The organism is Streptomyces sp. NPDC037054, from assembly GCF_055606745.1.
In genome coordinates this window covers 512,887-741,479 of the sequence record NZ_JBVJSJ010000002.1, presented here as the reverse complement: position 1 = coordinate 741,479, position 228,593 = coordinate 512,887, and the positions used below count along the sequence as shown (strand labels likewise).

Below are 228,593 nucleotides of genomic sequence, written 5' to 3'. Positions count from 1 at the left end.
GGGAAATCGGCGCGACGGCGAGGGATCAGGCCGGTTCCCGTACGCCCCTCCCCCTTGCCGGGGCCCCGACCGGGAGCGCATAGGCTCGGCGGCATGTCGATGAGCAGCCTCGCGTTGATCGAGAACTGGGACGTGCCCACCGCAGCGGCCGGTGTCGTGCGGGCCGACGGCACGGTCCTCGGGACCCACGGACCGACCGGGCGCCGCTTCCCGCTGGCGTCGGTCACCAAGCCGCTCGCGGCGTACGCGGCGCTCGTCGCCTACGAGGAGGGTGCCGTCGAGCTGGACGAGCCGGCCGGGCCCGCCGGGTCGACGGTGCGGCATCTGCTCGCGCACACCTCGGGGCTGGCCTTCGACGAGCACAAGGTGACGGCGCCGCCCGGTGACCGGCGGCTGTACTCCAACGCCGGGTTCGAGCAGCTCGGCGACCACATCGCCAAGGCGACGGACATCCCGTTCGCGGAGTACCTGCGGCAGGCGGTGCTGGAGCCGCTGGGCATGACGTCGACGTCCCTCGACGGGTCACCCGCCAAGGACGGTGTCTCCACGGTGGAGGACCTGCTGCGCTTCGCCGCCGAGGTCCAGGCACCGCGGCTGCTCGACCCGCGCACGGTCGCCGAGGCGATGACGGTGCAGTACCCGGGCACGAAGGGCGTCCTGCCGGGCTACGGCCACCAGAACCCGAACGACTGGGGCCTCGGCTTCGAGATCCGCGACGGCAAGTCCCCCCACTGGACGGGCGGTTCGTCCTCCCCCCGCACCTTCGGCCACTTCGGCCAGTCGGGCACGTTCCTGTGGATCGACCCGGCCGCCGGGATCGCGTGCGTCGCGCTCACCGACCGCGCCTTCGGCCCGTGGGCGGTCGAGGCGTGGCCGGCGTTCACGGACGCGGTGCTGGCCGAGCCGCGTTAGGTCATCTCCCACAGCAGCAGTCCGGCCGCCGTCTTTGCCGTGGCCGTCAGGTCCTTCGCGTCCGTGACCCGGGCCGCGTCGCCGGGGCGGAGGGTCGTGCCGGCCAGGCCTACCTCGCCGTGCACCACGTGGACGTAGACGTGCGGCGCGTCCGGTACCGCCGTGCGTTCGCCCGGGGCCAGGCGGCGGACGTGGAGCATGGCGCCCGCCTCCGGGACCGCGTACGGGGTGGCGTCCGCGATGCCGTGGACGATCTCGTAGGCGGGGTCGCCGCCCGGCTCCAGCGGGGACAGCCACATCTGGACGAAGGTCAGCGGGGTGTCGCCGTCGTTGCGTTCGACGTGGCGGACGCCGCCCGCCGCGCTCAGGCGCTGTACGTCCCCGGGGCGGACCCGCGTCTCGTGGCCCGCCGAGTCGCGGTGGGTCAGCTCGCCCTCGACGACCCACGTGACGATCTCGGTGTGGCTGTGCGGATGCTCGTCGAATCCGGCACCGGGTGCCAGGCGCTCCTCGTTGCAGGCGATCAGCGCGCCGAAGCGGAGGTTGTCCGGGTCGTAGTGGGGCCCGAAGGAAAAGGCGTGCCACGACTCGATGCCGGCCGCCGGATCGCCGCCTGGGTAGCGCTCGTCGGCGCGCCGTACGTCCATCACGACGTCCACGGTAGGGGCTGTCCCCGGCCCCGGCGACGCACGGGCCCGTCCGGATAAGGCACCCTTGTCCCCGTGCCCGAACCCGAAACCGGCAAGTCCGCAGCCTCAGCCCGTGCCAGCCACCCGCACACCGCGACCCTGAAGCGGCTGGAGCAGTCGTCCGGCTCGCTCGCCGCGCAGGCCATCGCGCGGATGGACGAGACACTGCCGTGGTACCGGGCCATGCCACCGGAGAACCGCTCCTGGATCGGGCTGGTCGCGCAGGCGGGCATCGCCGCGTTCACCGAGTGGTTCCGGCGCCCGGACGCCCCGCAGGCCATCTCCACCGACGTCTTCGGCACCGCACCGCGCGAGCTGACGAGGGCGATCACGCTGCGGCAGACCGTCGAGATGGTGCGCACCACCATCGAGGTCATGGAGAGCGCCATCGACGAGGTGGCCGCGCCGGGCGACGAGTCGGTGCTGCGCGAGGCGCTGCTCGTGTACGCCCGGGAGATCGCGTTCGCGACCGCCCAGGTCTACGCCCAGGCCGCGGAGGCACGCGGTGCCTGGGACGCGCGTCTCGAGTCGCTCGTCGTGAACGCGGTGCTGAGCGGGGAGGCCGACGAGGGCGCGGTCAGCCGGGCCGCGGCGCTGGGCTGGAACTCGCCGGACCACGTGTGCGTGGTGCTCGGCACGGCGCCCGACGGCGACTCCGAGCTGACCGTGGAGGCGATCCGGCGGGCCGCCCGGCACGCCAAGCTCCAGGTGCTGACCGGTGTGCTCGGGGCGCGGCTCGTGGTGATCGCGGGGGGCAGCGACAATCCGCTGGCCGTCGCGAAGTCGCTGATCGGGCCGTTCGCCGCGGGCCCGGTGGTGGCCGGCCCGATCGTGCCGGACCTGCTGGCCGCGACCCGGTCCGCGCAGGCCGCCGCGGCAGGCCTGAAGGCGTGCTCCGCGTGGCAGGACGCCCCGCGGCCCGTGCTGGCGGACGATCTGCTCCCGGAGCGCGCGATGGCCGGAGACCCGTCGGCGCGGGAGCAGTTGGTGGAGGAGATCTACAGACCGCTGGAAGAGGCGGGGGCCGCGCTGCTGGAGACGCTGAGCGTCTATCTCGAGCAGGCGAGCAGTCTCGAGGGCGCCGCGCGGATGCTGTTCGTCCACCCCAACACCGTTCGTTACCGGCTCCGACGTGTGACTGACGTCACCGGATGGTCACCTTCCGATGTACGCTCGGCCTTCACGCTCCGGATCGCGCTGATCCTGGGGCGGCTGGCCGACGGAGATCCGCAGTTCTAGGGTTTTGTCGGGGATCCACAAAACCCCTTCCTGTTCTTCGTCCCTGTCGTCACGGGCGGCCGTGCCCGTACCCAAGAGAGAGTGTGAGAGTGCTCGTACTCGTCGCTCCCGGCCAGGGCGCCCAGACGCCCGGCTTCCTGACTCCCTGGCTCGAACTCCCCGGTGCCGCAGACCGCGTCGCCGCATGGTCGGACGCCATCGGCCTCGACCTCGCCCACTACGGCACGAAGGCCGACGCGGACGAGATCCGTGACACCGCCGTGGCGCAGCCGCTGCTCGTCGCGGCCGGCATTCTGTCCGCCGCGGCACTCGGTGACATCTCGCCGGGCGCGGTCGCCGGGCACAGCGTCGGCGAGATCACGGCCGCCGCGTTCGCCGGTGTCCTGGACGACACCGCGGCCCTCGGCCTCGTGCGCAAGCGCGGCCTGGCGATGGCCGAGGCCGCCGCGGTCACCGAGACCGGCATGGCGGCGCTGCTCGGCGGCGACCCCGAGGTCACGGTGCCGCACCTGGAGAAGCTGGGCCTGACCCCGGCCAACATGAACGGCGCGGGCCAGATCGTCGCGGCTGGCACGCTGGAGCAGCTCGCCGCGCTGAACGAGGACAAGCCCGAGGGCGTCCGCAAGGTGATCGCGCTGAAGGTGGCCGGGGCGTTCCACACCCGCCACATGGCGCCCGCCGTGGACCGGCTGGCGGAGGCCGCGAAGGCGCTCGTGCCCGCCGACCCGACGACCGTGTACGTCTCCAACCGCGACGGCGAAGCCGTCGGCACCGGCGCCGAGGTGCTGGAGCGCCTGGTCGGCCAGGTCGCCAACCCGGTCCGCTGGGACCTGTGCATGGAGACGTTCAAGGAGCTCGGCGTCACCGCCCTGATCGAGGTGTGCCCGGGCGGCACCCTGACCGGCCTCGCCAAGCGCGCCCTGCCCGGTGTGAAGACGCTGGCCCTGAAGACCCCCGACGACCTCGACGCGGCACGCGAGCTCGTCTCCGCCGCGTCCGGACCCGCTGCCGACGCAGCGGACGCCTGACGCCCCCGAAGGAGCCCCGAGCATGGCGAAGATCAAGCCCAGCAAGGGCGCCCCGTACGCGCGCATCCTCGGCGTCGGCGGCTACCGCCCGACCCGGATCGTGCCGAACGAGGTCATCCTGGAGCGCATCGACTCGTCCGACGAGTGGATCCGCTCGCGCTCCGGCATCGAGACGCGGCACTGGGCGGACGCCGAGGAGACCGTCGCGGCGATGTCGGTCGAGGCGTCCGGCAAGGCGATCGCCGACGCCGGGATCTCGGCCGACCAGATCGGCGCGGTGGTCGTCTCCACGGTCTCGCACTTCAAGCAGACCCCGGCCGTCGCGACGGAGATCGCCGACAAGCTCGGCACGAACAAGGCCGCGGCGTTCGACATCTCGGCGGGCTGCGCGGGCTTCGGCTACGGCCTCACCCTCGCCAAGGGCATGATCGTCGAGGGTTCCGCCGAGTACGTCCTCGTCATCGGCGTGGAGCGGCTGAGCGACCTGACCGACCTGGAGGACCGCGCGACGGCCTTCCTGTTCGGTGACGGCGCCGGCGCGGTCGTGGTCGGCCCCTCGCGGGAGCCGGCGATCGGCCCGACGGTGTGGGGCTCCGAGGGCGACAAGTCGGAGACCATCAAGCAGACGGTGCCGTGGACGGACTACCGCGACGGCGCGGTCGACCGGTTCCCCGCGATCACGCAGGAGGGCCAGGCGGTGTTCCGCTGGGCCGTCTTCGAGATGGCGAAGGTCGCCCAGGAGGCGCTGGAGGCGGCCGGGATCACCTCCGCCGATCTGGACGTCTTCATTCCGCACCAGGCCAACGAGCGGATCATCGACTCGATGGTGAAGACCCTCAAGCTGCCGGAGCACGTCACGGTCGCCCGCGACGTGCGCACCACCGGCAACACGTCGGCCGCGTCGATCCCGCTCGCGATGGAGCGGCTTCTGGCGACCGGCGAGGCGAAGAGCGGTGACACCGCCCTCGTCATCGGATTCGGGGCGGGTCTCGTGTACGCCGCGACGGTCGTTACCCTCCCTTAGGCACTCAGTGCCGGATTTCGGTCCGGTACGGGCACCGCAGACACCTGCCGCCGACGCGGCGGGCGCCACACCCTCTGGAAAACAACGAAGGAGCGCCTGACATGGCCGCCACTCAGGAAGAGATCGTCGCCGGTCTCGCCGAGATCGTGAACGAGATCGCCGGCATCCCCGCCGAGGACGTCCAGCTGGACAAGTCCTTCACCGACGACCTGGACGTCGACTCGCTGTCCATGGTCGAGGTCGTCGTCGCCGCCGAAGAGCGCTTCGACGTCAAGATCCCGGACGACGACGTCAAGAACCTCAAGACCGTCGGCGACGCGACCGACTACATCCTCAAGCACCAGGCCTGAGTTCCCGCTCGGGCCGGTGCCCGGCCCCGCCACCCGGCGGTGGCGCCGCTGAATCCTCGTATTCGTTGGAGAAAGAATCCCCGTGAGCTCGACCAATCGCACCGTGGTCGTCACCGGTATCGGCGCAACCACACCGCTGGGTGGCGACGCGGCCTCTACCTGGGAAGGCCTGATCGCCGGACGTTCCGGAGTGAGGCCCCTGGAGCAGGAGTGGGCCGCCGACCAGGCGGTCCGCATCGCGGCGCAGATCGCCGTGGAACCGACCGAGGTCATTCCCCGGCCGCAGGCCCGCCGCCTGGACCGCTCGGCGCAGTTCGCGCTGATCGCCGCCCAGGAGGCGTGGGCCGACGCGGGCTTCACCGGCAAGGCCGGTGAGGACGGCTCCGTCGACCCCGACCGGCTCGGCGCGGTCATCGCGTCCGGCATCGGCGGCGTGACGACCCTGCTCGACCAGTACGACGTGCTGAAGGAGAAGGGCGTACGCCGCGTCTCCCCGCACACCGTCCCCATGCTGATGCCGAACGGCCCCTCGGCGAACGTGGGTCTGGCCGTGGGCGCCCGCGCGGGCGTGCACACCCCGGTCTCCGCCTGCGCGTCGGGCGCCGAGGCCATCGGCTACGCCATCGAGATGATCCGCACCGGCCGCGCCGACATCGTCGTCGCGGGTGGCACGGAGGCGGCGATCCACCCGCTGCCCATCGCCGCGTTCGGCAACATGATGGCGATGTCCAAGAACAACGACGACCCGCAGGGCGCCTCGCGTCCCTACGACGTCGCCCGCGACGGCTTCGTCCTCGGTGAGGGCGCCGGCGTGATCGTCCTGGAGTCCGCCGAGCACGCCGAGCGGCGCGGTGCGCGGGTGTACGTGGAGGCGGTCGGCCAGGGCATCTCCGCCGACAGCCACGACATCGTGCAGCCGGAGCCGGAGGGCCGCGGCATCGCACACGCGCTGCAGAACCTGCTGGACCGCACCGACCTGGACCCGGCGGAGATCGTGCACGTCAACGCGCACGCGACGTCGACGCCGGCCGGTGACATCGCCGAGCTGAAGGCGCTGCGCAAGGTGTTCGGCGACGACGCGGACCACATGGCCGTGTCCGCGACGAAGTCGATGACCGGGCATCTGCTCGGTGGCGCCGGCGGTGTCGAGACGGTCGCGTCGGTGCTGGCGCTGTACCACCGGGTGGCCCCGCCGACCATCAACGTGGAGAACCTCGACCCGGAGGCCGAGGCCAACGCGGACGTGGTCCGCGGTGAGGCCCGCAAGCTGCCCGTGGACGGGCGGATCGCCGCGCTGAACGACTCGTTCGGCTTCGGCGGACACAACGTGGTCCTCGCGTTCCGGACGGTCTGACCGGCGGCACGCGGCGCACGCGGCAACGACTGAGGGGCTCCCACCGGGCGGTGGGAGCCCCTCGGTCGTGTCCCGTCGTCCAGATGTTTCCCGGCCCCTCAGACCACCTGGTGCAGCCAGCGGACCGGGGCGCCCTCGCCCGCGTAGCGGAACGGCTCCAACTCGTCGTCCCAGGGCTTGCCGAGGAGCTTGGACAGCTCGGCCTCCAGGTCCGTCTCGCCGCGCTGGGAGCGCTGGAGGGCGGCGCGCAGCCGGTCCTCGGGGATGAGGATGTCGCCGTGGATGCCGGTGACGGCGTGGAAGATGCCGAGGTCGGGGGTGCAGCTGTAGCGCTCGCCCTCGGCGGTGGCGCAGGGCTCGGCGGTGACCTCGAAGCGCAGCATCTGCCAGCCTCTCAGCGCGGAGGCCAGCTTGGACGCCGTACCGGCCTGGCCCTGCCAGGAGAACTCCGAGCGCCAGGTGCCGGGTGAGGCGGGCTGCCGGATCCAGTCGAGGTTGACGCGCGTGCCGAGCACCCCGGCGACGGCCCACTCGACGTGCGGGCACAGCGCGCGCGGCGCGGAGTGCACGTACAGAACTCCACGTGTCGTCACCTGGACCTCCGGGCTGTGCGGGACGTGTCGGGTCGGGGCGGGCAGTGGCACGGCGGCCACGGGCCGAGGCTACCGCGCGGGGGCGTGGGGAGTGTGACGTACTGTCTGTCCCGGTGCCCCGAAACCCCCGCATTCACCCAGGGGGACGCCTGTGCGGGTGTGTGACGTCGATCCCGGCGTCCGCGGGAACCCGCGCGCGTTGTCATGGTGGAGGAGTTCTGTACGCCGACCGAGGGGATCACCGGGGCATGGGGATGCGAACCCGAGCGCGGGCCGTGGCCGCCGTCGTGGCACTGGCCGTCGTGGGCGTCGCCGGGTGCGACGCCGTCGGTGGTGACTCCCCCGGGCCGTCCGCCTCCCCCACACGCGCGAAGCCGTCGCCCTCGCCGACGCCGGTGTGGGACAGCAGCCCGGCCTCGGTCGCCGCCGTGGGCGACTCCATCACCACCGGCTTCGACGCCTGCGCGGTCCTCGCGGACTGCCCGGAGGTGTCGTGGGCCACGGGCGGCAGTCCGCGGGTGGACAGCCTGGCCGTACGGCTGTTGGGCAGGGCCGGTGCGGCGCGGCGGAGCTGGAACCACGCGGTGTCCGGCGCGCGGATGGCGGACCTGCCGGCCCAGATGGCGCGGGCGGTGCGGCACCGGCCGGAGCTGGTGACGGTGCTCGTCGGGGCGAACGACGCCTGCCGTCCGACGACGTCGGCGATGACGCCGGTCGACGCGTTCCGCGCCGACTTCGAGGAGGCCATGCGCACCCTGCGCGAGGCGCTGCCGAAGACGCAGGTGTACGTGGCGAGCGTGCCGAACCTGAAGCGGCTGTGGGCGCAGGGCCGCACCAGCACGCTCGGCAAGCAGGTGTGGAAGCTGGGCATCTGCCCGTCGATGCTGGGCGACGCGGACGCGGTGGACGCTGCGGCGACCGAGCGGCGGAACACGGTGCACGAGCGGGTGCGGGACTACAACGAGGTGCTGGCGGAGGTCTGCGCGAAGGACGAGCGGTGCCGCACCGACGGCGGCGCCGTCCACGACTACCGCTTCGGCACGAACCAGTTGAGCCAGTGGGACTGGTTCCACCCGAGTGTGAACGGCCAGGCCCGGTTGGCGGAGATCGCCCACCGCTCCGTCACCGCGAAGCGGCCCTGACTTAGGGTGCGGCCCATGAGTGAACTCTTCGGCACGCTTCCCGACGGCTCCCCGGTCCACCGCTGGACGCTGGAGCGCGCGGGAGTACGGGTGCGGGTGCTGTCGTACGGCGGGATCGTGCAGTCCGTGGAGGTCCCGGACCGGGACGGGCGCACGGCGGACGTGGCGCTCGGCTTCGACGACCTGGACGGCTACGTCGCGCGGCCGGAGCCGTACTTCGGCGCGCTGATCGGCCGGTACGCCAACCGCATCGCCGGCGGCCGTTTCCCGCTGGACGGGCGGGTCTACGCCCTCGCGCGCAACGACGGGCCGAACTCGCTGCACGGCGGCGAGCGGGGCTTCGACAAGCGGCTGTGGGACGTCACCGAGGTCGGGCACGGGCTGCGCCTGACGCGGGTCAGCCCGCAGGGCGAGGAGGGCTTCCCGGGCCGCCTGGAGGTCACGGCGACGTACACGCTGGAGGAGTCGGGTGCGCTGCGCTTCGCCTATGAGGCGGTGACGGACGCTCCCACGGTGGTGAATCTGACGCATCACGGCTACTTCAATCTGGCGGGTGCCCGCGCCGGGGACGCGGGTGGTCATGAACTGCGGGTGGACGCCGCCCGGTTCACGCCGGTCGACGCGGATCTGATTCCGGCGGGCCCGCCGCAGGACGTGGCGGGCACCCGCTTCGACTTCCGGCAGCCGCGCAAGACGGGCGCCGGGTACGACCACAACTTCGTGCTGGACAAGGGCGTCACGGCCGCCCCCGTGGAGGTGGCCGAGCTGCACGACCCGGCGTCCGGCCGGGTGCTGACCGTGTCGACCACCGAGCCGGGTCTCCAGCTCTACACCGGGGACTACCTGAGCGAGCCCTTCGCCCCCGGCGACGGCATCGCGCTGGAGACCCAGCACTTCCCCGACTCCCCGAACCGGCCGGACTTCCCGAGCACGGTGCTGCGGCCGGGCGAGGTGTACCGGTCGGAGACGGTGTACGCGTTCTCGACGCGCTAGTGCTGTGCCCTGGGCGGACGGGCGCGGCGGGCGCCGGTCAGACGGTCTCGCCGCGCATCCGCTTGGCCGCCCGGCCCAGCAGGGTCATCGCGCCCAGCGCGATCGCGGTGACGACGCCGCCGACGGCGAGGCCGAGTGGTTCGGCGTTCTTGATGCCGCCCACCAGCATCAGCGCGCCGATCGCCATGATGATCGAGTACAGGCTGCGGCCGACCCGCGCGCCGGCCGGGATCACCCGGAGCAGCTGCGGGACGGTGCTCGCGGCGGCCAGGCCCATCGCGGCCGGGACGGCGGCGCCGGTGAGCAGCGCGCCGAAGCCGAAGGAGTTGCCGTACGCGCCCCAGCCGGCGCCCATGACGAGGAGCCAGATCGCGGCGCCGAACGACAGCGCGGCCAGCAGGCCGTTGAGGTAGGCGGCGAGGGTGGCGGCCTTGCGGGCGCCGGGCAGGTGGGCGGCCGGGGAGCGCCAGGCGTCCGGCATCATCTGCCGCAGCTGCCTGCGCAGGTTGGCCGTCTTCAGGAAGCCGGCGGTGCCGACGGCGAGCAGGGCGAGGCCGACGAGCGCGGCCAGGAAGCCGCCGGGCGCCTCGGTGATGCCGTAGTGGACGCCGCCGAAGGTGAGCGGGGTGCCGAGGACCAGGCCGACGCCGACGAGCTTGCTGCTCTGCTGGATCCTGAGCACCAGTTCGCGCTGGCCCATGGTCAGGTTCGGGTCCGGCGTCATCCGCGCGTCGCCGAGGTTGAGCTGCGAGCCGAAGGGGACCGGCTGCTGGGGCTGTCGCGGCTGCGGCTGGTAGGGCTGCTGGTACTGCGGCTGCTGGTACGGCTGTTGCGGCTGCCAGCCCTGCTGGTGCCCTTGCTGGGGCGGGTAATTCGCGGGCTGCTGGGGCGGGTAGGGCCCCTGCGGTGGGTACGGTCCTTGCTGCTGGCCTGGATACATGCGTGTTCTCCCCCGACGGCTGTGTCGGCCCGCGAGTCTGCCACACCGACCTTGGCGGGCCGCCCCTCGCGGACGCCGGACGCATGAGCCCCGGCCCGGGGTCAGGTTCCGGACCGGGGCTGTTCCTGGGGGTCTTGTCCCGGATCCGACGTTAATCGTCGCGGCGCTCCCGCGGTCCGTGATCGAACGTCCGGCCCGAAGTCCGTACGAACCTTTCACAAGGGTCCACGAGTCGCTCGCCTCGCGCCCCATGGCGTGCGTCCCCTCCGTCACGCATACTGCGGCCGTCCGGTGCCACACACGGCACGGCGACGACGGAAGGACCTGGACTGCCTTGGCTTCCCTACGTGTTCGGATCGGCGTACTCGGACTGACCCTGGTGGCGGGGCTCGCCACCACCCCCGCGGCGGCGGGCCCGGCCGGGGCGGGCGCCGCGGCGGCGCCGACGGTCGAGGAGCTGCGGCTGGACAAGGACGTGCCGCGGGAGATCCTGCGGCGGTCCGGATTCGACGCCGTGGCCGCCGGGTTCGCCCGGTCGCTCGACGCGGCGCGCTCCCCCGCCGAGGCCCGCGGGGCCGTCGTACGGGAGGGTTCGGCGCTGTGGCGGCGGGCGGTGGACCGGGTGCAGGGGCGGGGCCCCGCGGGCGGTGACCTGAGCCGGGACGACGACCGGCCGCTGTACTGGGCGCGCCTCGCGATGACCCGCGAACTGCGCACCTGGCAGCCGGACTTCGCCCTCACCGACACGCAACGCGCCGAACTGCTGGAGGCGTTGGAGCGGACCTCGCGCGGCCAGACGTCGGTCCGCTTTCCGCACGGCGACGGGGTCAAGCGGGTCCTGCTCACCGGGTTCGACCCGTTCACCCTGGACCGGGACATCCGGATCTCCAACCCGTCCGGGGCGAGCGCGCTGGCCCTCGACGGCACGGTGATCGAGACGGCGGACGGTCCGGTGCGCGTCGAGACGGCCGTGTTCCCCGTGCGCTGGCGGGACTTCGCGGACGGCACGGTGGAGCGGGCGCTGCGGCCCCATCTGCCGAAGGTCGACCTGTTCGCGACGGTGAGCCAGGGGCGGGTCGGCCGCTTCGACGTGGAGCGCACCAACGGCGCCTGGCGGGGCGGCTTCGCGGACAACGAGAACGCCTCGTCCACCGGGACGGTCCCGGTGGCCGACCCGGCCTCGCAGCCGCAGTGGACGACGACCACGCTGCCGTACGGGGCGATCGTGGCCGCGCCGACCGGCCACTTCCCCGTGTACGACAACACGAGCGTGACGGAGATCCCGGCGGGCGGCACGCAGCCCGTGGTGCGGCCGGACGGGCCGACGCCCGGGTCGGCGGCGCGGGCCGGGGGCGGCGGGGACTACCTGTCCAACGAGATCGCGTACCGGGCGACGCTGCTGCGGGACCGGCTCGGTCTCGGCGGGACGCTGCCGGGCGGCCATGTGCACACGCCGGTGCTGCAGTTCGGCGCGGGGAACACCGATCCGGCGACGGGCACGGTCACGGACCCGGCGTTCGTGCGGAACCGGCTGGACATCGTGGCGCAGGTGAGGGAGATCCTCACGGTGGCGGCGGAGGCCGGCGGGACGACGCGGGACCAGTAGCGCCCTCAGGCGACGGTGTCCTCCTCGGCGGGGGTGCCGTCGCCGTCCTCGGTCTCCTCGCCCATCAGGTCGCGGGCGAGGAGGGTGGCGCCGGCGACCGCGCCCGGCATCAGGAACACGGCGACGAACGGCACCAGGAAGGCCGCCGCGAGGGGCGTGCCGAAGCCCCAGACGAGGGTCCTGCGGGTGCGCAACAGGGCGAGCCGGTCGCGCAGTTCGACGTCGCGGCGCTGGAGGGCGACGGCGGCGACTTCCTCGGTGAGGAAGAAGCCGGTGACGATGAGGGCGAGCACCGGGACGACCGTCTGGCCGACGACGGGGACGAAGCCCAGCGCGAACAGCAGGACGCCCCACAGGGCGGCGCGGAGCACGACGCGCAGGCTGTCCCGGCCGGAGATCCACAGCTCGCGCCAGAGCGGCAGGTGGGACTCGGGGGCGGTGCCGTCCGGGGAGACGTCGCGGTCGACGCGTTCGGAGAGGCTCTCGTAGAAGGGCTGGCCGATCAGCAGCGTGACCGCGGTGAAGGTGACGACGGACAGCAGCAGGGCGAGGACGAAGAGGACGGCGGTGAGGAAGCCGCGGAACAGTCCCTGCCACGGGCTCGACCAGTCGTCGGCGAAGGGCGTCGCCCAGCCGACGAGGTCCTCGCCCCACAGGGCGAGGCTGACGAGCGCCGCCGCGTAGAGGACGAGCGTGACGAGGCCGGGCAGCAGCCCGAAGCCGTACTGCCTGCCGTGCCGGGCCACCCAGCGCTGGCCCTTCAGCAGATACCGGAAACCCACCCCAAGATCGCGCATGGGGGAACCATACCGAGGCCGCGCGGCACGTGACTCACGCGTCCTCCCCCAGCATGCGGAGCAGCGCGTCCCGCAGGGCCACGCGCTCCTCGGCCGAGAGGGCGGCCAGCGGCTCGCGGGCGAAGCGCAGGGTGTCCCGCAGGCTGCGGGCGACGCGGCGGCCCTCGTCCGTGGCCGCCGCGACCTTCACCCGCCGGTCGGCGGGGGCGGGCCGGCGCTCGACCAGGCCGCGGGCCTCCAGGCGGTCGACGATGCCGGTCACGTTGGACGGTTCGCACTTCAGCCGCTGGGCCAGCTTGCGCATCGGCAGCGGCTCCAGGGACAGCAGGCTCAGCAGCTTGGCCTGGGCGCCGGTGAGCGCGTGGCCGGCCGCGGCCTCCTCGTAGTCCGCGTGGTAGCGGGCCACGACCTCGCCGATGAGCTCGACGACCTCCATCGTCAGGGCGTCGGGGCGGCGGGAGGGGGACGGTGTGACCATGCCGCCCATCGTAACCACTTACTTGACAACATGAAATATTCAGGAGCATGGTTGTTTCAGGTAATGAAGTAAATGCAGTGAACGGAGAGGCCCGGTCATGATCAACCGCGAATGGCACCTGCTCAGCCGCCCGGTGGGCTGGCCGAAGCCCGAGGACTTCGCCCTGGTCGAGGCGGAGGTGCGCACCCCGCGCGAGGGCCAGGTCCTGGTGCAGAACACGCACCTCTCCGTGGATCCGTACATGCGCGGCAGGATGAGCGCCGCGAAGTCGTACGTGGCCCCCTTCGAGCTCGGCAAGGCGATGCAGGGCGGCGCCGTCGGCGAAGTGATCGAGTCGAACGCCGAGGGCATCGCGGTCGGCGACCACGTGCTGCACTTCCTCGGCTGGCGCGAGTACGCGGCGGTGGACGCGAGGACCGCCGTGAAGGTGGACCCGGAGGCGGCGCCGCTGTCGGCGTACCTCGGCGTGCTCGGCATGACCGGTCTGACGGCGTACGCGGGCCTGCTGCGCACCGCGGCCTTCAAGGAGGGCGACGCGGTCTTCGTCTCGGGCGCGGCCGGCGCGGTCGGCAGCCAGGTCGGCCAGATCGCCCGGCTGAAGGGCGCCTCCCGGGTGATCGGCTCGGCCGGCTCGGACGAGAAGGTGAAGCTGCTGCTGGACGAGTACGGCTTCGACGCGGCCTTCAACTACAAGGCGGGCCCGGTGCACGAGCAGCTGAAGGAGGCGGCGCCGGACGGCATCGACGTCTACTTCGACAACGTCGGCGGCGACCATCTGGAGGCCGCGATCGGGCGCCTCAACGAGGGCGGGCGCATCGCCGTCTGCGGGATGATCTCGGTCTACAACAACACCGAGCCGGCGCCCGGCCCGCGCAACCTCGCGCGGCTGATCCAGACCCGGGGCCGGATCGAGGGCTTCCTGGTGGGCGACCACTACGACCTTCAGCCGCAGTTCGTGCGGGAGGTCGGGCCGTGGGTCGCGTCGGGCGAGCTGAAGTACCGCGAGACGGTGGTCGAGGGCATCGAGAACACCCTGGAGGCGTTCCTCGGGGTCCTGCGCGGCGACAACACGGGGAAGATGATCGTCAAGCTCTGACCCTCCGCGGACCCTTCCCCGGTTTTCCGCCATACGGTAACTTCTTTCCGAACCCGTCGCGATCCTGGGCGCGAGTCGCGGCGGAGCGAGGAGGAACGCACCGTATGTCCATCCAGCAGTCCGAGGTGCTCTACACCGCCGTGGCGACCGCCGAGAACGGTCGCGACGGGCGGGTGTCCACCGATGACGGCACGCTCGACCTGGTCGTCAATCCGCCCAAGGAGTTGGGCGGGAGCGGGGCCGGGACCAATCCGGAGCAGTTGTTCGCCGCGGGGTACAGCGCGTGCTTCCAGAGTGCGCTCGGGGTCGTCGCCCGCAAGGAAGGGGTCGACGTCTCCGGGGCCACGGTCACCGCGAAGGTGGGACTCGGGAAGAACGACGACGGGTTCGGGCTGACCGTGGCGATCTCGGCGGAGATTCCGAACGTCGGCGCGGAGGCCGCGCGGGAGCTCGTGGAGAAGGCCCACCAGGTCTGCCCCTACTCGAAGGCGACGCGCGGGAACATCACCGTGACGCTGGGCTGACCGGGGCCGGCGTGAACGCCGGGCGGCGCCGCGGTGGGCGTCACGGCGTTCGCGCCGCCCGCGGCCGAGCGGAGTGCGCTACGCGCACCACCACAGGAAGCGTTCGCAGGTCTCCGTCGGCGTGGGGGCCGGGGGCGGGGTCGGCCTGGTGGGATCGGGGGCCGGGTCCTGGGTCTGCCGCGTCGGGGTCGGGGCCGGGTTCGACGTCGGTTGCGAGGACTGGGGGGACCGGTCCTCCGGGGGTGCCGACGTCTTCTTCCGCGCCGGCTTCGACTTCGACGGTGACGGCGACGCGGAAGGCGACGCCGACGTCGATTCCGACGGGGACGGGCGTCGTGACGTCGGTGCCCCGCCCGCTCCGTCCGGGGACGCCTCCGTCGACGCCCCGCCGTCCGGCGTCCGCGCGCCCGCCGCCGCCGGCCTCGGCTCGTCGGCCGGCCCGTCCGCGCCCAGCTCCGCCAGGCTCAGCCCGCCCGCCGCCAGCACGAACCCCGCGCCGACCAGCAGCGCCCGGCGCCGCCGACGACGATGCGCCGCCGCCTTGCGGTCCCGCCGGCTGCCGTCCGGCGGCGTGACACCGCGACGCCGCGCGGCCCGCCCACCCGGCGGCACTTCGTCGGCGTGCGGCCCGACGTCCGCCCCGGCGCCCGTCCCGGCACCCGGCTCGGCGCCCGCCTCCGCGTCCGTGTCGCCCTCGGGGCCGAAAGCCCCCGCCTCCGCTTGCGGAGCCGCAGGGGAAGGCGGAGCGAACTGCCCGGTGTGCTCGTGCCGGGCGCGGACGAACTCGGCCGGAGTCCCGCACCCCGGGCAGGTGAGGGCGCCGTTCAGGTGCCGTCGGCACGGCTGGCAGTAGTCCATGACGCGGGAAGGTTAAGTTCCCGTCGGACACGCTTCCTAGTGCCCACTGTGAAAGTTGTGTAGGGGTCCGGCGCCCCCGGCGCGTCATTCGCCCGAAACCGACGATCGAACGTTTTCGAAACTGTCGAAAGCGTTATGTGTCCGACCCATTGACACTCCGACCGCCACCTCCTTACTGTCACGCCAGCATTTCGAACGCGTGACGAAATTTCGAACAACGCGAAGCCGCACCGCACCGAAGAGAACGACTACGACGCAGCAAGGGGCAACTGCCGTGCGCATCACCGGAATCAGCACACACGTGGTCGGGACGCCGTGGCGCAACCTGACGTACGTCCAGGTGCACACCGACGAGGGCATCACGGGAGTCGGCGAGACCCGCATGCTCGGACACACCGACGCCCTTCTCGGTTACCTGAAGGAGGCTGAGGCCAACCACATTCTCGGTTCCGACCCGTTCGCTGTCGAGGACCTCGCCCGCCGCATGAAGTACGGCGACTACGGCCGCGCCGGCGAGATCGTCATGTCCGGCATCGCCGTCGTCGAGATGGCCTGCTGGGACATCAAGGGCAAGGCCCTCGGCGTCCCCGTCTGGCAGTTGCTCGGCGGCAAGGTCACCGACAAGGTGAAGGCGTACGCCAACGGCTGGTACACCACCGAGCGCACCCCGGAGGCGTACCACAAGGCCGCGCAGCAGGTCATGGAGCGCGGGTACAAGGCGCTGAAGATCGACCCCTTCGGCACCGGGCACTTCGAACTCGACCACCAGCAGACCCTGTACGCCGTCTCCCTCATCGAGGCCGTCCGCGACGCCATCGGCCCCGAGGCCGAGCTGATGCTGGAGATGCACGGCCGGTTCTCGCCGTCGACCGCCGTGCGCCTGGCCAAGGAACTCGCGCCGTTCAAGCCGGCCTGGCTGGAGGAGCCGGTGCCGCCGGAGAACCTGAAGGCGCTGAAGAAGGTCGCCGACAAGGTGGACATGCCGGTCGCCACGGGTGAACGCATCCACGACCGGATCGAGTTCCGCGAGCTGTTCGAGGACCAGTCCGTGGACATCATCCAGCCGGACGTCGGCCACATCGGCGGCATCTGGGAGACGCGGAAGCTCGCCGCGACGGCGGAGACGCACTACATGATGGTCGCGCCGCACAACGTGGGCGGTTCCGTCCTCACCGCCGCCTCCCTCCAGGTCGGCTTCACCTCCCCGAACTTCAAGATCCTGGAGCACTTCAACGACTTCGCCGACGCGGAGATCAAGAAGGTCGTCAAGGGCGCCCCGCAGGTGAACCCGGAGGACGGCTGCTTCCACCTCTCCCACGCGCCGGGTCTCGGCGTGGAGCTGGACACGGACGCCGCCGCCGAATTCCCGCAGCAGCAGGCCCGTTTCGACCTGTGGGCCGAGGGCTGGGAGCAGCGCAAGCCGAAGGCCTCGAAGTGAGCACCGGCTCCGGCGGCCCGACTTCCGCCGCCGGTACGGCCGTTGTCGTCGAGGCGCCGGGTGAGCAGCGGCTCGTGCCGCACGAGCCGCGCGAACCCGGCCCCGGCGAGGCGCTGGTGGCGGTGCACGCCGTGGGCATCTGCGGCAGCGACCGCGAGGTGTACCAGGGCAACCGGCCCGAGGGGTACGTGCGTTACCCGCTCACGCCCGGTCACGAGTGGTCGGGGACGGTCGCGGCGGTCGGTGCCGGGGTGCCCGGGGGTCTCGTCGGCCGCAAGGTCGTCGGTGAGGGCTTCCGCAACTGCCAGGTGTGCGACCGCTGTCACGCGGGAGAAACGACGCTGTGCACGGCCGGGTACGAGGAGACCGGGTTCACGCAGCCCGGCGCGATGGCCGGCACGCTCACCCTCCCGGCCCGGCTGCTGCACCCGCTGCCGGACGACGCGGACCTGACCGCCGCCGCGCTGCTGGAGCCGGCCGCCTGCATCGCGGCCGCCGCGCTGAAGGCGAACGCGCGGCCCGGCGAGCGGGTCGCCGTCGTCGGCACGGGCACGCTCGGGATGTTCGCCGTGCAGTTCCTCGCGGCGGGCTCCCCGGCCGAGTTGCTGGTGGTCGGCACGCGCGACGACCGCGAGGCCCTGTCGAGGCGCTTCGGCGCCACCGACTTCCGCACCAAGGACCGGGAACTGCCGGACGACTTCGACGTCGTCATCGAGACGGCCGGGTCCGCGGACGCGGCCCGCACGGCCGCCGCGCTGCTGCGGCGCGGCGGGCGCCTGGTGCTGACGGGCATCCCGGCGCCGGGCGCCCAGGGCCTGGACCCGACCGACCTGGTGGTGCGGCAGCTGGAGGTGCACACCGTCTTCGGGGCGCCGCCGGACGCGTGGGCGCACACGGTGCGGATGTTCGGGGCCGGTCTGCTCGACCCGTCGCCGCTCGTGACGCACGAGCTGCCGCTCGCCGAGTTCCCGCAGGCCATCGAGCTGGTCGGGTCCGGCGACCCGAAGGTCGGAAAGGTGCTCCTGCGCCCCTAGCCGTACGCCGGTACGGGGGCACCTGACGGCCTCCGTACCGGCGTGCACCCAGCCCTTCGGCAGGGCCCTTCCCCACCCCGAGCCGCGAACTTCGTCCGACATATCGAACACAAAGGACAGCTTGTGACCGACGCTTCCGCCACGGCACCCCGCCGACCCGGTGAGCCGGCGCTCACCACCCTGGGTCTGGGGGCGCCCGCCCTCGACCCCGCCGACGCCTCGCCGCACTCCTTCCCGGGCGGCGGCCGCTGGCGCACCGAGATCCCCTCGTGCGAGGGCCCCGAGGCGCTCGCGGTGGTACTGAAGGAGGCCTCGCGGCTCGACGTGCCGATCCACCGGATCAGCCAGGGCAGCGGCGTGTGGATGCTGACCGACGCCGAGATCACCGAGATGGTCGAGGCGACCGCCGAACGGGACATCGAGCTCTGCCTGTTCACCGGCCCGCGCGGCACGTGGGACATCGGCGGCTCCACCCGTACCGACTCGCGCGGCGGCGGGCTGCGCGCCCGCGGTCACGACGCGGTCGCCGGCTGCGTCGAAGACGCCGTGCGGGCCACCGAGTTGGGCGTCAAGTGCCTGCTGGTGGCCGACGAGGGCGTGCTGTGGACGCTGCACCGGGCGCGCGCGGCCGGCGTCGTCCCGGCCGACACGACGCTGAAGGTCTCGGCGCTGATCGGCCCGGTGAACCCGGCGGCGTACGCGGTGTACGAGCGGCTCGGCGCCGACTCCGTCAACGTGCCCAGCGACCTGACGCTGGATCACCTCACCGAGATACGCCGGGTGTCGGCGGCCCCGATGGACATGTACATCGAGGCCCCCGACGACCTGGGCGGGTATGTGCGGATGTACGAGGTCGCCGAGCTGATCCGGCGGGGCGCTCCGCTCTACCTGAAGTTCGGCCTCTCCAAGTCGCCCGGCATCTACCCGTACGGCCACCACCTGCGGGATCTGACGCTGGCCACCGCCAAGGAGCGGGTGCGGCGCGGCCGGCTGGCCCTGGACCTGCTGGCCCGGCACGGAGCGGACGGCGACATGGCGCCGCTCGGTTCGCGGCTGCCCGGAGCACTCAACAGGTTCGAGATTTCGTCATAACGTTCCGGAAACTCTCTTCTCAAAAGACGACACAGCCGCGCACAATCCCACACACCCGAGCCCTGCAACACACATCAAGGATGATGACCATGCGCAATCGCAGAGCCGTACTCACCGCGATGGCCGGAGCCGCCTCGCTCGCCCTCACTCTCAGCGCCTGCGGGCAGAGCGGCGAGGGCGGCAGCAAGGAGGGCGAGGGCGACGCCAAGGGCGCCACCATCGGCATCGCGATGCCGACGAAGTCCTCCGAGCGGTGGATCGCCGACGGGAACAACGTCAAGAAGAACCTGGAGTCCAAGGGCTACAAGACCAAGCTGGTCTACGGCGAGGACGACCCGGACCAGCAGGTCTCCCAGATCGAGAACCTCATCACGCAGGGCGTGAAGGCCCTGATCGTGGCGGCGATCGACAACAAGTCGCTCAACAACGTCCTCCAGCAGGCCAAGGAGGCGGACATCCCGGTCATCGCCTACGACCGGCTGATCCTCGGCACGGACAACGTCGACTACTACGCGTCGTTCGACAACGAGAAGGTGGGCGAGCTCCAGGGCAACTACATCCTGGACAAGCTCGGTCTGAAGGACGGCAGCAAGAAGGGGCCGTTCAACATCGAGCTGTTCGCCGGCTCCAACGACGACAACAACACCAAGTACTTCTTCCAGGGCGCGATGAACGTCCTGAAGCCGTACATGGACAAGGGCGACCTCGTCGTCCGCTCCAAGCAGACCGCGCTCAACCAGGTCACCACGCTGCGCTGGGACGGCGGCACCGCGCAGAAGCGCATGGACGACATCCTGACCTCCGCCTACAAGCGCGAGCGGGTCGACGCGGTGCTCTCGCCGTACGACGGCATCTCCATCGGCATCCTGTCGGCGCTGAAGTCGGACGACTACGGCTCCAAGAGCAAGCCGCTGCCCGTCGTCACCGGCCAGGACGCCGAGGTCGCGTCCGTGAAGTCGATCATCGCCGACCAGCAGACGCAGACCGTCTACAAGGACACCCGCAAGCTCGCGGAGGTCTCCGCGAACATGGTCGACGCGGTCCTGAACGACAAGAAGCCCGAGGTCAACGACACGAAGACGTATGACAACGGTGCCAAGGTCGTCCCGTCCTACCTGCTCGACCCGGTGAGCGTCGACAAGTCCAACTACAAGGAGATCCTCGTCGACAGCGGCTACTACGCCGAGTCCGACCTCAAGTAGCAGACGGAGCCCCCCACGAGAGATTGGAAGGCACGACCATGGCGGGACCCGTCCTGGAAATGCGCTCGATCGTCAAGACCTTTCCCGGTGTCAAGGCGCTGTCGGACGTCACGCTGACCGTCGGCCAGGGCGAGGTCCACGCCATCTGCGGGGAGAACGGCGCCGGCAAGTCGACCTTGATGAAGGTCCTCTCCGGCGTCCACCCGTACGGCACCTACGAGGGCGAGATCCTCTTCGAGTCGGAGGTCTGCCGGTTCAAGGACATCCGGGCCAGCGAGGAACGCGGCATCGTGATCATCCATCAGGAACTGGCGCTGGTGCCGTACCTCTCCATCGCGGAGAACATCTTCCTCGGCAACGAGCACGCCACGCGCGGTGTCATCAACTGGACCGAGACGCTGCGGCACGCCACCGAACTGCTGCGCCGGGTCGGTCTCAGCGACCATCCCGACACCCGCGTCGCCGACATCGGCGTGGGCAAGCAGCAGCTGGTGGAGATCGCGAAGGCCCTGTCGAAGAAGGTGAAACTGCTCATCCTGGATGAGCCGACCGCCGCGCTGAACGACGAGGACAGCGGCAAACTCCTCGATCTCATCCTGGAGTTGAAGAAGCAGGGCATCACCTCGATCATCATCTCCCACAAGCTGAACGAGATCCGCAAGGTCGCCGACTCGGTGACGATCCTGCGCGACGGGCGGACCATCGAGACGCTCGACGTGAAGGCCCCGGAGACCACCGAGGACCGGATCATCAGCGGCATGGTGGGCCGCGACCTGGAGCACCGCTTCCCGGAGCGCACCCCGCACCAGCCGGAGGAGGGCACCGCGCCCGCCCTGGAGATCCGCGGCTGGACCGTGCACCACCCCATCGACCAGCAGCGCAAGGTCGTGGACGACGTGTCGCTGACGGTGCGCCGCGGCGAGATCGTCGGCATCGCGGGCCTGATGGGCGCCGGCCGCACCGAGCTCGCGATGAGCGTGTTCGGCCGCACCTACGGCCGGTACGCGGGCGGCACGGTCCTCAAGGACGGCAAGGAGATCCGTACGAAGTCCGTCGCGGACGCGGTCAAGCACGGCATCGCGTACGTCACCGAGGACCGCAAGCACTACGGGCTGAACCTCATCGACACCATCAACCGCAACATCTCGCTCAGCGCGCTGGGCAAGGTCGCCAAGCGGGGCGTGGTGGACGAGCACGAGGAGCGGCAGGTCGCCGAGCGGTTCCGCAAGTCCATGAACATCAAGGCGCCGACGGTGTTCGAGCCGGTCGGCAAGCTGTCCGGCGGCAACCAGCAGAAGGTCGTCCTCAGCAAGTGGATCTTCGCGGGTCCGGACGTGCTGATCCTGGACGAGCCCACGCGCGGTATCGACGTCGGCGCCAAGTACGAGATCTACACGGTCATCGACCAGTTGGCGGCCCAGGGCAAGGCGGTCGTCTTCATCTCCTCCGAGCTGCCGGAGCTGCTCGGCATGTGCGACCGCATCTACACGATGGCCGCGGGGCGGCTGACGGGTGAGTTCTCGCGGGACGAGGCCTCGCAGGAATCGCTGATGCGTCAGATGACGAAGGACAAAGAGGTATCCCGATGAGCACGGATGTGACCGCCAAGAGCCCGGCGCCCGCGCCGGCCGGCAAGGGAGGGGCGGCCGGCGGCGACGGACTGCTCCGGCTGGTGCTGGACGGCATGCGCCGCAACATGCGGCAGTACGGCATGCTGTTCGCGCTCGGTCTGATCGTGGCGCTGTTCGCCGTGTGGACCGACGGCGACCTGCTGCTGCCGCGCAACGTCTCCAACCTGGTCCTGCAGAACAGCTACATCCTGATCCTGGCGATCGGCATGATGCTCGTCATCATCGCGGGCCACATCGACCTGTCGGTCGGCTCGCTGACGGCGTTCATCGGGTCGATGGCCGCGGTCTTCATGGTGAAGAACGACCTGCCGTGGCCGGTCGCCGTGATCCTGTGCCTGGCCATGGGCGCGGTCGCGGGCGCCGTGCAGGGGTTCTTCATCGCGTACGGCGGGATACCGTCCTTCATCGTCACCCTCGCGGGCATGCTGATCTTCCGCGGTCTGACGGAGATCTTCCTGGAGGGCCAGACGCTCGGCCCGTTCCCGGAGAGCATGCAGAAGGTCGCCAACGGCTTCCTGCCCGAGGTCGGCCCGGAGACCAACTACCACAACCTCACGTTGTTGCTGGGCTTCGGGCTCATCGCGTTCGTGATCTTCCAGGAGGTCCGGGACCGCAAGCGGCAGCAGGAGTTCGCCCTCGACGTGCTGCCCGCCAAGCTGTTCGCGCTGAAGCTGGTCGCGCTGTCCGCCGCGATCCTCGTCGTCACGCTGCTGCTGGCCAGCTACAAGGGCACGCCGATCGTGCTGCTGATCCTGGGCGCGCTGCTCGTCGGCTTCGGCTACGTCATGCGCAACGCGATCATCGGCCGGCACATCTACGCGATCGGCGGCAACCTGCCCGCGGCGAAGCTGTCGGGCGTGAAGGACAAGAAGGTCACCTTCCTGGTCTTCCTGAACATGGGCATGCTCGCGGCCCTGGCGGGTCTGGTGTTCGCCGCCCGCTTCAACGCGGCCTCGCCCAAGGCGGGCCTGAACTTCGAGCTGGAGGCGATCGCGGCCTCGTTCATCGGCGGGGCGTCGATGAGCGGCGGTGTCGGCACCGTCCTCGGCGCGATCATCGGCGGTCTGGTCCTGGGCGTGCTGAACAACGGCATGAACCTCGTCGGCATCGGCACCGACTGGCAGCAGGTCATCAAGGGCATGGTGCTGCTGGCCGCGGTCGGCTTCGACGTGTGGAACAAGCGCAAGGTCGGTTCGTAGCAAGGCATCGGGCCCCGCCGGAAGGCGGGGCCCTTCTCTCTCTCGCGGAGGAGCCGCACATGGAACTGAACAGACGCACCCTCATCGCCGGGGCCGCGGCCGCCGGTGTGACCGCCGCCGCGTTCGGCGGCACCGCACACGCCACGGGAGGCAGGGGTCCGGTGAAGGAACTCTTCGGCAGGCTCGCCGACGGGACGAAGGTGTACCGCTGGTCGCTGGAGAACGGCGGCACGCGGATGAAGGTCCTCTCCTACGGCGGCATCGTGCAGGCCCTGGAGATCCCCGACGGCCGGGGCCGCTACAAGAACGTCTCCCTCGGCTTCGGCGACCTGGACGACTACGTCGCCTCCAGCCCGTACTTCGGCGCCCTCATCGGCCGGTACGGCAACCGCATCGCCCAGGGGAAGTTCAGCCTCGACGGCAAGGACTACCAGCTGTCCGTCAACGACGGCGACAACAGCCTGCACGGCGGCGCGCAGGGCTTCGACAAGCGTGTGTGGGACGTCGAGCCGTTCACGCAGGGCTCCGACGTGGGCCTGCGCCTGTACTGGACGAGCGTCGACGGGGAGATGGGCTACCCGGGCACGCTCAAGTCGAAGGTGACGTACACGCTCACCCGGGACGGCGACTGGCGCATCGACTACGAGGCCACCACCGACAAGGCCACGGTCGTCAACCTCACCAACCACGTGTACTGGAACCTCGCCGGTGAGGGCAGCGGCTCGATCCACGAGCACGAGCTGTCCATCGCCGCGTCCCGCTACACGCCGGTCGACTCGGGGCTGATCCCCACGGGCGAGCTGGCGCGGGTCGCGGGCACGCCGTTCGACTTCCGCCGGCCCAAGCCCGTCGGCCGGGACATCCGCGTCGCCCACCAGCAGGTGCTCTACGGGCAGGGCCTCGACCACAACTGGGCGCTGGACAAGGGCATCACGTCGGCGCCGCAGCACGTGGCGACGCTGCGCGACCCGTCCTCGGGCCGCACTCTGAAGATCGCGACGACGGAGCCGGGCCTGCAGTTCTACTCGGGCAACTTCCTCGACGGCACGCTCGTCGGCACCGGCGGCTCCGTCTACCGGCAGGGCGACGGGCTGTGCCTGGAGACGCAGCACTTCCCGGACTCGCCGAACCAGCCGTCGTTCCCGTCGACCGTGCTGCGGCCCGGCGAGACCTACCGGTCGACGACGGTCCACTCGTTCGGCGCGTGAACCCACCGGTTCCTCGCGCCGGTTGAACACCGGCCGGACCGACTCCGTATCCATGGGCGGCCCGTGCTCCCCCGCACGGGCCGCCCATTCTCACGGAGGTTCCGTTGGCCGAGAACGTCACGTCGCTCTTCCGCGGCACCGCGGCGCACAGTCCGTCGATGGCGGCACTGACACGGGAGAGCGACGGGGCCGGTCCGGTGGACTTCTGCATTCCCTGCAACCCCTACTTCCCCACCCCGGCCATGTTCGACGAGATGGCGGCCAGGCTGCGGGAGATCGTCACGTACTACCCGTCGAGCGCCGACACGATCGCGGCCGAGCTGTGCGGGCTGCTCCAACTGCCGCCGCAGTGCGTGGCGATGGGCAACGGCTCCACGGAGCTGATCACCTGGATCGACCATCTGCTGGTCCGCGAGTCGCTCGCCGTCCCGGTGCCCACGTTCGGCCGCTGGACCGACCAGCCCATGGAGACCGGCAAGCGGGTCGACATGTTCCCGCTCCAGGAGTCGAGCGGATTCGCCCTCGACCTCGCCCAGTACGCCGAGTTCATCCGGGCGCGGGGCACGCGGGTCGCGGTGCTGTGCAACCCGAACAATCCCGACGGCGGCTATCTGCACAAGCACGCGGTCGTGCAGTTCATGGACGCGATGGCCGACCTGGACCTGGTGATCGTCGACGAGTCGTTCCTGGAGTTCGCGGACGCCGAGGCGGAGCCGTCCGTCGTCCAGGAGGCGATGCTGCGGCCCAACGTGATCGTGCTGCGCAGCCTGGGCAAGAACTTCGGCCTGCACGGCGTGCGCTTCGGCTACCTCGTCGCCAATCCGGCCCTGGCGGGGCGCGTGCGCGCGATGCTGCCCAAGTGGAACCTCAACTCCCTCGCGGAATACGTGGTGTTCATGCTGCGGGAGCACGGCGTGGAGTACGCGCGGAGTCTGCTGCAGGTGCGGCGGGACCGGCTGGAGATGGCGAGCCGGCTGTCGGCCCTGCCCGGCCTGACCGTCTACCCCTCGCAGGGGAACTTCCTGTTCGTGCGGTTGCCGGTGGGGGCCGAGGGCACCGTGGTGCGGGACCGGCTGCTGACCGAGCAGCGGATCCTGGTCCGCGAGTGCGGCAACAAGATCGGATCGTCCAGTCGCTTCCTGCGGCTCGTGGTGCGCCCCCAGGTCGATGTGCGTCGCCTGGTGTCCGGCCTGGAACAGGTGCTCTACGGGGGCGGGAGGGGCGCCGCCGTGCCCGGGCCGGGGCCCGGTTCCGGGTACAGCTCGGGTACGGCGGCGGTGGACCGGTTGGTGAGCCGGACCAATGGGGCGGGGGTGACGGTGCGGGAGCCTGCGGCGGCGACGGTACCGGGGGCGCCGGTGGCTGTGCCGGAGGTGGCGGCGCCGGTGGCTGTATCGGGGGTGGCGGCGCCTGTGCCGGGGGTGGCGGCGCCGGTGGCTGTACCGGTGGCGCCCACGCCGGTGGCGCGGCCGGTGGTCCCGGCTCCCGGGCCCATGCCGCAGCCGACGCCGGTGTCTGTGCCCACGCCCACGCCGGCAGCGGCTGCGGCTACGGCGGCGGCTGCGGCTGTGCCTCAGGCCGTACCCACCCCTCCCGGTGTGCCGGCGCAGGGCGGGCTCACCGCTGCGCAGGTCCGGGGAACCAACGGGCTGACCCCGGCGCCCGCGACAGGCTGGCCCGGAAACCCGGGGTGGCCTGCCGCGGTGGGGTGACGTGCTGCCGGGCGGTCAGTCCGCCTCGCGCTCCGGCAACGGCGAGTAGCGCGTGGGGCCCGGTGTGCGGCCCTCCGGCGGGTACTCGCAGTCGAGGCTGGAGACCTGGTAGTCGTCGCCCTCGTTCTGCTCCTGGTCGACCACGACCGCCGCGGTGCAGACACGGCCGTGCTCGTCGGTGAACGTGACGATCTCGCTGTAGTCCGTCGGGGTGCCGCATCCCGCGAGCAGCAGCACCGCCGCCACCGCACCCAACCCGCCCAGACGTTTCAACTCTGTCCCCTCCCGTTTTCCGGCAACGCCGTCCGACGCGGCCGCCCTGTGTGTACGGGGCGGCCGCGTCGTCAATGTGCCAGAACAGCACACCTAAACGGGATTGAGTTTCCACTGTTGGCACGTGTTGTTCAGCCAGGTCCATTGGCGGACGTCTGCCGAGTCCGTCGTGGCGCAGTCCGCCACGTCGGCGACCTTGCCCGACGCCTGGTTGGTGATGCGGACGTGGCCCGTGTCCGTGGCGATGAAGCGGAAGCGCTGGCACGTGTTGTCGAGCCAGGACCACTGGCGGAGGTCGGCGCCGTCGGCGGTGGAGCAGTCCGCGGTGTCGAGGACCTTGCCGGTGCCCACGTTCAGCAGGCGGCTGGTGTCGTCGCCCTGGTCCTCCAGGCGCCAGCGCTGGTGGGCGCCGCCGTTGCAGGCGTACTGCTGGACGTTGGCCCCGTCGGCCGACGAACCACCGGCGACCTCAAGGCACTTGCCGCTGTTGCGGTTGGTGAGGGTGTACGTGCGCTGCACCCCGGACGGCTCGCCCGAGGGGCCGGTGAGGGACGCGCCCAGGGCGACCGGCGTACCCAGATGGGGTGTGCCGTCCGCGTTCCACGTGAACTTCTGCGCCCGCGCCGTACGCCCGTTGTCGCAGCCGTCGGACGCCGAGTCGTTGGCGTGGTAGACGATCCAGCTCTCGGTGCCGTCCGGTGAGGTGAAGAAGCCGTGGTGGCCCGGCCCGTACACCCCGGCCGCGTCGTTGCGCTGGAAGTCCGGCGTGGACTTCTTCGTCCAGGAGGACGCGGAGAGGGGGTCGGTGCCGGTCAGGGTCAGCCGGCCCAGTTTGTAGTCGGGCGTCCAGCAGCCGCTGGCCGAGTAGGAGAGGAAGGTCTTCCCGCCCCGCTGGAGGATCTCCGGGCCCTCGTTGACCGGGTGGCCCGACTTCTCCCACGCGTACGTCGGCGTCGACACCGTCGAGAAGGAACCGCTCACGGTGTACGGGTTGGACATCCGCGCGGCGACGATGTTCTGCGCGCCGCCGCTGCTGGTGCTGCCGAACACGTACAGCCGGCCGTTGATGGTGGCGACCGTCGGGTCCAGCATCCAGGCGGAGTTGAGCTGTCCCTTGTAGGTGTACGGCCCCAGGGGGTCGGAGCCGGCGCTCTCCAGGACGTGGCTGCGCTGCGTCGGGTTGTAGTCGGCGATGTTCTGCCCGGCGACGTAGTACAGGTACCAGCGGCCGTTGAGGTAGTGCATCTCGGGCGCCCAGATGTTGCAGCACCGCGAGGCCGCGTCGCCCTTCCAGACCTGGACGCTCGGCGCGGTGGCGAGACCGGCGAGGGTGGCCGACTTGCGGACGGTGATGACGTCGCTCCAACTCGTCGACACCAGGTAGTAGTTGCCGTCGTGGTACGAGATCCACGGGTCGGCGCCCTTCTGCGCCTTGACCGGGTTCGTGAACGAGGCCGCGCTCGCGGTGGGCTGCCCGACGGCCAGGGCCAGCAGCAGCGCGGCCAGCAGGGTCAGTAGGCGACGGGCCATCCGCTGCTCCAGTTCAGGAGGTTGACGCCGAGCTTGGGCGTGCCGTTGTCGTTGCCGTCGTAGTAGTGGTAGACGAGCAGATCGCCGTCGCTGTCACTCATGACGGACTGGCCGCCGGGGCCGATGACGCGGCCGTGCGACTCCAGGACCGGCGTCCCGCCGTTGTTCATCATGTTGACGCCGTTCTTGTCGTAGTACGGCCCGGTGACCTTGGTCGCCCGGCCGACCTTGATCTTGTACGTCGAGCTGGTGCCGGCGCAGCAGGTGTCGTACGACGCGAAGAGGTAGTAGTAGCTGCCCTTCTTGACGATGTACGGCGCCTCGACGGCCTTGGTCCCGCTGGGGCGGGAGGCGAGCGAGTACCGGGTCGTGTTGCTGGAGAGCTGCTTCCCGGTGGACGGGTCGATCTGGATCATTTTCAGCCCGGTCCACCAACTGCCGAACGACAGCCACCACTTGCCGTCGCTGTCGACGAAGAGGTTCGGGTCGATGGCGTTGAAGTCGCTGGAGGAGCTGGAGCTGTAGACCCGGCCGTAGTCGGTCCAGGTGCCGGGCAGGCCGGAGGTGGAGCCGGCCAGTCCGATGGCGGACGTGTTGGAGCCGAACTTCGAGACCGAGTAGTACATCAGGTACTTGCCGCCGTGGTACGAGATGTCCGGCGCCCACGCCTCCGGGACGGACGAGTAGCTCGACCACCAGCTCGGCCGGCTGGAGAAGGCGTCGGCGCCGTTCCGGAACGCGGTGCGGTCGCCGGACGTCTTGCTGGAGATGCCGCCGCCCGTGGCGTACAGCAGGTACTGCCCGGACGAGGTGCGGATCATCGTCGGGTCGTGCGTGACGACGTCGCCCGTGACGACGCCGGGGTTCGGGTACGCCGAGGCGGTCGAGGGGATCAGCGCCAGCAGGGCGGCGGTGGGGAGGGCGAGGAGCGCGGCTCTGCGCCGGAAGGTGCGGGGTGTGCGGGGCGTGCGGGCGGTGCGGGGGGTGCGGCTCACGTGGGGCCTCCAGTGGGGATTCTCCAGTGGGGACTGGAGTTCGCGAGTGATCGCGAGTGATCGCGCGTTCGCAATTTCGAACGCCGGTCGCATGTTCGGACACGGCATTGGGACGGGACCGTAGAATCGAACGCGTTGCGCGTCAATGGTTCGCGCAGAACCGAACTCCGGCCGCGCCCCCGTCACTTGGGCGACTCCACCGATTCGGCCAGGTCGATCTCGGCCCGCACGGTCTTGCCGGGCGGCTCCCGGTCCACCACGTCCCACCGGTCGGCCACGGCATCGACGATCAGCAGCCCACGCCCGGATTCGGCCAGCGGATGGGCCTCGGCCACGTCACCCGGCCCCGGCGGCCGGGGCGGCCCACTGTGGGTGTCCCGCACCTCGATCCGGACACTCCCGGTGACCAGCGAGAGCCGCAACTCGAAGTCCCGCCCGGGCACGCGCCCGTGGGTCACGGCGTTGGCGGCCAGCTCGGCGACGACGAGCGCCACGGCGTCGAAGACGTCGGCGCCGCGCGGGATGCCCCACGCCGCCAACTGCTCAAGCGCGAGCCGCCGCGCGAGCCGGGCACCGCGCGGTGTGGCGCTGAGTCGCTGGACGAACGTACGTACGGTGACCGGCAAGCGGGGGCCGGGTGGTGCAGTCATGCGGCCAATCTGCCGCCCGTACAGCCGACTTCACCAGGCAGAATGCGCGTACGACGGGGCCCGTACGCGACGAATGGTTTCCCCGCCGGGAACCCTCAGGCGACGTCGTCGTGCGGGGTGAGATTGATGGTCAGGTCGGTCGTACTCAGGGCTGTCCTCAACGGCGTCGCCAAGGAGCTTGCGCCGACGGCGGGTCTTCCACTCGGCGTGGTTCATCGCGGTTCCTCCCTGACATCGCGGCTGTAGATCTCATGGTCCGCGGCCGGCTTGTGCTCGGCCTCACACAGCTGCTGGGCGGCATGGGCTCGGTCGACCTCGTCCGCCTCGCGCATCTTGGTCTTGCGGAAGACGGTGAGCAACACGACGCGGCGTCCGGGAGCAAGCCAGTAGGAGACGCGCTGCGCATTGAGTTCAGGTATCCAGAAGGGGTGCTTGTCGGTCGCGGTCAAAGTCCCCGATTCGCCCCGGTTGTCGCGCACCCCAATCTTCGCGGGGCCTGTCAGTGGGGGTAGGTAGGTTGGCCGGCAGGGAGCAGGCGGGTGGGGGCGGCTGTGAAGGATTTCGTGGGGCAGGTGGCCCGGCCCGGGGGCGGCGAGCGGTGGAGTGGCGCGCACCGGGCTGTGCTTGATCATCTGGTCGGGCTGGTCGCCGAGTCCCCGTTGGGTGATGTCCTCGTGCTGCGAGGGAGCATGGTGATGCCCGCCTGGGTGGGGGCCGAGGCGCGGGAGCCGGCCGATCTCGACTGGATCGTTCCCCCGCCCCTGCTCGTTCCCGTCGATCCCGGAGACCCGTATCCGTACGCGGAAGACGTGGATCTCGTACGGCAGTGGCCCGAGGCGGCCGACGGCGGCGACCCGTACGAGATCTGGAAGTTCGAGGACTTCGACACCCGGGGACTGCGGGCCGTGGCGCCGCCCGAAGGGCTGCACTGGGTCGCCGAGGCGGTACCGGAAGACCTGCCGCCGCACGAAGCCCTGCTCGGCCTGGTGCGTGAGTGCCCGACGGCCGCGCCGGGGGTGGTCCTGGACGCGAGTGCCGCCCGGGAGGACGGCACCTGGACCTATGCGGAGTACGACACCCCGGGTATCCGCCTGATCATCCCCTGGCAGGCCGAAGGCCTCCCGCCCGGCGCAGTGCGGCTCGACTTCGCCCGTGACGAGTGGCTCCCCGAGCCCCCCGTGTGGACGGCGATACCCCGCGCTGACGGCGCCGCGCCGACCGTCCTGCGCACCGCGAGCCGTGAACTGTCGCTCGCGTGGAAGCTGCTGTGGCTGCACACCGACTGCGTGACCGAGGGCCGGGCGCGGGCCAAGGACCTCTACGACGCCGTACTCCTCGCGGAGGCCGACGCCACGCGGATGTCCCCGCGGCTGCTGCACAAGGTGTTCCGTCGTGCGCCGGGAGACACGGCGGCCTCGGACGCCCTGCGTCCGGACACGGTCGCGCGGTGGTCTGTGGACTGGGACGACTTCCGCGCGGAGCACGCCCGGGTACGGGGTACTGCCCACGAGTGGCTTGCGCGGCTGAACCGGGCGCTGGGAGACATCTCGCCGACTGCCGTTCGTCCCTGACCCGCGTACTCCGCGAACTGTACGCGGTCACTCGCTGGACGGTACGTGTCACCGTGAGTGACCATGATCCCGGGAGGTGACCGCTTGTGGTCGAACTGGGTGGGCCCGACACGTCGGACAGCATGCGTACCTTCGGGGCCGTCGTCCAAGGGCTGCGTGAGCACGCCGGGTTGAGCCGGGAGGCGTTCGGCGAACTGGTGAATTTCTCCAAACACACCGTGGCGTCCGTCGAGTTGGGCCGCCGCATGCCGGACCCGTCCTTCGTGGAACGCGCCGAGGAGGTTTTCGGCAACACCGGTGCGTTACGCCGTGCGGCGGGCTGTCTCGTACGGAAGCCCGGCCTCGCGGCCTGGTTCCGGCGGTGGGCGCGGCTGGAGGAGGTCGCGGTCAGTCTCTACACGTACGAATGCCGGTTGATTCCCGGGTTGTTGCAGACCGAGGCCTACGCCCGTCAGTTGTTCGTGGATGAACTGCCGCCGCTGAGCGACGAGCAGATCGACGCCCAGTGGACAGCTCGCGCCGAGCGTCAGCGCCTGTTGCGGGAGCGGCCGAACACCGCGTTCAGCTTTCTGCTGGAGGAGCAGCTCTTTCTGCGGCGGACGGGCGGGGCCGAGGTGATGCGTGGGCTCATCGATCACCTGCTGGGGATCGCTCGGCTTCGGAACGTCGAGATTCAGATCATGCCGCTGGTACGGGAGTCCCACGCCGGCCTGCACGGGTCGATACAGCTGCTGGAGACACCGGAGAACGAGTGGTGCGCTTACGTCGAAGCGCCGGAAACGGGCCAGTTGATCACAGACTCAAAGGTGGTGAGCGTCCTTCAGCAACGCTATGCCAGGATGCGTTCGCAGGCTCTCACCCTCGATGATTCAGTGGGCCTGTTGGAGCGGATCCGAGGAGCGCTATGAGCAACGAACTGACCTGGTTCAAGTCGAGCTACAGCAGCAGCGGCTCCGGCGACTGCGTAGAGATAGCCACCGAACCCCACACCATCCACATCCGCGACTCGAAGGACACCCGCGGTCCGCAGCTGGCCGTGACTCCGGTCACATGGGCCCACTTCGTGTGTCACATTTCCGAGGGGCCCCGCGTCGTACGGGTGTAATCGCCCTGACGACGGAGGAGCCACCGTGGAAGCTCGTCTCAACCCCTTCACCAGTCAGCTCGCCGGCAAGGTCCTGAAGCACGTCAACGCGGCCGGGGCCGTGGTCTCGCAGTCGACGCTGCCTCACGCCACGCAGGAGTTGGTGAAGCTGCGGGCCAGCCAGATCAACGGCTGCGGGTTCTGCACCGACATGCACAGCAAGGACGCGGCGGCGGCCGGGGAGACGCCCGTGCGGCTCGCCCTGGTCGCGGCGTGGCGCGAGGCCACCGTGTTCACGGAGGCCGAGCGGGCCGCCCTGGAGCTGACCGAGCAGGGCACCCGTATCGCGGACGCGGCCGGTGGGGTCAGCGACGAGGCCTGGGAGAACGCCGCCAAGCACTACGACGAGGAACAGCTCGCCGCGCTGGTCTCCCTCATCGCGATCATCAACATGTACAACCGTTTCAACGTGATCGTCCAGCAGCCGGCGGGCAGTTACCAGCCCGGGCAGTTCGGCTGACGTCGGTCTCGCGTCCCCCGGCGGGGCCCGGCCTCGTCCTGTCGGGGGACGCCCCGTCCCGCCCCGCTTACGGGACGCCCAGTTCGAACAGCACGTATCCCGCGTACGAGCCCGACGCCACCGCCGCGATGCCCAGCATCGTCAGCAGCGTCGGCATGCCGACCGTGCGGAGCCGGACCGCGAGCGGGAGGAACAGCGGGAACGCCGGGAGCAGGTAGCGGGAGACGTTGGCGAAGATCTGCTGGTTGCCCAGGACCAGGACGACCGTGAGGACCGTGTAGACGGTCAGGACGGCCGGTGGGCGCAGCCGGAACAGCAGCGGGAGCAGCAGCGCCGTCAGCAGGACCACCGCCACCGACACCAACTCCGCGTGCGGGTAGGCGAAGAGGTGGTCGAAGCGGCCGACGGCCACTCCCGTGAGCACGTCGACGGTGTGCGCCCCGTAGTCGAAGGTGCGTGCCCAGGCGCCGCTCTGGAGCTTGAAGTAGCCGCCGAGGTCGCCCATTTCGTTGCCGACCCAGAGCAGGTAGCCGCCCAGTCCGAGGGGTGCGATCAGGATCGCGGTCCACGGGCGGGCGATGTCGTCGTGGCTGCGGTGGAGTCGGAGGAGCGCCGCCACGGTGAGCGCCGCGATCAACGCGACCGCCGTGGGGCGGTTGAGGCCCGCGGTGAAGGTGAGGACGCCTGCCCACAGCCAGCGGTCGGTCATCACCGCGTGGCAGGTCCATACGACGAGGGCGATGTAGAGGGACTCCGAGTAGACGGCCCACTCCATGCCCGAGCCGGGCCAGACGGCGAACAGTCCGGCCGCGGCCAGCCCGGCCCGCCTGCCGCCGAAGCGGACCGCGACGACGTAAATGCCGAGCGCGGCGGCGAACGACGCGACGACCGACACCAGCATGCCGGAGCCGTACAGGCCGAGGCCCGTCGTCTCGGAGACCAGGCGCATCGTCGCCGGGTAGAGCGGGAAGAACGCCGCCGAGTTGCCTTCGAGCGTGATCAGCCCCGTGGCGCCGGGGACCGGCACGAGCTTGGGGTCGTAGCCGTGGGCGGCGATCTGCTGGTACCACCAGCCGTCCCAGGTCGCCAGCACGTCCCAGGGGTGTTCGCCGCCTCCGTAGCGCACGTGCTTGTCGCGGAAGTCCCCGGCGGAGTCCAGCAGGTACATGAACACGGCGAAGCCGATGAGCTTCAGTGCGCCGTAGAGGGCCAGGACCGGGCCGTAGTGGGCGAGGACGGGGCCGTAGGCGCGCGCGGCCCTGCGCAGGAGGGTGTCGTCGTTCATGCGGCGGTGAGGGCGGCCAGCGAGGCGCTCGTGAGGGCCAGGCAGATCGCGAAGAGCAGGACTCCGCCGGCGCGGGGGCGGCCACGGGTGGTGAAGGGGAGCCTGCCGTGCGCGAGCGGGTGGGCGAGCGCGCACAGCAGCAGGGCGAGGGCGTTGGCGGCCTGCGGGCCCGCCCAGGGGCGCAGGGTCGCGTACAGGAGGGCGTAGCCCGCGAGCAGGGCGGCCGCCGCGGCGGTGCGGCGCAGCAGGCGGGTGCGGCCGATCCTGGCGATGCCGCGCAGGTCGGCCAGGGCGGTGGGCAGGATGTCGACGCGGCTGTCGGGGTCGTCGGTCCAGTCCACCGGCACCTCGTGGATGCGCAGTCCGGCGCGCTCGGCGAGCACGAGCAGTTCGGTGTCGAAGAACCAGCCCGAGTCCTGTACCTGGGGCAGCAGGCGTTCGGCGACGTCACGCCGCACCGCCTTGAAGCCGCACTGCGCGTCGGTGAACCCGACGGCGAGGGTGGAGCGCAACAGGACGTTGTAGCAGCGGGAGATGACCTCGCGCTTGGTGCCGCGCACCACCCGGGCGCCCGGGGCGAGGCGGGTGCCTATGGCGATGTCGGAGTGCCCGGAGACCAGCGGGGCGACCAGGGGCAGCAGGGCCGTCAGGTCGGTCGACAGGTCGACGTCCAGGTAGGCGAGGACCGGTGCGCGCGAGCGGGACCACGCCGTGTGCAGGGCCCTGCCGCGGCCCTTCTCGGCCAGCCGCAGCCATTGCGTGTACGGGAGTTCGGCGGCGAGCCGGGCCGCGATGCGCGGGGTCGCGTCGGTGCTGGCGTTGTCCGCGACGGTGATGCGGAAGGGGTACGGGAAGGTCTCGCGGAGGTGGGCGTGGAGTCGCCGCACGCCGCGCTCCAGGTCCGCCTCCTCGTTGAAGACGGGGACGACCACGTCGAGGACGGGCTCGGGGTGGTGCGCCGGCACCGGTGTGCGCAGCGGCGGTCGGTCCATAGATGTGGTCACGTTCTGTCCATGGGCAGGGAGGACGGTTCCGTCGAGGCCGGGGCCGTCGTGGCGGGCGGGGCCGGGGTCGTCGGGTCGCCGGGCCCGTCGTCCGCCGTGGTGGTCGGTGCGGGGGCTCCGCGGGTCGGCGGCGGGGTGGAGACCGACGCGGGCGGGGTGTCCGTCTCCTCCGACGTGGCGGGCGGGGGCGAGGACGTCCCTGCGGTGTCCGAGGGGGCGGCGGTGGGCGTGGGGCTCGGGGGCGGCGGCTCCGGGGTCGTCGTGGGTGTCGTGGTGGGCGGGGGCGTGGGTGTCCTGGTCGGGGACACCGGGCTGACCGCGGGCCGGGGCAGGGGGCCCTGCGGCCGGTCGTCGAGGCCGTCGCGGGGCAGCAGGGCGAAGACGACGCCGAACCCGGCGACGGTCAGGACGGAGCCGACGGCCTTCTGCAGCGCGCGGACCCGGCGCCGGGCGCGCACCCGTGCCGTGAGCCGGTTTCGGTGGTGCGGCTCGAAGGGCACGGGTTCCTGGGCGTCGCGCATCATCCGCGCCAACTCCCGCTCGAACTGATCCATCAACTCCCCTTCACCCCACCGGCTCGATGACGTCGGCCAGCAGCCGGCGCAGCCGCGCCACGCCGCGCGACGCGTGGGAGCGGGCCGTGCCCACCGGGCACCCCAGCACCTCGGCGACCTGCTTCTCGGACAGGTCCTGGTAGTAGCGCAGCACCACCGCGGCCCGCTGCCGGGGCGGCAGTTGGGCCAGCGCCGCCTCCAGCCGCGAGCGCTCCGCGACGGAGGCGGACACGTCGTCCGCCTCCGGCCGGTCGGGCAGTTCCTCCACCGGGCGCTCGCCCCACCACAGCCGCCGCGCGGAACGCGCCGCCGCCCGCACCAGGACCTTGCGCACGTACGCCTCCGGGGCCTCCTCCGCGATCTTCGGCCAGGCGAACCAGAGTTTGACCAGGGCCTCCTGAAGCAGGTCCTCGGCGCGGTGCCGGTCGCCTCCGACGAGCAGCCGGGCGAGGTGGAACAACGCCGACCAGCGGGCCGCCACGAACCCGTCGAACCCCTCGGCCCGCCCCTGCTCCATCCGCACCGCCCCGTTCCGGCCAACCTCCTGCACCCGGAGATAAGACAGTGGACCCCGCGCTTCTATGCACTTCTCCGCTGTGATCCCCGTCACCGCCTCGCTCGCCCCTGGGATGAGCCCCGCTCCCCCCCCTCAGATGAGCATCGGGCGGGCCGTCCGTAGAGAATGGCCCGCACGCACGGGTGCGCGCGGGCGGCCCGGCGGCAGACGCACGACCCAGCACCACAGGAGGGCGCTCCCTTGGAGCTCAGCAGACGGACGTTCAGTGCGCTGGCCGGCACGGCGGTGCTCGGCCTGGCACTGACCGGCAGCGCCATGGAGGTACCCGGCTCGCGCAGGTCGGACCGAGTGGCCACGGGCCCCGCGCCGCAGCCCCCGTCGGCGGACGGCAGGCCGCACGACATAGACGTCGACCGGTACTCGCTCGTGGTCGACGGCAGACGTCTCGTGCTGTGGGCCGGCGAGCTGAGTCCGTTCCGGCTGCCCAGCCCGTCGCTGTGGCGGGACCTCCTGCAGAAGATGCGCGCCCACGGCTACAACGCGGTGAGCGTGCGCGTCCCCTGGAACTTCCACGCGTTCGGGCCCGGCCGCCACGACTTCACCGGGCCCCGCGACCTGGACCTGTTCCTGCGCCTGGCGACCGAGGCCCGGCTGTACGTGCTGCTGCGGCGCGGCCCCTCGATCGGCGCGGACGTGGACGCGGGCGGGCTGCCCGGCTGGCTGACCGGGCGGGCGCACGGCGACGACCCGGCCTACCGGCGGCACGTCGACGACTGGCTCGCCGCCGTGGACCGCGTCGCCGTCCGGCACCTGTACGCCAAGGGGCGCGGGACGCTGCTGCCGTACTGGGTCACGGACGTGGTGCGCGAGACGCGCAGCGGCCTGCCCGACCCGTGGGGCGGGCCGGGGTACGCGGCGCTGCGGCGCTCGCACGACGCCGCCCACGAACGGCGCACTCTGCTCGCCGCGTTGGGCGGCGGGCCCGCCCTGTACGGTGCCCGGCCCGCGTTCGGCGGCACGTCGTGGGGCTGGCTGCCGGCGTCGGACCTGTACACGTCGTACGACTGCGCGGCGCCCTTCGACGAGGCCCGCAACGCCACGCCGAAGCTCGCCGCGTCGCACCAACTCGGCCAGCTGCTGCGGACGGTGCCCGACCTGGCGCGCCTGGACCGGGCGGCCCGCGTCCGCGCCTCCGACGAGCGGCTGGCCGTGTCGCACTACGCGAACCCCGACACCGGCGCCCACTTCTACGTCCTGCGCAACGACTCCGCCGAGCCGGTCACCGCGAAGCTGCGCCGCACGCCCGTCGACGTCCCGGTCACCGTCCCGGCCCGCGACGCGAAACTGATCGCGGCCGGACTGCGGCTGGCCGGGCGGACGTTCACGTACTGCACGTCGCAGCCCATGCTGGCGGGCACCTACGGCGGCATGGACGTCGTCGTGTTCACCGGCCGGCACCGCGAGATGACGCAGGTCGTCGTGGAGTACCCGGAGGAGCCGGTGCCGACCCGGCTGGACGCGGAAGCCGCCTGGGCGTTCAGCCGGGGCCGGCTGCACGTGACGGTGCCGCTCGGCGTGGGCGGCCTGAGCCGGGTGCGGATCGACGGCGGCGGCCACGACCGGCCGCTGCTGCTGGTGTTCGCCGACGACGCGGCGTCGCTGCGCCTGTGGCCGTACGAGACGGCGAACGGTCCGGTCCTGGTGTACGGGCCGGCGCTGCTGCGGAAGGCGTCCGTACGGGACGGGGTGGTGCGGCTGACCGGCGACACCACCGCCGAGACCGGCCTGGAGGTGTGGGGGCCGCGCGGGACCGGCGAGGTCCGCTGGAACGGCCGCCCGGTGCCGACCATGGTCAACGGCGCCGACTGCCTGGTCGCCAAGAGCCCCCTGCCGGGCCCGGCCCGGCCCGCGCTGCCCGCGCTCGACGGCTGGCGGCGCCGCGCGGAGAACCCCGAGTCCGACCCCGGCTTCGACGACAAGGCCTGGCGGGTCGCCGACCGGAAGACGTCCGGCAGTACGACGCCCGTGCCCGACGGGCAGCCGGTGCTGTTCGCCGACGACTACGGCTTCCCGTACGGCGACGTCTGGTACCGGGGCCGCTACACGGGCGGCGCGGGTGTGACGGCCGTGTCCCTGGCCTACCGCACCGGCACGCAGGGCCTGTTGATGGCGTGGCTCGACGGCCGGCCGCTGGGCACGCACCGCATGCCGGTGCCGGACCGCGACTCGCCCGGCACCTGGGCGGCCACGGCCCGCTTCGAGGTGCCGGCCGAGTCCCGCACCGCCGGCCCGCACGTGCTGTCCGTGCTCGTGCGGCCCATGCAGCACGACCGGGACGGCACCGCGGCGCGCGGCCTGACCGGCGTCGCCTTCGAGGGCGGCCCCGTGGACGTGACCTGGCGGCTGCAGGGCGCGACGGAACCCGACCCGGTGCGCGGGCCGCTGAACAACGGCGGCCTGTACGGCGAACGGCACGGCTGGCACCTGCCCGGCCACGACGACGCCGGCTGGGAGAAGGCCGAACTGCCCCGCGCCGACCGGCGGCAGGGCGTGACCTGGTACCGGACCCGCTTCCGGCTGGACGTCCCCGAGGGCGTCGACGCGTCGGTCGGGCTCACCCTCGACGACGACAGGTCCCGCGCCTGGCGCGCCCAGATCTTCCTCAACGGCTGGAACCTCGGCCAGTACGTCAACGACGTGGGCCCGCAGCACTCCTTCGTACTTCCGAACGGAATCCTGCGCCCCCGCGGCGGCAACACCCTCGCCCTCGCGGTGCTGTCCGACGGCACGACCCCGGCCGGTCCGCGGGACGTGCGGCTGACCCTGCTGGGCTGCGCGGCCGGAGGAGTACCGGTGGTCCCGGTGGACTCCCCCGGCCGCTGAGCGGCGCATAGCCTGCCCGGCATGACCATCAAACTGGAGAACGTCGGCATCGCCGTCCGCGACCTCGAAGCGACGATCGCCTTCTTCACCGACCTCGGTCTCACGGTCGTCGGCCGTGACACGGTCAGCGGTGAGTGGACCGACACGGCCGTCGGCCTCGACGGCAACCACGCCAGGATCGCGATGCTCCAGACGCCGGACGGCCACGGCCGCCTCGAACTCTTCGAGTACATCCACCCCGAGGCGATCGAGACGGAGCCCACCCGGCCCCACGAGATCGGCATGCACCGCGTCGCCTTCTCCGTCGACGACCTCGACGAAGCCCTGGAGACAGCCGCCCGGCACGGCTGCCACCCCCTGCGCGGAGTGGCGACGTACCAGGACCTCTACAAACTCACGTACCTGCGCGGGCCGAGCGGCATCCTGGTGATGCTGGCAGAGGAGTTGAAAAGGGACTGACACACCATCACGGGGGTAGCACATGGCATTCCGCATTCACTTCACGCCCGACGACCTGTTACGGGTGTCGCTCGGTGACGGGCCGGATCTCCTGCACGAGACGGTGATCAGCCTGCGGATCCTGCAACAGCGCAGCCCAGGGCCCGGTTTGCGACCTTGGCAGAACTGGGCCCGACAGCAAGTGCCGCCCTCGGTGGGCCTCCTGCGGTCGCTGATGCCCCCCAAGGGTTTCTGTCCGGACTTCCTCACCCCGCTGGTCGCCAGCGACTTCGACACCGGCCTGGACGCCCTGCTGCACACGCCGAAGGCCTTCCTGCGCGGCGACTTGGAGGCGTTCGTCCGCATCAACGGCCGACGTCTCCCGGCCTGGGCGGAGGATCTCGCCGACGGCTCCCCCCGGGCGCTGGAGGCCGTGGGCCAGGCGGTGCGCGACTGGCACCAGGCGGTGATCGCCCCCGTGCGCCCGCACCTTCAGGCCGAGACCGAGGCCGCCCGCGCGTCGGCGGCCCGCACGTTGCTGGCCGGGGGACTGGACGCGATGCTCTCACGGCTGCACCCCACCATCCGCTGGTCGTCTCCCGTACTCGAGATGGAGTCCTCCAGCTTCGACGTGGACATCCCTCTCAAGGGCCGGGGCCTGCGCCTGCTCCCTTCCTACTTCTGCGGCAGCAGGCCCCTTCTCCTCATGACCTCCGAGCCGCCCGTCGTGGTGTACCCCGTCCCCCACGACACCGTCTGGCTCCCCGAACCCGACGGCGGCACGGTGTCCCGGCCCGACGCCCTGGAGTCCCTCCTCGGCCGCAGCCGCGCCGACGTGCTGCGCCTGATCACCGAGGGGCACGGCGTCACCACCGGCGAACTCGCGCGGCGCACCGGGATATCCGCCGCCACCGTCTCCCACCACACCACCGTGCTGCGCGACGCCGGGCTGATCACGACCCACCGCTCCGGCCCGCACGCCCACCACCTGCCCACCCCGCTGGGGCTGGAGATGACCCGGCCGGGCCGCCCCTCCCGCCCCTGACCGGCACTCTTCGAGCAGGGTCGAAGCGCCTGGCTCCCGGCCCCCGTACCCCACAGCATGGAACGCGAGCGGGAGGACGCAACGCCCGCACTGACCAGGGGGAACGGGGGGAGACGGCGTGCGTCGTCATCGGGGTCGCCGGCGGATCGTGCCGGCAGTGATCAGCGTGGTGACCGTACTGTCGGTGGCCTCCTGCGACGCACGCCCGTCCGAGGCGCGAGCGGACCCGGCCTCCGCACCGGCGCCGCTCACCGAGCGGGAGAAGGACCTCCTGCACGACGCCGAACAGCGGCTCACCCGTGCCTGCATGACGGCCCGTGGTTTCCGCATGTGGCCGGTGCCGCGCCGGCCGCTGCCCGAGGACCGGGACTTCCCCTACGTGATCGACGACGCCCGGTGGGCCGCCCGCCACGGGTACGGCAGCGGCCTCCGGGCACGACGAGAGGAGATACGCGCGAACGACCCCAACCGGCGCTACTTCGACCGGTTGGGTCCGGCCGACTGGCAGCGGGCCCTCGCCGCCTACCACGGTGACGCGTCCGCCGACCGGCTGGAGGTGCGGGACCCGAACGGCGTGACCGTCGGCCGCATCGCCGACGGCTGCACCGCCGAGGCCGAGGAACGCCTCTACGGCGACCTGTCCGCCTGGTTCCGCGCCGACGTGATCACCGGGGCGCTCCCGGCGCTGCGGCAACGACAGGTCACGGCGGACGACGCGTTCAAGGCGGCGGTGAAGAAGTGGTCCGCCTGCATGCGGCAACGGGGACTGACGTACCGCGATCCGTACGAGGCGCGGGCGTCGTTCCTCGGCACCGCGGCGAAGCAGTCCACGAGCCGTCGCCGGCAGGAGGTGCGCACGGCGGTCGCCGAGGCCGAGTGCGCCCGCGACTCCGGCCTCACCGCCACCGCCCGACGCCTCGACCGGCGCGAAGACGCACGACTGCGGGACCAGTACGGGGATGCGGTGCGCACGCGGCTCCGCATGGAACGCGCCGCCCTGTCCCGGGCCCGCGACGTCCTGACCGACCAATCAACAAAGGAGTGATCGATGACCAGGTCCAGGATCATCACCGCACTGACCGCCGTGGGGCTCGCCGCCCTGACGCTGTCGGCGGTACCGGGCGCCGCGCAGGCGTCCGGCCTCGACCGGGAGTACGTCTCCCGGCCGGCCGCCGCCGACACCCCCGTGGGGGCGACCGCGAACGGCTACTTCTACGCCTACGAGCACGAGAAGCGGGGCGGCAAGTGGTGCCGGTGGGACGGGAACGCCGACGACTGGTCCATTTGCACGGGCTCCTCATTCCTGGTCAACCTGCGCAACAAGGCGAGTTCCCTCCAGAACAGCGGCTACCCCGGCTCGTACGAGGACGTCAACGTCTACTGGGACGTCAAGCAGGGCGGCGCCTGGTACTGCGTCGCGAACGGCCGCTACATCGAGAACATCGTGCACTACTACTTCCCGCGCAACGGCTCCGGGGGCGGCCAGTCCCTGAACGACAACATCTCCTCGCACCGGTGGTCCAACTCCTGCTGACCGCGTCCTGACGCCGACGCCCCCTCCACCGAGGGGGCGTCACGCGTGCCCCGTGTCAGGCCAGCCGGATCACGTTCCAGGACAGCGGCTCCAGCGTCGCCGTGAGCGTGCCGTCCGTCAGGGTCGTGCCGGCGACCTCGTGCGGGGTGACCCGCTCGGGGTCCGTGAGGGTGTTGCGGGCCTCCGGGTCGGCGTCCGCGAGGGCGCTGTGCTCGACGACCCGCGTCAGGTCGAGGCCGCTCAGGGCGACTTCGAGGGGCAGCGCCTCGGTGCGGCCCCGGTTCACGGCGAAGACGGTGACCGTGCCGTCCTCGGCGCGTACGGCGGTGGCGTGCAGCAGATCGGCCTCGCCGTACTTCTTCGTCTCGTACGTCGGCGAGTCCACGCGCACGTCGAGGACCTCGCCGCGCCCGTACTTCGACGCCTGCGCGAACGGGAAGAACGTCGTCTGCCGCCAGGCCGGGCCGCCGGGCTCGGTCATGATCGGGGCGATCACGTTGACGAGCTGGGCGAGGCACGCGACGGTGACGCGGTCGGCGTGCCGCAGCAGGGCGATGAGGAGCGAGCCGAAGACGACGGCGTCGGTGACGCTGTAGTTGTCCTCCAGCAGCCTCGGCGCCTCCGGCCAGTCGAGCTTGCTGACCTCGGCGTCCGTCCGGGACAGGTACCAGACGTTCCACTCGTCGAAGGAGAGGTTGATCTTCTTCTTCGACTTCAGGCGGGCGCCGACGTGGTCGCAGGTCGCGACGACGTTCTCGATGAAGGACTCCATGTCGACCGCGGAGGCCAGGAAGGAGTCGACGTCGCCGTCCAGCGGCTCGTAGTAGGCGTGCAGGGAGATGTAGTCGACCAGGTCGTACGTCTCCTGGAGGACCGTCGCCTCCCACTCGGCGAACGTCGGCATGGCCTGGCCCGAGCTGCCGCAGGCGACGAGTTCGACGGACGGGTCGATCTGCCGCATGGCGCGGGCCGTCTCGGCGGCGATGCGGCCGTACTCCTCCGCCGTCTTGTGGCCGGTCTGCCAGGGGCCGTCCATCTCGTTGCCCAGGCACCACAGCTTGATGCCGAAGGGGTCCTTGTCGCCGTGCCGGACGCGGAGGTCCGACAGGGCCGTGCCGGCCGGGTGGTTGGCGTACTCCTGGAGTTCGATGGCCTCGGCGACGCCGCGGGTGCCGAGGTTGACCGCCATCATCGGCTCGGCCTGCGGGCCGACCTTCTTCAGGAACGCGATGAACTCGGAGAGGCCGAAGCGGTTGGACTCCGTCGTGCGCCAGGCGAGGTCGAGCCGGGCGGGGCGGTCCTCGACCGGGCCGACGGAGTCCTCCCACTTGTAGCCGGAGACGAAGTTGCCGCCGGGGTAGCGGATGGCGGTAACGCCGAGTTCGCGGACCAGGTCCAGGACGTCCTGGCGGAGGCCGGCCTCGTCCGCGGTGGGGTGGTCCGGCTCGAAGACGCCGGTGTAGACGCAGCGGCCGAGGTGTTCCACGAAGGAGCCGAAGAGGCGGGGGTTGATTTCGCCCACGGTGAAGGCGGGGTCGAGGGTGAAACGGGCGGTGTGCAATGGTCGCCTTTCCAGAGGGGTGGTTCTTGTTTCGTCGGCGGGTGCGGGTTCGTTGTGGTCGCTCGCGCTCCTAACGGACCCTGGGCCAGCCGTCCTTCGTCCAGCTGAGCCTGTTGAGCCCGAGCTTGGGCGTGCCCTCGTCCTCGGCGTCGTAATAGTGGTACGCCAGCCAGTCCTCGTCCTTGTTCTCGAAGACCGACTGGCCGCCCGTGCCGATGAAGCGGCCGTGGCCCTCCAGGAGGAGGTCGCCGCCGCCCTCCAGGAGGGGCTTGCCCTTGCTGTCGACGTACGGGCCCGTGATCGACGTCGAGCGGCCGACCTTGATCTTGTACGTGGAGTTGACGCCGGAGCAGCACGCGTCGTGGGAGGCGAAGAGGTAGTAGTGGCGGCCGTGCTTGACGATGTACGGGCCCTCGACCGCGTACGGCGCGTCGGGGCGGGTCGCCAGGTGGTGGACGGTGGCGCCGGGGACGGCCTTGCCGGTGGCCCGGTCGAGTTCGACCATGCGGATGCCGGTCCAGTAGGAGCCGAACGACATCCACAGCTTGCCGTCGGCCTCGATCAGGGCCGGGTCGATGGCGTTCCAGGGGTCGGTGGTCTCGGAGGAGAAGACCTTGCCGTGGTCGGTCCAGCTGCCGGGCAGGCCGGTCCTCGAGGTGGCGACGCCGATCGCGGAGTGGTTGGTGCCCCACGACGAGACGGCGTAGTACAGCCAGTACGTGCCGTCCCGGTAGGAGATGTCGGGGGCCCACGGGTCACCGGTGTCGTTGTACTCGTACCACCACTTCGGCGGCTCGGCGAAGGCGTTGCCCGAGTCGTCCCAGTGCCGCATGTCGTCCGAGAGGCGGGCGCCGATGACGCCGCCGGTCGAATAGGCCACGTAGTCACCGGACTTGAGGCGGATGACGGTCGGGTCGTGGATGATCTCCTGGCCCGTGAGGGGGCGCGGGTCGGGGTAGGTGACCTCGGCGTGGGCCGTGGCCGGGAGCAGGGCGACGAGGGCGGCGGAGAGGACCGCCGCCATTCTGAGCGACTTCACTTGCGGTCTCCTGTACGGGGTGTCACTGGCCTGTACGGCGGGTCACTGGCCGGCGAGGCCGGTGTGCGCGACACCCGCCACGATCTGGCGCTGGAAGAAGACGAAGACGACGATCAGCGGCAGGCCCGCCATGAGGCCGCCGGCCATGAGCTGGGCCCACTGGATGCCGTAGGAGTTCATGACGGTCGCGATGCCGTTCGGCATGGTCATCAGGTCGGGGTTGTTCGTCACCATGTACGGCCACAGGAAGTTGTTCCACGAGGCGATGAAGGTGAAGATGCCGACCGCGGCGAGGGAGGGGCGGGACAGGGGCAGGACGATGGTGAAGAAGACCCGCCAGCGGCCCGCGCCGTCGATGAACGCGGCCTCCTCCAGTTCGCGGGGGATGCCCTGGAAGAACTTGTAGAGGATGTAGACCATCGCGGCGGGCGCGCACTGCGGCAGGATCATGCCCCAGTACGTGTCGACCATCCCCATCTGCTGCACCGAGGTGAACAGCGGCACGCCGAGCACCGCCGGGGAGATCATCAGGCCGGCCATGACGACGCCGAGCAGGACGCTCTTGCCGCGGAACTCGGTGCGGGCGAAGCCGTATCCGGCGAGGGCGCTCACGGTCAGCACGACGGCCGTGACGCACACGGAGACGACCAGGGAGTTCACGAACCAGTTGGTGATGTTGCCGGTCTCGAAGAGGGCCTTCCATGCCTGGCCCGTCCACACGTCGGGCAGCCAGTGCGGCGGGATCGCTGCCGCCTCGGCCTCCGACTTGAACGAGGTCAGCAGGGCCGCGGCGATCGGCGCCATGAAGAGCGCGGAGACGACGACGCCGAGCAGGGTCAGGACGATCTGGCCGGGCGTCCAGGTACTGCGGGGCTTGAGCCGGATCTGCGTGCTGCTCATCGGGTGCCCTCCTCACGGGTGCGCAGCAGCCACATGCGCGCCAGGGCGACGACTGCGATGATCACGAAGAAGATGACGGACATCGCGGAGGCGTAGCCCACGCGGTAGCTGGTGAAGCCCTGTTCGAGGGTGTACTGGACGAAGGAGCGGGTGCTGAGCTCCGGTCCGGGGCTGAAGTCCATCATCACGACGGCCTGGTCGAACAGCTGGAGCGAGGCGAGGATCTGGAGCGCGATCACCAGGCCGGTGATGTTGCGCAGCATCGGCAGGGTGATGTGGACCATGCGGTGCCAGGCGTTCGCCCCGTCGAGCTTGGCGGCCTCGTAGAGGTGGCCGGGGATGCCCTGGAGGGCGGCGAGGTAGAGCAGGAAGCTGAAGCCGACCGTCCACCACAGGGTCATGATGACGATGGCGAGCATGGCGTACGCCTTGTCGGTCAGCCAGGGCGTCTCGATGCCGAGCGTGTGGTTGAACAGGCCGAGGCCCTGGGTGAACAGCCACTGCCACATGTTGGCCGCGACGGTCGAGGGCAGCAGGAACGGTGCGAAGAAGCACAGCCGCCACAGCCATTTGCCGCGCTCGATGTTGTGCGCGAGCATCGCGAGGAGGAAGGCGAGGAGCGTGATGCAGGGGACGACGAGGAGCGTGAAGTACGCGCTGTGGCCGAGCGCGTCCCACATCGCGGTGTCGTTCAGGGCCTCGCGGTAGTTGTCGAGGCCGACGAAGCCGGTGCCCTCGCCGGAGATGTTGGCGTCCGTGAAACTGAGGTAGACGCCGCGCAGCAGCGGCCAGATCACGAACAGCGCGAACAGCGCCAGGAACGGGGCGACGAACCAGCCCCCGTGCTGGAAGCCCTGTTTGCGGCGGACGGTCGCGGTGGCCGTGGCGGTCCGTGTCCGGGCCGGGGCGACGACGGTCTGAGCGCTGGTCGTCATGCGGCACCTCCCTGCGCGGCGGTCGTGCCGTCCATCGGGTTCTTCGAGGCGAGGAGCGTGGTGAGCCGGGCCTTCATGCGCTGCGCGACGGCGGCCGGCCGGGCGGAGCCCGTGGTCGAGGAGACGACGACGGGTCCGAGGTCCTGGGCGAGGACGCCGGTGGAGCCCGCGAACCACACCTTGGGCTCGGTGGCCTGGTGGTCCATGGCGCTCACGTACTCGTTCTGCGGTGCGAGCTTCTGGTACTCGGGCGTGCTCAACGTCGGCGTGTAGGCGGGGATGTGGCCGCCGGCGGCCCAGGCCTGGGCGTTGCGCACGACGTAGGCCGCGAGCTTGTGGGCGCCCTCGTTGGCGGCGCCGCCGCGGTCGGACTGGTGGGGCAGGACGAAGGCGTGCGACTCGGCGTGGGTGGCCTGCTTGCCGAAGACGGCCGGCAGCGGGGCGGCGCCGTAGTCCAGCTTCGCGCCGGAGAAGACCGGCACCGACCAGTTGCCCTCCCAGGTGAAGGGGGCGCCGTTGACGAACTGTTCGCCGGTGGGCGCGCCGGGGATGGTGTACCCGTCGGTGACGTGCTGCCGCAGGAACTCCAGGACCTGGGTGGCCTTGTCGGTGTCGAAGGTGACCTCGGTGTTGGCGGCGTTGAACCAGGTGCCGCCGAGCTGCGAGTAGAAGGTGACGAAGAACCACCACTGGAAGTTCTGGTCGTTGGTCCACAGACCGACGGTCTGCAGGCCCTTCTTGGTGACCTTCTTGGCCTCCTTGAGGACGTCGAACCACTCGCCGGTCGACGTCACGGGCACCAGCTTGCCGTCGTCGCCGACCAGTCCGGCCCTCTTCAGCACGTCCCTGCGGTAGAAGCAGAGCTGTACGTGGATGTCGAGGGGCAGGGCGTAGAGCTTGCCGTCGATGACGGCGCGCTTCCACAGCTCGGGGTTGAAGTCGGCTTCCTTCACGCCGTACTTGGCGAGCAGGCCGACGTCCCAGGGGTCCAGGAGCCGGCCGGGTGAGAAGCCGGTGACCCGGCCGAGGTGCATGACGCCGAGGTCCGGTGCGCGGTTGCCCGCGGCGGCCATGGCGACCTTGGTGTAGAAGGGGTTGCCCCACTGGAGGGTGGAGTCCTTCACGTCGATGCCGGGGTTCTCCTTACGGAAGGCGTCCAGCATCGCGATCATGTTGTAGCCGTCGCCGCCGCTGAAGAGGTTCCAGTAGCGCACTCGGGTGTCCGCACCGGAGGCGAGCGCGTCGGCCCCGGTGCCGAGCGCCGCGAAGCCGAAGCTTCCGGCGACGGTCAGCCCGCCCATTCCGGCGAGAAGTTGCCTGCGACTCAGGCCAGGTCGTCCCATGCCCTGCCCTTACTGTTCGATATTTCGGATAGCGCTCGTAACTTCGAACGGGACCGTAGGTTCGTTGGGCGTGCGCGTCAATGGCTCCGGCAAAACTTTCAGAAAGCCCGCCGGGCAGGGGCGATGGCGCGTCCCGTGGCACGCAGTGCACCGACTGCCGGATGACATGACGCGGACAGTTCCGTCCGCGTAGTCTCCGAACAGGCCGCCGCGGGGCGGCGAGAAGGGGGTGCGATGGTGTTCGCGGGCGCGCTGCGGAGGGCGTCCGGGGTCCTCTCGGCGCTGCGGCGCCCGAAGAGCGGCACCGCCATGCGCGACCTGGCGTCCGACCTGGCCGGCGCGATCCGCTCCGGATCCCGGCCCCCGTCCGACGTACGGGCGCTGTGCCGGGCGCTGTGCGAGGAGATGAGCGCGCGACGCGGCGGACGACGCGTGGAGCTGCGGTTCGAACGCTTCCCGGACGAGATCGAAGTGACCGGGCTCTGGGTGGAGTTCCAGGACTTCGACCTCGTCATCGTGGAGGAACGCGCCGAAGCCTGCCAGCAGTTGGTCATCCTCGGGCACGAGCTGTGGCACCTGCACGCCGGCCACGGCCACCACCACGCCGTCGGCACGGCCGCCGCCCGCGCCCTCGCCGGCGCCCCCGACTGGCACGACGGCGCCCTGACCGTCGCGGCCCGCAACGGCTCCCGCGAGGCGGACGAGGCGGAGGCCGACGACTTCGGGCACCGGCTGGCGGCGGCGCTGCGGCCGTACCTGCCCGGCGAGGGCGGTCACCCGGCCCTCGGCCCGGTCCAGAGATCCCTCGGCTACCGCGGACCCGGAGGTACGGCGCGGTGACGCACGTGTCCGCCGCCGACCCCGCCACGTGGCTGAGCGGGCTGTCGATCTCCTTCTGGCTGCCGACGCTGGTCCTCGGCATCGCCCTGGCGCTCAAGCTGCCCAGCATCGTCAAGATGTGGCGGGACCCGCTGCTGCGGGCGGTCGGCGGCCTGCTGCTGTTCGGCTGCGCGGTGTTCGTGTTCGCCGCGCCCGGCACCATCGCCTGGACCAACCGCGTCACCGGCGTGCCGAACATCTCGGCGCCGTGGGTGTACTCGCTGCTCACCGTGCTCAGCGCGTCCTGGCTGCTGCTTATCATCGCCTGGCGCAACGGCCTCGACGAACGCTCCGACCAGACGCGGCGCGCGACCCGCTGGGTGGTGTCCGTCTACGCCGGAGTCGTCGCCACCCTGTGGATCCTGTTCTGGCTCGCGGACGCGCCCGTCGAACGGCTCCGGGACCTGGACACGTACTACGCCACCACGCCGTTCATGCGCGAGCAGATCCTGCTCTACCTCACCGCGCACACCGTGGCCTGTGCCATCACCGCCCGCCTCATCTGGAACTGGATCCGCACCGACGGGCTCGACGCCTGGCTGCGGGCGGGCCTGCGCTTCCTGGGCGTGGGCTACGCGTCGAACCTGTTCTTCGACGCGTCCAAGCTCACCGCCGTCGTCGCCCGCTGGACCGGCAACGACCTGGACTGGCTCAGCACGTACGTGGCACCGTCGGCCGCCTGCGTCTCCGCGACGCTCGTCGCGATCGGCTTCATCATCCCGCACGCCGGCCAGTACCTCCAGGAGCACTGGCGGGTCCGGCGCGGGTACCGGCGGCTGCGCCCCCTGTACCGGCTGCTGCGGACCGTCACCGGCCGGCGCGAGCCGTACGCGCTGCGCGCCACGGCCCAACTGCGGCTGATCCGGCGCGAGACGTTCATCCGCGACGGGCTGCTCCAGCTGTCCCGGCACCTCGACGAGGACCTGCGCGGCCGGTGCCAGGACGCCGCCCTCGCCCTCGGCCACCCGCCGTCCCGGGCCCGCGCCCTCGCCGCCGCGGTCACGATCCTGGACGCCGTCGCCGCCCGGGACCGCGCCCCGGAGACCGACGGCGCCGACTCGCCGTCCGGCCCGGACACGACGTACCTGCTGCGGGAGATCCAGGCCGTGTCACGGGCCCTTCGCCACCCCCAGGACATCGAGGCGGTACGCACCCGCGCGACCGCACCGGCAGAGAGCGTGCCCGCGCATGAGTGAACGTCGCGACAGCGAACGCCCCGACCCCGTCAGAACCGCGATCGTGCTGGGCGGCTCGCACGCCGGCATGCTCGCCGCGACCGCCCTGGCCGCCGTCGCCGACCGCGTCGTGGTCGTCGAGCGCGACGTGCTGCCCGCCGGGCCCGAGCCGCGCAGGGGTCTGCCCCAGGCGCGGCACGCCCACATGCTGTGGTCGGGCGGCGCCCTCGCCGTCGAGGAACTGCTGCCCGGCGTCACCGCCGCCCTGCGGGACGCCGGGGCGCGGCGGCTGCCGGTCACCACGGACGTGGTCGCCCTGTCGGCGCGGGGCTGGTTCCGGCGCTGGCCGGAGTCGCACCACGTCGTCCTGGCCGGGCGCGACCTGCTGGACGCCACCATCCGGGCGCGGGTGCTCGCCGACGACCGGGTGGAGCTGCTGTCCGGCACGGAGGTGCTGGGGCTGACGGGAACGGCCGCCGCCGTCACGGGCGTACGCGTGCGGGACGGCGACGGCACCGAGCGCACGCTGGCGGCCGGGCTCGTCGTCGACGCCACCGGGCGCGGCTCGGCGGCGGCGCGCTGGCTGACCTGCCTGGGGCTGCCCGAGCCGAAGCGCCGCGAGGTCGACTCGGGGCTCGCCTACGCCAGCCGCCTCTACCTCGCGCCGGAGGACGCGCGCGAGGGGTTCCCGGTCGTGAACGTGCAGCCCGATCCGCGGGAGGGCGGCCCCGGCCGGGCGGGCTTCCTGCTGCCCGTCGAGGACGGCCGCTGGATCGTCACCCTGTCCGGCACGCGGGGCGGCGAACCCTCCGCCGACGAGGCCGACTTCGTCCCCTTCGCCCGCCGGCTGCGGCACCCGCTGATAGGCGAACTGCTGGAGCGCGCCGAGCCCCTCTCCGGCGTCTCCTTCACCCGCAGCACCGTGAACCGGCGCACGTTCTACGAGCGGATGCCGGCCTGGCCCGAGAACTTCACCGTGCTCGGCGACGCGCTCGCCGCGTTCAACCCGGTCTACGGGCACGGCCTGTCGGTCGCCGCCCAGTGCGCGCTGGCCCTGCGTGACGTGACGCGGCGGCACGGCTGGGGCGCCCCGGGGCTGGCCCGCCGCGTGCAGCGGGCGGCGGCCCGTCCGGTCGCGGCGGCCTGGGACCTCGCGATCGGGCAGGACGTGTTCTACCCGGGCGCGACGGAACAGGGCCCCACGCTGCGGGACCGCCTCGTCGCCGCGTACGTCGACCGGCTCATGCTCACGGCCACGGGCAACGGCCGCATCGCCCGCCGCGTCACGGACGTGACGTCGCTGGAACGCCGGGCGGAGACGCTCCTCACGCCGAGCATGCTGCTGGCGGCGGCGGTGGGGCCGCTGAAGCCGCGCCTGACGGGACCACCGCTGACGGCGGAGGAGCGGAAGGCGGCGGGGCTGGACTGAGAGGACCTGGGCGGAGAAGACCTGGGCGGCGAGGGCCCGGCCGGACGGCCGGTGGCGGGAGGGCGTGCCGTCGGCGCCGCTCACCGGCGGCACCCCCTCCCGCCCTCCCGCTCTCCTCGGCCCACGAAGGGCCGGCGCCTCAGCCGACGAACGGCGGCTGCGGCAGGCCCTTGCCCGCGCCCGGCACCACGAGCAGCGACCCCGCGAGCGGGGGCGCCGGGTCGAGGCCGACGCGGGCCGTCGTGATGTACAGGTCGGTCAGGTCGGCGCCGCCGAAGGCGCAGGCGGTCACGCGCGGCACCGGCAGCTCGATCACGCGGTCCAGCTCGCCGTCCGGCGTGTAGCGGCGCACCGCCCAGCCGTCCCACAGGGCGACCCACACGCACCCGTCGGCGTCGACGGTGAGTCCGTCGGGGAAGCCGTCGCCCTCCGCGATCTCGACGAGGGGGCGCCGACCGGACACGCGTCCGGAGCCGGCGTCGTAGTCGAAGACGTCGACGCGCCGGGTCGGGGTGTCGGCGTAGTACATCAGCCGGCCGTCGGGGCTCCAGCCGGTGCCGTTGCTGACGGTCACGTCGGACAGCACGACCTCGGCCGTGCCGTCGCCCGTGATCCGGGACAGCGTGCCGCCGCCCCGTGCCTCGTCGTAGCGCATCGTGCCCGCCCACAGCGCGCCGTCGGGCGCGACGGCCGCGTCGTTGCCACGGCGGCCGGGGACGGCCTCGCGGTGCAGCCAGCGGAACGTGCCGTCGGGGTCGAGCAGCCCGACGCCGTCGCGGAGGTTGAGGACGAGCCCGCCGCCCGCGCGGGGTTTCACCGCGCCGACGTGCTGCTCCGTCGTACGGACCGTGCGCCGCCCGGAGACCGGGTCGTACGTGTGCACCCGGGACCCGAGGATGTCGATCCACAGCAGCCGGCCGGCCGCCGCGTCCCACGTGGGCCCCTCACCGAGCGCGGCCCCGGCCCGCACGGCCACCTCGTACGCGCGGCCCCCGCCGTTCCCGCTGTTCCCGCTGTTCCCGCCGTTCCCGCTCACGCGACGCTCCTGTGACCGAGCCGCTCCGACAGGTCGGCGGCGCCCTTGACGGCGAGTTCCTCCAGCTCGGCGAGGCGGTCCTCGCTCCAGCGGATCATCGGGACCGAGATGGACAGCGCGGCGACGACCTGCCCGGTGCGGTCGCGCACGGGCGCGGCGACGCAGGAGACGTCCGGGTTGGACTCCCGGCTCTCGACCGCGATGCCGCGCTGCCGGATCTCCGCGAGGGTCTCGCGCAGCACGGCCGGATCGGTGATGCTGTTGGGCGTCATCCCGGCGAGCTCGGCGTCGTCGGGAATGCGCGCGGCGAGCTCGTGCTCGGGCAGGGAGGCCAGCAGCATCTTGCCGACGGAGGTGCAGTGAGCGGGCAGCCGGCGCCCGGCCGCGGACACCATGCGCACGGCGTGCGTCGAGTCGACCTTGGCGATGTAGATGACGTCGGTGTCCTCGAGGATCGCCACGTGCACGGTCTCGTCGCAGGTCTCGGCGACGGTCCGGGCGACCTGCTGCCCCTCGGCGGCGAGGTCGAGCTGCTCGGAGTACCGGGCACCGAGCTGGTACGGGCGCACCCCGAGCCGGTACCGTCCGGGCTGTCCCTGCACGGGGACGATGTACTTCCGGGCGGCGAGCGTGGTGACCAGCTCGTGCACGGTGGTGCGGGGCAACTGGAGCTTCCGCACGATGTCGGGTGCGGAGAGCGTCCCGTCCCCGTCGAGGAAGAGCTCGAGTATGTCGAGAGCCCGGGTCACGGCTGGTACGAGTCGTCCCACGACCGGCCCCCTCCCTATGTTGTCTCAGGCGCCTGCGTTCGAAATTTCAACAGGCGATCGGCATGACGAACACAGGCTAGTCATATGGTGTCGCGCGGGGCAATGGCCCGAGGGGTCCCCGCTGCCGCCGCCGCTCTACCGCTGCTGCGGTGTCTCGCCCAGTTCGCCGCGGAGGCGTTGGGCTCGCAGGACCAGTTCCAGTTCGAAGCGGCGGTCCGGGTCGTCCATTTCGTCGCCCCACAGTTCGCGGATCTGGCGGAGGCGGTAGCGGACCGTCTGGGGGTGGACGCCGAGGCGGGCGGCGACCTCGGGGGCGCCGCCGCGGGTCTCCAGCCAGGCGAGCAGGGTCTCGGCGAGGCGGCGGGCGTGGCTGGGGCCGCAGTGGGCGAGGGGGGCGAGGGCGCGCAGGGCCAGGTCGTCCATCAGCTCCTCGGGTTCGAGGAGGACCAGGGCCTCCGTGTGCTCGGTGCAGTGCAGGACCTCGCCGGACGGCAGCAGGCCGCGCTCCATGAGGCGGACCGCGGACTCCGCCCAGCGCAGCGACTTCACGGCCTCGGTGAGGGGTACGGGCGGGCCGATCGCGCCCGCCCAGCCGGTCAGGGCCCGGTCGAGGAGTTCGGGGCGGCCCGCCGCGTCCGGGTCCGGCACGACCATGCGCGGCTGCTCGTACTCCAGGTCCAGCAGGACGCCCTGCCCGACGGCCGGTGCCACCGCCTCCCGCGCCGGGCGCAGCAGGACGCCCACCGCGACCTTGTCGGGCAGCGGCCAGCCGATGCGGGCGGCGCGTTCGGCGAGGGCGTCGGCCGCGTCGGGGCGGTGGTGTTCGGCGAGGAGCAGCTCCATCAGGCGGCGCTGGAGCCGCAGCCTCTCCCCCGCCTGGCGTGCGGCGGCCTCGGCGTAGCCGCGCACGGACTGGTCGACGAGGCCGTCGAGGTACTCGTAGCCCGCGTCGACCAGTTCGTACATCGCCGGTGGCGGGATGTCGACGCGCTGGCCGATGTCGGCGAAGCGGCGCCAGGCCAGGCGTACACCCATGCGGTAGGTGGCCTGGAGGGCGTCGAGGGAACGGCCGTGCAGGCCCTCGCCGCGGCCGAACTCCTGGAAGACGCCCGGCGGGACGGTGGGGCGGCCCTCGGAGTGCTCCAGGTGCTGGACGAACACCTCGATGGCCCGCCGTATGCCGATCAGCGCCATCGGCTCGCCCGAGTCGTCGAGGACGACGGGCAGGTGCGGGTACTCGCGCTGGATCTCCCGCATGATCTCCTCGGCCAGCTCCGGTGCCTCGGCCATGGCGATCGCCGCGAACCGGCGCACCTGGAGGCGCGGCACGTCGTGCCAGGCGGAGCGGCTCGCGCGGTCCGCCTCCGCGGATCGGGCGCGCACGTCAACTCCCCTGGCCCGCGTGCTCGTACGTGATCAGTGGGGTGTCGGGCTGGTCCGGGGTCGCCTCCAGGAGCGCGACGACGCCGAGCGCGGCGGCGAGCGCCAGGGCGGCGCCGGCCGCGACGGTCAACGCGGCGGCGAGCAGTCTGGACATCGCAGGGTCAGCCTCTCTCGTCGGGAGTCTGTCCGCAGGTCGCCCCACCCGGGCACCCGGCCCCTGCCTGTCCGGGCCAGTGTCGACGGGCATTGACACTGCGTCAAGAGGCGCCTACGGTTCCCGGCCCGTACCGCACGCGCACTTTCCCCCACGGCGCGAAAGCGTCCGCACCTCGTGACGCACGGCGCCTCCCCCCAGCCTCTGGAGTGCCCGCATGCGCCGTTCCGCCTCCCCGTTCTCCCTGGTCCTGCTGGGTGTCGGCACCTTCCTCCTGGTGCTCGCTCCCCTGCTGGACCGGTACGTGCACCCGCGTGCCGCCGTGAACCCGATCGACATCGACACCACGGCCGTCTACACCGGCACCGGAAGCGTCTTCGACACCGACCGGATCGAGACGGTGCCGGACCGCCGGATCACCGTCACGCAGCGGGTGCGCGGCGACGTCGCGGCCAGTGAGCGCAGCGGCAACGCCGTCTGGGACGTGACGACCACCGTCGACACCGACACGTCCCTCCCCGCCGCCGACCCGCACGACGCCCTGGACTTCACCCCGCACCGCTGGGTGATGGACCGCCGGACCACCGAGCCCCGGCACTGCTGCGGGGAACGCCCGTACATCGAGGGCGAGGCCTATCTGAAGTTCCCGTTCGACGTGCGCAAACGCCCCTACCAGTGGTGGGACAACACCCTGGGTTCGACGGTCACCCTGGAGTACCGGGGCACGCGGAAGGTCCTCGGCCACACCGGCTACCGGTTCACCGCCACCGTGCCGCCGACGAGGACCGGCACCCGGCTCGTGCCCGGCAGCATCGTCGACCAGCCGCGCCGCCCCCAGGTGCTCGCCGAGGAGTGGTACGCCAACCACGGCGTCGAGCTGGTCGTCGACCCGGCCACCGGCCGCGTGATGGACGCGCGGACCGGCCCGCGCCGCACCCTGCGGGCGCCGGGCGGCGAACACGACGCAGCGGTGCTGCTGGACAGCGAGAAGCTCGCGTTCACGGCCGAGACGCGGCGGGCGGCCGTGCGGCAGGCGCGCGACGACAGCGGCCGGCTGCGGCTGCTGGGCGAGACGCTGCCGCTCGGCGCCGGGGCGGCCGGGCTCGTCCTCGCGGTCGCCGGTGGGGTTTTGGTGGCACGTGGGCGCAAGGTGATGGACGGTACCGATACGCCGGACTCGCCCCCCGCGGTCCTCACGAAATGATGTGACGTCAGTTCCAACAAAGCCGGAAATTGTCACCCCGGTGAGTAGCCGTGGCGAACGGCTGGGCGAAAACTGTCCAACCCACCCGGGCACAACCCGCCCACGCAGCTTCCCCCCACCGCCGGTCTCCCCTTCCGACCCGGCCCCTGCCACCACCCCCCACACCGAGTACCCCTCCCTGAGACGAGTTGGAGCACCCATGCCCCAGCACGTGCCGTCCCCCCTGCGCACCGCCTCCCCCAGAGGTCTCGACCCGGCTCCGCAGCATCCCCAGGCGCCGTCCCCCACCCCGCGCCGCATCGTCTTCCTCGCCCATCGGGACCTGGGCAACCCGGCCGCCGGCGGCTCCGAGCTGCTGGTCGACCGGCTCGCCGACGGACTGACCCGCCTCGGCCACCAGGTCACCCTCCTGTGCGGCGGCCCCGCCGCGTTCCGCGACTACCGCGTCGTGTCGGCCGGCGGCGCCTACGACCACTATCTGCGCGCCCGTTCCGCCTTCGCCCGCCAGGTCGGTGAGACCGACCTGCTCGTCGAGGTGTGCAACGGCATGCCGTACCTCGCGCCCCTGTGGCACCGCGGACCCACGGTGTGCCTGGTCAACCACGTGCACACCGACCTGTGGCCGATGCGCTTCGGCGGCCCGCTCGCCCCGGCCGCCCGGCTCGGCCGACGACTCGAGCACTGGGCGCTGACCGGGGCGCGGCAACGCGGCCTGCTGGTCGCCGTGTCCCCGTCGACCGCGCAGGCGCTGCGCGCGATCGGCGTGGCCCGCAACCGCATCCGTGTCGTGCACAACGGCGTCGAGGAGCCCGGCCCGCTCACCGACCGCTCCCCCGAGCCGCTGTTCGTGGCGGTCGGCCGGCTCGTCGAGTACAAGCGGATCGACCTGCTGCTCAGACTCTGGGAGCGGGTGCGGCCGGTCACCGGCGGCCGGCTGGTCGTCGTCGGCGACGGTCCCGAACGCGAGCGTCTGGAGCGCATGGCCGGGCCCGGCGTGCGGTTCGCGGGCCATGTGCCGGAGGCCGAGAAGCACCGGTTGCTGTGCGCGGCGTGGCTGTTGCTGCATCCCTCCGCCGTGGAGGGGTGGGGGCTGGTGGTCACCGAGGCCGCGGTGCGGCAGACGCCGGCGATCGCGTTCGACGTGCCGGGGCTGCGGGATTCCGTCGCGGACGGCGAGACGGGTCTGCTGGTGCGGGGGGAGTCCTCGTTCGCGGCGGCGTGGATGTCGCTCGCGCTGTCCGCCGAGCGGCGGGCGGCGATGGGGAAGGCGGCGCAGGACCGGGCGGCCGGGTTGAGGTGGCATCGGACTGTGCGGCAGTTCCGGGCCGTGGCCTGTGAGGCCGTGCGTGAGTGGACCTCGCCGTGACGCCCCAGGGGTGGGCTGGTTCTGTTGTCGCGCGGGCGGGGGCTCGTTGTGGCTTGTCGCGCCCACGCGGCGGAGCCGCGAATGTCACAGCCCCGCGCCCCCAGAAAACTCGCCGACGTTTCAGGGATCCCTCCGTTCAGCGGTCCCTCGCGCTCTTCCGGGCCTTTCTGCGTGAGCGGTCCGACCCCGATGCCTGCTACTCCCTCCTCGCCCACGATGCCGCCAACCAGCTCGAGGACTACGGCGGTTCCCTCGACGGGCTCACCGTCCTCGACGTCGGCGGCGGCAGCGGGTACTTCACCGGGGAGTTCCGGCGACGCGGCGCCCACGCCTATCTCTTCGAGCCCGATCCCCGGGAGTTGGGCGACGAGGCGCCCGACTGGGCCGTCGTCGCCGACGGGTATCTGCTGCCGGTCGGTGACGGCGTCGCGGACGTGACGTTCTCCTCCAACGTGCTGGAGCACGTCGCCGATCCGCAGACGTTCCTGAGTGAGCTGGCGCGGGTGACGCGGCCCGGTGGGCTGATCTACGTGTCGTTCACCAACTGGCTGTCCCCGTGGGGCGGTCACGAGTGGGCTCCCTGGCACTACTTCGGCGCCGAGCGGGCCCGCGCCCGTTACCGGCGCCGTACCGGGCGGCCCGCCAAGCACACCCTCGGCGAGAACCTCTTCCCCGTGCACATCGGCACCACGCTGCGGCAGGTGCGCGCCCGTGACGACGTGCGGATCGTCTCGGCGCGCTCCCGCTACTGGCCGTTCCTCGCGGAGACCGTCGTCAAGGCACCCGGCATCCGTGAGGTGGCCACCTGGAACCTCCTCCTCATCCTCCGGCGGTGTCCTCAATGACGAGCACGGTCCAGGCCCCTCCCCCGGCAACCGTCCCCACCCCCGTGCCGGGCTCCGGTCCGCCGGAGGGGCCCCGGTCGCGGCGTGTGCTGCTGGGGTTCTGGGCGGTGGTGTTCGTGCTGTTCCTGGCGGTGCGGCCGGGGCGGCAGACGTTCGACACCAAGCTGGGCGTCACCGTCGACCCCGGGCAGTTCCTGGCGGACCTGGGGCAGTTGTGGCACGACCGGGGCGGCTTCGGCGGCATCCAGGACCAGTACGTCGGCTATCTGTGGCCGATGCTGCCGTACTACTGGGTGGCCGACCTGGTGCGGCTGCCGGTGTGGCTGGCGGAGCGGTTGTGGCTGTCGCTGGTCGTGTCGGTCGCCTTCTGGGGCGCGCTGCGGCTGGCGGAACGGCTGAGGGTGGGCAGCGGCCCGTCCCGGCTGCTCGCGGCGTCCGCGTACGCGCTGTGGCCGGTGTTCACGACGGTCGTCGGCTCCACGTCGGCCGCGGCGCTGCCCGGCGCGTTCCTGCCGTGGGTGCTGCTGCCGCTGACCGACGAGCGGTACGCCGCCCGTGTCGCGGCCCTCCGCTCGGCGCTGCTCGTGCCGTTCATGGGCGGCGTGAACGCGGCGGCGACGCTGGCGTCCCTGCTGCCGGTGGGACTGTACCTGCTGTCCCGCCCGGCGGGGCCCCGGCGGCGCAAGCTGCTCGCCTGGTGGCTGCCGGCGGTGCCGGTGGTGACGGCGTGGTGGTGGATCCCGCTGCTGCTGCTCGGCGCGTACGGCGAGAACTTCCTGCCCTACATAGAGACGTCTGAGACGACCACGTCCACGATGTCGGCGCCGGAGGCCCTGCGCGGTGCCGGGAACTGGGTGGCGTACCTGCACTTCGGTGAGGCGTGGCTGCCGGCGGGCTGGACGGTGGCGTCGTCGGCGCTCGTGATCGTCTGCTCGGCGCTGGCGGCCGGTCTGGGGCTCGCGGGTCTTGCCCGGCGTGACGTGCCCGAGCGGCGCTGGCTGGTGCTGACGGTGCTGGTGGCGGCGCTGGTGCTGCTCGCCGGGTACGGCGGCGCGTTCGGCGGGCCCTTTCACGGGATGGTGCGGGACTGGCTGGACGGGGGGCTGGCACCGTTCCGGAACGTCTACAAGTTCCAGCCGGGCCTCGCGCTGGCGCTCGTGCTGGGCCTCGCCCATCTGGTCGCGGTGGCGGAGGTGCCGCGCGGGTCGCGGGCGGCACGGCGGCGGAGGTTCGTGCCCCTGGTCGCGGCGGTGCTCGTGCTGCCGGGGCTGCTGCTGCCGTACGTCAACGGGTCGATACTCAGCCCGGGTTCGTTCCGCGGGCTGCCCGCGTACTGGCAGGCGACGGCGGACTGGCTGGAGAAGCACGCGCCGCACTCGCGCGCCCTGGTCGTCCCGGCCACCGCGCACGGCGTCTACACCTGGGGCTCGCCCGTCGACCAGCCGCTGGACGTGCTGGCCGGGTCCCGCTGGGCGCAGCGCGACTACGTCCCGTTCGGCACGCCCGGCAACCGGCGGGCGATGGACGCCGTCGAGCAGGCCCTCATGACGGGCGCCGAAGTGCCGGGCCTCGCCGACTACTTGAGCCGGGCGGGCCTCCATCACGTCGTCGTCCGCAACGATCTCGACCCGGACCGGATCGGGCACGTGCCGACGACGACGGTCAAGCGCACGCTGGAGCAGTCCGGGTACGAGCGGGTGACGGGCCTCGGCCCGGTGACGACCGGCGGGCGGATCGCGCCCGGCACCCCGCTCCAGGTGGAGGGCCTGTATCCGCGGCAGCGGGCGGTGGAGATCTACGCGCCGCGCGACAGCGCCGTGCCGCGTCCCGGGCGGGCCGCTCTCCTGCCGGTCGCGGACACCGCCGTCGTGTCCGGCGGCCCCGAGGCGCTGCTGCCCGTCGCCGCCCGCCTGCGCGACCGGGCGACGGTGCTGGCGGGCGACGCGCGGCCCGGGCTCGACGCCCCGGCGGTGCGGGTGACCGGCGACGGGCTGCGGCGCGCGGACACCCGGTTCGGGCTCGTCAACGCCAACACGTCGTACACGTACACGCGGGACGAGCGGAACGCGCCGGACGCCGAACAGGACGCCGGGGAACGGCCGCGCCAGATCCTGCCCGTGGACGGCGCGGACCGGCAGACCGTCGCCGAACTGCGCGGCGCCCGCTCGGTGACCGCGTCCTCGTACGGCAGTTGGCTGTTCCACCTGCCGCAGTACGACCCGGTGAACGCCTTCGACGGCAACCCGGACACCGCCTGGACGGAGGGCACGCCCGGCTCCCCGGACGGGCAGTGGCTGCGCGTCGGCTTCGACGGCACCTACGACATGCCGGCCTCGTTCCGGGTGACGCCGCTGCCGCAGGACGGCGTGCGGCCGGCGGCCACCCGGGTGCGGGTGGACACGGAACGCGGCTCGGCGACCAGTTTCCTGCGGCCCGACGGCATGACGCAGCGGATCAAGGCGCCCCGGGGCGCGACGCGTTGGATGAAGCTGACGATCACCGACTCGGTGTCCCGGCGCTCCGGCCTGACCGGCGCGGGCTTCTCCGAGGTCGCCCTGCCCGGCGTCCGGGTGACCCGCGTGCTGCGGCTGCCCGCCGACGGCGGCGACACGCGGGCCGCCGCCGACCTCGTGTCCCTGCACCGGGCGGCCGACCCGACCGGGCTGTCCGCGACGGGCACCGAGGCCGGCCTGCACCGCCGCTTCACGACGGCCGCCGACGCGACGTACGAGGTGCGGGCGAAGGCGGTGCCCGTGCCCGGCGAGGCGCTGGACCGGCTGCTGTACGAGGTGGCCCCCGACCAGCGCCGGCGCGTCGTCGCCACCGCGGACTCGACCGCGCGGCTCGGCGCGGGCCTGTCCGCGCGCAACCTCACCGACGGCGACCTGACGACGGCGTGGATCGCGGGCGACCGGCCGACGATCCACCTGCGCTGGGACGGCAGGCGGACCGTGGACGAGGTGGTGCTGGCGGCGGCCGGCGGCCTGTCGACCCGGCCCACCGAAGTCCACATCACCTCCCCGGACGGCGACGCGACCGCGGGCGTGGACGAGAACGGGCGGGCCGTCTTCGGCCCGATCACCACCGACCGCCTCGACATCACCGTCACCGGAACCGCCCCGCTCACCCTGCACAACCCGGTCGCCGACGAGGATCTGCGACTGCCCGTGGGCCTCACGGAGGCCTACCTCCCGGCACTCAAGGACCAGCGCACGCCCCGGCCCGCCGACGATCGCGCCTTCTCCCTGCCCTGCGGCAAGGGGCCCGTGGTCGCGGTGGACGGGACGCTGCACGAGACGCGGGCGCGGGGCACGGTGCGGGACCTGGTGGAGCGCCGCGCGATCGACGTCACGCCGTGCGGCGACGCGGCCCGCCTGTCCCTGCCGGCGGGCGACCACCTCGTGGAGTCCGGGGACGCCGGGCCGCTCGTGCTGACGGACGTCACCCTGACCCGGGGCACGGTCACGCAGCCCGCGACCGCCCGTGAGCTGCGTGTACGGGACTGGCTCGGTGACCGCCGCGAGGTGACGGTCGGCTCCGGGGCGGACTCGTACCTGACGACGTACGAGAACCACAACGAGGGCTGGAGGGCCACCCTGAACGGCGAGGAGCTCACGCCGGTGCGGCTCGACGGCTGGCAGCAGGGCTGGCACGTGCCCGCCGGCGCGAGCGGCACGGTACGGCTGACGTACGAGCCGGCGACGACGTACGACGCGGCGCTGATCGGCGGCGGCGCGGGCGTCGCCCTGCTGGCGGGCCTGGTGCTGTGGCGGCGCCGCGCGCCCAACCCGGACGCCCCGCAGCCGCCACCGCCGCCGCCCGGCATGTGGCTCGGGGCGGTGGCGCTCACCCTGGTCGGTGCGGTGATCGCCGGGTGGCTCGCGCTGCTCGTGCCCGCGCTGGCGGTCCTGGCGGCCCGGCGGGCGGCCTGGCTCGCACCGGTCGCGCTCACGGCCCTGGCGGGCGCGGGAGTCCTCGCGGCCTTCGAGGACGGTCCCGGTGGATACGGGCGGCTGCCTCAACTGCTGGCCGTGGCCGGGCTGTTCGCGGCGCTGGTGAGCGTGAGGGAGGCCGCCCCCGCGGCCGACGCGGCGGAGGGAGGTGGACCGGCGTGACCACGCGCATCCCGTTCCCCGTCGTGGACGAGGTGTCCCGGCACTGCCTGCGGGCGGACGAGCCGGACACCGTGCACATCGAGGTGCACCTGCCCGGCCGGCTCGACGGGGCCCGGCTGCGCAAGGCGTTCACGGAGGCGCTGCGCCGCCACCCCCGCGTCCTGGTGCGGGAGGCGCCGGGGCCGTGGTGGCGCCGCCGCTACGCGTGGGAGCGGACCGAGGAGCCCGACGTGGAGACGGTCCGCTTCCGGCCGCCGGGCCCGGACGCCCTCCGCGATGCCCGCACCCGCGCGCTGGCCGAGGCCCCGCCGCTCACGGCGTCCCCGCCGGTCCGCCTGGACGTCGTGGAGACCCACGGCGACACGGGCAGCGGCAGCGTCCTCGTCCTCACCCTCAACCACACCGCCCTCGACGGCCCCGCCTGCCTCCGCATCCTCGCGACGGCCGCCGAGCTGTACGGCGGCCGGGACAACGCGCCCGCCGCGCCGCCCGTCCGCGCGCCCGAGCCACCGCGGCAGACGGCGGACGCCCCCGCCCCCTGGGCCCGCCCGGCCCGCGTCGCGCCCGGCACGCCCGACGGCGCCCCCGGCAACGGCCTCCTGGTCGCCGAACTGCCGCTGCCGCACCGGCCGAAGGGGGCGCCGTACACCGTGAACGACCAGCTCATGGTGGCGACGGCGCTGACGGTCGCCCACTGGAACGGGGAACGCGGCACCCCTCCCCGGCCGTTGCGGATCACCATGCCGGTGGACGACCGGCCCCGCGACGCCGGCATGCCCATCGGCAACGGCACCCGGCTCGTCGAAGTCGGTTTCGCGCCGCAGGAGTTGACCGACCCGCCCGACGGGATGCCCGGACTGCTGCACCGCACCGCGCTGCGCACCCGCGCCCTGAAGTCCCTGCCCCGTCCCCCACTCGGGCGCGGCGCCGCCCTGCTGACGGCGCCCGTGACCCCGGTGGCGTGGCGCGCCGCGCTCACGCGGGGGCTGCGCAGGGCCGCCGCGCCGTGGACGTCCACGACCCTGCTGAGCAACATCGGCCGCGTCCCCTACCCACTGGACTTCGGCGCGGAGGCGGGCCGCGCGCACGCCGTGTGGTTCTCGGCGCCGGCCCGGATGCCGCGCGGCCTGACGGTCACCACCGCGTCCACGGCCGGCCGCCTCCACCTCGCCCTGCGCTGGTCCCGCGCGCTGCTCGGCCCCGGCGACGGCGCCCGGCTGCGGGACCTCTTCGCGCACCATCTCCTCACCACGGAGGTGCCCTCGTGACCACCGCCCCCGCCGGCGCCCGGCCGCCCGGCCTGCGCGACTTCTACGAGGACCCGGCCGTCCCCGTCGCCTCCGGCACCGCGCGCAGCGTCCGCCAGGCCCGCATGCTCGCCGCCGCGCTCGGCCCGGCGGCCGCGGCGGGCCCGCGCACCGTCCTCGACATCGGCTGCGGCGACGGCACTGCGGCGGCCGACGCGGCCCCGTACCTCGCGGGCCACCGCGTCGTCGGCGTCGACTGGTCCCAGGACGCGCTGCGCCGCGCCCGCACCCGCGTCCCGTACGCCGTGCGCGGTGAACTCACGGACGGCGGGCTGCCGTTCGGGACCGGGGCGGCCGACGCCGTGCTGTTCAGCGAGGTCATCGAGCACCTCGTCGACCCGGACGCCGCGCTGGACGAGATCCGCCGCGTGCTGCGGCCCGGCGGGCATCTGATGCTGTCCACGCCGAACCTGGCCGCCTGGTACAACCGGTTGCTGCTGCTGGCCGGGGTGCAGCCGGTGTTCTCCGAGGTCAGCCTGCGCGCGATCCACGGGCGGCCCGGCCGGGAGGTCGTCGGTCACCTGCGGCTGTGCACGGCCCGCGCGCTGCGGGAGTTCGTGACGGCGGCCGGTTTCGAGGTCGTACGGCTGGCCGGTGCGCCCTTCCACGGGGTGCCGCGTCCGCTGCGCCCGCTGGACCGGCTGGCGTGCGCCCGGCCGTCCCTCGCGTCGATCCTGCTGCTGCACGCGCGCAGGACGTGACGGGCGTGGGGATGTGGTGGGGCGTGGCCGCGGCCCTGGTGGCGAACGTCCTCTACAGCGGCGGGTTCGTCCTGGAGAAGCGGGCGCTCGCCACCTTGCCCGAGGTGTCGGTGCGGCAGCCGGGGCGGCTGCTGCGGCTGGTGCTGGGCAGCCCGCTGTGGATCGGCGGTTCGCTGGCGCTCGCCGCCGGGTTCGCCGCGCAGCTCGCCGTGTACCGGACGCTGCCGATCGCCGCCGCGCAGGGCCTGTTCGTGTCCGGCCTGGTGCTGCTCGTGCTGCTGTCGGCGCGGCTGCTGGGCGAGGAGACCACCGGCCGGGAGCGGTACGCGCTGGCCGCGATCCTCGCCGCGCTGCTGATGGTCGTGCTGTCGCTGCGGGAGGGCGCCGAGACGGTGAGCCGGTCGGCGCCGTACCCGCTGGTGCTGCTGGTGTGCGTGCCGTCGCTGGTCGCCGGGGTGTGGCTGTACGGCTCGGCGGAGGGCCGCGCCCGGCGCCGGCACCGGCTGCCGACGACCGGCGTCGAGTACGGCGTGGCCGTCGGCCTGCTCTACGGCGTCAGCTCGCTCGCCATCAAGGGCGTCTCCGGGCGGCTGGCCGCCGACCCCGGCTTCCTGGTGGACCTGCTGCGGTCGCCGTACCCGTATCTGCTGCTGTTCACCTTCGTGTTCGGGCTGGTGATGTCGCAGGCGGCGCTCCAGCGCTGCCGGGCCTCGCTGATCGTGCCGGTGTGCACCACGGTGACCTGCCTCTACACGGCGGTGCTCGGGACGCTCGCGTTCGGCGAGGAACTGCCGGACGAGCCCCTGCGGTTGGCGCTGCGCGTCGCCGGCACCGCGCTCGCCGTGTCGGTGCTGCTGTCGATGCCGAAGCACGACACCGCCGCCCGGAAACCCGTCCCCGCCAAGGAGTTGACACCCCCATGACCCTCGACGGTCCGCTGTTGCGCATTCTGGCCTGCCCGCTGGACAAGGGTCCGCTGTACCCGCTGGGTGACAGTGCCCTCTACAACCCGCGGATGCGCCGCCGCTATCCGGTCGTGGACGGCATCCCGCAGCTGCTGCCGTCGTCGGGCGAGCAGGTCCCGGAGGACGAGCACGAGGAGCTGGTACGGCGGCTGGACGGCCTCCCCGCGGAAGCCCCGACGGCCCCGGAAGCCCCGGAAGCCGCCGAAGCCGCCGAGGCCTCGGGACCCTCCGCCCCCGAGGGGACCGGCCCGTGACGCTCGCGGCGCGGCTGGCCGCCGTCCTGCCCGCCCGGCCGGTGGCCGCCGCCGCCCGGGCCGTCTATCCGCGCTTCGAACCGGAGCTGGCCCGCCTCGCCGACCTGTGCCCGCCCGGCTGTGGCACGGCCGTCGACGTCGGCGGCTGGTACGGGCCGTGGACGCACCGCCTCGCCGCCCGCGCCCGGCGCGTCGTCACCGTGGAGCCGGTGCCGCACCTGGCGCGGCTGCTGGCGGCCGGCTCCCCGGCGAACGTCCGGGTGATCCACGCCGCCGCCTCCGACCGCCCCGGCATCGCCCGGCTGTGGCTGCCGCCGGACGGCACCGGCACCCGCGGCGTGTCGTCCCTGGTCCGCCGCGACATCCACGCGCACGCCCTGGACGTCCCCTGCGTCACGCTGGACGAACTCGGCCTGAAGGACGTCGGCTTCATCAAGATCGACGTGGACGGCAACGAACCGGCGGTGCTGCGCGGGGCGACGGCCGTCCTGGCCCGGGACCGGCCGGCGCTGTTCGTGGAACTGGAGTCCCGCATCCAGCCGGTCGCACCGGTCGTGACGTACCTCGGCGTGCTCGGCTACGACGGCTGGGTGCTGCCCGGCGACACGTGGCTGCCGCTGGCGTCGTTCCCGCTGGAGGAGCACCAGGCCGCCGCCTGCCACGTCGTGTCGCGGGGGCTGCTGCGCCGGGTGCTGCCGCTGCGCGGTCCCCGGTACGTCAACTCGGTGCTGTTCCTGCCGGACGGGCGCCGCCCCGGCGGCCGGGTGGGCGACGATGGGGCGCATGCCCTCCGGAAAGCCCCCCGCTAGGCCGTTCACCCCGCTCGACTTCCAGCTGGTACTGCTGCGCCGCATGGCCGACCACAATCCCGAGCTGGTGGAGGACGCCCGCCGCGACCTGGGCGTCTCCCTCGCCGACATGCGGGAGGCCAACAAGCGGTGGCAGGCGATGGTCCGCTCCCCGCGCTCCCGCTCCGCCGCGAGCCGCTACCGCTCGGTGCTGGGCGAGCCCGAGTCGGCCGGGCGGCGCCGGATCGGCGACCTCGACTGCGAGGCCCGCCTGTGGCGGCTGCCGCTCTGGCCCGACCTGCGCTTCGAGGTGCTGCTCGCGCCGAACGGCGTGGTCTGGAACGAGTGGCTGGTCCGCGCGCCGCACGCCGACCCGCCCGCGCTGCACACCCTGGAGGACCTCACCCCCTGGTCCTGCACGATCGACGAGGCCGCCCGCGCCTTCTCCCCGGCCCGCCCCCTCCAGGGCTCGGCCCCCACCCGCTGGGGCCTGGCCTTCACGGCCCCGGACCGGCGGGGCGTACGGCACGAGGTGGCGGCCGAGTTCACGTGGGGGTTGCTGCAACGGACGGTGGTCGGCGGCGGCCGGCCGTAGGCCTCCGGCCGGTCAGCCGCGGGCGGCGTCGAGCACCGCCCCCACCACCCTCGGCACCGACCCCTCGTGCAGCCACAGGAACAGGTTCGGTTCCACCAGCTCCAGCTCCATCACGACCGGCTCGCCGTCCTCGCCGGTCACCAGGTCGACACGGGCGTACAGCAGGTCGGGCCGGCCGGGTACGGCGGCCAGCGCGCGTTCGGCGACGGCGAGTTCGGCCGGGGTCGGGGTCCAGGCCGTCAGCCCCGGGTGGGCGGTCTTCTTCTGGTCGTAGGGCGTGCCGGGGGCGAGGACCGCGCCCTTGCGGGCGGCGTGCAGGAAGCGCCCGCCGACGAACAGCAGGGCCCGCTCACCGGCGGTGTCGATGCTCGTCACGTACGGCTGGACCATCGCCGTGAACCCCTCGGCGTGCATCCGCGCGACCTGCGCGGCGGCGGTGTCGTGCTCGCCGGGCAGGTAGCGGGCGGCGAAGCGGGCGCCGGCGCCGGAGGTCGGCTTGACGACGTACTCGTGGCCGCCGGGCAGGTCGAGAGGCTCGCCGGGCGCGACGTACGCGGTGGGTACGACGGGCACCCCGGCGGCGGCCAGCTCGCCGAGGTAGCGCTTGTCGGTGTTCCAGTGGACGACGTCGGCCGGGTTCCGCAGCCGCGTGACCTTCCCGCAGGCGTCGGCCCACGCCGTGAACTCGGCGGCACGCCAGCTGTAGTCCCAGGTGGACCGGATGAGGACGAGGTCGAAGGCGCCCCAGTCCATGCCGGGGTCGTCCCACACCTCGGCCGAGGCCTCGGCCCCCGCCTCCCGCAGGGCGGCCACCAGCACGGGAAGGTCCCGGTCGGCGCTGATGTCGGGGCCGGGCCGGCAGGTGGCGAGGGCGATGCGGGGCACGTCGGGTTCCTCCCTGGAATCAGGCGGGCGGGCGAAGGGCCGAGGACCCGTCCGCAGGCTGACAAGCGTCGCTCATGTCACATCCGCCGTCCTCACGGCTGTTCTATGGTCGGCCACGACAGCCGGTCCTCGGCAGCCATACGAAGGCTTTAAGGAGTCCGACGCGTGTCCACTCTCTTCCCCGCCCTGACCGACGGCCCACCCGACCGGACCGCCCTGCGGTTCGGGGAGCGGTCCCTGACCTACGGCGGGCTCGGCGCCGCCGCCGGTGCGCTCGCCGGGCGGATCGGCGGGGCGGGACGGGTCGCGGTGTGGGCGACGCCCGTGATGGAGACCGGCGTCGCCGTGGTCGCGGCGCTGCTCGCCGGGGTGCCCGCCGTGCCGCTGAACCCGAAGTCCGGCGAGAAGGAACTGGCGCACATCCTGTCCGACAGCGCCCCGTCGCTGGTGCTGGCCGCCCCCGGCGACGAACTGCCCGCCACGCTGGGCTGTCTGGAGCGGATCGACGTCGACGTGCGGGGCGCGGGCGCGGTGCCCGAGGACCGCGCGGGCGACGGCGATCCGGCGCTCGTCGTCTACACGTCCGGCACGACCGGCCCGCCGAAGGGCGCCGTCATCCCGCGCGGCGCGGTCGCGACGACGCTGGACGCGCTGGCCGACGCCTGGCAGTGGACCGGGGACGACGTGCTGGTGCACGGGCTGCCGCTGTTCCACGTGCACGGGCTGGTGCTGGGCGTCCTCGGCCCGCTGCGGCGCGGCGGCTCGGTGCGGCACCTCGGCCGGTTCAGCACGGCCGGGGTCGCCGAGGAGCTGGGGTCCGGGGCGACCATGCTGTTCGGGGTGCCGACGATGTACCACCGCATCGCGGAGGCCCTGCCGGACGACCCTGAGCTGGCGAAGGCGCTGGGCCGGGCGCGGCTGCTGGTGTCCGGTTCGGCCGCGCTGCCGGTGCACGACCACGAGCGGATCGCGGCGGCGACGGGCCGCCGGGTCATCGAGCGGTACGGCATGACGGAGACGCTGATGAACACCAGTGTCCGCGCCGACGGCGAGCCGCGCGCCGGGACGGTCGGCGTGCCGCTGCCGGGCGTGGAGCTGCGGCTCGTGGAGGAGGACGGGGCGGAGATCACGGCGTACGACGGGGAGAGCGTCGGCGAGATCCAGGTGCGCGGCCCGAACCTGTTCACGGAGTACCTGAACCGGCCGGACGCGACGGCGGCGGCGTTCACGGCGGACGGCTGGTTCCGCACCGGGGACATGGCGGTGCGCGACCCCGACGGCTACGTCCGCATCGTCGGCCGGAAGGCCACCGACCTGATCAAGAGCGGCGGTTACAAGATCGGCGCGGGGGAGATCGAGAACGCGCTGCTGGAGCATCCGGGGGTGCGGGAGGCGGCCGTCACGGGCGAGCCGGACCCGGACCTGGGCGAGCGGATCGTCGCCTGGGTGGTCCCGACGGACGCCCAGTCCCCGCCGGAACTGGAGGAGTTGGCCGACCACGTGGCCCGGCGCCTCGCGCCGCACAAGCGGCCCCGGGTGCTGCACCACCTCGACGCGCTGCCCCGCAACGACATGGGGAAGATCATGAAGCGGGCGCTGAGCCGTGCCTGAGCGCGGATCGGCCCGCGCCGCGCTCGCCCTGGTCACCGACGACTTCACCGAACTCCCCTCCCCCGCCCGCGCGTCGGCTCCGGACGGCCCGCTCGGCTGGGAGGGCTACGACGCGGCCCGCGCCCGCGCCGCCGAACGCACCGGCGAGGAGGAGTCCGTCGTGTGCGGCACGGGGCACGTCGGCGGCACACGGGCCGTGCTGATCGCGTTCGAGTTCGGCTTCCTCGGCGGCTCGCTCGGCGGGCGGACCGGCGACCGGCTGGAGTCGGCGTACACGTACGCGCGCGAGCACCGGCTGCCGGTCGTGCCGCTGGTCGCCACCGGCGGCAGCCGCATGCAGGAGGGCATGCTCGCGCTGACCCAACTCCAGCGCACGGCCCGCCAGTCGGCGCTGACCAGGGATGCGGGACTGCCTCAGGTCGCGGTGGTGCGGGACCCGACGACCGGGGGCGGCTGGGCGACGCTGGGCGCGGGCGCGGACGTGACGCTCGCGCTGCCCGGCGCCCAGGTCGGCTTCGCGGGCTCGCGGGTCCGCCCGCCGGACGCGGACCCGGCGGCGTACACGGCCGAGGCGCAGCTCGCGGCGGGCTCCGTGGACGCGGTGGTGCCCGCCGAGGAACTGCGGGAGACGCTGGCGCTGTGGCTGCGGCTGCTGTCGTCGCCGTCGGCCGAGCCCGCGCCGCCGCCGCGCCCGCTGGGCGCGACCGACCTCCCGGTGACCGGCTGGGACGCGGTGCGGCGGGCCCGTTCGCCGCACCGGCCGCGCGCCGGGGCCTACCTGGACGCCTACTTCACGCGCCGCGTCGCGATCGGCGGCGACCGCTGCGGCGGCACGGATCCCGACGGGATGCTGTGCGGGTTCGGCGAGCACGAGGGCCGGACGGTCGCGTACGCCGCGCAGACCGGGACGGCGACCAGGCCGGCCGGTTTCCGCACGGCGGCCCGGCTGATCCGGCTCGCGGACCGGCTCGGCATCCCGGTGCTGACGCTGGTGGACACACCGGGCGCCGCGAACGACGCGGAGGCGGAGCGGCAGGGCGCGGGCCCCGCCATCGCGGACCTGTTCGGCGCGGTGGCCGCCGCCCGCACACCGGTCACCACGCTGCTGATCGGCGAGGGCGGCTCCGGCGGCGCGCTGGCGCTGGCCGCGCCCGGCAACACCTGGGCCACGCCGGACAGTTACTTCTCGGTGATCGCCCCCGAGCTGGCGGCGGCGATCCTGAAACGCCCCCCGCACGAGGCACCCGCCACCGCCGGCCATCTCCGCGTCCGCCCGCAGGACTTGACGGAGCTGGGCGTGGTCCGGCCCTGGACATGAGCCCGGGACGCGACGTTCGCCCTGCCTCGAAGACGTCACCCACGGCGCCGCCTCCCGTCCGGGGCGGCGCCTTCGTCCCAACGCCGGGACAGGGCCCGGACCCGTCCCGCACAATGGGCGGGACGTGGGCCGGGGACGACGGGGAGCGAGCGGCACGTGGACGGGTTGATCGAGTTCAAGACGGAGGACGGCGCCCAGGTGGTCGTGGAGGCCGCCGGCGGCGACCCCGGGGCCCGTCTGGTCGCGCGCGGCGACGAACCGGCCCAGGCGGCCCGTACCTTCGAGGGCGCCCTGGAGGGCGTCCGCGCGGCGGCCGAGTCGGCGCTGCGCGTGTTCCGCGACGGCGCGCTGCGACCCGACGGCGTGGAGATCGAGTTCGGCGTGAAGATGGCCGCCGAGGCGGGCGCCATCATCGCCAAGGGGACCGCCGAGGGGCACCTCGTGGTCCGGCTGTCGTGGGCGCCGGGACAGGCCGGGAACGCGCCGACGACCGAGACCGCTCCGGGGACCGCCGGCCGCTCATGAGCAGTGCTGCCTGGCACGCCCGGATCGACTGCGGGGGCAGGGTGGCCGGGGCGGGCTTCCTCGTCACCCCCAGCAAGGTACTGACCTGCGCGCACGTCGTGCGGGACGGCGAGCGCGCGCCGCTGACCGTGACGTTCACCGAGCGGCCGGGACTGCCCGCCGTCCCCGCGCGCGTCGCCGTGCACGGCGGCTGGTCCGGCGGCACCACCGACCTCGGCGACCTGGCCGTCCTGGAGCTGGAGCGGGAGGTCGCCATCACCCCGGCCGCCCTGGCGCCCGCCGACACCGCGCACGGCGAACCGCCGCGCAAACTCGTCGTCTACGGCTTCCCGACCGGGTTCGACGAGGGCACGCTCGCCGAATACCGCACCACCGGACCCCAGTTGATCAAAGGTGAGTGGATCCAGCTGGAGGCGTGGCGGGCCGGGGGCCAGCCACTCGCGTACGGCTTCAGCGGGGCCGCCGTCACCCTCACCGACACCGGCGAGGTCGTCGGCATGGTCACGGCGGCGGCCGGCGCCAAGGACGTGCGCACCGGGCGCATGATGCCCACCGAGGTCATGGCCCGCTACTGGCCCGGCGTGCAGAGCCTGATCCCCGCGTCCGGCCACGCCCTCGCCCACCGGACCCGGCTGCGGGACCTCGTGGAGAAGGCGGTCCGTGCCGGACTGGACGGTGACACCGACCTCCCGACCCGCCTCTACAGCGCGGCCGCCGACCCGTTCGACCCGCTGCCGCCCGACGGCGGCTTCGACTCCCTCTGGTCGGCCGCGCTGTTCGTGCTCAGCGAGCTGGACGGCCCGCGCGGCGCCGCCACCGTCGCCCGGTTCGCCGACCGACTCGAGGCGCTGCTGTGCGCACCCGCCCCGTTGGCCGCCGCGCCGCCCGACTGGTCGCCGATCCTCGTGGAGCTCGGGCCGAGCGGCGCCGGTCAGGACCTGGTCCGCGTCGAGGTGTCGGCGTACAGCGCGGGCCGCCGGCACCGGGTCGACGCGGCCACCGTGCCGCAGGCCCGGCTGCGCGCCCACGTCCAGGACCGCATAGACGCCGCGTTCCGGTATCTCACGCCGGGCACCGACGAGTTGGTGACGTTCGCGCTGCCCCGCGACTGGCTGGACTGGCCCGTCGACCGCTGGGAGAGCGCCCCCGACGACCCCACGCCGCTCGGCTGCGCCTACCCGGTCGTCGTCACCGACCACGCCCGGCGCAAGGGCGGCGCCCGGCACGTGCTGACCCGGGCCTGGCAGCGGCTCGACACCCGCACCGACGCCCGTGTGCACCGCGTCGAGTGCGGCTGCCCCGACGACCCCAAGAAGCTGCGGCTCAGGCTGCGCCGCTCGGACGGCCTCGCCGGCTTCGCGGCCGCCCCGCACACGGCGCGGACCCGGCCGCACTTCGACGCGCTGGTCACCGCGCCGACGCCGGTCATCCTGTGGTCCCGGGCCGGCTGCGGCGCCGCCGGGGACACCCCGGACGGCGGCGCCTGCGCCGGGCCGCACGCCTGCGCCGGCAGCGCTTTCCTCGATGCCCTCGACGCGCACGTCGGCGGGGTGCCGCCCGCCGAACTCCCGCGTGCCGTCCTCGCCCTGCGCGAGGAGGCCGACGCCGAGGACGGCCACTGGGCTCGGGACATCCAGCTGCTGTGGGACGACCCGCGCTGCTTCACCGACCCGCACGAGCAAGCCGTCCACGCCCAGTCCCCCGTGGCCTGATCCGCCCCCGCCCCGCGACCGCAGACCGGAGAACCCGTACATGCCGAACTGGTCCGTCTACACCGGCACGAGCGAGCCGCACGACGGCATCACCGAGCTGCCCGCGCCGCCGCCGTGGCGGGCGTTCGACGGCGGCCCCGCACTGCCCCACCCCGACGACACCGACGACGAGTCGGCCGTGTCCCCCGACCGCGTGCACCGCGCGCAGAGCTACGTCGCCGGCCCGGAGAGCGTGCGACTGGTCAACGCGGCGCTGTGCCTGCGCCGCCCGCTGCTGGTGACCGGACCGCCCGGCACGGGCAAGTCGTCCCTCGCCTACGCCGTCGCCCGCGAACTGCGGCTGGGCCCGGTCCTGCGCTGGAACATCACCAGCCGCAGCACCCTGGCCGACGGCCTCTACCAGTACGACCCGCTGTCCCGCCTCTACGCGGCCCGCAAGGCCGGCCCCGCCGGCACGGACGAGGGGCGGCGCCCGCCCGGCGGAGTCGAGGACCATCTGCGGCTCGGCCCGCTCGGCACGGCACTCCTGCCGTACGAGCGGCCCCGCGCGCTGCTCGTCGACGAGATCGACAAGAGCGACCTGGACCTGCCGAACGACCTGCTGAACATCCTGGAGGAGGGCCAGTACGAGATCCCCGAACTGGTCCGCGCCGCACGCCACTCGGCCGAGGGCGCGGCGGAGGTGCTGGCCGACGGCACGGACAGTCCGGTCACCGTGCGCCGGGGCCGGGTGCGCTGCCGGGCCTTCCCGTTCGTCGTCCTCACCAGCAACGGTGAACGCGAGTTCCCGCCCGCCTTCCTGCGCCGCTGCGTGCGCCTGAAGCTGCGCCGGCCGGACCGGGACCGGCTCACCGACATCGTCCGCGCCCACTTCGGCGGCGCCGACGCGCGGGCCGAGTCCCTGATCGACGGTTTCCTCACCCGCGCGACCAGCGGCGAACTCGCCACGGACCAGCTGCTGAACGCGATCTATCTCACCGGCGTCGCGGGCCTGGACGCCGCTTCCCAGGACGAGTTGGCCGAGCAGCTGATGCCGTACCTCAGCGCGGAAGCGGACGACGATGGCTTCTGACCCGGAGGGTCGGCGAGCCCGGCCGGACGCCCCAACGGGCGCCGAGGGAACGGGCGTCGAGCCGGGCGGCGTCGGCCGGCTGCGCGCCGTGCTGGCCGCCGCGCGCCGGGAAGCGGCCGGGGACGCCGGTCCCACGCCGCGCGAACTGGCCGAAGTGCTGTGGCTCGCCGGGCAGTTGGGTCCGGGCCCCGGCGACGACGCCGTCCCGGCGGCAGCCGGCACGGCACCCGCCCCGACCGGCCCGATGCCGCAGCCCGGCGAGGAGGCGACCCCGGCCACCCCCGTCGACACACCCCGGGAACCCGGACCGCACCGCCCGGAGTCACCGCCCGACGGCCGGGTCCCGCTGCACCTGCCTCCGCACCGGCGGCCCGGCGACGCCGCCGTCGGCGACGGCACGCCGCTGCTCGCGCCCGCGCCGCCGATGCTGCACCACCCGCTCGCCCTGCAACGAGCCCTGCGCCCGCTCAAACGCAAGGTGCCCTCGCCGCACGCCCGCGTCCTGGACGAGCACGCCACCGCCGACCGGATCGCCCGCCTCGGCGCCCACCCGGATGCCTGGCTGCCCGTGCTGCGCCCGGCCCCGGACCGCTGGCTGCGCCTGAACCTGGTCCACGACACGGGCCCCACCATGCCCGTCTGGCGCCCCCTCGTCCGCGAACTGCACACCGTCCTCGCCCAGTCGGGCATCTTCCGCACCGTCACCCTGCACCCCGCAGGCCCCGACGGCCGGGCCCGGCAGGTGCCCGACCCGGCCGACGGCCGCACCGTCACCCTCGTCGTCAGCGACTGCATGGGCCCGCAATGGCGACCGGGCCCCGACGGCGACCGCTGGCACCGCACCCTGCGGCGCTGGTCCGCCCGCATGCCGGTGGCCGTCGTACAGCCCCTGCCGGAACACCTGTGGCACACCACGGCCCTGCCCGCCGAACCCGGCCTGCTCACGCCCCCGTCCGCCGCGGCCCCCTCGGCCGCGCTCGGCTTCGCCCCGTACGACCCGGACGCGGCGCCCCGGCCCCCGTCCGCCGTGCCGCTGCCGGTGCTGGAGCCGGCCCCGTCCTGGCTGGCCAACTGGGCGGCGCTGATCGGCGACCCCGGCGGCGGCCGCGCCCCGGGCGCGGTGGCCTGGCTGCCGCCCGCCCCCGCACCGCCGGCGGAGGCCGCCCGCGACATCGCCGAGCTCGACCCCGAGGAACTGGTGCTGCGGTTCCGCGGTACGGCGTCCCCGGAGGCGTTCCGTCTCGCCGGGCATCTGTCGCTGGCCGTTCCGGCGCTGCCCGTGATGCGCCTGGTGCAGCACGCCCTGCTGCGCGACCCGCGCCCGCAGCACCTCGCCGAGATCATCCTCAGCGGCATGCTCACCACCGTCCCCGGCCCGCCCGGCAGTTACGCCTTCCGCCCCGGCGTACGCGACCTGCTCCACCACTCCCTCCCCCGCACGGCACGGGGCCGCACCCGCGCGTTCCTGGCGCGCGTCGGCGGCCTCATCGACGAACGGGCGGGCCTGGCGGCGGGCGACTTCCGCGCGGAGGCCCGCAGGCGGCCTGCGAGCGGCGAGGACGAGGCCATCGCGACGGTCAGCGAGGAGACCGTACGGCGACTGGGCGGGGACGCTCGCGGTGGCGAGGGCGAGCCGGGCCGGCTGGTCGGCGGACGGTACCGGCTGGTCGGGCGGCGAGGGCAGGGGCAGCGGGTCTGGGAGGCCGAGGACACCCGGACCGGACGGAAGGTCGTCGTCCACCGCTTTCCCCGACAGGCGGCGCCGCGCGAGCGGTTCCTGCGGGACGCGGAGACGCTGGCCTCGCTCCGCGACCCGCACATCGTGCCCGTGCTGGACTTCGGCGTGGACGGCGAAACGCCGTACCTGGTCGCGGCGTTCGTGGACGGCGTCACGCTGACGGAACTGGACCGCGGCACCGGGAAACTGCCGTTCCCGGTCTTCGCCCGCCTCGCCTGCCATGTCGTGGACGGTCTGAGGACGCTCCACGACCACGGGCTGGTCCGGGGCCAACAGGGCCGCGACGGGCTGCTGCTGTGCCCGGACGGCACGGTGATGCTCAGCCGGTTCGCCCTGGGGGACCGGCCCGAGGTCTCCGACCACGAGGAGCTCGGCCTGCTGCTGCTCGAACTGGCGCTCCAGGTCGACGCGCCAAGACGGTACAGGCAGCTGCTCACCTTCCTCGTCGAAGGAGTGCTCCCCGAGCCCGCCCTGGACACCGCCGCCCAGCTCTCCGCCGCGGGCGACCCGAACCCGCCCACCGCCCGCGACCTCGACCGCCTCCGCTTCACCCTCCTCGGCCCCGTCCGCATCAGCGCCCACGGAAGGGAGCTGACCCCGCCGTCCCCGGAGGCCCAGGCGCTCCTCGCCATGCTCCTGCTCCGGCACGGCCGCCCCGTGCGCAACAGTGAGCTGGCCCTGGGCCTGTGGCAGGACCCGCCTCCGGCCGACGAGGCCGCCGCCCGCCTCACCGGCCTCTCCTGGGAACTGCGCCGCGTACTGGGCCCCGGTGTCGTCGCGACGTGCCTCGACGGCCTCGCCCTGCACGTCCCCGACGCCTTCATCGACGTACTCCACTGCGAGGACCTCCTCCCCGCGCGCGGCCAGGAACCGGAGCCGCTCACCCGTCGCGCCCGCCGTGCCCGGATCCAGCAGGCCCTGGACCTCTACCAGGGCGACCCGCTCGACGGCGTCCCCGGCCCCGCCGCCGACACCACCCGCGCCCGCCTGCGCGCCCTGCGCCTCACGCTGTACGCGAGCCGGGCCGAACTCGACCTGGAACTCGGTGACGTCGACCGCGCCGAGGCCGAACTCGCGCTCCTGGTCCGCGCACACCCGGACCACGAGGAACTCCGCCGCCTGTACTCGCTGGCGGTGCGCAGACTCGGGGAGCCGCGGGCGTCACAGGCGGCCCGGCCCACGATCGTGTTCGAGGCGGACTTCCTCACCGCCCGCTCCCGCGCCGAACTCCGCGACGCCGTAAGGCGCCTGCTGGAACGGGGCCGTCTCGCCCCGCACCAGTACGAGCTGCTCACCCGCACCAACGGCCACGTCGTCCTCACCGAGCCGGGGACCGACGTGCACGGCGTCATCGCGCAGGCCCTGTCCGCGCTCCCCCTCGCGCTCGCCGGGCTGGAGCCCCGGCCCCGCGTCCGGGCGACGTTCTGGGACACGGCCTGGTTCGCCGACGGAGGACAGCCGGTCGAACCCCCCGAGATGCGGGCGGTACTGAACCGGATCGAGGACGACGCCCTGGTGGTGTCACCGGCGCTGTACGACGAGTACGCCGCCCGGGAGGCCGAGGACGCCGCCTCGTTCGTACCGCTGAGAACCGGGCCGGGCACCCCGCCCTTCGCCTGGTACCACCCGCTCGACGTACCGCTCCAGGAGGAGGAGCCCGGCCGGGACCTCGTGCGCGGCCCGTTCCCGATCCGGCCCACGACCTCCATCCACCTCTCGGACCAGGGCCGCACGGCCGTCGTGGTCGTCACCTCGGACGGCCGGCTCGCCCTGCTCGACGAAGCGCCCACCCGGCCCCTGACCCAGTACTACAAGGTCGACCTCACCACCCACCGCTCCGCCCACACGGTGTCGCTGCCCAGCTCCCGGGGCGGCGCGTTCGTGGCCACCGTGGAGTTGTCCTGGCACGTCCGCGACCCCGTGGCCTTCGTCGCGGCCGAGGCCTCCCCGGTCCTCGACCACCTGCTCGACCACGTCGTGCGGGAGGCCTCGCGCCTCACCCGCCGGTATCCCGTCCGGCGGGCGGGAGCCGCACAGCACGCGGTCCGCGACGGGCTGCGGGACTGGCCGGTGCCGGGCCTGTCGGTGGCGTGCTCGGTGCAGCTGGCGCCGGAGGACGCGGTCCGGTCCGCCCCGCGCGGCGAGATCACCCCGGCCGATGCACTGAGGGGCCGGGACGGCGTGCTGCTCGGCTTCGACGGGCTGCTGACCCGGCTGTACTCGCCGACGGCGGCCCGCAGCGCGGCCCTCGAACTGCTGCGCCTGGTCGTTGAGCACCGCCCGCCCGAGGACGCGCTGAGCGGCCGGGCTCTCAGCCGTACGTCCGCCGAGTCGATGGTGCACCCCCTGGACGTCCTGCGTGCCTTCGCCGCTGACCACCGACTCGGGCCACTCCTGTGGGACCGGCTCGACGCCCTCGAACTGCGCGCCGCGGCGCGCGCCCCGCAGCCACCTGAAGCGGCGTCACTCCTGGCTGCCCTGGCCTCCTCCCCGCTGGCCCACCGCTTCAAGGTGGTCACCGACGTGTCCGAGGCAGCGGTGCGCCGCCACCTCGGATCGCGCGCGGTGAGCGATTTTGTGCGTGACGTGCACGGCCGGAACCGGGACCCTGCCCTGCTGATGCCCCACCCGGACTGTCTGCGGCGAGCGCTGAAGTCGTTCCGCGGCCCGTCCCTGAGCCCTGTGATGATCGGCTCCTCCGTCGCTGAACTGGACGCGGCCCGAAGCCTGAACATGCAGTTCATCGGCGTCGCCCGCTCCGACCCCGAAGAGGACCGCCTTCGCTCCGAAGGATGGGGTCCGGTCGTACGGTCCCTCATGCCCCTGACCGAGGCCCTGCTCTCGGCGAACTGAGCCACCCGCGAACCCCCCATTCAGCGGCCCCCCGCCCGGCCCCCCACAAAAGGCGGCCCCGCCCGCGCCCCCCGACGATGCGAGGGAGGCCCGCCACTCGGTGGTCCACGGTCTGTGCTCTCGGGAGGAACCGCCATGACCGCCAGTCTGGAGCAGCTGCGCCGCTGCCACTTCGCCGTCGACCTGGGTGCGGCGCGGACGCGGGTGTACGTCAAGGGCGCCGGGCTCGTCGTCGACCAGCCGTCCGCCGCCGCCGTGAACACCAGGACCGGCGCGCTCATCGCGGTCGGCGAGTTCGCGGAGAAGATGACGGGCCGCACGCCCGGCTACATCCGCGTCGTCCGTCCCGTCTCCGGCGGCACGGTCGTCGACATCGAGATGGCGCAGCGCATGCTGCGGCACCTGCTCGGCGACAAGATGCGCCGCGCCCTGCGCCGCAAGCCCCGGCTGCGGGCCGCCGCCTGCACCCCGCACGACGCGGACCCGCTCGCCCAGCGGGCGGCGATCGAGACGCTCGTCGGTCTGGGGGCGCGCCGCGTCGAGCTGGTCGACACCCTCATCGCCGCCGCCGTCGGCTGCGGGCTGCCCGTGGAGCGGCCCGAGGCCACCATGATCATGGTGTGCGGGGCCGCCGCCACGCAGGTCGCGGTGCTGTCGCTGGGTTCCATCGTGACCGCCGAGCGCATCCCCGTCGGCGGGGAGGCCGTGGACCACGCGATCGTCCAGCACCTGCGCCAGCGGCACGAACTCGTCCTGCCCAGCCAGTCCGTACGCCCGCTCCAGCTCGCGCTGTCCGGCAACGGGCTCACCCCGCACGGCCCGGCCTCCACGGAGATCCACGGACGGGACGTCGCCACGGGGCTCGCGCGTTCCGTGCAGGTCGACACCGCCGCCGTCCGGGACGCCATCCAGACCCCGCTGACCGCCGTTCTGGACGGCATCGGCAAGGTGCTGCGGGACTGCCCGCCCGACCTGGTGGCCGACCTCGCGGACCGCGGGATCATGATGGTGGGCGGCAGCGCGCTGCTGCCCGGCCTGGACACGATGCTGCGGCAGGCGACCGGCATGCCCGTACACATCGCGGAGCGGCCCGACGTGTGCGCCGTACAGGGCCTGGGCGCCATGCTGGAGGGCAAGATCGAGCCGATGGTGCTCGACCCGCTGGCCGGCTGAGAGGTCTCCCGGGACGGCGCGGGGGAACCGCCCATGGGCGACGCACTGCCTCCCCTCCTCGAAGCCGTCCTCGGCGTCGGCACCGACCTCGAACTGCGCACCACCCTGCGGCACATCGTGACGGGCGCCGCCGAACTGACCGGCGCCCGGCAGGCCGTGCTCGTCGCCCGGGACCCCCACCGCGACGGCCTCACCGACATCCGTACGGCGGGCCCGCCCGCCCTGCCGTCCGCGCCGTGGTCGCTGCGCGTGCCGGTCCGGGTGCGCGACGAGGAGTTCGGCGAACTGCGCCTCGCCGACAAGCGGGACGGCGGCCCGTTCACCGACGAGGACGAGCAACTGGTGCGGCTGCTCGCGTCCCAGGCCGGCGTCGCCATCGGCAACGCCCGCCTGTACGAGGCGGCCCGGCGCCGGGAACGCTGGGTCGAGGGCGCCGCCGCCGTCACCACCGCGCTGCTGTCGGGCGGGGCCGGCGACGACGCGCTGACCACCGTCGCGGAACGCGCCCGCGTCCTCGCCGACGCCGCCGCGGGCGTCATCCTGAAGCCCACCTCCGAGGGCGGCATGGAGATCGTGACCGCGGCCGTGCCGGACGCCCCTGACGCCCTCGACGGCTCCGACGGCTCCGACGGCATCGTCGGGACGACGATCGCGCCGGGCTCGGCCGTGCTGGAGCAACTCCTCGGCGGAGAGCCGGTGTTCACCGACGACGCGGCGAACGATCCCCGGATGACGACACCGGTCCGGCACCGGTTCGGGCCGAGCATGCTGCTGCCGCTGCGGGCCGGCGGGCGGCTGATCGGCACGCTGGCCCTGTCCCGCGCGCGGGGCGCCCGGCCGTACACCGCCGTGGAACGGCACCTGGCGACGCAGTTCGCCTCGCAGGCGGCCCTCGCCCTGGTCCTCGCCGACGCCCGGCGCGGCAGGCAGCGCCTCGCGGTCTACGAGGACCGCGACCGCATCGCCCGCGACCTGCACGACCTCGTGGTGCAACGGCTGTTCGCCACCGGCATGATGCTGGAGTCCACGCAGCGCCGCAGCCCGCCGGGCGACGTCCACGACACCCTCGGACGGGCGGTGGACGAATTGCGGTCGACGGTCCAGGAGGTCCGTACGGCGATCTTCGCGTTGCAGCAGCCGCCCGCCGACGCGCCCGCCTCGCTGCGCGGCCGGGTCCTGCGGGAGACGGCGAGCGCGGCGGCCCTGCTGGGCTTCCCGCCGTCCACGCAGTTCACGGGGCCCGTCGACCACCGCGTACCGGACGAGGTCGCGGCGCCGCTGCTGACCGCGCTGCGACGCGCCCTGGCCGACGCGTCCCGCCGCCGCGACGTCACCCGCGTCGAGGTCGCCGTCGACGCGACGGCGACACTGCCCGACGGCCGCGACGCGGTACGACTGACGGTGCGCGACGACGGGACGGCGGCGGGAGATTCCGGAGCGGGAACAACGGTGATGCGCCAGTGGCCGCTGTGAACCGGCGCCCGGGCGAGCCGCGCGCAGCGACGGCAGGGCGGCAGCGGCACCCGCGAGCGGGCCGCCCGGGGCGGGCGCCGCGGCTCAGCGGCGGAACCAGCAGCGGATCGTCGTGCCCGTCTCGCCGGTGTGGACTCGGACCAGGTCGGCCACCAGGTTGACCAGCAGCAGGCCCCGGCCGCCGCGCTGGTCGCGGGGCGCGGGCAGCCGGCCGGCCAGGGGGTCGGTGATCCGGCCCCGGTCGCTGACCTCGCACACCACGGCGTCGCCCTCCTCCCACATCCGCAGCACTCCGGAACCGCCGCCGTGCACGACGCTGTTGGTGGTCAGCTCGGCCGCGACGATCGCCACGTCCTCCAGCCGCAGGCCCACGAGCCCCAGCCGCTCCCCCTCGCCGACGGCGAGGTGCCGGGCCCGGGTGAGGGTGTCCGCGTCGAAGGCGTACGTCAGCGACCCGGGCACGCCGGGCAGCGGCCGGTTCCAGCGGGAGACGACGCCCTCGGGGTCGTAGGCGGGGCTGGGGCGCTCGCGGTCGGCGCCGGGGGCGATGACCGTGGGGTGCGTGGCGTGGGCGTCGGCGAGGACCCGGTCGTCGAGGCGGCGGACGTCGTAGGGGCACAGGATGGTCGCCGCGCGGCCCCGGAACGCGGCGTTGATCAGCGCCTCGTGCTGGGCGCAGGCGGGGTATTCGGTGTCCGAGCGGCCGGCCCAGATCGGCTCGCCGATGATCCACGCGCGGCGGCCGGGCGGCGTCGCGTCGGCGAAGGGGCGCAGCACGCCGGGGATGATCCGGCCGGGGTTGCGGCCGGCCTCGCGCATGTCCAGGAAGCGCACCGCCCGGCCGCGGTCGCCGAGGGCGTCCCGGACGAGCCGCAGGTTCTCGGCGGGCACGGCCACCGCCACGGGGTCGCCGGCGTCGAGTCCGTCGCGCACGAAGCCGACCGTGCCCGCGAGGTACTCCCGTTCGTCCCGGTAGAACAGGGCGGGATGGGAGAACTCCCCCGGCGACGCCCCCAGTGACGCCCCGGGCGACGTCCCCGGTGACACCCCGGATGACGCCGCCGGTCCCCCGGGGCCGCGTGGGCCCAGGGTTCCCCTGGGTTCACTGGGGTCGGCCACAGCACTCATGACACAGAACACCTCGATCGGCACAGACACCTCGGTCGCCGACGCACAGGGCGCCGGAACGCCGGCTTCCTCACCTTCGCAGTCGCTCCTTCCGGGCTGGGCCGCGCGTACCCGACGGGACGCGGGTCATTCCCCGTGCCGGGGTGTACTACGCCATCCGGCGGGCAGGCGAACGACCACACCCCCTCATACGCGGATCCCCGGCCGTTACCGCGCCCGCGCCCCTGAGGGGAGTGACGGGGGAGGTGCGGGGCCCCGGCCCCGGACCAGTGCATCCGACAGGACAGTACGACAAGGCGGTGACATGACCTCTGCGGCACCTTCACCACTCGCGGGGCGGCTGAACACGCCGGCGATCGACTGCCGTGTGGAACCGGACGGACGGGCGACCCTCGGTCCGCGGGGCGAGCTCGTCCACGGGTGCGCGGACGCCCTCGCCGGGGTACTGGCGGCGCTGCCGGACACGGTCCGACGGATCGACCTGGACATGAGCGGCGTGGTCTTCATGGACACGGCCGGGCTGCAGTTCCTGGACGTGCTCAACGACCACCGCCACCGTCACGGCACCACCGTGACCACGGCCCACTGGCAGGGCCAGCCCCTGCGCATCCTGGAACTCGCCGGCCTCGACACGACCGACCCGCTGAACGGCGACGCCCGCCCCGCGCCGGACCCCACGCCCCCCGACTCCACGCCCCCGGACAACTCGTCCCCGTGCGCCTCCCCTCCGTCCCCGGCCACCTCGTCTTCGGTCGCCTCGTCCGCCGTCGCCTCGTCGGCCGTCGCCAGGGAACGCGCCGAGCGGCTGCACGTGCTCCAGGAAGAGGTGGACCAGCTCCGTCAGGCGATCGCCTCACGCCCCGTGATCGACCAGGCGCGCGGCATCCTCATGGCGACCCACGCCTGCACGTCGGACGAGGCCTGGGACATCCTGCGGGAGACGTCCCAGCTGTCCAACACCAAGCTGCGCACGGTCGCGGCGGCCCTCACGGCCGGCGCCAAGCCGGGCGGCCCGCCCGTGCCCCCGGACCTGCGCCGCGCCCTGCGCACGGCCCTCGCCCGCCACTGACACCCCCGCGGACGCCGCGGCCCCGAGGAACGCCGACGGATCATGCCACCGCACTCGCGGGGTCGCCACGCCCGCCGCCCCACGGACGCCGCAACGCAGCGGCCCCAAGAACCGCCCGCGGATCACGTCGCCCCACGCGCGGGCCACCACGCCCGCCGCCCTACGGACGCCACAGAACGCCGCAGCCCCAAGAACCGCCCACGGATCACGCCGCCGCACGCCCGGCCGGCACGCCCGCCGCCCCACGGCGACCCACGGTCGCCGCGCAACGCCGCGGCGGCACCGGGAACCGACCGGCGGATCATGCCGCCGGACGCCCGCTCGGCACACCCGCCTCACGTCGACTCGCGCACCACAAGCTCCGTCGGCAGCGTCGTCTGCTGCCGGGACGCGCCGGACTCGGCGATCTCGGTGAGGAGGATGCGGGCCATCGTCCGGCCCAGTTCCTCCACCGGCTGGCGGACGGTCGTCAGCGGCGGGTTGGTGTGGCGGGCGAGGACGGAGTCCTCGAAGCCGACGACGGCGACGTCCCCGGGCACCTGCCGTCCCTGGCGGCGCAGCTCGGCGAGAGCGCCGACCGCCATGAGGTCGGAGGCGGCGAACACGGCGTCCAGGTCCCCGGCGCGTTCAAGAAGCGAACGCACCGCGCGGCCACCGCCCTCCTCGGTGAAGTCGCCGTTCTCCACCAGGTGTTCGGGCGCGGGCACCCCGGCCTCCTCGTGCGCCGCGCGCCAGCCGGCGAGCCGGCTGCGGCCGACGTCCATGTCGAGCGGGCCCGTGATGGTGGCGACGCGCTTCCTGCCGCTGCGCAGCAGATGCCGGACGGCCTCGGTCGCTCCCCCGGCGTTGTCGGAGTCGACGTAGCTCAGCCGCTCCCGCTCGTCGCGGCGGCCGGCCAGCACCGTGGGCAGGCCCATGTCCTCCAGGATGCCCGGCAGCCGGTCGTCGGCGTGCACGGAGACCAGCAGCACGCCGTCCACCCGGCGGGTCGCCACCGACTCGGTCAGCTGGTCCCGCTCGGCCTGGTCCCGTACGAGCATCAGCTGGAGCTGGGTCCGGGTCTCGGCGAGGGCGCCGCTGACGCCCCTGATCAGGGCGGCGAAGAACGGTTCGGAGCCGAGCCGGCTCTCCGACTCCGGGATCACCAGGGCAACCGCGTTGGTGCGGTTGGTGACCAGGCCGCGGGCGACCGAGTTCGGGACGTAGTTCAGTTCCTTGATCGCGGCGAGGACCCGGGCCCGCGCGTCGGCGCTGACCAGGTCCGAGCCGTTGACGACACGGGACACCGTCGTCCGGCCGACCCCGGCACGGGCGGCGACCGTCTTGATCGTGGGACGGCGGTTCCCGGTCATGCGCTCCTCCGCTGGGACGGGCCGCGACGCGTCGGCCGCGGACGTGACCAGCGGCAATTCTGACAGACGCCACGGTCCCCGAAGCACCCGTCGAGAACAACCCCTCCGGGTCGCCATGCGGAGTCGCGGAGAGTCATTTGCGTTCAAGTCATTGACAGACGCGCGCCCGCCCACGAGTCTTCCAACCGCGGTGGGAACGTGCCCACCCAGAGTTGGGCACGTTCCCACCCCCGTCAGCGCCTTCATCCCGAGGAGACCCATGGGCACCTATCGATCACTGCGCACGAAGGCGTTGGCGACCGTCGCCACCGCCGGCGCTCTCACGCTGGTCGTCGGCTGCGGCGGCAGCGACGAGTCCGCGACCGGCGGCGGCAAGAAGGACGGCAAGGTCACCATCACCATGGGCATGTACGGGGTGATGGGCTTCAAGGAGACGGGTCTCCTGGAGCAGTACGAGAAGGAGAACCCGAACGTCGACATCAAGGCCGAGGTCGCCGGTGACGAGCAGACGTACTACACCGCGCTGCAGACCCGGCTCGCCGCGGGCAAGGGCCTGAAGGACATCCAGGGCATCGAGATCGGCCGGGCCAAGGAGATCGTCGACACCCAGGCCGCGAAGTTCGCGGACTTCGCCGACGTACCGGGCACCGACCACTTCCTGCCGTGGAAGCAGTCGCAGATCACCACCAAGGACGGCAAGGTTCTCGGCCTCGGCACCGACATCGGCCCGATGGCCGTCTGCTACCGCAAGGACTACTTCGAGAAGGCCGGCCTGCCCACCGACCGCGACGAGGTCGCCAAGCTGTGGGAGGGCGACTGGAAGAAGTACGTCGAGGTCGGCCGCACCTTCAAGAAGGACTTCAAGGGCGGCGAAGTGGCCTACATGGACGCGGCCAGCGGCCTGTTCAACGCGATGGTCTACGGCTACCCCGAGCAGTACTACAACGAGAACGGCGACCTGATCTACGACAAGAACCCGGCCGTCAAGGAGGCCTGGAACCTCGCGGCCCACGCCGCCGAGGACGGCCTGAGCGCCAAGCTCCGCCAGTTCCAGCCGGGTTGGGACCCGGGACTGGCCAACGGCACCTTCGCCACCGCCGTCTGCCCGGCCTGGATGCTCGGCCACATCGGTGAGAAGGCCGGCGAGGCCAACAAGGGCAAGTGGGACGTCGCCAAGGCCCCCAAGGGCGCCAACTGGGGCGGCTCCTTCCTCGGCGTGGTGGAGAACAGCCCGGTGAAGGAGGAGGCCAAGAAGCTCGTCGCGTGGCTGACCGCGCCGGAGCAGCAGGCCCACATCTTCCAGAAGCAGGGCAGCGTCCCGTCCTCGCAGCAGGCGCTGGAGAGCCCCGACGTCACGGACGTCACCTCCGAGTACTTCAACAACGCCCCGATCGGCAAGATCTTCGGCGCCGCCGCGCAGGACATACCGGACAAGCAGGTCCTCGGCCGCAAGGACGGCACGATCAAGGACACCTTCTCCCAGGGCCTGACGCTGATCGAGCAGCAGGGCGCCTCGCGTGACGAGGCCTGGAAGACGACCGCCGAGCGCATCGAGAAGGCCGTCGGCTGACCTTCGACGCTACGGCTCTCCGGGCCCGCCGCACGTGCCGGCGGGCCCGGGGCCCGGCTCACGATCCGCTCTCAGGAAGGAAGTCCGGTGGCCACCTCCACCACCAAGGCCCAGGCCGGCGACAGGCGCGCGGCCAGGTCCCCGCGGCCGGGCGGCGACGGCGCCGGCCGGCGGCGCGGCGCGCTGCTGCACCGGCTGGACGTCAAGGGCGCGCCCTACGCGTTCGTCGCGCCGTTCTTCGTCGTGTTCGCCGCGTTCAGCTTCTACCCCCTCGTCTACACGTCCTGGATCTCCCTGCACCGCGTGGAACTGGCCACCCTCGACCTCATGGAGTGGGTGGCGCTCGACAACTACGTCGAGCTGTGGAACGACTCACGGTTCTGGAACGCGCTGCTCAACACCATCACCATCGGCGTGCTGTCCACGGTCCCCCAGCTGCTGATGGCGCTGGGTCTGGCGCACCTGCTCAACTACCGGATGCGCGGCTCGCTGTTCTTCCGCGTCGCCTCGCTCGTGCCGTACGCCACCTCGGTCGGCGCCGCCGCGCTCGTGTTCACGATGCTCTTCGAGCGCGACTTCGGCATGATCAACTGGATGCTCGGCACGGTCGGGATCGACCCGGTGAACTGGGAGGCCGACAAGTGGCCCGCCCAGGCGGCGATCTCCACCATCGTCATCTGGCGCTGGACCGGCTACAACGCGCTGCTCTACCTGGCCGCCATGCAGGCCATCCCCGCCGACCGGTACGAGGCCGCCGCCATCGACGGCGCGTCCCGCTGGAAGCAGTTCACGCACGTCACCGTGCCGGGGATCCGCTCGACCATCGTGTTCACCATCGTGCTGTCCACGATCGGCGCGACGCAGCTGTTCGGCGAGCCGCTGATCTTCGGCCAGGGGCCGAACGGCATCTCGGGCGGCGCCGACAACCAGTACCAGACGCTCGGGCTGCTGCTGTACGAGGAGGGCTGGAAGAACTACCAGATGGGCCGCTCGGCGACGGTCGCCTGGGCGATGTTCCTGCTGCTCGTCCTCGTCTTCGTGGCCCAGCGCCTGATCAAGCGCCTGCGCTCCCGTACGTCCTGACCAGGAGTCCGCCATGACCACCGAAAGCCTCCCGGTCCGGACGGACGTGCCGGCCCGGACCCCCTCGAAGCGGCACGCCGCACCCCGCCGCCTCCGTCTCTTCGCCCCGCGCGCCGGACGCCAGCACCACGCCGGCCCGCTCGCCTACGTGCTGCTCGCGATCACGGCGATCCTGTCGATCTTCCCGCTGTACTGGACGATGGTCGCCGCCTCGACGGACAACACGCGGGTCAGCCAGACTCCGCCGCCGTTCCTGCCCGGCCCGAACCTGTTCAGCAATCTCGCCCGCGCCTGGGACGAGGCGGCGATGGGCAAGGCGATGATCAACAGCACGATCGTGGCCGGGGTCATCGCCCTGTCCACGGTGATGTTCGCGACGCTGGCCGGCTTCGCCTTCGCCAAACTCCGCTTCAAGGGCCGCAACGTCCTGATGATGCTGGTCATCGGCACGATGATGGTGCCGCCGCAGCTCGGGGTCGTACCGCTGTTCATGATGATGTCCGAGCTCGGCTGGTCCCAGCAGTTGCCGGCCGTCATCTTCCCGACCCTGGTGAGCGCGGTCGGCGTGTTCTTCATGCGGCAGTACCTCACGGAGGCCCTGCCCGACGAGCTGGTCGAGGCCGGCCGCGTGGACGGCGCGCACTCGCTGCGCATCTTCTGGAGCATCGTGCTGCCGGTCGCGCGGCCCGCGATGGCCGTGCTGTTCATGATCACGTTCGTGCACGCCTGGAACGACTTCTTCTGGCCCTTCGTGGTGCTCGACATGACCAACCCGACGGTCCCCGTCGCCCTCACCCAGCTCAGCGCCGGCTACGTCCGCGACCAGTCCCTGATCATGGCGGGCGCGCTGCTCGGCACGCTGCCGCTGCTGGCGATGTTCATCGTCTTCGGCCGCCAGATCGTCAGCGGCATCATGGCGGGTGCCGTCAAGGGCTGACCGCGCCCGCCTCCCTCCCTCCCTCCCGCCGCGCTCTCCTCTCCCTCCCGCTTCTCCCTTCTCCTCCCTCCCGAAAGGATCCACGTGGTCCCCGCAGCACAGCAGACCGCAACCGCCCCGGACGCCGCCCTCACCTTCCCCGAGGGTTTCCTCTGGGGCTCGGCGACGGCCTCGTACCAGATCGAGGGTGCGGCCGCCGAGGACGGCCGGACGCCCTCCATCTGGGACACCTACGCCCGCACCCCGGGACGCGTCCGCAACGGCGACACCGGTGACGTCGCCACCGACCACTACCACCGCTGGCGCGAGGACGTCGCCCTCATGGCCGAACTGGGCCTGGGCGCCTACCGGTTCTCCCTCGCCTGGCCGCGCATCCAGCCCACCGGCCGGGGCCCCGCCCTCCAGAAGGGTCTGGACTTCTACCGCCGGCTCGCCGACGAGCTCCTCGCCAAGGGCATCCAGCCCGTCGCCACGCTCTACCACTGGGACCTGCCGCAGGAACTCGAGAACGCCGGCGGCTGGCCCGAGCGCGCCACCGCCGAGCGGTTCGCCGAGTACGCCGCCATCGCCGCGGACGCCCTCGGCGACCGCGTGAAGACCTGGACCACCCTCAACGAGCCCTGGTGCAGCGCGTTCCTCGGCTACGGCTCCGGCGTGCACGCCCCCGGCCGCACCGACCCGGTCGCCGCCCTGCGCGCCGCGCACCACCTCAACCTGGGCCACGGCCTGGCCGTCCAGGCGCTGCGCGACCGCCTCCCCGCCGACGCGCAGTGCTCGGTCACGCTCAACATCCACCACGTACGGCCGCTCACCGACAGCGAGGCCGACGCCGACGCGGTCCGCCGGATCGACGCGCTCGCCAACCGGGTCTTCACCGGACCGATGCTCCAGGGCGCCTACCCGGAGGACCTCGTCAAGGACACCGCCGGGCTGACCGACTGGTCCTTCGTCCGCGACGGCGACCTCCGACGCGCCCACCAGAAGCTGGACTTCCTCGGCGTCAACTACTACTCCCCCACCCTCGTCTCCGAGGCCGACGGCAGCGGCACGCACAACTCCGACGGACACGGCAGGAGCGCCCACAGCCCCTGGCCGGGCGCCGACCGGGTCGCGTTCCACCAACCGCCCGGCGAGACCACCGCCATGGGCTGGGCCGTCGACCCGTCGGGCCTGTACGAGCTGCTGCGCCGCCTGTCCTCCGACTTCCCCGCGCTCCCGCTGGTCATCACCGAGAACGGCGCCGCCTTCCACGACTACGCGGACCCGGAGGGCAACGTCAACGACCCCGAGCGGATCGCCTACGTACGCGACCACCTGGCCGCCGTGCACCGGGCCATCAAGGACGGCTCGGACGTGCGCGGCTACTTCCTTTGGTCCCTGCTGGACAACTTCGAGTGGGCGCACGGCTACAGCAAGCGCTTCGGCGCCGTCTACGTCGACTACCCCACCGGCACGCGGATCCCGAAGGCCAGCGCCCGCTGGTACGCCGAGGTGGCCCGCACGGGCGTCCTGCCCACCGCCTGACCCGACTCGGTGCGGCACACCGACGCCGCCCCGCACGGTGCCGCACCGCGGGCCCGCCCCCGACTCCCGGTACACCCGGGGCCCGGGGGCGGGCCTTTCCCTGCCGGGAATGGCAGGGCTGGACCTATGGCTGAGGCCGGGGCCGGGCACGGTCGTCCGCCCGGGTGAAGGCCCGTCGGCCGTGCACGAGCAGCTCGCGCACCGACGGGTTGGGCGCGCTCCTCCACACCAGGGCGAGCAGGGCCGGGGTTTCGACGTCGTCGATGGTGCGGGCGGTGAGCCGGTCGCGGTAGCCCGCGGCCATCGAGGCGCTGAGGACGGCGACACCGAGCCCGCGGGCGGCGAGGTCGGCGATGGCGTCCGCGGCGCCGGCCTGGAGCGCGATCACGGGCTGGAGGCCCTGTGCGGCGCACGCCCGGTCGAACACGGTACGCAGCCCGGTGCCGGGCGGCATGCACACGAGGGGGTGGGCGATCAGGTCGCGCAGGGTGACCCGCCGCCGTTTCGCCAAGGGGTGTCCGGCCGGGACCGCCATCACGAGCCGCTCGCTGACGATGGTCAGCGCGTCCAGCCCGTCCGGCGTGGCGGCCGCGGTCCCGACGAGCGCCAGGTCGACGGCGCCGGAACGCACCCCCTCTACGAGCCGGTCGGAGTTGTCCTCCAGCAGCGAGATCTCCACGCCGGGGTGGGCCTCGTGGAACGCGGCGAGGGCGTCGAACAGCGGGGTGACGGTGCAGCCGACGACCATCCCGACGGTCAGCCGCCCCCTGATCAGGCCGGTCACTTCGCCCACCGACTGACGGACGGCCGCGGCTGCGGCGAGCGCGGCGCGGGCGTGGTCGAGCGCGGCCTTTCCCGCGACGGTGAGGGTGACGGTCCGGGCCGACCGGTCGAACAGCTCGGCGCCGAGCTCGCGTTCCAGCTGCCGGATCTGAGCGCTGACGCCGGACTGGCTGATGTGCACCCGCTCGGCGGCACGGGTGAAGTTCCGTTCTTCGGCGACGGCGACGAAGTACTCCAGCTGCCTCAACTCCATAACCAGAGCTTCTCATTCCCAGCAGAACGATCTGTTGGACTTCTGCCGGGCGGGGCGGCCACGCTGAGGAGGAAGCACCGGAGCACACGACAAGGCCAGGAGGAACCCATGCCGGAGCACGAGCGCAGTGCCGGGTACGCATACGAGAAGGCCATGCGCCCGGAGGACATCACCCGCTTGTTCGTCGAGCGCTCGAACGCCGGTGACGCGGCCGGGGTCGCCGCGCTCTACGAGGAGGACGCGGTGCTGGCCTACCCGCCGGGCGAGGTGACGGTGGGCCGGGAGGCGATCCGCGCGCTGTGGGAGAAGGTGCTCGCAAACCGCCCCCGCTTCGAGCCGGAACAGCCTCTGCCGACGCTGATCAGCGGCGACATCGCCCTCACCTCGACTCCTCCGAAGGACGGGGCCGGCGCGCGGGCGCAGGTCGTCCGGCGTCAGCCCGACGGCAGTTGGCTGCGCCTGCTCGACCAGCCGGAGTTCGCCCCGCCCGGCCGCTGACGCCCGGCCCGCGCGGACACCGTCTCGCGTGGGCACCGTCTCGCGCCGGCACCGGCCGGCTCACTCCCCGGGGTAACGCACCCCGACGATCTCGCGCACCTTGTCCAGGGTGTCCATCACGGCGAGCGAGCCGGCCTGCGGCACCAGCGGTGACTCGGTGAGCCCGGCCCGCAGGCAGCGCATGACCTCGCGGGCCTGGTGGCCGTAGCCGTTGCCGCGCTGCGGCGGGGCGGTCACCGTCTCGGGTTCGTGGCCGTCGCGGTGCAGGACGAAGGACGCCGGGTTGTAGAAGTCGCGCGGTATCTCGACGCGTCCCGCCGTGCCGTACACCACCGCGCGGCGCTCGTCGTCGGCGAGCAGCGAGCAGGTCAGCACGGCCATCGCGCCGCTCGCGTATCCGAGCAGGACGCCGGTCTGCTCGTCGACGCCCCGCGCCGAGAGCCGCGCCTGGGCGGTGACGCCGTCGGGGACGCCGAGCAGCAGGTGCGCGAAGGAGACCGGGTAGGTGCCGAGGTCGAGCAGGGCGCCGCCGCCGGCCGCCGGGTCCCACAGCCGGTGCTCGGGCGGCGCCGTGACGCGCCCGCCGAAGGAGGCGTGCACCGCGCGGACCTCGCCGATGGCGCCGTCGGCGACCAGCTCGACGACGCGGCGCACGGTCGGGTTGACGTACGTCCACATCGCCTCCATCAGGAACAGCCGCCGCTCGGCGGCCAGTTCGATGAGGAGGCGGGTCTGGCGGGCGCTCAGGGCGAACGGCTTCTCGCACAGCACCGGCTTGCCCGCCTCCAGGCAGGCGGTGGCGGCGGCCAGGTGGTGGGCGTGCGGGGTCGCGACGTAGACGACGTCGACGTCCGGGTCGTCGGCCAGCTCACGCCAGCTGCCGTGGGCCCGCGGAATTCCGAACCGCTCCGCGAACCGCCGCGCCCCGTCCACCGACCGGGACCCGACGGCGACGACGTCGGCCCCCGGCTCCAGCAACAGATCCTCGGTGAAGGCGGCGGCCATGCCCCCGGTCGCCAGAACACCCCAACGTACGGCCTGCTCGCTCACGCACCACTCCCACCACTCACGCCCCGCCCGAATCTCCCACCCACCCTATGGGCACGTACCCACCATCTGCATCGGGCGTCCGCGATCCGGTCGGCGACCGGCGTGGGCGAGGGGCGTGGGCGTCGGCGTCGGCGTCGGTGCGCGTCACCCGGTCGCGTCGTCGGCCTTGACGCTGAAGTTGACCTGCTTGCCGTTGACGGACACGGTGGTGACGGTGACGCCGGTCTCCTGGCCGTCCGCGGTGATCCGGCAGCGGATCGTGGCGCCCACCCGGGCCGGCAGGTGCGTGGGGCAGACGACCTGGCTGGGACGCTTGCCCGTCCTCGCGGCGATCTTGTCGGAGATCGTCTGCTCGACCCGGTCCTTGTGCACCGCTCCGCTCCCGGTCACGCCCGTGTCGGCGGGCGGCGACGAGGCCTCGGGCGACGGTGCCGCGCCCGTCGGCTCGTCCGCGACCGGGCTCTCCTCGGCGGCGGACGTGGGCGTGGCCGTCGTCGGCTCGTCCTTCTTGTGGGCGTCGCCGACGCTCAAGGAGCACCCGGTGGTGAGGAGCACCGCCAGCGCGCCCATGGCCGCGGCAGCCGCGCCCCTCTGTGCGATCTTCATGACGAATCCGTTCTCCTTGCCGAGAGTGACGGCCAGGACCTGCCTGGCCACCGAACTCGCTTGGCAATGTCGGCAATGCATGGCGTGAAGCGCACCGCCCCCGTTCGGTTCGCTTCACGCCATGCGCGGACGTGGCGGTCCGAGCAACGAACGTAGGCCGCTCGCGGGGTCCGGTCTTTGTCGGCCGTGCACAGCACTGTGTCAGTCGTGCACGCCGCCCACCGCGCCACCGGTCCCGCGGAACCGGTTGCGCCGCAGTCGCGTTTCAGCCAGGCTCCCGCGCGGGAAGTCCGTACCAACGGGAGGATTTGAGGAGTGGACACCAAGGTTCTGGTGAGTCGCGGCCGCGGCCGCCGCCCGCGAAGGTCCGGCCGGTGAACCTGTCCCTGGACACCGCCTCCGTCCCGCCGCAGGACCGGGAGGAAATGCTGCGGGACGTGGTGTGGAAGTCCATGGTGGCGGTCGAGATCGACCACCGGCCGCCGGCCGCCGGCATCGCCGCGCGCATGCGTCTGGGCACCGTCGGACCTCTCACGATCGTCTCGGGGCAGTCGACCGGCGTCACGCTCCGGCGGACGCGCCGGCTGGCCCGGCAGGACGAGGAGGACTCCGTCGTCCTCGGCCTCCAGATGACGGGCGCCTGCCTGATGGTGCAGGACGGCCGCGAGTGCCTGCTGCGGCCGGGAGACCTCGTCGTCCGCGTGTCGAACGCCCCCTACACGCTCGCCTTCGACGAGGGACTCGACCACCACTTCCTGCGCTTCCCCCGCGCGGCGCTCGCGATTCCCGACCGGTCCCTGCGCGAGATCACCGCCGTCCCCCTGGGTGCCGGCTCTCCCCTCGCGCGGCTGGCGTTCACCTACTTCTCGCACCTGTCCGTCAGCGAGGAACTGCAGCAGGACGCGCACGCCAACGCCGCCGTGCAGCCCAGCATCGAACTGCTCCGCGCGGTCGTGGCGACCCACCGCGGCGACTCCGGACCGGCGAGGGCCTCGCTGGAGGCGACGCTCTGCCTGCGGATCACCCAGTACATGCGCGAGCACCTGGCCGACCCCGGTCTGTCGGCGGCGGGGATCGCCGCGGCGCACGGCATCTCCGTACGCCATCTCTACGCCGTCCTGTCCCGCGCGGACATCAGCCTCGGCGACTGGATCCGCACCCGCCGACTCGCCGAATGCAGACGGGAGTTGGCCGGACCGAGCGGTCGGCAGCGGACCATCGCGGCGATCGGCCGGCGGTGGGGCTTCGTGGACGCGACCCACTTCAGCAAGGTGTTCAAACAGACCTACGGCATCACGCCCCGGGACTGGCGCGAGCAGAACCACCCGTCTCGCGCCGGGCAACGCGCACGGGGGCAGCGGCCCAGCCGCGGCTGAAGCGGCTCAGCCCCTACGACCGCGGTGTGCTGTCCCAGCGCCACGTGGTGAGACGAGGGTGCTCCGGCAGTTCGGCGCGGCCCGTGGCCCACAGCAGGGTCGGCCAGGGGTCCGCGCCCCGCGGGGCCCGCGGGAACAGCCGGGCGAGCACGCGCGCGCAGAGATCGGTAGGACACCCCCTTCCAGGCCCCTGTCAGGCGCTGGACACCCAGTCCTCGTTGCTGCGGTACCGGCCCAGCCCGACGGCGGCGAACTCGTCCACACCCGGCCCCCCTCGTACGCCCAGCCGCCGCAGGGCCTGGGACACGGGGCTGACTGTCCGCGAGAACCGCTGCTCCGGCGGCTCATCCAGCGGCCCCAGCGCGAGCGCCCCGCCGGCCCAGACGGCGGCTCGTTGCTCGCCGACTCCTCCGAAGTATTCGGCCTCCACATAGGCGATCGGCCCCGCGGTGGACCACCGAGCCAGCAACGCGCCGAAGCCCTCCGGCAGCCGCCAGAACCCCAGCTCCCCTCCACCCCTGCCGTTCGCCACGGCGTCAAAGACCTCATCGGTCATCGGCATCAGCGACAGGCCCTGGCCAAGGGACACCACCTGAGCTGCCGGAACCTCCCGCGAGGCGACGCGCAGCAACTCGTCGCCGGCGATGACCGCCTGCAATGCGTAACCCACCGAGCACTCACCGGTCCCTTTTCGGCAGCAGGGCCAGGAGTTGGTGCGTATGACCGGGGATCTCGACCTCCGCGAGGCCGGTGACGAGGTCCCTCAGGGGCACGGGTCCGTCGACGAGGACTGTGCCGTGGGACAGGAGCAGCGTGGGTACCAGGGTGTCGAGTTCGGTCTCGCTGAGCATCGGTCCGGCGAGGGCGCACAGCGCGTCCGCCTGGATCCGGACGCGCTCGCGGAGCCCCGCGCCGCCGCCGGCGAGCGTGATGACGCGGTCGAGGGTCCAGGTGTCCTGCGCCGTGCGGTTGTCGTACGCCGTGGTCGCTCCGGCGGCGGCGGAGGACACGGCGGTGATGGTGGCGGCGTTGACGAGGACGACGTGGGCCAGGATCTGGTCGGCGTTCCACTCCCCGGCCGCCGGGGCGGGACCCGTGCCCTCGGCATCGACCTCGGCTTCGGCTTCGGCCACGGTGGCGGCGGCGTTCAGAAGCGCTCGGTAGGCGTCCCGGAGCGGGGCGGTGTCCAGCATGGTCTTCCTCCTCGGGTGCGTGCGAAGTGGCGGCGCGTCACCGCCGGCGCTCGTCCTGCTCCGCCGCCTCCGCGAGGCGCTTGATCCTCGCCAGCCGGCGGTCCCAGTCGGAGGCGAGGGCGGCCATCCAGCGGGCCGTGGCGTCCAGTGCCTCGGGGCGCACCGTGTACCGCACCTCACGTCCGACCTTCACGCCGCCGACCAGCCCGGCCGCGTCGAGAACGGCCAGGTGCTTGACCACCGCCTGACGCGAGATCGGCAGCCCGTCGGCGAGCATGGTCGCGGTCGCCCGGCCGTGCTCGGAGAGCAGGTCCAGCACCTGACGACGGGTCGGGTCGGCCAGGGCGACCAGCACGCCGTCGACGACGTCGCGGTCGACGGGAGGCTCATCCACCACGAGGGGTCACGCGGCCCGGGTGGCGAGGGCGGCGAGGCACTGCTCCCATCCGGCGGTGTGGTCCTTGACCACGTTGCGGCGGTTCTCCTCGGGCGTGGGCAGAGCGGCGAACCCGCTCTCCACGACGCGCAGCCGGGTGCCGTCGCCCTCGGGCGTCAGGATGAACTCCACGAGCGTGGAGTTGTCCTCGCGCAGTTCCTCGCCGGGGAACGCGCTCACCCACCGGTACGCCAGGTACTTCGGCGGATCGGCCTTCTCCACGCGCACCGGGAAGTCCCCGTGCTCGGAGTGCCGGGCCACCAGGGACTGGCCCTCGACGGCCCGCGCGCCTCGGACGCTGTCGTCGTCGGTCGCCCAGAACCCGGGCTCGGCCACCAGCGGCCAGACCTTCTCCGGGGCTGCCTCGATCACGATCTCGCGCTCGATGCGGTCACCAGTCATGGCGTGCTCCCTTGCGTGTCATCTGCCCGTTCGGCCGTCCGCCGACTCCAAGAATGCGCAACCCCAGAGTTGCACAACAGCGAGCCATGCGCAACTCCCGAGTTGCACTTCCTCGACGTCGTCTACGACGCCCCCTCCGCCCCGCCCGGCCGGATCGCGATCGCGGCCCCGGTGACGCGGACCCGCGGATCGCCGGCCCGCAGGTCGACCGCCAGCAGGGACGGGCGGCCCATGTCGTGACCCTGGTGGAGGGTGAGCCTCGCGTCGGCCGGGACGAGGCCCACCTCGCGGGCGTAGGCGCCGAATGCCGCGGCGGCGGCGCCCGTTGCCGCGTCTTCCACCACGCCGCCGACGGGGAACGGATCGCGGACGTGGAAGACGGTCGCCGATTCCCGCCATACGAGCTGCACGGTCGTCAGGTCGAGCCGCCGCATCAACCGCAGCAGCCGGTCGAAGTCGTAGTCCAGAGCGGCCAGTCGCTCACGGGTCGCGGACGCGAGGACCATGTGGCGCACGCCCGCGAAGGCGATCCTCGGAGGCAGCCCGGCGTCGAGTTCGCCGGACTGCCAGCCGAGCGCCGCCAACACCTCCGCCACATCGGCCGGGTCGGCGTCGAGGACGTGGGGCTCGACGCTGGTGAGCGTGGCCTTCAGTACGCCCTCCTCTTCGCGGACGGAGACGGGCACGTGTCCCGCGGCGGTGTGGAAACCGAACTCCCCCGCGCCGAGACGCTCGCCGAGCGCGACCGCGGTGGCCACGGTCGCGTGGCCGCAGAAACCCACCTCCGCCTCGGGACTGAAGAACCGCAACGTGAACGACCGCGCGTCGTCCGGGTCGGGCCCGGGGGTGACGAAGGCGGACTCCGAGTAGCCGAGCGCGGCGGCGATCCTCGCCATGTCGTCGTCGCCCAGGCCGGAGGCGTCGAGGACGACTCCGGCTCCGTTGCCGCCGGCCGGGCTGGTGGTGAAGGCGGCGTAGTGCAGTATCCCGGCGGTCAGCGGCGCCGGCCGGCCCGCTTCGGTCGCCGTGCGCCTCATCGTGTTCGTCATGCTCGATCGTCCTCTCCTGCGGGCCTTCCCACGCACCACCGGGCGGCGGGCCGGGTTCCTCGCCCGGACAGATGATCGCGGCCGACCGCTTCGCGGTACGGTCAGCGGATCTCGTTGTCGGGGTGCTCGCTGTCGTAGATCTCGCGGGCGCGGGCGATGTGGGCCCGGTGGTCGAGCGACCAGTCGGCGAGTGCCTTGACGAGGTGGGTCAGGCTCGCGCCCGTCTCGGTGAGCCGGTAGTCGACCTGGGCCGGCACCGTCGGATACACGGTCCGAAGGACCAGACCGTCCCGTTCCAGCCGGCGCACCGTGAGGGTCAGCATGCGCTGGGAGATCCCCTCGACGGCGCGCTGAAGCTGCCGGAAGCGCCGCGGGCCGTTGGAGAGCTCGACGACGACGAGGACCGACCACTTGTCACCGACCCGGTCGAGGACGTCGCGGATCCCGCAGTCGGGATGGTCCCGCCGTCCACAGGGTTCGAGTGCGGCGGGTCCAGCGGTTACCTCGGTGTGCCTCGCTGACACGAAACTGCCTCCTTGTGGGCCGACTCGGACCGGTTGAGGATCTCACCGTAGTTACTGAAGAGAACCACGGCAGGAGACAGAACCGCCATGATCATGGTGACCGGCGCGAACGGACGACTCGCCTCTCTCACGCTCAAGGAGTTGGCCGAGCGCCACGTGCCCGCTCTGGGCGGCACTCGATCGCCCGCCGAGGGGCAGCGGCGACTCGACTTCGACGCCCCCGCGAGCCTCGACCTCACCGGCGTTTCCACCCTGGTCCTCGTCTCGGCGGGGTACGCCGAGGACGACCGGGTCGTCGCCCGGCACCGGGCCGTGCTGGACGCCGCGGTGCGCGACGGCGTGAGCCACGTGGTGTACACCAGCCTCACCGGCGACGGTGACCACCTCGGCTTCGCCCTCGCCCATCGGGCCACCGAGCGGCTGGTCAGGGCCAGCGGACTGGGGTGGACGATCCTGCGCAACGGTCTCTACGCCGAACTCTTCGGGGCGCTCCTGACCTGGGCCGCCGACGGCGTGGAGTCGGCGTTCGGCGACGGAGCACTCGCCGCTGTGGCGCGGGCGGACCTGGCCGCGGCCGCGGCCGTCGTGGCCGGCGATCCGGCCGCGCACTCCGGCAGGACCTACGACCTGGTCGGCGAACCGATCACCGCCGACGGCGTCGCCGCATCCCTCGGCGTCGCGCACCGGACCATCGGGCTCGGGGAGTACCGGGCCCAACTCCTCGCCGACGAGACGCTGCTGCCGTTCCAGCCGCCGATGCTCGCCTCGATCGTGACGAGCGTCCGCCACGGTTTCCTCGGCGGCACCCGCCCCGACCTCGCCCACCTGCTCGGCCGGCCGCTCACCGACCCGCTCACCGTCGCCGCGGCCACCGCCGCCGCACTGCGCCCCGACGGCGTCCGCCCAGGCCAGAACGATTCTCTGGACCAGTAGCGTGGTGGGGCGGGTGGGACTCGAACCCACGGCCGACGGATTATGAGTCCGCTGCTCTAACCGGCTGAGCTACCGCCCCATAGCGGCGTGTCGCGTACATGTGTGCGCGCCGTCTGCCGCAGCATAGCCGCTCATACGATCTCCTGCCTCGAATGGCCTCGGTTGGCCGCGCGTGGCCCAAGTCGCACGGTCAAGAGGACTGCGCCGCAGGCCCGGGCGGTTCCACCGGACAGGAAACCGGGCATGAAAAAGGACCCCGGCGGGGTCCTCGTTCAGCGTGCTCCCCCGACTGGACTCGAACCAGTAACCTGCCGGTTAACAGCCGGCTGCTCTGCCAATTGAGCTACGGAGGACCGAGCTCCCCCGACTGGACTCGAACCAGTAACCTGCCGGTTAACAGCCGGCTGCTCTGCCAATTGAGCTACGGAGGAATGCCTCGTTTTGCATCGAACGCACCCACCTGGGTATTCGCCAGAGGGCGCGCGCTCGCTGCGACACATACATTAGCGCAAGCAGGGGGGTGCTCCGCCAATCGGTACTCCCCGGCGCCGACGCCGTACCGGAGACCTGTGCAAGGGAAGGGTGGCCGCCATGCGTTACCGGCTCACGTTCGTCGCCGGACTCGCCCTGGGCTACGTGCTGGGCACGAGGGCCGGGCGCGAGCGCTACGAACAGCTCGTGAAGTCCGCGCGCCAGGTCGCGCGGAACCCCGCCGTCCGCAACACCGCGGAGTCCGCCGCCCAGCAGGGCAGGCAGTTCGCGGGCAAGGCGTACCACGTGGTCAGCGACAAGGTCGGCGACCGCGTGCCGGACTCCGTCGCCCAGCGGGTGCGGACCCTGCGCGAGCGCAGCATGAACGGCCACGGCGAGGACGACTGGGGCACCAGCAACACCTAGGGGTTGCGGGCGCCCCGCGCGTCGCGGGTGGCGTACGGCAGAATTTCGGACATGGGGATAGTCGCCGGGCTGGACAGTGCGCCCGATTTCACTCGCATCGTGGTCTGTGACTCGGACACGGGAGCCGTGCTCCGGCAGGGGTACGCCCCGCATCCGCTGGAGAGCCCGGAGGGCGGGCGGCCCTCGGACGTCGATCCGCAGGCCTGGCTGCTGTCCCTGGGCGAGGCCGCGGGCGGCGGGCTCCTGGAGGGCGTGCAGGCCATCGGTGTCTCCGCGCAGGCGAACGCCGTCGTGCCGCTCGACGCGCAGGGCAACACCGTGCGGCCGGCGATGGTCGGCGGTGACAAGCGCACGCAGGTCGCCGCGGCCGATCTGGTCGACGCGCTCGGCGGGCGCGAGGCGTGGGCGCAGGCGGTGGGCTGTGTGCCGCAGGCCCCGCAGCCGGTGACCAAGCTGCGCTGGCTGGCGCGGACCGAACCCGACAACGCGCTGCGCACGGCCGTGCTGCTGCAGGCGCACGACTGGCTGGTGTGGCAGTTGCTCGGGCGGCCGGTGCGGCGGACCACGGACCGCGGCGGCGCCTCCGGCACCGGCTACTGGTCGGCGGCGACCGGCGCCTACCGGCCCGATCTGGTCGAGCTGGCGCTCGGGCACCAGGTCATGCTGCCCGAGGTGATCGGGCCCGCCGACGCGGCCGGTACGACGCCGGAAGGGCTGCTGATCTCCGCGGGCACGGGTGAGACGCAGGCCGCCGCCTTCGGCCTTGGCATCGGGCTCGGGGACGCCGTGGTGTCGCTCGGGGCGTCCGGGTCGGTGATGGCCGTGCACCCGGAGGCGCTCGTCGACCAGCGCGGGATGATCACCGCCCTCGCGGACGCGACCGGCATGCACCTGCCGGTCGTCACCACCCTGAACGCCGTACGGACCCTGCGGGGCGCCGCCGAGATGCTCGGGGTGCCCGATCTGGAGAGCCTGTCCGAGCTGGCGATGAAGTCGACGCCGGGCGCGCACGGGCTGGTGCTGCTGCCGTATCTGGAGGGCGAGCGGACCCCGAACCTGCCGCACACCGCGGGCACGCTGACCGGGCTCCGGCGCGAGTCGATGCGGCCGGAGCACCTGGCGCGGGCGGCGTTCGAGGGGATGCTGTGCGGTCTCGCGGACGCGCTGGACGTGCTGCGCGGCCGGGGCGTGGAGGTGCGGCGGGTGTTCCTGCTGGGCGCGGCGGCCGAGCTGCCCGCGGTGCAGGCGGCGGCGCCGTCGCTGTTCGGGGCGCAGGTCGTGGTGCCGCAGCCCGCCGACTACGCGGCGATCGGCGCGGCCCGGCAGGCGGCCTGGGCGCTCGGCGTCTCGCAGGGCGCCCTCGACCCGCGTACCCCGCCGGTCTGGCAGGGCGCGGTGGCGCAGGTTCTGGAGCCGGGCGAGGAGCTGGCGGTGGGGCAGGCGGTGCGCCAGCAGTTCGTGTCGGTGCGGGAGCAGACGCATCCGGCGGCCTTCGGATAGGCGGAGCCCGCGGCGTCCGGACGGGCGGGCCCGTCACCTCTCGTGACCCGCCCGTTGGGTTAATCGGTTGAGGTAACGCGGGGGGAATGCCGGACGATAGGGGCCAGGGGCAACCATCCGGCCCCTTCCTCGCCGACTCCGAGAGACCACGCGTGCTCATACGACTCCTGCGGGCCTGCCTCAGGCCGTACCGACAACACATCGCTGTCCTGGTGGTGCTGCAGTTCCTGCAGACCTGCGCCACCCTCTACCTGCCCACGCTCAACGCGGACATCATCGACAACGGTGTCGTCGAGGGCGACACCGGCTACATCATCGGCCGCGGCGCCCTCATGATCGGGATCTCGCTGGCGCAGGTGGTGTGCAACATCGGGGCCGTGTACTACGGCGCCCGTACGGCCGCCGCGGTCGGCCGGGACCTGCGGGCGGCCGTCTTCGACCGGGTGCAGTCGTTCTCCGCCCGTGAGGTCGGTCACTTCGGGGCGCCCTCGCTGATCACCCGTACGACGAACGACGTGCAGCAGATCCAGATGCTGACGCTGATGACGTTCACGCTGATGGTGTCGGCGCCGATCATGTGCGTCGGCGGCATCGTGCTGGCGCTGGGCCTTGACGTGCCGCTGTCCGGGGTGCTGGTGGCGGTGGTGCCCGTGCTGGGCGTCTGCGTGACGCTGATCGTGCGGCGGCTGCGTCCGCTGTTCCGGGCGATGCAGGAGCGGCTGGACACGGTGAACCGGGTGCTGCGCGAGCAGATCACCGGCAACCGCGTGATCCGCGCGTTCGTGCGGGACGCGTACGAGGAGCAGCGCTTCCGGAGGGCCAACACCGAGCTGACGGAGATGTCGCTGGGCACCGGGAACCTGCTCGCGCTGATGTTCCCGGTGGTGATGACGGTGGTGAACCTGTCGTCCGTCGCCGTGGTGTGGTTCGGCGCCCACCGGATCGACAGCGGCGGCATGCAGATCGGTGATCTGACGGCGTTCCTGGCCTATCTGATGCAGATCGTGATGTCCGTGATGATGGCCACCTTCATGTTCATGATGGTGCCGCGTGCGGAGGTGTGCGCCGAGCGCGTGCAGGAGGTGCTGGACACCTCGTCGAGCGTGGTGCCGCCGTCCGCGCCCGTCACGGAGCTGCGCCGGCACGGCCATCTGGAGATCCGCGGGGCGGGCTTCCGCTACCCGGGGGCCGAGGAGCCGGTGCTGAGGAACATCGACCTGGTGGCGCGGCCCGGCGAGACGACCGCCGTCATCGGCTCGACCGGCAGCGGCAAGTCGACGCTGCTGGGGCTGGTGCCGCGGCTGTTCGACGCGACCGACGGCGAGGTGCTCGTCGACGGGGTGGACGTGGGGACGATCGAGCCGAGGCTGCTGGCGCGGACGGTGGGCCTGGTGCCGCAGAAGCCGTACCTGTTCGCGGGCACCGTCGCGACCAACCTGCGGTACGGCAACCCGGACGCGACGGACGAGGAGCTGTGGCACGCGCTGGAGGTGGCGCAGGCCAAGGACTTCGTGGAGCGGCTGGAGGGCGGGCTCGACGCGCCGATCGCGCAGGGCGGGACGAACGTGTCCGGCGGTCAGCGCCAGCGTCTCGCGATCGCCCGCACCCTGGTGCAGCGCCCGGAGATCTACCTCTTCGACGACTCCTTCTCCGCCCTCGACTACGCCACGGACGCGGCCCTGCGCGCGGCGCTCGCGCGGGAGACCGCGGAGGCGACCGTCGTCATCGTCGCCCAGCGGGTGGCGACCATCCGGGACGCGGACCGGATCGTCGTCCTGGACGAGGGCCGGGTCGTCGGCACGGGCCGGCACCACGAGCTGATGGCGGACAACGAGACCTACCGGGAGATCGTGCTCTCCCAGCTGACGGAAGCGGAGGCTGCCTGATGGCCGGGCCGATGGGGCGGATGATGGCCGGGGGCGGCCCCGATCAGCGCTCGATGAACTTCAAGGAGTCGGGCCGGCGGCTCGTCTCCCACTTCAGGCCGGAGCGGGCGACGATCTGGCTGCTGCTGGTGTGCGTGGTCGTGAGCGTCGCGCTCAGCGTGGTCGGGCCGAAGATCCTCGGCCGGGCGACCGACCTGGTGTTCGCGGGCATCGTCGGCCGCGAGATGCCGGCCGGGGCGAGCAAGGAGCAGGTCCTCGACGGGATGCGGGAGCGCGGGGACGGCGAGGTCGCCGACATGCTGCGCAGCACCGACTTCACGCCCGGCGAGGGCATCGACTTCACGGCCGTCGGCAACGTCCTGCTGACCGCGCTGGGCGTGTTCCTCGCCGCCGGTCTGCTGATGGCCGTGGCGACGCGGCTGGTGAACCGGGCCGTGAACCGCACGATGTTCCGGCTGCGCGAGGACGTGCAGACGAAGCTGTCGCGGCTGCCGCTGTCGTACTTCGACAAGCGGCAGCGCGGCGAGGTGCTCAGCCGGGCCACGAACGACATCGACAACATCGGGCAGACGCTCCAGCAGTCGATGGGGCAGCTCATCAACTCGGTGCTGACGATCATCGGCGTGCTCGCCATGATGTTCTACGTCTCCTGGATCCTGGCGCTGGTCGCGCTGGTGACCGTGCCGCTGTCGTTCGTCGTCGCCACGCGCGTCGGCAAGCGGTCGCAGCCGCACTTCGTGCAGCAGTGGCGCTCCACGGGCAAGCTGAACGCGCACATCGAGGAGATGTACACCGGGCACACGCTGGTGAAGGTGTTCGGGCGGCAGGACGAGTCGGCGCGGCAGTTCGCCGAGCAGAACGAGGCGCTGTACGAGGCCGGATTCCGGGCGCAGTTCAACAGCGGCATCATGCAGCCGCTGATGATGTTCGTGTCGAACCTCAACTATGTGCTCGTCGCGGTCGTCGGCGGGCTGCGGGTCGCCTCGGGCGCGCTGTCCATCGGTGACGTGCAGGCCTTCATCCAGTACTCGCGGCAGTTCTCGATGCCGCTGACGCAGGTCGCGTCGATGGCGAACCTGGTGCAGTCGGGCGTGGCGTCGGCGGAGCGGGTCTTCGAGGTGCTCGACGCGGACGAGCAGTCGGCCGACCCGGTGCCGGCCGAGAAGCCGGCGGAGCTGCGCGGGCGGGTGGCGCTGGAGCACGTGTCGTTCCGGTACGACCCGGACAAGCCGCTGATCGAGGACCTGACGCTGACGGTGGAGCCGGGGCAGACCGTGGCCATCGTCGGGCCGACCGGCGCGGGCAAGACCACGCTGGTCAATCTGCTCATGCGGTTCTACGAGGTGTCCGGCGGGCGCATCACGCTCGACGGCGTCGACATCGCGCGGATGTCCCGGGACGACCTGCGCGCCGGGATCGGCATGGTGCTCCAGGACACCTGGCTGTTCGGCGGCACGATCGCGGAGAACATCGCGTACGGCGCCGCGCGCGAGGTCACGCGCGGGGAGATCGAGGAGGCGGCGCGGGCGGCGCACGCGGACCGGTTCGTGCGGACGCTGCCCGACGGGTACGACACGGTGATCGACGACGAGGGGGCGGGGGTCAGCGCGGGCGAGAAGCAGCTCATCACGATCGCGCGGGCGTTCCTGTCGGATCCGGTGATCCTGGTGCTGGACGAGGCGACGAGTTCCGTGGACACGCGGACCGAGGTGCTGATCCAGAAGGCGATGGCGAAACTCGCGCACGGGCGGACGTCGTTCGTGATCGCGCACCGCCTGTCGACGATCCGGGACGCGGACACGATCCTGGTGATGGAGGACGGGGCGATCGTCGAACAGGGGTCGCACGCCGAGCTGTTGGCGGCCGGTGGGGCGTATGCGCGGCTGTACGAGGCGCAGTTCGCGGAGGCGGTGGCGGAGGTGGACTGAGGCGTTTCAGTCCAGGTAGCCCCTGAGCTGGTCCGCGTAGGCGTGGTCGCGGAGTTTGTTCAGGGTCTTGGACTCGATCTGGCGGATGCGTTCCCTGGTAACGCCGAAGAGGCGGCCTATCTCCTCCAGAGTGCGGGGGCGGCCGTCGGCCAGGCCGTAGCGGAGCTGGACGACCTTGCGTTCGCGTTCGCCCAGGGTCGACAGCACCGCGTCCAGGTGCTGGCGCAGCAGCAGGAACGCGGCCGACTCCACCGGGCTGGTCGCGTCGCCGTCCTCGATGAGGTCGCCGAGCGCGACGTCCTCCTCCTCGCCCACCGGCGCGTGCAGCGACACGGGTTCCTGGGCGAGGCGGAGGACCTCGCCGACGCGCTCCGGGGGCAGGTCGAGGTGGGCCGCGACCTCTTCCGGGGTGGGTTCGTAGCCGCGTTCCTGGAGCATGCGGCGCTGGACGCGGACGACGCGGTTGATGAGTTCGACGACGTGCACGGGGACGCGGATGGTGCGGGCCTGGTCGGCGAGGGCGCGGGACATGGCCTGCCGGATCCACCACGTCGCGTAGGTGGAGAACTTGTAGCCGCGGGCGTAGTCGAACTTCTCGACGGCCCTGATCAGGCCCAGGTTGCCCTCCTGGACCAGGTCGAGCATGGTCAGGCCGCGGCCGACGTACCGCTTGGCGACGGAGACCACGAGACGCAGGTTGGCCTCGATCAGGCGGCGCTTGGCCATGCGGCCCATGACGACCAGCCTGTCCAGGTCGACGGCGAGTTGACTGTCCAGGTCGACGGCGAGCCGGAGCCGCTCCTCGGCGAACAGGCCGGCCTCCACGCGGCGGGCGAGTTCGACCTCCTCGGCGGCGGTGAGCAGCGGGATGCGGCCGATCTCGCGGAGGTACTGGCGGAACAGGTCCGACGAGGGTCCGCCGGTCTCGGGCCGGGTGGGCGAGGGGGGTTCGGCCGTCTCGGGGTGGAGTGCGGCGCGGCTCTGCGCCGGCACGGCCGCGAGGGTCTCCGGCTCCGCGTCGGGTTCCTCCGCGCCGAGGGCGCTCGCGGTGTCGGTCTGGGTCAGGGTCTGGGTCTGCACGGGGGCGACCTCCAGGATGATCGCTGCCAGGGAGGGCGGCAGCGGTACTTCGGGGGCGGAGTCGGCGGCCTCGCCGCTGTCCGTCCCGTACGCGATGAGCGGAACCGCGGGGGTGTCGGACCCGTGGGGGACGGACCGGCCGCGCTCCGAGGACTCAGGCACCGGACCCAGTGTGGAGTACGACACACAGCTGCCACGAGGGGCTTGCGAGCACTTTTTGAGTCCGGTGCGTGACCGTGCGGTTACCCGGCCGGGAAACCCGGATGCCCGGTGCGGACCTGATCTGGCACGATCCGTGCGTGTCCGGATCTCTGTACGAATCCCATGTGACCGTTCACTGCGCCGCGCCCGGCGACGTCGAACGGCTGCGGGCCTGGGCGGACGCGGCCGGTCTGAAGCTGACGCACATCGTGCTCGCCCGGGGCCGGATGCGCGACCAGCCGATGCTCACGCTGTCCGGTTCGCCGTCGTACGCCGCCGAGTCGGCGCGGGCCCGTGAGGTGGCGGAGCGGCTGCGCGCGGACGGCTTCGAACCGGTGCGGGTGAAGACCGAGTCGTCGCCGTGGGCGCCGGAGGTGCCGCGGGCGCCGTGCGACGACGGGCGCTACTTCGAGCACCACGTGAAGCTGCTGCTCGGCCCGGACTCGGACCTGGCGGCGCTCGCGGCACGGGTCGGGCCGCACGGCGCGCATCTGTCGTGGAACGCCCGGCGGGTACGGGACGGGGCGCGGCACGAGCGGTTCGTGACGCAGCGCTGCCGTGGCGTGGACGCGGACGGCGCGGGCCGGGCCCTGGACGCGCTGCTGCGCGAGCTGGACGGGTGCGACGTGCTGTCGGTGGAGCGGGAGTTCGTGCTCCACGACAGCGACGAATCGGTGGACGACGGATGGCTCCAGGAGCCGTTGGGGGTGGTTCGATGAGCCAGGTGGGACTGCGGGACGGGTCGTGGCCGAAGTCGCTGGTGTACGTGCCGGGCGACGGCGTGGAGCAACGGCCCGTGTTCGAGCCCGCGTTGAAGCACTACAGCAACGCCTTCCGGGCGACCGACCCGCGGTTCGCGGACCCGGAGCGCGGCGACGCCTGGCGGGCGGCCCGGCGCGAGGCCCTGGACCTGGTGCTCGCGGCGATCGCCGGTTCGCCGTGGGCGGACGCGCTGGTGCTGCGCGGCAGTGTGCTGATGTCGGCGTGGTTCGGGGACGACGCGCGCGAGCCGGGCGACCTGGACTTCGTCGTCGTCCCGCACACCTGGCGGATCGACGACGGGCGCACGCAGCGGATGCTGGCCTCGGTCGCGGACGCGGCGCAGGCGCTGGCCGAGGCGCGCGGCCGGGAGGTCGGGGTGTCCGCGCGGGGCGCGATCGTCGAGGACATCTGGACGTACGACCGGGTGCCGGGCCGGCGCATGGTGCTGCCGTGGGGCGCGCGGGGGCTGCCCGGCGGGCACGTGCAGCTGGACTTCGTGTTCAGTGAGCGGCTGCCCGAGGAGCCGGAGCCGGTGGAACTGCCGGGCGGCGCGGTCGTGCATGCGGCGTCGCCCGCGCTGTCGCTGGCGTGGAAGCTGATGTGGCTGATCAACGACGCGCACGGGCAGGGCAAGGACCTGTACGACGCGGTGCTGCTGGCCGAGCGGTTCGGGCTGCGCCGGGAGCTGCTGCACGACGTGTTCCGGCTGTCCGGCGAGTGGCCGTACGGCCGGCACGAGATCCTGCTGGAGGACGTCGTGGAGGCCGTCGGGTACGTGGAGTGGAACCACTTCGTCACCGAGTACCCGCGCTTCGCGCACGCCGAGCGGGAGTTCGCGGACCGGCTGGTCCGGGCCGTCACGCCGGCGTTCGCGGACACGCGTGGCTGAGACCGCGGGTCGGGTCAGAGCGCGGCGGCGCCGTGCTCGCGCAGGGTCTGGTCGTACTGCTGGAGGACCCACAGTTCGTTCTGTACGGCGGCCAGTTCGGCCGGGTCGGCGTGGGTGCCGAGGCGGGTGAGGCGGCCGGTGATGTCGCGGATGCGGCGCTCGACGGCCCGGCGGCGGACGGTGACCAGCTGGGCGCCCGCGTACACCTCGTCGACCTCCTTCACGCCGCGGTGCAGCATGATCGCCTCGACGGCCAGCTCGGTGACCATGGCGCGGACGGTGTCGTCGGGGGCGGCCTCGCGGACCCGCACCAGATAGCCCTGCGGGTCCGCGACGCCGTGCTCGGCGCCGCCCGCGTCCATGATGGCCTGGCGCACGGCCGCGTACGGGGCGGCGGTGAACTCGTCGACGCCGTACGCGTCGAAGGCCGGGGACACCAGTTCGGGGCGCTGGAGGGCGAGTTTGAGCAGCTCGCGCTCGGTGGCGTAGACCGGGTTGCGGAGGTTGAGGGCCGGTCCCGGGGCGGCGGCGCGGGGGGCCGCCTCGTACGTCCGGGACGGGCCCCGGCGGTCCGGGGCCGGGCCCTTGCCGCCGCGGTCGCGGGCCCAGCGGGCCAGCTGCGCCACGCGCTTGACGACGAACTGCGTGTCGAGGATGCCGAGCATGCCGGCGAGCTGCACGGCGACCTCGTGCTGGGCGCCGCTGTTCTTGATGCGGGCGACGACCGGGGCGGCCTCGTCCAGCGCGGCGGCGCGCCCGGCCGGGGTGTCCAGGTCGTAGCGGCTCACGATCTGGCGGAGGGCGAACTCGAAGAGCGGGGTGCGGGGTTCGACCAGGTCGGCGACCGCGTCGTCGCCCTTGGCGAGGCGCAGCTCGCAGGGGTCCATGCCGTCCGGGGCGATCGCGATGTAGGTCTCGGCGGCGAACTTCTGGTCGTCCTCGAAGGCGCGCAGGGCCGCCTTCTGGCCGGCCGCGTCGCCGTCGAAGGTGAAGATGACGCGCGCCGAGCCGTTGTCCATGAGGAGCCGGCGGAGGATCTTGATGTGGTCGCCGCCGAAGGCCGTGCCGCAGGTCGCGATGGCGGTGGTGACGCCCGCGAGGTGGCAGGCCATGACGTCGGTGTAGCCCTCGACCACGACCGCGCGGGAGGCCTTGGCGATGTCCTTCTTCGCGAGGTCGATGCCGTACAGCACCTGGGACTTCTTGTAGATCGCCGTGTCGGGCGTGTTGAGGTACTTCGGGCCGTTGTCCGCCTCGTACAGCTTGCGGGCGCCGAAGCCGACGACGTCGCCGCCGATGTCGCGGATGGGCCACATCAGCCGGCCGCGGAAGCGGTCGATGGGGCCGCGGCGGCCCTCCTGGGCGAGCCCGGAGAGCAGCAGCTCCTTGTCGCTGAAGCCCTTGCCGCGCAGGTAGCGGGTGAGGTGGTCCCAGCCCTGCGGGCTGTAGCCGACGCCGAAGTGGACGGCTGCGGCCTGGTCGAAGCCGCGCTCGGCGAGGAAGACCCGGCCGGTCTCGGCCTCGGGGCCGGCGGCGAGCTGTTCCGCGTACCAGTCGGCGGCGATCTTGTGGGCCTCGACCAGGCGGATGCGTTCGCCGCGCTGGTGGGAGGGGTTGTACCCGCCCTCCTCGTAGCGCAGGGTGATGCCGGCCTGGCCGGCCAGGCGCTCGACCGCCTCCGAGAAGGTGAGGTGGTCGATCTTCATCACGAACGTGATGGTGTCGCCGCCCTCCTGGCAGCCGAAGCAGTGGAAGAGTCCCTTGCTCGGGCTGACCTGGAAGGACGGCGACTTCTCGTCGTGGAACGGGCACAGCCCCTTGAGGTTGCCGCCGCCCGCGTTGCGCAGCTGGAGGTACTCGGACACGACGGCGTCGATCGGGACCGCGTCCCGTACCGCCTTCACGTCCTCGTCGTTGATCCGTCCTGCCACGTGGGGATTCTACGGGGGCGCGCGGACATCCCCGGGCCGTCGGCCGGCCGGTCCCTCCGGCCTCCGGCTAGCCGGCCAGGCTCTCCAGGGGCACGTGCGGGGCGGCCAGGGCCTCGGTGTCGACGCGGGCGCCGCTGCGGATCAGCCGCTGGATGGGTTCTGTGACGTCCCACACGTTCACGTTCATCCCGGCCAGCACGCGGCCCTCCTTCACCCAGAAGGCGATGAACTCCCGCTTCCCGGCATCCCCGCGGATCACGACCTCGTCGTACGAGCCGGGCGGCGCCCAGCCCGAGTACTCCATGCCGAGGTCGTACTGGTCGGAGAAGAAGTAGGGCACGCGGTCGTGGACGACCTCCTGGCCGAGCATCGCGCGGGCCGCCGCCGGGCCGCCGTTGAGGGCGTTGGCCCAGTGCTCCACGCGCAGCCGGGTGCCGAACAGGCGGTGCGGGAAGGACGCCACGTCGCCCGCGGCGTGGATGTCGGGGTCGGAGGTGCGCAGCCGTTCGTCGACCACGACGCCGCCGCCGTGCGCCCGGTCGGCGATCTCCAGGCCCGCGGCCTCCGCGAGCGCGACCCGCGGGGCGGCGCCGATCGCGGCGAGCACGTCGTGCGCCGGGTGCTCCTCGCCGTCGTCGGTGCGGGCCGCGAGGACCATGCCGTCCTGCCCGACGATCTCCGTGAGGTGCGCCCCGAAGTGGAAGCGGACGCCGTGCTCGCGGTGCAGCTCGGCGAAGACCTGGCCCAGCTCGGGGCCCAGCACGTGGTGCAGCGGGGTCGGGGACGGCTCGACGACGGTGACCTCGGCGCCGTACTCGCGGGCCGCCGCGGCGACCTCCAGGCCGATCCAGCCGCCGCCGGCGATCACCAGGTGCCCGTTGTCGCGGCCGAGTGCGGCCAGGACGTGCTTGAGGCGCTCGGCGTGGGCGAGGCGGCGCAGGTGGTGGACGCCGGCCAGGCCGGTGCCGGGGATGTCCAGGCGGCGGGGTTCGGCGCCGGTGGCCAGCAGCAGCTTGTCGTAGTGGACGACCGTGCCGTCCTCGCCGAAGCGGACCGTCTTCGCGGCGCGGTCGACGGCGTCGACGGTCTGGCCGAGGTGCAGCTCGATGTCGTGGCGGGCGTACCAGGCGGGCTCGTGCACGAAGACGCTGTCGCGTTCCTCCCTGCCGAGCAGGTACCCCTTGGACAGCGGGGGCCGTTCGTACGGGTGGTCGCGTTCGTCGCAGATCAGTATCACCCGCCCGGTGAAGCCCTCCGCCCGGAGCGTCTCCGCCGCCTTGGCGCCGGCGAGCCCTCCACCGACGATGACGAACGTCTGATCCGCGTCGACCACGTGATGCCTCCTCGTAATGGTGTCGCCACATGCGAGCGTCCCGCACACAGCGTGATGCGGGAAGAGGGAGTGGCCCGATCAGGCCACGCAGGGTCACATTCGGACCCGATCGGGGTCACCTCTGCCCCGTCGGTGTCCGGCCGTGCCCGTGAGCCGGGCGTGCAGCGAGCGGGCCGAGGCGTCGGTGAGGGACGCGATGTGGTCGACGACGACGCGCTTGCGGGCCCGGTCGTCGGGCGCCCGGTCGAACAGGGCGCGGAACTGCGGGTCCAGGCCGTCCGGGGCGCGGGCGGTGAGGGCCTCGGCGAGTTCGGCGACGACGACGCGCTGGTCGGCGCGGAGCCGTTCCTGCTCGGCGCGCTGCATGACGTACCGGTCGGCGACCGCCTTCAGCACGGCGCACTCCAGGCGGGTCTCGCGCGGCACGACCAGTTCCGCCGTGTACCGGGTGAGCCGCCCGCCGCCGTACGCGGCCCGTGTCGCTGCCTCCGCCGCGAGGCAGAAGCGGCCGATGAGCTGGCTCGTGGCGTCCTTGAGGCGGGCCTGGGCGACGGCCGTGCCGTCGTAGCCGTGCGGCCACCACGGCTGGTCCTGGAGCCGGTCGAGGGCCTCGGCGAGTTCGGCGGGGTCGGTGCCGGCGGGGACGTAGCGGCCGACGGCGACCGCGAACACGTCCTGCCGCTCGGGCTCGGCGTGCAGGCAGTTCGGGTCGATGTGCCCGGCGTGCAGGCCGTCCTCGACGTCGTGCACCGAGTACGCCACGTCGTCCGACCAGTCCATGACCTGCGCCTCGAAGCAGGTGCGGGTGCCGGGGGCGCCCTCGCGGACCCAGTCGAAGACGGGCCGGTCGTCCTCGTACACGCCGAACTTCCGCGAGGCCGGGTCGGTGGGGTGCGCACCGCGCGGCCACGGGTACTTGGTGGCGGCGTCCAGGGCGGCGCGGGTCAGGTTGAGGCCGACACTGACGGTGTCGCCGGTGGCGGGGTCGGTGACGAACCGTTTGGGCTCGATGCGGGTGAGCAGGCGCAGCGACTGGGCGTTGCCCTCGAAGCCGCCGCAGTCCGCGGCGAACTCGTTCAGCGCCTGTTCGCCGTTGTGGCCGAAGGGCGGGTGGCCGAGGTCGTGGGAGAGGCAGGCGGCCTCCACCAGGTCGGGGTCGCAGCCGAGGGCGGCGCCGAGTTCGCGGCCGACCTGGGCGCACTCCAGCGAATGGGTGAGCCTGGTGCGGGGGCTGGCGTCCCACGCCGGGCCCATGGTGCCGGGGGTGACGACCTGGGTCTTGCCGGCGAGACGGCGCAGGGCGGCGGAGTGCAGGACGCGGGCGCGGTCGCGCTGGAAGGCGGTGCGGCCGGGGCGTTTGTCGGGTTCGGGGGCCCAGCGGGCGGCTGACGCCGGGTCGTATGCGGGCGGTGCCATGTGGTGACCCTACGGCGCCTGCGGGGGTGGGTGCGTTGGGTTGTTCGACGGGTGTGGGTTCGTTGTGGTTGCTCGCGCAGTTCCCCGCGTCCCTTGTGTCTCCCCCTGAGCGGCGTTGTCAGGCTGATGCCAGTGTGCGTTCTGTCCTTGTCCCCGTCGTCAGTGCTTCGTCGTAGCGGTGGAGGAGGAGGTGGGCCATCTTGTCGTGGGCTCCGAGGGGGGCCGCCGTGATCCACGGGGCCGCCTCCGCGCATTCCGTCGCGAAGCGGCCCGGGGCCGTGAAGTAGGAGGCCAGGGCGATGTTCGTGCGGCCCTGGGAGCGGAGGGTGGCGACCGCTTCCGGGACCGTGGGGGTCGCCGCCGAGGCGTAGGCCGGGAGGACCGGGACGCCGAGGCGGGCGGCGAGGAGGGCTGCGGTGCGGCCGGTGTCGAGGCGGGACTCGGGGTCGCGGGAGCCGGCCGCGGCGAGGACGACCGCCGAGGCGCGGCGTTCGGCGGCGGGGGCGTGCGGGTCCCAGCCGGCCTCGGCCAGGCGCTCGTGGAGGGTGTCCACCAGCAGCGGGTGCGGGCCGAGCGGGGCCGCGACGCGGGTGCGGACGCGGGTCGTCGCCGCCATCTCGGGGATGTCCTGCTTGACGTGGTAGCCGCGGCTGAGCAGCAGGGGGACGAGGACGGCCTCGGTGGTGCCGCGGGCCGCGAGGCCGGCGAGGGTGTCGGGCAGCAGGGGCGCGTTCAGTTCGATGTGCCCGAGGTGCACCGGCAGGCCGGGGCGCAGCGCGCGGACGCGGTCGAGGAGGGCGCGGACCGTTTCCAGGGCGCGCGGGTCGCGGCTGCCGTGGGCGACGGCGACCAGGGCGGGCCGGGCGAGGCGGCGGCGTCCGTCGGGCCGGACGAGGCTGAGCCGGCCGGCGAGTCGGCTGCCGATCAGGTTCATGATCTGCGCCGTACTGTCGAGGTGGGCGGTGGAGTCGTCGCGCGGGGCGGCCGGGGCGGAGGCAGTGGCCGCAGGAGACGGGCCGCTCGTCGGTCCGCTCGTGCGGTTCGTCCCGCTCGTCCCGCTCGTCCCGCTGGTCTCGCTCGTCTCGCTCGTCTCGCTCGTCTTGTGCGTCGCCGTCATGAACCGATGGTGAACGCGGGACGTTGCCGCCCCGTTGCGCCGGAATGACAGGTGTTTTCCAGCGGTTCACGGCGGGGTGCCGGGGGTGTGTGAGGCGTCGTGAGCTGCGGATTCACCGGTCGGGGTGAGCCCGGTCACGTGCCGTGGGGTGAACCGGAGGGCCCGGCGCGGCGTCCCTGGGTGCGAGAGCCCGCCCGAGGAAGGGACCGTCCGATGCGCCGGCCGACCCATGCGTGGACACTGCCCCGCCCCCGTCTGCCGCGCACCCGCGCCGGGCGGCGCCGGCTGGTGCGGGCGGTGGTCGCCGGGTGCGTGCTGGCGCTGCTCCCGGCGACGTGGCTGCGGCTGACGACGGACGGCCGGCTGCGGTCCGCCGCCGACGTGCCGCGCACGGACGTCGCCGTGGTCTTCGGCGCCGGGCTGTGGGACGGGGAGCCGTCGCCGTACCTGGCGCACCGGCTGGACGCGGCGGCCGAGCTGTACCGGGCGGACCGCGTCGAGGTGGTCCTCGTCACCGGCGACAACAGCCGGGAGGACTACGACGAGCCGGACGCGATGCGCGCCTACCTGGTCCGGCAGGGCGTGCCGGACGCGCGGATCGTCAGCGACTACGCGGGTTTCGACACCTGGGACTCGTGCGTGCGCGCGAGGAAGATCTTCGGCGTGGACCGGGCTGTGCTGATCAGCCAGGACTTCCACGTCCGGCGCGCGGTGGCGCTGTGCCGGGCGGCGGGTGTCACGTCGTACGGCCTCGGGGTCGCCGAGCCGCGCGACGCGACCTGGTACTACGGGGGCGTCCGGGAGGTCGTGGCGGCGGGCAAGGCGGCCTGGGACGCCGTCGTCGAACCGGATCCGCGCTTCCTGGGGCCCCGGGAGCCGGGCGTGGCGCGGGCCCTGTCGCACGCCCCCTGAGGGGGCGCGGGCGCGTCTCACGACGGGTGGGTCCCGGCAGGGAGGTCGCCGTGCGCGCCGTGTAACAAAGGGCCGTCACGGCACGTAACACGGGCGACGCACGCTGAACGGCATGCAGAACACCGCCACGCCCACGCACTGCCCGTACTGCGCCCTGCAGTGCGGGATGAATCTGACGCCCGTGCCCGGCGGGACCGTCGAGGTGAGCGAGCGCGCGGACTTCCCGGTGAACCGGGGAGCGCTGTGCGGCAAGGGGCGGACGGCGCCCGAGGTGCTGTCGTCGCGGGTGCGGCTGACGTCGCCGCTGGTGCGGTCCGCCGCCGGTGAGCTGGAGCCCGCCTCCTGGGAGGAGGCGCTGGACCGGATCACCGAGGGCCTGACGTCGGCGCGCTCGGCGTACGGCGCGGACGCGCTCGGCGTGTTCGGCGGCGGCGGACTGACCAACGAGAAGGCGTACACGCTCGGCAAGTTCGCGCGGGTGGTGCTCGGCACCTCGCAGATCGACTACAACGGACGCTTCTGCATGTCGTCCGCCGCCGCGGCCGGCACGAAGGCGTTCGGGCTCGACCGGGGGCTGCCGTTCCCGCTGGAGGACATCCCGAAAACGGGCTGCGTGATCCTCGTCGGTTCCAACCTCGCCGAGACGATGCCGCCCGCGCTGCGCTACCTGACCGAGCTGAAGGCCAACGGCGGCACCCTGATCGTCGTCGACCCGCGCCGCACGCGGACCGCCGAGCAGGCCGACCTGCACCTGGCGCCCCGGCCCGGCACCGACCTGGCGCTCGCGCTCGGGCTGCTGCACCTGGTGGTCGCGGAGGGCCGCACCGACGAGGCGTACGTCCAGGACCGCACGAGCGGCTGGGAGGACGCCCGGGCCGCGGCGATGGCGCACTGGCCGGAGTACGTGGAGCGGATCACGGGGGTGTCCGTGCCCGAACTCCGGGAGGCGGTACGGATGTTCTGCGAGCCGGAGACCGCGATGGTGCTCACGGCGCGCGGGCCCGAGCAGCAGTCCAAGGGCACGGACACGGTCGGCGCGTGGATCAACCTGTGCCTGGCGACGGGCCGCGCCGGACGCCCGTACTCCGGGTACGGCTGTCTGACCGGGCAGGGCAACGGGCAGGGCGGGCGCGAGCACGGCCAGAAGGCCGACCAGTTGCCCGGCTACCGCAAGCTGACCGACCCGGCGGCACGGCGGCACGTCGCCGAGGTGTGGGGCGTCGACCCCGACTCGCTGCCGGGCCCCGGCCGCAGCGCGTACGAACTCCTCGACGCGCTGGGCACCGACATCCGCGCGCTGCTGCTGATGGGCTCCAACCCGGTGGTGTCGGCGCCGCGCGCGGGACACGTCGAGGAGCGCGTCCGGTCGCTGGACTTCCTCGCCGTGTGCGACGTGGTGCTGTCGGAGACGGCGGCGCTGGCCGATGTCGTGCTGCCGGTGACGCAGTGGGCCGAGGAGACCGGCACCACGACCAACCTGGAGGGCAGGGTGCTGCTGCGCCGGCAGGCGATCACGCCGCCCGCCGGGGTGCGCAGCGACCTGGAGGTCATGCACGAACTCGCCGCCCGGCTGGGCGTGGAGAAGGGCTTCCCGACCGACCCGGAGGAGGTCTTCGAGGAGCTGCGCCGCGCGAGCGCGGGTGGTCCCGCCGACTACTCCGGGATCACGTACCGCAGGCTCGCCGAGGAGAACGGCGTCTTCTGGCCGTGCCCGGCGGACCGGTCCGAGGCGGGGGGCACCGACGACGGTGCCGACGCGCACCCCGGCACGCCCCGGCTGTTCCTCGACCGGTTCGCCACCGGGGACGGGCGGGCCCGGTTCGTGCCCGTCTCGCACCGGGCGATCGCCGAGGAGCCCGACGACGAGTACCCGGTGCTGCTGACCACCGGCCGGGTCGTCGCCCAGTACCAGTCCGGCGCCCAGACCCGCCGCGTCGAGGAGCTCAACGCCGCCGCGCCGGGCCCGTTCGTGGAGCTGCATCCGCGGCTCGCGGCGCGTCTCGGGGCGGCGGAGGGCGACCCGGTCGCCGTGGTGTCGCGGCGCGGGCGGGCGGTCGCCCCGGCCCGCATCACGACGGACATCCGGCCCGACACGGTCTTCATGCCGTTCCACTGGCCGGGCGAGGGCCGCGCCAACACCCTCACCAACCCGGCGCTCGACCCGACGTCCCGCATGCCGGAGTTCAAGGCGTGCGCGGTGCGGCTCGAACCGGTCGGGTCATAGCGTCCGGGCCCGCCAGTCGCCGTTCTCGATCAGCCTGCCGCGCGCCCGCAGTCGGGCCGTGACGGCCGGGGCGGCGACGTACACCCAGGCGCGCACGGTGGCGCGGTCGCGGGCGCGGACGACGTCGCGGGCGACGCGTTCGTAGAGGCTGCGCGGGTCGCCCGGGGTGTACTCCTCCAGCCGGTCGAGGCGCGCGAGCAGGTCGGCGTACGCCTCGGGCCGGGCGGTGACGAGGTCTCCGTGGACCGTGCCGCCGGGCTCGTCCACCGCGTACGGGTAGCCGGGGCCGGCGTACAGGACGGCGCCGGGGAGGCGGGCGGGTTCCTCGGCGCTCGTGCGGCCGAGCAGGAGGGCGTCGTGGTGGGGCTCGCCGGGGCGCAGGGTGCCGTAGACGAAGAACGGGAGCCGTTCGGGGCGGTGCGGGGCGCGCCCGGCAGGCTCTGTCATGCGTGGGTCTCCCTCGTCGTCTTCGTCGTCGCGCCGCGGGTGCGCGGGGGCCTCTACCGAAGCCCCGCAGAAACGATTCTCACCCCACACACACCGTCACGGAACCGCCCTGGACATGACATGACCTGGGCGTCTTGAATCGCCGTCAACATCCCCGTTCCCCCCACGCATCCCCACACGCCCTCGCCACCGCCCGCGACCGGCGCCACCCCCACGCGCCCCGCGGGCGCCGTACCAAGGAGACCGATGAGCCGCATACGGCACGTCCGAGGTTCCCGTCTCGCCCTGGCAGGCACGGCCGCCACCGCCGCCGCCCTCCTCGCGGCCACCCTGTACCCCTCCTCCGCCGGCGCCGTCGACCGGCCGGCCCGGGCCACCGCCGTCGAGAACGCCGCCGCGGTCCTCGCCGAGCGGGCCGCGAGCCTCGGGCTCACCGACGCCCAGGACACGAAGGTCCGCGACGTGGTCGTCGACCGGGACGGCTCCCAGCACGTCCGCTACGACCGCACCTACCGGGGACTGCCCGTGCTGGGCGGCGACTTCGTCGTCCACCTCACGCCCGAGGGCGAGTACCGGAGCGTGAACCGCGCCACCCGCGCCGCGCTCTCCCTGCCCGGCACCACCCCGCGGGTGTCGGCCCCGAAGGCCGCCGACCTCGCGGCGAACGTGCTGCGCGCCGCCAACCTGGGCGAGACGCTGCGCAGGCTGACGGCCAAGCCGGAGCTGGTCGTCGACGCCCTGCACGGCGCGCCGAAGCTGGCCTGGCGCACCGACGCCGTGGCCCAGGACGCGAAGGGCAACCCGGTCGCCCACACCGTGCTCACCGACGCGACGACGGGCGAGCAGATCGACGCCTGGGACAGCCTGGAGTCGGCGACGGGGGACGGCAAGTCCCTGTACGGCGGCACGGTTCCGCTGGAGACGACGCCGTCGGGCTCGTCGTACCAGCTGAAGGACCCGACGCGCGGCGGCACGTACACCGGTGACGCGGGCAACAAGACCGACCTGTGCCTGCTGGGCGCCGTCTGTCTGACCCGGGCGCCCGCGACGGTGTTCACGGACGCCGACAACCACTGGGGCTCGGGCACGACGTCCGACCGCGCCTCGGCCGCCGTCGACGCGCAGTACGGCACCGACGTGACGTGGGACTACTTCAAGGACGTCCACGGCCGCAACGGCATCGCCGGCGACGGCAAGGGCTCGTACAACCGCGTCCACTACGGCAACGCCTACAACAACGCCTTCTGGGACGACAGCTGCTTCTGCATGACGTACGGCGACGGCGACGGCAAGACGTTCGGGCCGCTGGTGTCGCTGGACGTCGCCGGGCACGAGATGACGCACGGCGTGACGTCGAAGACGGCGGCGCTGGTGTACTCGGGCGAGTCCGGCGGCCTGAACGAGGCGACGAGCGACATCTTCGGCACGCTCGTGGAGTTCCACGCGGACAACGCCTCGGACCGGGGCGACTGGCTGATCGGCGAGAAGATCGTGCGCCCGGACTTCGGCCAGGCGGCGCTGCGTTACATGGACAAGCCGTCCAAGGACGGCAACTCGGTGGACTGCTGGAGCCCCACCGTGGCGACGCTCGACGTCCACTACTCGTCGGGCGTCGCGAACCACTTCGCGTACCTCCTCGCGGAGGGCAGCGGTGCCAAGACCGTGAACGGCGTCGCCCACGACTCCCCCACCTGTGACGGCTCGTCGGTCACCGGGATCGGCCGGGACAAGCTGGGCGCGATCTGGTACCGGGCGCTGACGGTCTACATGACGTCCTCGACGACGTACGCCGCCGCCCGCCAGGCCACCCTGGACGCGGCGGAGGACCTGTACGGCGACGGCAGCGCGGAGCGGTCGGCGGTGGCCGCGGCGTGGCGCGCGGTGAACGTGGGCTGACCTCGTCGCCCAGGACGCGCGGCCCGCGGGACGGCCGCTCCGGAGTGGTTTCCGGGGCGGCCGTCCCGCGTTCGTGAGGGGGCGCCGGGGGGGAGAGAGAGCGGGTGCGCGGGGTCAGGCGGCGTACGGGGTCGTCCGCCTCGCCTCGCGCAGGGCCCGGGCCCACCAGGCGAGTTGGTCGAGCATCACCTTGGCCGCCGCGTCGGGGCCCGACGGGTCCTTGAGGACGCCGGCGTCGTCGAAGGCCGCGCCCGCGTTGTGGAAGGAGACGGTGTCGCGGACCGTGACGGCGTGGAGCTCGGCGAAGACCTGACGCAGGTGTTCGACGGCGCGCAGGCCGCCGGACACGCCGCCGTAGGAGGCCAGGGCGACGGGCTTGGCGCGCCACTCCGCGTAGTGCCAGTCGACGAGGTTCTTCAGGCCCGCCGGGAACGAGTGGTTGTACTCGGGCGTGAGGACGACGAACGCGTCCGCCTCCGCCAGCTTCGGCGTCACGTCGGCCAGCGCGGCCGCCGCCCTGGGGCCGCGGGCCAGGGACATGGGCAGGTCGGTCGCGGCGACGTCGACGACCGCCGGGTCGAGGTCGGGGTGGTCGCGCAGATGGCCGAGGAGCCAGTCGGCGACGACGGGGCCGAAGCGGCCGTGGCGGTTGCTGCCGATGACGAGGACGACCTTGAGGGGGTCTGCTGTGTTCATGGAGAGAGCGTCCGACCTCAAGTGGGCTTGAGGTCAAGTCCCGTGGGGCGAGGTGCCGCGGGCGGAGCGGTCACCCGTTCACACGCGCGTCGGGCAACCCTTCCGGTTCTTGTCGCCGGGAGACACACAGCACGCCGGTGACCTGCCGAAACGAGGGCGTCGCGGTGTCCGCCGGGCTCCCGGGGCGGCACCCGTTCATCCCCTTTCTGACGAGCCATCAGCAAGCGCGCCGGGCGTGCTGCCACTTACCTCGGTAGGGCAGGGACACGGCCGACGCAGCGGCACATGGGGGTGTCGCGGGCCGTGACCCGCCGAACAGCTCGGAGGAGCACGGATGCGCCGTACCGCCCGTCTGCTGACCGGGGGCGCCCTCGCCGTCGCCGCCGCGGGTTCCGTCGCCGCGCCCGCGTACGGCGCGGGCACCGACGGCCTGGACGTGTACCCGTACTCGGTGGTGCCCGGCGGCCGGGTCGCGGTGCACACCGGCGCGTGCGGCGAGGGCGGCACCGCGCAGGGCGACGCGGCGGCGGTGGGCGCCGGCGCCTTCACCCTGGTGCCGGGCGCCCACGGGCGGGACGCGACCGGGCGGTTCCGGGTGCCGCCGAGCGCGCAGCCGGGGACGTACGAGATCGTCGCGACCTGCGCGGGCAGCGGGCGGCGGGTGACCGGCGACCTCGTGGTGACGCTGGCGTCGCACCGGCAGGGGACGTATCCGCGCGGAAGTGTGAAGACGGGGGTCGGCGGCGCTCTGGGCCCCGATCCCGTACAGACCGCGGCCGGCGTGACGGCTCTCGCCGTCGCCGCCGCGGGCGGTACCTGGCTCCTGCATCGCCGGGCGAGAGGCGACGGGATCTGACGGGCACCCTCCGCTGCCCGTCCGCCGGTACCGCGACTCCCCTCCCCCTCCGGACCCGACGCCCCTCGCGGCCCGGAGGGGGTACGGGGCGCCTCGGCCGGCGACGCGGGTGCGCTGCGCGGTGGCGCGGGGGCTGTGTGCGGGCGACATGGGGGGCGCTGTGCGTGGCGACACGGGACGCTGTACGTGGCGACGAGGGAGCGCTGTGCATGGCGACACGGGACGCTGTGCGTGGCGGCGAGGGAGCACTGTGCATGGCGACACGGGACGCTGTGCGTGGCGACGAGGGGCGCTGTGTGCGGCGGTCGGTTCGGCCGCGCGCGTCGGTCCCGTCGGCCGGCATTCCGTACCGCATCCGACCGGTCCCGTCGGAATTCCCGGGGCGGCCGTCGGTGCCCACCCGGGCTTCGCCCCACCCGTACGGGCCGTCAGGTCCAGGGAGGTTCGTCATGCGCAGGCTCGGCAACGTGGCCACCGGGGTCGTCACGGCACTCGCCCTCTGCACGGGCGCGTGGCTGCTGAGCGACGCCCTGGACTCGGGCGCTCCGCCGCAGCCGTCCGCCGCGCAGGCCCGTTCCGGGCGGGACGGCGGTCGGCCCGCGGCGCCCGCGCTGCCGCCCTCGCCGCCCGACCGCATCCGCATTCCGGCGATCCGGGTGGACGCCCCGCTGACCGGCCTCGGCCTCACCCCGTCCGGCAGCCTCGACGTGCCACCGGCCGAGCGGCGCGACCTCGCCGGCTGGTACGAGGCCGGCACGACGCCCGGCGAGACGGGCACCGCGATCGTCGCGGGCCACGTCGACAACGCCGACGGCCCCGCCGTGTTCTACCGGCTCGGCGCCCTGCCGAAGGGCAGCAGGATCGAGGTGGACCGGCGGGACGGCGGCGTCGCCGTGTTCACGGTGGACGCGGTCGAGGCGTACGACGCGCGGGACTTCCCGGACGAGAAGGTGTACGGCCCGGCCGAGCGCCCCGAGTTGCGGGTCATCACGTGCGGCGGCGGCTACTCGCGGGCCACCGGCTACCGGGGCAACGTGGTGGTCTTCGCCCACCTGACGGGTTCGAGCAGGGCCTGATCCTGCGGCAACGGGCCACTCCCGCACGGTCGTTCACACGCCTGCCGGTTCCGGCAGGAATCAGGCCGGACCTCGATGGAGGTTCCGTGGAGGGCGAGGATGTAGCGCAACTGTCATGGGCGACGTGAACGACTGAATGTCATGTACGGGTCATGATGGTCGAGGAGCTCACGACACACTCCCTGCCCCCACCAGGAGGACCGATGTCCAGGCACTCCCGCACCACACGCAAGGCCACCGTCGCCGTCGCCGTGGCTTCGGCCGCGGCCCTCGGGCTCGGCGGTCTGCTGGTCGGCCAGACGGCGTCCGCCGCGCCCGCCGACCGGACGACCGCACAGACCGTCGCCCAGACCACCGCCCAGCACTCCGCCCGTGTCGGCACCGCCGCCGCCCCGACCGTCACCCGGGCCGAGGTGCTGCGCCGCGCGGCGACCTGGCTCACGGCCAACAACGGCGGCCCGGTGCCGTACAGCCAGACCAGGGTGTGGTCCGACGGCTACCGGCAGGACTGCTCGGGCTACGTCTCGATGACGCTCGGCCTGTGGAAGCCGGGCCCCAACACCGTCGGCCTGGCGGGCGACCGGAGCCTGACGACGCCGATCACCCTGGGCAGCCTCCAGCCCGGCGACCTGCTCATCGACGCCGACGGCACCAACACCACCCGTCACGTCGTCATCTTCGAGAAGTGGACGGACTCCTCGCGCACGTCGTACTGGGCGTACGAGCAGCGCGGCACCTACGGCACCACCCACCGCACGCTGAGCTACGGCCTGAGCGCCGGAAGCGAGTACAAGCCGTACCGTCCCGTGAACATCGCCGACGACGGCACCACCCCGCCGCCGTCCACCGGCACGTGGCCGACCCTCAGCAAGGGCGAGAGCGGCACGGACGTCAAGACCGCCCAGTACCTGCTCGGCAGCCGCGGCTACAGCCTCACCGCGGACGGCGTCTTCGGCACCGACACCGACGCCAAGGTCCGGGCCTTCCAGCAGGCCAGGGGCCTCACGGTGGACGGCGTGATCGGGGCGCGGACGTGGTCCGCCCTGATCAGCACCGTGAAGGAGGGCTCCACCGGGGACGCGGTGCGCGCCGCGCAGCTCCAGCTCAACGCCCAGGGCAACAGCCTCACCGCCGACGGCGTCTTCGGCTCGGCCACGGCCGCCGCGACCCGCGGCTTCCAGCAGTCCCACGGCCTGACGGTGGACGGCATCGTGGGACCGGACACATGGCGGGCGCTGGTCGCCGGCTGACCGGGCCGGCCGCCGGCGGGCCGGGGCCCTGGCTCCGGCCCGTCACGCGCCCGACAGTGCTTTGCCTTACCCCAGCACAAGCGATTCGTCGCCGAAGTCGGCCACGAGCTTGAGCTTTCCACCGAGGGCTTCGACGTAGGCGGCCAGCGTGTCGACCTCGGAGCGACTGAGCGCGCCCTTCTCGATGGCCGAGACGCGCCCCTGAGTGACGCCGAGGATCTTGGCCACCGCTGTCTGCGTCATGTGCTGGCGCTTGCGGACCTCGGCGAGGCGGTAGGCGCGCACTTCGGACAGGAGCACGGCAGTGCCATGTTCGATCTCCTTCTCCTCCTCCGGGGAGAAGTCGAACTCCTCTTTGAGGTCGTCCCAGTCGACGGCGTTCGCAGTGCTCTGCTTCTTCACGCTCATGACTCCTCTCTGTACGCCCCGTACGCCTCTTCCGCTTCCTTGATCGCCGTCCGGTACCACCCGGACCAGTTACCGGCCTTGTCGCCGCCGACCAGGACCACAGCGTTCCGCTCGGGATCGAACACGAACAACAATCTCACCTCACTCGGTCCGCACGAGCCAGGCCGTAATTCCTTGAGGTTCGGCAGAGCCGAGCCGTTGATCCGGTCAACGAGAGGGCGCCCCAAGGCGGGGCCTTCGATCTGCAGAACGTTGAGCGCCTGCGCGATCTGGACCAGCGTGCCCCTGTCGGTCTGACGGAGACGGGGCGCCTTGGCCCTACAGCGCACGGCCCCAGGAGTCACACTCTGGGCGTTCGCCCCGTGCGGGAGTCTCACGCCACCCACTGCTCGTACGCCAGCTTCGCCACCAGGGCGAAGACCACCGTGAGCAGGACGGCGCGGACGAAGCCGCTGCCCTGTTTCAGGGCGGTGCGGGCGCCGAGGGTGCCGCCCGCGAGGTTGAAGACGGCCATCAGCGCGGCCAGTTGCCACAGCACCGTGCCCTGCCAGGCGAACGTGGCGAGCGCGCCGGCGTTGGTGCAGCAGTTGACGATCTTGGCGGTGGCGGAGGCGGCGACCAGGTCGAGGTGGAGCAGGGCCGTGAGGGCGAGGACCAGGAACGTTCCGGTGCCGGGGCCGACCAGGCCGTCGTAGAAGCCGATGCCGAGGCCCGCCAGGCCGATCGCGGCGAGGACGCGGCGCGGGCCCGCCGGGCCGGGGGCGGGCGCGGTGCCGAAGGCGGGCTTGAGGATCACGAAGGCGGCGACGGCCAGCAGCACCACCATGATCACCGGCTTGAGGACCTCGGTGCTCATCCCGGCCGCGAAGAACGCGCCCGCCGAGGACCCGGCGAGGGCGGCCAGGCCGATCCGCACGGCGGTGCGCACGTCCACCCGCGTCTTGCGGGCGTACGTCACGGCCGCGCCCGTCGTGCCGACGATGGCGACCGCCTTGTTGGTGCCGAGCGCGTAGGCGGCCGGGGTGTTCGCGGGCAGTCCGAGCAGCAGCGCCGGCAACAGCAGCAGGCCGCCGCCGCCCACCACGGCGTCGATCCAGCCGGCCGCGAGCGCGGCCACGCACAGGACGACGACCATGGTCAGGGATATGTCGGGCATGATCGCGACCCTATCCCGCCCCAGTCGCGCCCCCGATTCCGGCCGCCCGTCGCCCCCGCCCAGCCGGAAGGCGCTCCCGACTCCGGGCGGCCGTCACCCTCACCCCAGCCAGTCGTAGACGATGTCCCCCGCCCTGTCCCGCCCTGTCCCGCCCTGTCCCGCCCTGTCCCGCCCTTCCCCACCCCGCCCGGCCCCGAGGTCGTCCCGGGGCGGTGTCCGGCACCGGGGCCCGTCTCACACAGGGCCCGGGGCCGGGGCACGGAGCCTCACATGCGGCCCGTGTCGTCGCTGAGGGCAGCGTTCCGCGCGAGAAACAGTTGCGATGCTGCCGGGAAACACCCGCACCGCACGCTCCTGGACATGACCTCGAATACGCGTGTGGTGGTGATCGGCGCCGGGCTCGCGGGCGTACGGCTCGCCCGGCGGCTCGGTGAGCTCGGCACGCCCGCGCTGCTGATCGGCGAGGAGGAGCACCGGCCGTACAACCGGGTGCTGCTCGCCGAGGTGCTGGCCGGGCGGTACAGCCCCGAGGTGATCGCCCTGCCGACGCCCGCGGAGCTGACCCGCGCCCGGGTCACCGGCATCGACCGCGCGGCGCGGACCCTGAGCTGCGCCGACGGCTCGGCGATCGCGTACGACAAGCTCGTGCTGGCCACCGGCTCCAACCCGAAGCTGCCGCCGCTGCGCGGGCTGTTCACCGAGGACCACGAACTGCCCGAGGGCGTGCACGCGTTCCGCACCATGGACGACTGCCTCGGCCTGTCGAAGGCCGTCCGGCCCGGCGTCCACGCCGTCGTCATCGGCGGCGGGCTCCTCGGGGTCTCCGCGGCCCGCGCCCTCGCCGTGCGCGGCGCGCAGGTCGTGCTGGCCCAGCAGTCCGAGCGGCTCATGGAGCGCCAGCTCGACCCGAACGCCTCCCGGCTCGTCCACCGGCACCTGCTGGACCTCGGCGTCGAGGTCCACACCGAGTGCCGGGTGCGCGACGTGCGCTGCGTCGGCGGCGCCGTCCGCTCCGTGGAGATGGCCGACGGCTACGCCCTCGACGCCGACCTCGTCGTCCTGGCCTGCGGCGTCCACCCGCGCGTGGGCCTCGCCCGCGACGCCGGCCTCGCCGTCCACAAGGGCGTGATCGTGGACGACGAACTGCGCACCTCCGACCCGCACATCCACGCCGTGGGCGACTGCGCCCAGCACGACGGCACGGTGTACGGGCTGGCCGCCCCGGCCCTGGAGCAGGCCGACGCCCTGGCCGAGGTGCTCGCCGGGGACGGCACCGCCCGCTACACCGGCACCCGCTCCCTGACCCGGCTCACGCTCTCCGGGCAGACCGCCTTCGACCTCGCCGCGTTCGGCGAGACGGAGCCCCGCCCCGGCGACGACGTCGTGCAGCTCGCCGACGCCACCCGCGGCACCTACCGCAAGGTCGTCGTCCGCGACGACCGCCTGGTCGGCGGGGTCCTCGTCGGCGAACTCGGCACCGTCGGCGCGCTCGCGCGCGCCTGGGAGGGAGCAGAGCCGCTCCCCTCGGCCGGCGGTCCCCTGCTCCACCTGCTCACCAACGACGGAGGCTCCTGATGACCGCCACCCAGGGGACTGCCCCCACGATCGTGCTCGTCGGCCACGGCATGGTCGGCCAGCGCTTCCTCGAAGCGCTCGCCGAGCGCGGCCTGACCGCCACGCACCGCGTGGTCGTGCTGTGCGAGGAGCCGCGGCCGGCGTACGACCGTGTGCAGCTCACCTCGTACTTCTCGGGGAAGACGCCCGACGACCTGTCGATGACGGACATGGCGTTCATCGCCGAGCACGGCATCGAACTGCGCGTCGGGGACCCGGCGGAGAGCGTCGACCGCGAGGCGCGGCGGGTGACGGCCCGCTCCGGGCTCGTCGTCGACTACGACGTGCTCGTGCTGGCCACCGGCTCCTACCCGTTCGTGCCGCCCGTCCCGAACAAGGACGCCACGGGCTGCTTCGTGTACCGCACCATCGAGGACCTCCTCGCCATCGAGGAGTACGCCAAGACCGCGACGACCGGTGCCGTCGTCGGCGGCGGTCTGCTCGGCCTGGAGGCGGCGGGCGCGCTCAAGGGCCTCGGACTGACCTCCCACATCGTGGAGTTCGCGCCCCGGCTGATGCCCGTGCAGGTGGACGAGGGCGGCGGCGCGGCGCTGCTGCGCACCATCGAGGACATGGGCCTGTCCGTCCATACGGGCGTCGGCACGCAGGAGATCGTGGTCGGCGAGGACGGCGCGGTCACCGGCATGAAGCTGTCCGACGGCTCCGAACTCGCCACCGACATGGTGGTGTTCTCCGCCGGTGTGCGCCCCCGCGACCAGCTGGCCCGCGACTGCGGCCTGACGGTCGGCGAGCGCGGCGGCATCGCGGTCGACGAGCAGTGCCGCACGGTGTCCGACCCGCACGTCTTCGCGATCGGCGAGTGCGCGCTGGCCGCCGACGGCCGGGTGTACGGCCTGGTCGCGCCCGGCTACGAGCAGGCCGAGACGGCGGCGGCGACCATCGCCGACGACGAGGCCGCGTTCACCGGCGCCGACCTGTCCACCAAGCTGAAGCTGCTCGGCGTCGACGTGGCGTCCTTCGGCGACGCGCACGGCACCGCCGAGGACTGCCTGGACGTCGTCTACTCCGACTCCCGCGCGGGCCTCTACAAGAAGCTGGTCATCGGCCGGGACGGCACGCTGCTCGGCGGCATCCTGGTCGGCGACGCCGAGGCGTACGGCACGCTGCGCGCGTTCACCGGCTCGGTGCCGCCGGTCTCGCCGGAGTCGCTGGTGCTGCCGGCCGGTGCCGGGGCCCCGGCACAGCTCGGCCCGTCCGCGCTGCCGGACGACGCGATCATCTGCTCCTGCCACAACGTCAGCAAGGGCACCATCCGCGGCGCGGTCACCGACCACCAGTGCACCACGGTGCCCGAGGTGAAGAAGTGCACCAAGGCCGGCACGGGCTGCGGCTCCTGCGTGAAGGTCCTCGGCCAGCTCGTCACGGCGGAGCTGGAGGCGAGCGGCGTCGAGGTCGACAAGGGCCTGTGCGGCTGCTTCTCGCAGACCCGCGAGGAGCTGTACGAGATCGTCCTCGCCCTGCGCGTCGGCTCCTACCAGGAGCTGCTGGACCGGCACGGCCGGGAGGAGGCCCGGGGCGGCGACGGCTGCGAGATCTGCAAGCCGACGGTCGGCTCGATCATCGCCTCCCTCGCTCCGGCGATCGGCGCGAGCGGCTACGTCCTCGACGGCGAGCAGGCCGCCCTCCAGGACACCAACGACCACTTCCTGGCCAACCTCCAGAAGAACGGCTCCTATTCGGTCGTGCCGCGCATCCCCGGCGGTGAGATCGCCCCGGAGAAGCTGATCGTGATCGGCGAGATCGCCCGCGACTTCGGCCTCTACACGAAGATCACCGGCGGTCAGCGCATCGACATGTTCGGCGCGCGGGTGGAGCAACTCCCGCTGATCTGGGCCCGCCTGGTCGACGCCGGCTTCGAGTCCGGGCACGCGTACGGCAAGTCGCTGCGCACCGTGAAGTCCTGCGTGGGGCAGACCTGGTGCCGCTACGGCGTCCAGGACTCGGTCCGCATGGCCATCGACCTGGAGCTGCGCTACCGGGGCCTGCGCTCCCCGCACAAGCTGAAGTCGGCGGTCTCCGGCTGCCAGCGCGAGTGCGCGGAGGCCCAGTCGAAGGACTTCGGCGTGATCGCCACCGCCAACGGCTGGAACCTGTACGTCGGCGGCAACGGCGGCGCCACCCCGCGCCACGCGGACCTCCTCGCGCAGGACCTCTCCGACGCCGAACTGGTCCGCCTCATCGACCGGTTCCTGATGTTCTACATCCGCACCGCCGACCGCCTGGAGCGCACGTCGACCTGGCTGGAGCGGATCCCGGGCGGCCTGGACCACGTACGGGACGTCGTCGTGCACGACTCGCTCGGCATCTGCGACGAGCTGGAGTCCCTGATGCGGGCCCACATCGCGCACTACCGCGACGAGTGGGCCGAGACCATCAACGACCCCGAGAAGCTGGCCCGGTTCGTGTCCTTCGTGAACGCGCCCGACACGCCCGACCCGGTCGTCGCGTTCGTCCCCGAGCGCGACCAGATCAAGCCCGACCTGCCGCTGCTGACCATCGGCATGCGACCGACGGAATCCACGGAATCCGCCCTGGAAGGAAGCGCCCAGCGATGACTCTGGCACTCGAGACGACCGGGCTGAAGGTCCAGCTGCGGCTGACGGACGGGACCGACGACTGGTTCACCGTCTGCGACCTCGGCACGCTGCTCCCCGGCCGCGGTGTGGCGGCCCTGCTGCCCGACGGGCGCCAGGCGGCCCTCTTCACCGACCGGGCCGGCAAGCTCTACGCGATCGACAACCGCGACCCGTTCACCGGCGCGACCGTTCTGTCCCGCGGCCTGACCGGCACCCACCGGGGCCGCCCGTTCGTCGCCTCGCCGCTGCTGAAGCAGCGCTTCGACCTGGAGTCCGGCCAGTGCCTGGACGAGGACGGGGTGCGGGTGGCGACGTACGAGGTGCGCGCCTCGTAGCCGTACACCGAGCCGGTGGGGCCGCCCGTCGCACGGGGCGGCCCCACCGGCCTGTCGAAAACTCTCTTGAGGGCTCGTCACCACGTGTCCGTGAGGGCTTGTCACTCGGCCGTACACCCCCGTCACGACCCGTACATGACACGTCCACCCTGCGCCCTTAGCGTCCGTCAGCGCACGACCCCGACGCCGACCGGCGGCGGGGCGGTCACGGCACCTTGGAGCAGCAGTGGAACGTCGTACCCTCCTGCGTGCAGCAGTCCTCGGCGGTTCGTCCGCCGCCCTCGGCGGGACCCTGTGGCGCGGCGCCGCGTACGCCGCGCCGGCCCAGCCCGGCGCCGGTCCCTACGGCCCGCTGGGCGCGCCCGACGCCAACGGCATCCGGCTCCCCAGCGGCTTCACCAGCCGGGTCGTCGCCCGGTCCGGCCGGACGGTCACCGGCACGTCGTACACCTGGCACAACGCCCCGGACGGCGGCGCCTGTTACGCCGACGGCAGCGGCTGGATCTACGTGTCCAACTCCGAGATCACCCCGTCGGGCGGCGCGAGCGCGCTGAAGTTCTCCTCGACCGGCACGATCACGTCGGCGTACCGCGTCCTGTCCGGCACGCGGCAGAACTGCGCGGGCGGCACGACCCCGTGGAACACCTGGCTGTCCTGCGAGGAGGTGGACCGCGGCTACGTCTACGAGACCGACCCGTGGGGCGTGAAGGCGGCCGTGCGGCGCGACGCGATGGGCCGCTTCAAGCACGAGGCGGCGGCGGCCGACCCGGTGCGCCGGGTCGTCTACATGACGGAGGACGTGTCGGACGGCTGCTTCTACCGCTTCCGGCCGACCACGTGGGGCGACCTGTCCTCCGGCACCCTGGAGGTCATGGTGGCGGGCACCGGCACGAGCGGCCCGGTGACCTGGGCCCGCGTCCCGGACCCGACCGGCGCCACCGCCACCCGCGGCCAGGTGTCCGGCGCCAAGCGGTTCAACGGCGGCGAGGGCTGCTACTACGCGAACGACACCTGCTGGTTCACCACCAAGGGCGACGGCCGGGTCTGGCAGTACAACGCCGCGGCCCAGACGATCGAACTCGCCTACGACGACTCCCTGGTGTCCGGCACGGCCCCGCTGACCGGCGTGGACAACGTCACGGGCTCCTCGTCCGGCGACCTGTTCGTCGCGGAGGACGGCGGCACCATGGAGATCTGCGTGATCACGCCGGACGACGTGGTGGCGCCGTTCCTGCGCGTCGACAACCAGTCGTCCTCGGAGATCACGGGCCCGGCGTTCTCCCCGGACGGCACCCGCCTGTACTTCTCCAGCCAGCGCGGCACGACGGGCACCTCGTCGGGCGGCATCACGTACGAGGTGAAGGGCCCGTTCCGGGTCTGACGCGGCGACGGCGGGGCGAGGCAGGGGCGGGGCGGCATCACCCACCGGTGGCCGCCCCGCCCGTCGCGCCACCCCCTGCCACTCCGTACCGCCCGTAACGCCCGTGCCACCGCGTGCCGCCCCGTGACATGAGGTCCGCGTCAGAGGGACAGCAGCAGGGAGTCCTCCTTGCCCTTGCGGCGGCGCACGTATCCGCGCCGCCCCGCGAGCAGCGTCAGGAGCGTCCACGTCACGACGCCGGCGATCAGTCCCTGGAGCCGCCCGGCCGGGTCCACCTCGTCGGCCTCCTCCATCGGCACGACGCCCTCCGGGTCGAGGACGACATCGAGCCGGTCGCCGACCTCGGGCGCCCAGGCGTCGCCGTTGTAGGTGAACTTCTCCGGCAGTTCCTCGCCGTCGGCGGTGCGCAGCGTGTACCGGTGGTTCTTGCCGCCCGTCTCCTCGGCACTGTCGGCCACGATCACGACGCTCTCGCGCACGCCCCGCGCCTGAAGCGCCGCCTCGGGCGCGTACTGCACGGCGCCGACCAGGATGAACACGCCGGGCACGAAGGACAGCAGGGCGATCCACGCGGCGCGGTGCAGCAGCGCCAGCAGCACGGCGAACGCCAGGCACAGCAGGACCCCGACGCCGATCGGGACGGCCACCCAGCGCAGGGCGAGGTAGGACACCCCCGCGGTGACCGCCGCCGCGCCCCACCCGAAGACCAGCACGGCGAGCGTCCGCCGCACGAGCCGGCCGGTGTCGACGGCGTATCCGCCCATGCTGCTCAACGGCCTGATACCGCTCCTGCGCATGCCTGCTGACACTGCTGCTCTCCCCCGCTGTCCGGCCATGGTGGCGCAAAGTCTCCGGCGCCGAACATTACCGGCCGCCCCGCGCGTGGACCCGCGCGTGAACGGAGGAGGACGGCACCCCCGCACAGGGTGCCGTCCTCCTTCCGCGGTCCGGAACCCGCCGCCCCGTCGGTGAGGGTCGTCAGGGTGACGGGCGGCGGTTCCGGCGTTCTCCGGTCGCGACTACCGGTGGTCGCTGCCCTTCGACGTGACCGCCGCACGGCCGGCCTCCAGGCGGGCGACCGGGATGCGGAACGGGGAGCAGGAGACGTAGTCGAGGCCGACCTCGTGGAAGAAGTGGACCGACTCCGGGTCGCCGCCGTGCTCGCCGCAGACGCCGAGCTTCAGGTCGGGACGCGTCTCGCGGCCCGCCTTCGCCGCCGACTTCACCAGGGAGCCCACGCCGTCCTTGTCGATCGTCTCGAACGGGGAGACGCCGAAGATGCCCTTCTCCAGGTACGCCGTGAAGAAGGAGGCCTCCACGTCGTCCCGGCTGAAGCCCCACACGGTCTGGGTGAGGTCGTTCGTGCCGAAGGAGAAGAACTCCGCGGCCTCGGCGATCTGACCGGCGGTCAGGGCGGCGCGCGGCAGCTCGATCATCGTGCCGATCGACAGCTTCAGCTCGGTGCCGGTGGCCTCCTGGACCTCGGCGATGACCCGGTCGGCCTCCTCGCGGACGATCTCCAGCTCCTGGACGGTGCCGACGAGCGGGATCATGATCTCCGCGCGCGGGTCGCCCTTCGCGCCCTTGCGTTCCGCCGCGGCCTCGGCGATCGCCCGGACCTGCATGGTGAACAGGCCGGGGATGACCAGGCCGAGGCGCACGCCGCGCAGGCCCAGCATCGGGTTCTGCTCGTGCAGGCGGTGCACGGCCTGGAGCAGGCGCAGCTCGTTCTCGTGCGGCTCCTGGCGGGACTCGGCCAGGGCGACACGGACCGACAGCTCCGTGATGTCGGGCAGGAACTCGTGCAGCGGCGGGTCGAGGAGGCGGACGGTGACCGGGAGGCCGTCCATCGACTCGAAGAGCTGGACGAAGTCCTGCTTCTGCAGGGGCAGGAGCTCCTTGAGGGACTCCTCGCGCTCGGCCTCCGTGTCGGCCAGGATCAGGCGCTCGACCAGCTCGCGGCGGTCGCCGAGGAACATGTGCTCGGTGCGGCACAGGCCGATGCCCTGGGCGCCGAACCGCCGGGCGCGCAGCGCGTCTTCCGCGTTGTCCGCGTTGGCGCGCACCCGCAGGCGGCGCTTGCGGTCGGCGAAGGACATCATCCGGTGCACGGCCTCGACGAGTTCGTCGGCGTCGTCGGCGCCCGGGTGCATCCGGCCCTCGAAGTACTCGACGACCGGGGAGGGGACCACCGGCACCTCGCCGAGGTAGACCTTGCCGGTCGAGCCGTCGATGGAGATGACGTCGCCCTCTTCGACGACGTGCCCGCCCGGTACGGTCATCCGGCGGCGCTTGGTGTCGACCTCGAGTTCCTCGGCGCCGCAGACACAGGTCTTGCCCATGCCGCGCGCGACGACGGCCGCGTGGGAGGTCTTGCCGCCGCGGGAGGTCAGGATGCCCTCGGCCGCGATCATGCCGTCGAGGTCGTCGGGGTTGGTCTCGCGGCGGATCAGGATGACCTTCTCGCCGGACCGGGACCACTTGACGGCGGTGTACGAGTCGAAGACGGCCTTGCCGACGGCCGCGCCCGGCGACGCCGCGATGCCCCGGCCGACCTGGGCGACCTTGGCGTTCTCGTCGAAGCGCGGGAACATCAGCTGCGCGAGCTGGGCGCCGTTGACGCGGGTGAGGGCCTCGGCCTCGTCGATCAGGCCCTGGTCCACGAGCTGCGTGGCGATGCGGAACGCGGCACCGGCGGTGCGCTTGCCGACGCGGGTCTGGAGCATCCAGAGCTGGCCGCGCTCGATGGTGAACTCGATGTCGCAGAGATCCTTGTAGTGGTTCTCCAGGGTCTCCATGATCTGCATGAGCTGGTCGTACGACTTCTTGTCGATCCTCTCCAGCTCCGCGAGCGGCACGGTGTTGCGGATGCCCGCGACGACGTCCTCGCCCTGGGCGTTCTGGAGGTAGTCGCCGTAGACGCCCTGGTGGCCGGAGGCGGGGTCGCGGGTGAAGGCGACGCCGGTGCCGGAGTCCGGGCCGAGGTTGCCGAAGACCATGGAGCACACGTTGACGGCGGTGCCGAGGTCGTGCGGGATGCGCTCCTGGCGGCGGTAGAGCTTGGCGCGCTCGCCGTTCCAGGAGTCGAAGACCGCGCGGATGGCGAGATCCATCTGCTCGCGCGGGTCCTGCGGGAAGTCGCGGCCCGTCTCGGTCTTGACGATCTTCTTGAAGCGGGTGACGAGCTTCTTGAGGTCGGCGGCCTCCAGCTCGGTGTCGACCGTGACCTTCTTGGCCGCCTTGGCCGCCTCCAGGGCGTCCTCGAAGAGGTCGCCGTCGACGCCGAGGACGGTCTTGCCGAACATCTGGATGAGGCGGCGGTAGGAGTCCCACGCGAAGCGGTCGTCGCCGGCCTGCTTGGCCAGGCCCTGCACCGACTTGTCGGAGAGGCCGATGTTGAGGACGGTGTCCATCATGCCGGGCATGGAGAACTTGGCGCCCGAGCGCACGGAGACCAGCAGGGGGTCGTCGGCCTGGCCGAGCTTCTTGCCCATCGTGGCTTCGAGGGCGTCGAGGTGCGCACTCACCTCGTCACGCAGTGCCGCCGGCTCCTCGCCACTGTCGAGGTAGGTCTTGCAGGCCTCGGTGGTGATGGTGAAGCCGGGTGGCACGGGGAGACCGAGGTTGGTCATCTCGGCGAGGTTCGCCCCCTTGCCGCCCAGAAGGTCCTTGAGGTCCTTGTTGCCCTCGGTGAAGTCGTAAACGAACTTCACGCCCTCAACGCTCTGGCCCGGCTGAGTTCCATGGGGATCTTTGTTTTCCGACACGGGTCTCGACTCCTCGAGGACGCGGTGGCTGCCCTGACGTCGGGGAATGTACCCAGATCGAAGGCACCTGGGTACGTCCACTTGCCCGTCATGAGCCTGTAACCACTCGTCCGCCAGCGGATCGAAAGTCAAAGCTTGGCAAGCCGTCGCCGGCGGATGTTTTCACTTCTTGAACGCATCAACGCCCGTAGACCACAGGTGGCGCTCGAATGAGCGGCTCTCAGCACGTCTGATTTCGATCGATGAACGATCAAGGGGTGGCACTCAGTGCCACCCCTTGGAGAAGTGCAGCCGCTCAAGATCCGCTCATCTGAGCGCAACCCTTATCAAGGGTGGCGAGAATCACGCTGCCACAGCCACCGGAATTTCACCATCCGGACGCCCTCCCGGACGCCGGTACGGAACGGAAACCCGCCCGTCACACCCCCGGATCCGGGAGTCACACCCCGAGCTCCACCAGGCGCTCCTCCACCCGCTCCGGCGCGTACAGGTGCTCCACGACCAGCGCCCCGGCGCCCACCAGACCGGCCCGCTCCCCCAGGTGCGAGGTGACGACCTCCAGATGAGCGGTGGAGCGGGGCAGCGCCCGCTGGTAGAGCAGTTCCCGCACGCCCGTCACGAAGGGTGTTCCGGCCAGATCCCCCGCGATCATCAGCACCCCGGGGTTGAGCAGCGTCACGACCGTCGCCAGCACGTCCCCGACCTGCCGCCCGGCCTCCCGTGCCAGCCCGACAGCCTCCGGGTGGCCGGACGCCAGCAGGTCCCGGACGTCCGAGCCGGACGCCGCCGGCACCCCGACCTCGGCCAGCCGCCGCGCGACGGCGCCACCGCTGGCGAGGGCGGCCAGACAGCCGTAGGACCCGCACCGGCACAGCGCCTCGGCGGCCTCCGGGACGCGGATGTGCCCGATGTCCCCGGCGCCGCCGTCCGTGCCGCGGTAGATCGAGCCGCCCACGACGACACCGGCGCCGATGCCGGTGGAGACCTTCACCAGCACGAACGCCGAGCAGTCCGGGTGTCCGGTGCGCTGCTCGCCGTACGCCATGAGGTTCGCGTCGTTGTCCACGAGCACCGGCACGGGGCCCGCGCCGGTGTGTTCCGTGAAGGCGGCGGCGAGGCGGCCCCGTATGTCGTAGCCGTCCCAGCCGGGCATGATCGGCGGCTGCACGACGCGGCCGGTCTCGCTGTCGACCGGGCCGGGCACCGCGAGGCCGATGCCGCAGACCTCGCCCGCGCCGCGGCCCGCCTTCACCAGCAGCTCGGCGAACCAGCGGCCGAGTTCGCCGAGGACGACGTCGGGACCGTCCTGGATGGCCAGCACCCCGGAGTGCTCGGCGAGCAGTTCGCCGCCGAGGGACAGCACCGCCGCGCGGGCGTGCCGGGTGTCGAGGTCGGCGGCGAGGACCACGGCGTGCCCGTCGTCGAACTCCAGCGTGATCGAGGGGCGCCCGCCCTGCGGCGAGTCCACCGGCCCGCCCGCGCCCTCGCGCAGCCAGCCGGCGCGGAACAGCCGGTCCAGGCGCTGGCCGACGGTGGCCCGGGACAGCCCCGTGACCTGCTGGAGCGCGCCGCGGGTGGTGGCGCGTCCGGTGCGCACCAGTTCCAGCAGGTCGCCGGCGCTCGGCTGGCCGCCCGATCTGCCGGCCCTGCCCTTCGTTCCGGATCCGTTCATGCGCACCCCCTTGTGTTTCCCAACCATGCATTACATATTGGGTTTTGCGTGTTAAATAGGCGTAACTCTACGGTAGCCACTGCCGAACCGGTCGGCCAGACGTCTCCAGGGAGCTCCGCGTGGACCGCAGGAACCGACTCCCCGTTCGAGCCGCCGCGCCCTCGCGTTCCGTCGACACCATTTCCCCATCTTCCCGCCCCGACCGCACCACACCCACCACCACGGGGCGCATCGCCCGCGATCCGGCCGCCGACCCGGCCCCCGCGGGGCTCACGCCCGACCTGATCCACGACACACCCGCCGGCCCCCTGAGGCCCGGCACGCTCGGCACCGGCGAAACAGCAGTCAAAGGAGGGGGCCGGGGATGACGGACCGGCATCATCTACTCGTGCACGGCGGGACGTTCGCCGCTGTGGGCGACGGCGGCGACATCAGCGGAGTGCGCAACGGCAGCTCCCCCGACGGACTGTTCGCGCGCGACGCGCGGCACCTGAGCCGGTGGCAGCTCACCGTCGACGGGGCGGTCCCCGAGACGCTGACCCCGGTCACCGGCGGGGACACCGCCCGCTGCGTGATGGTGCCGCGCGGCGGACGCCAGGAGCCGCCCGCCTACACGCTGTTCCGGGAACAGGCCGTCTCCGACGGCTCGTTCGTCGAGTCGCTGCGCGTCACCAGCAACCGTCCGGTGCCCACGACGGCGCACCTGGCGATCACCGCCGACGCCGACTTCACCGACCAGTTCGAACTGCGCTCCGACCACCGCACCTACCCCAAGCCCGGCGCCACCCGCACCCGCCAGGTCCTCCCCCACGGGGTCGAGTTCACCTACCGGCGCGGCACGTGGCAGTCCCGTACGACGGTGACCTCCGAGCCGGCGCCGGACGCCGTGGAGGAGACCGGCACCGGGGCGCGCCGCCTGGTGTGGGCGGTCGACCTGGAGCCGCACGGCACCGCCGAGCTGATCCTGCGCGTCATCGCCCGGCCGCACGGCGACAAGCGGGCCCTGAGGGTGCCGCGCTCGCCGTCCGCCGTGCACGAGCGGATCCTCGCCCGCGAGGAGGAGTTCGTGCGGGGCGTGGCGTTCCCGACCGGGTGGCCCGAGCTGGCCGCGGCCTGCGCCCGGGGCCTGTCCGACCTCGCCGCGCTCCAGGTCCCGGCGGCCGGACCCGACGGGGAGGAGCTGCGGGTCACGGCCGGCGGCGCGCCCTGGTTCCTCACCCTGCTGGGCCGCGACGCCCTGCTGACCTCGCTGTTCGCCCTGCCGTACCACCCGCAGCTGGCGGCGGCCACGCTCCCGGCGCTCGCCGCGACGCAGGCCACGGAGGGCGTCGCCCACGAGGTCGCCCAGCCCGGCAAGATCGTGCACGAGGTCCGGCAGGGCGAGCTGGCCCACTTCGGGCAGGTGCCGTACAGCCGGTACTACGGCTCGGTGGACGCCACGCCGCTGTTCCTGGTGCTGCTCGGCGCGTACGTCGAGGCGACCGGCGACACCGCCCTGGCCCGCCGCCTGGAACCGCACGCGCGGGCCGCCGTCGGCTGGATGCTGGACCACGGCGGGCTCACCTCGCGCGGCTACCTCGTCTACCGCGCCGACCGGGGCGGCCTCGCCAACCAGAACTGGAAGGACTCCCCCGGCTCCATCTGCTCCGCCGACGGCGACCGTCCCACCGGCCCGGTGATGGCGGCGGGCGCCCAGGGCTACGCGTACGACGCGCTGCGCCGCACGGCGTCGCTGGCGCGCGCGGTGTGGGACGACGAGGTGTACGCGGCGCTGCTGGAGCAGGCGGCGGCCGACCTGCGGGACCGCTTCCAGCGGGACTTCTGGATGCCGGACCGGGACTTCCCGGCGCTCGCGCTGGACGGCGAGGGCAACCGCCTGGACGCGCTGGCCTCCGACGCGGGGCACCTGCTGTGGTCGGGGCTGCTGGACAAGGAGCACGGCGAGCTGGTCGGCCGGCGGCTGCTGGAGCCGGACTTCTTCTCCGGCTGGGGCGTGCGGACGCTGGCGGCCGGGCAGCCGGCGTACCACCCGCTGTCGTACCACCGGGGTTCGGTGTGGCCGCACGACAACGCGCTGATCGCGCTGGGCCTGGCCCGCTACGGCCTGCACGACGAGGCGCGGGCCGTGGCGCACGGCCTGGTCGACGCGGCGAGGGCCACGGGCCACCGGCTGCCGGAGGTCCTCGCCGGATACGGCCGGGACACGCACCCGGAGCCGGTGCCGTACCCGCACGCGTGCGAGCGCGAATCCCGTTCGGCGGCGGCCCCGTTGGCGCTGCTCACGGCGGTCGGCGGCGCGTAGGCGGGGTTTCCTGCGCGGGAGGCCGGCGCGGCGTTCGCCGGTCGTTCTCGCGCCGCGTTGAACGCGGCACGCCCGCCGGCCGTACGGAACCCCGGCGGGCCCGTCCCCCACCGGGTCCGCCACCCGACGAACCCTCGACGGGGCGGGCCGTCAGCCGCCGGAGGTGTCCAGTTCGGCGTCCTCGCCGACGCCCGCGCAGTCGTACGGGTCCTTGAGCCAGCCGTCCGGCAGCACCACGCGGTTGTTGCCGGAGGTACGGCCGCGGGGCCCGTCGGCGCCGGCCGGCCAGGGCTGGTCGAGGTCCAGTTCGTCGAGCCCGGCGCGCAGTTCGGCCAGCGACGACGTGATCGCGAGCCGCTTGCGCATCTCGGAGCCCACGGCGAAGCCCTTCAGGTACCAGGCGACGTGCTTGCGGAAGTCGACGACGCCCTTCGACTCGTCGCCGATCCACTCGCCGAGCAGCGTCGCGTGCCGCACCATCACGTCGGCGACCTCCCGCAGCGACGGCCGCGCGAGTTCGTCGGTGCGGCCCTCGAAGGCGGCGACGAGGTCCGCGAACAGCCAGGGCCGGCCCAGGCAGCCGCGGCCCACGACCACGCCGTCGCAGCCGGTCTCGCGCACCATCCGCAGGGCGTCCTCGGCCGACCAGATGTCGCCGTTGCCGAGCACGGGGATCTCCGGGACGTGCTCCTTGAGGCGGGCGATGGCGTCCCAGTCGGCGGTGCCGCCGTAGTGCTGGGCGGCGGTGCGGCCGTGCAGGGCGATGGCGGTGACGCCCTCCTCGACGGCGATGCGGCCGGCGTCGAGGTAGGTGATGTGGTCGTCGTCGATGCCCTTGCGCATCTTCATGGTCACCGGCAGGTCGCCGGCGCCGCTGACGGCCTCGCGCAGGATGGCCCGCAGCAGGTTCCGCTTGTAGGGCAGGGCGGAGCCGCCGCCCTTGCGGGTGACCTTCGGGACGGGGCAGCCGAAGTTCAGGTCGATGTGGTCGGCGAGGTCCTCCTCCGCGATCATGCGGACGGCCTTGCCGACGGTCGCGGGGTCGACGCCGTACAGCTGGATCGAGCGGGGCCGCTCGGTCTCGTCGAACCTGATCAGCTGCATGGTCTTGTCGTTGCGCTCGACCAGTGCCCGGGTCGTGATCATCTCGCTGACGAACAGCCCCTTGCCGCCGCTGAACTCCCTGCACAGGGTGCGGAACGGCGCGTTGGTGATCCCGGCCATCGGCGCGAGCACGACGGGCGGCCGCACCTGGTGGGGGCCGATCCCGAGGGTGGAGGTCGTCGGGGATGTGGGCGTGGGCATTACCCCATTGTCACGCATGCCGCGGGGTGCTCGCGCGGACCGGGTCGGTCGCCCCGTGGGAGGGCGCCGCCCTGCTGATGCCGGTCTTGGGGCACACTCCTTCTCGTCCTTGTCCGCGGATGCCGGAGGCGTCATGCCCCAGATCGACACGAGCAAGGTGAGCCGCTTCGACCAGCACGGCCGACAGCACGTGGTGCACGTGCGGCGCACGGGAGTGCAGCGCACGATCCGGTGCGACACGTGCGGCTGGCGCCGGGGCGCGCAGTTCCTGCCGTGGCTGAAGGCCGAGGAGCACCTGGCCGAGGCCCACCAGGCGACGGTGGACCCGACGGAGGGGTGAGGGCGCCGGTGGGCCGGCGGCACGGGCGACGCGAGCGGGGGCGCGGGCGGTGGGAGGGTGGCGGGGCAGCGGGAAGACCCCTTGTGGGCGCGTTCCCAGGGCGGGCAGGATGCTGCGGTGACCACGTCTCCCGCCGTACGCCCCTACCGCCCCGAGGACCGGGCGGCCCTCGACGACATCTGCATCCGCACCGCGCACAACGGCCAGGACGCCCGCCCCGTGTACGCGGACCCCGGCATCCTCCCGGCGATCTTCGCGGCCCCGTACGTGCATCTGGAGCCGGAGCTGGCCTTCGTGCTGGACGACGGGCACGGGCGGGCGGTCGGCTACGTCATCGGCGCCGCGGACACCCCCGCCTTCGCGGCGGCCTTCCGCACGAAGTGGCTGCCGCTGGTCGCGGACCGCTACCCGGCGCCGGTCGGCCCGCCGGCCACGCCGGACGAGGTGATGCTGGGTCTGCTGCACGACCCGGAGCGGATGGTCGTGCCGGAGGTGGCGGACCACCCGGCCCACCTGCACATCGACCTGCTTCCCGAGTGGCAGGGCCGCGGCCACGGGCGCACCCTGATGCGGGCCCTGCTGACGGCCCTGCGGGACAGGGGCGTGCCGGCGGTCCACCTGTGCATGTCGACGGCGAACGTCCAGGCCCGCGCCTTCTACGACCGCGTGGGCTTCCACGAGATCGCCGTGCCGGACCCGGGCCCGGTCACCTACCTGGGTCGCACGACGGCGGACGCGGACCGGCTCTGACGGCGGCGCGGCCGGCTCGCGCGCGCGGGACGCCCGCGCCGGACGCGGAAACGCCCGCCCGCACCCCGGCGGACCGGGGGCGGACGGGCGTCTCGGGTCCCGCTCGCTGTGCGACTAGCAGCCGACCAGGCGCGCGGCCAGGTAGCCCTCGATCTGGTCGAGGGAGACGCGCTCCTGCTTCATCGAGTCGCGCTCGCGCACCGTCACGGCGTTGTCGTCGAGGGTGTCGAAGTCGACCGTCACGCAGTACGGCGTGCCGATCTCGTCCTGGCGGCGGTAGCGGCGGCCGATGGCGCCGGCGTCGTCGAACTCGATGTTCCAGTTCTGCCGCAGCGTCTGGGCGAGGCCCTTGGCCTTCGGGGACAGCTCCGGGTTCCGGGACAGCGGCAGCACCGCGACCTTCACCGGGGCCAGGCGGTGGTCGAGGCGCAGCACGGTGCGCTTCTCCATCTTGCCCTTGGCGTTGGGCGCCTCGTCCTCGATGTAGGCGTCCAGGAGGAACGCCAGCATCGCGCGGCCGACACCGGCCGCGGGCTCGATGACGTAGGGGGTCCAGCGCTCGCCGGCCTCCTGGTCGAAGTACGTCAGGTCCTGGCCGGAGGCCTTGGAGTGGGCGCCGAGGTCGTAGTCGGTGCGGTTGGCGACGCCCTCCAGCTCGCCCCACTCGCTGCCGCCGAACTGGAAGCGGTACTCGATGTCGGCGGTGCGCTTGGAGTAGTGGGAGAGCTTCTCCTTCGGGTGCTCGTACCACCGCATGTTCTCTTCACGCAGGCCCAGGCCGGTGTACCAGTTCCAGCGCTGCTCCATCCAGTACTCCTGCCACTTCTCGTCCTCGCCCGGCTTGACGAAGAACTCCATCTCCATCTGCTCGAACTCGCGGGTGCGGAAGATGAAGTTGCCGGGCGTGATCTCGTTGCGGAAGGACTTGCCCATCTGCGCGATGCCGAACGGCGGCTTGCGCCGCGAAGTGGTCTGCACCTGGGCGAAGTTGGTGAAGATGCCCTGCGCGGTCTCGGGACGCAGGTAGGCGACGGAGCCGCTGTCCTGGGTCGGGCCGAGGTGGGTGGAGAGCAGACCCGAGAACTGCTTGGGCTCGGTGAACTGGCCCTTGTTGCCGCAGTTGGGGCAGTTGATGTCGGTGAGGCCGTTCTCCGGGGCGCGGCCCTTCTTCTCCTCGTACGCCTCCTCCAAGTGGTCCGCGCGGAACCGCTTGTGGCAGGAGGTGCACTCGGTGAGCGGGTCCGTGAAGGTGGCCACGTGGCCGGAGGCGACCCACACCTCGGGGGCCAGGATCACGGACGAGTCGATGCCGACGACGTCCTCGCGCGACGTCACCATGTAGCGCCACCACTGGCGCTTGAGGTTCTCCTTGAGCTCGACACCCAGCGGTCCGTAGTCCCAGGCGGCGCGCTGACCGCCGTAGATCTCACTGCAGGGGAATACGAAGCCACGGCGCTTGCTCAGGCTGACGATGGTGTCGATCTTGTCGGCGGCCACGGTGCTCTCTTCATTACGACGACGATGACTGACAAGTACGGCGCGTAGCGCCTCGATGAGGGGTGGTGGTCGGGCGGCGGGCGGGCGAAGCGAGACGCTTCCAGCGAATGCTTCAGGTTACCGGCGGGGGCGGGCCTTCAATCAAATCGGTCCCCTGGTCAGCGTTTGTTGACAACGGTTTCCATATTTGTTGAAAATGAGTGTCATGAACGTACGACGACACCACATATCCGGGTTGGCGACAGCCGCCGCCACCGCCCTCGCGCTCGGCACGCTCTCCGCATGCTCCTCCGACAGCAGCGCCGCGGGCAACACGGACAAGTTCGACGTCGTCGCGTCGTTCTACCCGATGGCGTACCTCGCCGAGCAGATCGGCGGCGAGCACGTCAACGTCACCAGTCTCACCAAGCCCGGCCAGGAGCCGCACGACCTGGAGATCAGCACCCAGCAGCGGGCGCAGCTCGAGGAGTCCGACGCGGCGCTCTACCTCAAGGGCCTGCAGCCCACCGTGGACGAGGCGGTCGCGCAGTCCGGCACCAAGACGAAGATCGACGCGGCCACCCTCACGAAGCTGGAGGACCTCGGCGTCGAGGACGGCCATGACCACGGCGGCGAGGAGGAGCACGCCGGGGACGAGCACGCCGGGGAAGAGGGCACCGGCGAGGAGGAGCACGCGCTCGACCCGCACGTCTGGCTCGACCCGTCGAAGTACGCCGAGATCGCCGAGGGCGTCGGCAAGGCCCTCGGGAAGGCCGACCCGGACCACGCCGCGGACTACAAGAAGAACACCGCGGACCTGGTCAAGAGGCTGACCGGCCTCGACACCGCGTTCGAGGAGGGCCTGAAGAACACCAGGAGCAAGGTCTTCTTCACCAACCACGCCGCCTTCGGCTACCTCGCCCACCGCTACGGCCTGACCATGGAGGCCATCTCCGGCCTCGACCCGGAGAGCGAGCCCAGCGCGGCCCGCGTGAGGGAGCTCCAGGAGGAGGCCAAGGCCGACGGCGTGACCACCGTGTTCTACGAGACACTGGTGTCCGACAAGACCGCCAAGACCCTCGCCAGGGACGCCGGCCTCAAGACGGACGTGCTGGACCCCGTCGAGGGCATCACGGACAAGTCCCGGGGCGACGACTACATCGAGGTCATGGAGGCCAACCTCGAAGCGCTGAAGAAGGCCCTGGGCAGCAAGTGACCGAAGTGGAGGACGGCATGACCGAGCCCGTCATATCGATGCGCGGCGTCCGCGCCGAGCTGGGCTCGCGGCCCGTCCTGCGCGGCATCGACCTCACGGTGCGCCGCGGCGAGGTCGTCGCGCTGCTCGGCGCCAACGGCTCCGGCAAGTCGACGGCCGTGCGCACCGTCATCGGCCAGGTGCCCGTGACGACCGGCGACATCGAGCTGTTCGGCACGCCCCGGCCCCGCTTCCGCGACTGGGCGCGCGTGGGCTACGTACCGCAGCGCACCACGGCCGCGGGCGGCGTCCCCGCCACCGTCACCGAGGTCGTCACCTCGGGACGGCTGTCCCGGGCCCGGTTCGGGCTGCTGCGCGGGGCGGACCACGCGGCCGTGCGCCGCGCCGTGGAACTGGTCGGCATGACGGACCGCGCGAAGGACTCGGTGAACGCGCTGTCCGGCGGCCAGCACCAGCGGGTACTGATCGCCCGCGCGCTCGCCTCCGAACCCGAACTGCTGATCATGGACGAGCCGATGGCGGGCGTCGACCTCGCGAGCCAGGAAGTGCTCGCCGAGACGCTGCGCGAACAGGTCGGCCAGGGCGTCTCCGTCCTCCTCGTCCTGCACGAACTCGGGCCCCTGGAGCCGCTGATCGACCGCGCGGTCGTGCTGCGCGACGGCTGCGTCGTGCACGACGGCCCGCCGCCGAAGGCCGTCGGCCAGCACGCGCTGCCCGGCCACGACCACGTACACCCGCACGCGCCGGAGGGCGCCGAGCCGATCCGCACGGGACTGCTGAGCTGATGGACCTCCTGAACTACGCCTTCATGCAGCGGGCCCTGCTGGCGGCCGTCCTGGTCGGCATCACGGCCCCGGCCGTCGGCATCTACCTCGTGCAGCGCCGCCAGGCCCTGATGGGCGACGGCATCGGGCACGTCGCGATGACCGGCGTCGGCCTCGGCTTCCTGCTGTCCTGGTCGCCGGTGTGGATGGCGACCCTGGTGGCCGTCCTCGGCGCCGTGCTGATGGAACTCATCCGCTGGTACGGCAGGACCCGCGGCGACATCGCCCTCGCCATGCTGTTCTACGGCGGCATGGCCGGCGGCGTGATGCTCATCAACCTCGCGCCGACGGGCTCCAACGCGAACCTCTCCTCGTACCTCTTCGGCTCGCTGTCGACGGTGTCCGAGTCCGACGTGACGGCGATCTGCGTGCTGGCCGCGTTCGTGGTGCTCGTCACGCTCGGTCTGCGCCGGCAGCTGTTCGCGGTCAGCCAGGACGAGGAGTTCGCGCGCGTGACCGGCCTGCCCGTGCGGGCCCTGAACCTGCTGACGGCGATCACCGCGGCCGTGACCGTGACGGTCGCGATGCGGGTCGTCGGGCTGCTGCTGGTGTCCGCGCTGATGGTGGTCCCGGTGGCCGCCGCGCAGCAGCTCACCCGCAGCTTCGCGGTGACGTTCGTGCTCGCCGTCGCCATCGGCGTGTCCGTGACCATCGGCGGCACCGTCACCTCGTACTACCAGGACGTGCCCCCCGGCGCGACGATCGTGCTGCTGACCATCGGCGCGTTCGTCCTGCTGACGGCGCTGGCCGCTCCGCTGGCCCGGCGCCGTGCCCGCGCGCTGGCCGGGGCGCAGCCGGCCGGCGATCCCACGGAGTGCGCGATTCCGGCCAGCAGGGGAACGGCCGGGAAGACCGGCGTCTGATCGGCCGTCGCGCGGGCTGGCACAATGGCCCGGGCACAGGCAACGTGAGGAGGCAACCGGTGACCACCGCTGGACCGCCCGTGAAGGGCCGCGCCACTCGGCAGCGTGCCGCCGTGGCGGCGGCTCTCGACGAGGTCGAGGAGTTCCGCAGCGCTCAGGAACTCCACGACATGCTCAAGCACAAGGGCGATTCGGTCGGGCTCACCACCGTCTACCGCACCCTTCAGTCCCTCGCCGAGGCCGGTGAGGTCGACGTCCTGCGCACGTCCGACGGCGAGTCCGTCTACCGCCGCTGCTCCTCCGGCGAGCACCACCACCACCTCGTGTGCCGCTCCTGCGGCAGCGCGGTGGAGGTCGAGGGCCCGGCCGTGGAGAAGTGGGCGGAGGCCATCGCCGCGGAGCACGGCTACGTGAACGTGGCGCACACGGTGGAGATCTTCGGCACGTGCGCGGAGTGCGCCGCGGGGCGAGCGGGTTCGTAAGCGCCGTCGCGGGCCCTGTCCGTCGCGGGCCGCGGGTCGTCGTGAGCTGATCGGGCGGTTCCCCGCGCCCCTTGCGGGGCGCGGGTCGGCCCTGCTACTCCGAGCGGCCCTCCATCGCCAACAGCTCCTCGTTCGGGATCGCCCCGCCGAAGCGGCGGTCGCGGGAGGCGAACTCGACACACGCGCGCCACAGGTCGCGGCGGTCGAAGTCCGGCCACAGCACGTCCTGGAAGACCATCTCCGCGTAGGCGCTCTGCCACAGCAGGTAGTTGGACGTGCGCTGCTCGCCGCTGGGCCGCAGGAACAGGTCCACGTCCGGCATGTCCGGGTAGTACAGGTACTTGGCGACGGTCTTCTCGTTCACCTTCGCCGGGTCGAGCCGCCCCGCGCGCACGTCCTCGGCGATGGCCTGCGCGGCGTCGGCGATCTCGGCGCGGCCGCCGTAGTTCATGCAGAAGTACAGCGTGAGCCGGTCGTTGTCCTTGGTCTGCTCCTGGGCGACCTGGAGTTCCTTGGCGACCGACTTCCACAGCTTGGGCATCCGGCCCACCCAGCGCACCCGCACGCCGAGCTCGTCGAGCTGGTCGCGGGTCTTGCGGATGAAGTCGCGGTTGAAGTTCATCAGGAAGCGCACCTCGTCGGGCGAGCGCTTCCAGTTCTCCGTGGAGAACGCGTACAGGGAGATGGCGCCGACGCCCATCTCGATGGCGCCCTGGAGCACGTCCAGGACGCGCTCGGCGCCGACCTTGTGGCCCTCGGTGCGCGGCAGGCCCCGCTCCTTGGCCCACCGGCCGTTCCCGTCCATGATGATCGCCACATGGTTCGGGACCAGCTCACCGGGGAGCTTCGGGGGCCGCGCGCCGGACGGGTGCGGCTCCGGCGTCCTGTACTCCCGGCGCCGGCGCCCCAGGAACCCGCTTACGGCCATGTGTTTCTCGTCTCCTCGTGCTTGCTTACTTCTCTACGTAGCGCAGGGAGCGCAGTCCGCGCTCCAGGTGCCAGTGCAGGTAGGCGGACACCAGCCCGCTGCCCTCGCGGACGTACCGCGCCTCGCACGCGTCCGCGGTCTCCCAGTCTCCCGTAAGCAGCGCGCCGAGGAGTTCCAGGGCCTGCGGCGAGGGTACGACGCTGCCCGGGACGCGGCAGTCGACGCAGACGGAGCCGCCGGAGGCGACGGAGAAGAACCGGTTGGGGCCCGGCATGCCGCACTTCGCGCAGTCGCCGAAGCTCGGGGCGTAGCCGTTGACGGCGAGGGAGCGCAGCAGGAAGGCGTCGAGGACCAGGTTCGGGGCGTGCTCGCCGCGGGCGAGGGTGCGCAGGGCGCCCACGAGCAGCAGGTACTGCTGCACGGCCGGCTCGCCCTCGTGGTCGGTGAACCGCTCGGCGGTCTCCAGCATGGCGGTGCCCGCGGTGTAGCGGGCGTAGTCGGTGACGATGCCGCCGCCGTACGGCGCGATGGTCTCGCTCTGCGTGCACAGCGGCAGGCCGCGGCCGACCAGCTCGCTGCCCTTGGCGAAGAACTGCACGTCGACGTGCGAGAACGGCTCCAGGCGCGCGCCGAACTTGGACTTGGTCCGGCGCACGCCCCGCGCGACGGCACGCACCCGCCCGTGGCCCCGGGTGAGAAGCGTGATGATGCGGTCGGCCTCGCCGAGCTTCTGCGTCCGCAGCACGATGCCGTCGTCCCGGAAGAGACTCATGCGGCCATTCTCGCTCACCCGGCCGGGCGCCGTGGCCGGGGTGCCGGTGCCGGGCGCACGGGCCGGCCGGGAGCCGCGTGCAACCACGGCGCCGCGTCGCGCGTCGGTTCCCTGTGCACCATGATCACCGCCGCGCGATCCCCGTCCGGTCACCGGCGGACGACCACTGGACGGACCACTCGACGAAGGAGAGAGCCATCTCAACGTCAGTCACCTCCCGGCGTGCCCTGCTCGGCGCGGGTGTCGCCGCGACCGCCGCCCTGCTCGCCCCCACCGCCGCGCACGCCGCGGACCGGTCCACCGGCCCGGCCGGCGACCGGCTGCGCGAGCTGGAGACGGCGCACGGCGGACGGCTGGGCGTCTTCGCGCACAACGTCAGGACCCGCCGGACGATCCGGTACCGCGCCGACGAGCTGTTCCCGATGTGCTCGCTGTTCAAGACGCTCGCCTCGGCGGCGGTACTGCGCGACCTGGACCGGGACGGCGAGGTCCTCGCCCGCCGCATCCACTACACGGAGGCCGACCTTCCGGCGACGGGCTCCGACAAGACCCGTGAGCACCTCGCGACCGGCATGACGGTCGCCGAGCTGTGCGAGGTCGCCATCACCTACAGCGACAACGGCGCCGGCAACCTGCTGCTGCGGGAGCTGGGCGGCCCCACCGCGATCACCCGCTTCGCCCGCTCGCTCGGCGACCCGGTGACCCGCCTCGACCGCTGGGAGACCGACCTCAACTCGGCGGAGCCGTGGCGGATCACCGACACGACGAGCCCGGAGGCGATCGGCCGGACGTACGGCCGTCTCGTCCTCGGTGACGCCCTGTCCGGCCCGGACCGCGCCCTGCTGACGCGGTGGCTGCTGGCCAACACCACCAGCACGGCCCGCTTCCGCGCCGGGCTGCCGCCGGAGTGGACGCTCGCCGACAAGACCGGCTCCGGCTCCTACGGCACCGCGAACGACGCGGGCGTCACCTGGACCGAGGACGGCGCCCCGATCGTGCTGGCGGTGCTGACCACGAAGCCCGCCCAGGACGCGGCCTGGGACAACGCGCTGGTCGCGGGGGCGGCCACCGTCGTCGCGGAAGAACTCGGCTGACACTTTGTCACCTCCCGTGGGGGCGCATGCCATTGGTCCGACCTGTGGCGGATCAGTCGGCGATAGGCCATTCGTGTGTGCTCTCTTGACCGCCCCCACGGGCCCACCTACGGTCGCTGTGTTTCCCCGGACGTAGGACGTCGTACGTCCGCCCTCCCTCGGCCGCAGGAGGAACCGTGCGCGACGTGACCAGTGACGTTCCGGCGCTGCGCCGCCGGGCCTTCCTCAAGTACTCCGGCGCGCTGGGCGCCGCCGCCGTCCCGGCGACGCTGACGGCCTGTTCGTCCGGGCCGCAGTCCACCAACGACACCGGGGGCGGGGGCGGCGGCGCGAACCGCACGCTGACCGCCGTGATCGGCTACGGAAACGACGGCAGCTGGGACCCGACGCAGACGGCGTCCGCGTTCTGCATGGCCGCCAACAACCACATCTACGAAGGGCTGCTCGACACCGACCCGATCTCCCGCGAGCCGTACGCGGCGCTCGCGACCGAGGTGCCGAAGGACGCGGGCGCCACGTCGTGGCGGTTCACGCTGCGGGCCGGGGCCACGTTCCACGACGGGCAGCCGGTGACGGCCGACGACGTCGTGTTCGTCTTCGACCGGATCCTCGACCCCGGCACCCAGACCCTCGCCAAGGGCTTCTTCGCGAGCTGGCTGAAGGAGGTCCGCAAGGTCGACGCGCGCAGCGTGGATCTGGTCCTCAAGTTCCCCTTCCCGGAGGGGCTTTCGCGGCTCACCCTCGCCAAGATCATGCCGAAGCACGTGTTCTCGGAGCCGGGCGCCTGGGACGAGGCGATCAAGGGCCTCGCGGTCGGCTCCGGGCCGTACCGGCAGACCGCGCACCACCCGAAGTCCAACACCACCTTCGAGGCGTTCGACGGCTACAACGGCCCCCGCGCCCCCGCGTTCAAGAAGATGAACTGGCTGACGATCGTGGACGCGGCGCCCCGCGTCGCGAAGATCTCCGGCTCCGGCGCGGGCGCGCAGATCGCGGACAACATCCCGTACGCCAACATCGGGCAGCTGGAGGGCGGCGGGCTGACGGTCGCGGGCGGCGCCGGGATGAACAACCTCTTCCTGATGTTCAACACGAAGCACAAGCCGTTCGACGACGTGCGGGTGCGGCAGGCGCTGCACTACGCCATCGACACCGAGAAGATGGTGGAGGTGGCGCTGAAGGGGCACGGCAAGCCGTCGACGTCGTTCCTGAACGAGGCCAACCCCAGCTACCGGCCCGCGAAGACGGTGTACGACCACGACCCCGACCGGGCGAGGAAGCTGCTGAAGGAGGCCGGGGTCAGCGGGCTGGAGATCGAGATCCTCTCGGTCAACGTCAGCTGGATCGTGGACTGCCTGCCGACCATCAAGTCGTCGTGGGACGCGATCGGCGTGAAGACGACGCTGTCCCCGCAGGAGACCACGGCCGTCTTCACGAAGATGGACCAGAAGCAGGACTACCAGGTCGTCGCCGCCGCCTCGAACCCCAACCAGTTCGGCCTCGACGCCGACCTGATCATGCACTACAACTACGGCCCCGAGAACCTGTGGATGCAGTACACGCGGTGGGCCGACAACTCCGTCGCCAAGGCCCTCTTCAGGGACATGGAGCGGGCCACCCGGGAGCCGGACCCGGCGAAGAAGAAGGCGATGGTCCAGGACTACATCGACGTCGTCGCCGAACAGGCCGTGCTCTACCCGGTCGTCCACAACGAGCTGATGACCGCCTGGGACCCCAAGGCGCTCGCGGGCATAAGGGCACAGCCCTACCCCGGCATCAACCTCCTCCAGGCCAAGTGGGCGTGACCCCGTAAGGAGTTGACCGCGCGTGGTGGCCATCGCCCGCATCCTGCTGCGCCGTGTCGCCCTGCTCGTGCCGCTGATGCTCGGCATCGTGCTGTTCGTGTTCCTGGTGATGCGGTTCTCGGACGTCGACCCGGCGTCCGCGTTCTTCCAGGGCGCCAACCCGACGCCGCAGCAACTGCGCGACTTCCGCGAGGAGCACGGCCTGCTCGACCCGCTGCCGGTGCGCTACGTGGACTTCGTCGCCGACCTGCTGCACGGCGACATGGGCACCAGCGCCCTGACCCGGGCGCCGGTGATCGACCAGGTCACCACCGCGCTGCCGCTCACCCTCCAGCTCACCTTCCTGGGCCTCGGCCTGGCCGTGGTGCTGGCGCTGATCGGCGGGGTGACCGCCGCGACCTACCGCGACCGGCTGCCCGACCAGATCATCCGCGTCGTGTCGCTGACCGGCGTGGCCGCGCCCGGCTTCTGGCTGGCGCTGCTGATGATCCAGTACCTGGCGGTCGACCTGGGCTGGTTCCCGACCGGCGGCTACATCAACCCGGCGGACTCCTTCACCGGCTGGCTGAAGACGATGACCCTGCCGGCGGTCGCGCTGTCCCTGCCGGTGGCGGCCCAACTGACGCGGATCGTCCGGACGTCGGTCGTGGAGGAGCTCGACAAGGACTACGTCCGTACGGCGATCGGCAGCGGCCTGCCGCCGCGCGTCGTGGTCGGCCGGAACGTGCTGCGCAACGCGCTCATCAACCCGCTGACGGTGCTGGGCCTGCGGGTCGGCTATCTGCTGGGCGGCGCCGTCGTCATCGAGACGATCTTCTCGCTGCCCGGCATGGGCAAGCTGATGATCGACGCCGTGAAGAACGGCGACCCGGCCGTGGTGCAGGGCGTCGTCCTCACCACGGCGACCGGGTTCGTCGTCGTCAACCTCGTCATCGACCTGCTGTATCTGCTGGTCAACCCGCGTCTGAGGGAGGCCGCGTGACGCGTACCCGCAAGGGCCTCGCCGAGGCGCTGTCCCGGCCCGGCGTCCGGCTGCGCCGCTGGCGCCGGCTGCCGCCGCTGTCGAAGGCGGCCGTCTGCTTCCTGGCGGTCGTGGTGTTCGTGGCGCTGTTCGCGCCGCTGCTCGCCCCGCACGACCCGCTGGACCAGCAGCCGCCGGTCGACGGCACCGGGCATCCGTCGGCCGCGCACTGGATGGGGCAGGACAGCCTCGGGCGGGACATCCTCAGCCGGCTGATGTACGGGGCGCGCTGGTCGCTGGCGATCGGGCTGGGCGCGACCGCGCTGGCCCTCGTCGTCGGCGCGCTGCTGGGCGCGGTCGCCGCGACCTCCCGCAAGGCCGTGGACGAGACGCTGATGCGGTGCCTGGACGTCGTGATGGCGTTCCCGGGCATCGCCCTGGCCGCCGTGCTGGTCGCCGTGTTCGGCGGTGGCATCACGGTGCTGATCTGCGCGATCGCGTTCCTGTTCACGCCGCCCGTCGCCAGGGTCGTACGGGCCAACGTCCTGGACCAGTACGGCGAGGACTACGTGACGGCGGAACGGGTGATCGGCGCCCGCACCCCGCACATCGTGCTGCGGCACGTGGCGATCAACTGCGCGGCGCCGGTGCTGGTGTTCTGCACCGTGCAGGTCGCCGAGGCCATCGTGTTCGAGGCGTCGCTGTCGTTCATCGGCGCGGGGGTGCGGCCGCCGGACCCGTCGTGGGGCAGCGTCATCGCGGACGGCAAGAACATGGTGCTGACCGGCGGCTGGTGGGCGACCGTGTTCCCGGGGCTGCTGATGCTGGTCACCGTGCTGTCCCTGAACATCCTCTCCGAGGGCGTGTCCGACGCGTGGGCGGCGCCGTCGGCCCGCGAGGTGGAGGTCCGCGACGAGGACCGTCTGCAGGCGCCCGAGCCCGGCGGCGAGGTGCTGCGGCTGCCCGGCCTGGACGAGGCGGCGCGGCGGCTGCAGGCGCGGGCGCGGGTGGTGCCGCGCGACGGGCAGCCGGTACTCGCCGTGGAGAACCTGACGATCGGCTTCGAGCAGCGGCACGGCGGCGTCGACGTCGTGGACGGCATCAGCTTCGAGGTGCACCCCGGTGAAGTGCTCGGCCTGGTCGGCGAGTCGGGCTGCGGCAAGTCGCTGACCGCGCTCGCCGTGATGGGCCTGCTGCCGAAGGGTGCCCGGGTGCGCGGCCAGGTCCGCTTCGGACAGCGGGACCTGCTCGCGGAGCCGATGCGAGTGCGGCGCCGGCTCCTCGGCCACGAGATGGCGATGGTCTACCAGGACGCCCTGTCGTCGCTGAACCCCGCCATGACGATCCGGGCGCAGCTGAAGCAGGTCGTCCGGCGCGGCGGGAAGCGCGGGCCCGCCGAGCTGCTGACGATGGTCGGCCTGGACCCGGAGCGGACCCTGCGCAGCTATCCGCACGAGTTGTCCGGCGGCCAGCGCCAGCGCGTGCTCATCGCGATGGCCCTGTCCCGCGAGCCGCGTCTCATCGTCGCCGACGAGCCGACCACGGCCCTCGACGTGACCGTGCAGGCGCAGGTGATGGAGCTGCTGCTGAGGCTGCGCGCGGAGCTGGGGTTCGCGCTGGTCCTCGTCTCCCACGACCTGGCGCTGATCGCCGACGTCACCGACCGGGTGGCGGTGATGTACGGCGGGCAGATCGTGGAGACCGGCGTGACCGCCGACCTGGTGGAGGCGCCCGCGCACCACTACACGCGCGGTCTGCTCGGCAGTGTGCTGTCGCTGGAGTCGGCGGAGGAACGGATGACGCAGATCAGGGGCGTCGTCCCCTCCCCCGCGGACTTCCCGGCGGGCTGCCGCTTCGCCGACCGCTGCCAGAGGGCGAGCGCGGTGTGCCGCACGACGGCGCCCGTCCTGACGGGCCCCCCGGACCACACGGCCGCCTGCCACCACCCGGCCGTCGACCTGGCCACTACGGAGACGGAGACGGTGCCGTGACGAGGGACGGCGACGGGGACGGGGACGGTGCCGTGACGAGGGGCAGCGACGGGGACGGTGCCGAGGGCCGGGGCGTGACGGCCGAGGGGGACGGGGACGAGGGCCGCGCCGGGACGTCCGCCGTGAACGGCGAAGTGACGACCGGTGGCCGCCCGCACGAGGGCCGGGGCGTGACGGCCGAGGGGGACGGGGACGAGGGCCGCGCCGTGTCACCCGGCCCGGTCGTGGAGCTCGCCGACGCGCACGTCGTGCACAAGGCGCGCAGCGGCGGGGTGTTCACCCGCGACCGGGTGTACGCCCTGACCGGCGCCGACCTCACGATCGCGCCCGGCGAGACGGTCGGCGTGGTCGGCGAGTCGGGCTGCGGCAAGTCGACGCTGGCGAAGCTGCTGGTCGGCGTGGACCGGCCGACGGCCGGGACGGTGTCGTTCCGCGGCCGGGACCTGTGGACGATGCCGCCCGCCGAACGCCGCGCCACGGTCGGCCGCCACACCGGCATGATCTTCCAGGACCCCTCCACGGCCCTGAACCGCCGGCTGACCGTCCGGCAGATCCTGCGCGACCCGCTCGACGTGCACCGCCAGGGAACCGCCGAGCAACGCGACGCGCGGGTACGGGAGTTGATGTCGCTGGTGGGGCTGCCGCGGGCGCTGGCCGACGCGCTGCCGGGCCAGTTGTCCGGCGGGCAGCGCCAGCGCGTCGCCATCGCCCGCGCCCTGGCCCTCGGCCCGGACCTGGTCGTCGCGGACGAGCCGACGAGCGCCCTCGACGTGTCCGTACGGGCGCAGATCCTCAACCTGCTGCTCGACCTGAAGGAACGGCTGGGCCTGGCGCTGGTGTTCGTGTCGCACGACATCCAGACGGTGCGGCGGATGAGCGACCGCGTGATCACCATGTACCTCGGCCGGATCGTCGAGGAGTCCCCGGCCGGCCGGGTCACCGACCGGGCCCGGCACCCCTACACCCGCGCCCTGTTCTCCGCCACGCCCGGCCTGCTGGACCCGATCGAGCCGATCCCGCTGGCCGGTCCGGTGCCGTCGGCGACCCGCCCGCCGAGCGGCTGCCCGTTCCGCACCCGCTGCTGGAAGGCGGACGAGGTGTGCGCGCAGGTGATGCCGGACTTCTCGGACGCGTCGGTACCCGGTCACCGCTTCCGCTGTCACCATCCTGTCGAGGAGGACGAGTCCACCCGCGACCTCGTACGCCAGACGCACACAAGGGAGCCTTCATGACCCTGCCCGCCCCGTTGACCGGTGTCGTCCCGCCCGTCTGCACGCCCCTGACACCGGACCGCGAGGTGGACGTCGGCTCGCTGGTCGCGCTGGTCGACCATCTGGTGGACGCGGGTGTGGACGGCCTGTTCGTGCTGGGCTCCACGTCGGAGGCGGCGTATCTGACGGACCGGCAGCGCAGGTCGGTCGTGGAGGCGGTCGTGTCGCACGTGGGAGGGCGGCTGCCGGTGCTGGCCGGGGCGATCGACATGACGACGCCGCGCGTGCTGGACCACGTCCGGGACGTCACCGCGGCGGGCGCGGACGCCGTGGTCGTCACCGCGCCGTTCTACGCCCGTACCCACCGCGCGGAGATCGCCCGGCACTACCGGCTGGTCGCCGAGCGCAGCCCGGTGCCCGTGCTGGCCTACGACCTGCCGCAGTCCGTGCACACCAAGCTGCCCGCCGACCTGGTGCTGGAGCTGGCCGCCGAGGGGGTGCTGGCGGGCCTGAAGGACTCCAGCGGCGACCTCGGCGCCTTCCGCGCCGTGGTGACCGGCGTCCACGCGGACCCGGGCCTCGCCGGCTTCAGCGCGCTGACCGGCTCCGAGCTGGTGGTGGACGCGGCGCTCGCGCTGGGCGCCCACGGGGCGGTGCCCGGCCTCGCCAACGTCGACCCGCACGGCTACGTCCGTCTCGACCGGCTGTGCCGGGCGGGCGACTGGGAGCAGGCGCGGGCCGAACAGGAGCGGCTGTGCGCCCTGTTCGGCCTGGTGGGCGTCGGCGACCCGGCCAGGATGGGCGCCGGCTCCTCGGCGCTCGGCGCGTTCAAGGCGGCGCTGCGGCTGCGGGGCGTCATCGCCTGCCCGGCGACGGCGGAACCTCAGGTGCCGCTGTCGCCGGACGAGGTGGAACGGGTGGGCACGTACCTGGCGGCGGCCGGGCTGCTCTAGTGCTGTGGCAGGGAAGAGGCCAGGACTGTCGTCGTTCTCCTGCGCGGCGACCGGTGCCGGTCACCTGCTCCCCGGTCTCACCAGCCCCGACTCGTACGCCACGATGACCAACTGGGCCCGGTCCCGCGCCCCGAGCTTGCCCATGATGCGGCTGACGTGGGTCTTCGCGGTGAGCGGGCTCAGCCCCAACAGGTCGGCGATCTCCGTGTTGTTGAGCCCCCGCGCGACCAGGGTGAGCACCTCGCGCTCGCGTTCCGACAGGCACTCGGGGCCGCCCGCGGCCGGCGCCTGCGGGGTGCGCAGGAACCGCTCGATCAACCGTGCCGTCGGCCCTGGCGACAGCAGCGCCTCACCGGCCGCCACGGTGCGGATGGCGTCGAGGAGTTCGGCGGGCCGGGTGTCCTTGACGAGGAACCCGGAGGCGCCCGCGCGCAGCGCCTCCACGATGTTCTCGTCGGTGTCGTATGTCGTCAGCACGAGGACCTTCACCCCGGCGAGGTCCTCGTCGGCGGCGATGAGCCGGGTCGCCTCGATGCCGTCGACATCGGGCATGCGGATGTCCATCACGACGAGGTCGGCGCGTTCGCTGCGGGCCAGTTCGACGGCCTCGCGGCCGGTGCCGGCCTGGCCGACGACCACCATGCCGGGCGCGGACTCCACGAGCATGGCGAACGCGGCCCGCACCAGCGTCTGGTCGTCCGCGAGCAGCACGCGGATCATCGGTTCCCCTCCCCCTCGGCCCCGGCCCGGACCGGCAGCACGGCCCGCACCTCGAAGCCGCCCTCCGGTCGCGGCCCGGCGTCGAGTGTGCCACCCACGCTGCGCACCCGCTCCCGCATGCCGACCAGCCCGAAGCCGGGGGCCGTGCCGGGGGTGGGTCCGGTGCCGTCGTCGGTGACGGCCAGCCGCAGCGCGCCGTCCGCCTCGGTCACGCGCACCCGCACGACCGGGTCGGGCCCGGCGTGCCGTACGGCGTTGGTGAGGGCCTCCTGCACGATGCGGTAGGCGGCGGCGCCGACGGCGGGCGGCACCTCCCCGTCGGGCACGGTCAGTTCGACCTTCGCTCCCGCGACGCGGGCGGCCTCGGCGAGGTCGGGCAGCCCGCGCAGGCCGGGCAGCGGACTGCGGGTGTCGGCGGGGCCGGGCTCGCGCAGCACCTCCAGCGTGGTGCGCAGTTCGCCGCGCGCGGTGCGGCAGGTCTCGGCGATGTCGTCGAGGGACCTGGCGACGGCGGCGCGGTCGAGGCGCTCGGGGTCGGCGTGCAGGACGTGCGCGGCGACGGAGGTCTGCACGCCGATCAGGGTGATGCTGTGGGCGAGGAGGTCGTGCAGGTCGCGGGCGATGCGCAGGCGTTCCTCGGCGACGCGGCGGCGGGCCTCCTCCTCGCGGGTGCGTTCGGCGCGTTCGGCGCGCTCGACGATGGCGGCGACGTACTGCCGGTAGAAGCGGACGTCGACGCCGAGGAAGAGGACGGCGACGACCCAGCCGGAGATGCGGAGCAGTTCGAGGGCCTGCTTGGTGTCGACGGTGAGCATCACGCTCACGGACACTCCGACGACGGCGACGCCCGTCAGCAGCGTACGCATCGGACGGCCGGTGACGGCGACGGTGTACAGCGCGACGTAGGCAGCCGGGGTGGGGGCGGCGTGGTTGAAGTCGAGGGCGTGGTACGGCGCGACGAGCGCCACGACGGCCGCCAGGGCCGCCATCGGGCGGCGCCTGCGCCACACCACCGGCACCTGCGCGGCGAGCAGCAGCACCCAGCCGACGGCGTCCGGGCGGCGGCCCTCGTCGGTGAACAGGGCCAGGCACGCGGACGTCACGGCGAGGGCGACGGCGAGCAACGCGTCGTTGCGCGCGCCGTGCGGGGCGGTGAGCGGGTCGCGGCCGACCGCGGCCAGGATCCGCTCGCCCACGTGCGGCCGGGCATCCGGCACTGTCGTCGTTGTCTGCACGGGGTCATCCTCCGGCACGGGGGCGCCCCTCCGGCAGTGGGAGGGGCGCCCGGTGGGTCACACCGGCTCGGGGCTGCGTTCCGCCGGGGCGGGCACGGCCTGCGGTGCCTTGGACAGCCGGCCCGGCCACCAGACCCGGCGGCGCAGCAGCACGCTCGCCGTGGTGACCAGGTAGGTCCGCACGAGGAAGGTGTCGAGCAGGACGCCGACGGCGATGACGAAGCCGAGCTGGACGAGCGGCACCAGCGGCAGCGTGGTGAGCACGGCGAACGTCGCGGCGAGCACGACGCCGGCGGAGGCGATGACGCCGCCGGTGGTGCGCAGCGCGGTGAGGGCGGCGGCATCGGGTTCGGCGCCGTTCACGGACTCCTCGCGCATCCGGTGCATGAGGAAGATGCCGTAGTCGACGCCGAGGGCGACGAGGAACACGAAGGACAGCAGGCCGAGTCCGGGGTCGGAGCCCTCGAAGCCGAGCAGCGGTCCGAAGACGAGGCCGCCGATGCCGAGGGCGGCCCCCCACACCGCGACCACGGCCGCGAGGAGCAGCAGTGGGGCGACGAGGCTGCGCAGCAGCGCCACCAGGATGAGGAAGACGGCGGTCAGCACGAGCGGCACGACGACCTTGCGGTCCCGGGCCTCGCTGTCGGCGAGGTCGAGTTGCTGGGCGCTGGTGCCGCCGACGTGGGCGCCGGTGTCGTCGAGCGCGGCGCGCAGGGACGCGAGGGTGCGGGTCTCGGCGTCGGTCTGCGGTGCGGCGGTGGCGAACACGGCGATCTCCGTCCAGCCCCCGCCCGCGCGTCCGGCCACGGCGTCGGCGACGCCGTGGGTGCCGCGCGCCTCGGCCAGGACGGTGTCGGCCTCGTCGGTGGGCGCCATGACGGTGAGGGGCTGGCTGCTGCGGTCCGGATAGTCGCGGGCCAGCGTCTGGAGCGCGGAGATGGACTCGGGCCGGTCGGTGAAGGTGTCCTCCTGCTTGATGCCGCCGGAGAGGTTGAACGTGCCGAGGGCGAGCGCGCCGAGCAGTACGGCACCGCCGGCGAGGACGGCGGCGGGCCGGCGGGCGGCGGAGGTGCCCATGGCGGCGAACAGCGACCTGCGGGCCTTGGGCGTGCTGCCGAAGGCCGGGATCAGCGGCCAGAAGACGCGGCGGCCGAGCAGGACCAGCACGGCGGGCAGCAGGGTCGTCATGGCGACGAGTGCCGCGAGCACCCCGACCACGCCGACCGGGCCCATGCCGCTGCTGCTGTTGAGGTCGGCGGCGAGCAGGCACAGCAGGCCGGCAGCGACGGTCCCGGACGACGCGAGGATCGCCGGGCCGCAGCCGCGCAGGGCGGCGCGCATGGCGTCGTAGGGCCGCTCGTGGCGCCGCAGTTCCTCGCGGTAGCGGGAGATGAGCAGCAGCGCGTAGTCGGTGCCGGCGCCGAGCACGAGGACGGTCATCACGCCGCCGCTCTGGCCGGTGATCGTGACGTCGAACAGCTCGTGCAGGCCGTACGCGGCGGCCATCGCCATGGCGGTGGCGACGCCGGCGACGGCGAGCGGGACGAACCACAGGAAGGGGCTGCGGTAGATGAGGATCAGCAGCACGGTGACGACGGCGAGCGTGGCCATCAGCAGCGTGCCGTCGATCGTCTCGAAGACCTTGCCCATGTCGGTGTTGAGGGCGCCGGGTCCGCCGACCTCGGCGCTCAGCCCCGCGCCGCCCTCGGCCATCTCGCGCACGTCCTCGACGAAGGCGTCGCGGGCGTCCTCGTCCTGGCCGGGCGCGGTGCTGGACACCGGGTACATCAGGGTGGCGCCGTCCTCGGACGGGACACCGCGCGGCTCATTCGACAGCGGGTGGGCGTCGGCGACCTCGGCGACCTGCCGCTCGGCGGTGCGCCGGTCGTCGGCGGTCAGGCCGCCGTCGCGATGGTAGACGAGGACGAGGTCGGTCGACTCGCCGCCGGGCAGCGTGTCCTGGATGCGGGCGACCTGCGTCGAGTCGGCGCTGTCCGGGAGGTAGTCGACGGCGCGGTTCTGCTGCGCGTCGCCGAACTTCCCGGCGAGTGGTCCGGCGAGCACGAGCGCGGCCAGCCACAGGCCGACCACCGCCCAGGGCACGGCACGCCGTCGCCCGGTACGCGTCCTTGCGGCCCCCATGGACGGGCCTCCCTCCGGTCGGGTGTCTGGGTCGCTTCCAGACTCCCGGCGGGAGAGCGGCGTTTCGTCGGACCGAAGACCGAGGCCCGCGCTACTGCGTGGGGCGTCATGGGGCCCGGACTACTCCCCGGGGAGTACCGCGGGCGCTCCCCGGGACACGGAGGGCCGACCGGCTACGACGGGGTGCGGGCCTCGGTCAGCAGGCGGTCGACGTCGTCGGTGCAGATCGTGAGCGCGGCGCCGACCGTGGCGAGGACGTCCCGCTCGGCGGGCGTGTAGGGGCCGTCGGCCAGGGCGATGCGGGCGCCCTGGAGCAGGATCGATTCGCGGCCGGCGGCGGCGAGGTGCGGGGCGAGCGGGTCCAGCGCCTCGTGCAGCTCTATCGCCAGGCCGGGGCCGCAGGGCTCGCCGCAGACCCGCCCGGTGTCCGCCTCCAGGGCCTCGACGAGCGCGGCGAGCTGGTCGGCGGTGCAGTCGTCGAACCCGGCCGCGCGGACCGCGCCGACGGCCGTGTCCAGCGCCGTACGGGATCCGGCGCCGCCCGCGGCGAGGACGGCCAGGGCGACCGTGTGCACGGCGTCGCGGAGCATCGCCGAGAAGCGGGTCGTGGTGGGGTGGTCGAGGACGTCGGTGCCGAAGTGGCCGCGGCAGGCCGCGCACTCCACGACCGGGCCGGTCTCGCCGCGCGACAGGACGGGCGCGCCGAGCACGGTGAAGCGCCGGCGGCCGGTCAGCCGCTGGTAGTTGCGGTCGCCTCCGCACCCCGGGCAGAAGAACTCGCCGTCACCGGCGGCCGTCCATACGGTGCGGGTGCCCATGATGCGCGAAAGCCGGGCAGCACGGCCGTCTCGTCCCCGTCCAGGCAGCACGTCGCAGCACCTCCGTAATGCCACGGCAACATCGCCGCGCCTGGTGATGTTAGCCACATCGGTGAGCCGGAGTCAGTACCCCGGAAGAGACCTTTCCGTGACCTCCACAGCGAAGTGGCCGGTAACCGACGCCCGGAGGCCGTCCCGGCACGGCGGACCGGGCGCCTCCGGACGGGCCGCGGGCCCCGTGCGCCGTGCGTCGGCGGACGGGGCCCGAAGCACCGATCGGGTGATCAGCGAGCCGCGCGGTTGACGGCGGAGACGACCGCCTTCAGCGAGGCGCGGGTGGTGTTGGCGTCGATGCCGATGCCCCACAGCACCTTGTCGTCGATGGCGCACTCGATGTACGAGGCGGCCTGCGCGGAGGCGCCCTCGCTCATCGTGTGCTCCTGGTAGTCCAGCAGGCGTACGTCGATGCCGATGGACTGGAGGGCGTCGAAGAAGGCCGAGATCGGACCGTTGCCCGTGCCGGTCAGCACCGTGTCCGCGCCGTCGACGGCGGCCTCGACGGTGAGCGTGTCGACGCCGTCCCGGTCGGTCGTCGACTGGCCGTTCTTGACCTGGATGCGGCCCCAGGGGTTCTCCGGGTTCGGCAGGTACTCGTCCTGGAAGACGGCCCAGATCTCCTTCGGCGTGATCTCGCCGCCCTCGGCGTCCGTCTTCGCCTGGATGATCTTCGAGAACTCGATCTGCATCCGGCGCGGCAGGTCCAGCTTGTGGTCGTTCTTCAGGACGTACGAGATTCCGCCCTTGCCGGACTGCGAGTTGACGCGGATGACGGCCTCGTAGGACCGGCCGACGTCCTTCGGGTCGATCGGCAGGTAGGGCACGGCCCACTCGATGTCGTCGACGGTGACGCCCCTGGCCTTCGCGTCGGCCTCCATCGCGTCGAAGCCCTTCTTGATGGCGTCCTGGTGGGAGCCGGAGAAGGACGTGTAGACCAGGTCGCCCACGTACGGGTGGCGCGGGTGGACCTCCATCTGGTTGCAGTACTCCCACGTGCGACGGATCTCGTCGATGTCGGAGAAGTCGATCTGCGGGTCGACGCCCTGCGAGAACAGGTTCATGCCCAGGGTGACCAGGTCGACGTTGCCGGTGCGCTCGCCCTGCCCGAACAGGCAGCCCTCGACGCGGTCGGCGCCGGCCATCAGCGCCAGTTCGGCGGCGGCGACGGCCGTACCGCGGTCGTTGTGCGGGTGGATCGACAGGCAGACGTACTCGCGGCGGGAGAGGTTGCGGCCCATCCACTCGAAGCGGTCCGCGTGCGTGGACGGCGTCGAACGCTCCACCGTGGCGGGCAGGTTGAGGATGATCTCGCGGTCCGGGCCGGGCTGCCAGACGTCCATGACCGCCTCGCAGACCTCCAGCGCGAAGTCCAGCTCGGTGTCGGTGAAGATCTCGGGGCTGTACTGGTAGCCGAACCGCGTCTCCGGGCCCAGCAGTTTCTCCGCGTACTCCATCACCAGCCGCGTGCCGTCGACGGCGATCTGCTTGATGTCGTCCCTGGAACCGCGGAAGACGACCCGGCGGAAGACCGGCGCGGTCGCGTTGTACAGGTGGACGGTGGCCCGCTTGGCGCCCTTCAGGGACTCCACCGTGCGCTCGATCAGGTCCTCGCGGGCCTGGGTCAGCACGGAGATCGTCACGTCGTCCGGGATGGCGCTCTCGTCCTCGATGATCGAGCGGACGAAGTCGAAGTCGGTCTGGCCGGAGGCGGGGAAGCCGACCTCGATCTCCTTGTAGCCCATCCTGACCAGCAGGTCGAACATCGCGCGCTTGCGGGCGGGCGACATGGGGTCGATCAGGGCCTGGTTGCCGTCGCGCAGGTCGGTGGAGAGCCAGCGGGGGGCGGTGGTGATGCGCTTGCCGGGCCAGGTGCGGTCGGGGATGTCGACCTGCTCGTACCCGCGGTACTTGTGGATCGGCATGGAACTGGGCTGCTGGCGGTTGGCCATGGTGCGAAGGGCTCCTCGTGTGTCCGAATGGACGGCCGACGGCGCAACGCCAGACTCCGCGGGGAGGGGGTCGGCCTCGACTACAGGCCCTCGCCGCGGCAGCTAAGGAGAAGCAGCCCGAAACGCATGATGCTTCGCAGCCTAGCCGAGCCGCGCGGGACGCGCGGGCCCGTTCCAGTATGCGGGACCGTCGGGACGAAGCGGACGAAAAGTGCCGTATACCACTGACCGCCGCCCCGCCGGGCCCACTGAGCCCATATTTCCCCCATCACGGTTGCCACCCGTGACAACTCCGTCACCGACTGCGATGGTGCCTGGCATGACGACGACCCACGGCCTCCAGCCCGTCTTCTGCACGATCATCCCGCCGCACGTCCTCGACCGGCTCGCGCAGGCCGACGACCCGGCGCTCGCCGGCCCGGCGCGCCGCACCCTGCAGCGCGACGCCTACGAGCGCACCCAGCGCCGGCTGACCACCGTCGTCGGCGCCCCGTCCGTCGCCCCGCCCGCGGGCGCCGAGGCCGACAAGCCCCACCGCACGATCCACGACGCCGGACACGGCACCGACCTGCCCGGCCGGAAGGTCCGCTCCGAGGGCGACGAACCCGGCTCCGACGCCACCGTGAACCGCGCCTACGCCGGCCTCGGCGCCACCTTCGAACTGCTGCTGAAGGCCTACGGACGCAACTCCATCGACGGCGCCGGACTGCCGCTCGACGCGACCGTGCACTACGACCGCGAGTACAACAACGCCTTCTGGAACGGCGAGCAGATGGTGTTCGGCGACGGGGACGGCGAGATCTTCCTCGACTTCACCAACGCCATCGACGTCATCGGCCACGAACTCGCCCACGGCGTCACCCAGTACACCGCCAACCTGACCTACTTCGGCCAGCCCGGCGCGCTCAACGAGTCGGTGTCCGACGTGTTCGGCGCCCTCATCAAGCAGTACACGCTGGGCCAGACCGCGGCCGAGGCCGACTGGCTGATCGGCGCGGGACTGCTCGCGCCGCGCGTCACCGGCCAGGCGCTGCGCTCCATGAAGGCGCCCGGCACGGCGTACGACGACGACGTCCTCGGCAAGGACCCGCAGCCCGCGACGATGGACGACTACGTGCGCACCGGCCGCGACAACGGCGGCGTGCACATCAACTCCGGTATCCCGAACCACGCGTTCTACCTCGCGGCCACGGCGCTCGGCGGGCACGCCTGGGAGCGGGCCGGGCAGATCTGGTACGACGTGCTGACCGGCGGCGAGCTGGAGCAGGACGCGAACTTCGCGGACTTCGGGGCGCTGACCGTCGAAGCGGCGCGCGCCCGCTTCGGGGAGGGCGACGAACTGCGGGCGGTCACCAAGGCCTGGGAGCAGGTCGGGGTGCGCACGCCGTAGTTCCGTACTACACAGGGACCCATGCGTATTCAGGTGAGGCGCACGGGCGGCTTCGCGGGCATCGAGCGCCATGCCGAGGTGGACACCGCGGGACGCGCCGACGCGCACGAGTGGCACGCCCTGGCCGAACGGGCGGTGGCCGACGGCCGGGGCACCCCGCCGATCGGGGTGCCGGACGGCTTCAGCTACCAGATCACGGTGGACGGCCGGACGGTGTACTGCGCCGACCCCCGGCTGACCGAGGACCAGCGCGGGCTGATCTCGCGGGTGCTGAAGGAAGGCGCGTAGGCCGCGGGGCCCGGGCGGCCGGTGGCCCGGGTCAGAAGCCGAGTCGGCGCAGTTGCTTGGGGTCGCGCTGCCAGTCCTTGGCGACCTTCACGTGCAGGTCGAGGAAGACCGGCGTGCCCAGCAGGGCCTCGATCTGCTTGCGGGACTTGATGCCGACGTCCTTCAGGCGCTTGCCCTTGGGGCCGATGATGATGCCCTTCTGGCTGGGGCGCTCGATGAAGAGGTTGGCGTGGATGTCCAGCAGCGGCTTGTCCGCGGGACGGTCCTCGCGCGGCAGCATCTCCTCGACGACGACGGCGATGGAGTGCGGCAGTTCGTCGCGGACGCCCTCCAGGGCCGCCTCGCGGATCAGCTCGGCCACCATGACCTGCTCGGGCTCGTCCGTGAGGTCGCCCTCCGGGTAGAGCGGCGGGCCCTCCGGCATGAGCGGGATCAGCAGGTCGGCCACCAGGTCGACCTGCTTGTTCGCGGTCGCCGACACCGGGACGATCTCCGCCCAGGTGATGCCGAGTTCCTTGCCCAGCTGGTCGACGGCGATCAGCTGCTCGGCGAGGGCCTTGGAGTCCACCAGGTCCGTCTTGGTGACGATGGCGACCTTCGGCGTCCTGCGGATGTCGGCGAGCTCCTTGGCGATGAAGCGGTCGCCGGGGCCGATCTTCTGGTCGGCGGGCAGGCAGAAGCCGATCACGTCGACCTCGGCCCACGTCGTGCGGACCACGTCGTTCAGCCGCTCGCCCAGCAGCGTGCGCGGCTTGTGCAGGCCGGGGGTGTCCACCAGGATCAGCTGCGCGTCGGGCCGGTGCACGATGCCGCGCACCGTGTGCCGGGTCGTCTGCGGGCGGTTGGAGGTGATGGCCACCTTCTGCCCGACCAGAGCGTTCGTGAGGGTGGACTTGCCCGCGTTGGGGCGGCCCACGAAACAGGCGAAGCCCGCCCGGTGGGCGGCCTCCGACGATTCCGACGGCTCGGATGACTGGCTGCGAACGCTCATGGCGCCCATTGTCCCTGATCCACAACCCCCCGCCGCACACGCGTGCCCCCGGCAGGACGAGGGCGGTGGCGGCGAGCAGCCGGGCGGCGCGGGAGCACACCGGCCCGGACCTTACGGTGCACGCCGGGACGGCCTACGATCACGGGGTCCCGGGGCACGGTGCCCCGGTCTCCTCGTCCGTCGTTCCCCCCGCCCGGAAGGTCACGTCGCAGGCATGAAGCTCATCACCGCGATCGTCAAGCCGTACCGGCTGGACGAGGTCAAGACCGCCCTCCAGGACGTCGGCGTGCACGGCCTGACCGTGTCCGAGGCCAGCGGCTACGGTCGGCAGCGCGGGCACACCGAGGTGTACCGCGGCGCCGAGTACCAGGTCGACCTGGTGCCGAAGGTCCGCATCGAGGTCGTCGTGGAGGACGCGGTCGCCGACGCCGTCGTCGACGCGGTCGTGAAGGCCGCGCGGACCGGCAAGATCGGCGACGGCAAGGTGTGGGCGCTGCCCGTCGACACGGTCGTCCGGGTCCGCACCGGGGAGCGCGGGCCGGACGCGCTGTAGCGCGCACGCCGGCCCGCGTCGCCGGGGTCGCTTCGTCGGTTCCCGTCGCCGGACCGGGTCGTCAGCCCGCGGTGACGGTGGCGCGGACGGTGCCGTCCGGGCCGGCCAGCAGTACCGGCGTCTCGGGGCCGCCGAGGTCCCGTACGGCGGCCAGGTCGTCGGGCGACGCCGACTCCGCGTCGGTGACCACGGCCGCCGCTTCCAGCGACTTCGCGCCCGACGCCACCGCCATCGCCACGGCCGTCTGCAGAGCGCTGAGCTTCAGGGAGTCCAGGGCGACGGTGCCCGCGACGTACGTGCGGCCGGTCTCGTCGCGCACGGCGGCACCCTCGGGCACGCCGTTGCGGGCCCGCGTGGAGCGGGCCAGGGTGACGATCTTGCGGTCCTCGGGATCGAGCGCGTTGATGTCGGTCATGGCCTTGAGCATACGGAGCGCGGCGCGCGCCGTCAGGGGCGGTCCAGGCGCAGCCGGTCGGCGCGCGGCAGGCCCGCCACGACCAGGTCGTAGGAGTCCTCGACCAGTTCCCGCACCAGCCGGTCGGGGAGCCCGCCGTCGGCCGTGACCGTGTTCCAGTGCCGCTTGTTCATGTGCCGGCCGGGGACGATCAGGCCGTCGTACTCGCCGCGCAGCCGGATCGCGTCGTCCGGGTCGCACTTGAGGTTGACCGTCAGGGGCCGCGCGTCCAGGTCCGTCAGGGCGAACATCCTGCCGTGCACCTTGAAGACCGAGGTGTCCGGGTTGAACGGGAAGTCCTCCACGGCCGCGTTGAACGACAGGCAGAGGGCGCGCAGCTCCTTCGGGGTCATTCCGGCTCGTCCTCCTCGCCGCCGGCGGCCCCGGCCGGGGCGGCGGGCTCCGCCAGGACCGTGACGATCTTGTTCCGGCGGCCGGCGGCGGCCTCCGCCGTGAGCCGCAGCTCGCGGCCGTCGGGCAGTTCGACCAGGGACGAGGCGCCCGCGATGGGGACGCGGCCGAGGGCCTTGGCGAGCAGGCCGCCGACCGTCTCCACGTCCTCGTCGTCGAACTCCTCCAGGCCGTACAGCTCGCCGAGGTCGCCGATGCCGAGGCGGGCGGTGACCCGGAACCGGTCGGCGCCGAGGTCCTCGACGGGCGGCAGTTCGCGGTCGTACTCGTCGGTGATCTCGCCGACGATCTCCTCCAGGATGTCCTCGATGGTGACGATGCCGGCCGTGCCGCCGTACTCGTCGATGACGACGGCGACGTGGTTGCGTTCCTTCTGCATCTCGCGCAGCAGGTCGCCGGCGTTCTTGGTGTCGGGCACGAAGACCGCCGGGCGCATCGCCGTGGACACCAGCTCGCTCTCCGCCTCGCGGCTGATGTGCGTCTTGCGGACGAGGTCCTTCAGGTACACGATCCCGACGATGTCGTCCTCGCTCTCGCCGGACACCGGGATGCGGGAGAAGCCGGAGCGCAGGGCGAGGGTGAGGGCCTGCCGGATGGTCTTGTACCGCTCGATCACGACGAGGTCGGTGCGCGGGACCATGACCTCCCTGACGAGGGTGTCGCCCAGTTCGAAGACGGAGTGCACCATGCGGCGCTCCTCGTCCTCGATGAGGGACTCGGCCTCGGCGAGGTCGACCATGGCCCGCAGCTCGGCCTCGGACGCGAACGGGCCGCGGCGGAAGCCCTTGCCGGGGGTGAGGGCGTTGCCGATGAGGATCAGCAGCGACGGGATGGGGCCCATGACGCGGGCGAGCGGCAGCAGGACGTACGCCGCCGCCGTCGCCGTGTTGAGCGGGTGCTGGCGGCCGATGGTGCGCGGGGAGACGCCGACGGCGACGTACGACACGAGGACCATGACGCCGATCGCGGCGAGCAGCGCCTGCCACGTGCCCTGAATCTCCCTCAGGCACGCGTACGTGACGATCGCGGCGGCGGCCATCTCGCAGGCGACGCGGACCAGCAGCGCCACGTTCAGATAGCGCGTCGGGTCCGCGGCGACCTGGGCGAGCTTGGCGCTGCCGCGGCGGCCGGAGCGCACGGCCTCCTCGGCGCGGAAGCTGGAGACCCGCGCGAGGCCCGCCTCCGCGCACGCGGCGAGCCACGCGACGACCACCAGGGCGATCGCTCCGGAGACGAGCGGGAGGCTCATGAGACGGTCGGGGCCGGGGACGGGCCGGTCAGGCCCTTCTCCGCGCGCCAGCCGTCCACGATGGCGGCCTGCAGGCCGAACATCTCGGCCTTCTCGTCGGGTTCCTCGTGGTCGTAGCCCAGCAGGTGCAGCACGCCGTGGACGGTGAGCAGCTGGAGCTCCTCGTCCATGGTGTGCTGCGTCGGCGCCTCGTCGCCCTGCTTCTTGGCGACCTCGGGGCACAGCACGATGTCCCCGAGCAGGCCCTGCGGCGGCTCGTCGTCGTCCTTCGACGGCGGGCGCAGCTCGTCCATCGGGAAGGACATGACGTCCGTGGGACCGGGCAGGTCCATCCACTGGATGTGGAGCTGCTCCATGGCGTCGGCGTCCACGACGATCACCGAGAGCTCGGAGAGCGGGTGGATGCGCATCCGGGCGAGCGCGTAGCGGGCGATGTCGAGGATCGCCTGCTCGTCGACCTCGGTGCCTGACTCGTTGTTGACGTCGATCGACATGGTCGTGCTGGTCTACTTCCCCTTGTGCCCGTGCCCGGACTTGCCGCGGCTCTTGTGCGCGCCGTTCTCGGTGCCGTGCCTGTTGTCGTACTTCTCGTACGCGTCGACGATACGGCCCACCAGCTTGTGCCGGACGACGTCGTGGGAGGACAGCCGGGAGAAGTGGACGTCGTCGACGCCCTCCAGGATGTCCTGGACCTGGCGCAGGCCGGACTTGGTGCCGTCGGGCAGGTCGACCTGCGTCACGTCGCCCGTGATCACGATCTTCGAGTCGAAGCCGAGGCGGGTGAGGAACATCTTCATCTGTTCGGGGCTGGTGTTCTGGGCCTCGTCCAGGATGATGAAGGCGTCGTTCAGGGTCCGGCCACGCATGTACGCCAGCGGCGCGACCTCGATCGTCCCGGCCGCCATCAGGCGCGGGATCGAGTCCGGGTCGAGCATGTCGTGCAGCGCGTCGTACAGCGGGCGCAGGTACGGGTCGATCTTCTCGTACAGCGTGCCGGGCAGGAAGCCGAGGCGCTCGCCGGCCTCCACCGCGGGGCGGGTCAGGATGATGCGGTTGACCTGCTTGGACTGCAGGGCCTGGACCGCCTTGGCCATGGCGAGGTACGTCTTGCCGGTGCCGGCGGGGCCGATGCCGAAGACGACGGTGTGCTTGTCGATCGCGTCCACGTAGCGCTTCTGGTTGAGCGTCTTGGGGCGGATCGTGCGGCCGCGCGAGGACAGGATGTTCTGCGTGAGCACCTCGGCCGGGGTCTCCTGGCCGTCGCTCTCCCCGTTCTCGCTCGCCTTGAGCATGGCGATCGAGCGTTCCACTGCGTCCTCCGTCATCGGCTGCCCGGTGCGGAGCACCAGCATCATCTCGTCGAACACGCGCTGAATGAGGGCGACCTCCGCCGGGTCGCCGGTCGCGCTGATCTCGTTGCCCCGGACGTGGATGTCGGCCGCCGGGAAGGCCCTCTCGATCACGCGCAGGAGGGAGTCGCCGGAGCCCAGTACGGTCACCATGGGGTGCTGGGCGGGGACGGTGAACTGCGCTCTCGCCTGCTCCTGCGCGGGGGTGTGAGCTGTGGGTGTGTGAGTCATGGGCCGGCGCTGAAGGCCTGCGGTTCCTCCTCTTCACGGCCGCGTAGCTGAGGGCGGCCTCGCGCTTCAAGGGTACGACGGTGCACCGACAACGCCGTAGGCCTTTTCGGCGGGGGCGGGGGCCCGCCCGGCGCGCTCCGTCACACCGGGTGCCGGAAGCCGATGGTCGGGACCGCGCGGCGCAGCGGCCAGGGTCTGGCGAGTTCCTCGGGGACCAGGCCGGCCAGGAACGCGTAGCGGTGCAGGGCCGTCGGGTCCTGGGTGTCGACCGACTGGACCCTGTGCCACCAGGCGGCGATCTCGGACCAGCCCGGCGCGGAGAGGGAGCCGCCGAACTCCTGGACCGACAGGGCGGCGGTCAGCCCGGCGAAGGCGAGGCGGTCGGCGAGCGGCCAGCCGGCGAGGGAACCGGTGACGAATCCGGCCACGAAGACGTCCCCGGCGCCGGTCGGGTCGAGGGCCTCCACGGCGATCGCGGGCACGTCGGCGGTCTCGCCCGTGCGCCGGTCCACGGCGTACGCGCCCTCCGCGCCGAGGGTGACGACGGCCACCGGCACGTGCTCGGTGAGGGCGTGGGCGGCGGCGCGCGGGCCGTCGGCGCCGGTGTAGCGCATCGCCTCGGCGGCGTTCGGCAGGAAGGCCTCGCAGTGCTCCAGGTCGGGCAGCCCGGCCAGGTCCCAGGCGCCGGTGTCGTCCCAGCCGACGTCGGCGAAGACGCGGGCGCCCTTGGCGGCGGCCTGCGCGATCCAGGGGGCGCGCCTGCCGGGCGTGAGGGAGGCGATGGCGGCACGCGCGCGGGGCGGGCAGTCGGGGGCGGGCTCCTCGGGGGGCGGTTCGTGGCCGTGGGAGACCATCGTGCGCTCGCCCTCGTACGCCATGGAGACCGTGACCGGCGAGTGCCAGCAGGGCACCGTGCGCGAGAAGGTGAGGTCGATGCCCTCGCCCTGCTGGAGGGCGTCGCGGCAGTAGTCGCCGTAGTGGTCGTCGCCGAAGGCCGCGGCGAGGGACGTGCGCAGGCCGAGGCGGGCGAGGGCGGTGGCCATGTTGGCGACGCCGCCCGGGCTGGAGCCCATGCCGCGCGCCCAGGACTCGGTGCCGCGCACGGGGGCGGAGTCGAGCCCGGTGAAGATGATGTCCAGGAAGACGGTGCCCGTGAGGTACACGTCCCAGGGCGGGTCGTCCGGGGCGCGCAGGTCGGCCAGGGGGTCGACCTGGGCTCGGCAGGTGGGTCCCTCTCCGGGGGACGAGGCGGACGCGGTCACGGTGCGCTCTCCCTGACATGGTGCGGATCAGGCCAGTGTGCACCAGAGGACCGGCAACCGGGCGGCCACGCGCGTGGCCGCCCGGAACGGCGTGATCACGACGCCGGTGGAGCGCTGAGCGGCGGGCGGAACGGCGGCTACCAGCGCGGGACCGCCGGTGTGACCCAGTCCGGGTCCGTGACGCGCATGGCGGCGGCGTCGTCGCGCTCGCGGAGTGTGCCGTCGTCATCGAGCCAGCGTCGGTGGAGGACGTCCAGGCGGTCGCGGTCGAGTGCGACGCCGAGGCCGGGCGCGTCGGACACGGCGACTTTGCCGCCGTCGAAGGTGAGGCGTTCGGTGAGGACGTCCTCCGACTGCCAGGGGTAGTGGGAGTCGCAGGCGTGGTGGAGGTCGGGGACGGTGGACGCGACGTGGGTCATCGCGGCGAGGCTGATCCCGAGGTGGGTGTTGGAGTGCATGGACACGCCGACGCCGAAGGTGCGGCAGACGGCGGCGAGTTGCTGGGTGTTGCGCAGCCCGCCCCAGTAGTGGTGGTCGGACAGGACGACCTGGACGGCGTTCTCGGTGAAGGCCTCCTCGATCTCGGCGAACGTCGTCACGCACATGTTGGTCGCGAGCGGCACGCCGGTGCGCCGGGCGACGTCGGCCATGGCGCGGGTGCCGAGCGCGGGGTCCTCCAGGTATTCGAGGACGTCGCCGAGGGCGGCGGCGACCTCGACGGACGTTTCGACGGACCAGGCGCCGTTGGGGTCGAGGCGCAGCGGCCGGCCGGGGAAGGCGTCGGCGAGGGCGCGGATCGCGGCGATCTCCTGCTCGGGCGGGAAGACGCCGCCCTTGAGCTTGAAGGAGGTGAAGCCGTACCGCTCGGTGAACCTGCGGGCCTGCTCGACCACGCCGGCCGGGTCGAGGGCGGCGCCCCAGTCGTCCTTCTCGGCGGGCACCCCCGCCGGGTGGTCGGCCCACTTGTAGAACAGGTAGGCGCTGTACTCGACGGCGTCGCGGACCTTGCCGCCGAGCAGGGCGTGGACGGGCAGGCCGAGCACCTTGCCGAGGGCGTCGAGGCAGGCGACCTCGAAGCCGGAGACGACGGAGAGGCGGAGTTTGTCGGCGGTCTGGACGCCGCGCAGCCCGCCGACGTCGACGGCGTTCTCCACCCGGGAGTCGTCCACGGCCACCTCGTCGGCGACGGTGAACAGGCCGTTGAGGTCGCAGACCTGGCGGCCCTTGAGCTTCTCGGCGAAGGGGCGGGCGAGTTCGAGGTACTTGGTGTCGCCGTAGGTCTCGCCGACGCCGGTGGTCCCGTCGGCGGTGACGACCTCGACGATCAGCCGGGGCGTGTACGGCTGGTGGACGCCCTGCGTGTTCAGCAGCGGCGGGTCGGCGACCAGGATGGGCGTCAGGCGCACGTCGGTGATGGTGAGGTCGCGGGTCACGGGGCGCTTCGTCTCCCGATGTAGATGCCATCCACGTATGAAGATGGAGGTTATATACGCGAACGACGGGGCGTCAATGGTCCGGAGTGGGCCCGGTGCGGCGACGCCAGGGGGACCGGGGTCCGATCTTGAAAAAATCGCGCTCCTACCCGGCCCCCACAAGCCCAAACGCAAGAGTGATCCAGATCACAGCTTCTCGCCTCGCTTGCACCAATACGTGCTTGATACAAATTGCCCCGCGCGTTCCTGTCCGTCGACGGTCGGCGCCCCCCTCCCCCATTGACGCTTCATTACGCATGCCCTGGGAACGCCCGTGTTCGCCCCTCGCACCACGCCCTGGCCCCTCGTCGCCCTTTTCACGGCCGGGTACCTCGCCCCGTACCTCCTCCCGACCACCGTCGGCAGGCTCGACTCGGGACTTCCGCTCTCCGCGACGCAGTCCGGCGCCGTCGGCAGCGCCCTGCTGCTGAGTTCGGCGACGGCCGGTTTTCTGTGGGCCTCCCGCGTCGAGCGGATCGGCCCGCGCGCCCTGGCCCGCGCCGGCCTCGCCCTCGCCGTCCTCGGCTACGGCACCGCCGCGCTCGCCACGCTCGTGCCGGCCGTCGTCGTCGGCGCGGTCCTCGGCGGGTTCGGCTCCGGCACGGTCACCACCGTCGCCGCCACCGGCATCGCCGGGCAGCGCGATCCGCACCGCACCACCACGCTCGGCCTGCTCAGCGTCTCCGCGCTGGCCGGCGCCGTCTATCTGACGGTGCCGCACCTCGGCCCCGGGCACGGTCTGCCGCTCGCCGCCATCGCCCTGACCGCGCTCGCCGTGTGGCCGACGACCGGCCGCCTCCCGAGCCGCACCACCCCGGCCCACGCCCACGTCAGCACGGCCCGGCTGCCCCATCTGCGCGCCGGTGTCGTCCTCGCCGCCGCCATGGTGTGCTGGTCCCTCGCGCAGAACTCCCTGTGGGGCGTCAGCGGCCGGATCGGTCTGACGCAGGCCGGCCTCGGCGAGGCCACCGTCGGCGCCGTGTTCGCGGTGGCGCTCGGCGCCGGGCTACTCGGCGTGCTCGCGGCGGGCGCGCTCGGCACCCGGCTGGGCCGGGCGGTGCCGGTCGGCGGCGGCACGGTCGTCATCGCGGGCTGCATCGTGCTCAGCGCCTCCGCGACCGACCTGGGCAGCTTCGCGGCGGGCGAGATCGCCTGGAACAGCTTCTACCCGGTGGTCCTGTCGTACCTCATCGGTCTCGCCGCCACCCTCGACCCGCGCGGCCGGTGGGCGGTGCTCGTCGGCTCGGCGTCCTCGCTCGGCACGGCGGCCGGGCCGCTGGTGGGCAGCGTGCTGTCGGCCGGTGCCGGCTTCACCGGCATGGGGCTCGTCCTCGCGGCCGGACTGCTGGTGATCGCCGTGCCGATGACCGCGGTGGCGCTGTTCGCCGGGCGGCTTCCGCAGGCCGCCGAACAGGTCCCCGCCGGTCAGGTGCCGGTCGTGGACATCCCTGTCGCCGAGCACGCGGAGGACGGCCAGACCACGCTCGCCGACATCCCCGTCGTGGAGTTCCCCGTCGACGCCCAGGCGGTGCCCGCCCAGCGCGAGTACGGCACCGCCGCGGCGACGACGGCGCCGGGCGCCGCGAGCGACTGACCACGCCCCCGGGGCCCGGGGCCGTGCGCCCGCCCGCGCCCGGCGGCTACGCGAAGGTGTACGCCTCGACCTCCGCCAGGTAACCGGCCCGCAGTTCCTCGTCGTGTTCCAGGAAGGACGCGAGGAAGGAGTTGCGGGCCAGCTCGCGCAGCCGGTCCTCGGTGCGGCCGAGCGCGGCGCGCACGGCGTCGAAGGTGTCGCCCGCGTAACCGCCGAAGTAGGCCGGGTCGTCGGAGTTGACCGTGCGCATCAGGCCCGCCTCCAGCATCGCGGGCAGCGGGTGGTCGGCCAGGGTGTCCACGGTGCGCAGCCGCACGTTGCTTTCGGCAGGGGCATCAAGGCATCGTGCGGGCCCATTACCGACGTTTCGGAACCGGTACCCGGAGGAGGTCGTGCGCCACGGTCAGCTCGCCCTCGAAGCCGGCGGCCCTGGCCTGCCGCTCGAACTCCGCGGGGTCGGAGTAGCGCTGGCTGAAGTGCGTGAGCACCAGGTGCCGTACGCCCGCGTCCCGTGCCGCGCGGGCCGCCTGACCGGCGGTGAGGTGGCCGTGCTCCACCGCGAGGCCGGTGTCCTCGTCGAGGAACGTCGACTCGATGACGAGCAGGTCGCAGCCCTCGGCCAGCGCGTGCACGCCGTCGCACAGCCGGGTGTCCATGACGAACGCGAACCGCTGGCCGCGCCGCACCTCGCTCACGTCGTCCAGGGTCACTCCGCCGAGGACGCCCTCCCGTTGGAGGCGGCCCACGTCCGGCCCCTTGATGCCGTGCGCGGCGAGCCGTTCCGGCAGCATGCGGCGGCCGTCGGGCTCGGTCAGCCGGTAGCCGTAGGACTCGACGGGGTGGGACAGCCTGCGGGCCTCCAGCGTGTAGCCGGAGGTCGTGGCCAGTACGCCGTCGGCGGCGACTGGCGCCTCGGTCAGCTTCACCGTCTCGCGGTAGGCGGTGGCGTACCGGAGGCGGTCGAAGAAGCGCTTGCCGGAGCGCGGGTAGTGGGCGGTGACCTCGTGCGGCACCTTGTCGAGGTTGATGCGCTGGATCACGCCCGCGAGACCGAGGGAGTGGTCGCCGTGGAAGTGGGTGACGCAGATCCGGTTCAGGTCGTGGGCGGCGACCCCGGCGCGCAGCATCTGGCGCTGCGTGCCCTCGCCGGGGTCGAACAGGATGCCCTCGCCGTCCCAGCGCAGCAGGTAGCCGTTGTGGTTGCGGTGCCGGGTCGGGACCTGGCTGGCGGTGCCGAGGACCACCAACTCGCGTACGGACACGGCTTATCCGGGGGGCCATTCCAGGCCGCGGCCGCCGAGGACGTGCGCGTGGGCGTGCCACACGGTCTGGCCTGCGCCGCTGCCGGTGTTGAAGATGATGCGGTAGCTGTCGAGCTTCTCCTCGTCGGCGACCGCCTGCGTCTCGCGCAGCACGTCGGCGGCGACCTCCGGGGCGCCGGCGGCGAGGGCGGCGGCGTCCTGGTAGTGCGCCTTGGGGATGACCAGGACGTGCGTCGGGGCCTGGGGGTTTATGTCCCGGAAGGCGACCGTGGTCTCCGTCTCGCGCACGATCGTCGCCGGGATCTGGCCTGCGACGATCTTGCAGAACAGGCAGTCGTCCTGCGGTTCCCCTGGCATGTGTCCTCCGGCGGTTGATCGGATACGGGGGCATCGTATCGGGTGGGCGCGAGGCGGCCCGGAGCCTGTGGATCACGACTGGCCCGGGCCGCCCGGAGCCTCCGACTACGGCAGGGCCGGCGGGAGCTTGGCCGGGGTCCGCTCCAGCGCCTCCAGGGCCAGGCGGATCGCCTCGTCCAGTTGGGGGTCGCGGCCCGCCGCGTGGTCCTGGGGCCGCTGCGGGACCTCGACGTCCGGGTCGACGCCGTGGTTCTCCACGCCCCACCCGTAACCCTCCAGCCAGAACGCGTACTTGGGCTGGGTGATCAGCGTGCCGTCGACCAGCCGGTAGCGGCTGTCGATGCCGATGACGCCGCCCCAGGTGCGCATTCCGACGACCGGGCCGATGCCGAGCGCCTTGATCGCCGCGTTCACGATGTCGCCGTCGGAACCGGAGAACTCGTTGGCGACGGCGACGACCGGACCGCGCGGCGCGTCCATCGGGTAGCTGTACGGCCGCATGCCGCGCGGGGACGCCCAGCCGACGATGCGCCGTGCCAGTTTCTCCACGACCAACTGGGAGGTGTGGCCGCCGCGGTTCTCGCGGACGTCGACCACGAGGCCCTCGCGGGCGACCTCGACGCGCAGGTCCCGGTGGATCTGCGCCCAGCCCGGCGCCTGCATGTCGGGCACGTGGAGATAGCCGAGCCGTCCGCCGGACTTCTCGTGGACGTAGGCGCGCCGGTCGGCGACCCAGGCGTGGTAGCGCAGGGGTTCCTCGTCCTCCAGCGGGACGACGACCGCGTGCCGGGGCTCACCGCCGCCGGACGGCAGCACGGTCAGCTCCACGGGCTTGCCCGCCGTGCCCACCAGCAGCGGCCCGGGGCCGGTGACCGGGTCGACGGGCTGTCCGGCGACGGCGACGATCGCGTCCCCGGCGCGGACCGCGACGCCCGGCGCGGCGAGCGGGGAGCGGGCGTCCGGGTCGGACGTCTCGGAGGGCAGGACGCGGTCGATGCGCCAGGTGCCGTCCTCGTGGCGGGAGATGTCCGCGCCGAGCAGGCCCTGCCGGGGGCCGCCGCCGACGCCGCCGCGGGGGGTGACGTAGGCGTGCGAGGTGCCGAGTTCGCCGTGCACCTCCCACAGCAGGTCGACCAGGTCGTCGTGGGTGGCGACGCGGTCGAGGACGGGCCGGTAGCGGTCCAGGACGCCGGTCCAGTCGACGCCGCTCATGTCGGCCCGCCAGAAGTGGTCCCGCATGACGCGGCCGGTCTCCTCGAACATCTGCCGCCACTCGGCCGCCGGGTCGATCAGCTGGCGTACGCGGGACAGGTCGACGGTGATGTTGGTGTCGCTGTCGTCGTCGCCGGAGGCCCGCCGGTCGCTGGGGACGACCTTGAGCCGGCTGTCCGTCCACAGCAGGACCCGCTTGCCGTCGCCGCTGACCTCGAAGTGGTCGGCGTCGGCGGCGAGATGCTCGACGCGCTGCTGGGCGAGGTCGTAGCGCTCCAGCTCGGTCTGCGGGTCGGGGTCGTCGGGCGTGGCGCGGGAGTGGCCGAGGACGCCGTGGACCGGGTGCCGGAGCCACAGGACGCCGTCCTTCGCGGCCCGCAGGTTGGAGTAGCGGGCGGCCTCGACCGGGAAGGGCACGATGCGGTCGGCGAGGCCGTCCAGGTCGATGCGGGTGGTGGGGGTGCCCTCGCTGTCGGGGGTCTCGTCGCGGTCCGGTGTCTCGAAAGGGCGGCCGTGCCGCTGCGGCCCGAACGGCGACGGCGTGGTCGCCGCGAGCGTTATCAGGTACGGGCGGACGCCCTCGACGAACGCGAGGTCGAAGACGTGCTCGTCGTAGACCGGGTCGAAGGAGCGCGCCGACAGGAACGCGAGGTGCTTGCCGTCCAGGGTGAACGCGGGCGCGTAGTCCTGGAAGCGCAGTGGGGTGGCCTCCGTGACGGACAGGTCGGTGGTGTTGGCGAGCTTGAGCTGGCACAGCGGGCGCGGGCCGGGGTGCGACCAGGCGAGCCAGGCCGAGTCGGGCGAGAACACCAGCCCGGAGGCGTCGCCGTCCTCGCTGCGGTCGATCTCGCGGACCTCGCCGGTCTCCCGCTCGACGAGCAGCACCCGGCCGTCGTGCGAGGCGACGGCGGCGCGGCTGCCGTCGGGGGCCATGGCGAGGGAGAGGACGCGGCCGAGCTGTCCGGCGGCGAGCCGGCGCGGGGTGGCGCCGGGGGCGAGGCCGGTGGCGGGCGCGAACTCCAGCGCGTCGTCGCCCTCGGCGTCGGTCACCCACACCACCCACTCCTCGCCGTCGGCGCGGAAGGTGCGCGGCAGGCGGGCCCGTACGCCGGGCTGCGAGGCGAGCGCGCGGGCGGGTCCGGAGCGGTGGGTGACCCAGTGCACGGAGCCCCGCACGGAGACGGCGCTGCCGCGCGCGGTGTGGTCGGGGGACGCCGCGCCGAACCAGCGGGCGGCGTTCACGGGGAACGGGTTCAGGTCGACGCGCTGCCCGCCGAGCCGGACGTCGAGGGGGCGCGGCTCGGCGCCGTCGAGGTCGTCCAGGAGCCAGAGCCGGCCGGCGCTGGAGTACACGACACGGCTGCCGTCGGTGGCGGCGTGCCGGGCGTAGAAGCCTCCGAGCGGCGTGTGGCGGCGCAGGTCGGAGCCGTCGGCGAGGGAGGAGTAGACGGCGCCGGTGCCCTCGTGGTCGGAGAGGAACGCGATGCGGTCCCCGACCCAGAACGGGTACTCGATGTTGCCGTCGAGGTCCTCGTGCAGCCGGACGAACTCCCCCGCGCCCTCGCTGTCCTCGGCGGACCTGTCGATCCACAGCTTGCCCGCCGTGCCGCCCCGGTAGCGCTTCCACGAGGCGGCCTCGCGGCCCATCGTCGCGGACAGCAGCACCGTGTGCGGCCCGTACGCGACGTCGCCGACCGGCCCGTACGGCAGGGTCGCCGCGGGTCCGCCGTCGAGGGGGACGGCGCGGGCCCAGGTGCGGCGCAGGCTGGCCTGGCCGTGGGTGGTGATCGCGAGGACCTCGCCGTCCGGGGTCCAGCCGCGCACCTGTGTCCTCCCGCTGCCCCAGTGCGTGAGGCGTCGGGCGGGGCCGCCGTCGACCGGCGCGACGTGCACCTCGGGGGCGCCGTCACGGGTGGAGGTCCAGGCGACGGTCGTGCCGTCCGGGGAGATGCGGGGCATCGTCACCGGGACGTTCTCGGCGCTGACCCGCCAGGCGCGTCCGCCGTCGAGAGGCGCGACCCACACGTCGTCCTCGGCTGTGAAGGCGACCAACTCGCCGTGGAGATGGGGGAAACGGAGATACGCAGGCGAGGCCGCCGGTGCTGTGGTTGCGGGCTGAGTCACCCGATCACCCTATGCAGCGGCGGCGCCCGCGGACAGGGGTTCCGATCACTTGACCGGGACCGCACACCCTCCTGACCGGTTCACTTGCCCTCGACCGGCTGACAGCCCGGATCCTCGCGGCACCAGACGGTCCGCGTGACGGTCACGGTGACGGTGGGCTCCGCTCCCCCGCCGCCCGGGTCACTGGTCGCGGGCGGGGCGCTGGAGGCGGCGTCGCAGTTGCCGAGGCCGTCGACGCGGAACCACACCTTGCCGTCGACCTTCGCGATGAGATTCCCGCGCACACAGGCGCCGTTGACGACGCGGGTGACCTTCCCGGTGACGGTGATGTCCTTGCCGTCGGCGGTCTCGCCCTCGCAGTCGACGGTGGCGACGGCCTTCTCGGACGCGGTGGCGGACGAGGTGCCGCCGCCGTCGTCCCCGGAGGAGGCCGTGCAGGTCAGCCACCGCACCTCGGCCTTCTGCCGCTCCAGCTCCCGGGTCACGGTCTGGTCCGTCGTGTACGCCACCGCCCCGGTGTTCAGCCCGCCGGGCTCACACGCGACGGCACCGGCCACGGCGACCGCGGCGAGACCGGCACCGGCTGCCGCACGCCACCGGCGCCGGACGGCCGGCATCCGCCGAATACGCCTCGACACCCCCATGAAGGGCAGCCTGCCACCGCGACGCGCCCAACGGTAGGGCGCATACGGCCACTTCGCGCGTACGGGGGACGCGGCGCGTGACGGGGGCCGTCGTCAGGACCAGCGGCCGGAGCGGCCCAGCAGGAGCGCCGCCGCGGCCGTCCCGGCGGTGGAGGTGCGCAGCACGCTGGGCCCCAGCCGGTAGGCCGGCGCTCCCGCGTCCGCGAACAGCGCCAACTCCTCGGGGGACACGCCCCCTTCGGGTCCGACGACGAGCACGACGCGGCCGGACGCGGGCAGTTCGGCGGTGGCCAGCGCAGTGTCGCCGCTCTCGTGCAGTACGGCGGCGAAGTCGGCGTCCGCGAGCAGCGCGGCGACCTGCTTGGTGGTGGCCGCGTCCGCGACGTCCGGGAACCGCACGCGGCGGGACTGCTTGCCGGCCTCACGGGCGGTGGCCCGCCACTTGCCGAGCGCCTTCAGGCCGCGGTCGCCCTTCCACTGCGTGATGCAGCGCGCCGCCGACCAGGGCACGATCGCGTCGACACCGACCTCGGTCATGGTCTCGACGGCCAGTTCGCCCCGGTCGCCCTTGGGCAGGGCCTGCACGACGGTGAGAGTGGGCGACGGTTCGGGCTCCTCGGCGACCTCTCCGAGCCGCACGACCAGCCGGTCCTTGCCCTCCGTGCCGACGACCTCGGCCTCGGCCCAGCGTCCGGCGCCGTCGGTGAGGACGACGCCCTCGCCGGCACGCAGCCGCTTCACGGACACCGCGTGCCGCCCCTCGGGCCCGGCCAGGACGTAACGGCCGTCGGCGCCCGCTTCGAAGTGCTCGACGACGAACACGGGCGCGGTCATCGGGCGCCGCCCGCCGACGCCGCGCGGGCGGCGGCCAGTTCGGCGGCGAGCACCTCCACGAGGTGCCCGGCGGGCAGCTCCCGCGCCATGCGGTGCCCCTGCCCCGCCCACAGCGCCATGCCCTGCGCGTCACCGGCCTTGGCGGCGGCCTTGCGCAGCGGCGAGGTCAGGTGGTGGACCTCCGGGTAGGCGGCGGGCGCGTAGGGGCCGTGCTCGCGCAGGAAGCGGTTGACGAGGCCGCGCGCCGGGCGGCCGGAGAACGCGCGCGTCAGTTCCGTGCGGACGAAGAGGGGGTTGGTCAGCGCCTGCTTGTGCAGCGCGTGCGCACCGGACTCGGGCGTGACGAGGAACGCCGTGCCCAGCTGGGCGGCGCTCGCACCGGCCGCGAGGACGGCAGCGATCTGGCCGCCGCGCATGATGCCGCCCGCGGCGACGACGGGGATGCCGACGGCCTCGCGGACCTGGGCGACCAGGGACAGCAGTCCGAGTCCGGAGCCGTCGGTCTCCGGGATGTCGCGGTGGGTGCCCTGGTGGCCGCCCGCCTCCACGCCCTGCGCGATCACGCCGTCTGCGCCGGCCCGTTCGACGGCGCGGGCCTCGTCCGGGGTGGTGGCGGTGACGAGGGTGCGGGTGCCGACGCGGCGCAGGGCGTCCAGGACTCCGCGCGAGGGGCAGCCGAAGTGGAAGGAGACCACCGGCACCGGGTTGTCCAGCAGCACCGCGAGCTTGGCGTCGAAGCCGTCGTCGCGGCCGCTGTCCGGGTCGCCCAGCTCGGTCTCGTACCAGCCGGCCTCACCGGCGAGCTGATGGGCGTAGACGTCCACGGCGGCCCGGTCGGCGGACTCGGGCTGCGGCATGAACAGGTTGACCCCGAAGGGCCGGTCGGTCAGTCCCCGCAGCTGTTTGATCTCCTGGTACATGCCGTCGGCGGTCTTGTACCCGGCGGCCAGGAAACCGAGCCCGCCCGCCTCGGAAACGGCGGCGGCGAGCTGCGGCACGGAGACGCCGCCCGCCATGGGGGCCTGCACGATCGGGTGGGGGAAGAGATCGGTCAGCGCGGAGGACATGACGGCATGTTGTCACGTCCTCGGGGCTTCTCCGAATCGGGCACCGCCCCATGTGAGAGGCGGCGGAACGAGACCTTCCGGCCCACGCGCCACCGCCCCCGCACCAGTGGGTGTCAGCGCCCGTTGAACGCGTCCTTCAGCCGCGAGAACAACCCCTGCTGCCCCGGCTGGAACTGACCCTGGGGCCGTTCCTCGCCGCGCAGCTTGGCCAGTTCGCGCAGCAGGCGCTCCTGCTCGGGGTCGAGCTTGGTCGGCGTCTGCACCTCGACGTGGACGATCAGGTCGCCCCGGCCGCCGCCGCGCAGGTGCGTGACGCCCCGGCCGTGCAGCGGGATCGACTGCCCGGACTGCGTGCCCGGACGGATGTCGACCTCCTCCAGGCCGTCGAGGGTCTCCAGCGGCACCTTCGTGCCGAGGGCCGCCGCCGTCATCGGGAGGGTGACCGTGCAGTGCAGGTCGTCGCCGCGCCGCTGGAACTGCGAGTGCGGCAGCTCGTGGATCTCCACGTACAGGTCACCGGCGGGACCGCCGCCGGGCCCGACCTCGCCCTCGCCGGCGAGCTGGATGCGGGTGCCGTTGTCGACACCGGCCGGGATCTTCACCGTCAGGGTGCGGCGCGAGCGGACCCGGCCGTCGCCGGCGCACTCCGGGCACGGCGTCGGGACGACCGTGCCGAAGCCCTGGCACTGGGGGCAGGGCCGCGACGTCATGACCTGGCCCAGGAAGGACCGGGTGACCTGGGAGACCTCGCCGCGGCCGCGGCACATGTCGCAGGTCTGCGCCGTGGTGCCCGGGGCGGCGCCCTCGCCACTGCACGTGGTGCAGACGACGGCCGTGTCGACCTGGATGTCCTTCGTCGTGCCGAACGCGGCCTCGTCGAGCTCGATCTCGATGCGGATCATCGCGTCCTGGCCGCGGCGGGTGCGCGAGCGCGGTCCGCGCTGCGACGCCGTCCCGAAGAACGCGTCCATGATGTCGGAGAAGTTCCCGAAGCCGCCGGCCCCGAAGCCGCCCGCGCCACCGCCCCCGGCCTGCGAGAGCGGGTCGCCGCCGAGGTCGTAGACCTGCTTCTTCTGCGGGTCCGACAGCACCTCGTAGGCGGCGTTGATCTCCTTGAACCGCTCTTGGGTCTTCGGGTCCGGATTGACGTCCGGGTGCAGCTCGCGAGCGAGCCGCCGGAAGGCCTTCTTGATCTCTTCCTGCGACGCGTCGCGGCGCACGCCGAGAACGGCGTAGTAGTCCGTGGCCACTTACGACTCCGCCAGGATCTGTCCGACGTACCGTGCCACTGCGCGTACCGCTCCCATCGTTCCCGGGTAGTCCATGCGGGTCGGTCCGACCACGCCGAGCTTGGCAACCGCCTCGCCGCCCGAACCGTAGCCGACCGACACGACGGACGTGGAGTTGAGTCCTTCGTGGGCGTTCTCGTGACCGATTCGGACGGTCACGCCCGGATCCTTCGCCTCGCCGAGCAGCTTCAGGAGCACCACCTGCTCCTCCAGCGCCTCAAGGACGGGCCGGATCGTGAGGGGGAAGTCGTGTCCGAAGCGCGTCAGATTGGCGGTGCCGCCGATCATCAGCCGCTCCTCGTTCTCCTCGACCAGCGTCTCCAGGAGAGTGGACAGCACCGTCGAGACCGTGCCGCGGTCCTCCGCCTCGAAGGCCTCCGGCAGATCCTCCACCAGGGTCGGCACGTCCGTGAAACGACGGCCCGCCACCCGGCTGTTGAGGCGCGCGCGCAGGTCCGCGAGCGCCATCTCGCCGAACGGCGCCGGGCAGTCCACGACCCGCTGCTCGACCCGGCCGGTGTCCGTGATCAGCACGAGCATGACCCGCGCCGGGGCGAGGGACAGCAGCTCCACGTGCCGCACGGTCGAACGGGTCAGCGACGGGTACTGCACGACGGCGACCTGCCGGGTGAGCTGCGCGAGCAGCCGCACCGTGCGGGCCACGACGTCGTCGAGGTCGACGGCTCCCTCGAGGAAGTTCTGGATCGCGCGCCGCTCGGGCGGCGACATGGGCTTGACGCCCGCGAGCTTGTCCACGAAGAGCCGGTAGCCCTTGTCGGTGGGGATGCGCCCGGCGCTGGTGTGCGGCTGCGCGATGAACCCCTCGTCCTCCAGGGCCGCCATGTCGTTGCGCACGGTGGCCGGGGAGACACCGAGGTTGTGACGCTCGGTGAGCGCCTTGGAACCGACGGGCTCCTCGGTGCCGACGTAGTCCTGGACGATGGCGCGCAACACCTGAAGCCTGCGTTCACTGAGCACCGCGCACACCTCCAGCTGTCGTCCGCCGCCGCTGTCCCTGGCACTCGGCGCGTGCGAGTGCCAGACTTCCCCGCCCAAGTGTACGGCCGTGGGGTGCACCGGGGGCAAGGCCGGTCCCGCCGCCGTGCCCGAGTGCGGCGTCAGCAGCTAGCGTCGCCGTATGACGGTGACTTGGGAAGAGCTGGGGTGGGAGCACATCGCCGGCGGAGTGGGCCGGTGCCGGCTGCCGGGCTGGGACTGCACGGCCGGGCTCGTCGTCGGCGACGGCTCCGCGCTGCTCGTCGACGCCGGGTCGAGCCTCGCCGAGGGCGCCCGGCTGCGCGAGCAGGCGGAACGGCTCGCCGGTCACCGTGTGACGCATCTCGCGCTGACCCACCCGCACTTCGACCACGTCCTCGGGGCGCCCGCGTTCGCGGGGGCCGAGGTGTACGGCGCGGTGGGCGTGGACGCGCTGTTCGGGCCGCGCGGCCGGGAGGAGCTGCGCGCGGACGCCGTGCGGCAAGGGCTGGACGCGTCGGCGGCGGAGGCGGCGGCCGACGCGCTCGCGGCGCCCCGGCACCTGGTCAGCGGCGAGTGGACCCTCGACCTGGGCGGCGGCCGCCAGGTCCTGCTGGCGAACGTGGGCCCGGGGCACACCGCGCACGACCTCGTCGTGCTGGTCCCCGGCGACCGCGAGGTGGTGTTCTGCGGCGACCTGGTGGAGCAGTCCGGCGAGCCGCAGGCGGGACCGGACGCGGTGCCGTCGCAGTGGCCCGCCGCGCTGGACCGGCTGCTCGCCCTCGGCGGCGAGGACGCGTTGTACGTGCCCGGTCACGGAGCGGTGGTCGGCGCCGCGTTCGTGCGGGCGCAGCGCGACGAGCTGGCGGCGCGTTTCGGCGTGTCGTGATCGCCGCCCGCCCGCTTCTCCTATCGTCGTTCGAATGCTCCCACCCGTCTCCCGCCACCGCCCTTCCAACGAAGGCCCTTCGGGCCCGCGCCCTCGTTCGTACTCCCCCGATCTGACCCCTCCGTGGAAGAGGCCGAAGCCGGTTCCGGAGGTTCCGGCCGAGCCCGGTCTCGTGGTGGAGGAGCCCGGCACCGGCTTCTGCGGTGCGGTGATCCGCTGCGAGGCGGGCACGGTCACCCTGGAGGACCGCTTCGGCAAGCACCGGGTGTTCCCGCTGGAGCCGCGCGGCTTCCTGCTGGAGGGCAGGGTGGTGACCCTGGTGAAACCGGCCGGCGGCCCCGTGCGCCCGGCCCGTACCGCCTCCGGTTCCGTCGCCGTGCCCGGCGCACGCGCGCGCGTGGCCCGCGCCGGGCGCATCTACGTCGAGGGGCGGCACGACGCCGAGCTGGTCGAGAAGGTGTGGGGCGACGACCTGCGCATCGAGGGCGTCGTCGTGGAGTACCTGGAGGGCGTGGACGACCTGCCGGCGATCGTCGCGGAGTTCGGCCCGGGCGCCGACGCCCGCCTCGGCGTCCTGGTGGACCACCTGGTGCCGGGCTCCAAGGAGTGGCGCATCGCACAGGCGGTGACCAGTGAGCACGCCCTCGTCGTGGGCCACCCCTACATCGACATCTGGGAGGCGGTGAAGCCGTCGGCCCTGGACATCGGGGCCTGGCCGCGGATCCCGCACGGCCAGGACTGGAAGAAGGGCGTGTGCCGCGCCCTGGGCTGGCCGGAAAACACCGGTGCGGCCTGGCAGCACATTCTGTCCAGGGTCCGCTCCTACAAGGACCTGGAGCCGGAACTGCTGGGCAGGGTCGAGGAGTTGATCGATTTCGTGACGGCCGACGGCGGGGTCTGAAGGGGCTCTGACGGGGCAGGGCGCGAGGCCCCGCGGGCCGGTCAGTCCACCAGGTCCCGCACCACCGCGTCCGCCAGCAGCCGCCCCCGCAGGGTCAGCGCCGCGCGCCCCTCCTCGTAGGGCCCGGCCGCCAGGAGGCCGTCGGCCAGGGCGCGGCGGGAGGCCGCCAGCCCGGCGTCCCTGAGCAGGGACAGCGGCACGCCGTCCCGCAGCCGCAGCTCCAGCAGGACGCGCTCCACCCGGCGGTCCTCCTCCGTCAGCAGTTCCCGCCCGGCGCCGGGGGAGCGGCCCGCCGCCAGCGCCGCCGCGTACGCCCCCGGATGCTTCACGTTCCACCAGCGCACGCCGCCCACGTGGGAGTGCGCGCCGGGTCCCGCGCCCCACCAGTCGGCGCCCCGCCAGTACAGCTCGTTGTGCAGGCAGCGTCCGCCCGCCGAGGTGGCCCAGTTGGACACCTCGTACCACTCGAAGCCCGCGGAGGACAGCGCCTCCTCGGCCATCAGGTAGCGGTCGGCGTGGACGTCGTCGTCGGTCATGGGGATCTCGCCGCGCCGGATGCGCCGGGCGAGCTGCGTGCCCTCCTCGACGATCAGCGCGTAGGCCGAGACGTGGTCGGGGCGGGCGCCGAGCGCGGCGTCCAGCGAGGCCCGCCAGTCGTCGTCGGACTCGCCGGGCGTGCCGTAGATCAGGTCGAGGTTGACGTGCTCGAAGCCGGCGGCGTGGGCCTCCGCGACGCAGGCCTCGGGGCGGCCCGGCGTGTGCGTGCGGTCGAGGACGCGCAGGACGTGCTGCCTCGCGCTCTGCATGCCGAAGGAGATCCGGTTGAAGCCGCCCGCGCGGAGCGCCGCCAGGTAGGCCGGGTCGACGGACTCGGGGTTGGCCTCCGTGGTGACCTCGGCGCCGGGCGCGAGACCGAACTCGTCGCGGACCGCCGCGAGCACCCGGACGAGGTCGGCGGCGGCCAGCAGGGTCGGTGTGCCGCCGCCGACGAACACCGTGCTGACCGGGCGCGGGTCGTCGCCCAGGACCTTGCGGGCGAGGCGGATCTCGTCGATCAGCGTCGCCGCGTAGTTGTCGCGGGAGGCGAGGACGCCGCCGGTGCCGCGCAGCTCGGTCGCCGTGTAGGTGTTGAAGTCGCAGTAGCCGCAGCGGGAGGCGCAGTACGGGACGTGCAGGTAGAACCCGAGGGGGCGGTCCGCGGCCCCGGCGAGCGCGTGCGGGGGCAGGGCGCCGTCGTCGGGGACGGGCTCGCCGTCGGGGAGTGCGGAAGGCATGTCCTCCATTGTCCAGCACCGGGCGCCCTTCCCCGCCGGCCCGCGGCGCCGACCGGCGTCGCACCGCGTCGCCGGCCCGCGTCGCCGGCTCGGGAAGGGCTCACTCGGCCTGGAGCACCAGCAGGGCCAGGTCGTCCTCGGGCGGACGGGTGCCGAAGTCGTGCACCAGTCCGCGGATGCGCTCCGCGATCAGCTCCGCGTCCAGCCCGGCGCAGCCCGCGAGGGCGGCCGCCAGCCCGTCCTCGTCGTCGAACTGGCGTGATCCGCAGCGCCGCTCGGTCACGCCGTCCGTGACGCACAGCAGGGTGTCGCCGGGGCGCAGCTCGAAGGTCTCGCTGACGTACGTCTCGTCCTCCACCACGCCGAGGAGCGTCTGCGGCCGGGCCGCGGTGTGCACCCGCCCGTCGGCGCCGAGCAGCAGCGGCAGCGGGTGCCCGGCGGAGGCGAGGGTGCAGCGGATGCCGGGCCCGGCCGCCGTCTCCACGAGGACCAGCTCGCCGTAGAGCAGGGACAGGAACCGGGTCTGCGGGCCGTCGCCGGGGGCCGCGGGCCGGCCACCGGCCAGGGCGCGGGCCGCCGCGTCCGCGGCCTCCGTCGCGTCGTCGAGCAGGAGCTGGTTGAGCCGGTCGAGGACGTCGGGGACGCCGTAGCCCTCGCGGGCGAGCAGGCGCAGCCAGGGCCGGGCGAGCCCGATGACGACGGCGGCCTCGGGGCCCTTGCCCTGGACGTCGCCGATGGCGAAGCACCAGCGGCCCTCGCCGGCCGGGAACAGGTCGTAGAAGTCGCCGCTCGGCCCGCCCTGGTCGCAGGGCTCGTGGACGAGGGCGCTGCGCACGCCCGGTATCTCGGCGACCGCGCCCGGCAGCAGCCCGCGTTGCAGCACGGAGCTGATGGTGACCTGCCGGGCGTACTGCCGGGCCGCGCCGACGGCGAGCGCCACCCGGCGGCCGAGGTCCTCGACGAGGCCGGTGATCTCGTCCGGGAAGCGGGGCGTGCCGGCCCGTCCGATGACGAGCGTGCCCAGCGGCCGGCCGCCGGCGACGAGCCGGTACGCCAGCGCCGTGCCGTAGGCGCCGTGCGGGCCGAGGGCCTGCGCGGGCCACGGGTAGGGGACGGGCCCGGAGGCCGTCGGGTCGGGCAGCCGGGGCGGGTCCTTCTCCAGCACGGCGCGCAGGTCCTCGATGCGGTTCTCGCTGCCGTGCCAGACGCGGGCCAGCCGCGCCCCGGGCGCCCAGGGGCCGTCGGCCCTGCCGCCGCGGCCGGTGGACTCGTCCTCCAGCCAGACGGCGCACCAGTCGGCGAGCCGGGGCACGATCAGCTGGGCGGTGAGGGAGGCGACGAGGTCCTCGTCGAGCTGTCCGGCGAGCAGTCCGGACGCCTCGGCGAGGAAGGACAGGGCGCCCCGGTTCAGCCAGTCCGCGTCGCGGCGCTCCTCGGCGGCCCGCCAGTCGCGGGGCGGCTCCGGCGCGAGCAGCCCGGCGGCGGCGAGGCCGCCGGGTTCCCCGACGTACGCGCCCTCGTCGCCGTCGGCCGCGCTGGTGGGCAGCCGGGCCCACACGGTCTTGGTGTCCGGGCGGTAGGTGATGCCCCAGCTCTCGGCGAGCGCGGCGACCAGGCGCAGGCCGCGTCCGTACTCGGGCGGCTCGTCGGGCGGTTCGGATCGGCCGTCGCGCGGGGCGCGCGAGGGGTGGTGGTCGCTGACCTCCAGCAGGAGCGTGCCGGTGTCCCGCTCCAGGCGCAGGGTCAGTTCGACGTCGGTGCCGGCGTGGACGACGGCGTTGGTGACGAGTTCGCTCACGACGAGGCCGGCGTCGTCGGCGAGCCGGCCGGTGAGCTCGTCGGTGCCGGTCAGCCCGCGGTCGGTCCAGTCGGCGAGGGCGTCGCGCACGAGGGCGCGGGCGGAACCGGCGGCGTGGCTGTTGCCGGGCAGGCTGGCGTGCGCCCGCGCGCAGTGCTGTTGCGCGGGCGCCTCGGCGGTACGGGAGAGGATCTCCCGTTGCGTCGGAATGGCCCCCATGGACAGCTCCCCCGGACGGTCGGTGCGAGTGCGCCTCGGTCGTTGCCGACAGAGTGACAGACCGACTGTGCTCGTATGCGGGGAGTTACCAAAAGTGGGGGGCGGTGGGCGGAAAACGTGCTACGGGTGTGTTCACACCGGTCGGAAAGCGACACGGACGCGCCGGATTGCGCCAGGAGGGGCGCAAGGCCATGAAACACGTACGGGCGACGCCCAGGGGTGTGCGCCGCCCGTACCCGCGAGGGTCACGCCTCGCGCGCCCCCTCGTACATCTCGTCGATGAGGTGCTTGTACTCGCGCTCCACGACGGGCCGCTTCAGCTTCAGGCTCGGGGTGATCTCGCCGTGCTCGACGTCGAGGTCGCGCGGCAGCAGGCGGAACTTCTTGACCGTCTGCCAGCGCTGCAGGCCCTCGTTGAGCTGCTTGACGTAGCCGTCGACCATCTCGACGGTGACGGGCGCGGCGACGATGTCGGCGTACGGCTTGCCCTCCAGGCCGTTCTCCTTGGCCCAGCCGGTGATGGCGATCTCGTCCAGGGCGATGAGGGCGGTGCAGTAGTTCCGGTCGGCGCCGTGCACCAGGATGTTGGAGACGTACGGGCAGATCGCCTTGAACCGGCCCTCGACCTCGGCGGGCGCGACGTACTTGCCGCCGGAGGTCTTGATGAGGTCCTTCTTGCGGTCGGTGATCCGCAGGTAGCCGTCCGGGGAGAGCTCGCCGATGTCGCCGGTGTGGAACCAGCCGTCCTCCTCCAGGACCTCGGCGGTCTTCTCGGGCAGCCCGTGGTAGCCCTCCATGATGCCGGGGCCGCGCAGCAGGATCTCGCCGTCGTCGGCGATGCGCACCTCGGTGCCGGGCAGCGGCTTGCCGACCGTGCCGGTGCGGTAGGCCTCGCCGGGGTTGACGAAGGACGCCGCGGAGGACTCGGTGAGGCCGTAGCCCTCCAGGATGTGGATGCCGGCGCCGGCGAAGAAGTAGCCGATGTCGGGGGCGAGCGCGGCCGAGCCGGAGACGCAGGCGCGCAGGTTGCCGCCGAAGGCCTCGCGGATCTTGGCGTAGACGAGCCTGTCGGCGAGGTTGTGCTTGGCGGTCAGGCCGAAGGGGGCGCTCGCGACGCCGGTGCGGCGGAAGTTGTCCTGGGTGACCTTGGCGTACTCGCGGGCCACGCCGGCCGCCCACTGGAAGATCTTGTACTTGGCGCCGCCGCCCGCCTTCGCCTTGGCCGCGACCCCGTTGTAGACCTTCTCGAAGATGCGCGGCACGGCCGCCATGTACGTCGGCCGCACGACCGGCAGATTCTCGATGATCTTGTCGACGCGGCCGTCGACGGCGGTGACGTGGCCGACCTCGATCTGGCCGGAGGTGAGCACCTTGCCGAAGACGTGCGCGAGGGGCAGCCAGAGGTACTGCACGTCGTCGCCGCTGACCAGTCCGGTCGCGGCGATCGCCTTCGCCATGTACGACCAGTTGTCGTGCGGCAGGCGCACGCCCTTGGGGCGGCCGGTGGTGCCGGAGGTGTAGATGAGGGTGGCGAGCTGGTCCCTGGTGATCGCACCGACCCGCTGCTTGATCAGCTCGGGGTCCTTCTCCAGGCGGGCCGCGCCGCGGGCCTCCAGGTCGGCGAGGGTGAGGACCCAGTCGTCGGTCTCGACGTCCGCCCCGTCGATCACCACGACATGGGTGAGCGCGGTCAGCTCGCCGCGCTTCTCGCGGGCCTTGGCGAGCTGCTCGGCGTTCTCCGCGATCAGCACCCGGCTCTCGGAGTCGGAGAGGATGTACGCCGACTCCTCGGCGTTGGTCTGCGGGTAGACCGTGGTCGTGGCGGCGCCGGCACACATGATGCCGAGGTCGGCGAGGATCCACTCGAGGCGGGTCGAGGAGGCGAGCGCGACGCGCTGCTCCGGCTGCACGCCCAGCTCGATGAGTCCGGCCGCGATGGCGTGGACCCGCTCGGCGGCCTGGGCCCAGGTCAGGGACTTCCAGTCGTCCGGCCCCTCGCCGGAGGCGGCGGGCACCGGGTGGCGATAGGCCTCGGCGTCGGGCGTGGCCGCCACGCGCTCCAGGAAGAGGCCCGCAACGGACGGCGGACGGTTCTCGATCAGTGTCTGTGCGTCGCTCACGACATCCTCCGGGGCCCGCGACTTTGCGGCTGGCTCAGTGCGGCTGGCTGGTGCGGCTGTTCCTCACGCGAGCTTGTTTAACTCGCGAGTAACTATCGAGCAGGGATCAGGGTAAGGGGCATCCGGCCACCACGTAAGAGCCTGCGCCCTGTCACTTCCTACAGACAGCCGCCCGGCCCATGCACAGGGGCCCGCCGCGTTTCGCGCGACAGGCCCCTGTTCCACCCGGTTTGGCCGGACGACCGGCCGTAACCTGCGGTTACTTCTTGCCCTTGGCCGACGCCGCGCCGTCGTCGCTGGACAGGACGGCGATGAAGGCCTCCTGCGGAACCTCCACGGAACCCACCATCTTCATCCGCTTCTTGCCTTCCTTCTGCTTCTCCAGCAGCTTCCGCTTGCGGGAGATGTCACCGCCGTAGCACTTGGCGAGGACGTCCTTGCGGATGGCGCGGATGGTCTCGCGGGCGATGACCCGGGAACCGATGGCGGCCTGCACCGGCACCTCGAAGGCCTGCCTCGGGATCAGCTCCTTCAGCTTGGCGACGAGCCGCACGCCGTACGCGTACGCCTGGTCCCGGTGGGTGATCGCGGAGAACGCGTCCACCTTGTCGCCGTGCAGCAGGATGTCGACCTTGACCAGGCTGGAGGTCTGCTCGCCGGTGGGCTCGTAGTCGAGCGAGGCGTAGCCGCGGGTCTTGGACTTCAGCTGGTCGAAGAAGTCGAAGACGATCTCGGCGAGCGGCAGGGTGTAGCGGATCTCCACCCGGTCCTCGGACAGGTAGTCCATGCCGAGCAGGGTGCCGCGCCGGGTCTGGCACAGCTCCATGATCGAGCCGATGAACTCGCTGGGCGCCAGGATGGTGGCGCGCACGACCGGCTCGTACACCTCGCCGATCTTCCCCTCGGGGAACTCGCTCGGGTTGGTGACGGTGTGCTCGGAGCCGTCCTCCATGACCACGCGGTAGACCACGTTCGGCGCGGTGGCGATCAGGTCGAGGCCGAACTCGCGCTCCAGGCGCTCGCGGATCACGTCCAGGTGCAGCAGGCCGAGGAAGCCGACGCGGAAGCCGAAGCCGAGCGCGGCGGACGTCTCCGGCTCGTAGACCAGCGCGGCGTCGTTCAGCTGGAGCTTGTCGAGGGCCTCGCGCAGCTCCGGGTAGTCCGAGCCGTCCAGCGGATACAGGCCCGAGAACACCATCGGCTTGGGGTCCTTGTAGCCGCCGAGCGCCTCCTCGGCGCCCTTGTGCTGGCTGGTGACCGTGTCGCCGACCTTGGACTGGCGGACGTCCTTCACACCGGTGATGAGGTAGCCCACCTCGCCGACACCCAGGCCGTCGGCGGCCAGCATCTCCGGGGAGTTGGTGCCGATCTCCAGCAGCTCGTGCGTGGCGTTCGTCGACATCATCCGGATCCGCTCGCGCTTGTTGAGCTGGCCGTCGATGACACGGACGTACGTCACGACACCGCGGTAGGAGTCGTACACCGAGTCGAAGATCATCGCGCGGGCCGGGGCGTCCTTGACGCCGACCGGGGCGGGGACGTCCGCGACCACCCGGTCGAGCAGCGCCTCGACCCCCAGGCCCGTCTTGGCGGAGACCTTGAGCACGTCGTCCGGGTCGCAGCCGACCAGGTTGGCGAGTTCCTCGGCGAACTTCTCGGGCTGCGCGGCCGGCAGGTCGATCTTGTTGAGCACCGGGATGATCGTGAGGTCGTTCTCCATCGCCAGGTACAGGTTGGCGAGGGTCTGCGCCTCGATGCCCTGGGCGGCGTCGACGAGGAGGATGGTCCCCTCGCAGGCGGCGAGCGACCGCGAGACCTCGTACGTGAAGTCGACGTGCCCCGGGGTGTCGATCATGTTGAGGATGTGCGTCTTGCTCTTGTCGTGGGTCGGGGCCCACGGCAACCGCACCGCCTGGGACTTGATCGTGATGCCGCGCTCGCGCTCGATGTCCATGCGGTCGAGGTACTGGGCGCGCATCTGCCGCTGCTCGACCACTCCGGTCAGCTGGAGCATCCGGTCGGCGAGCGTGGACTTGCCGTGGTCGATGTGCGCGATGATGCAGAAATTGCGGATCAGAGCCGGGTCGGTACGGCTCGGCTCGGGCACATGGCTAGGGATCGCGGGCACGCAGGGTCCTGATTCTTGAGGCGTCCGCAGCCGTCTGCGGTCTCGGGTCGGAACGATCGGGTCTATACGTAGGCTCCATGGTCCCACGGTTGGGGAGCTGCGACGGGTTTGGGCCGCCCTCCGGGCCGCTGGTAGGCTGGGTGGCTGTGTCTCATGCCCTCTCGCAGGAGGCACACACTCAAGAAATTCACCGGCTCGGGACCCGTGCGGCCCCGCGCCAGAACCTGTAGAGGCTCATTCGTGGCGAACATCAAGTCCCAGATCAAGCGGATCAAGACCAACGAGAAGGCCCGGCTGCGCAACAAGGCCGTCAAGTCCTCCCTGAAGACCGCGATCCGCAAGGCCCGCGAGGCCGCTGCCGCGGGTGACGTCGAGAAGGCCACCGAGTACCAGCGCGCTGCCGCGCGTCTGCTCGACAAGGCCGTCTCGAAGGGCGTCATCCACAAGAACCAGGCCGCCAACAAGAAGTCGGCGCTTGCTTCCAAGGTCGCGTCCGTCAAGGGCTGAATCTCCCTTTGATCTGACCGCCGGAAGGACCCAGAGCGGGCCCTCTCTCATCCGCTCCCGACCGGCACCCCGGAACCGCACGCGGCCTGCGTTCGCCACGCGGGTGCGGTTCCAGAAGCCTGACGCGAAGGCCCCGTCCACCGCTCTTCCCCAGAGCGGACGGACGGGGCCTTCGCCGTAACGGCGGGGCGGGGCGGGCCGCCGGGGCGGGGCACGATCAGGTGCGGCCTCTCGACCGGGCCGCGCGGGCGATCGCGACGACCGCCTTCTCCAGCGCGTACTCCGGGTCGTCGCCGCCGCCCTTCACGCCCGCGTCCGCCTCGGCGACCGCCCGCAGCGCGACCGACAGGCCGTCCGGCGTCCAGCCCCGGCTCTGCTGGCGCACCCGGTCGATCTTCCACGGCGGCATGCCGAGCTCACGGGCCAGGTCGGCGGGCCGGCCGCCGCGCGCGGAGGACAGCTTGCCGATCGCCCGCACGCCCTGCGCGAGGGCGCTGGTGATCAGCACCGGCGCGACGCCCGTCGCCAGCGACCAGCGCAGGGCCTCCAGCGCCTCCGCCGTGCGGCCCTCCACGGCCCGATCGGCGACGGTGAAGCTCGACGCCTCGGCCCGCCCCGTGTAGTAGCGCCCGACGACAGCCTCGTCGATCGTCCCCTCGACGTCCGCCGCGAGCTGCGCCACCGCCGACGCCAGCTCCCGCAGATCGCTGCCGATGGCGTCGACCAGCGCCTGGCAGGCCTCCGGCGTCGCCGAACGCCCGAGCGCCCGGAACTCGCCGCGCACGAACGCCAGCCGGTCCGCCGGCTTCGTCATCTTCGGGCAGGCCACCTCGCGCGCGCCCGCCTTGCGCGCCGCGTCGAGCAGTCCCTTGCCCTTGGCGCCGCCGGCGTGCAGCAGCACGAGCGTGATCTCCTCGGCGGGCGCGCCGAGGTACGCCTTCACGTCCTTGATCGTGTCGGCCGAGAGGTCCTGCGCGTTGCGTACGACCACGACCTTGCGCTCCGCGAAGAGCGACGGGCTGGTCAGCTCGGCGAGCGTGCCGGGCTGCAGCTGGTCCGGGGTCAGATCGCGTACGTCCGTGTCGGCGTCGGCGGCCTTGGCGGCGGCCACCACCTCCTGCACGGCACGGTCGAGCAGGAGGTCCTCCTGGCCCACGGCGAGGGTCACCGGGGCGAGAGGGTCGTCGTTCGCAGTCTTCCTGGCCATCGCGACAAGCATCGCACGCGGCACTGACAACGCGGCCCGCGCTGCCGCCCGGGCCGTTCCGCGGCCTGGGGGCTGTCTGGCAAATGAGCGCGACGCCGCGGGCGTTGTCAGAACCCCTCAGAACCCCCTAGGGCTCCTCGCGCCAGCCGTCCCACTCCGCCGCGAACTCGTCCAGCTCCGCCGCGTCCAGCCGCTCCCGCTCGTCGCGCAGGACGACCAGCCACTGCGCGTCCTCGGCGTCGTCCTCGCCGGCCAGCGCGTCCCGGACGAGCTGCGGTTCCTCGTCGAGTCCGAACCGCTCCCCGAGCGCCTCGGCCGCCTCCTGGGCGGCATCGCGGTCGGGCAGCACCAGCACATGTCTCACGTCACTCACATGAGCCATTGTCCGGCACCGCCCGGGACGCGAATCTCCAGGTCAGGCCTTGGCCACCAACTGCACGTCGAGGGTCACGCCGATGGTGGGGCCGACGACCGCGATCCCGCGCGCGAGCATCGTCTGCCAGCTCACCGTGAAGTCGTCGCGGTGCAGTTCGGTGGTGGCCCGGAAGGCCGCGCGCGCCTCGCCCTCCATGCCGTTGCCCAGTCCGAGGTACTCGGTGTCCAGGGTCACCGTGCGCGTCACCCCGTGCAGCGACAACGCCCCGGTGACGGCCCACCGGTTGCCGCCCCGGTGCACACACCGGTCGCCGTAGAACTCCAGCGTCGGGAACTGCTCGACGTCCAGGAAGTCCGCCGACCTGAGGTGGTCGTCGCGCATCGTGACCCGCGTGTCGATGGACGCCGCGTCGATCACCACGTGCATCGCGGACCGCTCCACCGGGTCGGCGACGCGGATGACGCCCGCGAAGGAGTTGAACCGGCCGTGGATCCGGGCCAGTCCGATGTGCCGCGCGGTGAAGGCGATCGAGGAGTGCGCCGGCTCGATCTCCCAGTCGCCCGGCGCGGGCAGCTCCGGCGGGCGGGCCACCTGGAGCCTCACGTCGCCGAGCGAGGCGAGCGAGTCCTCGGTGACCGACGTGGTCGCCCGGTACGGCGTGAAGCCCTCGGCCGACACCGCCAGCCGGTACTCCCCGGCCGGCACTGTCGCCAGGAACGAGCCGTAGGGATCCGCGCCCCCGCTGACCACCTTGCGCCCCAGCGTGTCGGTGACCGCGAACTCGGCGTGTGTGACCGGTTCGTTGACCGGGTCGAGCACTCTGCAGCTGAGGACGCCGGCTCTCGGTGGGGTCTTGATCGCCGCCAGTGGGTTCGTCCGGTGCACCCGGCCGGCCCGGTTCGCTCGGCTCGCTCGGTTTCCCAGCCACCGGCTGATCATCTGCGACAACACCTCTGTACGACTCGACGCATCTCTTGTCGAAGAGGCATTCGATCACCGATGGGGCTTTCGGGGCAACACGGGCCCACATCACGGGAAACCAGCGCAAGTGCCGGAACTACCCCGGAGTAGGCCAGCCTGGCCCAATTGGCCGTTCTAGGCGGGCTTGCGCACCACCGGCACCCGGTCGAGCACGATCCCGAACCGCTCCCGGTACACCGCCAGCACCTCCTCGTCCCCGGCCAGCTCACGCTCCTCGCGCTCGCCGACCCCGGACGTCTCCACCAGCCGACGGCCGGTGAGCGTGATCCGCCCGCCGTCCCGCGTGACCCGCGAGCACACCAGCGACCGCGTGAAGTGCGACTTGGGCGAGGTGCTGTGCCACCACGCCCCGGCCACGAAGTCCTCCAGCACCCGCGGCCGTACCTCCAGACGGTACTCGGGACTGTCGTCCCGGCTCACCTCCAGGTCCGCCGCCTCCTCCACGTCGTGCCCGCCGCGCGCCCCGGCCGTGTCCCGCCCCGCCGCCACGATCCGGAACGTGCCACCGGGGTCCGGCTGCTCACCCCGGTCCCCGAACGCCAGCGGATAGTGGCTGTGCGCCCCGAACCCGACGTCGGCCAGCCAGTCGCCCCCGTCCACCGTCCGCACCCGCAGCGCGAGATGGTCGTACGGGATCCCGAGCCGCTCCCCGTCCAGCCGCACCCGCGCCGCGAGCAGCGTCACCTCGAAGCCGAGGGCGGTGAGCAACGCGCCGAACAGTCCGTTGAGTTCGTAACAGAACCCGCCCCGGCGCCCGGTCACCATCTTGTCCAGCAGCCGCTGCTCCTCCAGCACGATCTCCTCGCCGAGGTGGATGGAGAGGTTCTCGAACGGCACGGACCGCAGATGGCTCAGGTGCAGCTCACGCAGGACGTCCACGGTGGGCCACGCCGGGTGGGCGACTCCGATCCGCTGGAGGTAGGCCTCGACCTGTTCGGGTGTCATTGCCTCAGTCTCGCGCCACCTCCAGCCGTCCGCCCGCGCGGCCCGTCACGGCCAGCGCGCCGTCGCGGTCCGTCCGCAGCACCACCGCCCCCTGGGCGCGCAGCGCGGCCAGCGTGCTCGGGGCCGGGTGGCCGTACGAGTTGTCCGCGCCGCAGGAGATGAGCGCCAGCCGCGGGGCCGCCCTGCGTATCAGGTCCGGGTCCTGGTAGGCCGAGCCGTGGTGGGCGACCTTGAGCACGTCCACGTCCCTCAGCGCGGCGCCCGCCGGGGACTCGGCCAGGGCACGCTGGGCCGGGGGTTCGAGGTCGCCGAGGAGCAGCAGCCGGAGACCGGCGGTCCGGACGAGGAGGGTGACGCTGGCGTCGTTCGCTCCTTCGGGGGCGGGGACGGAGGTGTGGGTGTGGGGGTGGGTGCTGGGCGGCGTGCGCGGTGGTGGGCCCGGGGGTGCGCCGGCCGGGGCACCCGGGCCTCCGGCCGGGGCACTCGGGCCTCCGGCCGGGTCTCCCTCCGGTGCGGGAGGGGTGGGCGGTGGCCACAGGACCTGCCAGGACAGCTCGCCGGTGCGGCGTTCCTGTCCGGCGGCGGCCCGCGTCACGGGGACCCCCCGGGCGGCCGACACCCTCCGCACGAACGCCGCCTGGCCGGCGGGCTCGGCGAACCCCGTCGTCTCGACGGCCCCGACCGAGCGCCCCCGCAGCACGCCGGGCAGCCCGGCCACGTGGTCGGCGTGGAAGTGGGTCAGCACGACGAGCGGGATCCGGGTGACGCCCAGCGCACGCAGGCAGCGGTCGACAAGCACCGGGTCGGGGCCGGCGTCCACGACCACTCCGGTGCCCTCGCCCGCCGCGAGCACCATCGCGTCGCCCTGCCCCACGTCGCACATCACCATCCGCCAGCCCGGCGGCGGCCAGCCCGTGACCACCCTCGTCAGCGGCACGGGCCGCAGCACCACCAGGGCCAGCAGCAGCACGCACGCCCCGCACAACCAGGGGTGGCCGAGCAGCCGCCGCCCCGCGAACAGCAGGACCGCGGTCACGGCGCCCAGCAGTGCCGCGCCGGTCCAGCCGCCGGGCCAGTCGACGCCCGCGCCGGGCAGCGCGGCCCCGGTGCGGGCCACCGCCGCCAGCCACTCGGCGGGCCAACTCGCGCACCACGCCAGCGCCTTGGCCACCGGCATCGCCACGGGTGCCGTCGCCAGCGCCGCGAACCCCAGCACCGTGGCCGGCGCGACCGCGAACTCCGCGAGCAGGTTGCACGGCACGGCCACCAGGCTCACCCGCGCCGACAGCACGGCGACGACCGGCGCGCACAGCGCCTGCGCCGCCCCCGCCGCGGCCAGCGCCTCGGCCGGGCCGGGCGGCACCCCGCGCCGGCGCAGTGCCGCGCTCCAGCGGGGCGCGAGCGTGAGGAGGGCACCGGTGGCCAGCACGGAGAGCAGGAAGCCGTGACTCCGGCCCAGCCACGGGTCGTACAGCACGAGCAGCAGGACGGCCGTCGCGAGGGCCGGGAGGAGGGACCGGCGCCGTCCGGTGGCGAGGGCCAGCAGCGCGACGGAACCGCAGGCGGCCGCCCGCAGCACGCTCGGGTCCGGTCTGCACACGACGACGAACCCGAGGGTGAGCACACCACCGAGTACCGCCGTCTGCCGCAGGGAGATGCCGAGGCGGGGCGCCAGACCGCGGCGTTCGGCGCGCTGGGCGAGGCCCGGGGGGCCGAGGAGCAGGGCGAGGAGAATCGTGAAGTTGGCACCGGACACGGCCAGCAGGTGCGTGAGGTCGGTCTCCTTGAAGGCCGTGTCCAGCTCCGGGGTGACCCGCGAGGTGTCCCCGACGACGAGGCCCGGGAGCAGCGCCCGCGCGTCGGCCGACAGCCCGTCGGTCGCCTCCCGCAGCCCGGCGCGCAGCCCGCCCGCGAGCCGCTGCGGCCCCGACGGCTCCCCCACCACGTCCGGCGCCGCCCGCGCCCGTACGCGCAGCACGGCCGCGATCCGGTCACCGCCCTCCCTCGGGGGAGCGAGCCGCGCGGTGACCCGGAGCCGGGTCGAGGGCAGCAGCCCGAGCCAGGGCGACGTCGCCGGCCCACCGCCGGAGGCCCGCGTGGCATCCGGCCCGCCCAAGCCTTTTCTGTCGCCCGCTCCCACGTCGACGATCATCAGCACCGGTGTCCTGGTCGCCACCGCCGCCCCGCCCACCTCCTCGACACGGCGCACGTCGGCCTCGATCAGCGCGGCGGTCGGTGCCACGCGGGGTCCGTCGATCCGGGGCCGGGTGAGCCGGGGATCGGAGGTGACCTCGACCTCGGCGGTCACGGTCGCGTACCGCCGCGCCAGCTCCGGGACCGGTCCCCGCCGCACATCGGCGCCGTGCAGCCCCGCCGAGGCGGCCGACGCGGCGACGCAGAGCAGCACGGCGGCAACGGCCGTACGGGTCCAGGGGGTCCGTGGGGTTCGTGTTCGTGGGGCTCGTTGGGTTCGCGGGGTCCGCGGGGTCCGCGGGGTCCGCGGTGGGCGGGCTGCGTCGCCACCCGGCTCGCGAACAGCACGTCCAGTCCTCGACCGCCACGGCCCCCGGGCCCCGGCCCACAGCAACGCCCCGCCGACGACCGCGCATACGGCGGCCACTGTCCCGACCCACCCGGGTGGCGCGTCCACCAACAGCGCTGCCGTCGCCCAGGCCGCCAGCGCGGGCGGCACCAGCCGCAGGTCCGTAGGGCCCTCCTGCCGGGGGCGTGCCGCGCCGAGCCGCTGTCCCGACGCGGCGTGCACGGCACTCCGGGTGGCGCGACGTGGGCCGCCCGCCGTGCCGTGCGGGGCGACCGCCGTGCCGTGCGGGGCGAGGGTGCCGCCGCCGCGCGGGCCGTCGACCGGCGCCCTCATGGCCGTACGAGATTCCGGAGGTCGGCGAAGCGGCGCTCGCCGATGCCGTTGACCTCGCGCAGCTCGTCCACCGAGCGGAAACCGCCGTGCTGGGCGCGGTAGTCCAGGATGTGCTGGGCGAGGACGGGGCCGACGCCCGGCAGGGTGTCCAACTGGTCCACGGTGGCCGTGTTGAGGGAGACGGGAGCCGCAGGGCCCTGCCCGGCCACCCCGGCCGCGCCCGCCCCGCCGACGGCGCCCGCTGCTCCCGCCGAGCCGGCTCCGCCCACCGCGGCGCCTCCTCCGGCGCCCACGAAGGCCGGGCCGCCCACGACCACCTGCTCGCCGTCCACGAGGAAACGGGCGCGGTTGAGGCCGTCGGTGCTCGTGCCGGGCCGTACCCCGCCCGCGGCGCGCAGCGCGTCCGCCACCCGGGAACCGGCCGGCAGCCGGTGGATGCCCGGGTCGCGCACCTTGCCGCTGACGTCGACCACGATCTCGGCGCCGGGGCCCGCCGTGGCGGCGGTCCTGGCCACGGGCGCGGGAGGGGCTGTGCCTGCTTCCCCTTTCGAGGGCTGCTCGCGATCGTCGTCGTACGGTGCCGCCGCCCGCACCACCTCCGGTGCCCGCACGGTCTGTGTACGGCCGGCCCAGAAGTGCTGGGCCGCGAAGGCCGCGCCGACGACGAGCAGGGCCGTGAGCGCCAGCACGCTCCGCCGCTCCACACCGCACCTCGCCTGCAGCCACACGGGCATCCGCTCCCGCAGGGCAGGCCCCAGCCGCTCCCGCCAGGTCACCCGGGCGTCGGGCCGCCCGACGCCGGGCTCCTCGACGACGTCTTCGCCGCTGTCCTCGTCGCCGCCCGCATCCGCACCCGCCCCGGCGCCCGGCCCCGAGCGCCCGGCCTCCCTCTCCGACAGCCGCGCCAACTCCACCGGCACGGACCGCCCGTGCTCCCCCGGCGCCTCCCGCTCTTCCAATTCCTCGGGCGCCCGCCCTCCGAACAACACCTCCGCCCGCCGGCGCACCTCCTCGGCGGAGGCCTGCCGATGGCCGTGCCGCTGGGTGTGTCGTCGGCCGTGCCGTTGCCGTTGCTCTTCCCGTGTCCGCCAGGTCCGCCCGCCTGCGCGGGGTGAACGGCGGTGTCGTGCGCGGCCGTCGGAGGCGGGTGCCCTGCCCGGGCCGCTGGTGGCGGTCGCTGCGCGTGGACGTGATCGAAGTGCCATGCGACGAGGATCGGGCAGACCGCACCCATCGCGATGATCTTGGTCAATTCCCGGGGATTACCGCCCGGTTGTGGAAAACTCCGTCACCCACACGAGTGTTTCGCACCGCGCGCCCGCGTCACCGCGCCGAAACCACGACCCCCAGCAGCCCGGGCCCGGTGTGCGCCCCGATCACCGCGCCCACCTCGCTCACATGGAGGTCCACCAGGCCGGGCACCCGGGCCCGCAGCCGGTCCGCGAGGGCCGCCGCCCGGTCGTGGGCGGCGAGATGGTGCACGGCGATGTCGACGGGGGCGCCGCCCGCCCGGTCCGCGACGATCTCCTCCAGGCGGGCAATCGCCTTCGACGCCGTCCGCACCTTCTCCAGCAGGTCGATCCGCCCGCCGTCGAGTTTCAGCAGCGGTTTCACCGCGAGCGCCGATCCGAACAGGGCCTGCGCGGCGCCGATCCGGCCACCCCGGCGCAGATAGTCGAGCGTGTCGACGTAGAAGTAGGCGGACGTGCCCGCCGCCCGTTTCTCCGCGGCCGTGACGGCCTCGTCGACCGTGCCGCCCGCCTCCGCGGTCTCCGCCGCGGCCAGCGCGCAGAAGCCGAGGGCCATCGCGACCATTCCGGTGTCCACGACCCGTACCGGGACCGGCGCCTCGCGCGACGCGACGAGCGCGGCGTCGTGGGTGCCGGACAGTTCGGCGGAGAGGTGGAGGGAGACGATGCCGGTGGCGCCGGACTCGGCGACCTCGCGATAGGTTCGCGCGAACACCTCGGGGCCGGGCCGCGAGGTGGTGACCGACCGTCGCTTCTGCAACGCCTGGGCCAGCGAACGCGTCGAGATCTCGGTGCCCTCTTCCAGCGCCTGGTCGCCGAGGACCACGGTCAGGGGTACCGAGGTGATGTTGTGCCGCTCCATCGTCCGGGCCGGCAGGTAGGCCGTGGAATCGGTGACGATGGCGACATGGCGGGACATGTGCTGGAGGTTACCTGGCGTGGTGCCCGCGCGGCAGCCCGGGCCGTTCACACCATCGCTCAAGTGGTGCTCTCGGGGCGGGCCTTCTTCTGCCAGGGGTAGGTGGGGCGGCGGGTCGGCGCGTCGAGCGCGGGCCTCACCGGCTCCTCCGGTGTGTGCGGCTGCGGCGTCTCTGCGGACTGCGGGGTCTTCGGCGACCGGGACGTCTCCCGGGGCCGGTGCGTCTCCGGCCAGGTCTGCCCCGGTGCGGAGCCGTCCGCGGCGGCGGGGGCCTCGGGCCAGGGCGGCGGCGCGGCCGACGGCTCGGCGGTGTCCCAGTGGCGCAGCGCGCCGGCCTCCATGTGGATCTGGGCGTTCAGGGAGTCCAGGTCGTCGTCGGCGAAGCGGCGGGCCCTGTCGCGGGCGGCCCAGCGCAGGGAGTCCGCCGACTGCGTAATGCGCTCGGTGCGCTCGCGCAGCGCGGGCAGCCGCTCGGTGAGCGCGGCCCGGTCGGGCTCGGACTCCAGGCGCCGCAGCTCGCCGTCCAGCTCGTGTCCATGTGCGCTGAGCCGCTCGAACAGGCCGAGGGACTCCTTGAGCGACGCGTCCTCGGCCACGCCCGCGTGCAGCGCGTCCTGCGTGGCGCGCATCGACGTGCGCAGCTTCAGCCGCAGTTGGGCGATCTCGCCGGCCGGGCCGGGCTGGGCGAAGGACTTGACCTTCAGGGTGTGGTCCTCGACCGTGCGGCGGGCCTGGACGATGTGGCGGTCCGCGGCGCGCTTGGCCGCGCCGACCGCCTTGACGGTGGCGTACGCGCCGAGCGCCACGATCAGCACGAAGAGCAGGGCGAACACGGCGATGACTGCTTCCACGATGCTCCTCCTCGGCGGGCACGACCTGTCTCGCGCCGCTCTTCAACGGTAAACGCAACGGGCAGGTCCGGAGTTCCGGAAGAACCCCGAACCTGCCCGTAGGGGACTACCCCGACCCGGACCGGCGCCGAGCCGACCGACCGGCCCACCCCGAGCCGACCGACCCGGACCGACCCCGGACCGACCGGACCGACCGGCTCGAGCCGGCCCGGAATCGGCACTCCGAGCCGCCCCCGCCCCGTGTCACGCCGGAACGATGTTCACCAGCTTCGGGGCGCGCACGACGACCTTGCGGATGCCGGCGCCGCCCAGGGCCGCGACGACCTTCTCGTCGGCCAGCGCGACCTTCTCCAGCTCCTCGTCGGAGATGCCGGGGGACACCTCCAGGCGGGCCTTGACCTTGCCCTTGATCTGCACGACGCAGGTCACGGTCTCGTCCACCACGTACGCCGGGTCGGCGACCGGGAAGTCCTGGTGGACGACCGAGTCGGTGTGGCCCAGCTTGCGCCACAGCTCCTCGGCGATGTGCGGGGCCAGCGGCGCGATCATCAGCACCAGCGGCTCCGCGACGGACCGCGGCACCGGGCCGCCCGCCTTCGTCAGGTGGTTGTTCAGCTCGGTGACCTTGGCGATGGCGGTGTTGAAGCGCATGCCCTCCAGGTCGCCGCGCACCCCGTCGATCGCCTTGTGCAGGGCACGCAGTGTGTCCTCGTCGGGCTCGGCGTCGACGACGGTGACCTCACCGCTGTTCTCGTCGACGACGTTGCGCCACAGCCGCTGCAGCAGCCGGAACTGGCCGACCACCGCGCGCGTGTCCCACGGCCGGGAGACGTCCAGCGGGCCCATCGCCATCTCGTACAGGCGCAGCGTGTCGGCGCCGTACTCGGCGCAGATCTCGTCCGGCGTGACCGCGTTCTTCAGGGACTTGCCCATCTTGCCCAGCAGCCGGGAGACCTTCTCGCCCTGGTAGTAGTACGCGCCGTCGCGCTCCTCCACCTCGGCGGCCGGCACGGCGATGCCGCGGCTGTCGCGGTACACGTAGGCCTGGATCATGCCCTGGTTGAACAGCTTGTGGAACGGCTCGGCGGACGAGACGTGCCCCAGGTCGTACAGCACCTTGGACCAGAAGCGCGCGTACAGCAGGTGCAGCACGGCGTGCTCGGCGCCGCCGACGTACAGGTCGACTCCGCCGTGCGGCTGGCCCTCGCGCGGGCCCATCCAGTACTGCTCGACGGCCGGGTCGACCAGCTTCTCGGAGTTGTGCGGGTCCAGGTAGCGCAGCTCGTACCAGCAGGAACCGGCCCAGTTGGGCATGGTGTTGGTCTCGCGCCGGAACCGGCGCGGGCCCCGGCCGTCGCCCAGGTCCAGCGTGACGTGGACCCAGTCCTCGTTGCGGGACAGCGGCGTCTCGGGCTGGGTGTCGGCGTCGTCCGGGTCGAAGGTGCGCGGCGAGTAGTCCTCGACCTCGGGCAGCTCCAGCGGCAGCATCGACTCGGGCAGCGGGTGGGCGACGCCGTCCTCGTCGTAGACGATCGGGAAGGGCTCGCCCCAGTAGCGCTGGCGGCTGAACAGCCAGTCGCGCAGGCGGAAGTTGACGGTGCCCTCGCCGGTGCCGGACTTCTCCAGCCACTCGGTGATGCGGGCCTTGGCCTCGACGACGCCCAGGCCGTCCAGGGAGATGTCGTCACCGGTGGAGTTGACGATCTTCGCGTCGTACGAGGCGAAGGCGTCGTCCCAGGTGGAGGTGTCCGTGCCGCGGCCGTCGGTCGGCTCCACGACGCAGCGGACGGGCAGTTCGAAGGCGCGCGCGAACGCGAAGTCGCGCGTGTCGTGCGCCGGGACGGCCATGATCGCGCCGGTGCCGTAGCCCATCAGGACGTAGTCGGCGATGAACACCGGGACCGGTTCGCCGTTGACGGGGTTGGTCGCGAACGAGCCGGTGAAGACGCCGGTCTTGTCCTTGGCCTCGGCCTGCCGCTCCACGTCGGACTTGGACGCGGCCTGCGCGCGGTACGCGGCGACGGCCTCGGCGGGCGTCGCGTGGCCGCCGGTCCACACGTCGTGGGTGCCCTCGGGCCAGGCGGCCGGGGTGAACTTCTCGACCAGCGGGTGCTCGGGCGCCAGCACCATGTAGGTGGCGCCGAACAGGGTGTCGGGGCGGGTGGTGAAGACGGTGATCTTCTCGCCGTCGATCGGGAAGTCGACGCGGGCGCCCTCGGAGCGGCCGATCCAGTTGCGCTGCTGCAGCTTGATGGCCTCGGGCCAGTCCAGCGCGTCCAGGTCGTCCAGCAGCCGGTCGGCGTAGGCGGTGATGCGCATGTTCCACTGGCGCAGCTTGGCCTTGAAGACGGGGTAGTTGCCGCGCTCGGAGCGGCCGTCGGCGGTGACCTCCTCGTTGGCCAGGACGGTGCCCAGGCCGGGGCACCAGTTGACCGGCGCGTCGGAGGCGTAGGCCAGCCGGTACTCGCTCAGGACGTCGGCGCGCTCGACGTCGGTCAGCTCACTCCAGGGACGCCCGCCGGGCACCTGGCGCCCGCCGCTCTCGAACTGGGCGACCAGCTCGGAGATCGGCCGGGCCTTCTTCGCCTCCTCGTCGTACCAGGAGTTGAAGATCTGCAGGAAGATCCACTGGGTCCACTTGTAGTACTCGGGGTCGATCGTGGCGAACGACCGGCGCGTGTCGTGGCCCAGGCCCAGCCGGCGCAGCTGGGACTTCATGTTCTCCATGTTGGCCTCGGTGGACACGCGCGGGTGCGTGCCGGTCTGCACCGCGTACTGCTCGGCGGGCAGGCCGAAGGCGTCGAAGCCCAGGGTGTGCAGGACGTTGTGGCCGGTCATGCGCTGGAACCGGGCGAAGACGTCGGTGGCGATGTAGCCCAGCGGGTGGCCGACGTGCAGGCCCGCACCGGAGGGGTACGGGAACATGTCCATGATGAACTTCTTGGGCCGGGCGACCAGTTCCGGGTCGCCCGCCAGGTCACCGGTCGGGTTGGGCGCCGCGTAGGTGCCCTCGACGTCCCAGAATTCCTGCCAGCGTGCCTCGATCTCGGCCGCGACGGCGGCCGTGTAGCGGTGCGGCGCGGCCTCCGCGGCGGCGGCAGCGGGGTTCGTCTCGCTCATGTCCTCAAAGCTCCATCGATCGTCTCTGCCAGCGGCTGTGACTTCTCAAGAAACGAAAAATCCCCTCGCACAGGAGGGGACGCCGCGCCGATTCCGCCACCGTGTGGTCACGGGTGGCCGGGACTGATCAGCGCGGCTCGCTAAGCAGAAGGCGTACGGCACGCATGGCGCTAGGGTACCGCAGCCGTCGAGCGGGCCGCGACGGCGTTCACCGTTGACTCAGGGCCAATGGTTACTTCGCGTAACAACCGCAATGGGGCAAGGCAACGAGCGCATTGTCGTTTGATAACAGCGCAATAACTCAAACCTCCTACCCGTCGGTATGGCGGCGCTTAGAGTGCGGCAGCGGGACCGCTTTCCCGAACTGCTCGGAGTCGCCCCCATGAACCCTCGTCGTAGTAACCGTCCGCTCCCCCGCTCGGGCCGCTCGGCCTACGGGACGGCGTCGGCCGTCGTGCTGCTCCTCATGCCCGTGATCGTGCTGGTCGGAGGTGACGACGTCCGCGAGTTCCTGAACTTCGGCGCGGGCGTCCTGTCCCTCGTCTCGCTCAGCTGCTCGGTGGTCTGGGGCCTGGTCGCCCAGGACCGGATCTTCCTCAACGCGCGCCAGCGGATCATCGGGCAGGCGGTCCACCGGACGACCGCGGTCGCCGCGATCGCGTTCCTGCTGCTGCACGTCATCACCAAGATCGCGCTGGACCACACGGAGCCGATCGCCGCGGTACTCCCCTTCGCGCTGGGCGTCACCGGCAGCGAGGGTCTGATCGGGCTCGGTTCCGCCGCCGGGCTCCTGATGATCTTCGTGGGCATCACCGGCGCGATGCGCAGCGCCTTCGCCTCGCCCGCCCCGGTCGCCGCCCGCTGGCGGACCATGCACATGCTCGCCTACCCCGCCTGGTGCGCGGCCCTGATCCACGGCCTCTACGCGGGCCGGGCCGCGAAGCCGGTCTTCGTGTTCCTCTACGGCCTGTGCGTCCTCGGCGTCCTGGCCGCCCTCGCGCTGCGCGCGGCGCCCCGCCCGGTCAAGCGCCAGGTCGCCGACCGGATCGCCGCGTTCCTGAACGCCGGCGAGCAGACCGCGCAGGAGGACCTCGACGCGAGCCGCGCGCGGTCCGCCGAGCCGCCGCTGCCCGGCCACGAACCGGCCGCGCGGGCGTACGCGGGCGCCAGGTACGAGGCACGCGCGGAAGGCGCGTACGAGGCGGCCGGACGGGAGCCGGTCAACGGCTTCGCCGCCGCCTACCGCGCCGTGTCGTCCGCCGGGCGGCGCGGACAGCGACGGGAGCCCTTCGCGACCGGGCGGACCGCGCGCGCGGACGTGCCCCTGGACATGCGCCCCACGGAGACGATGCCGTACGTCGACAGCGGGTCGAGTGCCTCCGGCAACTGGCCCATCCCGTCGCCGCCGCCGGTCGGCGAGGCCCCGCCGTCGTCCTACGACCCGCTCAACGACACGGAATACACCGTCCCGTCCTATGACAACCCGGGCGCCGCGGGCCTCGGGTCGAGTGATGTGTACGACACCGGTGAGACGAACGCCCGCTACGGCACGTACTACCCGGACGACACGTACAACAGCGGTCCCGCCACTGAAACACTGCCCGGTGCCTCCTACGACTTCGACGCACCGGGCTCGGGCGAACCTTGGAACACGCCCTCCGGAGGATCTGAGTGAACGAGGCCCTGCCCGACGTACCCGAAGTCCGCGTGGTCGGCCTTCCCCAGCTCACGTCGGGCTTCGACCTTGTGGAACGGCTCGACCTGCCCATGCACCTGAAGGTGCACGGGCCGCTCGAACCGATGGGCGGCGAGCAGCTCGCGCAGCTCGCCGACCGCATCAACCTCAGAGGACGCGGCGGCGCCGGGTTCCCCTTCCACAAGAAGCTGCGCTCGGTCGCCGAGTCGGCGATCAAACGCGGGGTACGGCCGGTCGTCGTCGTCAACGGCAGCGAGGACGAACCGGCCTGCCGCAAGGACACGGTGCTCATCAACCGCGCCCCGCACCTCATCCTGGACGGCGCGCTGCTGTGCGCCGAGGCCCTCGGGGCACGCCAGCTCGTGGTCGGCGTGACCCGGGAGTCCACCCAGCGCTCGATGGAGGCCGCGCTGGCCGAGCGCGGGCTCAGCAACGGCCGCCGTTCCGTGCTCCGCGCGCGCGTGCAGCGCAACCCGGTGCGCATGGTCACGGGCGCCGCGGCCTCGCTGGTCCGCTCCATCGACGGCGGCCCCGCGATCCCGCCGGGCCGCAAGGTCAGCGCATCCCGGAGCGGCGTCGGCGGCGCGCCCACCCTGCTGTCGAACGCCGAGACGTTCGCGCAGCTCGCGATCGCCGCCCGCATCGGCCCGGACCGCTACGGCAACACCGGCCTCTACGACGAGCCGGGCACCGTCATGCTCACGGTCTCCGGCGCGGTCGCCCGCCCGATGGTCCTGGAGGTCCCCACGGGCGTGCCGCTGCGCTACGTCCTCCAGCTCGCCGGCGCTCCCCCGCTCCCGCAGGGCGTGCTGACCGGCGGCTACCACGGCAAGTGGATCGACTCGGCGGCGGTGAACGAGGCGATCGTCTCGCGCAACTCCCTGGACCAGGTGGGCGGTTCGCTGGGCGCCGGGGCGATCCTGCCGCTCGGTCAGGACACCTGCCCGCTGGGCGAGTCGCTCAGGGTGGCGCAGTGGCTGGCCGAGGAGAGCGCGGGCCAGTGCGGCCCCTGCTACCTCGGTCTGCCAGCGGCGGCACGCGGCCTGGAGGACCTGCTGAACGGCGGCGGCCCGGCCGCGCTGGAGGCGCTCAAACAGGTCGCGCGGAACGTGAAGCGGCGCGGGGCGTGTTCGCACCCGGACGGCTCGGCGATGTTCATCGAGTCGACCCTCAAGGCGTTCACCGACGACCTCGCCGCGCACGTCCTCGGCAACGGCTGCGGACGCCCCGTGGAGGGCGTGCTGCCGCTCTTCGAGGGGGGCAGGGCCCCGACGGGCATCCCCGGCGGCGGCGCGGCCGGGGACAACGGCCCCAGCCGGCAGAAGATCTACGTCGACTGGACGCTGTGCCGGGGCCACGGCCTGTGCGCGGACATCCTCCCGGAGGTCTTCCAGCTCGGCGCCGACGGCTTCCCGACCGTGGCGCAGGCGGAGATCCCGCGCTACGCGGAGGCGAAGGCGATGCGCGCGGTGCGCCGGTGCCCCGCGCTCGCCCTGCGCATCGAGGAGGACACGCGCGCGCAGGCGCCGACCCGCAACCTGCCGGTGCTGTCCCAGGGACGGGGCCGCCGCGCCCTGGGGCGCTGAACGCCGAAGGCGGGTCATCCGATCGGATGACCCGCCTTCGACTTCTGTGGAGCTAAGGAGAATTGAACTCCTGACCTCCTGCATGCCATGCAGGCGCTCTACCAACTGAGCTATAGCCCCTTGTTCCGCTCCGCCCGGTCTCCCTGGCGGCGACGCCAACATTACACGGTCCCCCCGGGACAACACCAAATCCTTTCCGTTCCGGTCGGATACGGCCGCTAATGTCGCCTCCCGTGTCCGTGCTCGCGTTCTCCGCCGTCCACCGCCGCTTCCCGGTCCCGCTCGGGGTGTGCCTCCTCTCCTTCGCGGTGTTCTGGGTGGCGCAGCGCGCGGCGGACGTCTCGATGATCGACCTGCTGGTCTACCGGGCCCAGGGCGAGGCGGTGCTGGCCGGCGCGGATCTGTACGGCCTGCGCGTGACCGAGGCCGATCTGCCGCCCACCTACCCGCCGTTCGCCGCGCTGCTGTTCGTACCGCTCGCGCTGCTCGACACGGAGAGCATGCGCGTACTGGCGACGGCCGGGAACCTCACGCTGCTCGTGCTGTTCGTCCGGCTGTCGCTGCGGCTCGTGGGGCACACGCGCGTGGAGAACGTCTGGTGGGTCGCCGCGGTCGCCGTGTGGTGCGAGCCGGTGTGGACGACGCTGCGCTACGGACAGGTCAACCTGCTGCTCGCCGTGGCGGTGCTGTGGGATCTGTCACGGCGTCCCGGTGGGCGCTGGGCCGGGGCCGGCATCGGGCTCGCGGCGGCCGTGAAGCTGACGCCCGCGCTGTTCGCGGTGTTCCTGTTCGCCACCGGCGTCGCGGCGCTCGTCCGGGGCGGCTCGGGCGGGCCCCGGCTGCGGCACGCGCGCGGGGCGGTGGCCTGGTTCGCGGGGGCGACGCTGCTGGCGGCGGCCATCCTGCCGTACGACTCGTGGCGGTTCTGGACGGGGGTGATGTTCGAGGCGGACCGGGCCGGGCATCCGGAGCAGACCGCGAACCAGGCACTGCGCGGTGTTCTCGCGCGGCTGCTGCACACGCCCGATCCGGGCGCCTGGTGGCTCGCGTGCGCCGTCCTGGCCGGGGTCGCGGGGCTCGCCGTGGCGGTGACGGCCGAGCTGCGCGGGCTGCGGGCCCTGGCGGTGGTCTCCTGCGCGACGACGGCGCTGCTGGTCAGCCCGGTGTCGTGGTCCCACCACTGGGTGTGGTGCGTGCCGCTCGTGCTGCTCCTGGCGGCGCGCGGGCGACGCGGGGCCGCATTGGCGGCACTGCTGGTGTTCTGCTCGTACGCCCTGTGGTGGGTGCCGCACGGCGCCGGGCGGCCCGAACTGGGGCAGGGCGCCGTCGAGTTGACGCTGTCGGCGCTGTACGCGGGTGCCGCCTGCGCCTTCCTCGCGTACGCCTGGGCCGGCGCGAGGGCCGGGGCCGCCGACCGGTGTCAGGCCGTGACGAAGGAGTAGAACCGCTTGAGGGTGCAGTGCTCTTCGAGGAGCCGGCCGTAGATCGGCTCGCCCTCCAGTTCGCGGTACGTCTCGATCGGGTCGCCCTTTATGATCAGCGCCCGCGCGCACTCCTCGCACCAGTACTGGTAGTCGGGATTGATCGGCTCCATGTCCCGCACGATCGGTGTCCCGCTGCCGCACCAGTCGCACTTCCGCCTGTGTGCACCCATCGATCAGCTCCAGCTGTGGCCGCAGGCCGTGCACACGTAGGAAATCCCGCCGTTGTCGCCGAGCACTTGCGCCACGTGGGCGGAACCGCAGGAAGGGCAGCTGAGGCGGGTGGTCGTGTCCCGTGTCACGCCGGCGTCGAGGAGGTGGTGGACCTCCTCGATGATGCTCGCAGGCATCGCAACTCCCTCCCGTCGGGCCGCGCTCCCTTCCGGCCGTTTGATTCTGCCACGGCTGGAGCAATACGGTCAGCGACGCCTCAGTACCAGTCCGGACACGGCACCCCCTCGCAGGGGTATACGCCTGCCGTGCGTCGGCTGCTCAAGCGCGGGAACGAAAAATCCCGCCCCCCTTGAAGGGGACGGGATTCGTCCGTGGAGCTAAGGAGAATTGAACTCCTGACCTCCTGCATGCCATGCAGGCGCTCTACCAACTGAGCTATAGCCCCTCGCGCCACGCGGTGTGAGCCGCATGGTGTCCCGCCCCGCTCGGCGGGGCGAACAAGAAGAACTTTAGCCTGCGACCTGCCAGAAAGTGAAATCCGGGTCCCGGCGCTGCCGCGCAGGTCGGGCGGCACGTCAGTCGTCGTCGCCGAGGACCGGCTCCGGCAGGGTGCCGGCGTTGTGCTCCATCAGCCGCCAGCCGCGACCGCCCTCGCCGAGGACGGACCAGCAGCAGTTGGTGAGGCCGCCCAGGCTCTCCCAGGAGCCGGACGGCAGACCGAGCAGGCGGCCGATGGTGGTGCGGATCGTGCCGCCGTGGCTGACGACCACCAGCGTGCCCTGCTCGGGCAGCTTCTCGGCGTGCCGGAGGACCACCGGGGCGGCGCGGTCGGCGACCTCGGTCTCCAGTTCGCCGCCGCCGCGGCGCACCGGCTCGCCGCGCTTCCACGCGTCGTACTCCTCGCCGTACCGGGCGATGATCTCGTCGTGCGTCAGCCCCTGCCACACGCCCGCGTAGGTCTCGCGCAGGTTCTCGTCGTGGGTCACGTCGAGGCCGGTGAGCGCGGCGAGTTCGGCCGCCGTGTTCGCGGCGCGCTGGAGGTCCGAGGCGACGATCGCGTCGGGCCCGAGCGAGGCGAGCAGCCGGGCGGCGCGGCGGGCCTGGGCGACGCCCGTCTCGGTGAGCGGGACGTCCGTGGTGCCCTGGAAGCGGCGTTCCACGTTCCACGCGGTCTGGCCGTGCCGCCACAGGATGACGCGGCGGCCCTTGCGGGCGCCCACCTCACCGGTGGCGCTCACCAGTCACCGCCCAGATCCGCGGCCTCCTCCTCGGCGCGCATCCTGGCGTGCTCCTCGCCCTTGCCGCGGGTGGCGCGGGCGTCCTCGGGCAGCTCCAGCTCGGGGCAGTCCTTCCACAGCCGCTCCAGGGCGTAGAAGACCCGCTCCTCGCTGTGCTGGACGTGCACGACGATGTCGACGTAGTCGAGCAGGACCCAGCGGGCCTCGCGGTCGCCCTCACGGCGGACCGGCTTGGCGCCGAGTTCCTTGCTCAGCCGTTCCTCGATCTCGTCGACGATGGACTTGACCTGGCGGTCGTTGGGCGCGGAGGCCAGCAGGAAGGCGTCCGTGATGGACAGTACGTCGCTGACGTCGTAGGCGACGATGTCGTGCGCGAGCTTGTCGGCCGCAGCCTGGGCGGCGGTGTTGATCAGCTCGTGAGAGCGGTCCGTTGCGGTCACTGCGAGGCTTTCGGTCGTCGGTCGGTTGACATTCAAGGGTCTCACGGTCAGCCGGTGGCACCCGACGGCTCGTAGTCCTGGCCCAGGACGACCGAGACGGTCGCGTTCCCGGAGACCTTGCCCTTGGTGACGGACCCGGTGGGCAGTCCGAGGGTCTTGGCGACCTCGGTGGCGTTCTCCTTGTCGGCCGCGTCGGCGTAGGTGACGGTGGACGTCGCCTCGGCGCCGGTCGTGCCGCCCTCCAGGAAGGTGAAGCCGCCGTTGAGGAGCACGACGCGGGCCTTCTCGGTGTTGCTCTTGTCGCCGGTGGCGTTGCGCACGGAGACGCTGACGGCGGCGTCCTTGTCGGGGCTCTTGGCGGTGCCGCCGAGGACGTCCTCCACGACGCTGTCACTGGCCTCCCGGTTCAGGGTGCCGTCCGGCTGCACGGGCAGCATCGCCGTGCGGTAGTCGCCGCCCTTGGCCTGGTCGGCGAGGCCGGCGAGGAAGGTGCCGAGGTCCTTGTCGGTGAGCGACGGGTCGAGGATCTGGCCGAGGGTCTGGACGGTGGTCGTGGCGGCGTCCGGGTCGGACGTCATCTTGCGCAGCACGGCCTGCATGACCTGCCCGAACCGCTCCAGCTGGGCGTTCGACGTCTCGTCCCGGCCCTGGTACGTGGCGTAGGCGACGGCCATCTTGCCGCTGAGGGTCTGGTTCTCGCCCTTGCGGACGAGGGGGCTCGCGCCCTTCTTGCCCTTGGCTGCCGGGTCGGGGACGTCGGCGTTGGTGTCGACCTCGATGTTGCCGACGAGGTCGACCAGGTTCTGCAGGTAAGGCGTGTCCAGGCGCCAGGTGCCCTGGATGCTGGTGCCGAGGACGGTGTCCAGGGCCTGCCGGGTGCCGTCGGTGCCGTCGTCCTCGACGGACTTGGCGAGCGTCGTCGTGGTGCCGTCGTCGCCGGTGAGGGCGAGGGAGTTGGGCAGCAGGACGGTGGTGCCCTGCTTGGTGGTGGTGTTGTCGACGAGCAGGGCGGTGGCGGTGCTGCCGCCCTTGGTGTCGTGCAGGTGGACGACGATCACGTCGCGCTTCTGCGCGCCCGCCGCCGTCGAGCCGCCAGTCGCGGAGTCCGAGGAGGACAGGCCGGGCAGTTTCCCGGCGTACCAGAGGTAGCCGACGCCGCCGGCCGCGCACAGGGCGAGGACGACGACGAGGGCGATCACGCGTGCGCGTGCGCGGCGTTTGGCCTCCTCGCGGCGCTCGGTGCGGTTCTCGGTGAACTTCAGCCAGTCGATGACGTCCTCGGAGTCGTCGTCCGGGTCCTCGACGAAGGCGAACTGCTCGGTGCGGTAGTCCCTGTCCTCGCGCGGGCCGCTGTCGGTGTCCTCGGCCGGGCCGGCCTGCTGCGGGATGTACGCGGTCTGCTGCTCGGCGGCGCGGGGCTGCCTGCCGCCCGCCGCGGCCGTGCCGTAGGGGTCGTAGGCGCCCTGGGACGGCTGTCCCGTGCCGTACGGGTCGTAGGAGCCCGGGTGCTGCTGTCCGGCGCCGTAGGGGTCCTGCGGCGGGACCGGCTGCTGCCGGCCGGTGTCGTAGGGGTCGTACGGCGGCGCGGGCTGCTGGGTGCCCGTGGCGTACGGGTCGTAACCGTAGCCCTGCTGGGCGTAGGGGTCGTAGGCCTGCTGCTGCCGCGGCGGCTGCTGTTGCGCCGGGACCTGGCGGTAGACGGGCTGGCCGTACTCGTCGTAGCCCACGAGTTCGTACTGGTCGCCCCCGTAACCAGCGTCGTATCGGTCGTTCACCGGTGCCCCTCTCGGCTCACTCGCCGCGGTACAGCTCGCGCTTGTCGATGTAGCGCACGACTCCGTCCGGCACCAGGTACCAGACGGGGTCACCCTTGGCGACTCTCGCACGGCAGTCCGTGGAGGAGATGGCGAGAGCCGGGACCTCGACGAGCGAGACGCCGCCCTCCGGAAGCCCGGCGTCCGACAGATGGTGGCCGGGCCGGGTGACTCCGATGAAGTGTGCCAGGGAGAACAGCTCCTCGCTGTCGCGCCAGGTGAGGATTTGGGCAAGGGCGTCGGCGCCGGTGATGAAGAACAGGTCCGTGTCCGGATTGAGGGCCCGCAGGTCGCGCAGGGTGTCCACGGTGTACGTGGGGCCGCCGCGGTCGATGTCGATGCGGCTGACGGAGAACTGCGGGTTCTCGGCGGTCGCGATGACCGTCATCAGATAGCGGTCCTCGGCCGGGGAGACGGCGCGGTGGCTCTTCTGCCACGGCTGGCCGGTCGGGACGAACACCACCTCGTCGAGGCGGAACTGCGCGGCGACCTCGCTGGCCGCCACGAGGTGCCCGTGGTGGATCGGGTCGAAGGTGCCGCCCATGACGCCGAGGCGGCGCTTGCCCTGCCGTGCCGGGCCGGCCGCCTCGTTCACCGGACCGGTAGGCATGTCCTGCTCTCCCATGCGTGCAGACCCTACCGGCCCGGTCCCGGTGCTTCCCGGGGCGCCCGGGGCGGGCGCCCGGCGGGGATCAGCGGTCGCGGTTGAAGAGGGTGGTGATCCACAGCAGGATCAGGAGGATCGCGAGGGCGGCGCCGCCGGTGACGTACGGGTTGAGGCTCTCGTGGTTTCCGCCGTGCTTCTCGCCCTCGGCGGCGAGGGTGACCAACTGGGCAGCGGTGCTGTGGAAGCTCATCTTCGGCAGGACCTATCCGGTGTGGGCGGGATAAAGACGTCGACCCATCGTATGCGGGCACCTCGGCGGCCCTCACCCCGACTCCACCGTCGGGGAACCTTCCGCCGGCGCCACTCGTCCTTCGCTTGTAGTCCCGCACGTACCAGCAGGGCCACACAGACGCACATGGGGGAAGACATGTCCGACGGCCACCAGCACAGCGGGCACGAGCGCGTGCCGAGCAGGCAGCGCAGGCGCTTCCCCGAGATCTCCTCGCGCGCGTACGAGCATCCGGCCGACCGCTCCGCCCTGGTGGCGCTGCGCAGACTCACCGGGTTCGACACGGTGTTCAAGGCGCTCAGCGGCCTGCTGCCCGAGCGCAGCCTGCGGCTGTTGTTCCTCTCCGACTCGGTGCGCGTCTCCGACCAGCAGTTCTCGCACCTGAACGACATGCTGCGGGACGCCTGCTACATCCTGGACCTGGAGAAGGTCCCGCCGATGTACGTCAACCAGGACCCGCAGCCGAACGCGATGTGCGTGGGCCTGGACGAGCCGATCATCGTCGTCACGACCGGCCTGGTGGAGCTGCTCGACGAGGAGGAGATGCGGGCGGTCGTCGGTCACGAGGTGGGGCACGCGCTGTCGGGCCACTCGGTGTACCGCACGATCCTGCTCTTCCTGACGAGCCTGGCCGTCCGGGTGGCGTGGATCCCCCTGGGGAACCTGGCGATCATGGCGATCGTGACGGCGCTGCGCGAGTGGTTCCGCAAGTCGGAGCTGTCCGCGGACCGCGCGGGTCTCCTCGTCGGCCAGGACCTGGAGGCCTCGATGCGGGGCCTGATGAAGATCGCGGGCGGCAACCACCTGCACGAGATGAACGTGGACGCGTTCCTGGCCCAGGCCGAGGAGTACGAGGCGGGCGGCGACCTGCGCGACTCGGTGCTGAAGATCCTCAACGTCCTGCCGCGTTCCCACCCGTTCACCACCGTGCGGGCGGCCGAGCTGAAGAAGTGGGCCGCGTCCCGGGACTTCCAGCGGATCATGGACGGCCACTACCCGCGGCGCGGGGAGGACAAGGACGCCTCGGTGCGGGACTCCTTCAAGGAGTCGGCGGCGAGCTACGCGAGCCATGTGAAGGGCTCCAAGGACCCGCTGATGAAGCTGGTCAGCGACATCACCGGCGGGGCGGGCGACCTGGGCGACCGGGTGCGGCGCGGCTTCGGCGGTTTCACGGGCTCGACGCCGAAGGACCGTCCGTCGGGGGCGTCGGACGCGTCCGACGACACGCCGCCTCGCGACGAGAGCTGAGGCGGGAGCCCGTCACACCTTGGGCAGCGCGCTCTGCGCCATGGATCCGCACAGGGCGGTGGCGCTGCCCGTGGCGTACGGGTCGGTGTCGGCCGGGCCGCCCTCCTTGGCGGTCTGGCCGGCGAGCAGCGGGCGCAGCCGGTTCGCGGCGTCCTCGGCGCACGACAGCGGCCCAGCCTGGACGTAGGAGACCAGTACCTGGGCCTGGTGCAGGCGCAGGTCCTCGCGGTCGAAGCGGAAGTGCAGCTCGCGGCGGACGGTGAACAGGGAGGCCTCGGCCCTGTCGTCGGCGCCGGCCGGCCGCAGCGCGTAGACGGTGGTGTGGTCGGCGGTGACCTCCAGGGTCGCGGCGTCCGCCTCGACGGCCTCCAGGCTGCCCTGGACGCGGATCTGCCGGTCGGCGAGCTCGGCGCGGGCGGGGTCGAGGCGGATCAGCCAGCCGGTCGGGGTGTGCCGGCCGTCGGCGGCGGGGCGCCGGAAGCTCTGGTCGAACTGGTCGTGCTGGTCGGGGTCGAGCAGCACCCGCACGGAGCGCACGTCGCCGCCGGTGAGCACGCCGGGGTCGAGCGCGGACCGCACGATGTAGTCCTTGGCGGTGCTCAGCGCGGTGATGACCTGCGCGTCGGAGAAGTGGGCGGTGCGCCGGGCGGGCGGCAGCGGGATGCCCTCGGCGCCGACGCGGAACTGCGCGGCGGGGCTGTGCCGGAACAGCAGGTCGGGGTCGTCGGCGCCGGGCACCGCGCCGCCGGGCGCGAGCGGCACGACGGTCATGCGCAGCGGCTCGGCGGGTTCCTGGGCGGCCGGGGTCTGGTAGGGGTGCCGTACGCCCATGTAGATGGCGGTGCCGAAGGCGACGGCGATCAGCAGGACGAGGACCAGCGCCTGCCGGGGCAGTCCGCCGCGGCGCACGGGCGGGCGGCTGCGGACGGCGGGCGCGTGGTCGGTGATGCGTTCCTGCGCGGAGTACTCCTGGAGGCGGGCAGCACGGACGAACGACTCGTCGAAGACGACGGATCGGTACTCGTCCTCGCCACCTCCGGGGCCGCGCTCGGACGGCCCCTCGGGCGGGTCTCCCAGCCCTCCCATACCTTCAGGGTAGGTCTGAGGGGGGCCGGGTAAACGCGGCCGTTCACGACAAGTTCTGACAGGTTCCCACCAAGCTCCCGCCAAGGTCGCGCAGGGGTCGTGGACGGCCGTCCGGCCGCCTGTTCAGGGGGTGCGCGGCAGCACGGGCACGGCCGGCGGGGAGTGTTCGGCGGACGCGGGCGGGGCTCCCGGGGTGCCCTGTTCCAGGCCGGTGGAGGCGGGCGGCGGGATCGGGTCGCGGCTGCTGCCCGAGGAGGCGCCCCGGTAGACGGCCGTGAAGGCGAGCGCGACCATGCCGACGCCCATCACCACGGCGAGCATCCAGGCGACCGGCCGGTGCCAGCGGATCTGCCGTCCGTGGGCGCCGCGGCCGTCGGCGAAGTCGGCGTCGTCGAGGTCGTCGTCCCAGTCCCGGTCGAAGTCGGCGTGTTCGTCCGGGTCGTAGCCGTCGGCGTAGTGCTCGCGGCGGGCGCGGTCGCGGCGGGCCTCGGCCTCGGCCGCCTCGCGTCTGGCGCGGGCCGCGGCCAGGAGGCGTTCGACGGCGGTCGGCTCGTGCACCCGGGCCGCCTGTACGAAGGCCTCGTCGAAGACCACGGAGGCGAACTCTTCGTCCGACACCCCGCGGTCGTGGTCGTCGTCGGGCTCCCAGCCGTCCGGGAACGGCGTGCCCCCCACGTCCTCCGGCACGGTTCCAGAGTAGACCTGGGGGGTCATTTTGGGCAGACGGTACGGAAATTCGGCCGTATGCCGACGGGGCCGGGGATCAGCGGCGCACGTGTCCGTCGCCGGTGACGATGTACTTCGTGCTGGTGAGCTCGGGCAGGCCCATCGGGCCCCGGGCGTGCAGCTTCTGGGTGGAGATGCCGATCTCGGCGCCGAAGCCGAACTGGCCGCCGTCGGTGAACCGGGTGGAGGCGTTCACGGCGACCGTCGTGGAGTCGACCAACTGGGTGAAGCGGCGGGCGGCCTGCTGCGAGGTCGTCACGATGGCCTCGGTGTGGCCGGAGGTCCACAGCCGGATGTGCTCGACGGCCTTGTCGAGGGAGTCGACGACGGCGGCGGCGATGTCGTAGGAGAGGTACTCGGTCTCCCAGTCCTCGGGGCCGGCCTCCACGACGGTGGCGCGGGAGTCCTTCCCGTACGCCATCACGCGCTCGTCGGCGTGGACGGTGACGCCAGCGTCGGCGAGGGCGTCCAGGGCGCGCGGCAGGAAGTCGGCGGCGATGTCCTGGTGGACCAGGAGCGTCTCGGCGGCGTTGCACACGCTGGGCCGCTGGGCCTTGGAGTTGATCAGGATGTCGACGGCCATGTCGAGGTCGGCGTGGGCGTCGACGTAGACGTGGCAGTTGCCGGTGCCGGTCTCGATGACCGGGACGGTGGACTCCTGCACGACGGTGTTGATCAGGGAGGCGCCGCCGCGCGGGATGAGCACGTCGACCAGGCCGCGGGCGCGCATCAGCTCGCGGACGCTGTCGCGGCTCTCGCCGGGCACGAGCTGCACGGCGTCGGCGGGCAGTCCGGCGCCGCCGACGGCGTCGCGCAGGACGCGCACGAGGGCGCTGTTCGACTCGTAGGCGGAGGCGGAGCCGCGCAGCAGCACCGCGTTGCCGGACTTCAGGCACAGGGCGGCGGCGTCGACGGTGACGTTGGGCCGGGCCTCGTAGATGATGCCGACGACGCCGAGCGGGACGCGGATCTGCCGCAGGTCGATGCCGTTGGGCAGGGTGTTGCCGCGGACGACCTCGCCGACGGGGTCGGGCAGCGCGACGACGTCCCGCACGTCGGAGGCGATGGCGCGAACGCGCTCCGGGGTGAGGGTGAGCCGGTCGACGATGGCCTCGCTGGTGCCGGCCTCGCGGGCCTTGGCGACGTCCTTGGCGTTGGCCTCGACGATCTCGCTCGTACGGACCTCCAGGGCGTCCGCGACGGCGAGCAGCGCGTCGTCCTTCTCGGCGCGCGGGAGCGGCGCGAGGGTGGCGGCGGCGGCCTTGGCGCGGTAGGCGGCCTGGGTGACCGGGGACATGGCGTCGTACGGCGAGAGCGTGGTCATGGAGGGAAGGGTAGTGCGCCGGGCGCATTGATTCACCAGGCATCCCAAACCGCGAGATACCCGCCGAAGCCGCTCAAAAGGGGTGAACTCCGACGGGGGACGCCGGGGGCGGGCCGTAACCCTCGGCCAGGCGTTGGTGATAGGTCGCCCGGTCGATGACTTCGAGGCCGACGATCTCCCAGGGCGGCAGGCCCGCGCTCTGGCGGTGCTCGCCCCACAGGCGCAGCGCGACGGCGGCCGCGTCGTGCAGGTCGCGGGCCTCCTCCCAGTACCGGATCTCGGCGTGGTCGCCCGCGTATCTGCTGGTCAGCAGGAAGGGGTGGTCGTGGGCGAGCTGTTCGAGGGAGCGCCGGACCTTCTCGACGGGCGCCTCCTCGCCGGAGACGCTGAGGGTGACGTGCCACAGGCGGGGCAGGTCCTCCGGTTCCACGTCGCCCTCGAACCGGTCCCCGGCCGCGACGCTCGTCAGGGCCCGCTCCCGGCCGTGCGCGCGGGAGCCCGCGGCACCGCGGGACGCCGCCGCCCCAGGGCGCACTCGTCTCACGACGGCCTCCTTTACGCAAGGGCTCACACGGTGCACGCGCACCGCGCACGAGCGGAACGTGTCGCCGAGACAAAGTTGAGCAGGCCGCAAGGGTCCGCGGGGCGGTTTTACGGAACGTCCACCGAGCAGGGCAGACGTTTCGCGACATAAGGGACGGCCTGGCGGGGGTGTCCGCGGACGTCCTTACGGGTGCAGGATCACCAGATCGTCCCTGTGTACGACCTCGCGCTCGTACTCGGCACCGAGTTCGCGGGCCAGCTCCCGGGTGGAGCGGCCGATCAGCAGGGGGATCTCCTTGGCGTCGAAGTTGACGAGGCCGCGGGCCACCGCCCGGCCCGTCCCGTCGCGCAGCTCCACCGGATCACCGGCGCTGAACTCGCCCTCGACGGCGGCGATTCCGGCCGGCAGCAGCGACTTGCGGCGCTCGACGACCGCGCGCACGGCACCGTCGTCGAGGGTGAGCGAGCCCTGCGGGGCGGAGGCGTGCTGGAGCCACAGCAGCCGGTCCGCGGAGCGCTTGCCGGTGGGGTGGAAGTAGGTGCCGGTGTCGTTGCCCGCGAGGGCGTCGGCCGCGCGGACGGCGCTGGTCAGCACGACGGGGATGCCCGCGGCGGCGGCGATGCGGGCCGCCTCGACCTTGGTGACCATGCCGCCGGTGCCGACGCCGGCCTTGCCCGCGCTGCCGATCTCGACGTGCGCCAGGTCCTCGGGGCCGCGCACCTCCGCCATCCGGGAGGTGCCCGGCCTGCTCGGGTCGCCGTCGTAGACGCCGTCCACGTCGGACAGCAGCACCAGCAGGTCGGCGCGGACGAGGTGGGCGACGAGGGCGGCGAGCCGGTCGTTGTCGCCGAAGCGGATCTCGTCGGTGGCGACGGTGTCGTTCTCGTTGACGATCGGGAAGGCGCCCATCGCGAGGAGCTTGTCCAGCGTGCGGGAGGCGTTGCGGTGGTGGGCGCGGCGGCTCATGTCGTCGGAGGTGAGCAGGACCTGGCCGACGCGGACGCCGTAGCGGGCGAAGGAGGCCGTGTAGCGGGCCACGAGCAGGCCCTGTCCGACGCTGGCGGCGGCCTGCTGGCGGGCGAGGTCGGTGGGCCGGCGCCGCAGCCCCAGCGGGGCGAGCCCGGCGGCGATGGCACCGGAGGACACGAGCACGATCTCCCGCTCGCCCCCGCCCACCCGTCTCCCACCACCGCCCTCGGCCGAGGCCCTTCGGGCCACCCCCTCGTTTCGCACCTTGGCGAGTACGTCGACGAGCGCGTCGACCCGGTCGGCGTCCAGTCCGCCCGACGCGGTGGTCAGCGACGAGGAGCCCACTTTGACGACGATCCTGCGGGCCTCGCTCACACCCTGCCTTGCCCCTGCCACCTTGGCTTCTTTCCCCTCGTCCGCGTCCGTGCCCCGCCCGGCAATCTACGCGAAGGGGTCGTGACGCCGCGCGCCGGTCCACACACCGGGACACACCCGCCGTGACGGCGGCCTCACGATGCGCACGGGCGGAAAAGGTTGTACTGGTTGCCTGTAGAAATCAAATGGCGGGCGAATTTAGTTTGAACGTCGTGTCACCCAAAGATCTCGACGTGCGTCCCGCGCCGCCCGCCAAGCGCATCCTCCTGCGTTCGGGGAAGAGCCCGTTCGACGTCGTGCCGGTGGAGGAGGCCCTGCACCGCGACGTCATCGCCACCAACTCCGGCAACCTGATCTTCAGTGACGCCGCGCACAAGATCCTCCGGACTCCGCACACCGAGGTCGTCTCCAACGGCATCCGCACCGACGTCGCAGCGGCGAGCCGGATCAACCAGGAGTACGACGCCTTCGTCGTCCCGCTCGCCAATGCCTTCCGGCCGTCGTTCGAGCCCCAGCTCCAGCGGCTCACGCGGCTGATCAGCAGGCTGCGGATCCCCGTCGTCGTGCTGGGCGTCGGAGCGCAGACCGGGCTGGACTACAACCCGGCCCGGCTCAGACCCATGGAGCCCGCGGTGCGCGCCTTCGTCTCGGCCGTGCTCGACCGCAGCGCCTCGATCGGCGTGCGCGGCGAGTTCACCGAGCAGTACCTCAAGGACATGGGCTTCCGGGACGTCGAGGTCATCGGCTGCCCCTCGCTGTTCATGCACGGCAAGGACCTCACCGTGACCAAGCGGGCGCCGGCGCTCACCGCCGACTCCCGGATCGCGGTCAACGGCTCGCACAACGCCGTGCGCAAGCAGGGCATGGGGAAGATCATCGAGCGCGCCCACGCGCGCTACCCGCACCTGCGCTACATCGGCCAGAACCTCAGCGACGCCCGGCAGCTGCACTGGCGGGACCTGTCCGACCCGAACGCGCGCGTGACCGCGATGCCGACGCACCCCGACCACCCGATGTACCGGGAGGACAAGGTCCGCGTCTACATCGACCCGGTCACCTGGATCGACGACCTGCGCGCCTTCGACTTCTCGTTCGGCTCCCGCATCCACGGCAACATCGCGGCCCTGCTGGCCGGCACGCCCGCGACGGTGCTGTGCGGCGACTCACGCACGCTGGAGCTGTGCCGCTACTTCGAGATACCGCACCTGCGGATCGACGAGCTGTCCGGCGACACCGACCGCGCCGACCCGGCGCGGCTGTACGAGGAGGCCGACTTCGGGGCGCTGACCGGCAACCACCACCAGCGGTTCGAGCGGTTCACGTCCTTCCTGGACCGCAACGGCCTGGAGAACACCTTCACCCACGGCGACGGCGGCGCCGCCGTCGAGGAACGCGTCCGGTCGCTGGCGTTCCCGCCGGGCATCCGGCCCTGGAACGACCCCGACATCGCCTCGCTCGGCGCCCGCTTCGGCTGGCTGAACAGCACGGTCACCGAGCTGGCCGCGGACAACGCGCGGCTGAAGCGGGAACTGGCCAGGGCCAGGGCCGGCGCGAAGGCGGCGACTGTGGCTCCGGTCACGACCTCGGTGTACCGCAAGGCACGGCGCGTGGTCGGCCGCCCACTGCGCAGGGCGCTGAAGAGCGGGCGCCAGTAGGCGACGGACGGGGCAGGAGGGACGCGGGAGGGAGCCGCCGAGGGGCCATCGGGGAGCGAAGACGCGCCACCCGCCGCGCGGGGCGTGGGGAGCGGACTGGAACGGGATTGACGCGGAGCCGTAGACTCCGCGTCACCTCCGGGCATGTACACGCGCGTGTCGTCCCAGTGTCGGCCGGCGTTAACCCTGGAGCACGTCTCGCGACGACCCTGGAGTTTCCGCAGTGCCCCTACCCTCCACCCTTCGGCGTCCCGGACGCCGGACCTCAATAGCCCGGACCTCGCCGGAGCCGACGCCGGGACGACGGCTGCCCAACCGGCAGACCGTCGTCAAACTGCTCCTCACGGCCGTCCTGGCCGGTGCCTTCGCCGCACAGGCGCTGGCCGTGCTGCGCCCGCACGTACCGCTGCTGCTGGCCGCGACCGTCGCCTCCCTGGCGGTCGAGGGCGTCGTGTACCGCTGGCAGCGAGGCATGCTGTCGCTGTTCGCGAAGTCACACGCCGACATCACCGTGCGACACGTGCTGCGCGACCTGCTCCTCGTGGTGGGCCTGCTGCGCCTCGGCGACCACGAACGGGAGACGGAGTACGCCGCGCTCCTCGTCGGCCTGCTGTCCTTCTACGGACTGCACTGCGCCGTCCAGGCGGTCTCCGTGCTGGTGCGCCGCACCCGCACGCTGCCCGTCGTCACCCGCAACATCGACGCCTCCGCGCTGCGCCTGACCCCCGCGCCGCACCGGCTGCTGCGCCGTCCCGGTGAGCGGCTGCTGCTGTTCGGGCTGCCCGCGACCGCGGGTCTGCTGGTCACGGCCGTGACCGACGCCGCACTGTACGCGACGGTCGGCGTGGCCCTGTCCCTCGTGCTCGCTCTCGCGGGCCTCGGCGCCCTGATGGTGCGGCTGCTGCCCAGCCGCCGTCCGGCGGGCGAGCAGGAGGTCCTCGACTGGTTCGACGCGTGGCTCGCGGAGTACCGGCCGACCGTCGGCCTGTACTTCTCCGGCGGCGCCTCCTCGGCGTACCAGGCGAACATGTGGCTGGAGCCGATCGCCAAGCTGGACGGGCGGCCGATCATCGTGCTGCGCGAGCGGTTCATGGTGCAGAAGATCGCGGCGACGGACATCCCGATCGTCTGCCTGCCGAAGGTCGCCACGCTGATGCACCTGGAGCACTCCACGCTCCAGGTCCTCATCCACCCGTCGAACTCGGGCAAGACCTCGCAGGTGCTGCGCATCCCCACGATCCGGCACACCTTCGTCAACCACGGCGAGAGCGACAAGCTGTCCTCCTGCAACCCGTACGCCAAGGCGTACGACGAGGTGTGGGTGGCCGGCCCCGCGGCGCGCGAGCGGTACGCGCTCGCCGAGGTCGGCGTCGAGGACAAGGACGTCGTGGAGACCGGACGCCCGCAGCTGGACGGCGTGCTGCCCTACGCGGGCCCGCCCACCGGCGCCTTCACCACGGTGCTGTACGCGCCGACCTGGGAGGGCTGGGACGGCAACCCGGGCAACACGTCGGTCATCGAGGCCGGCGAGAACCTGGTGCGCGCGCTGCTCGCCGACCCGGCCGTGCGGCTGCTCTACAAGCCGCATCCGCTGACGGGGTCGGTCGACCCGCGCGCGGGCGCCGCCGACCAGCGGATCAGGGAGCTGATCCGGGCGGCGAACCGGGAGCGGACCGGCTCGCGCCCCTCGGCCGACGCGGAGCTGGAGCTCGCGCGCCGCACCGAGGAGCTGGACCGGCTCACCGTGACCGCGTTCCGTCCGGACGCCGACCAGCTGGAGCGCATGCTGCTCCAGTCCACGCCGGAGCCCGGCCGCGCCGACGCCGTGGCCCGGGCGACGGCCGCCTGGGAGGAGGCCTACTGGGCGTCGCTGCCCGAGTGGGAGCACCAGATCGTGATCGCCGCCCGGCCCGCGCTGTACTCCTGCTTCAACAGGGCCGACCTGCTGATCAGCGACGTGTCCAGCGTGATCTCCGACTTCCTGGCGAGCGGGAAGCCGTACGCGGTGGCGAACACCAGCGGGCTCGACGAGGACGCGTTCCGCGTGGCCTTCCCGACGGTGGTGGCGGCGACCGTGCTGACGCCGGACGCGGCCGGGGTGCCCGCCCTGCTGGAGTCGGTGCGCCGGCCCGAGCTGGACGAGCTGGCCGGGGCGCGCGCCGCGCTGAAGCTGCGTCTGCTGGGTCCGGACGAGCCGTCGTCGCAGGAGCGGTTCAACACGGCCGTCCAGGCGCTGTGCGCGCGGGCCAGGGACCACCGGGCCCGCATGGCGGAGCGGCTGGCGGCGGACTTCCCCAGCCCGCGTCAGGAGGAGCCGGCGCCGCAGCGCCCGGTCCTCCCGGCGTGACGGCACGGTAGGACGACCGAGAAGGGCTCGGCCCCGGCGGATTCTCTCCGCCGGGGCCGAGCCCTTCTCGCGTGTGTGCCGGTGCGGCCGCCCGGATCAGCCCGCGGGCAGGTCCGTGTCGCCCGCCGCGGTCACCCGCTGCGCGGGCATCGCCTCGGCCAGCCCGCCGTCCGCCTCCGAGTCGGCCCCGGCGGCGGCGAGCCGGGTCGCCTGGCCGACGTTGCGCGTCTCGGCCTTGAGGGCGAGGTTCGCGACGGCGGTGTTGAACTGGTCGATGGACTTCGGCTCGTCCGGGCCCAGCAGGTACTCCTTGAGCTCCTTGCGGTCCTCGGCCAGCGCGTCGGCGGCCGGGTCGCGGACGGCCGCGAGCAGCTCGTCCAGCTCGGCGGCGCCGTTGGAGAGGATCACGGCGGCCCGCACCGCGGTGTTCTGCCGCTTGAACTCCTCGACGCCCAGCTCGGCGGAGTCCGTGACCGCGTACGGCTTGCCGCTGGCGATGAAGTCGGAGACCACGCTGGAGATGTCGGAGACCATCGCGTCGGACACGTTGAAGCAGTCGTACAGGCGGGGCTCGGCACCCGTGATGACGCGGTGCTCCCAGGCCGGGAAGGAACGCCAGTAGGCGTCGTTCCACTCGGCGCGCAGCCGGGCGGTCTCCTCGTGCCGGGCCACGTCCACGATGCCGTCCCGGGACGCCTCGGCCTCGTCGCCCTTGTCGGCGCCGCCGGCCAGTTCGGCGAGGCGCGCCTCGATGCGGGCCAGCTCCGCCGCGGCCGCGGTCTCGGCGGGCAGGTCGGCGGCGAACCGCAGGTCGGCGGCGCGCTCGGCGGCGGACCGCGTGACCAGCTCGGTGATCCGCTGATGCGCGGCCTTGGCGAGCGGGCTGCGGGTGCCGGTGAACGGGTGCGGCTTGTAGAGCACGCGGACGGGCGGGTCGGCGGTCACCAGCCGGCGCACGATGTTCTCGCCGGCCAGCAGGATCGAGGTGTTGCCCGGGTTGTCGTCCCAGCCCTCCCAGGTCGGCGCGTACAGCACCGTGGGACAGCGCCCCTCGGGTGCGGTGCCCCGCCAGGTCTCGATGGGCGCGAGCTGCGGGCGGCCGACCTCGACGATGTCGTCGTCGCGGACGCCGACGTCGGCGATGGCGTAGCGGTCGCGGCCCGCGCGGCCCGCCGTCCACACCTCGTCGTAGACCTTGCTGTACGGGTTGACGCTGGCCAGCTTGTCGCTGTCGCCGTGGCCGATGAAGACGTGCTTCATGGTGGGCACGCGCAGCAGGTGGATGTTCTTGCCGACGTTCGCCGCGTACAGCGCGACCCGCACCGAGGACAGGTCCATGTTCATCAGGTGCACCCCTCCGGGCACGCAGATGACGGGGACCGTGGTGGGCGCGAGGTTGGTCAGTATGACGCGCTCGCGGAGGATGATCAGCGGCCTGGAGTCCAGCTGCTCCATCGTCTCCAGCCACATGTTGACCTGGTACGCGGAGTCCCGGGAGCCGGAGAAGTAGAGCACCGTCTCCGGCCGGTACTCGGCCAGCCAGTCGTCGACCGCGGCGAGGACCGTCTCGGCGCGGGGCGGGATCCGGTTGCCGCGCACGAACGGCAGCAGCACGCCGACGTAGGCCACGGCCAGCGACACCGTGAGGCCGATGCCGACGAAGCCGGGCACGGACGTCTCCAGGCCCGCGGCGGTCACGATGCCGGCCACCGCGAACAGGTCGAGGTGGAGCATCTTCTCGGCGGAGCGGTGCAGCAGCGGGCGCGGCGGGGCGTCCGGGATGCGGATCCGGGAGGCCAGGTCGACGTTGCGGGTGGCGACCGGCATCCGGCGGCGGTTGCGGATCAGCGTGACCAGGGCGCCGTGCGGTGCCTGGAGGCCGTAGAAGGCGATGAAACACGCTATGGCGCCGTAGTAGATCAGGTTGTCCGCGAGGGACAGCCTGGCCAGCAGCAGGATCAGCAGCAGTTGCCGGATGAGGAAACGGATCGACAGACCGGCCCGCACTTTGCTGAGGCGGTTGATCAGATAACTGCCCTTGCGGTGCAGATAGTGGTCCGCCAGGTACGTCACGGCGGCCGCTGCCGCGAAGGCGGGAACGCTCGGAACGAGCGCGGCCAGCATGAGTGCCGGAAAGCCCAGCATCATGAGGGCCGCCGCGGCCAGCTCGGCCGCGCTGCCCACGCGGGCGACGCGAATAGCGGTGGATATCACGGAGAACCTGCTCTGAGAGGGGTGCCGGTTGTCAAAGCCGAGAAAGTCCGGAAAAGACCCTGTGAGCACACCGGGAATTTTACGGACTCAGGCCCCTGTGAATGCTCCGCGAACGGGCAGCCACAGAGGCCTGAATACCAGAAGGCTATTTGAAGTTGATTATGCCACGCCGTCCTGGCGGTCAAGAACACTGGCCAGGGCCTGCTCGAAACCGGAGGCCTTGCCCGCCGCCGCCGTCGGGTCCTGCTGACGCACGTCGATCACGTGCCCGGTCAGTTCGGACAGCAGGACGTCGAGCGAGGTACGGGCCACGGCCTCGGAGGACAGCAGGCTGCCCTGCGGCTCCTGGCCGAAGGCCTTGGTGCGCATCGGGGTCGCCGTGCGCTCCGGGTTGACGCAGTTCACACGGACGCCCTCGCCGGCCCACTCGTCCGAGAGCGCCTGGGTGAGGTTCACCATGGCGGCCTTGGTCGAGGAGTACAGGCTGTACTCGGCCCGGCCCCGCGTGTAGCTGCTGGAGGTGTACAGCAGCAGCTGGCCCTTGGTCTCGGCCAGGTACTTGTACGCGGAGCGGGCGATCTGCACCGGGGCCAGGTAGTTGACCTTCAGCGCCTCCTCGATGGTGGCGTTGTCCGTCTCGGCCAGCTTGCCGATGCGCAGCACACCGGCGGTGTTGACCACGAAGTCGATGCGCCCGGTCTCGGCGTACGCCTTGGACAGCGCGTCGTCGACCTCCTCCGGGTTCTCCACGTGGGTGCCGGTGGTGGAGCGGCCCAGCGCGTAGACCCTGGCCCCGTAGGACTCGGCGAGTTCGGCGATGTCCTTGCCGATGCCGTACGAACCGCCGAAGACCACCAGGGTCTTGCCGGTGAGCAGCTCGCGGTAGGCCTCCTCGCCGTTCTGCTCGGGCGTGGCCGTGGAGGCCAGCTGGAACAGCTTGTCGGCGATGAAGACGTCGACGGGCTGGGTGACCTTCATGTTGTACTCGTCACCCGCGACGACGTGGATCGGCACGTCCGGCAGGTACTTGAGCACGACGGAGCAGTCGTCCGTGGCCTGGAAGTTGGGGTCGCCGGCGGCGACCTCGTAGGCGCGGCGG

General features: G+C 72.8%; 198 protein-coding genes, 5 tRNA genes and 3 pseudogenes (1 of these 206 running past the window's edge). 99 read left to right on the top strand and 107 right to left on the bottom strand.

All coding sequences use genetic code 11. From position 1 onward, the window contains the following. The first annotated feature begins 93 nt into the window (after positions 1-93). Entirely contained in the window at positions 94-912 is an 819-nt protein-coding gene (locus ACZ7D7_RS08275; protein ID WP_470823132.1) for a serine hydrolase domain-containing protein, read from the top strand. Here ACZ7D7_RS08275 and ACZ7D7_RS08270 read toward each other — a convergent pair. Beyond that, entirely contained in the window at positions 909-1,559 is a 651-nt protein-coding gene (locus ACZ7D7_RS08270; RefSeq protein WP_470823222.1) for a pirin family protein, read from the bottom strand. The two genes, ACZ7D7_RS08275 and ACZ7D7_RS08270, sit on opposite strands and share 4 nt — an antisense overlap. 75 nt (positions 1,560-1,634) lie before the next feature. On the opposite strand from ACZ7D7_RS08270, the gene fasR reads away from it, so the two are divergent. The 5 genes from fasR (at position 1,635) to ACZ7D7_RS08245 (ending at position 6,596) form a co-directional block, all read left to right on the top strand. Next, positions 1,635-2,840: a fatty acid biosynthesis transcriptional regulator FasR gene (gene fasR / locus ACZ7D7_RS08265; protein WP_470823131.1), complete on the top strand. Its 1,206-nt coding sequence runs from the start codon at positions 1,635-1,637 to the stop codon at positions 2,838-2,840. Between the two features lie 89 nt (positions 2,841-2,929). Continuing rightward, entirely contained in the window at positions 2,930-3,868 is a 939-nt protein-coding gene (locus ACZ7D7_RS08260; protein ID WP_470823130.1) for an ACP S-malonyltransferase, read from the top strand. A gap of 22 nt (positions 3,869-3,890) precedes the next feature. Further along, positions 3,891-4,892 (top strand): beta-ketoacyl-ACP synthase 3, encoded by a 1,002-nt coding sequence (locus tag ACZ7D7_RS08255; RefSeq protein WP_470823129.1) that lies wholly within the window; start codon positions 3,891-3,893, stop codon positions 4,890-4,892. Between the two features lie 101 nt (positions 4,893-4,993). Continuing rightward, entirely contained in the window at positions 4,994-5,242 is a 249-nt protein-coding gene (locus ACZ7D7_RS08250; RefSeq protein WP_279549074.1) for an acyl carrier protein, read from the top strand. 82 nt (positions 5,243-5,324) lie between these two features. Next, a complete protein-coding gene (locus ACZ7D7_RS08245; RefSeq protein WP_470823128.1) occupies positions 5,325-6,596 on the top strand; it encodes a beta-ketoacyl-[acyl-carrier-protein] synthase family protein in 1,272 nt (423 codons plus the stop codon). Positions 6,597-6,694: 98 nt separating this feature from the next. Here the strand turns inward: ACZ7D7_RS08245 and ACZ7D7_RS08240 are convergent, their stop codons facing one another. Continuing rightward, positions 6,695-7,189 (bottom strand): DUF3145 domain-containing protein, encoded by a 495-nt coding sequence (locus ACZ7D7_RS08240; protein ID WP_470823221.1) that lies wholly within the window; start codon positions 7,187-7,189, stop codon positions 6,695-6,697. Between the two features lie 248 nt (positions 7,190-7,437). On the opposite strand from ACZ7D7_RS08240, the gene ACZ7D7_RS08235 reads away from it, so the two are divergent. Then, positions 7,438-8,331, top strand: coding sequence for an SGNH/GDSL hydrolase family protein (locus ACZ7D7_RS08235; protein WP_470823127.1), 894 nt, complete (start codon positions 7,438-7,440; stop codon positions 8,329-8,331). A 15-nt stretch (positions 8,332-8,346) separates the two neighbouring features. Continuing rightward, positions 8,347-9,324, top strand: coding sequence for an aldose epimerase family protein (locus tag ACZ7D7_RS08230; protein WP_470823126.1), 978 nt, complete (start codon positions 8,347-8,349; stop codon positions 9,322-9,324). Between the two features lie 37 nt (positions 9,325-9,361). Here the strand turns inward: ACZ7D7_RS08230 and ACZ7D7_RS08225 are convergent, their stop codons facing one another. Further along, a complete protein-coding gene (locus ACZ7D7_RS08225; RefSeq protein ID WP_470823125.1) occupies positions 9,362-10,264 on the bottom strand; it encodes a hypothetical protein in 903 nt (300 codons plus the stop codon). Positions 10,265-10,598: 334 nt separating this feature from the next. Here ACZ7D7_RS08225 and ACZ7D7_RS08220 point away from each other — a divergent pair, with 334 nt between their 5' ends. Further along, positions 10,599-11,870: a pyroglutamyl peptidase gene (locus tag ACZ7D7_RS08220; protein WP_470823124.1), complete on the top strand. Its 1,272-nt coding sequence runs from the start codon at positions 10,599-10,601 to the stop codon at positions 11,868-11,870. Positions 11,871-11,875: 5 nt separating this feature from the next. Here ACZ7D7_RS08220 and ACZ7D7_RS08215 read toward each other — a convergent pair whose 3' ends face one another. Together ACZ7D7_RS08215 and ACZ7D7_RS08210 are read right to left on the bottom strand one after the other, a co-directional pair. Beyond that, on the bottom strand, positions 11,876-12,667 hold the full coding sequence (locus ACZ7D7_RS08215; RefSeq protein WP_470823123.1) for an EI24 domain-containing protein: 792 nt from the start codon (positions 12,665-12,667) through the stop codon (positions 11,876-11,878). A 34-nt stretch (positions 12,668-12,701) separates the two neighbouring features. After that, a complete protein-coding gene (locus ACZ7D7_RS08210) occupies positions 12,702-13,145 on the bottom strand; it encodes a MarR family winged helix-turn-helix transcriptional regulator (RefSeq protein WP_470823122.1) in 444 nt (147 codons plus the stop codon). A gap of 97 nt (positions 13,146-13,242) precedes the next feature. On the opposite strand from ACZ7D7_RS08210, the gene ACZ7D7_RS08205 reads away from it, so the two are divergent. Beyond that, a complete protein-coding gene (locus ACZ7D7_RS08205; RefSeq protein WP_470823121.1) occupies positions 13,243-14,241 on the top strand; it encodes an NADP-dependent oxidoreductase in 999 nt (332 codons plus the stop codon). 104 nt (positions 14,242-14,345) lie between these two features. After that, a complete protein-coding gene (locus ACZ7D7_RS08200; protein WP_470823120.1) occupies positions 14,346-14,765 on the top strand; it encodes an organic hydroperoxide resistance protein in 420 nt (139 codons plus the stop codon). A gap of 78 nt (positions 14,766-14,843) precedes the next feature. Here the strand turns inward: ACZ7D7_RS08200 and ACZ7D7_RS08195 are convergent, their stop codons facing one another. Then, positions 14,844-15,623 carry an SCO2400 family protein gene (locus tag ACZ7D7_RS08195; protein WP_470823119.1) on the bottom strand — a complete coding sequence of 260 codons (780 nt, stop codon included), beginning with the start codon at positions 15,621-15,623 and terminating at the stop codon, positions 14,844-14,846. A gap of 274 nt (positions 15,624-15,897) precedes the next feature. Between ACZ7D7_RS08195 and ACZ7D7_RS08190 the strand changes: the two genes are divergently transcribed. From ACZ7D7_RS08190 to ACZ7D7_RS08155, 8 genes are all read left to right on the top strand, one after another. Then, complete coding sequence (locus ACZ7D7_RS08190; RefSeq protein WP_470823118.1) at positions 15,898-17,061, top strand: mandelate racemase/muconate lactonizing enzyme family protein; 1,164 nt, start codon at positions 15,898-15,900, stop codon at positions 17,059-17,061. Then, the gene (locus ACZ7D7_RS08185; RefSeq protein ID WP_470823117.1) at positions 17,058-18,095 is read left to right on the top strand and encodes a zinc-dependent alcohol dehydrogenase; all 1,038 of its coding nucleotides are present in this window, start codon (positions 17,058-17,060) and stop codon (positions 18,093-18,095) included. Before ACZ7D7_RS08190 ends, ACZ7D7_RS08185 begins: the two co-directional genes overlap by 4 nt. Before the next feature lie 123 nt (positions 18,096-18,218). Beyond that, entirely contained in the window at positions 18,219-19,187 is a 969-nt protein-coding gene (locus ACZ7D7_RS08180; protein WP_470823116.1) for a hypothetical protein, read from the top strand. A gap of 89 nt (positions 19,188-19,276) precedes the next feature. After that, positions 19,277-20,389, top strand: a complete 1,113-nt coding sequence (gene chvE / locus ACZ7D7_RS08175) for a multiple monosaccharide ABC transporter substrate-binding protein (protein ID WP_470823115.1) — start codon at positions 19,277-19,279, stop codon at positions 20,387-20,389. A 38-nt stretch (positions 20,390-20,427) separates the two neighbouring features. Next, positions 20,428-21,978 carry a multiple monosaccharide ABC transporter ATP-binding protein gene (gene mmsA / locus ACZ7D7_RS08170; RefSeq protein WP_470823114.1) on the top strand — a complete coding sequence of 517 codons (1,551 nt, stop codon included), beginning with the start codon at positions 20,428-20,430 and terminating at the stop codon, positions 21,976-21,978. Beyond that, entirely contained in the window at positions 21,975-23,219 is a 1,245-nt protein-coding gene (gene mmsB, locus ACZ7D7_RS08165) for a multiple monosaccharide ABC transporter permease (protein WP_470823113.1), read from the top strand. The genes mmsA and mmsB overlap by 4 nt, the downstream gene beginning before the upstream one ends. 59 nt (positions 23,220-23,278) lie before the next feature. Continuing rightward, complete coding sequence (locus tag ACZ7D7_RS08160) at positions 23,279-24,427, top strand: aldose epimerase family protein (protein WP_470823112.1); 1,149 nt, start codon at positions 23,279-23,281, stop codon at positions 24,425-24,427. A 104-nt stretch (positions 24,428-24,531) separates the two neighbouring features. Further along, positions 24,532-26,139, top strand: coding sequence for a pyridoxal phosphate-dependent aminotransferase (locus ACZ7D7_RS08155; RefSeq protein WP_470823111.1), 1,608 nt, complete (start codon positions 24,532-24,534; stop codon positions 26,137-26,139). Between the two features lie 15 nt (positions 26,140-26,154). Here the strand turns inward: ACZ7D7_RS08155 and ACZ7D7_RS08150 are convergent, their stop codons facing one another. From ACZ7D7_RS08150 to ACZ7D7_RS08130, 5 genes and pseudogenes are all read right to left on the bottom strand, one after another. Continuing rightward, on the bottom strand, positions 26,155-26,412 hold the full coding sequence (locus tag ACZ7D7_RS08150; protein WP_470823110.1) for a YgdI/YgdR family lipoprotein: 258 nt from the start codon (positions 26,410-26,412) through the stop codon (positions 26,155-26,157). Between the two features lie 93 nt (positions 26,413-26,505). After that, entirely contained in the window at positions 26,506-27,942 is a 1,437-nt protein-coding gene (locus tag ACZ7D7_RS08145) for a family 43 glycosylhydrolase (protein ID WP_470823109.1), read from the bottom strand. After that, positions 27,924-28,937, bottom strand: coding sequence for an arabinan endo-1,5-alpha-L-arabinosidase (locus ACZ7D7_RS08140; RefSeq protein ID WP_470823108.1), 1,014 nt, complete (start codon positions 28,935-28,937; stop codon positions 27,924-27,926). The genes ACZ7D7_RS08145 and ACZ7D7_RS08140 overlap by 19 nt, the downstream gene beginning before the upstream one ends. A gap of 182 nt (positions 28,938-29,119) precedes the next feature. Continuing rightward, the gene (locus ACZ7D7_RS08135) at positions 29,120-29,587 is read right to left on the bottom strand and encodes an ATP-binding protein (RefSeq protein ID WP_470823107.1); all 468 of its coding nucleotides are present in this window, start codon (positions 29,585-29,587) and stop codon (positions 29,120-29,122) included. A gap of 212 nt (positions 29,588-29,799) precedes the next feature. Further along, positions 29,800-29,991 (bottom strand): annotated as a pseudogene (locus ACZ7D7_RS08130) (type II toxin-antitoxin system RelE/ParE family toxin); the annotation flags it as partial. Between the two features lie 216 nt (positions 29,992-30,207). Here ACZ7D7_RS08130 and ACZ7D7_RS08125 point away from each other — a divergent pair. The 4 genes from ACZ7D7_RS08125 to ACZ7D7_RS08110 all read left to right on the top strand — a co-directional run bounded on the left by ACZ7D7_RS08125 (position 30,208) and on the right by ACZ7D7_RS08110 (position 32,762). Then, a complete protein-coding gene (locus tag ACZ7D7_RS08125) occupies positions 30,208-31,158 on the top strand; it encodes a nucleotidyl transferase AbiEii/AbiGii toxin family protein (protein ID WP_470823106.1) in 951 nt (316 codons plus the stop codon). Between the two features lie 122 nt (positions 31,159-31,280). Continuing rightward, on the top strand, positions 31,281-32,066 hold the full coding sequence (locus tag ACZ7D7_RS08120; protein WP_470823220.1) for a helix-turn-helix domain-containing protein: 786 nt from the start codon (positions 31,281-31,283) through the stop codon (positions 32,064-32,066). Continuing rightward, positions 32,063-32,263: a DUF397 domain-containing protein gene (locus tag ACZ7D7_RS08115; RefSeq protein ID WP_470823105.1), complete on the top strand. Its 201-nt coding sequence runs from the start codon at positions 32,063-32,065 to the stop codon at positions 32,261-32,263. The genes ACZ7D7_RS08120 and ACZ7D7_RS08115 overlap by 4 nt, the downstream gene beginning before the upstream one ends. 25 nt (positions 32,264-32,288) lie before the next feature. After that, entirely contained in the window at positions 32,289-32,762 is a 474-nt protein-coding gene (locus tag ACZ7D7_RS08110) for a carboxymuconolactone decarboxylase family protein (RefSeq protein WP_470823104.1), read from the top strand. A gap of 67 nt (positions 32,763-32,829) precedes the next feature. Here ACZ7D7_RS08110 and ACZ7D7_RS08105 read toward each other — a convergent pair whose 3' ends face one another. Genes ACZ7D7_RS08105 through ACZ7D7_RS08090 form a run of 4 tightly spaced genes read right to left on the bottom strand, consistent with a single transcriptional unit; the run spans position 32,830 to position 36,122 of the window. Beyond that, positions 32,830-34,047, bottom strand: a complete 1,218-nt coding sequence (locus tag ACZ7D7_RS08105; RefSeq protein ID WP_470823103.1) for a hypothetical protein — start codon at positions 34,045-34,047, stop codon at positions 32,830-32,832. Continuing rightward, entirely contained in the window at positions 34,044-35,039 is a 996-nt protein-coding gene (locus ACZ7D7_RS08100) for a dolichyl-phosphate beta-glucosyltransferase (RefSeq protein ID WP_470823219.1), read from the bottom strand. The genes ACZ7D7_RS08105 and ACZ7D7_RS08100 overlap by 4 nt, the downstream gene beginning before the upstream one ends. A gap of 8 nt (positions 35,040-35,047) precedes the next feature. Beyond that, complete coding sequence (locus ACZ7D7_RS08095) at positions 35,048-35,605, bottom strand: hypothetical protein (RefSeq protein ID WP_470823102.1); 558 nt, start codon at positions 35,603-35,605, stop codon at positions 35,048-35,050. Positions 35,606-35,615: 10 nt separating this feature from the next. After that, positions 35,616-36,122, bottom strand: a complete 507-nt coding sequence (locus ACZ7D7_RS08090; protein ID WP_470823101.1) for a SigE family RNA polymerase sigma factor — start codon at positions 36,120-36,122, stop codon at positions 35,616-35,618. A gap of 240 nt (positions 36,123-36,362) precedes the next feature. Between ACZ7D7_RS08090 and ACZ7D7_RS08085 the strand changes: the two genes are divergently transcribed. The 5 genes from ACZ7D7_RS08085 (at position 36,363) to ACZ7D7_RS08065 (ending at position 42,022) form a co-directional block, all read left to right on the top strand. Beyond that, positions 36,363-39,005, top strand: a complete 2,643-nt coding sequence (locus tag ACZ7D7_RS08085; protein WP_470823100.1) for a beta-galactosidase — start codon at positions 36,363-36,365, stop codon at positions 39,003-39,005. 21 nt (positions 39,006-39,026) lie between these two features. Further along, positions 39,027-39,464 carry a VOC family protein gene (locus ACZ7D7_RS08080; RefSeq protein WP_470823099.1) on the top strand — a complete coding sequence of 146 codons (438 nt, stop codon included), beginning with the start codon at positions 39,027-39,029 and terminating at the stop codon, positions 39,462-39,464. A 22-nt stretch (positions 39,465-39,486) separates the two neighbouring features. After that, positions 39,487-40,488: an ArsR/SmtB family transcription factor gene (locus ACZ7D7_RS08075; RefSeq protein ID WP_470823098.1), complete on the top strand. Its 1,002-nt coding sequence runs from the start codon at positions 39,487-39,489 to the stop codon at positions 40,486-40,488. Between the two features lie 157 nt (positions 40,489-40,645). Further along, on the top strand, positions 40,646-41,533 hold the full coding sequence (locus ACZ7D7_RS08070; protein ID WP_470823097.1) for a hypothetical protein: 888 nt from the start codon (positions 40,646-40,648) through the stop codon (positions 41,531-41,533). A 3-nt stretch (positions 41,534-41,536) separates the two neighbouring features. Continuing rightward, positions 41,537-42,022 (top strand): hypothetical protein, encoded by a 486-nt coding sequence (locus ACZ7D7_RS08065; RefSeq protein WP_470823096.1) that lies wholly within the window; start codon positions 41,537-41,539, stop codon positions 42,020-42,022. Positions 42,023-42,077: 55 nt separating this feature from the next. Here the strand turns inward: ACZ7D7_RS08065 and arfA are convergent, their stop codons facing one another. The 5 genes from arfA to ACZ7D7_RS08040 form a co-directional block, all read right to left on the bottom strand. Continuing rightward, on the bottom strand, positions 42,078-43,583 hold the full coding sequence (gene arfA, locus ACZ7D7_RS08060; RefSeq protein ID WP_470823095.1) for an arabinosylfuranosidase ArfA: 1,506 nt from the start codon (positions 43,581-43,583) through the stop codon (positions 42,078-42,080). 70 nt (positions 43,584-43,653) lie between these two features. Next, on the bottom strand, positions 43,654-44,607 hold the full coding sequence (locus tag ACZ7D7_RS08055) for an arabinan endo-1,5-alpha-L-arabinosidase (RefSeq protein ID WP_470823218.1): 954 nt from the start codon (positions 44,605-44,607) through the stop codon (positions 43,654-43,656). A gap of 57 nt (positions 44,608-44,664) precedes the next feature. Next, positions 44,665-45,522, bottom strand: a complete 858-nt coding sequence (locus ACZ7D7_RS08050) for a carbohydrate ABC transporter permease (protein ID WP_470823094.1) — start codon at positions 45,520-45,522, stop codon at positions 44,665-44,667. Beyond that, entirely contained in the window at positions 45,519-46,457 is a 939-nt protein-coding gene (locus ACZ7D7_RS08045) for a carbohydrate ABC transporter permease (RefSeq protein ID WP_470823093.1), read from the bottom strand. The genes ACZ7D7_RS08050 and ACZ7D7_RS08045 overlap by 4 nt, the downstream gene beginning before the upstream one ends. Further along, positions 46,454-47,800: an extracellular solute-binding protein gene (locus ACZ7D7_RS08040; protein WP_470823092.1), complete on the bottom strand. Its 1,347-nt coding sequence runs from the start codon at positions 47,798-47,800 to the stop codon at positions 46,454-46,456. The genes ACZ7D7_RS08045 and ACZ7D7_RS08040 overlap by 4 nt, the downstream gene beginning before the upstream one ends. A 234-nt stretch (positions 47,801-48,034) precedes the next feature. Between ACZ7D7_RS08040 and ACZ7D7_RS08035 the strand changes: the two genes are divergently transcribed. Genes ACZ7D7_RS08035 through ACZ7D7_RS08025 form a run of 3 tightly spaced genes read left to right on the top strand, consistent with a single transcriptional unit; the run spans position 48,035 to position 51,283 of the window. Next, entirely contained in the window at positions 48,035-48,640 is a 606-nt protein-coding gene (locus tag ACZ7D7_RS08035) for a toxin-antitoxin system, toxin component family protein (RefSeq protein WP_470823091.1), read from the top strand. Continuing rightward, positions 48,637-49,875 carry an MAB_1171c family putative transporter gene (locus ACZ7D7_RS08030; RefSeq protein ID WP_470823090.1) on the top strand — a complete coding sequence of 413 codons (1,239 nt, stop codon included), beginning with the start codon at positions 48,637-48,639 and terminating at the stop codon, positions 49,873-49,875. Before ACZ7D7_RS08035 ends, ACZ7D7_RS08030 begins: the two co-directional genes overlap by 4 nt. Beyond that, a complete protein-coding gene (locus tag ACZ7D7_RS08025; RefSeq protein ID WP_470823089.1) occupies positions 49,868-51,283 on the top strand; it encodes an NAD(P)/FAD-dependent oxidoreductase in 1,416 nt (471 codons plus the stop codon). Before ACZ7D7_RS08030 ends, ACZ7D7_RS08025 begins: the two co-directional genes overlap by 8 nt. Positions 51,284-51,422: 139 nt before the next feature. On the opposite strand, the gene ACZ7D7_RS08020 is transcribed toward ACZ7D7_RS08025, so the two are convergent. The 4 genes from ACZ7D7_RS08020 to ACZ7D7_RS08005 form a co-directional block, all read right to left on the bottom strand. Continuing rightward, a complete protein-coding gene (locus ACZ7D7_RS08020; RefSeq protein WP_470823088.1) occupies positions 51,423-52,319 on the bottom strand; it encodes an SMP-30/gluconolactonase/LRE family protein in 897 nt (298 codons plus the stop codon). Further along, positions 52,316-53,089, bottom strand: coding sequence for an IclR family transcriptional regulator (locus ACZ7D7_RS08015; protein ID WP_470823087.1), 774 nt, complete (start codon positions 53,087-53,089; stop codon positions 52,316-52,318). The genes ACZ7D7_RS08020 and ACZ7D7_RS08015 overlap by 4 nt, the downstream gene beginning before the upstream one ends. 135 nt (positions 53,090-53,224) lie before the next feature. Continuing rightward, the gene (locus ACZ7D7_RS08010; protein ID WP_470823086.1) at positions 53,225-54,472 is read right to left on the bottom strand and encodes a PucR-like N-terminal domain-containing protein; all 1,248 of its coding nucleotides are present in this window, start codon (positions 54,470-54,472) and stop codon (positions 53,225-53,227) included. Between the two features lies 1 nt (position 54,473). Then, the gene (locus tag ACZ7D7_RS08005) at positions 54,474-54,626 is read right to left on the bottom strand and encodes a hypothetical protein (RefSeq protein WP_470823085.1); all 153 of its coding nucleotides are present in this window, start codon (positions 54,624-54,626) and stop codon (positions 54,474-54,476) included. Positions 54,627-54,843: 217 nt separating this feature from the next. Here ACZ7D7_RS08005 and pgfA point away from each other — a divergent pair, with 217 nt between their 5' ends. The 10 genes and pseudogenes from pgfA to ACZ7D7_RS07955 all read left to right on the top strand — a co-directional run bounded on the left by pgfA (position 54,844) and on the right by ACZ7D7_RS07955 (position 66,766). Next, entirely contained in the window at positions 54,844-55,830 is a 987-nt protein-coding gene (gene pgfA / locus ACZ7D7_RS08000) for a cell envelope lipid trafficking protein PgfA (protein WP_470823084.1), read from the top strand. 199 nt (positions 55,831-56,029) lie between these two features. Continuing rightward, positions 56,030-57,196 (top strand): glycosyltransferase family 4 protein, encoded by a 1,167-nt coding sequence (locus ACZ7D7_RS07995; protein ID WP_470823083.1) that lies wholly within the window; start codon positions 56,030-56,032, stop codon positions 57,194-57,196. 53 nt (positions 57,197-57,249) lie between these two features. Further along, positions 57,250-58,041 (top strand): class I SAM-dependent methyltransferase, encoded by a 792-nt coding sequence (locus ACZ7D7_RS07990; RefSeq protein WP_470823082.1) that lies wholly within the window; start codon positions 57,250-57,252, stop codon positions 58,039-58,041. Further along, positions 58,038-62,156, top strand: a complete 4,119-nt coding sequence (locus tag ACZ7D7_RS07985; protein WP_470823081.1) for an alpha-(1->3)-arabinofuranosyltransferase domain-containing protein — start codon at positions 58,038-58,040, stop codon at positions 62,154-62,156. The genes ACZ7D7_RS07990 and ACZ7D7_RS07985 overlap by 4 nt, the downstream gene beginning before the upstream one ends. Next, positions 62,153-63,424 (top strand): condensation protein, encoded by a 1,272-nt coding sequence (locus ACZ7D7_RS07980; RefSeq protein ID WP_470823080.1) that lies wholly within the window; start codon positions 62,153-62,155, stop codon positions 63,422-63,424. Before ACZ7D7_RS07985 ends, ACZ7D7_RS07980 begins: the two co-directional genes overlap by 4 nt. Further along, a complete protein-coding gene (locus ACZ7D7_RS07975) occupies positions 63,421-64,164 on the top strand; it encodes a class I SAM-dependent methyltransferase (protein WP_470823079.1) in 744 nt (247 codons plus the stop codon). Before ACZ7D7_RS07980 ends, ACZ7D7_RS07975 begins: the two co-directional genes overlap by 4 nt. A gap of 23 nt (positions 64,165-64,187) precedes the next feature. Next, a complete protein-coding gene (locus ACZ7D7_RS07970; protein WP_470823217.1) occupies positions 64,188-65,087 on the top strand; it encodes a hypothetical protein in 900 nt (299 codons plus the stop codon). Further along, positions 65,084-65,281, top strand: a pseudogene (locus ACZ7D7_RS07965) (Trm112 family protein); the annotation flags it as partial. The gene ACZ7D7_RS07970 and the pseudogene ACZ7D7_RS07965, both read left to right, overlap by 4 nt. Before the next feature lie 98 nt (positions 65,282-65,379). Beyond that, on the top strand, positions 65,380-66,192 hold the full coding sequence (locus ACZ7D7_RS07960; protein ID WP_470823078.1) for an FkbM family methyltransferase: 813 nt from the start codon (positions 65,380-65,382) through the stop codon (positions 66,190-66,192). After that, positions 66,158-66,766 (top strand): hypothetical protein, encoded by a 609-nt coding sequence (locus ACZ7D7_RS07955; RefSeq protein ID WP_470823077.1) that lies wholly within the window; start codon positions 66,158-66,160, stop codon positions 66,764-66,766. Before ACZ7D7_RS07960 ends, ACZ7D7_RS07955 begins: the two co-directional genes overlap by 35 nt. Before the next feature lie 12 nt (positions 66,767-66,778). Here ACZ7D7_RS07955 and ACZ7D7_RS07950 read toward each other — a convergent pair whose 3' ends face one another. Then, positions 66,779-67,651 (bottom strand): ATP-grasp domain-containing protein, encoded by an 873-nt coding sequence (locus ACZ7D7_RS07950; protein WP_470823076.1) that lies wholly within the window; start codon positions 67,649-67,651, stop codon positions 66,779-66,781. Positions 67,652-67,816: 165 nt separating this feature from the next. On the opposite strand from ACZ7D7_RS07950, the gene ACZ7D7_RS07945 reads away from it, so the two are divergent. From ACZ7D7_RS07945 to ACZ7D7_RS07910, 8 genes are all read left to right on the top strand, one after another. Beyond that, on the top strand, positions 67,817-69,262 hold the full coding sequence (locus tag ACZ7D7_RS07945; RefSeq protein ID WP_470823075.1) for an acyl-CoA synthetase: 1,446 nt from the start codon (positions 67,817-67,819) through the stop codon (positions 69,260-69,262). Then, on the top strand, positions 69,255-70,580 hold the full coding sequence (locus ACZ7D7_RS07940) for a carboxyl transferase domain-containing protein (protein WP_470823074.1): 1,326 nt from the start codon (positions 69,255-69,257) through the stop codon (positions 70,578-70,580). Before ACZ7D7_RS07945 ends, ACZ7D7_RS07940 begins: the two co-directional genes overlap by 8 nt. Before the next feature lie 156 nt (positions 70,581-70,736). Further along, positions 70,737-71,105, top strand: coding sequence for a CU044_2847 family protein (locus tag ACZ7D7_RS07935; protein ID WP_470823073.1), 369 nt, complete (start codon positions 70,737-70,739; stop codon positions 71,103-71,105). Beyond that, on the top strand, positions 71,102-72,817 hold the full coding sequence (locus ACZ7D7_RS07930) for a VMAP-C domain-containing protein (RefSeq protein ID WP_470823072.1): 1,716 nt from the start codon (positions 71,102-71,104) through the stop codon (positions 72,815-72,817). The genes ACZ7D7_RS07935 and ACZ7D7_RS07930 overlap by 4 nt, the downstream gene beginning before the upstream one ends. Positions 72,818-72,857: 40 nt before the next feature. Continuing rightward, positions 72,858-73,889, top strand: a complete 1,032-nt coding sequence (locus ACZ7D7_RS07925) for an AAA family ATPase (RefSeq protein WP_470823071.1) — start codon at positions 72,858-72,860, stop codon at positions 73,887-73,889. Beyond that, positions 73,879-78,480 (top strand): SAV_2336 N-terminal domain-related protein, encoded by a 4,602-nt coding sequence (locus ACZ7D7_RS07920; RefSeq protein ID WP_470823070.1) that lies wholly within the window; start codon positions 73,879-73,881, stop codon positions 78,478-78,480. Before ACZ7D7_RS07925 ends, ACZ7D7_RS07920 begins: the two co-directional genes overlap by 11 nt. 135 nt (positions 78,481-78,615) lie before the next feature. Continuing rightward, a complete protein-coding gene (locus ACZ7D7_RS07915; RefSeq protein WP_470823069.1) occupies positions 78,616-79,653 on the top strand; it encodes a rod shape-determining protein in 1,038 nt (345 codons plus the stop codon). Between the two features lie 33 nt (positions 79,654-79,686). Continuing rightward, positions 79,687-81,126 (top strand): sensor histidine kinase, encoded by a 1,440-nt coding sequence (locus tag ACZ7D7_RS07910; protein ID WP_470823068.1) that lies wholly within the window; start codon positions 79,687-79,689, stop codon positions 81,124-81,126. Positions 81,127-81,210: 84 nt separating this feature from the next. Here ACZ7D7_RS07910 and ACZ7D7_RS07905 read toward each other — a convergent pair whose 3' ends face one another. Beyond that, a complete protein-coding gene (locus ACZ7D7_RS07905) occupies positions 81,211-82,254 on the bottom strand; it encodes an anti-sigma factor RsbA family regulatory protein (RefSeq protein WP_470823067.1) in 1,044 nt (347 codons plus the stop codon). Positions 82,255-82,558: 304 nt separating this feature from the next. Between ACZ7D7_RS07905 and ACZ7D7_RS07900 the strand changes: the two genes are divergently transcribed. Next, the gene (locus ACZ7D7_RS07900; protein WP_470823066.1) at positions 82,559-83,323 is read left to right on the top strand and encodes an ANTAR domain-containing protein; all 765 of its coding nucleotides are present in this window, start codon (positions 82,559-82,561) and stop codon (positions 83,321-83,323) included. Positions 83,324-83,658: 335 nt separating this feature from the next. Here ACZ7D7_RS07900 and ACZ7D7_RS07895 read toward each other — a convergent pair whose 3' ends face one another. Further along, positions 83,659-84,675: a LacI family DNA-binding transcriptional regulator gene (locus tag ACZ7D7_RS07895; RefSeq protein ID WP_470823065.1), complete on the bottom strand. Its 1,017-nt coding sequence runs from the start codon at positions 84,673-84,675 to the stop codon at positions 83,659-83,661. 259 nt (positions 84,676-84,934) lie between these two features. Between ACZ7D7_RS07895 and ACZ7D7_RS07890 the strand changes: the two genes are divergently transcribed. The 4 genes from ACZ7D7_RS07890 to ACZ7D7_RS07875 all read left to right on the top strand — a co-directional run bounded on the left by ACZ7D7_RS07890 (position 84,935) and on the right by ACZ7D7_RS07875 (position 89,789). Further along, positions 84,935-86,245 (top strand): ABC transporter substrate-binding protein, encoded by a 1,311-nt coding sequence (locus tag ACZ7D7_RS07890; RefSeq protein WP_470823064.1) that lies wholly within the window; start codon positions 84,935-84,937, stop codon positions 86,243-86,245. Positions 86,246-86,332: 87 nt separating this feature from the next. Beyond that, positions 86,333-87,328 (top strand): carbohydrate ABC transporter permease, encoded by a 996-nt coding sequence (locus ACZ7D7_RS07885; RefSeq protein ID WP_470823063.1) that lies wholly within the window; start codon positions 86,333-86,335, stop codon positions 87,326-87,328. 13 nt (positions 87,329-87,341) lie between these two features. Next, positions 87,342-88,265: a carbohydrate ABC transporter permease gene (locus ACZ7D7_RS07880; RefSeq protein ID WP_470823062.1), complete on the top strand. Its 924-nt coding sequence runs from the start codon at positions 87,342-87,344 to the stop codon at positions 88,263-88,265. A gap of 84 nt (positions 88,266-88,349) precedes the next feature. Continuing rightward, a complete protein-coding gene (locus ACZ7D7_RS07875) occupies positions 88,350-89,789 on the top strand; it encodes a GH1 family beta-glucosidase (protein ID WP_470823061.1) in 1,440 nt (479 codons plus the stop codon). A gap of 124 nt (positions 89,790-89,913) precedes the next feature. Here ACZ7D7_RS07875 and ACZ7D7_RS07870 read toward each other — a convergent pair whose 3' ends face one another. Next, positions 89,914-90,825 carry a LysR family transcriptional regulator gene (locus ACZ7D7_RS07870; protein ID WP_470823060.1) on the bottom strand — a complete coding sequence of 304 codons (912 nt, stop codon included), beginning with the start codon at positions 90,823-90,825 and terminating at the stop codon, positions 89,914-89,916. A gap of 108 nt (positions 90,826-90,933) precedes the next feature. Between ACZ7D7_RS07870 and ACZ7D7_RS07865 the strand changes: the two genes are divergently transcribed. Beyond that, the gene (locus tag ACZ7D7_RS07865) at positions 90,934-91,323 is read left to right on the top strand and encodes a YybH family protein (RefSeq protein WP_470823059.1); all 390 of its coding nucleotides are present in this window, start codon (positions 90,934-90,936) and stop codon (positions 91,321-91,323) included. Positions 91,324-91,383: 60 nt separating this feature from the next. Here the strand turns inward: ACZ7D7_RS07865 and ACZ7D7_RS07860 are convergent, their stop codons facing one another. Next, positions 91,384-92,373, bottom strand: coding sequence for a Gfo/Idh/MocA family protein (locus ACZ7D7_RS07860; protein ID WP_470823058.1), 990 nt, complete (start codon positions 92,371-92,373; stop codon positions 91,384-91,386). Between the two features lie 144 nt (positions 92,374-92,517). Then, on the bottom strand, positions 92,518-92,979 hold the full coding sequence (locus ACZ7D7_RS07855) for a DUF4333 domain-containing protein (protein WP_470823057.1): 462 nt from the start codon (positions 92,977-92,979) through the stop codon (positions 92,518-92,520). A gap of 374 nt (positions 92,980-93,353) precedes the next feature. Between ACZ7D7_RS07855 and ACZ7D7_RS07850 the strand changes: the two genes are divergently transcribed. Continuing rightward, positions 93,354-94,355: an AraC-like ligand-binding domain-containing protein gene (locus ACZ7D7_RS07850; protein WP_470823056.1), complete on the top strand. Its 1,002-nt coding sequence runs from the start codon at positions 93,354-93,356 to the stop codon at positions 94,353-94,355. A 193-nt stretch (positions 94,356-94,548) separates the two neighbouring features. Here ACZ7D7_RS07850 and ACZ7D7_RS07845 read toward each other — a convergent pair whose 3' ends face one another. The 6 genes from ACZ7D7_RS07845 to ACZ7D7_RS07820 all read right to left on the bottom strand — a co-directional run bounded on the left by ACZ7D7_RS07845 (position 94,549) and on the right by ACZ7D7_RS07820 (position 97,959). Further along, entirely contained in the window at positions 94,549-95,025 is a 477-nt protein-coding gene (locus ACZ7D7_RS07845) for a hypothetical protein (protein ID WP_470823055.1), read from the bottom strand. A gap of 7 nt (positions 95,026-95,032) precedes the next feature. Beyond that, the gene (locus ACZ7D7_RS07840; RefSeq protein WP_470823054.1) at positions 95,033-95,548 is read right to left on the bottom strand and encodes a hypothetical protein; all 516 of its coding nucleotides are present in this window, start codon (positions 95,546-95,548) and stop codon (positions 95,033-95,035) included. Between the two features lie 37 nt (positions 95,549-95,585). Next, positions 95,586-95,942, bottom strand: coding sequence for an ArsR/SmtB family transcription factor (locus ACZ7D7_RS07835; protein WP_470823053.1), 357 nt, complete (start codon positions 95,940-95,942; stop codon positions 95,586-95,588). Between the two features lie 9 nt (positions 95,943-95,951). After that, a complete protein-coding gene (locus ACZ7D7_RS07830) occupies positions 95,952-96,386 on the bottom strand; it encodes an SRPBCC domain-containing protein (protein WP_470823052.1) in 435 nt (144 codons plus the stop codon). Positions 96,387-96,508: 122 nt separating this feature from the next. After that, the gene (locus tag ACZ7D7_RS07825; RefSeq protein ID WP_470823216.1) at positions 96,509-97,423 is read right to left on the bottom strand and encodes a PhzF family phenazine biosynthesis protein; all 915 of its coding nucleotides are present in this window, start codon (positions 97,421-97,423) and stop codon (positions 96,509-96,511) included. Between the two features lie 113 nt (positions 97,424-97,536). Beyond that, positions 97,537-97,959, bottom strand: a complete 423-nt coding sequence (locus tag ACZ7D7_RS07820) for a winged helix-turn-helix transcriptional regulator (protein ID WP_470823051.1) — start codon at positions 97,957-97,959, stop codon at positions 97,537-97,539. 87 nt (positions 97,960-98,046) lie between these two features. Between ACZ7D7_RS07820 and ACZ7D7_RS07815 the strand changes: the two genes are divergently transcribed. Continuing rightward, positions 98,047-98,892: an NAD(P)H-binding protein gene (locus ACZ7D7_RS07815; RefSeq protein WP_470823050.1), complete on the top strand. Its 846-nt coding sequence runs from the start codon at positions 98,047-98,049 to the stop codon at positions 98,890-98,892. A gap of 2 nt (positions 98,893-98,894) precedes the next feature. Here the strand turns inward: ACZ7D7_RS07815 and ACZ7D7_RS07810 are convergent. The 3 genes from ACZ7D7_RS07810 to ACZ7D7_RS07800 form a co-directional block, all read right to left on the bottom strand. Next, positions 98,895-98,971 (bottom strand) — tRNA-Ile (locus ACZ7D7_RS07810). A 201-nt stretch (positions 98,972-99,172) separates the two neighbouring features. Next, positions 99,173-99,245, bottom strand: a tRNA-Asn gene (locus ACZ7D7_RS07805). A gap of 5 nt (positions 99,246-99,250) precedes the next feature. After that, positions 99,251-99,323: transfer RNA gene (locus tag ACZ7D7_RS07800), tRNA-Asn, on the bottom strand. A gap of 160 nt (positions 99,324-99,483) precedes the next feature. Between ACZ7D7_RS07800 and ACZ7D7_RS07795 the strand changes: the two genes are divergently transcribed. The 4 genes from ACZ7D7_RS07795 (at position 99,484) to ACZ7D7_RS07780 (ending at position 105,103) form a co-directional block, all read left to right on the top strand. Beyond that, positions 99,484-99,789 (top strand): YtxH domain-containing protein, encoded by a 306-nt coding sequence (locus ACZ7D7_RS07795; protein WP_470823049.1) that lies wholly within the window; start codon positions 99,484-99,486, stop codon positions 99,787-99,789. 51 nt (positions 99,790-99,840) lie between these two features. After that, positions 99,841-101,289 carry a xylulokinase gene (locus tag ACZ7D7_RS07790; RefSeq protein WP_470823048.1) on the top strand — a complete coding sequence of 483 codons (1,449 nt, stop codon included), beginning with the start codon at positions 99,841-99,843 and terminating at the stop codon, positions 101,287-101,289. A 152-nt stretch (positions 101,290-101,441) separates the two neighbouring features. Then, entirely contained in the window at positions 101,442-103,175 is a 1,734-nt protein-coding gene (locus tag ACZ7D7_RS07785) for an ABC transporter ATP-binding protein (RefSeq protein ID WP_470823047.1), read from the top strand. Next, a complete protein-coding gene (locus ACZ7D7_RS07780; protein WP_470823046.1) occupies positions 103,175-105,103 on the top strand; it encodes an ABC transporter ATP-binding protein in 1,929 nt (642 codons plus the stop codon). The genes ACZ7D7_RS07785 and ACZ7D7_RS07780 overlap by 1 nt, the downstream gene beginning before the upstream one ends. A gap of 6 nt (positions 105,104-105,109) precedes the next feature. Here the strand turns inward: ACZ7D7_RS07780 and ACZ7D7_RS07775 are convergent, their stop codons facing one another. Continuing rightward, the gene (locus ACZ7D7_RS07775; protein WP_470823045.1) at positions 105,110-106,345 is read right to left on the bottom strand and encodes an RNA polymerase sigma factor; all 1,236 of its coding nucleotides are present in this window, start codon (positions 106,343-106,345) and stop codon (positions 105,110-105,112) included. 101 nt (positions 106,346-106,446) lie between these two features. On the opposite strand from ACZ7D7_RS07775, the gene ACZ7D7_RS07770 reads away from it, so the two are divergent. Together ACZ7D7_RS07770 and ACZ7D7_RS07765 are read left to right on the top strand one after the other, a co-directional pair. After that, the gene (locus ACZ7D7_RS07770) at positions 106,447-107,103 is read left to right on the top strand and encodes a hypothetical protein (RefSeq protein ID WP_470823044.1); all 657 of its coding nucleotides are present in this window, start codon (positions 106,447-106,449) and stop codon (positions 107,101-107,103) included. Further along, positions 107,100-108,035, top strand: a complete 936-nt coding sequence (locus ACZ7D7_RS07765) for a nucleotidyl transferase AbiEii/AbiGii toxin family protein (protein ID WP_470823043.1) — start codon at positions 107,100-107,102, stop codon at positions 108,033-108,035. The genes ACZ7D7_RS07770 and ACZ7D7_RS07765 overlap by 4 nt, the downstream gene beginning before the upstream one ends. A gap of 14 nt (positions 108,036-108,049) precedes the next feature. Here the strand turns inward: ACZ7D7_RS07765 and dnaG are convergent, their stop codons facing one another. From dnaG to ACZ7D7_RS07745, 4 genes are all read right to left on the bottom strand, one after another. Beyond that, the gene (gene dnaG / locus ACZ7D7_RS07760; RefSeq protein ID WP_470823042.1) at positions 108,050-109,966 is read right to left on the bottom strand and encodes a DNA primase; all 1,917 of its coding nucleotides are present in this window, start codon (positions 109,964-109,966) and stop codon (positions 108,050-108,052) included. 67 nt (positions 109,967-110,033) lie between these two features. Next, the gene (locus tag ACZ7D7_RS07755; RefSeq protein ID WP_470823041.1) at positions 110,034-111,299 is read right to left on the bottom strand and encodes an NAD(P)/FAD-dependent oxidoreductase; all 1,266 of its coding nucleotides are present in this window, start codon (positions 111,297-111,299) and stop codon (positions 110,034-110,036) included. Between the two features lie 93 nt (positions 111,300-111,392). Then, positions 111,393-112,715 (bottom strand): deoxyguanosinetriphosphate triphosphohydrolase, encoded by a 1,323-nt coding sequence (locus ACZ7D7_RS07750; RefSeq protein WP_470823040.1) that lies wholly within the window; start codon positions 112,713-112,715, stop codon positions 111,393-111,395. 118 nt (positions 112,716-112,833) lie between these two features. After that, positions 112,834-113,649 carry a sirohydrochlorin chelatase gene (locus tag ACZ7D7_RS07745; RefSeq protein ID WP_470823215.1) on the bottom strand — a complete coding sequence of 272 codons (816 nt, stop codon included), beginning with the start codon at positions 113,647-113,649 and terminating at the stop codon, positions 112,834-112,836. Between the two features lie 396 nt (positions 113,650-114,045). On the opposite strand from ACZ7D7_RS07745, the gene ACZ7D7_RS07740 reads away from it, so the two are divergent. Continuing rightward, positions 114,046-114,744, top strand: coding sequence for a SanA/YdcF family protein (locus ACZ7D7_RS07740; protein WP_470823039.1), 699 nt, complete (start codon positions 114,046-114,048; stop codon positions 114,742-114,744). Positions 114,745-114,856: 112 nt separating this feature from the next. Further along, positions 114,857-116,968, top strand: coding sequence for a molybdopterin oxidoreductase family protein (locus ACZ7D7_RS07735; protein ID WP_470823038.1), 2,112 nt, complete (start codon positions 114,857-114,859; stop codon positions 116,966-116,968). Here the strand turns inward: ACZ7D7_RS07735 and ACZ7D7_RS07730 are convergent. Then, positions 116,963-117,415 (bottom strand): gamma-glutamylcyclotransferase family protein, encoded by a 453-nt coding sequence (locus ACZ7D7_RS07730; protein WP_470823037.1) that lies wholly within the window; start codon positions 117,413-117,415, stop codon positions 116,963-116,965. The two genes, ACZ7D7_RS07735 and ACZ7D7_RS07730, sit on opposite strands and share 6 nt — an antisense overlap. Before the next feature lie 246 nt (positions 117,416-117,661). Here ACZ7D7_RS07730 and ACZ7D7_RS07725 point away from each other — a divergent pair, with 246 nt between their 5' ends. Then, positions 117,662-119,311 (top strand): M4 family metallopeptidase, encoded by a 1,650-nt coding sequence (locus tag ACZ7D7_RS07725; RefSeq protein ID WP_470823036.1) that lies wholly within the window; start codon positions 117,662-117,664, stop codon positions 119,309-119,311. Between the two features lie 114 nt (positions 119,312-119,425). On the opposite strand, the gene ACZ7D7_RS07720 is transcribed toward ACZ7D7_RS07725, so the two are convergent. Next, positions 119,426-120,007, bottom strand: a complete 582-nt coding sequence (locus tag ACZ7D7_RS07720) for an NADPH-dependent FMN reductase (RefSeq protein ID WP_470823035.1) — start codon at positions 120,005-120,007, stop codon at positions 119,426-119,428. Between the two features lie 334 nt (positions 120,008-120,341). Here ACZ7D7_RS07720 and ACZ7D7_RS07715 point away from each other — a divergent pair, with 334 nt between their 5' ends. The 3 genes from ACZ7D7_RS07715 to ACZ7D7_RS07705 all read left to right on the top strand — a co-directional run bounded on the left by ACZ7D7_RS07715 (position 120,342) and on the right by ACZ7D7_RS07705 (position 123,189). Next, positions 120,342-120,863, top strand: a complete 522-nt coding sequence (locus ACZ7D7_RS07715; RefSeq protein WP_470823034.1) for a hypothetical protein — start codon at positions 120,342-120,344, stop codon at positions 120,861-120,863. A 449-nt stretch (positions 120,864-121,312) separates the two neighbouring features. Further along, complete coding sequence (locus ACZ7D7_RS07710) at positions 121,313-121,939, top strand: class F sortase (RefSeq protein ID WP_470823033.1); 627 nt, start codon at positions 121,313-121,315, stop codon at positions 121,937-121,939. 203 nt (positions 121,940-122,142) lie between these two features. Beyond that, entirely contained in the window at positions 122,143-123,189 is a 1,047-nt protein-coding gene (locus ACZ7D7_RS07705; protein WP_470823032.1) for a peptidoglycan-binding domain-containing protein, read from the top strand. A gap of 66 nt (positions 123,190-123,255) precedes the next feature. Here ACZ7D7_RS07705 and ACZ7D7_RS07700 read toward each other — a convergent pair whose 3' ends face one another. Genes ACZ7D7_RS07700 through ACZ7D7_RS07690 form a run of 3 tightly spaced genes read right to left on the bottom strand, consistent with a single transcriptional unit; the run spans position 123,256 to position 124,753 of the window. Further along, the gene (locus ACZ7D7_RS07700; RefSeq protein ID WP_470823031.1) at positions 123,256-123,597 is read right to left on the bottom strand and encodes an XRE family transcriptional regulator; all 342 of its coding nucleotides are present in this window, start codon (positions 123,595-123,597) and stop codon (positions 123,256-123,258) included. Further along, a complete protein-coding gene (locus ACZ7D7_RS07695) occupies positions 123,594-123,941 on the bottom strand; it encodes a type II toxin-antitoxin system RelE/ParE family toxin (RefSeq protein WP_470823214.1) in 348 nt (115 codons plus the stop codon). Before ACZ7D7_RS07695 ends, ACZ7D7_RS07700 begins: the two co-directional genes overlap by 4 nt. A 29-nt stretch (positions 123,942-123,970) precedes the next feature. Further along, entirely contained in the window at positions 123,971-124,753 is a 783-nt protein-coding gene (locus ACZ7D7_RS07690) for a sulfite exporter TauE/SafE family protein (protein ID WP_470823030.1), read from the bottom strand. Positions 124,754-125,113: 360 nt separating this feature from the next. Between ACZ7D7_RS07690 and ACZ7D7_RS07685 the strand changes: the two genes are divergently transcribed. The 4 genes from ACZ7D7_RS07685 (at position 125,114) to ACZ7D7_RS07670 (ending at position 130,680) form a co-directional block, all read left to right on the top strand. Further along, entirely contained in the window at positions 125,114-126,328 is a 1,215-nt protein-coding gene (locus ACZ7D7_RS07685; RefSeq protein ID WP_470823029.1) for an NAD(P)/FAD-dependent oxidoreductase, read from the top strand. Next, positions 126,328-128,943 (top strand): nitrite reductase large subunit NirB, encoded by a 2,616-nt coding sequence (gene nirB, locus ACZ7D7_RS07680; RefSeq protein WP_470823028.1) that lies wholly within the window; start codon positions 126,328-126,330, stop codon positions 128,941-128,943. The genes ACZ7D7_RS07685 and nirB overlap by 1 nt, the downstream gene beginning before the upstream one ends. Then, positions 128,940-129,299: a nitrite reductase small subunit NirD gene (gene nirD / locus ACZ7D7_RS07675; RefSeq protein ID WP_470823027.1), complete on the top strand. Its 360-nt coding sequence runs from the start codon at positions 128,940-128,942 to the stop codon at positions 129,297-129,299. The genes nirB and nirD overlap by 4 nt, the downstream gene beginning before the upstream one ends. Before the next feature lie 226 nt (positions 129,300-129,525). After that, the gene (locus tag ACZ7D7_RS07670; RefSeq protein WP_470823026.1) at positions 129,526-130,680 is read left to right on the top strand and encodes an alkaline phosphatase PhoX; all 1,155 of its coding nucleotides are present in this window, start codon (positions 129,526-129,528) and stop codon (positions 130,678-130,680) included. Positions 130,681-130,820: 140 nt separating this feature from the next. Here the strand turns inward: ACZ7D7_RS07670 and ACZ7D7_RS07665 are convergent, their stop codons facing one another. The 3 genes from ACZ7D7_RS07665 to ACZ7D7_RS07655 form a co-directional block, all read right to left on the bottom strand. Beyond that, positions 130,821-131,477, bottom strand: a complete 657-nt coding sequence (locus tag ACZ7D7_RS07665) for a hypothetical protein (RefSeq protein WP_470823025.1) — start codon at positions 131,475-131,477, stop codon at positions 130,821-130,823. Positions 131,478-131,699: 222 nt separating this feature from the next. Beyond that, positions 131,700-134,447, bottom strand: a complete 2,748-nt coding sequence (ppdK, locus tag ACZ7D7_RS07660; RefSeq protein WP_470823024.1) for a pyruvate, phosphate dikinase — start codon at positions 134,445-134,447, stop codon at positions 131,700-131,702. 439 nt (positions 134,448-134,886) lie between these two features. Next, complete coding sequence (locus ACZ7D7_RS07655) at positions 134,887-136,119, bottom strand: ROK family transcriptional regulator (protein ID WP_470823023.1); 1,233 nt, start codon at positions 136,117-136,119, stop codon at positions 134,887-134,889. Positions 136,120-136,483: 364 nt separating this feature from the next. Between ACZ7D7_RS07655 and ACZ7D7_RS07650 the strand changes: the two genes are divergently transcribed. Then, positions 136,484-138,421 (top strand): amylo-alpha-1,6-glucosidase, encoded by a 1,938-nt coding sequence (locus tag ACZ7D7_RS07650; protein WP_470823022.1) that lies wholly within the window; start codon positions 136,484-136,486, stop codon positions 138,419-138,421. Between the two features lie 150 nt (positions 138,422-138,571). Here the strand turns inward: ACZ7D7_RS07650 and dusB are convergent, their stop codons facing one another. Next, positions 138,572-139,726, bottom strand: a complete 1,155-nt coding sequence (gene dusB / locus ACZ7D7_RS07645; protein WP_470823021.1) for a tRNA dihydrouridine synthase DusB — start codon at positions 139,724-139,726, stop codon at positions 138,572-138,574. Positions 139,727-139,859: 133 nt separating this feature from the next. Here dusB and ACZ7D7_RS07640 point away from each other — a divergent pair, with 133 nt between their 5' ends. Both ACZ7D7_RS07640 and ACZ7D7_RS07635 read left to right on the top strand, forming a co-directional pair. Continuing rightward, positions 139,860-140,066 (top strand): hypothetical protein, encoded by a 207-nt coding sequence (locus tag ACZ7D7_RS07640; RefSeq protein ID WP_470823020.1) that lies wholly within the window; start codon positions 139,860-139,862, stop codon positions 140,064-140,066. A gap of 117 nt (positions 140,067-140,183) precedes the next feature. Then, positions 140,184-140,816, top strand: coding sequence for a GNAT family N-acetyltransferase (locus ACZ7D7_RS07635; RefSeq protein WP_470823019.1), 633 nt, complete (start codon positions 140,184-140,186; stop codon positions 140,814-140,816). A gap of 114 nt (positions 140,817-140,930) precedes the next feature. Here the strand turns inward: ACZ7D7_RS07635 and ACZ7D7_RS07630 are convergent, their stop codons facing one another. Further along, positions 140,931-142,313 carry a glycine--tRNA ligase gene (locus ACZ7D7_RS07630; RefSeq protein ID WP_470823018.1) on the bottom strand — a complete coding sequence of 461 codons (1,383 nt, stop codon included), beginning with the start codon at positions 142,311-142,313 and terminating at the stop codon, positions 140,931-140,933. A 205-nt stretch (positions 142,314-142,518) separates the two neighbouring features. Here ACZ7D7_RS07630 and ACZ7D7_RS07625 point away from each other — a divergent pair, with 205 nt between their 5' ends. From ACZ7D7_RS07625 to ACZ7D7_RS07610, 4 genes are read left to right on the top strand one after another with little or no spacing between them, the layout of a single operon-like run. Beyond that, positions 142,519-143,508 carry a metal ABC transporter substrate-binding protein gene (locus ACZ7D7_RS07625; RefSeq protein ID WP_470823017.1) on the top strand — a complete coding sequence of 330 codons (990 nt, stop codon included), beginning with the start codon at positions 142,519-142,521 and terminating at the stop codon, positions 143,506-143,508. Positions 143,509-143,525: 17 nt separating this feature from the next. Next, positions 143,526-144,293 (top strand): metal ABC transporter ATP-binding protein, encoded by a 768-nt coding sequence (locus tag ACZ7D7_RS07620; RefSeq protein ID WP_470823016.1) that lies wholly within the window; start codon positions 143,526-143,528, stop codon positions 144,291-144,293. Next, the gene (locus ACZ7D7_RS07615; RefSeq protein ID WP_470823015.1) at positions 144,293-145,195 is read left to right on the top strand and encodes a metal ABC transporter permease; all 903 of its coding nucleotides are present in this window, start codon (positions 144,293-144,295) and stop codon (positions 145,193-145,195) included. The genes ACZ7D7_RS07620 and ACZ7D7_RS07615 overlap by 1 nt, the downstream gene beginning before the upstream one ends. Before the next feature lie 59 nt (positions 145,196-145,254). Further along, a complete protein-coding gene (locus tag ACZ7D7_RS07610) occupies positions 145,255-145,677 on the top strand; it encodes a Fur family transcriptional regulator (protein WP_470823014.1) in 423 nt (140 codons plus the stop codon). A 94-nt stretch (positions 145,678-145,771) separates the two neighbouring features. On the opposite strand, the gene ACZ7D7_RS07605 is transcribed toward ACZ7D7_RS07610, so the two are convergent. Both ACZ7D7_RS07605 and recO read right to left on the bottom strand, forming a co-directional pair. Continuing rightward, a complete protein-coding gene (locus tag ACZ7D7_RS07605) occupies positions 145,772-146,605 on the bottom strand; it encodes an isoprenyl transferase (RefSeq protein WP_470823013.1) in 834 nt (277 codons plus the stop codon). A 25-nt stretch (positions 146,606-146,630) separates the two neighbouring features. Next, entirely contained in the window at positions 146,631-147,377 is a 747-nt protein-coding gene (gene recO, locus ACZ7D7_RS07600; protein WP_470823012.1) for a DNA repair protein RecO, read from the bottom strand. A 197-nt stretch (positions 147,378-147,574) separates the two neighbouring features. Here recO and bla point away from each other — a divergent pair, with 197 nt between their 5' ends. The 6 genes from bla to ACZ7D7_RS07570 all read left to right on the top strand — a co-directional run bounded on the left by bla (position 147,575) and on the right by ACZ7D7_RS07570 (position 155,392). Then, on the top strand, positions 147,575-148,471 hold the full coding sequence (gene bla, locus ACZ7D7_RS07595; RefSeq protein WP_470823213.1) for a class A beta-lactamase: 897 nt from the start codon (positions 147,575-147,577) through the stop codon (positions 148,469-148,471). 176 nt (positions 148,472-148,647) lie between these two features. Further along, the gene (locus ACZ7D7_RS07590) at positions 148,648-150,276 is read left to right on the top strand and encodes an ABC transporter substrate-binding protein (RefSeq protein WP_470823011.1); all 1,629 of its coding nucleotides are present in this window, start codon (positions 148,648-148,650) and stop codon (positions 150,274-150,276) included. Positions 150,277-150,298: 22 nt separating this feature from the next. Continuing rightward, positions 150,299-151,258, top strand: coding sequence for an ABC transporter permease (locus tag ACZ7D7_RS07585; protein ID WP_470823010.1), 960 nt, complete (start codon positions 150,299-150,301; stop codon positions 151,256-151,258). After that, a complete protein-coding gene (locus tag ACZ7D7_RS07580) occupies positions 151,255-153,228 on the top strand; it encodes a dipeptide/oligopeptide/nickel ABC transporter permease/ATP-binding protein (RefSeq protein ID WP_470823009.1) in 1,974 nt (657 codons plus the stop codon). Before ACZ7D7_RS07585 ends, ACZ7D7_RS07580 begins: the two co-directional genes overlap by 4 nt. A gap of 224 nt (positions 153,229-153,452) precedes the next feature. Beyond that, entirely contained in the window at positions 153,453-154,460 is a 1,008-nt protein-coding gene (locus tag ACZ7D7_RS07575) for an oligopeptide/dipeptide ABC transporter ATP-binding protein (RefSeq protein WP_470823212.1), read from the top strand. Next, a complete protein-coding gene (locus ACZ7D7_RS07570) occupies positions 154,457-155,392 on the top strand; it encodes a dihydrodipicolinate synthase family protein (protein ID WP_470823008.1) in 936 nt (311 codons plus the stop codon). Before ACZ7D7_RS07575 ends, ACZ7D7_RS07570 begins: the two co-directional genes overlap by 4 nt. Before the next feature lie 60 nt (positions 155,393-155,452). Here the strand turns inward: ACZ7D7_RS07570 and ACZ7D7_RS07565 are convergent, their stop codons facing one another. From ACZ7D7_RS07565 to leuA, 5 genes are all read right to left on the bottom strand, one after another. Next, positions 155,453-156,112, bottom strand: a complete 660-nt coding sequence (locus ACZ7D7_RS07565; protein ID WP_470823007.1) for a response regulator — start codon at positions 156,110-156,112, stop codon at positions 155,453-155,455. After that, entirely contained in the window at positions 156,109-157,347 is a 1,239-nt protein-coding gene (locus ACZ7D7_RS07560; protein WP_470823006.1) for a sensor histidine kinase, read from the bottom strand. The genes ACZ7D7_RS07565 and ACZ7D7_RS07560 overlap by 4 nt, the downstream gene beginning before the upstream one ends. Positions 157,348-157,404: 57 nt before the next feature. Next, the gene (locus ACZ7D7_RS07555) at positions 157,405-159,489 is read right to left on the bottom strand and encodes an MMPL family transporter (protein ID WP_470823005.1); all 2,085 of its coding nucleotides are present in this window, start codon (positions 159,487-159,489) and stop codon (positions 157,405-157,407) included. A gap of 173 nt (positions 159,490-159,662) precedes the next feature. Further along, entirely contained in the window at positions 159,663-160,358 is a 696-nt protein-coding gene (locus ACZ7D7_RS07550; RefSeq protein ID WP_470823004.1) for a tellurite resistance TerB family protein, read from the bottom strand. Positions 160,359-160,591: 233 nt separating this feature from the next. Further along, positions 160,592-162,313 (bottom strand): 2-isopropylmalate synthase, encoded by a 1,722-nt coding sequence (leuA, locus tag ACZ7D7_RS07545; protein WP_470823003.1) that lies wholly within the window; start codon positions 162,311-162,313, stop codon positions 160,592-160,594. Between the two features lie 319 nt (positions 162,314-162,632). Here leuA and ACZ7D7_RS07540 point away from each other — a divergent pair, with 319 nt between their 5' ends. Then, positions 162,633-163,703, top strand: a complete 1,071-nt coding sequence (locus ACZ7D7_RS07540) for a M4 family metallopeptidase (protein ID WP_470823002.1) — start codon at positions 162,633-162,635, stop codon at positions 163,701-163,703. Between the two features lie 21 nt (positions 163,704-163,724). Further along, the gene (locus ACZ7D7_RS07535) at positions 163,725-163,991 is read left to right on the top strand and encodes a protealysin inhibitor emfourin (protein WP_470823001.1); all 267 of its coding nucleotides are present in this window, start codon (positions 163,725-163,727) and stop codon (positions 163,989-163,991) included. 31 nt (positions 163,992-164,022) lie between these two features. On the opposite strand, the gene era is transcribed toward ACZ7D7_RS07535, so the two are convergent. Next, on the bottom strand, positions 164,023-164,982 hold the full coding sequence (era, locus tag ACZ7D7_RS07530) for a GTPase Era (protein WP_470823000.1): 960 nt from the start codon (positions 164,980-164,982) through the stop codon (positions 164,023-164,025). 214 nt (positions 164,983-165,196) lie between these two features. On the opposite strand from era, the gene ACZ7D7_RS07525 reads away from it, so the two are divergent. Continuing rightward, entirely contained in the window at positions 165,197-165,535 is a 339-nt protein-coding gene (locus ACZ7D7_RS07525) for a P-II family nitrogen regulator (RefSeq protein ID WP_470822999.1), read from the top strand. Positions 165,536-165,596: 61 nt separating this feature from the next. Here the strand turns inward: ACZ7D7_RS07525 and ACZ7D7_RS07520 are convergent, their stop codons facing one another. From ACZ7D7_RS07520 to ACZ7D7_RS07490, 7 genes are all read right to left on the bottom strand, one after another. After that, positions 165,597-165,950, bottom strand: coding sequence for a cytidine deaminase (locus ACZ7D7_RS07520; protein WP_470822998.1), 354 nt, complete (start codon positions 165,948-165,950; stop codon positions 165,597-165,599). 32 nt (positions 165,951-165,982) lie between these two features. Beyond that, the gene (locus tag ACZ7D7_RS07515; protein ID WP_470822997.1) at positions 165,983-166,342 is read right to left on the bottom strand and encodes an MmcQ/YjbR family DNA-binding protein; all 360 of its coding nucleotides are present in this window, start codon (positions 166,340-166,342) and stop codon (positions 165,983-165,985) included. Beyond that, on the bottom strand, positions 166,339-167,649 hold the full coding sequence (locus ACZ7D7_RS07510; protein ID WP_470822996.1) for a hemolysin family protein: 1,311 nt from the start codon (positions 167,647-167,649) through the stop codon (positions 166,339-166,341). Before ACZ7D7_RS07510 ends, ACZ7D7_RS07515 begins: the two co-directional genes overlap by 4 nt. After that, entirely contained in the window at positions 167,646-168,143 is a 498-nt protein-coding gene (gene ybeY / locus ACZ7D7_RS07505) for an rRNA maturation RNase YbeY (protein WP_470822995.1), read from the bottom strand. The genes ACZ7D7_RS07510 and ybeY overlap by 4 nt, the downstream gene beginning before the upstream one ends. Before the next feature lie 12 nt (positions 168,144-168,155). Further along, entirely contained in the window at positions 168,156-169,229 is a 1,074-nt protein-coding gene (locus tag ACZ7D7_RS07500; RefSeq protein WP_470822994.1) for a PhoH family protein, read from the bottom strand. A gap of 140 nt (positions 169,230-169,369) precedes the next feature. Beyond that, positions 169,370-170,491 (bottom strand): carbohydrate kinase family protein, encoded by a 1,122-nt coding sequence (locus ACZ7D7_RS07495; RefSeq protein WP_470822993.1) that lies wholly within the window; start codon positions 170,489-170,491, stop codon positions 169,370-169,372. Between the two features lie 137 nt (positions 170,492-170,628). Continuing rightward, positions 170,629-171,924, bottom strand: a complete 1,296-nt coding sequence (locus ACZ7D7_RS07490) for a glucarate dehydratase family protein (protein ID WP_470822992.1) — start codon at positions 171,922-171,924, stop codon at positions 170,629-170,631. 313 nt (positions 171,925-172,237) lie between these two features. Here ACZ7D7_RS07490 and ACZ7D7_RS07485 point away from each other — a divergent pair, with 313 nt between their 5' ends. After that, positions 172,238-173,557 carry an MFS transporter gene (locus ACZ7D7_RS07485; RefSeq protein ID WP_470822991.1) on the top strand — a complete coding sequence of 440 codons (1,320 nt, stop codon included), beginning with the start codon at positions 172,238-172,240 and terminating at the stop codon, positions 173,555-173,557. Positions 173,558-173,603: 46 nt separating this feature from the next. Here ACZ7D7_RS07485 and ACZ7D7_RS07480 read toward each other — a convergent pair. The 9 genes and pseudogenes from ACZ7D7_RS07480 to hrcA all read right to left on the bottom strand — a co-directional run. Then, positions 173,604-173,879: pseudogene (locus ACZ7D7_RS07480) on the bottom strand (adenosine deaminase); the annotation flags it as partial. Positions 173,880-173,913: 34 nt separating this feature from the next. Then, the gene (locus ACZ7D7_RS07475) at positions 173,914-174,819 is read right to left on the bottom strand and encodes a ribonuclease Z (protein WP_470822990.1); all 906 of its coding nucleotides are present in this window, start codon (positions 174,817-174,819) and stop codon (positions 173,914-173,916) included. A 3-nt stretch (positions 174,820-174,822) separates the two neighbouring features. Then, positions 174,823-175,176, bottom strand: coding sequence for a histidine triad nucleotide-binding protein (locus ACZ7D7_RS07470; protein WP_470822989.1), 354 nt, complete (start codon positions 175,174-175,176; stop codon positions 174,823-174,825). A 105-nt stretch (positions 175,177-175,281) separates the two neighbouring features. Next, positions 175,282-178,512: a S41 family peptidase gene (locus ACZ7D7_RS07465; protein WP_470822988.1), complete on the bottom strand. Its 3,231-nt coding sequence runs from the start codon at positions 178,510-178,512 to the stop codon at positions 175,282-175,284. 80 nt (positions 178,513-178,592) lie between these two features. Continuing rightward, positions 178,593-179,156 (bottom strand): hypothetical protein, encoded by a 564-nt coding sequence (locus ACZ7D7_RS07460; protein WP_470822987.1) that lies wholly within the window; start codon positions 179,154-179,156, stop codon positions 178,593-178,595. A 93-nt stretch (positions 179,157-179,249) separates the two neighbouring features. Next, positions 179,250-179,990 (bottom strand): 16S rRNA (uracil(1498)-N(3))-methyltransferase, encoded by a 741-nt coding sequence (locus ACZ7D7_RS07455; protein WP_470822986.1) that lies wholly within the window; start codon positions 179,988-179,990, stop codon positions 179,250-179,252. Further along, positions 179,987-181,057 (bottom strand): nitronate monooxygenase, encoded by a 1,071-nt coding sequence (locus ACZ7D7_RS07450; protein WP_470822985.1) that lies wholly within the window; start codon positions 181,055-181,057, stop codon positions 179,987-179,989. Before ACZ7D7_RS07450 ends, ACZ7D7_RS07455 begins: the two co-directional genes overlap by 4 nt. A 113-nt stretch (positions 181,058-181,170) precedes the next feature. Beyond that, a complete protein-coding gene (dnaJ, locus tag ACZ7D7_RS07445; protein ID WP_470822984.1) occupies positions 181,171-182,307 on the bottom strand; it encodes a molecular chaperone DnaJ in 1,137 nt (378 codons plus the stop codon). Beyond that, positions 182,308-183,324, bottom strand: a complete 1,017-nt coding sequence (gene hrcA, locus ACZ7D7_RS07440) for a heat-inducible transcriptional repressor HrcA (RefSeq protein ID WP_365962291.1) — start codon at positions 183,322-183,324, stop codon at positions 182,308-182,310. A gap of 160 nt (positions 183,325-183,484) precedes the next feature. Between hrcA and ACZ7D7_RS07435 the strand changes: the two genes are divergently transcribed. Continuing rightward, complete coding sequence (locus ACZ7D7_RS07435; protein WP_470822983.1) at positions 183,485-184,210, top strand: MBL fold metallo-hydrolase; 726 nt, start codon at positions 183,485-183,487, stop codon at positions 184,208-184,210. Positions 184,211-184,244: 34 nt separating this feature from the next. Further along, positions 184,245-185,111 (top strand): DUF3097 domain-containing protein, encoded by an 867-nt coding sequence (locus ACZ7D7_RS07430; protein ID WP_470822982.1) that lies wholly within the window; start codon positions 184,245-184,247, stop codon positions 185,109-185,111. Between the two features lie 41 nt (positions 185,112-185,152). Here the strand turns inward: ACZ7D7_RS07430 and hemW are convergent, their stop codons facing one another. The 4 genes from hemW to lepA all read right to left on the bottom strand — a co-directional run bounded on the left by hemW (position 185,153) and on the right by lepA (position 192,650). Further along, positions 185,153-186,385 (bottom strand): radical SAM family heme chaperone HemW, encoded by a 1,233-nt coding sequence (gene hemW, locus ACZ7D7_RS07425; protein WP_470822981.1) that lies wholly within the window; start codon positions 186,383-186,385, stop codon positions 185,153-185,155. A 100-nt stretch (positions 186,386-186,485) separates the two neighbouring features. Then, a complete protein-coding gene (locus ACZ7D7_RS07420; protein ID WP_470822980.1) occupies positions 186,486-188,402 on the bottom strand; it encodes a SpoIIE family protein phosphatase in 1,917 nt (638 codons plus the stop codon). A gap of 245 nt (positions 188,403-188,647) precedes the next feature. Continuing rightward, positions 188,648-190,522, bottom strand: coding sequence for an AMP-dependent synthetase/ligase (locus ACZ7D7_RS07415; protein ID WP_470822979.1), 1,875 nt, complete (start codon positions 190,520-190,522; stop codon positions 188,648-188,650). 259 nt (positions 190,523-190,781) lie between these two features. Continuing rightward, entirely contained in the window at positions 190,782-192,650 is a 1,869-nt protein-coding gene (gene lepA / locus ACZ7D7_RS07410; protein ID WP_470822978.1) for a translation elongation factor 4, read from the bottom strand. 240 nt (positions 192,651-192,890) lie between these two features. Between lepA and rpsT the strand changes: the two genes are divergently transcribed. Continuing rightward, entirely contained in the window at positions 192,891-193,157 is a 267-nt protein-coding gene (gene rpsT, locus ACZ7D7_RS07405; RefSeq protein ID WP_470822977.1) for a 30S ribosomal protein S20, read from the top strand. Between the two features lie 217 nt (positions 193,158-193,374). Here the strand turns inward: rpsT and holA are convergent, their stop codons facing one another. The 9 genes from holA to leuS all read right to left on the bottom strand — a co-directional run bounded on the left by holA (position 193,375) and on the right by leuS (position 205,681). After that, on the bottom strand, positions 193,375-194,364 hold the full coding sequence (holA, locus tag ACZ7D7_RS07400) for a DNA polymerase III subunit delta (protein ID WP_470822976.1): 990 nt from the start codon (positions 194,362-194,364) through the stop codon (positions 193,375-193,377). 127 nt (positions 194,365-194,491) lie between these two features. Further along, entirely contained in the window at positions 194,492-194,737 is a 246-nt protein-coding gene (locus ACZ7D7_RS07395) for a hypothetical protein (RefSeq protein ID WP_470822975.1), read from the bottom strand. A gap of 42 nt (positions 194,738-194,779) precedes the next feature. After that, entirely contained in the window at positions 194,780-195,679 is a 900-nt protein-coding gene (locus ACZ7D7_RS07390) for a YceI family protein (RefSeq protein ID WP_470822974.1), read from the bottom strand. 156 nt (positions 195,680-195,835) lie between these two features. Then, positions 195,836-196,666, bottom strand: coding sequence for an arylamine N-acetyltransferase family protein (locus tag ACZ7D7_RS07385; RefSeq protein ID WP_470822973.1), 831 nt, complete (start codon positions 196,664-196,666; stop codon positions 195,836-195,838). A gap of 4 nt (positions 196,667-196,670) precedes the next feature. Then, positions 196,671-199,430 (bottom strand): ComEC/Rec2 family competence protein, encoded by a 2,760-nt coding sequence (locus ACZ7D7_RS07380; RefSeq protein ID WP_470823211.1) that lies wholly within the window; start codon positions 199,428-199,430, stop codon positions 196,671-196,673. 107 nt (positions 199,431-199,537) lie between these two features. After that, entirely contained in the window at positions 199,538-200,746 is a 1,209-nt protein-coding gene (locus tag ACZ7D7_RS07375; protein WP_470822972.1) for a ComEA family DNA-binding protein, read from the bottom strand. A 118-nt stretch (positions 200,747-200,864) separates the two neighbouring features. Continuing rightward, entirely contained in the window at positions 200,865-201,710 is an 846-nt protein-coding gene (locus tag ACZ7D7_RS07370; RefSeq protein WP_470822971.1) for a DegV family protein, read from the bottom strand. Between the two features lie 59 nt (positions 201,711-201,769). Continuing rightward, positions 201,770-202,561, bottom strand: a complete 792-nt coding sequence (locus ACZ7D7_RS07365; RefSeq protein WP_470822970.1) for a hypothetical protein — start codon at positions 202,559-202,561, stop codon at positions 201,770-201,772. A gap of 243 nt (positions 202,562-202,804) precedes the next feature. Next, positions 202,805-205,681: a leucine--tRNA ligase gene (gene leuS, locus ACZ7D7_RS07360; protein ID WP_470822969.1), complete on the bottom strand. Its 2,877-nt coding sequence runs from the start codon at positions 205,679-205,681 to the stop codon at positions 202,805-202,807. Positions 205,682-206,063: 382 nt separating this feature from the next. On the opposite strand from leuS, the gene ACZ7D7_RS07355 reads away from it, so the two are divergent. Next, positions 206,064-207,356 (top strand): cytochrome b/b6 domain-containing protein, encoded by a 1,293-nt coding sequence (locus ACZ7D7_RS07355; protein ID WP_470823210.1) that lies wholly within the window; start codon positions 206,064-206,066, stop codon positions 207,354-207,356. Beyond that, positions 207,353-208,963 (top strand): NADH-ubiquinone oxidoreductase-F iron-sulfur binding region domain-containing protein, encoded by a 1,611-nt coding sequence (locus ACZ7D7_RS07350; protein ID WP_470822968.1) that lies wholly within the window; start codon positions 207,353-207,355, stop codon positions 208,961-208,963. The genes ACZ7D7_RS07355 and ACZ7D7_RS07350 overlap by 4 nt, the downstream gene beginning before the upstream one ends. Before the next feature lie 47 nt (positions 208,964-209,010). On the opposite strand, the gene ACZ7D7_RS07345 is transcribed toward ACZ7D7_RS07350, so the two are convergent. Beyond that, positions 209,011-209,083: transfer RNA gene (locus ACZ7D7_RS07345), tRNA-Ala, on the bottom strand. Between the two features lie 113 nt (positions 209,084-209,196). On the opposite strand from ACZ7D7_RS07345, the gene ACZ7D7_RS07340 reads away from it, so the two are divergent. Beyond that, on the top strand, positions 209,197-210,405 hold the full coding sequence (locus tag ACZ7D7_RS07340) for a glycosyltransferase 87 family protein (protein WP_470822967.1): 1,209 nt from the start codon (positions 209,197-209,199) through the stop codon (positions 210,403-210,405). On the opposite strand, the gene ACZ7D7_RS07335 is transcribed toward ACZ7D7_RS07340, so the two are convergent. The 8 genes from ACZ7D7_RS07335 to ACZ7D7_RS07300 all read right to left on the bottom strand — a co-directional run bounded on the left by ACZ7D7_RS07335 (position 210,384) and on the right by ACZ7D7_RS07300 (position 214,967). Next, positions 210,384-210,617, bottom strand: a complete 234-nt coding sequence (locus ACZ7D7_RS07335) for a hypothetical protein (protein ID WP_006136074.1) — start codon at positions 210,615-210,617, stop codon at positions 210,384-210,386. The two genes, ACZ7D7_RS07340 and ACZ7D7_RS07335, sit on opposite strands and share 22 nt — an antisense overlap. Positions 210,618-210,620: 3 nt before the next feature. Beyond that, positions 210,621-210,794 (bottom strand): hypothetical protein, encoded by a 174-nt coding sequence (locus ACZ7D7_RS07330; protein ID WP_470822966.1) that lies wholly within the window; start codon positions 210,792-210,794, stop codon positions 210,621-210,623. A gap of 196 nt (positions 210,795-210,990) precedes the next feature. After that, positions 210,991-211,063: transfer RNA gene (locus tag ACZ7D7_RS07325), tRNA-Ala, on the bottom strand. A gap of 130 nt (positions 211,064-211,193) precedes the next feature. Further along, on the bottom strand, positions 211,194-211,856 hold the full coding sequence (locus ACZ7D7_RS07320; RefSeq protein WP_470822965.1) for a histidine phosphatase family protein: 663 nt from the start codon (positions 211,854-211,856) through the stop codon (positions 211,194-211,196). Beyond that, on the bottom strand, positions 211,853-212,296 hold the full coding sequence (rsfS, locus tag ACZ7D7_RS07315; RefSeq protein WP_470822964.1) for a ribosome silencing factor: 444 nt from the start codon (positions 212,294-212,296) through the stop codon (positions 211,853-211,855). Before rsfS ends, ACZ7D7_RS07320 begins: the two co-directional genes overlap by 4 nt. Before the next feature lie 47 nt (positions 212,297-212,343). Next, the gene (locus ACZ7D7_RS07310; protein WP_470822963.1) at positions 212,344-214,071 is read right to left on the bottom strand and encodes an LCP family protein; all 1,728 of its coding nucleotides are present in this window, start codon (positions 214,069-214,071) and stop codon (positions 212,344-212,346) included. A gap of 16 nt (positions 214,072-214,087) precedes the next feature. Beyond that, positions 214,088-214,735 carry a nicotinate-nucleotide adenylyltransferase gene (gene nadD / locus ACZ7D7_RS07305; RefSeq protein ID WP_470822962.1) on the bottom strand — a complete coding sequence of 216 codons (648 nt, stop codon included), beginning with the start codon at positions 214,733-214,735 and terminating at the stop codon, positions 214,088-214,090. 67 nt (positions 214,736-214,802) lie between these two features. Then, positions 214,803-214,967 carry a hypothetical protein gene (locus ACZ7D7_RS07300; RefSeq protein WP_470822961.1) on the bottom strand — a complete coding sequence of 55 codons (165 nt, stop codon included), beginning with the start codon at positions 214,965-214,967 and terminating at the stop codon, positions 214,803-214,805. A gap of 177 nt (positions 214,968-215,144) precedes the next feature. Here ACZ7D7_RS07300 and ACZ7D7_RS07295 point away from each other — a divergent pair, with 177 nt between their 5' ends. Continuing rightward, the gene (locus tag ACZ7D7_RS07295) at positions 215,145-216,254 is read left to right on the top strand and encodes a M48 family metallopeptidase (protein ID WP_470823209.1); all 1,110 of its coding nucleotides are present in this window, start codon (positions 215,145-215,147) and stop codon (positions 216,252-216,254) included. A gap of 12 nt (positions 216,255-216,266) precedes the next feature. Here the strand turns inward: ACZ7D7_RS07295 and ACZ7D7_RS07290 are convergent, their stop codons facing one another. The 5 genes from ACZ7D7_RS07290 to proB form a co-directional block, all read right to left on the bottom strand. Beyond that, entirely contained in the window at positions 216,267-217,340 is a 1,074-nt protein-coding gene (locus tag ACZ7D7_RS07290; RefSeq protein WP_470822960.1) for an SCO2583 family membrane protein, read from the bottom strand. A 123-nt stretch (positions 217,341-217,463) separates the two neighbouring features. Beyond that, positions 217,464-218,027: an SCO2584 family spore wall biosynthesis protein gene (locus tag ACZ7D7_RS07285; RefSeq protein WP_470822959.1), complete on the bottom strand. Its 564-nt coding sequence runs from the start codon at positions 218,025-218,027 to the stop codon at positions 217,464-217,466. A 76-nt stretch (positions 218,028-218,103) separates the two neighbouring features. Beyond that, the gene (locus ACZ7D7_RS07280) at positions 218,104-219,390 is read right to left on the bottom strand and encodes a glutamate-5-semialdehyde dehydrogenase (RefSeq protein ID WP_470822958.1); all 1,287 of its coding nucleotides are present in this window, start codon (positions 219,388-219,390) and stop codon (positions 218,104-218,106) included. A 73-nt stretch (positions 219,391-219,463) separates the two neighbouring features. Then, complete coding sequence (locus ACZ7D7_RS07275; RefSeq protein WP_470823208.1) at positions 219,464-219,925, bottom strand: hypothetical protein; 462 nt, start codon at positions 219,923-219,925, stop codon at positions 219,464-219,466. A gap of 192 nt (positions 219,926-220,117) precedes the next feature. Beyond that, the gene (gene proB / locus ACZ7D7_RS07270) at positions 220,118-221,299 is read right to left on the bottom strand and encodes a glutamate 5-kinase (protein WP_470822957.1); all 1,182 of its coding nucleotides are present in this window, start codon (positions 221,297-221,299) and stop codon (positions 220,118-220,120) included. A gap of 191 nt (positions 221,300-221,490) precedes the next feature. Here proB and ACZ7D7_RS07265 point away from each other — a divergent pair, with 191 nt between their 5' ends. After that, complete coding sequence (locus ACZ7D7_RS07265) at positions 221,491-222,933, top strand: polysaccharide pyruvyl transferase family protein (RefSeq protein WP_470822956.1); 1,443 nt, start codon at positions 221,491-221,493, stop codon at positions 222,931-222,933. A gap of 307 nt (positions 222,934-223,240) precedes the next feature. Then, on the top strand, positions 223,241-225,280 hold the full coding sequence (locus ACZ7D7_RS07260; RefSeq protein ID WP_470823207.1) for a hypothetical protein: 2,040 nt from the start codon (positions 223,241-223,243) through the stop codon (positions 225,278-225,280). Positions 225,281-225,376: 96 nt separating this feature from the next. On the opposite strand, the gene ACZ7D7_RS07255 is transcribed toward ACZ7D7_RS07260, so the two are convergent. Both ACZ7D7_RS07255 and ACZ7D7_RS07250 read right to left on the bottom strand, forming a co-directional pair. Next, the gene (locus ACZ7D7_RS07255; protein ID WP_470822955.1) at positions 225,377-227,494 is read right to left on the bottom strand and encodes a hypothetical protein; all 2,118 of its coding nucleotides are present in this window, start codon (positions 227,492-227,494) and stop codon (positions 225,377-225,379) included. A gap of 159 nt (positions 227,495-227,653) precedes the next feature. Further along, positions 227,654-228,593, bottom strand: partial view of a D-ribitol-5-phosphate cytidylyltransferase gene (locus ACZ7D7_RS07250; RefSeq protein WP_470822954.1) — the 3' portion only. It continues 560 nt past the right edge of the window; 940 of the gene's 1,500 nt are visible here — the last part of the coding sequence; its start codon lies off the right edge, out of view — the gene reads right to left on this strand; the stop codon is at positions 227,654-227,656.

Coding starts and splice junctions, on each gene's coding strand:
- ACZ7D7_RS08275 (WP_470823132.1), top strand. CDS start 94: ATGTCGATGAGCAGCCTCGCGTTGATCGAGAACTGGGACGTGCCCACC.
- ACZ7D7_RS08270 (WP_470823222.1), bottom strand. CDS start 1,559: ATGGACGTACGGCGCGCCGACGAGCGCTACCCAGGCGGCGATCCGGCG.
- ACZ7D7_RS08255 (WP_470823129.1), top strand. CDS start 3,891: ATGGCGAAGATCAAGCCCAGCAAGGGCGCCCCGTACGCGCGCATCCTC.
- ACZ7D7_RS08250 (WP_279549074.1), top strand. CDS start 4,994: ATGGCCGCCACTCAGGAAGAGATCGTCGCCGGTCTCGCCGAGATCGTG.
- ACZ7D7_RS08235 (WP_470823127.1), top strand. CDS start 7,438: ATGGGGATGCGAACCCGAGCGCGGGCCGTGGCCGCCGTCGTGGCACTG.
- ACZ7D7_RS08230 (WP_470823126.1), top strand. CDS start 8,347: ATGAGTGAACTCTTCGGCACGCTTCCCGACGGCTCCCCGGTCCACCGC.
- ACZ7D7_RS08225 (WP_470823125.1), bottom strand. CDS start 10,264: ATGTATCCAGGCCAGCAGCAAGGACCGTACCCACCGCAGGGGCCCTAC.
- ACZ7D7_RS08215 (WP_470823123.1), bottom strand. CDS start 12,667: ATGCGCGATCTTGGGGTGGGTTTCCGGTATCTGCTGAAGGGCCAGCGC.
- ACZ7D7_RS08210 (WP_470823122.1), bottom strand. CDS start 13,145: ATGGTCACACCGTCCCCCTCCCGCCGCCCCGACGCCCTGACGATGGAG.
- ACZ7D7_RS08205 (WP_470823121.1), top strand. CDS start 13,243: ATGATCAACCGCGAATGGCACCTGCTCAGCCGCCCGGTGGGCTGGCCG.
- ACZ7D7_RS08200 (WP_470823120.1), top strand. CDS start 14,346: ATGTCCATCCAGCAGTCCGAGGTGCTCTACACCGCCGTGGCGACCGCC.
- ACZ7D7_RS08195 (WP_470823119.1), bottom strand. CDS start 15,623: ATGGACTACTGCCAGCCGTGCCGACGGCACCTGAACGGCGCCCTCACC.
- chvE (WP_470823115.1), top strand. CDS start 19,277: ATGCGCAATCGCAGAGCCGTACTCACCGCGATGGCCGGAGCCGCCTCG.
- mmsA (WP_470823114.1), top strand. CDS start 20,428: ATGGCGGGACCCGTCCTGGAAATGCGCTCGATCGTCAAGACCTTTCCC.
- mmsB (WP_470823113.1), top strand. CDS start 21,975: ATGAGCACGGATGTGACCGCCAAGAGCCCGGCGCCCGCGCCGGCCGGC.
- ACZ7D7_RS08160 (WP_470823112.1), top strand. CDS start 23,279: ATGGAACTGAACAGACGCACCCTCATCGCCGGGGCCGCGGCCGCCGGT.
- ACZ7D7_RS08145 (WP_470823109.1), bottom strand. CDS start 27,942: ATGGCCCGTCGCCTACTGACCCTGCTGGCCGCGCTGCTGCTGGCCCTG.
- ACZ7D7_RS08135 (WP_470823107.1), bottom strand. CDS start 29,587: ATGACTGCACCACCCGGCCCCCGCTTGCCGGTCACCGTACGTACGTTC.
- ACZ7D7_RS08120 (WP_470823220.1), top strand. CDS start 31,281: ATGCGTACCTTCGGGGCCGTCGTCCAAGGGCTGCGTGAGCACGCCGGG.
- ACZ7D7_RS08115 (WP_470823105.1), top strand. CDS start 32,063: ATGAGCAACGAACTGACCTGGTTCAAGTCGAGCTACAGCAGCAGCGGC.
- ACZ7D7_RS08105 (WP_470823103.1), bottom strand. CDS start 34,047: ATGAACGACGACACCCTCCTGCGCAGGGCCGCGCGCGCCTACGGCCCC.
- ACZ7D7_RS08100 (WP_470823219.1), bottom strand. CDS start 35,039: ATGGACCGACCGCCGCTGCGCACACCGGTGCCGGCGCACCACCCCGAG.
- ACZ7D7_RS08095 (WP_470823102.1), bottom strand. CDS start 35,605: ATGGATCAGTTCGAGCGGGAGTTGGCGCGGATGATGCGCGACGCCCAG.
- ACZ7D7_RS08090 (WP_470823101.1), bottom strand. CDS start 36,122: ATGGAGCAGGGGCGGGCCGAGGGGTTCGACGGGTTCGTGGCGGCCCGC.
- ACZ7D7_RS08080 (WP_470823099.1), top strand. CDS start 39,027: ATGACCATCAAACTGGAGAACGTCGGCATCGCCGTCCGCGACCTCGAA.
- ACZ7D7_RS08075 (WP_470823098.1), top strand. CDS start 39,487: ATGGCATTCCGCATTCACTTCACGCCCGACGACCTGTTACGGGTGTCG.
- ACZ7D7_RS08065 (WP_470823096.1), top strand. CDS start 41,537: ATGACCAGGTCCAGGATCATCACCGCACTGACCGCCGTGGGGCTCGCC.
- ACZ7D7_RS08055 (WP_470823218.1), bottom strand. CDS start 44,607: ATGGCGGCGGTCCTCTCCGCCGCCCTCGTCGCCCTGCTCCCGGCCACG.
- ACZ7D7_RS08050 (WP_470823094.1), bottom strand. CDS start 45,522: ATGAGCAGCACGCAGATCCGGCTCAAGCCCCGCAGTACCTGGACGCCC.
- ACZ7D7_RS08045 (WP_470823093.1), bottom strand. CDS start 46,457: ATGACGACCAGCGCTCAGACCGTCGTCGCCCCGGCCCGGACACGGACC.
- ACZ7D7_RS08040 (WP_470823092.1), bottom strand. CDS start 47,800: ATGGGACGACCTGGCCTGAGTCGCAGGCAACTTCTCGCCGGAATGGGC.
- ACZ7D7_RS08035 (WP_470823091.1), top strand. CDS start 48,035: ATGGTGTTCGCGGGCGCGCTGCGGAGGGCGTCCGGGGTCCTCTCGGCG.
- ACZ7D7_RS08025 (WP_470823089.1), top strand. CDS start 49,868: ATGAGTGAACGTCGCGACAGCGAACGCCCCGACCCCGTCAGAACCGCG.
- ACZ7D7_RS08005 (WP_470823085.1), bottom strand. CDS start 54,626: ATGTCCAGACTGCTCGCCGCCGCGTTGACCGTCGCGGCCGGCGCCGCC.
- pgfA (WP_470823084.1), top strand. CDS start 54,844: ATGCGCCGTTCCGCCTCCCCGTTCTCCCTGGTCCTGCTGGGTGTCGGC.
- ACZ7D7_RS07995 (WP_470823083.1), top strand. CDS start 56,030: ATGCCCCAGCACGTGCCGTCCCCCCTGCGCACCGCCTCCCCCAGAGGT.
- ACZ7D7_RS07985 (WP_470823081.1), top strand. CDS start 58,038: ATGACGAGCACGGTCCAGGCCCCTCCCCCGGCAACCGTCCCCACCCCC.
- ACZ7D7_RS07955 (WP_470823077.1), top strand. CDS start 66,158: ATGGGGCGCATGCCCTCCGGAAAGCCCCCCGCTAGGCCGTTCACCCCG.
- ACZ7D7_RS07930 (WP_470823072.1), top strand. CDS start 71,102: ATGAGCAGTGCTGCCTGGCACGCCCGGATCGACTGCGGGGGCAGGGTG.
- ACZ7D7_RS07925 (WP_470823071.1), top strand. CDS start 72,858: ATGCCGAACTGGTCCGTCTACACCGGCACGAGCGAGCCGCACGACGGC.
- ACZ7D7_RS07920 (WP_470823070.1), top strand. CDS start 73,879: ATGGCTTCTGACCCGGAGGGTCGGCGAGCCCGGCCGGACGCCCCAACG.
- ACZ7D7_RS07915 (WP_470823069.1), top strand. CDS start 78,616: ATGACCGCCAGTCTGGAGCAGCTGCGCCGCTGCCACTTCGCCGTCGAC.
- ACZ7D7_RS07910 (WP_470823068.1), top strand. CDS start 79,687: ATGGGCGACGCACTGCCTCCCCTCCTCGAAGCCGTCCTCGGCGTCGGC.
- ACZ7D7_RS07905 (WP_470823067.1), bottom strand. CDS start 82,254: ATGAGTGCTGTGGCCGACCCCAGTGAACCCAGGGGAACCCTGGGCCCA.
- ACZ7D7_RS07900 (WP_470823066.1), top strand. CDS start 82,559: ATGACCTCTGCGGCACCTTCACCACTCGCGGGGCGGCTGAACACGCCG.
- ACZ7D7_RS07895 (WP_470823065.1), bottom strand. CDS start 84,675: ATGACCGGGAACCGCCGTCCCACGATCAAGACGGTCGCCGCCCGTGCC.
- ACZ7D7_RS07890 (WP_470823064.1), top strand. CDS start 84,935: ATGGGCACCTATCGATCACTGCGCACGAAGGCGTTGGCGACCGTCGCC.
- ACZ7D7_RS07880 (WP_470823062.1), top strand. CDS start 87,342: ATGACCACCGAAAGCCTCCCGGTCCGGACGGACGTGCCGGCCCGGACC.
- ACZ7D7_RS07870 (WP_470823060.1), bottom strand. CDS start 90,825: ATGGAGTTGAGGCAGCTGGAGTACTTCGTCGCCGTCGCCGAAGAACGG.
- ACZ7D7_RS07865 (WP_470823059.1), top strand. CDS start 90,934: ATGCCGGAGCACGAGCGCAGTGCCGGGTACGCATACGAGAAGGCCATG.
- ACZ7D7_RS07855 (WP_470823057.1), bottom strand. CDS start 92,979: ATGAAGATCGCACAGAGGGGCGCGGCTGCCGCGGCCATGGGCGCGCTG.
- ACZ7D7_RS07840 (WP_470823054.1), bottom strand. CDS start 95,548: ATGCTGGACACCGCCCCGCTCCGGGACGCCTACCGAGCGCTTCTGAAC.
- ACZ7D7_RS07830 (WP_470823052.1), bottom strand. CDS start 96,386: ATGACTGGTGACCGCATCGAGCGCGAGATCGTGATCGAGGCAGCCCCG.
- ACZ7D7_RS07825 (WP_470823216.1), bottom strand. CDS start 97,423: ATGAGGCGCACGGCGACCGAAGCGGGCCGGCCGGCGCCGCTGACCGCC.
- ACZ7D7_RS07815 (WP_470823050.1), top strand. CDS start 98,047: ATGATCATGGTGACCGGCGCGAACGGACGACTCGCCTCTCTCACGCTC.
- ACZ7D7_RS07795 (WP_470823049.1), top strand. CDS start 99,484: ATGCGTTACCGGCTCACGTTCGTCGCCGGACTCGCCCTGGGCTACGTG.
- ACZ7D7_RS07790 (WP_470823048.1), top strand. CDS start 99,841: ATGGGGATAGTCGCCGGGCTGGACAGTGCGCCCGATTTCACTCGCATC.
- ACZ7D7_RS07780 (WP_470823046.1), top strand. CDS start 103,175: ATGGCCGGGCCGATGGGGCGGATGATGGCCGGGGGCGGCCCCGATCAG.
- ACZ7D7_RS07770 (WP_470823044.1), top strand. CDS start 106,447: ATGCCCGGTGCGGACCTGATCTGGCACGATCCGTGCGTGTCCGGATCT.
- ACZ7D7_RS07765 (WP_470823043.1), top strand. CDS start 107,100: ATGAGCCAGGTGGGACTGCGGGACGGGTCGTGGCCGAAGTCGCTGGTG.
- ACZ7D7_RS07750 (WP_470823040.1), bottom strand. CDS start 112,715: ATGGCACCGCCCGCATACGACCCGGCGTCAGCCGCCCGCTGGGCCCCC.
- ACZ7D7_RS07745 (WP_470823215.1), bottom strand. CDS start 113,649: ATGAACCTGATCGGCAGCCGACTCGCCGGCCGGCTCAGCCTCGTCCGG.
- ACZ7D7_RS07740 (WP_470823039.1), top strand. CDS start 114,046: ATGCGCCGGCCGACCCATGCGTGGACACTGCCCCGCCCCCGTCTGCCG.
- ACZ7D7_RS07735 (WP_470823038.1), top strand. CDS start 114,857: ATGCAGAACACCGCCACGCCCACGCACTGCCCGTACTGCGCCCTGCAG.
- ACZ7D7_RS07730 (WP_470823037.1), bottom strand. CDS start 117,415: ATGACAGAGCCTGCCGGGCGCGCCCCGCACCGCCCCGAACGGCTCCCG.
- ACZ7D7_RS07725 (WP_470823036.1), top strand. CDS start 117,662: ATGAGCCGCATACGGCACGTCCGAGGTTCCCGTCTCGCCCTGGCAGGC.
- ACZ7D7_RS07720 (WP_470823035.1), bottom strand. CDS start 120,007: ATGAACACAGCAGACCCCCTCAAGGTCGTCCTCGTCATCGGCAGCAAC.
- ACZ7D7_RS07715 (WP_470823034.1), top strand. CDS start 120,342: ATGCGCCGTACCGCCCGTCTGCTGACCGGGGGCGCCCTCGCCGTCGCC.
- ACZ7D7_RS07710 (WP_470823033.1), top strand. CDS start 121,313: ATGCGCAGGCTCGGCAACGTGGCCACCGGGGTCGTCACGGCACTCGCC.
- ACZ7D7_RS07705 (WP_470823032.1), top strand. CDS start 122,143: ATGTCCAGGCACTCCCGCACCACACGCAAGGCCACCGTCGCCGTCGCC.
- ACZ7D7_RS07700 (WP_470823031.1), bottom strand. CDS start 123,597: ATGAGCGTGAAGAAGCAGAGCACTGCGAACGCCGTCGACTGGGACGAC.
- ACZ7D7_RS07690 (WP_470823030.1), bottom strand. CDS start 124,753: ATGCCCGACATATCCCTGACCATGGTCGTCGTCCTGTGCGTGGCCGCG.
- ACZ7D7_RS07685 (WP_470823029.1), top strand. CDS start 125,114: ATGACCTCGAATACGCGTGTGGTGGTGATCGGCGCCGGGCTCGCGGGC.
- nirB (WP_470823028.1), top strand. CDS start 126,328: ATGACCGCCACCCAGGGGACTGCCCCCACGATCGTGCTCGTCGGCCAC.
- nirD (WP_470823027.1), top strand. CDS start 128,940: ATGACTCTGGCACTCGAGACGACCGGGCTGAAGGTCCAGCTGCGGCTG.
- ACZ7D7_RS07665 (WP_470823025.1), bottom strand. CDS start 131,477: ATGCGCAGGAGCGGTATCAGGCCGTTGAGCAGCATGGGCGGATACGCC.
- ACZ7D7_RS07655 (WP_470823023.1), bottom strand. CDS start 136,119: ATGAACGGATCCGGAACGAAGGGCAGGGCCGGCAGATCGGGCGGCCAG.
- ACZ7D7_RS07650 (WP_470823022.1), top strand. CDS start 136,484: ATGACGGACCGGCATCATCTACTCGTGCACGGCGGGACGTTCGCCGCT.
- dusB (WP_470823021.1), bottom strand. CDS start 139,726: ATGCCCACGCCCACATCCCCGACGACCTCCACCCTCGGGATCGGCCCC.
- ACZ7D7_RS07640 (WP_470823020.1), top strand. CDS start 139,860: ATGCCCCAGATCGACACGAGCAAGGTGAGCCGCTTCGACCAGCACGGC.
- ACZ7D7_RS07625 (WP_470823017.1), top strand. CDS start 142,519: ATGAACGTACGACGACACCACATATCCGGGTTGGCGACAGCCGCCGCC.
- ACZ7D7_RS07620 (WP_470823016.1), top strand. CDS start 143,526: ATGACCGAGCCCGTCATATCGATGCGCGGCGTCCGCGCCGAGCTGGGC.
- ACZ7D7_RS07615 (WP_470823015.1), top strand. CDS start 144,293: ATGGACCTCCTGAACTACGCCTTCATGCAGCGGGCCCTGCTGGCGGCC.
- ACZ7D7_RS07605 (WP_470823013.1), bottom strand. CDS start 146,605: ATGGCCGTAAGCGGGTTCCTGGGGCGCCGGCGCCGGGAGTACAGGACG.
- recO (WP_470823012.1), bottom strand. CDS start 147,377: ATGAGTCTCTTCCGGGACGACGGCATCGTGCTGCGGACGCAGAAGCTC.
- ACZ7D7_RS07570 (WP_470823008.1), top strand. CDS start 154,457: ATGACCCTGCCCGCCCCGTTGACCGGTGTCGTCCCGCCCGTCTGCACG.
- ACZ7D7_RS07565 (WP_470823007.1), bottom strand. CDS start 156,112: ATGATCCGCGTGCTGCTCGCGGACGACCAGACGCTGGTGCGGGCCGCG.
- ACZ7D7_RS07555 (WP_470823005.1), bottom strand. CDS start 159,489: ATGGGGGCCGCAAGGACGCGTACCGGGCGACGGCGTGCCGTGCCCTGG.
- leuA (WP_470823003.1), bottom strand. CDS start 162,313: ATGGCCAACCGCCAGCAGCCCAGTTCCATGCCGATCCACAAGTACCGC.
- ACZ7D7_RS07540 (WP_470823002.1), top strand. CDS start 162,633: ATGACGACGACCCACGGCCTCCAGCCCGTCTTCTGCACGATCATCCCG.
- ACZ7D7_RS07535 (WP_470823001.1), top strand. CDS start 163,725: ATGCGTATTCAGGTGAGGCGCACGGGCGGCTTCGCGGGCATCGAGCGC.
- era (WP_470823000.1), bottom strand. CDS start 164,982: ATGAGCGTTCGCAGCCAGTCATCCGAGCCGTCGGAATCGTCGGAGGCC.
- ACZ7D7_RS07525 (WP_470822999.1), top strand. CDS start 165,197: ATGAAGCTCATCACCGCGATCGTCAAGCCGTACCGGCTGGACGAGGTC.
- ACZ7D7_RS07520 (WP_470822998.1), bottom strand. CDS start 165,950: ATGACCGACATCAACGCGCTCGATCCCGAGGACCGCAAGATCGTCACC.
- ACZ7D7_RS07515 (WP_470822997.1), bottom strand. CDS start 166,342: ATGACCCCGAAGGAGCTGCGCGCCCTCTGCCTGTCGTTCAACGCGGCC.
- ACZ7D7_RS07510 (WP_470822996.1), bottom strand. CDS start 167,649: ATGAGCCTCCCGCTCGTCTCCGGAGCGATCGCCCTGGTGGTCGTCGCG.
- ybeY (WP_470822995.1), bottom strand. CDS start 168,143: ATGTCGATCGACGTCAACAACGAGTCAGGCACCGAGGTCGACGAGCAG.
- ACZ7D7_RS07500 (WP_470822994.1), bottom strand. CDS start 169,229: ATGACTCACACACCCACAGCTCACACCCCCGCGCAGGAGCAGGCGAGA.
- ACZ7D7_RS07470 (WP_470822989.1), bottom strand. CDS start 175,176: ATGCCAGGGGAACCGCAGGACGACTGCCTGTTCTGCAAGATCGTCGCA.
- ACZ7D7_RS07460 (WP_470822987.1), bottom strand. CDS start 179,156: ATGGGGGTGTCGAGGCGTATTCGGCGGATGCCGGCCGTCCGGCGCCGG.
- ACZ7D7_RS07455 (WP_470822986.1), bottom strand. CDS start 179,990: ATGACCGCGCCCGTGTTCGTCGTCGAGCACTTCGAAGCGGGCGCCGAC.
- ACZ7D7_RS07450 (WP_470822985.1), bottom strand. CDS start 181,057: ATGTCCTCCGCGCTGACCGATCTCTTCCCCCACCCGATCGTGCAGGCC.
- ACZ7D7_RS07435 (WP_470822983.1), top strand. CDS start 183,485: ATGACGGTGACTTGGGAAGAGCTGGGGTGGGAGCACATCGCCGGCGGA.
- ACZ7D7_RS07430 (WP_470822982.1), top strand. CDS start 184,245: ATGCTCCCACCCGTCTCCCGCCACCGCCCTTCCAACGAAGGCCCTTCG.
- hemW (WP_470822981.1), bottom strand. CDS start 186,385: ATGCCTTCCGCACTCCCCGACGGCGAGCCCGTCCCCGACGACGGCGCC.
- ACZ7D7_RS07420 (WP_470822980.1), bottom strand. CDS start 188,402: ATGGGGGCCATTCCGACGCAACGGGAGATCCTCTCCCGTACCGCCGAG.
- holA (WP_470822976.1), bottom strand. CDS start 194,364: ATGGCCAGGAAGACTGCGAACGACGACCCTCTCGCCCCGGTGACCCTC.
- ACZ7D7_RS07390 (WP_470822974.1), bottom strand. CDS start 195,679: ATGATCAGCCGGTGGCTGGGAAACCGAGCGAGCCGAGCGAACCGGGCC.
- ACZ7D7_RS07385 (WP_470822973.1), bottom strand. CDS start 196,666: ATGACACCCGAACAGGTCGAGGCCTACCTCCAGCGGATCGGAGTCGCC.
- ACZ7D7_RS07375 (WP_470822972.1), bottom strand. CDS start 200,746: ATGGCACTTCGATCACGTCCACGCGCAGCGACCGCCACCAGCGGCCCG.
- ACZ7D7_RS07370 (WP_470822971.1), bottom strand. CDS start 201,710: ATGTCCCGCCATGTCGCCATCGTCACCGATTCCACGGCCTACCTGCCG.
- leuS (WP_470822969.1), bottom strand. CDS start 205,681: ATGAGCGAGACGAACCCCGCTGCCGCCGCCGCGGAGGCCGCGCCGCAC.
- ACZ7D7_RS07355 (WP_470823210.1), top strand. CDS start 206,064: ATGAACCCTCGTCGTAGTAACCGTCCGCTCCCCCGCTCGGGCCGCTCG.
- ACZ7D7_RS07335 (WP_006136074.1), bottom strand. CDS start 210,617: ATGGGTGCACACAGGCGGAAGTGCGACTGGTGCGGCAGCGGGACACCG.
- ACZ7D7_RS07330 (WP_470822966.1), bottom strand. CDS start 210,794: ATGCCTGCGAGCATCATCGAGGAGGTCCACCACCTCCTCGACGCCGGC.
- nadD (WP_470822962.1), bottom strand. CDS start 214,735: ATGGGAGAGCAGGACATGCCTACCGGTCCGGTGAACGAGGCGGCCGGC.
- ACZ7D7_RS07300 (WP_470822961.1), bottom strand. CDS start 214,967: ATGAGCTTCCACAGCACCGCTGCCCAGTTGGTCACCCTCGCCGCCGAG.
- ACZ7D7_RS07295 (WP_470823209.1), top strand. CDS start 215,145: ATGTCCGACGGCCACCAGCACAGCGGGCACGAGCGCGTGCCGAGCAGG.
- ACZ7D7_RS07290 (WP_470822960.1), bottom strand. CDS start 217,340: ATGGGAGGGCTGGGAGACCCGCCCGAGGGGCCGTCCGAGCGCGGCCCC.
- ACZ7D7_RS07280 (WP_470822958.1), bottom strand. CDS start 219,390: ATGACCACGCTCTCGCCGTACGACGCCATGTCCCCGGTCACCCAGGCC.